185 protein-coding genes, 3 pseudogenes and 1 riboswitch (1 of these 189 cut by a window edge) are annotated in these 230686 nt (G+C 65.9%); of the genes and pseudogenes, 80 read left to right on the top strand and 108 right to left on the bottom strand.

All coding sequences use genetic code 11. The features are described 5' to 3' along the window. Positions 1-1439, top strand: the 3' portion of a protein-coding gene (locus JANGC3_RS0105630; protein WP_017875507.1) for an EAL domain-containing protein. It extends 1165 nt beyond the left edge of the window; 1439 of the gene's 2604 nt are visible here — the last part of the coding sequence; its start codon lies beyond the left edge, outside the window; its stop codon occupies positions 1437-1439. 55 nt (positions 1440-1494) lie between these two features. Here JANGC3_RS0105630 and JANGC3_RS0105625 read toward each other — a convergent pair whose 3' ends face one another. Both JANGC3_RS0105625 and JANGC3_RS0105620 read right to left on the bottom strand, forming a co-directional pair. Next, on the bottom strand, positions 1495-2229 hold the full coding sequence (locus JANGC3_RS0105625) for an SCO family protein (RefSeq protein ID WP_157406472.1): 735 nt from the start codon (positions 2227-2229) through the stop codon (positions 1495-1497). After that, entirely contained in the window at positions 2216-3613 is a 1398-nt protein-coding gene (locus JANGC3_RS0105620; RefSeq protein WP_232429661.1) for a selenium-binding family protein, read from the bottom strand. The genes JANGC3_RS0105625 and JANGC3_RS0105620 overlap by 14 nt, the downstream gene beginning before the upstream one ends. Before the next feature lie 342 nt (positions 3614-3955). On the opposite strand from JANGC3_RS0105620, the gene JANGC3_RS0105615 reads away from it, so the two are divergent. The 3 genes from JANGC3_RS0105615 (at position 3956) to JANGC3_RS0105605 (ending at position 8562) form a co-directional block, all read left to right on the top strand. Continuing rightward, the gene (locus JANGC3_RS0105615; protein WP_017875504.1) at positions 3956-5920 is read left to right on the top strand and encodes a serine protein kinase; all 1965 of its coding nucleotides are present in this window, start codon (positions 3956-3958) and stop codon (positions 5918-5920) included. A 75-nt stretch (positions 5921-5995) separates the two neighbouring features. Then, on the top strand, positions 5996-7171 hold the full coding sequence (locus JANGC3_RS0105610) for a DUF444 family protein (RefSeq protein ID WP_017875503.1): 1176 nt from the start codon (positions 5996-5998) through the stop codon (positions 7169-7171). After that, positions 7168-8562: a SpoVR family protein gene (locus JANGC3_RS0105605; RefSeq protein ID WP_017875502.1), complete on the top strand. Its 1395-nt coding sequence runs from the start codon at positions 7168-7170 to the stop codon at positions 8560-8562. The genes JANGC3_RS0105610 and JANGC3_RS0105605 overlap by 4 nt, the downstream gene beginning before the upstream one ends. A gap of 201 nt (positions 8563-8763) precedes the next feature. Here JANGC3_RS0105605 and JANGC3_RS0105600 read toward each other — a convergent pair whose 3' ends face one another. Continuing rightward, entirely contained in the window at positions 8764-9858 is a 1095-nt protein-coding gene (locus tag JANGC3_RS0105600; protein WP_017875501.1) for an SDR family oxidoreductase, read from the bottom strand. Beyond that, the gene (locus JANGC3_RS0105595) at positions 9858-11138 is read right to left on the bottom strand and encodes a nucleotide sugar dehydrogenase (protein ID WP_026132596.1); all 1281 of its coding nucleotides are present in this window, start codon (positions 11136-11138) and stop codon (positions 9858-9860) included. The genes JANGC3_RS0105600 and JANGC3_RS0105595 overlap by 1 nt, the downstream gene beginning before the upstream one ends. A gap of 248 nt (positions 11139-11386) precedes the next feature. Here JANGC3_RS0105595 and prsT point away from each other — a divergent pair, with 248 nt between their 5' ends. Genes prsT through JANGC3_RS0105580 form a run of 3 tightly spaced genes read left to right on the top strand, consistent with a single transcriptional unit; the run spans position 11387 to position 17412 of the window. Continuing rightward, positions 11387-14173 (top strand): XrtA/PEP-CTERM system TPR-repeat protein PrsT, encoded by a 2787-nt coding sequence (gene prsT, locus JANGC3_RS0105590; protein WP_035788258.1) that lies wholly within the window; start codon positions 11387-11389, stop codon positions 14171-14173. Between the two features lie 51 nt (positions 14174-14224). Next, complete coding sequence (locus JANGC3_RS0105585; RefSeq protein ID WP_017875498.1) at positions 14225-16651, top strand: hypothetical protein; 2427 nt, start codon at positions 14225-14227, stop codon at positions 16649-16651. Further along, positions 16648-17412, top strand: a complete 765-nt coding sequence (locus JANGC3_RS0105580) for a S1 family peptidase (protein ID WP_017875497.1) — start codon at positions 16648-16650, stop codon at positions 17410-17412. Before JANGC3_RS0105585 ends, JANGC3_RS0105580 begins: the two co-directional genes overlap by 4 nt. Positions 17413-17448: 36 nt before the next feature. Here the strand turns inward: JANGC3_RS0105580 and JANGC3_RS0105575 are convergent, their stop codons facing one another. Next, positions 17449-18192, bottom strand: a complete 744-nt coding sequence (locus JANGC3_RS0105575) for an N-acyl amino acid synthase FeeM domain-containing protein (RefSeq protein ID WP_017875496.1) — start codon at positions 18190-18192, stop codon at positions 17449-17451. Positions 18193-18489: 297 nt separating this feature from the next. Further along, the gene (locus JANGC3_RS0105570) at positions 18490-19113 is read right to left on the bottom strand and encodes an XrtA/PEP-CTERM system exopolysaccharide export protein (RefSeq protein ID WP_017875495.1); all 624 of its coding nucleotides are present in this window, start codon (positions 19111-19113) and stop codon (positions 18490-18492) included. Between the two features lie 404 nt (positions 19114-19517). On the opposite strand from JANGC3_RS0105570, the gene JANGC3_RS0105565 reads away from it, so the two are divergent. From JANGC3_RS0105565 to JANGC3_RS0105505, 13 genes are all read left to right on the top strand, one after another. Next, the gene (locus JANGC3_RS0105565) at positions 19518-21047 is read left to right on the top strand and encodes an XrtA system polysaccharide chain length determinant (protein WP_017875494.1); all 1530 of its coding nucleotides are present in this window, start codon (positions 19518-19520) and stop codon (positions 21045-21047) included. A 74-nt stretch (positions 21048-21121) separates the two neighbouring features. Further along, positions 21122-22111 (top strand): XrtA-associated tyrosine autokinase, encoded by a 990-nt coding sequence (locus JANGC3_RS28485; protein WP_017875493.1) that lies wholly within the window; start codon positions 21122-21124, stop codon positions 22109-22111. Next, complete coding sequence (locus tag JANGC3_RS0105555) at positions 22095-23660, top strand: TIGR03016 family PEP-CTERM system-associated outer membrane protein (RefSeq protein ID WP_017875492.1); 1566 nt, start codon at positions 22095-22097, stop codon at positions 23658-23660. Before JANGC3_RS28485 ends, JANGC3_RS0105555 begins: the two co-directional genes overlap by 17 nt. Before the next feature lie 9 nt (positions 23661-23669). Then, positions 23670-24839, top strand: a complete 1170-nt coding sequence (gene wecB / locus JANGC3_RS0105550; protein WP_017875491.1) for a non-hydrolyzing UDP-N-acetylglucosamine 2-epimerase — start codon at positions 23670-23672, stop codon at positions 24837-24839. Between the two features lie 3 nt (positions 24840-24842). After that, complete coding sequence (locus tag JANGC3_RS0105545) at positions 24843-25691, top strand: XrtA system polysaccharide deacetylase (RefSeq protein ID WP_017875490.1); 849 nt, start codon at positions 24843-24845, stop codon at positions 25689-25691. Further along, positions 25688-26749, top strand: a complete 1062-nt coding sequence (locus JANGC3_RS0105540; protein WP_017875489.1) for a FemAB family XrtA/PEP-CTERM system-associated protein — start codon at positions 25688-25690, stop codon at positions 26747-26749. Before JANGC3_RS0105545 ends, JANGC3_RS0105540 begins: the two co-directional genes overlap by 4 nt. A gap of 3 nt (positions 26750-26752) precedes the next feature. Continuing rightward, on the top strand, positions 26753-28009 hold the full coding sequence (locus JANGC3_RS0105535) for a TIGR03087 family PEP-CTERM/XrtA system glycosyltransferase (RefSeq protein WP_017875488.1): 1257 nt from the start codon (positions 26753-26755) through the stop codon (positions 28007-28009). Then, a complete protein-coding gene (gene xrtA / locus JANGC3_RS0105530; protein WP_017875487.1) occupies positions 28006-29571 on the top strand; it encodes an exosortase A in 1566 nt (521 codons plus the stop codon). The genes JANGC3_RS0105535 and xrtA overlap by 4 nt, the downstream gene beginning before the upstream one ends. Beyond that, on the top strand, positions 29555-30745 hold the full coding sequence (locus tag JANGC3_RS0105525; protein WP_017875486.1) for a TIGR03088 family PEP-CTERM/XrtA system glycosyltransferase: 1191 nt from the start codon (positions 29555-29557) through the stop codon (positions 30743-30745). Before xrtA ends, JANGC3_RS0105525 begins: the two co-directional genes overlap by 17 nt. 16 nt (positions 30746-30761) lie before the next feature. After that, positions 30762-32729 carry an XrtA/PEP-CTERM system amidotransferase gene (locus JANGC3_RS0105520; RefSeq protein WP_017875485.1) on the top strand — a complete coding sequence of 656 codons (1968 nt, stop codon included), beginning with the start codon at positions 30762-30764 and terminating at the stop codon, positions 32727-32729. A 163-nt stretch (positions 32730-32892) separates the two neighbouring features. Further along, positions 32893-34134, top strand: coding sequence for a TIGR04063 family PEP-CTERM/XrtA system glycosyltransferase (locus JANGC3_RS0105515; RefSeq protein ID WP_017875484.1), 1242 nt, complete (start codon positions 32893-32895; stop codon positions 34132-34134). Further along, a complete protein-coding gene (locus tag JANGC3_RS31265; RefSeq protein ID WP_017875483.1) occupies positions 34131-36563 on the top strand; it encodes a glycosyltransferase in 2433 nt (810 codons plus the stop codon). The genes JANGC3_RS0105515 and JANGC3_RS31265 overlap by 4 nt, the downstream gene beginning before the upstream one ends. Positions 36564-36577: 14 nt before the next feature. Then, on the top strand, positions 36578-37333 hold the full coding sequence (locus JANGC3_RS0105505) for a class I SAM-dependent methyltransferase (protein ID WP_017875482.1): 756 nt from the start codon (positions 36578-36580) through the stop codon (positions 37331-37333). 30 nt (positions 37334-37363) lie between these two features. On the opposite strand, the gene bla is transcribed toward JANGC3_RS0105505, so the two are convergent. From bla to JANGC3_RS0105460, 7 genes are all read right to left on the bottom strand, one after another. After that, the gene (gene bla, locus JANGC3_RS0105500; protein WP_026132594.1) at positions 37364-38272 is read right to left on the bottom strand and encodes a class A beta-lactamase; all 909 of its coding nucleotides are present in this window, start codon (positions 38270-38272) and stop codon (positions 37364-37366) included. A 96-nt stretch (positions 38273-38368) separates the two neighbouring features. Further along, positions 38369-38521 carry a hypothetical protein gene (locus JANGC3_RS32380; RefSeq protein ID WP_017875480.1) on the bottom strand — a complete coding sequence of 51 codons (153 nt, stop codon included), beginning with the start codon at positions 38519-38521 and terminating at the stop codon, positions 38369-38371. 213 nt (positions 38522-38734) lie between these two features. Beyond that, positions 38735-39391: a hypothetical protein gene (locus tag JANGC3_RS31260; RefSeq protein ID WP_198291989.1), complete on the bottom strand. Its 657-nt coding sequence runs from the start codon at positions 39389-39391 to the stop codon at positions 38735-38737. Further along, on the bottom strand, positions 39367-39546 hold the full coding sequence (locus tag JANGC3_RS33140) for a hypothetical protein (protein ID WP_017875476.1): 180 nt from the start codon (positions 39544-39546) through the stop codon (positions 39367-39369). Before JANGC3_RS33140 ends, JANGC3_RS31260 begins: the two co-directional genes overlap by 25 nt. Beyond that, a complete protein-coding gene (locus tag JANGC3_RS0105470) occupies positions 39536-40606 on the bottom strand; it encodes a glycosyltransferase (RefSeq protein ID WP_017875475.1) in 1071 nt (356 codons plus the stop codon). Before JANGC3_RS0105470 ends, JANGC3_RS33140 begins: the two co-directional genes overlap by 11 nt. A 21-nt stretch (positions 40607-40627) precedes the next feature. After that, complete coding sequence (locus JANGC3_RS0105465; protein WP_017875474.1) at positions 40628-42085, bottom strand: oligosaccharide flippase family protein; 1458 nt, start codon at positions 42083-42085, stop codon at positions 40628-40630. A gap of 11 nt (positions 42086-42096) precedes the next feature. Beyond that, positions 42097-44181, bottom strand: coding sequence for a glycosyltransferase (locus JANGC3_RS0105460; protein WP_232429660.1), 2085 nt, complete (start codon positions 44179-44181; stop codon positions 42097-42099). 125 nt (positions 44182-44306) lie between these two features. Between JANGC3_RS0105460 and JANGC3_RS0105455 the strand changes: the two genes are divergently transcribed. Together JANGC3_RS0105455 and JANGC3_RS0105450 are read left to right on the top strand one after the other, a co-directional pair. After that, positions 44307-45659 (top strand): putative O-glycosylation ligase, exosortase A system-associated, encoded by a 1353-nt coding sequence (locus JANGC3_RS0105455; protein ID WP_017875472.1) that lies wholly within the window; start codon positions 44307-44309, stop codon positions 45657-45659. Continuing rightward, a complete protein-coding gene (locus JANGC3_RS0105450) occupies positions 45656-46573 on the top strand; it encodes a polysaccharide deacetylase family protein (RefSeq protein WP_017875471.1) in 918 nt (305 codons plus the stop codon). The genes JANGC3_RS0105455 and JANGC3_RS0105450 overlap by 4 nt, the downstream gene beginning before the upstream one ends. Before the next feature lie 43 nt (positions 46574-46616). Here the strand turns inward: JANGC3_RS0105450 and JANGC3_RS28475 are convergent, their stop codons facing one another. Further along, positions 46617-46904, bottom strand: a complete 288-nt coding sequence (locus tag JANGC3_RS28475; protein WP_017875470.1) for a hypothetical protein — start codon at positions 46902-46904, stop codon at positions 46617-46619. A gap of 227 nt (positions 46905-47131) precedes the next feature. On the opposite strand from JANGC3_RS28475, the gene JANGC3_RS0105440 reads away from it, so the two are divergent. From JANGC3_RS0105440 to JANGC3_RS0105425, 4 genes are all read left to right on the top strand, one after another. After that, positions 47132-48577 (top strand): glycosyltransferase family 39 protein, encoded by a 1446-nt coding sequence (locus JANGC3_RS0105440; RefSeq protein WP_026132593.1) that lies wholly within the window; start codon positions 47132-47134, stop codon positions 48575-48577. Then, positions 48574-48990 (top strand): GtrA family protein, encoded by a 417-nt coding sequence (locus JANGC3_RS28470; protein ID WP_081611770.1) that lies wholly within the window; start codon positions 48574-48576, stop codon positions 48988-48990. Before JANGC3_RS0105440 ends, JANGC3_RS28470 begins: the two co-directional genes overlap by 4 nt. Next, positions 48963-49973 carry a glycosyltransferase family 2 protein gene (locus tag JANGC3_RS0105430; protein ID WP_017875467.1) on the top strand — a complete coding sequence of 337 codons (1011 nt, stop codon included), beginning with the start codon at positions 48963-48965 and terminating at the stop codon, positions 49971-49973. The genes JANGC3_RS28470 and JANGC3_RS0105430 overlap by 28 nt, the downstream gene beginning before the upstream one ends. Before the next feature lie 108 nt (positions 49974-50081). Next, positions 50082-50537, top strand: coding sequence for a VOC family protein (locus JANGC3_RS0105425; RefSeq protein WP_026132592.1), 456 nt, complete (start codon positions 50082-50084; stop codon positions 50535-50537). Between the two features lie 84 nt (positions 50538-50621). Here the strand turns inward: JANGC3_RS0105425 and JANGC3_RS30620 are convergent, their stop codons facing one another. From JANGC3_RS30620 to JANGC3_RS0105405, 4 genes are read right to left on the bottom strand one after another with little or no spacing between them, the layout of a single operon-like run. Further along, positions 50622-51491, bottom strand: a complete 870-nt coding sequence (locus tag JANGC3_RS30620; RefSeq protein ID WP_051068224.1) for a class I SAM-dependent methyltransferase — start codon at positions 51489-51491, stop codon at positions 50622-50624. Then, positions 51488-53389: an asparagine synthetase B family protein gene (locus tag JANGC3_RS0105415; protein WP_017875465.1), complete on the bottom strand. Its 1902-nt coding sequence runs from the start codon at positions 53387-53389 to the stop codon at positions 51488-51490. Before JANGC3_RS0105415 ends, JANGC3_RS30620 begins: the two co-directional genes overlap by 4 nt. Next, positions 53386-54636 (bottom strand): pyridoxal-dependent decarboxylase, exosortase A system-associated, encoded by a 1251-nt coding sequence (locus JANGC3_RS0105410; RefSeq protein WP_017875464.1) that lies wholly within the window; start codon positions 54634-54636, stop codon positions 53386-53388. Before JANGC3_RS0105410 ends, JANGC3_RS0105415 begins: the two co-directional genes overlap by 4 nt. Further along, positions 54633-56219, bottom strand: a complete 1587-nt coding sequence (locus JANGC3_RS0105405; RefSeq protein WP_017875463.1) for an acyl-CoA ligase (AMP-forming), exosortase A system-associated — start codon at positions 56217-56219, stop codon at positions 54633-54635. The genes JANGC3_RS0105410 and JANGC3_RS0105405 overlap by 4 nt, the downstream gene beginning before the upstream one ends. A 331-nt stretch (positions 56220-56550) precedes the next feature. Between JANGC3_RS0105405 and JANGC3_RS0105400 the strand changes: the two genes are divergently transcribed. The 6 genes from JANGC3_RS0105400 to JANGC3_RS0105375 are packed head-to-tail and all read left to right on the top strand — an operon-like array spanning position 56551 to position 61174. After that, positions 56551-57288, top strand: a complete 738-nt coding sequence (locus JANGC3_RS0105400; protein WP_017875462.1) for a hypothetical protein — start codon at positions 56551-56553, stop codon at positions 57286-57288. Next, positions 57261-57506 carry an acyl carrier protein gene (locus JANGC3_RS0105395; RefSeq protein ID WP_017875461.1) on the top strand — a complete coding sequence of 82 codons (246 nt, stop codon included), beginning with the start codon at positions 57261-57263 and terminating at the stop codon, positions 57504-57506. The genes JANGC3_RS0105400 and JANGC3_RS0105395 overlap by 28 nt, the downstream gene beginning before the upstream one ends. Continuing rightward, positions 57503-58348 (top strand): hydrolase 2, exosortase A system-associated, encoded by an 846-nt coding sequence (locus tag JANGC3_RS0105390; RefSeq protein ID WP_017875460.1) that lies wholly within the window; start codon positions 57503-57505, stop codon positions 58346-58348. The genes JANGC3_RS0105395 and JANGC3_RS0105390 overlap by 4 nt, the downstream gene beginning before the upstream one ends. Further along, positions 58345-59187, top strand: coding sequence for a hydrolase 1, exosortase A system-associated (locus JANGC3_RS0105385; RefSeq protein ID WP_017875459.1), 843 nt, complete (start codon positions 58345-58347; stop codon positions 59185-59187). Before JANGC3_RS0105390 ends, JANGC3_RS0105385 begins: the two co-directional genes overlap by 4 nt. An 11-nt stretch (positions 59188-59198) precedes the next feature. Further along, positions 59199-60443 (top strand): glycosyltransferase, encoded by a 1245-nt coding sequence (locus JANGC3_RS0105380; RefSeq protein ID WP_017875458.1) that lies wholly within the window; start codon positions 59199-59201, stop codon positions 60441-60443. After that, a complete protein-coding gene (locus JANGC3_RS0105375) occupies positions 60440-61174 on the top strand; it encodes a tetratricopeptide repeat protein (protein WP_017875457.1) in 735 nt (244 codons plus the stop codon). The genes JANGC3_RS0105380 and JANGC3_RS0105375 overlap by 4 nt, the downstream gene beginning before the upstream one ends. 42 nt (positions 61175-61216) lie before the next feature. On the opposite strand, the gene prsR is transcribed toward JANGC3_RS0105375, so the two are convergent. From prsR to JANGC3_RS0105360, 3 genes are all read right to left on the bottom strand, one after another. Then, entirely contained in the window at positions 61217-62563 is a 1347-nt protein-coding gene (prsR, locus tag JANGC3_RS0105370) for a PEP-CTERM-box response regulator transcription factor (RefSeq protein WP_026132591.1), read from the bottom strand. A gap of 84 nt (positions 62564-62647) precedes the next feature. Next, positions 62648-64720: an XrtA/PEP-CTERM system histidine kinase PrsK gene (prsK, locus tag JANGC3_RS0105365; protein ID WP_017875455.1), complete on the bottom strand. Its 2073-nt coding sequence runs from the start codon at positions 64718-64720 to the stop codon at positions 62648-62650. Continuing rightward, positions 64717-66102: a TIGR03013 family XrtA/PEP-CTERM system glycosyltransferase gene (locus JANGC3_RS0105360; RefSeq protein ID WP_026132590.1), complete on the bottom strand. Its 1386-nt coding sequence runs from the start codon at positions 66100-66102 to the stop codon at positions 64717-64719. Before JANGC3_RS0105360 ends, prsK begins: the two co-directional genes overlap by 4 nt. 215 nt (positions 66103-66317) lie before the next feature. On the opposite strand from JANGC3_RS0105360, the gene nadB reads away from it, so the two are divergent. After that, positions 66318-67931 (top strand): L-aspartate oxidase, encoded by a 1614-nt coding sequence (gene nadB / locus JANGC3_RS0105355; protein ID WP_026132589.1) that lies wholly within the window; start codon positions 66318-66320, stop codon positions 67929-67931. An 84-nt stretch (positions 67932-68015) separates the two neighbouring features. Here the strand turns inward: nadB and JANGC3_RS30615 are convergent, their stop codons facing one another. Next, positions 68016-68426: a hypothetical protein gene (locus JANGC3_RS30615; protein WP_198291988.1), complete on the bottom strand. Its 411-nt coding sequence runs from the start codon at positions 68424-68426 to the stop codon at positions 68016-68018. A gap of 6 nt (positions 68427-68432) precedes the next feature. After that, complete coding sequence (locus JANGC3_RS28455) at positions 68433-69275, bottom strand: hypothetical protein (protein WP_157406468.1); 843 nt, start codon at positions 69273-69275, stop codon at positions 68433-68435. Positions 69276-69372: 97 nt separating this feature from the next. Between JANGC3_RS28455 and JANGC3_RS0105340 the strand changes: the two genes are divergently transcribed. After that, positions 69373-70029: a response regulator gene (locus JANGC3_RS0105340; protein ID WP_017875450.1), complete on the top strand. Its 657-nt coding sequence runs from the start codon at positions 69373-69375 to the stop codon at positions 70027-70029. After that, positions 70026-71399 carry a sensor histidine kinase gene (locus tag JANGC3_RS0105335; RefSeq protein ID WP_017875449.1) on the top strand — a complete coding sequence of 458 codons (1374 nt, stop codon included), beginning with the start codon at positions 70026-70028 and terminating at the stop codon, positions 71397-71399. Before JANGC3_RS0105340 ends, JANGC3_RS0105335 begins: the two co-directional genes overlap by 4 nt. 9 nt (positions 71400-71408) lie before the next feature. Here JANGC3_RS0105335 and JANGC3_RS0105330 read toward each other — a convergent pair whose 3' ends face one another. From JANGC3_RS0105330 to eat, 8 genes are all read right to left on the bottom strand, one after another. Next, on the bottom strand, positions 71409-71723 hold the full coding sequence (locus JANGC3_RS0105330) for a hypothetical protein (RefSeq protein WP_035788229.1): 315 nt from the start codon (positions 71721-71723) through the stop codon (positions 71409-71411). Positions 71724-71792: 69 nt separating this feature from the next. Then, on the bottom strand, positions 71793-72338 hold the full coding sequence (locus tag JANGC3_RS0105325; protein WP_026132588.1) for a metal-dependent hydrolase: 546 nt from the start codon (positions 72336-72338) through the stop codon (positions 71793-71795). A 187-nt stretch (positions 72339-72525) separates the two neighbouring features. Beyond that, positions 72526-72726 carry a hypothetical protein gene (locus tag JANGC3_RS28450; RefSeq protein ID WP_017875446.1) on the bottom strand — a complete coding sequence of 67 codons (201 nt, stop codon included), beginning with the start codon at positions 72724-72726 and terminating at the stop codon, positions 72526-72528. A 158-nt stretch (positions 72727-72884) separates the two neighbouring features. Continuing rightward, positions 72885-73187 (bottom strand): TfoX/Sxy family DNA transformation protein, encoded by a 303-nt coding sequence (locus JANGC3_RS0105315; RefSeq protein WP_017875445.1) that lies wholly within the window; start codon positions 73185-73187, stop codon positions 72885-72887. An 82-nt stretch (positions 73188-73269) separates the two neighbouring features. Continuing rightward, complete coding sequence (gene eutC, locus JANGC3_RS0105310) at positions 73270-74088, bottom strand: ethanolamine ammonia-lyase subunit EutC (protein ID WP_017875444.1); 819 nt, start codon at positions 74086-74088, stop codon at positions 73270-73272. A gap of 12 nt (positions 74089-74100) precedes the next feature. Next, positions 74101-75492, bottom strand: coding sequence for an ethanolamine ammonia-lyase subunit EutB (locus tag JANGC3_RS0105305; protein WP_017875443.1), 1392 nt, complete (start codon positions 75490-75492; stop codon positions 74101-74103). 61 nt (positions 75493-75553) lie between these two features. Next, the gene (locus JANGC3_RS0105300; protein ID WP_017875442.1) at positions 75554-76375 is read right to left on the bottom strand and encodes a TorF family putative porin; all 822 of its coding nucleotides are present in this window, start codon (positions 76373-76375) and stop codon (positions 75554-75556) included. A gap of 80 nt (positions 76376-76455) precedes the next feature. Next, on the bottom strand, positions 76456-77835 hold the full coding sequence (eat, locus tag JANGC3_RS0105295) for an ethanolamine permease (RefSeq protein ID WP_026132586.1): 1380 nt from the start codon (positions 77833-77835) through the stop codon (positions 76456-76458). A 230-nt stretch (positions 77836-78065) separates the two neighbouring features. Between eat and JANGC3_RS0105290 the strand changes: the two genes are divergently transcribed. Continuing rightward, positions 78066-79079, top strand: coding sequence for a helix-turn-helix domain-containing protein (locus JANGC3_RS0105290; RefSeq protein WP_232429659.1), 1014 nt, complete (start codon positions 78066-78068; stop codon positions 79077-79079). 115 nt (positions 79080-79194) lie between these two features. Here the strand turns inward: JANGC3_RS0105290 and JANGC3_RS0105285 are convergent, their stop codons facing one another. From JANGC3_RS0105285 to JANGC3_RS0105265, 5 genes are all read right to left on the bottom strand, one after another. Further along, positions 79195-79893, bottom strand: a complete 699-nt coding sequence (locus tag JANGC3_RS0105285) for a substrate-binding periplasmic protein (RefSeq protein WP_017875439.1) — start codon at positions 79891-79893, stop codon at positions 79195-79197. Between the two features lie 126 nt (positions 79894-80019). Next, positions 80020-80835 carry a substrate-binding periplasmic protein gene (locus JANGC3_RS0105280; protein ID WP_232429658.1) on the bottom strand — a complete coding sequence of 272 codons (816 nt, stop codon included), beginning with the start codon at positions 80833-80835 and terminating at the stop codon, positions 80020-80022. Positions 80836-80891: 56 nt separating this feature from the next. Then, complete coding sequence (nadC, locus tag JANGC3_RS0105275; protein ID WP_017875437.1) at positions 80892-81758, bottom strand: carboxylating nicotinate-nucleotide diphosphorylase; 867 nt, start codon at positions 81756-81758, stop codon at positions 80892-80894. Next, complete coding sequence (gene nadA / locus JANGC3_RS0105270) at positions 81755-82888, bottom strand: quinolinate synthase NadA (protein ID WP_017875436.1); 1134 nt, start codon at positions 82886-82888, stop codon at positions 81755-81757. The genes nadC and nadA overlap by 4 nt, the downstream gene beginning before the upstream one ends. A 201-nt stretch (positions 82889-83089) precedes the next feature. After that, complete coding sequence (locus JANGC3_RS0105265) at positions 83090-84688, bottom strand: ABC-F family ATPase (protein ID WP_026132584.1); 1599 nt, start codon at positions 84686-84688, stop codon at positions 83090-83092. Between the two features lie 251 nt (positions 84689-84939). On the opposite strand from JANGC3_RS0105265, the gene JANGC3_RS0105260 reads away from it, so the two are divergent. Both JANGC3_RS0105260 and JANGC3_RS0105255 read left to right on the top strand, forming a co-directional pair. Next, positions 84940-85656, top strand: a complete 717-nt coding sequence (locus JANGC3_RS0105260) for a PEP-CTERM sorting domain-containing protein (RefSeq protein ID WP_035787545.1) — start codon at positions 84940-84942, stop codon at positions 85654-85656. Positions 85657-85775: 119 nt separating this feature from the next. Then, the gene (locus JANGC3_RS0105255; protein WP_017875433.1) at positions 85776-85979 is read left to right on the top strand and encodes a hypothetical protein; all 204 of its coding nucleotides are present in this window, start codon (positions 85776-85778) and stop codon (positions 85977-85979) included. Positions 85980-86318: 339 nt separating this feature from the next. On the opposite strand, the gene ldcA is transcribed toward JANGC3_RS0105255, so the two are convergent. The 5 genes from ldcA to JANGC3_RS0105230 all read right to left on the bottom strand — a co-directional run bounded on the left by ldcA (position 86319) and on the right by JANGC3_RS0105230 (position 92838). Then, the gene (gene ldcA, locus JANGC3_RS0105250) at positions 86319-87236 is read right to left on the bottom strand and encodes a muramoyltetrapeptide carboxypeptidase (protein ID WP_017875432.1); all 918 of its coding nucleotides are present in this window, start codon (positions 87234-87236) and stop codon (positions 86319-86321) included. A 64-nt stretch (positions 87237-87300) separates the two neighbouring features. After that, positions 87301-88236, bottom strand: coding sequence for an alpha/beta fold hydrolase (locus tag JANGC3_RS0105245; RefSeq protein ID WP_017875431.1), 936 nt, complete (start codon positions 88234-88236; stop codon positions 87301-87303). A 19-nt stretch (positions 88237-88255) separates the two neighbouring features. Further along, entirely contained in the window at positions 88256-89110 is an 855-nt protein-coding gene (locus JANGC3_RS0105240; protein ID WP_017875430.1) for an alpha/beta fold hydrolase, read from the bottom strand. Positions 89111-89225: 115 nt separating this feature from the next. Then, positions 89226-90413 carry a hemin-degrading factor gene (locus JANGC3_RS0105235; RefSeq protein WP_017875429.1) on the bottom strand — a complete coding sequence of 396 codons (1188 nt, stop codon included), beginning with the start codon at positions 90411-90413 and terminating at the stop codon, positions 89226-89228. Positions 90414-90486: 73 nt separating this feature from the next. Then, on the bottom strand, positions 90487-92838 hold the full coding sequence (locus JANGC3_RS0105230; protein ID WP_017875428.1) for a TonB-dependent receptor domain-containing protein: 2352 nt from the start codon (positions 92836-92838) through the stop codon (positions 90487-90489). Positions 92839-93089: 251 nt separating this feature from the next. Between JANGC3_RS0105230 and JANGC3_RS28445 the strand changes: the two genes are divergently transcribed. Continuing rightward, positions 93090-94127, top strand: a complete 1038-nt coding sequence (locus tag JANGC3_RS28445; RefSeq protein ID WP_081611769.1) for a carbon-nitrogen hydrolase family protein — start codon at positions 93090-93092, stop codon at positions 94125-94127. A gap of 67 nt (positions 94128-94194) precedes the next feature. Here JANGC3_RS28445 and tadA read toward each other — a convergent pair whose 3' ends face one another. Genes tadA through queE form a run of 3 tightly spaced genes read right to left on the bottom strand, consistent with a single transcriptional unit; the run spans position 94195 to position 95780 of the window. Beyond that, the gene (tadA, locus tag JANGC3_RS28440; RefSeq protein WP_035787544.1) at positions 94195-94698 is read right to left on the bottom strand and encodes a tRNA adenosine(34) deaminase TadA; all 504 of its coding nucleotides are present in this window, start codon (positions 94696-94698) and stop codon (positions 94195-94197) included. After that, positions 94691-95137, bottom strand: coding sequence for a 6-carboxytetrahydropterin synthase QueD (gene queD / locus JANGC3_RS0105215; protein WP_017875425.1), 447 nt, complete (start codon positions 95135-95137; stop codon positions 94691-94693). Before queD ends, tadA begins: the two co-directional genes overlap by 8 nt. A 7-nt stretch (positions 95138-95144) precedes the next feature. Beyond that, positions 95145-95780 (bottom strand): 7-carboxy-7-deazaguanine synthase, encoded by a 636-nt coding sequence (gene queE, locus JANGC3_RS0105210; protein ID WP_017875424.1) that lies wholly within the window; start codon positions 95778-95780, stop codon positions 95145-95147. Between the two features lie 357 nt (positions 95781-96137). Here queE and JANGC3_RS0105205 point away from each other — a divergent pair, with 357 nt between their 5' ends. Both JANGC3_RS0105205 and JANGC3_RS0105200 read left to right on the top strand, forming a co-directional pair. After that, the gene (locus tag JANGC3_RS0105205) at positions 96138-97040 is read left to right on the top strand and encodes a sensor histidine kinase (RefSeq protein WP_081611768.1); all 903 of its coding nucleotides are present in this window, start codon (positions 96138-96140) and stop codon (positions 97038-97040) included. A 226-nt stretch (positions 97041-97266) separates the two neighbouring features. Next, positions 97267-98262: a sensor domain-containing diguanylate cyclase gene (locus tag JANGC3_RS0105200; RefSeq protein WP_017875422.1), complete on the top strand. Its 996-nt coding sequence runs from the start codon at positions 97267-97269 to the stop codon at positions 98260-98262. 28 nt (positions 98263-98290) lie between these two features. On the opposite strand, the gene JANGC3_RS0105195 is transcribed toward JANGC3_RS0105200, so the two are convergent. Continuing rightward, positions 98291-98935, bottom strand: coding sequence for a VOC family protein (locus JANGC3_RS0105195; protein ID WP_017875421.1), 645 nt, complete (start codon positions 98933-98935; stop codon positions 98291-98293). A gap of 114 nt (positions 98936-99049) precedes the next feature. Here JANGC3_RS0105195 and JANGC3_RS0105190 point away from each other — a divergent pair, with 114 nt between their 5' ends. Then, complete coding sequence (locus JANGC3_RS0105190) at positions 99050-101893, top strand: M16 family metallopeptidase (RefSeq protein ID WP_017875420.1); 2844 nt, start codon at positions 99050-99052, stop codon at positions 101891-101893. Between the two features lie 89 nt (positions 101894-101982). Here the strand turns inward: JANGC3_RS0105190 and JANGC3_RS0105185 are convergent, their stop codons facing one another. The 7 genes from JANGC3_RS0105185 to JANGC3_RS0105155 all read right to left on the bottom strand — a co-directional run bounded on the left by JANGC3_RS0105185 (position 101983) and on the right by JANGC3_RS0105155 (position 109271). Continuing rightward, a complete protein-coding gene (locus JANGC3_RS0105185) occupies positions 101983-102237 on the bottom strand; it encodes a hypothetical protein (protein ID WP_020480967.1) in 255 nt (84 codons plus the stop codon). A gap of 56 nt (positions 102238-102293) precedes the next feature. Continuing rightward, positions 102294-103070: a DNA/RNA non-specific endonuclease gene (locus tag JANGC3_RS0105180; protein ID WP_017875418.1), complete on the bottom strand. Its 777-nt coding sequence runs from the start codon at positions 103068-103070 to the stop codon at positions 102294-102296. A gap of 207 nt (positions 103071-103277) precedes the next feature. Next, entirely contained in the window at positions 103278-104258 is a 981-nt protein-coding gene (locus JANGC3_RS0105175; RefSeq protein ID WP_017875417.1) for a response regulator, read from the bottom strand. Continuing rightward, positions 104251-105663, bottom strand: a complete 1413-nt coding sequence (locus tag JANGC3_RS28435; RefSeq protein WP_017875416.1) for a sensor histidine kinase — start codon at positions 105661-105663, stop codon at positions 104251-104253. Before JANGC3_RS28435 ends, JANGC3_RS0105175 begins: the two co-directional genes overlap by 8 nt. Then, positions 105657-107057: a class I SAM-dependent methyltransferase gene (locus JANGC3_RS0105165; protein ID WP_026132580.1), complete on the bottom strand. Its 1401-nt coding sequence runs from the start codon at positions 107055-107057 to the stop codon at positions 105657-105659. The genes JANGC3_RS28435 and JANGC3_RS0105165 overlap by 7 nt, the downstream gene beginning before the upstream one ends. Positions 107058-107343: 286 nt before the next feature. Further along, positions 107344-108381 (bottom strand): AraC family transcriptional regulator, encoded by a 1038-nt coding sequence (locus JANGC3_RS0105160; RefSeq protein WP_017875414.1) that lies wholly within the window; start codon positions 108379-108381, stop codon positions 107344-107346. Further along, the gene (locus JANGC3_RS0105155; protein WP_017875413.1) at positions 108378-109271 is read right to left on the bottom strand and encodes a GGDEF domain-containing protein; all 894 of its coding nucleotides are present in this window, start codon (positions 109269-109271) and stop codon (positions 108378-108380) included. The genes JANGC3_RS0105160 and JANGC3_RS0105155 overlap by 4 nt, the downstream gene beginning before the upstream one ends. A gap of 281 nt (positions 109272-109552) precedes the next feature. On the opposite strand from JANGC3_RS0105155, the gene JANGC3_RS0105150 reads away from it, so the two are divergent. The 3 genes from JANGC3_RS0105150 to JANGC3_RS34045 all read left to right on the top strand — a co-directional run bounded on the left by JANGC3_RS0105150 (position 109553) and on the right by JANGC3_RS34045 (position 115856). Then, positions 109553-112108, top strand: a complete 2556-nt coding sequence (locus JANGC3_RS0105150; protein WP_017875412.1) for a TonB-dependent receptor — start codon at positions 109553-109555, stop codon at positions 112106-112108. 24 nt (positions 112109-112132) lie between these two features. Beyond that, entirely contained in the window at positions 112133-114004 is a 1872-nt protein-coding gene (locus tag JANGC3_RS0105145; RefSeq protein WP_232429657.1) for a phytase, read from the top strand. A gap of 193 nt (positions 114005-114197) precedes the next feature. Next, positions 114198-115856, top strand: a complete 1659-nt coding sequence (locus JANGC3_RS34045; RefSeq protein ID WP_081611767.1) for a methyl-accepting chemotaxis protein — start codon at positions 114198-114200, stop codon at positions 115854-115856. Between the two features lie 86 nt (positions 115857-115942). Here the strand turns inward: JANGC3_RS34045 and JANGC3_RS0105135 are convergent, their stop codons facing one another. The 3 genes from JANGC3_RS0105135 to JANGC3_RS0105125 form a co-directional block, all read right to left on the bottom strand. Further along, the gene (locus tag JANGC3_RS0105135) at positions 115943-117268 is read right to left on the bottom strand and encodes a GGDEF domain-containing protein (RefSeq protein ID WP_017875409.1); all 1326 of its coding nucleotides are present in this window, start codon (positions 117266-117268) and stop codon (positions 115943-115945) included. Between the two features lie 285 nt (positions 117269-117553). After that, positions 117554-118966, bottom strand: coding sequence for a sensor histidine kinase (locus tag JANGC3_RS0105130; RefSeq protein WP_017875408.1), 1413 nt, complete (start codon positions 118964-118966; stop codon positions 117554-117556). After that, a complete protein-coding gene (locus tag JANGC3_RS0105125) occupies positions 118963-119646 on the bottom strand; it encodes a response regulator transcription factor (protein ID WP_017875407.1) in 684 nt (227 codons plus the stop codon). Before JANGC3_RS0105125 ends, JANGC3_RS0105130 begins: the two co-directional genes overlap by 4 nt. A 291-nt stretch (positions 119647-119937) precedes the next feature. Between JANGC3_RS0105125 and phnD the strand changes: the two genes are divergently transcribed. The 4 genes from phnD to phnE (JANGC3_RS0105105) all read left to right on the top strand — a co-directional run bounded on the left by phnD (position 119938) and on the right by phnE (JANGC3_RS0105105) (position 123400). Further along, positions 119938-120918, top strand: a complete 981-nt coding sequence (phnD, locus tag JANGC3_RS0105120; RefSeq protein ID WP_026132577.1) for a phosphate/phosphite/phosphonate ABC transporter substrate-binding protein — start codon at positions 119938-119940, stop codon at positions 120916-120918. Positions 120919-121000: 82 nt separating this feature from the next. Then, positions 121001-121768 (top strand): phosphonate ABC transporter ATP-binding protein, encoded by a 768-nt coding sequence (phnC, locus tag JANGC3_RS0105115; RefSeq protein ID WP_017875405.1) that lies wholly within the window; start codon positions 121001-121003, stop codon positions 121766-121768. Next, positions 121765-122571: a phosphonate ABC transporter, permease protein PhnE gene (gene phnE, locus JANGC3_RS0105110; protein ID WP_017875404.1), complete on the top strand. Its 807-nt coding sequence runs from the start codon at positions 121765-121767 to the stop codon at positions 122569-122571. The genes phnC and phnE (JANGC3_RS0105110) overlap by 4 nt, the downstream gene beginning before the upstream one ends. Beyond that, entirely contained in the window at positions 122564-123400 is an 837-nt protein-coding gene (phnE, locus tag JANGC3_RS0105105; protein ID WP_017875403.1) for a phosphonate ABC transporter, permease protein PhnE, read from the top strand. The genes phnE (JANGC3_RS0105110) and phnE (JANGC3_RS0105105) overlap by 8 nt, the downstream gene beginning before the upstream one ends. 141 nt (positions 123401-123541) lie before the next feature. Here the strand turns inward: phnE (JANGC3_RS0105105) and JANGC3_RS32375 are convergent, their stop codons facing one another. From JANGC3_RS32375 to JANGC3_RS0105065, 9 genes are all read right to left on the bottom strand, one after another. Then, the gene (locus tag JANGC3_RS32375) at positions 123542-123781 is read right to left on the bottom strand and encodes a hypothetical protein (RefSeq protein WP_157406410.1); all 240 of its coding nucleotides are present in this window, start codon (positions 123779-123781) and stop codon (positions 123542-123544) included. A gap of 222 nt (positions 123782-124003) precedes the next feature. Continuing rightward, the gene (locus tag JANGC3_RS0105100; protein WP_017878279.1) at positions 124004-125155 is read right to left on the bottom strand and encodes an IS110 family transposase; all 1152 of its coding nucleotides are present in this window, start codon (positions 125153-125155) and stop codon (positions 124004-124006) included. Positions 125156-125273: 118 nt separating this feature from the next. Beyond that, positions 125274-127745, bottom strand: a complete 2472-nt coding sequence (locus tag JANGC3_RS0105095; RefSeq protein WP_017875402.1) for a cyclic nucleotide-binding domain-containing protein — start codon at positions 127743-127745, stop codon at positions 125274-125276. Between the two features lie 9 nt (positions 127746-127754). Beyond that, a complete protein-coding gene (locus JANGC3_RS30610; protein ID WP_157406467.1) occupies positions 127755-129122 on the bottom strand; it encodes a multiheme c-type cytochrome in 1368 nt (455 codons plus the stop codon). Next, a complete protein-coding gene (locus JANGC3_RS0105085; RefSeq protein ID WP_157406466.1) occupies positions 129119-132958 on the bottom strand; it encodes a hypothetical protein in 3840 nt (1279 codons plus the stop codon). The genes JANGC3_RS30610 and JANGC3_RS0105085 overlap by 4 nt, the downstream gene beginning before the upstream one ends. A 6-nt stretch (positions 132959-132964) precedes the next feature. Then, entirely contained in the window at positions 132965-135013 is a 2049-nt protein-coding gene (locus tag JANGC3_RS0105080) for an SH3 domain-containing protein (protein ID WP_157406465.1), read from the bottom strand. 1 nt (position 135014) lies between these two features. Next, positions 135015-137027 carry a GlcG/HbpS family heme-binding protein gene (locus tag JANGC3_RS0105075; RefSeq protein WP_198291987.1) on the bottom strand — a complete coding sequence of 671 codons (2013 nt, stop codon included), beginning with the start codon at positions 137025-137027 and terminating at the stop codon, positions 135015-135017. Next, a complete protein-coding gene (locus tag JANGC3_RS0105070) occupies positions 137024-138577 on the bottom strand; it encodes a cytochrome c3 family protein (protein WP_157406464.1) in 1554 nt (517 codons plus the stop codon). Before JANGC3_RS0105070 ends, JANGC3_RS0105075 begins: the two co-directional genes overlap by 4 nt. Before the next feature lie 6 nt (positions 138578-138583). Beyond that, complete coding sequence (locus JANGC3_RS0105065; RefSeq protein WP_157406463.1) at positions 138584-139402, bottom strand: hypothetical protein; 819 nt, start codon at positions 139400-139402, stop codon at positions 138584-138586. 317 nt (positions 139403-139719) lie between these two features. Between JANGC3_RS0105065 and JANGC3_RS0105060 the strand changes: the two genes are divergently transcribed. The 8 genes from JANGC3_RS0105060 (at position 139720) to JANGC3_RS0105025 (ending at position 146733) form a co-directional block, all read left to right on the top strand. Next, on the top strand, positions 139720-140880 hold the full coding sequence (locus tag JANGC3_RS0105060) for a tetratricopeptide repeat protein (RefSeq protein ID WP_157406462.1): 1161 nt from the start codon (positions 139720-139722) through the stop codon (positions 140878-140880). Then, entirely contained in the window at positions 140877-142280 is a 1404-nt protein-coding gene (gene ccmA, locus JANGC3_RS30605) for a heme ABC exporter ATP-binding protein CcmA (RefSeq protein WP_017875394.1), read from the top strand. The genes JANGC3_RS0105060 and ccmA overlap by 4 nt, the downstream gene beginning before the upstream one ends. Positions 142281-142439: 159 nt before the next feature. After that, a complete protein-coding gene (gene ccmC, locus JANGC3_RS0105050) occupies positions 142440-143177 on the top strand; it encodes a heme ABC transporter permease CcmC (RefSeq protein WP_017875393.1) in 738 nt (245 codons plus the stop codon). Next, positions 143174-143302, top strand: coding sequence for a heme exporter protein CcmD (locus JANGC3_RS33135; RefSeq protein ID WP_017875392.1), 129 nt, complete (start codon positions 143174-143176; stop codon positions 143300-143302). Before ccmC ends, JANGC3_RS33135 begins: the two co-directional genes overlap by 4 nt. 29 nt (positions 143303-143331) lie before the next feature. Next, a complete protein-coding gene (gene ccmE / locus JANGC3_RS0105040) occupies positions 143332-143733 on the top strand; it encodes a cytochrome c maturation protein CcmE (RefSeq protein WP_026132570.1) in 402 nt (133 codons plus the stop codon). After that, entirely contained in the window at positions 143730-145754 is a 2025-nt protein-coding gene (locus JANGC3_RS0105035; RefSeq protein WP_017875390.1) for a heme lyase CcmF/NrfE family subunit, read from the top strand. The genes ccmE and JANGC3_RS0105035 overlap by 4 nt, the downstream gene beginning before the upstream one ends. Further along, positions 145754-146296 (top strand): DsbE family thiol:disulfide interchange protein, encoded by a 543-nt coding sequence (locus JANGC3_RS0105030; RefSeq protein WP_017875389.1) that lies wholly within the window; start codon positions 145754-145756, stop codon positions 146294-146296. Before JANGC3_RS0105035 ends, JANGC3_RS0105030 begins: the two co-directional genes overlap by 1 nt. Then, positions 146293-146733 (top strand): cytochrome c-type biogenesis protein, encoded by a 441-nt coding sequence (locus tag JANGC3_RS0105025; protein ID WP_017875388.1) that lies wholly within the window; start codon positions 146293-146295, stop codon positions 146731-146733. Before JANGC3_RS0105030 ends, JANGC3_RS0105025 begins: the two co-directional genes overlap by 4 nt. Positions 146734-147125: 392 nt before the next feature. Here the strand turns inward: JANGC3_RS0105025 and JANGC3_RS0105020 are convergent, their stop codons facing one another. The 3 genes from JANGC3_RS0105020 to JANGC3_RS0105010 form a co-directional block, all read right to left on the bottom strand. Beyond that, entirely contained in the window at positions 147126-147917 is a 792-nt protein-coding gene (locus tag JANGC3_RS0105020; RefSeq protein WP_157406461.1) for a hypothetical protein, read from the bottom strand. Between the two features lie 63 nt (positions 147918-147980). Beyond that, positions 147981-149570: a sensor domain-containing diguanylate cyclase gene (locus tag JANGC3_RS0105015; RefSeq protein ID WP_017875386.1), complete on the bottom strand. Its 1590-nt coding sequence runs from the start codon at positions 149568-149570 to the stop codon at positions 147981-147983. A gap of 250 nt (positions 149571-149820) precedes the next feature. Further along, positions 149821-152544 carry a polysaccharide deacetylase family protein gene (locus tag JANGC3_RS0105010; protein WP_017875385.1) on the bottom strand — a complete coding sequence of 908 codons (2724 nt, stop codon included), beginning with the start codon at positions 152542-152544 and terminating at the stop codon, positions 149821-149823. Between the two features lie 391 nt (positions 152545-152935). On the opposite strand from JANGC3_RS0105010, the gene JANGC3_RS0105005 reads away from it, so the two are divergent. The 3 genes from JANGC3_RS0105005 (at position 152936) to JANGC3_RS28425 (ending at position 157144) form a co-directional block, all read left to right on the top strand. Beyond that, the gene (locus tag JANGC3_RS0105005; protein WP_017875384.1) at positions 152936-153124 is read left to right on the top strand and encodes a hypothetical protein; all 189 of its coding nucleotides are present in this window, start codon (positions 152936-152938) and stop codon (positions 153122-153124) included. An 84-nt stretch (positions 153125-153208) separates the two neighbouring features. After that, positions 153209-154150 carry an ATP-grasp domain-containing protein gene (locus tag JANGC3_RS0105000; RefSeq protein WP_026132567.1) on the top strand — a complete coding sequence of 314 codons (942 nt, stop codon included), beginning with the start codon at positions 153209-153211 and terminating at the stop codon, positions 154148-154150. Between the two features lie 333 nt (positions 154151-154483). Next, positions 154484-157144 (top strand): EAL domain-containing protein, encoded by a 2661-nt coding sequence (locus tag JANGC3_RS28425; protein ID WP_232429656.1) that lies wholly within the window; start codon positions 154484-154486, stop codon positions 157142-157144. A gap of 195 nt (positions 157145-157339) precedes the next feature. Here JANGC3_RS28425 and JANGC3_RS32370 read toward each other — a convergent pair whose 3' ends face one another. After that, on the bottom strand, positions 157340-157579 hold the full coding sequence (locus tag JANGC3_RS32370; RefSeq protein ID WP_157406410.1) for a hypothetical protein: 240 nt from the start codon (positions 157577-157579) through the stop codon (positions 157340-157342). A 222-nt stretch (positions 157580-157801) separates the two neighbouring features. Then, the gene (locus JANGC3_RS0104990) at positions 157802-158953 is read right to left on the bottom strand and encodes an IS110 family transposase (protein WP_017878279.1); all 1152 of its coding nucleotides are present in this window, start codon (positions 158951-158953) and stop codon (positions 157802-157804) included. Positions 158954-159132: 179 nt separating this feature from the next. Between JANGC3_RS0104990 and JANGC3_RS0104985 the strand changes: the two genes are divergently transcribed. After that, positions 159133-159495 carry a translation initiation factor Sui1 gene (locus JANGC3_RS0104985; RefSeq protein WP_017875380.1) on the top strand — a complete coding sequence of 121 codons (363 nt, stop codon included), beginning with the start codon at positions 159133-159135 and terminating at the stop codon, positions 159493-159495. Positions 159496-159549: 54 nt separating this feature from the next. On the opposite strand, the gene JANGC3_RS0104980 is transcribed toward JANGC3_RS0104985, so the two are convergent. The 17 genes from JANGC3_RS0104980 to JANGC3_RS0104900 all read right to left on the bottom strand — a co-directional run bounded on the left by JANGC3_RS0104980 (position 159550) and on the right by JANGC3_RS0104900 (position 180620). Beyond that, a complete protein-coding gene (locus JANGC3_RS0104980) occupies positions 159550-160902 on the bottom strand; it encodes an MBL fold metallo-hydrolase (protein WP_017875379.1) in 1353 nt (450 codons plus the stop codon). 142 nt (positions 160903-161044) lie between these two features. Further along, the gene (locus tag JANGC3_RS0104975) at positions 161045-161617 is read right to left on the bottom strand and encodes a HupE/UreJ family protein (RefSeq protein ID WP_017875378.1); all 573 of its coding nucleotides are present in this window, start codon (positions 161615-161617) and stop codon (positions 161045-161047) included. A 73-nt stretch (positions 161618-161690) separates the two neighbouring features. After that, positions 161691-162806: a CobW family GTP-binding protein gene (locus JANGC3_RS0104970; RefSeq protein WP_017875377.1), complete on the bottom strand. Its 1116-nt coding sequence runs from the start codon at positions 162804-162806 to the stop codon at positions 161691-161693. Continuing rightward, positions 162803-164362 carry a precorrin-3B C(17)-methyltransferase gene (gene cobJ, locus JANGC3_RS0104965; protein ID WP_026132566.1) on the bottom strand — a complete coding sequence of 520 codons (1560 nt, stop codon included), beginning with the start codon at positions 164360-164362 and terminating at the stop codon, positions 162803-162805. The genes JANGC3_RS0104970 and cobJ overlap by 4 nt, the downstream gene beginning before the upstream one ends. Further along, the gene (locus JANGC3_RS0104960; RefSeq protein ID WP_017875375.1) at positions 164359-165126 is read right to left on the bottom strand and encodes a cobalamin biosynthesis protein; all 768 of its coding nucleotides are present in this window, start codon (positions 165124-165126) and stop codon (positions 164359-164361) included. Before JANGC3_RS0104960 ends, cobJ begins: the two co-directional genes overlap by 4 nt. Beyond that, positions 165123-165953 carry a precorrin-4 C(11)-methyltransferase gene (gene cobM, locus JANGC3_RS0104955; RefSeq protein ID WP_017875374.1) on the bottom strand — a complete coding sequence of 277 codons (831 nt, stop codon included), beginning with the start codon at positions 165951-165953 and terminating at the stop codon, positions 165123-165125. Before cobM ends, JANGC3_RS0104960 begins: the two co-directional genes overlap by 4 nt. Positions 165954-165955: 2 nt before the next feature. Next, positions 165956-166711, bottom strand: a complete 756-nt coding sequence (cobI, locus tag JANGC3_RS0104950) for a precorrin-2 C(20)-methyltransferase (RefSeq protein WP_035787542.1) — start codon at positions 166709-166711, stop codon at positions 165956-165958. Continuing rightward, complete coding sequence (cbiD, locus tag JANGC3_RS0104945; protein WP_017875372.1) at positions 166708-167856, bottom strand: cobalt-precorrin-5B (C(1))-methyltransferase CbiD; 1149 nt, start codon at positions 167854-167856, stop codon at positions 166708-166710. Before cbiD ends, cobI begins: the two co-directional genes overlap by 4 nt. Beyond that, positions 167843-169411 (bottom strand): precorrin-8X methylmutase, encoded by a 1569-nt coding sequence (locus JANGC3_RS0104940; protein WP_017875371.1) that lies wholly within the window; start codon positions 169409-169411, stop codon positions 167843-167845. Before JANGC3_RS0104940 ends, cbiD begins: the two co-directional genes overlap by 14 nt. Continuing rightward, positions 169408-170112, bottom strand: coding sequence for a cobalt-precorrin-7 (C(5))-methyltransferase (locus JANGC3_RS0104935; protein ID WP_026132565.1), 705 nt, complete (start codon positions 170110-170112; stop codon positions 169408-169410). Before JANGC3_RS0104935 ends, JANGC3_RS0104940 begins: the two co-directional genes overlap by 4 nt. A gap of 48 nt (positions 170113-170160) precedes the next feature. After that, positions 170161-170886: a uroporphyrinogen-III C-methyltransferase gene (gene cobA / locus JANGC3_RS28420; RefSeq protein ID WP_035787541.1), complete on the bottom strand. Its 726-nt coding sequence runs from the start codon at positions 170884-170886 to the stop codon at positions 170161-170163. Then, entirely contained in the window at positions 170883-172781 is a 1899-nt protein-coding gene (locus tag JANGC3_RS0104925; protein WP_017875368.1) for a putative cobaltochelatase, read from the bottom strand. The genes cobA and JANGC3_RS0104925 overlap by 4 nt, the downstream gene beginning before the upstream one ends. A 10-nt stretch (positions 172782-172791) precedes the next feature. Next, positions 172792-176913: a cobaltochelatase subunit CobN gene (locus JANGC3_RS0104920; protein WP_026132563.1), complete on the bottom strand. Its 4122-nt coding sequence runs from the start codon at positions 176911-176913 to the stop codon at positions 172792-172794. Continuing rightward, complete coding sequence (locus JANGC3_RS0104915) at positions 176906-177244, bottom strand: (2Fe-2S) ferredoxin domain-containing protein (protein WP_017875366.1); 339 nt, start codon at positions 177242-177244, stop codon at positions 176906-176908. The genes JANGC3_RS0104920 and JANGC3_RS0104915 overlap by 8 nt, the downstream gene beginning before the upstream one ends. Positions 177245-177248: 4 nt before the next feature. Next, positions 177249-178106: a CbtA family protein gene (locus tag JANGC3_RS0104910; protein ID WP_085945289.1), complete on the bottom strand. Its 858-nt coding sequence runs from the start codon at positions 178104-178106 to the stop codon at positions 177249-177251. Next, positions 178097-178294: a CbtB domain-containing protein gene (locus tag JANGC3_RS31255; RefSeq protein WP_026132561.1), complete on the bottom strand. Its 198-nt coding sequence runs from the start codon at positions 178292-178294 to the stop codon at positions 178097-178099. Before JANGC3_RS31255 ends, JANGC3_RS0104910 begins: the two co-directional genes overlap by 10 nt. A gap of 103 nt (positions 178295-178397) precedes the next feature. Further along, positions 178398-178628: riboswitch (cobalamin riboswitch) on the bottom strand. 147 nt (positions 178629-178775) lie between these two features. Then, on the bottom strand, positions 178776-180620 hold the full coding sequence (locus JANGC3_RS0104900) for an AMP-dependent synthetase/ligase (protein WP_017875363.1): 1845 nt from the start codon (positions 180618-180620) through the stop codon (positions 178776-178778). A 380-nt stretch (positions 180621-181000) separates the two neighbouring features. On the opposite strand from JANGC3_RS0104900, the gene JANGC3_RS0104895 reads away from it, so the two are divergent. Beyond that, on the top strand, positions 181001-183319 hold the full coding sequence (locus JANGC3_RS0104895; protein ID WP_051068220.1) for a sensor domain-containing protein: 2319 nt from the start codon (positions 181001-181003) through the stop codon (positions 183317-183319). A gap of 74 nt (positions 183320-183393) precedes the next feature. On the opposite strand, the pseudogene JANGC3_RS28415 reads toward JANGC3_RS0104895, so the two are convergent. From JANGC3_RS28415 to JANGC3_RS32360, 10 genes and pseudogenes are all read right to left on the bottom strand, one after another. Next, a pseudogene (locus JANGC3_RS28415) lies at positions 183394-183827 on the bottom strand (PadR family transcriptional regulator). A gap of 66 nt (positions 183828-183893) precedes the next feature. Next, positions 183894-184787, bottom strand: a pseudogene (locus JANGC3_RS28410) (IS30 family transposase); the annotation flags it as partial. Between the two features lie 267 nt (positions 184788-185054). Further along, positions 185055-185579: a DUF3304 domain-containing protein gene (locus JANGC3_RS31250; protein ID WP_081611765.1), complete on the bottom strand. Its 525-nt coding sequence runs from the start codon at positions 185577-185579 to the stop codon at positions 185055-185057. 125 nt (positions 185580-185704) lie between these two features. Beyond that, positions 185705-186211 carry a hypothetical protein gene (locus JANGC3_RS32365; RefSeq protein WP_157406460.1) on the bottom strand — a complete coding sequence of 169 codons (507 nt, stop codon included), beginning with the start codon at positions 186209-186211 and terminating at the stop codon, positions 185705-185707. A gap of 355 nt (positions 186212-186566) precedes the next feature. Beyond that, positions 186567-187136 (bottom strand): DUF3304 domain-containing protein, encoded by a 570-nt coding sequence (locus JANGC3_RS31245; protein WP_081611764.1) that lies wholly within the window; start codon positions 187134-187136, stop codon positions 186567-186569. A 1-nt stretch (position 187137) separates the two neighbouring features. Then, positions 187138-187944 (bottom strand): DUF4123 domain-containing protein, encoded by an 807-nt coding sequence (locus tag JANGC3_RS31240; RefSeq protein ID WP_157406459.1) that lies wholly within the window; start codon positions 187942-187944, stop codon positions 187138-187140. Between the two features lie 73 nt (positions 187945-188017). Beyond that, entirely contained in the window at positions 188018-190042 is a 2025-nt protein-coding gene (locus JANGC3_RS28405; RefSeq protein ID WP_017875357.1) for a DUF2345 domain-containing protein, read from the bottom strand. 14 nt (positions 190043-190056) lie between these two features. After that, on the bottom strand, positions 190057-191541 hold the full coding sequence (locus tag JANGC3_RS28400) for a hypothetical protein (protein WP_157406458.1): 1485 nt from the start codon (positions 191539-191541) through the stop codon (positions 190057-190059). Between the two features lie 106 nt (positions 191542-191647). Continuing rightward, positions 191648-192217 (bottom strand): DUF3304 domain-containing protein, encoded by a 570-nt coding sequence (locus JANGC3_RS31235; protein WP_157406457.1) that lies wholly within the window; start codon positions 192215-192217, stop codon positions 191648-191650. Between the two features lie 120 nt (positions 192218-192337). Further along, positions 192338-193417, bottom strand: a complete 1080-nt coding sequence (locus tag JANGC3_RS32360) for a hypothetical protein (RefSeq protein ID WP_157406456.1) — start codon at positions 193415-193417, stop codon at positions 192338-192340. Here JANGC3_RS32360 and JANGC3_RS33520 point away from each other — a divergent pair. Both JANGC3_RS33520 and JANGC3_RS28395 read left to right on the top strand, forming a co-directional pair. Beyond that, the gene (locus JANGC3_RS33520) at positions 193395-193667 is read left to right on the top strand and encodes a hypothetical protein (protein ID WP_232429655.1); all 273 of its coding nucleotides are present in this window, start codon (positions 193395-193397) and stop codon (positions 193665-193667) included. The two genes, JANGC3_RS32360 and JANGC3_RS33520, sit on opposite strands and share 23 nt — an antisense overlap. A 104-nt stretch (positions 193668-193771) precedes the next feature. Next, positions 193772-194653: a transposase gene (locus tag JANGC3_RS28395; protein ID WP_232429654.1), complete on the top strand. Its 882-nt coding sequence runs from the start codon at positions 193772-193774 to the stop codon at positions 194651-194653. Here JANGC3_RS28395 and JANGC3_RS31230 read toward each other — a convergent pair. The 4 genes from JANGC3_RS31230 to JANGC3_RS0104840 form a co-directional block, all read right to left on the bottom strand. Then, positions 194650-195774, bottom strand: a complete 1125-nt coding sequence (locus tag JANGC3_RS31230; RefSeq protein WP_081611761.1) for a T6SS phospholipase effector Tle1-like catalytic domain-containing protein — start codon at positions 195772-195774, stop codon at positions 194650-194652. The genes JANGC3_RS28395 and JANGC3_RS31230 overlap by 4 nt on opposite strands. 96 nt (positions 195775-195870) lie before the next feature. Beyond that, entirely contained in the window at positions 195871-196743 is an 873-nt protein-coding gene (locus tag JANGC3_RS0104850; protein WP_035787539.1) for a DUF4123 domain-containing protein, read from the bottom strand. Positions 196744-196745: 2 nt separating this feature from the next. Beyond that, on the bottom strand, positions 196746-199607 hold the full coding sequence (locus JANGC3_RS0104845; RefSeq protein ID WP_017875354.1) for a type VI secretion system Vgr family protein: 2862 nt from the start codon (positions 199605-199607) through the stop codon (positions 196746-196748). Between the two features lie 62 nt (positions 199608-199669). Continuing rightward, the gene (locus JANGC3_RS0104840; RefSeq protein WP_157406455.1) at positions 199670-200422 is read right to left on the bottom strand and encodes a hypothetical protein; all 753 of its coding nucleotides are present in this window, start codon (positions 200420-200422) and stop codon (positions 199670-199672) included. 396 nt (positions 200423-200818) lie between these two features. On the opposite strand from JANGC3_RS0104840, the gene JANGC3_RS0104835 reads away from it, so the two are divergent. The 8 genes from JANGC3_RS0104835 (at position 200819) to JANGC3_RS0104800 (ending at position 210764) form a co-directional block, all read left to right on the top strand. Beyond that, positions 200819-201658, top strand: coding sequence for a M15 family metallopeptidase (locus JANGC3_RS0104835; RefSeq protein WP_026132560.1), 840 nt, complete (start codon positions 200819-200821; stop codon positions 201656-201658). A 22-nt stretch (positions 201659-201680) separates the two neighbouring features. Then, positions 201681-201950 (top strand): PAAR domain-containing protein, encoded by a 270-nt coding sequence (locus JANGC3_RS0104830; RefSeq protein WP_017875351.1) that lies wholly within the window; start codon positions 201681-201683, stop codon positions 201948-201950. 34 nt (positions 201951-201984) lie between these two features. After that, positions 201985-203391 carry a hypothetical protein gene (locus JANGC3_RS0104825; protein WP_017875350.1) on the top strand — a complete coding sequence of 469 codons (1407 nt, stop codon included), beginning with the start codon at positions 201985-201987 and terminating at the stop codon, positions 203389-203391. Positions 203392-203443: 52 nt separating this feature from the next. After that, a complete protein-coding gene (tssM, locus tag JANGC3_RS0104820) occupies positions 203444-207385 on the top strand; it encodes a type VI secretion system membrane subunit TssM (protein WP_051068354.1) in 3942 nt (1313 codons plus the stop codon). Continuing rightward, a complete protein-coding gene (gene tagF / locus JANGC3_RS0104815) occupies positions 207382-208365 on the top strand; it encodes a type VI secretion system-associated protein TagF (RefSeq protein ID WP_017875348.1) in 984 nt (327 codons plus the stop codon). The genes tssM and tagF overlap by 4 nt, the downstream gene beginning before the upstream one ends. Positions 208366-208367: 2 nt before the next feature. Further along, on the top strand, positions 208368-209156 hold the full coding sequence (locus JANGC3_RS0104810) for an OmpA family protein (RefSeq protein ID WP_017875347.1): 789 nt from the start codon (positions 208368-208370) through the stop codon (positions 209154-209156). A gap of 38 nt (positions 209157-209194) precedes the next feature. Then, positions 209195-210256, top strand: coding sequence for a type VI secretion system protein TssA (gene tssA, locus JANGC3_RS0104805; RefSeq protein ID WP_017875346.1), 1062 nt, complete (start codon positions 209195-209197; stop codon positions 210254-210256). 109 nt (positions 210257-210365) lie between these two features. Then, complete coding sequence (locus tag JANGC3_RS0104800) at positions 210366-210764, top strand: hypothetical protein (RefSeq protein ID WP_017875345.1); 399 nt, start codon at positions 210366-210368, stop codon at positions 210762-210764. Between the two features lie 385 nt (positions 210765-211149). Here JANGC3_RS0104800 and tssH read toward each other — a convergent pair whose 3' ends face one another. The 8 genes from tssH to JANGC3_RS0104760 all read right to left on the bottom strand — a co-directional run bounded on the left by tssH (position 211150) and on the right by JANGC3_RS0104760 (position 220630). Then, the gene (gene tssH, locus JANGC3_RS0104795) at positions 211150-213828 is read right to left on the bottom strand and encodes a type VI secretion system ATPase TssH (protein WP_017875344.1); all 2679 of its coding nucleotides are present in this window, start codon (positions 213826-213828) and stop codon (positions 211150-211152) included. A gap of 48 nt (positions 213829-213876) precedes the next feature. Continuing rightward, positions 213877-214950 carry a type VI secretion system baseplate subunit TssG gene (tssG, locus tag JANGC3_RS0104790; protein ID WP_026132558.1) on the bottom strand — a complete coding sequence of 358 codons (1074 nt, stop codon included), beginning with the start codon at positions 214948-214950 and terminating at the stop codon, positions 213877-213879. After that, positions 214914-216758, bottom strand: coding sequence for a type VI secretion system baseplate subunit TssF (gene tssF / locus JANGC3_RS0104785; RefSeq protein ID WP_017875342.1), 1845 nt, complete (start codon positions 216756-216758; stop codon positions 214914-214916). Before tssF ends, tssG begins: the two co-directional genes overlap by 37 nt. 1 nt (position 216759) lies before the next feature. Then, entirely contained in the window at positions 216760-217251 is a 492-nt protein-coding gene (tssE, locus tag JANGC3_RS0104780) for a type VI secretion system baseplate subunit TssE (RefSeq protein WP_017875341.1), read from the bottom strand. A gap of 168 nt (positions 217252-217419) precedes the next feature. Continuing rightward, positions 217420-217911 (bottom strand): Hcp family type VI secretion system effector, encoded by a 492-nt coding sequence (locus JANGC3_RS0104775; protein WP_017875340.1) that lies wholly within the window; start codon positions 217909-217911, stop codon positions 217420-217422. A 32-nt stretch (positions 217912-217943) separates the two neighbouring features. Then, a complete protein-coding gene (gene tssC / locus JANGC3_RS0104770) occupies positions 217944-219428 on the bottom strand; it encodes a type VI secretion system contractile sheath large subunit (RefSeq protein WP_017875339.1) in 1485 nt (494 codons plus the stop codon). 1 nt (position 219429) lies between these two features. After that, positions 219430-219936 carry a type VI secretion system contractile sheath small subunit gene (gene tssB / locus JANGC3_RS0104765; protein ID WP_026132557.1) on the bottom strand — a complete coding sequence of 169 codons (507 nt, stop codon included), beginning with the start codon at positions 219934-219936 and terminating at the stop codon, positions 219430-219432. A 115-nt stretch (positions 219937-220051) separates the two neighbouring features. Then, positions 220052-220630, bottom strand: a complete 579-nt coding sequence (locus tag JANGC3_RS0104760) for a tetratricopeptide repeat protein (RefSeq protein WP_026132556.1) — start codon at positions 220628-220630, stop codon at positions 220052-220054. Positions 220631-220942: 312 nt separating this feature from the next. Between JANGC3_RS0104760 and tssK (JANGC3_RS0104755) the strand changes: the two genes are divergently transcribed. The 8 genes and pseudogenes from tssK (JANGC3_RS0104755) to JANGC3_RS0104725 all read left to right on the top strand — a co-directional run. After that, the gene (tssK, locus tag JANGC3_RS0104755; RefSeq protein ID WP_017875337.1) at positions 220943-222289 is read left to right on the top strand and encodes a type VI secretion system baseplate subunit TssK; all 1347 of its coding nucleotides are present in this window, start codon (positions 220943-220945) and stop codon (positions 222287-222289) included. Between the two features lie 8 nt (positions 222290-222297). Beyond that, positions 222298-223086, top strand: a complete 789-nt coding sequence (gene icmH, locus JANGC3_RS0104750) for a type IVB secretion system protein IcmH/DotU (RefSeq protein WP_017875336.1) — start codon at positions 222298-222300, stop codon at positions 223084-223086. After that, positions 223083-226025, top strand: coding sequence for a type VI secretion system Vgr family protein (locus tag JANGC3_RS0104745; protein WP_017875335.1), 2943 nt, complete (start codon positions 223083-223085; stop codon positions 226023-226025). Before icmH (JANGC3_RS0104750) ends, JANGC3_RS0104745 begins: the two co-directional genes overlap by 4 nt. 9 nt (positions 226026-226034) lie before the next feature. Then, positions 226035-228011 (top strand): peptidoglycan DD-metalloendopeptidase family protein, encoded by a 1977-nt coding sequence (locus JANGC3_RS31225; protein WP_081611759.1) that lies wholly within the window; start codon positions 226035-226037, stop codon positions 228009-228011. An 8-nt stretch (positions 228012-228019) separates the two neighbouring features. Further along, positions 228020-228862, top strand: a complete 843-nt coding sequence (locus JANGC3_RS32355) for a hypothetical protein (RefSeq protein ID WP_157406454.1) — start codon at positions 228020-228022, stop codon at positions 228860-228862. Between the two features lie 53 nt (positions 228863-228915). Continuing rightward, positions 228916-229257 (top strand): annotated as a pseudogene (gene tssK / locus JANGC3_RS0104735) (type VI secretion system baseplate subunit TssK); the annotation flags it as partial. An 8-nt stretch (positions 229258-229265) separates the two neighbouring features. Next, positions 229266-230054, top strand: a complete 789-nt coding sequence (gene icmH, locus JANGC3_RS0104730; RefSeq protein WP_017875332.1) for a type IVB secretion system protein IcmH/DotU — start codon at positions 229266-229268, stop codon at positions 230052-230054. Continuing rightward, on the top strand, positions 230051-230686 hold a 636-nt coding region (locus JANGC3_RS0104725; protein ID WP_017875331.1), incomplete at its 3' end, for a type VI secretion system Vgr family protein. The genes icmH (JANGC3_RS0104730) and JANGC3_RS0104725, both read left to right, overlap by 4 nt.

Here is a 230686-nt window from a genome sequence, read left to right as displayed (position 1 = left end):
TTCTGCTCAACGGTCAGGAGGTGGCGTTGAGCGCCAGCGTCGGCATCGCCCTCAGTCCGGACGACAGCAATTCGCCGGAAACGCTGATGAAATACGCCGACACCGCCATGGCGCGGGCGAAGCTGGCCGGGCGCGACACCTACCGGTTTTTCACCACCCAGATGAACCGCGAGGTGCTGGAGCGCAACGACCTGGAGCAGGCTCTGCGCAAAGCCATCGACAACCAGGAATTCGTGCTGTTCTACCAGCCCAAGGTGCAACTCGACAGCGGCCGCACCTCCGGCGTCGAAGCCCTGCTGCGCTGGCAACGACCCGGCCACGGCCTGGTGTCGCCGCTGGCCTTCATTCCGGCGCTGGAAGAAACCGGCCTGATCGCGCGGGTCGGCAGCTGGGTCATCGCCGAGGCCTGCAGGCAGATCGGCCTGTGGCTGCGCTCGGCGGTCGGACCGATGCAAATTTCCGTCAACGTCTCCGGGCGCCAGTTCTGCGAAGGCGACCTGGAGGACGACGTGCTGCGCGCCTTGACCGACCACGGCGTGCCGGCCGACCTGCTCGAGCTGGAGCTGACGGAAAGCACCATGATGGAGAACACCGAGCGCACCATCGCCACGCTGCAAAACCTGAAACGGCGCGGGGTGCAGCTCTCCATCGATGATTTCGGCACCGGTTACTCCAGTCTGGCGTATCTGCGCCGCTTCCCCATCGACAAGTTGAAGATCGATATCGCCTTCATCCGCGACGTTACCACCAACCCCGACGACGCCGCCATTACGCTGGCTATTATCGGCATGGCGCACAGCCTGAAGCTGGGCGTGATCGCCGAGGGCGTCGAGACGGAGGCGCAACTGGCCTACCTGCGGCGCCATCGCTGCGACCAGATCCAGGGATACTATTTCAGCCCGCCGCTGCCGGTGGCGCAACTCGAGGCGCTGTTGTCCAAAGATACGCTGCTGGCCACGGCGCGGACCGAGCCACTGTGGCCGCGCCGCACCATCCTGCTGGTCGACGACGAGAGCCACGTGCTGACCGCGCTGCGGCGGCTGCTGCGCCAGGACGGCTACGAGATCCTGGCGGCGAACTCGGCCGCCGAGGGCTTCGAACTGCTGGCCTTGCACCCGGTGCAAGTGATCCTGTGCGACCAGCGCATGCCGAATATGAACGGCACGGTGTTCCTCGACCGGGTCAAGGAGATGTATCCTGACACTTTCCGAATCATTCTTTCCGGCTACGCCGACCTCGAATCGATCAAGGAAGCCATCAACTGCGGCGCCATCTACCGCTTCTACACCAAGCCGTGGGACAACAAGGACTTGCGCGAAAACATACGTGAGGCCTTCCGCCATTACTGGCTGTTGCACGGTTTGCCACCCTGCGCCTCTGGCGGCGGCGAACCGGAGGCGACCGGCAATGGCGGCGCCGATGCGGCCGCGTCGAGCTAGGCTACCGCGGATCGCTTGACGTTGACGTTGACGTTGAAGGTGCCGCCTGTAACCATTACTGTTTTGTTTGCCAGCGGCGCGCCGCCGCCAAGCGCTTCCGTCCGGCGCGATCCTGCTCCATGAGTAGAGTTTCGATGTCGTTGAACATCACATCGGGCTGCAAGAACGCGGTCGAGTAGATTTCACGCACCTCGCCGCGGGCGTCCAGCAAGAACACCTTCAGCATGTGGCTGAACAGGCGCCCCGGCCGGCCCCGGCTGTCGAGCTGCACTTGCACGCTCTGGCCGAGGCCGTCGACCAGTGGTTTCAAATGCTGCACCGACTGCGTCGTCAGGAAGTGCCACTGCAAGGTATTGCCGACGTCGGCCAGGCGCCCGGCGTAACGCCGCATGGCCTCGGGGGTGTCGTTGACAGGATCAAAAGAGAGACTGACGAAGCGCACGCGCCGCGCCAACGCCGGTTGCGCCAGCAGGCGCTGGCGCAAATCGTGCATGATGGCGTAGGCGAGCGGGCAACCGAGCGGGTCGCTGCAATACGTGTAGATAAAGCTGAGTAAGGTCACGCGCCCCTTGCTGAAGCGCGCGAAATCGGCGGCGCCGCCGGCGCTGTCGAGCACCCGGCCGTTGGGTGCCGGCTGTATCGACTGCAGCGCATAACTGCCGGCGGCCGGGGCGGTGAACAGTTGCGGCGGCGAACTTGCCGGCGCCGCCCCGGCCGCCGCGGCCACCCAGCAGCACAACAGGCCGGCGCAGCGTTTCCACAGCACCGGCACGGCCTTAGCGCGCCGCAACCATATTCGGCACCCCGCCACGGTTGGCTTCCGCGTTAAGCTTCATATGGTGCGGCCGGCCAAGTTTTTCTTTGTAGAAGTCAATTTTCCACTGTTCCTTGAGTTCATTACCGTCCCAGTTATACAGCTTTACAAACTGGTCGTCGTTGCCCAAATCCCAGTTGGCGAGCAGGCTGGTCGAAATGTAGACGCGTTTGCCGTCCCAGCTTTGGCTGACCATGTTGACGTGCTTGCCCGTGATCTTTTCATAAATCTGCACAGGCGCGCGCGGATTGCTCAAGTCAAACAAGCGGGTTTTGCCGTCCATAAAGGTATTGACCCACAGACGCTTGCCGTCAGCGGCGATGGATATATCGACCGGCAACGGAATCTGCGCCGGATCGCCAATGTTGCCCACGTCCGCGGCTTGCCAGGCCCCGGCGGCGTCCTGGTTCACCAACCACAGCTTGGAAGTCAGCGCGGTGGCGGTGATGGCCCAATTCTCCCCTTCGCGCAACGACCAGCGCACTTCCAGCGGCGCGCCGGGAACCTCCAGCACTCTTCTCGGCGTCATGGCCTTCAAATCCCACAACACCATCGTGTTGCCGAACTGCTTCATCGCGGCGGCATCCTTGATCAGTTTCCCCAGATCGGCCATGTAGTTCGTCAGCCCGGTAAAACTGGAACTCAGCAGCGCGTTCTTCTGTGGATTGACCGCCAAGTCGTAGCCGTAGCCGTCGCCGGTGCCGGCCGCGGACTTGCCCACCGGCATCGGATAGCGCGCCACGTAATCGCCCTTGTTGTTGTAGACCGCCATGCCCGTCACGCCGCCATGATCCTTGCCGGACAAGAAGCCCAATAGCATGCGCCCCGGCAAGGCATAAAAGGTGTGCGGCCCGACGAAACCGGTTTTTTGTGCCACATCCGCGATGGTGTTGACCAGCCGCGGCCTGGACGGGTCGGTTCCGATGTCAAACACGAAGATCTTGCTGTCCTCCAGGCGCCCGGCCCATAAATATTTCCTGTCGTCGGTAAAGCCCATGTGATGCGCCTCGCCGCGGCCGCCGACCGCCACCGAGGCGATTACCTTGCCGTATTTCCTCGAACGCGGATTGACGTCGATCGTCACCAGTTTGTCGGCGCCGTCGCCCATGCCCGCCACACCCAGGGTCCAGACATGCATATAGTCTTCCTGGCCCTTGATCAGATTCGTCATATAGGGCGAATTGCAGGTCTCGTCGGCGCGCGCCGCCGGCGGTGACAGCAAGGAGGCGATGTACAAACACATGGCGAGTCGGCGCGGTCTGGATATAGTTGTCTTCATGGCTTCCCTTTTAGTATAGGCAAGCCCGGCTTGCCAGGTCGGCAGCCGGGTCGATGATGCAATCCGCTCGATAGTAGACATACAACAGGTACAGCCGAATATACCCCATTTTTCACGCTTGAGCCGAACAGGGCGGCCCACCCGGCCACTGTGCAGCTTCCTTGGACGGTCGCATTGACGTGGATCGAACCAGCCTGCTCGGGCTGGCCGGGACCTACCGTTTCAGCGCGGAAAATACGTTCCCGGCGCTGCGGTCGAGGCCGCAAAAAATGCCGGACTCAGCACAAAATGAGCCCCCTGGCAAGGCTGGTTCCGCCCGTCTCATTGACGGACATCATGCGCTAGGCGGCATCGAGCGCCATATACTTTAAGCACACCGGGAGACCGGCCACCTTGATACGCTAATTGATGTCGGGAGCAAATGTGACGATTAACCGAGATGAAATTCCAGGCGCCGAAGTCGATCCGCGCGTACACTTTCTGGACCGCCTGGTTGCATTCACGCAGGAACACCGGGTCGGCCACTGGTCCGGCAGCTTCTCGCAATTCATCGAGCAGGTGCTGCCGGCTGCGCCGTGCCAATTGGCGCGCAGTTCGCACCAATACATCTGGGACATGATCCGCTGGAGCGGCTACGAGGATGATGACGGGCATTTCCGTTGCCGCCTGTTCGCCGACGAACTGTTCGGCGTGGAGGACGCGATCGACCGCGTCGCCGCCTACTTCAAGGCGGCCGCGGCCGGTTCCGAGGTCGGACGGCGTCTGCTGTTGCTGCTCGGTCCGCCGTCCGGCGGCAAGTCGACGCTGGTGATCCTGCTCAAGCGCGGCCTGGAGGAATACAGTTACACCGAGGACGGCGCGCTGTACGGCATCGCCGGCTGCCCGGTGCATGAATCGCCGCTGCACCTGGTGCCGCACACGATGCGCGCCGGCTTTCGCGACACCTACGGCGTCGAAATCATCGGCGAGGTCTGTCCGCACTGCCGCGCCCGCCTGGAACAACAGTACAGCGGCGACTTCCTGCAAATGCCGGTCGAACGCATTTACATTTCCGAGGCCGGCCGCAGCGGCATCGGCACCTACGCGCCGCACGACCCGACCACGGCCGACCTCGCCGACCTGGTCGGCTCGGTCGACCTGTCCAAGGTCGCCGAATACGGCGACGAGGGCGACCCGCGCGCCTGGTCCTGGTCCGGCGCGGTATACGCGGCCAGCCGCGGCATGCTGGAAATGATCGAGATCCTCAAGGTCAAGCGCGAGTTCCTGTATCTGCTGCTGACCCTGACGCAGGAAAAGAACGTCAAGGTCTCGCGCTTTCCGTTGATTTTCCTGGACGAAACGATACTGGCGCACACCAATCTGGCCGAGTTCCGAAAGTTCCTTCAGGAAAGCGAGAACGAGGCCTTGCTGGACCGCATGGTCATCGTGCAAGTGCCGTACACCCTCAACTACCGGGAAGAGGCGCGCATTTATCACAAGCTGATCTTGTCGGCGGCGCCGGCCTTCCGCGACGTCCACCTCGACCCGCACGTGCTGCACGCGGCGGCCGTGTTCGCCATCCTCAGCCGCATGCAGGAAGGCGAGGAAAAAGAGGCGGAACTCGTTAAAAAAGTCAGGATCTATGCTAATGAGGAGGTCGATGGTGTCAACCGGGCCGAGGCCCGGCGGGTCAAGGACAAGGACAAGGCGCCCGACGAGGGCTTGGCCGGCGTTTCGCCGCGCTTCGTCATCAACGCGCTGTCGAACGCCATCATCGCATCGAACCAGAGGAGCTTGAGCACGATGGACGTGTTGCTCGCGTTGAAGGACGGCATTGAAAGCGATGCCCGCATCGAACCCAAACGCAAGCGCAAATGGGTCGACTATCTGGTGCTCACGCGCAAGGACTTCTACAACCGCTGGGTCAAGGAAGACGTCCATAAGGCCTTGTTCGTGTCCTTCGAGCAGGAAGCACAAGATTTACTGAACAAGTATCTGGACGAGGTGGAGGCCATGCTCGACAACCGCCAAATCAAGGACCCGATCACCAGCGAGGAAAGGCGGCCCGACGAGCGTTTTCTACGCGCCGTGGAGGAAAAAATACACATTTCCGACTCCGGCAAGCAGTCGTTCCGGCAAGAGGTGGTGCGCAAGGCGATGGGGGCCTATAAACGGGGCGAAAAATTCGGGCTGGGCAGCCACATCCAGCTCAACGACGCGGTGCAGCAGTATTTGTTCGAGCAAAGGCGCGACGTGCTGCGGCTGGTCAGTTCGGCCAAGCGCCCCGACGAGGAGGTCAAGGCCAAGATTTCGGCCGTCGAGCAACGGCTGGTCGATGAATACGGCTACGACAGCCATAGCGCCCGCGAGGCGCTCAACTACGTCACCACTTTGTTGGCGCAGGAATGATCACGGGGACCTTGAAAAAAGACGCGGCGAGCACAGTAGCTTTTTCGACGTTCCCAACAGATGAAGAGGCGCACAGTGAGCCAGACCGGAGGTAGCACGCAACACACATGGTACGACCTGTTTTCCCGCGGCGCGCGCGACTGGCTGCGGCACAACCAGAAGGTGCGCGAGGCGGTGCAGGCGCACCTGCCGGACCTGATCGCCGGCCCCGACCTGATTACGGGGCCGCAGGACCGCACCGTGCAGGTGCCGGTGCGCCTGCTAGAGCACGCCCGTTTCCGCCTGGCCGACACGCGCAGCGCGAGCGGCGCCGGCCAGGGCGAGGGCCAGCCCGGCGACGTGCTGCGCCCGGCCCAGGCGCACCCGGGCAGCGAACCGGGCCAGGACGAGGACGGCGGCGGCAACCAGGACGGCGAAGTGCGGCTGCTGCTGGAGTTTTCGATCGACGACATCATGGACTGGTTGTGGGACGAACTCAAGCTGCCGCTGCTCAAGCCGAAGCACAACACCGTCATCGACGAGCACGAACTGGTGCGCGAGGGCTGGGACAAGCGCGGCGCGCGCTCGCGTCTGGACCGGCGCCGCACCGTCAAGGAAGCCATCAAACGGCGGGCGATGCAGGACAATCCGGTCGCCTTTACCAACGAGGACCTGCGCTTCCGCCAATTGGTGATGCGACCCAAACCTAGCTCGAACGCGGTGGTGTTCTTCGTCGTCGACGTCTCGGCCAGCATGACGCAAGCCGAGCGCAAGCTCGCCAAGTCCTTCTTTTTCTTTGCCTTGCAAGGCATCCGGCGCAGCTACGCGAAGGTCGAGACCCGCTTCATCGCGCACACCACGCGGGCGTGGGAGTTTTCCGAGAACGAGTTTTTCCAGGTCACGGGCATCGGCGGCACCATCGCCTCCAGCGCCTTCCGCCTGACCCGCGAGTTAATGCGCGGAAAATACGACGGCGGCCAGTACAACGCCTATATGTTCTACGCGTCCGACGGCGAAAACTTCACCGAGGACCGCGCCGCCGCCGGCGCCGCGCTGGCTGAACTGGCCGGGGTGCTCAATTACACCGGCTACGTCGAAACGGTGCCGGGCATGCCGCGCTCGCTGGAGACGGAAATGCGGCGCCTGTGCAACGAACTGAGCCACCGCGGCTTGCCAATCTATAGCAGCGTGCTGGCCAACAGCGACGACGTCTGGCGCGCCATCCGCAAGTTTTTCGTGCACCAAATTGAACCGGAGGACGGCAAGCCATGACACACGACCCTGGTAAACTGGCCGAGTACGGCGCCCGCATCGAAGCGCTGGCCCTGGAACTGGGCCTGGATTTCTATCCTGTCGACTTTGAAATGGTGCCCACCAGCTTCATGACCGAGATCGCCGTCTACGGCCTGCCCGTCAGGATGCGGCACTGGTCGTTCGGCGTGCGCTACATCCACCAACTGGTGCACCAGCAGATGGGCAACTCGCGCATCTTCGAGGTCATGTTCCCCGGCGACCCCTGCCACGCCTACATGGTCGACAGTAACTCGCTGGCCGAGAACACCCTCGTCACCGCGCACGTGCTGGGCCACGCCGACTTTGCCAAGAACAACCAGTTGTTCAACCGCTTCATGGCGATGGCCGGCGGCCAGATCCTGGAACAGAGCGCGGCCAGGGCGCACCGCATTGAAATGGCCCTGTCGCGCCACGGCCAGGAACGCGTCGAAGCGGTGCTGGACGCGGCGCTGGCGCTCGAACCGCACATCGACGTCAACGCCGCGCTGCACCGCACGCCCTATCCGAGCGTCGCGCAAGCCAAGCCGGAGGTGCTGCCGGGACCGTTCCGCCAGCGCTACCAAAACCTGCCGGGTGAAAAAACGGCGGCCGCGCCGCCCGCGCTAACGCAGCGTCCGGCCATCCCGCCGCAGCCGGAATACGACTTGCTGTGGTTCATTTCACAGTACGCGCCCGAACTCGACGACTGGGAGCGCGATATCTTCCTGGCCGTGCGCGAGGAAGCCTTCTACTTCTATCCGGTCTACGCCTGCCAGATCATGAACGAGGGCTGGGCCTCGTACTGGCACGCGCGGCTGCTGCGCGAAGCGGATTTTTTGCCGCACGATCTCTATCTGTCGGCGATCAAGTCGCATTCGGACGTGGTGCGCCCGTATGCCGGCGAGCGCCAATTGGCGCTGTCGGTCAACCCCTACCACCTCGGATTTTCACTGTGGGAACGCATCATTGAGCGCGACGGCGTGGCGGCGGCGCGGAAAATCTGCCGCGAGGAGGACGACTTCGGCTTTATCCGCAACTACCTGGACGAGGAAATGGTCGAACAACTCGACCTGTTCGTCTACGAAAGCCGCAAGGACGGCGAAACGCGCATCGTCAACCGCGACATCCATGCGATCCGCGAAGCGATACTGGGTGGGAAATACAACTACGGCGCGCCCTGCATCGCCGCCACCCAGTTGCAGGACGACGGCAGCCTGGTGCTGCGGCACGACCACCAGCGCGACGGCCGCGGGCTGGAATTAAGCCAGGCCGAGCGGGTTATGGAATACGTCGGCAAGGTATGGCGCCGCCCGGTGACCTTGCACACGGTCGACTTCCGCGGGCTGTCGCGCACCGTCACACACAAGGGCCGGCCCGAGAATTTCGTTTGAGTCCCCCCTTGCAGGATTGCCCGAAGGACGGCGGCCTGATGTGAGGTGAAGCAAAGCGGTGAACTAGGCAGTGACCAGGCCAAACGGACGTCGCCTTCGCCCCGCTGCAAGCTCATTTCGGATAAGCGGGTTTTCCCATTAAAACGGTTGTGTACAGCTATGCATAGCCGTTCCATTGCACCTCAAACCCCGATATTGCCGCTACGAGCGAACCGGCGATACCGAAGCGGGTCCCGCCGCGAGGCGCCCGACATACCAGTCCATCGCCTCGTGCAAACCGCGCTCGAGGTCGTGCGTCGGCGAAAAACCCAGCAGGCGCACCGCTTTCGCAATGTCCGCCTGGGAATGGCGCACGTCGCCCGCGCGAAACTCGGCATGGTCCGCGGCGTGTTCTTGCAGGTGCGGAAAGCGCCCGAGCAACAGCGCGCGCATCATGTGGTACAAGTCGTTGAGGCTGGTGCGGGCGTTCAGCGCGACGTTGTAGACCTGGTTGATGGCGGCCGGGTCCCTGCTCAGCGCGGCCAGCAGGTTCGCCTGCACGGCGTTGGCGACGTAGCAGAAGTCCCGGCTGGTTTCGCCGTCGCCGTTGATGACGACGCGGCCGTCGCCGATCAGCGCGGCGGCCCACTGCGGGATCACGGCGGCGTAGGCGCCCTGCGGGTCCTGGCGCGGTCCGAACACGTTAAAGTAGCGCAAACCGATCGCCTCCAGATTGTAGCAGCGCGCAAACACGTCGGCGTACAGCTCGTTGGCGTACTTGGTCAGCGCGTACGGCGACAACGGCTTGCCGATGCGCCCTTCGACCTTTGGCAGCCCGGCGTGGTCGCCGTAGGTGGCGCTCGAGGCGGCGTAGACGAAGCGCTTGACGCCGGCGTCGCGCGCCGCCGCCAGCATCGCCACAAAGCCACTGACGTTGATGTCGTGGCACAGCATCGGCTCGGCGATCGAGCGCGACACCGAGCCGAGCGCGGCCTGGTGCAGCACGTAATCGACGCCCTGGCAAGCCTGCAGGCAACTGCCCTGGCTGCGGATGTCGGCTTCGATGAAGCGGAACTGGCTCCAGGCGTCTTCGCCGACCGCCTCGCGCACCTGCTCCAGGTTGTGCCGGTAGCCGGTGAGGAAATTGTCCAGGCCGGTGACCCGCTGCCCCAGCCCAAGCAGGTGCTCGAGCAGGTTCGAACCGATGAAGCCCGCCACGCCGGTGATCAGCCAGTGGTAGGAGCGCTGTTGCAAATGGGCGCGGACGACCTGGTAGGGGGTGCGCGCGGCGCCGTCCGCGCTCAGTTCGGCGCCCATTACAGCCTCCACACGTTCAGGCCGGAGCCGCGCAGCGCCTGTAGATCGAAGTGCGACTTGACGTCGATGAAGCAGCCGCTGGCGCTGACCTTGGCAAGGTAGTCGCCGAGCGGGCGCGCCGTCAACTGGCGGTGCGACACCGCGCTGATCAGCGACTCGGCGCGCGGCAGTTGGTCCCAGCTCTCAAGCGTGATGCCGTACTCCTCCAGCGCTTCGCGCGGGTCGGCCACCGGATCGTGCACATGCACGTGCAAGCCGTACGATTGCAATTCGTGGATCATGTCGACTACTTTCGAATTGCGCAGGTCCGGACAGTTTTCCTTGAACGTCAGGCCCAGCACGTTGACGCACGAGCCCTTCAGCTTGAAGCCGGCGCGCACCATTTCCTTGACGGTTTTTTCGGCGACGAACTTGGCCATGCCGTCGTTGATGCGGCGCCCTGCCAGGATCACCTGCGGGTGGTAGCCGAGCATTTCCGCCTTGTGGGTTAGGTAATACGGATCGACGCCGATACAGTGGCCGCCGACCAGGCCGGGCCGGAACGGCATGAAGTTCCATTTGGTGCCGGCCGCCTCGAGCACGTCGAGCGTGTCGATGCCGATACGGTCGAAAATCAACGCCAGTTCGTTCATCAGCGCGATGTTCAGGTCGCGCTGGGTGTTTTCAATCACCTTCGCCGCCTCGGCGACGCGGATGCTGGCGGCGCGGTGTACGCCGGCTTCGACCACGCCCTCGTACAGCGCGGCAACCTTCTCCAGCGTCGCGGCGTCGTCGCCCGAGACCACCTTGGGAATGCTCGCCAGCGTGTGCTCCTTGTCGCCTGGGTTGATGCGCTCGGGCGAAAAACCGACGTGGAAATCCTCCTTCCAGCGCATGCCGGAAAATTTCTCCATGATCGGAATGCAGATTTCCTCGGTGGCGCCGGGATACACGGTCGATTCGAACACCACGATGACGCCGCGTTTCATGTAGCGCCCCACCGTTTCGCTGGCGCCCGTCAGCGCCGAGAAGTCGGGCTGGTGGGCGCTGTCGACCGGCGTCGGCACGGCGACGATGATAATATCGGCCTGCATCAGCGCGGCCGGGTCGCAGCCGACGCTAAGGCCGGTGGCGGCGCGCATCTGCTCGTCGCTCAACTCGCCGGTCGGATCGACGCCGCGGCGATAACTCGCCACTTTGCGTTCCGACAAGTCGAATCCGATGGTGCGCTGGCGCGTTCCGAAAGCAACGGCAAGCGACAAGCCGACATAACCGAGTCCCACCACAGCAAGCACATCCATAGTATCCACCCAACGGTCGTTAAATCGGAACGGCGCCGACGCCGATGACGCGGCGCGGCGGGAAGGACGGCAGGGTCCGTCCGAGCCGATTTTACGGGGCGTTCAACAGGCTTTATTGAGAAACAACAAGGCGGCGACGAATGCGCACGCAAAGCGCCACTCGTTGAGCGCAATCAACGAGCGCAGGGCGCATTGTTCCTACCCTTGCGAGTACCGCGTCACGGCGGCCCACCGACTTGGAGAGCATCATGGCCCGTACCACCCCTGCCCTGGCGACGCTGCCGCGCCGCGCCGCCCTGTGCGCCGCGCTGATGCTCGCCGGCTTGACCGCCTGCCAGCGCGCGCCTGGCGCCGACGGCTTCATCGCCGAGGCCCGGCAGTACCGCCAGAACGGCCAGTTGAAGGCCGCCGTCATCCAGCTCAAGAACGCACTGCAGGCGCGGCCGAACGACACGGCGGCGCGCCAGTTGCTCGGCGAGGTCTACATCGAGGCCGGCGACCCGCTCTCGGCCGAAAAGGAATTGCGGCGCGCGCTGGCGCTGGGCGCGACGCCCGTGCAGATCATGCCGGCGCTGGGCAAGGCCATGCTGATGATGGGCCAGAACGAGAAGGTGCTGGCCGAGATCCGCCTCGACGCCGGCGCGCCCGAGCAGCCCGAGGTGGTCGCGCTGCGCGCCAACGCCTACCTGGCCGGCGGCGACGTCGAACAGGCTCGCCTGTTGTTCGGTTTGTTACTAAGACAGCATGCCGAGCGCCCGGACGCGTTACTGGGACTGGCCCGGATCGCCCAGGCCGCCGGCGAACTCGACAAGGCCGCCGCGCTGGTCGGGCGGGCGCTGGCGAAGCAAGCCGCCGACCTCGACGCGCTGCGCCTGAACGGCGACTTGCTGCGCCTGCAAGGCAAGACCGAGGCCGCGCTGGCGGCCTACCGGCACATTCTGAGCTTGCGGCCCGACAACACCTTCGCCCATGTCGACATCGCCAACCTGCATATCCAGTCCGGCAAATTCGTCGAGGCCAAGCAGGAAATCGAGGCTGCCCGCAAGAGTGCGCCGGGCAGCTTGATCGTACTGCACGCGCAGACCCTGCTCGATTTCCGCGAAGGCAAAAACCAGGCCGCGCTCGAGGGGTTGCAGCAGGTGCTGCGCGCCGCGCCCGAGCACATGCCGAGCGTGCTGCTGATGGGCGCGGTGCAAATGGCGCTGGGCTCGGCCCAGCAAGCCGAGCAGCATCTGCGGCGCTTCCTCGAGGCCAACCCGAACCACTTGTACGCGTCCAAATTGCTCGCCACCATCGCCGTGCGCACCGGCAAGCAGGACCGCGCCGTCGACATACTCGAGCCGCTGTTGCCGGTCCATGGCAGCGACACCGAGCTGCTGGCCCTGCTCGGCGAGGCGCACATGCGCGCGCGCCGCTTCGCCCAGGCCGCCGTGTATTTCGAGAAGGCCAGCGCGCTGGCGCCGGACGCCCCGGCGCTGCGCACGGCGCTGGGCGTCAGCCGGCTGGGACTGGGCGAGAACGGGCGCGCTATCGCCGAGCTGGAGCGCGCCGCCGCGCTCGACGGCAAGCAATCGCAGGCCGGCGTCATGCTGGTGATGACCTTGTTGCGCGACAAGGAGTACGACAAGGCGCTGGCGGCGGCCGAGGCCATGGTGCAGCAACAGGGCGCCAACCCGCTGGTGCACAACCTGAAGGGCGGCGTCTACCTGGCCAAGCGCGACCTGGCGGCGGCGCGGGTCGCCTTCGAGCAAGCGCTGCGCGCCGATCCGGCCTATCTGCCGGCAATGGAAAACCTGGCGCAGCTCGACCTGGCCGATAACAAGCCGGACGCGGCGCGCCTGCGTTTCGAGGCGGCGCTGGCCAAGGACCCGGGCAGCCCGGCGCTGATGGCGGCGCTGTCGAAGCTGGCGCTGGCGCGCCAGCAGCCGGCCGAGGCGCTGCGCTGGCTGGAGCGCTCGCACAAGGACAATCCCGACGCGCTACAACCGGCCATGCAACTGAGTAATCTCTACCTGCGCAACGGCGACACCAAGAAAGCCCTGACGCTGGTGCGCGCGTTGCAAACCGGCCATCCCGACAACCCCGACATCCTGGCGCTGCGCGCGCAGGTCGAATACAGCGGCGGCGACCAGGCGGCGGCGCTGGATAGCTATGCCAGGCTGGCGCGTTTGCAACCTGGCTCGGCGGAGCTGCAACTGCGCGTCGCGACGCTGCAGATGGCCCTCAACGACCAGCCCGCCGCACTGCTGTCGGTGCGCCGTGCGCTCAGCCTGCAACCCGGCATGCTCGAGGCCGAGGTCACCGAAGCGGCGCTGCTGCTGGACAAGGGTAGCCACGCCGAGGCGCTCCAGCTGGCGCGCGGCGTGCAACAGCGCCGCCCGACGCTGGCGGCCGGCTTCAAGCTCGAAGGCGACGTGCTCATGGCGCAACAGCAGCCCCAGGCCGCGCTGAAACTGTACGAGCGCGCCTACGGCATGGACAAGATCGGCCCGCTGCTGGTCCAGATCCACCGCGCGCTGCTGCTTGCCGACAAGCCAGAGCAGGCCCAGGCCCGCATCGACACTTGGCTGCGCGACAACCCGGCCGACCTGTCGACCCGGCTCTACCTGGCCGGCGCCCGGCTGGCGCGCAAAGACTACAAAGGCGCCATCGTTCAGTACGAAAAAATGCTGCGGCTGGACCCGAAGAACATCGTCGCGCTGAACGACCTGGCCTGGGCCTACCAGCAAGACAAGGACAAACGCGCGCTGGCCACCGCCGAACTGGCTTACCAGCAGCAAGCCAGCAACCCGGCCGTGCTCGACACGCTGGGCTGGATATTAATCGAACAGGGCAGCGCCGCGCGCGCGCTGCCGCTGCTGCAAAAAGCCAGCGCCCTGGCGCCCAAGGCGCCCGACATCGGTTACCACCTCGGCGTGGCCTTGATGAAATCCGGCGACAAAAAGGCCGCGCGCAGCCAACTCGAGCAAATATTGGCGGCAAACAAAGACTTCCCGGGCCGCGCCGACGCCCAGGCGCTGCTGGCGCAGCTGTAGGCGGGCCGCCGCCCCCCCTCCCTTCAAGCCCCCAGCCACCGCTGCGCCGCCGTGACCAGTCCAGCCGCCATCGCCAGCAAATCGCTCGCGCTGGCGTGCGCCGCGGCCTTTTGCTACGCACTCCGCTTCTATCCGTTCGAACGGACCTGGCTGGCGCCGATTTTGCTACTCTACCTGGCGCTGCTGTGCTGGCGCCAACATTGGTGGTTGGGCGCGCTGCCGGCGCTGTTGCCGGCGCTCGACCTGGCGCCGTGGACCGGTTGGATTTACTTTGAGGAAATCGACCTGCTGCTGTTGCTGACGGCCACTTTCGGTTACTGGCGCCTCGCCGACACGCCGCCGCAAGCCCGCCTGCCCGGCTTCGCCGCCATCTGTATCGGCGCCGTCACGCTGGCCCACCTGATCGGCGCCGCCAAAGGCATGCTGCCGCTGCCCGCGCTGGACGGCAACGCCTTCACCAGTTACCTGAGCCCGTACAACGGTTTGCGCGCCGGCAAGGCCTGGTTCTGGGCCGTGCTGCTGCTGCCGCTGCTGCTGCGCGCGGCCGGCCCCAACCTGGCCCATCTGCGCAGCCACCTCCTGCCCGGCATGCTGGCCGGCCTGGCCGCAGTGGCCGGCGCCGCCCTGTGGGAGCGCGCGCTCTTCCCCGGCCTGCTGAATTTTTCCAGCGACTACCGCACCAGCGCGCCCTTCTCAGGCATGCACACCGGTGGCGCCGCGCTCGACGGCTACCTTGCGCTAAGCCTGCCGTTTGTCGCCGGCTGGCTGCTGACGCCCCAGCCGCGGCCGAAAACCGCAGCCGCGCTGGCCCTGCTGGCACTGGGCGCCTACGCCGGCCTGACCACCTTTTCGCGCGGCCTGTTCGCCGGACTGTCCTGCTCGGCCTTGCTACTGGCGCTGTTCCCTCTGGCGCGGCCGTTGCGCCGCCGCGTGCTCGACTGGCGCCGCGGCGCGCTCGGCGCCGCGCTGGCCCTGCTGTGCGCACTTGCGCTGGCGCGCATGTTCGCCGGCGCCGGCTACCGCGGCCTGGCCGCCGCCTTCGCCGTGCTGGCGGCGGCCATGCTACTGGCCACGCTGCCGCTGCCGCGCCGGCTGCTGCCGGCCGCCTTCGTCTGCGCCAGCGCCGCCGCGCCGCTGCTGGCCGGCCTGCTGGGCGCAGCCGCCCTGCCCGCCGGCGGCCTGTTCAGTCCGCCCTACCTGATGTTCCTGTTGTCGGCGCTGGTCTTCGGCGCCGCCTACCTGCGCCTGCGTCCGCGCCGCAGCGTCGCGCTGGCGCCGCCGGCCGGCGCCGCCAGCGCCGCGCTGATCGGCTTCACCTGCCTCGGTTACAGCGCGCTGTGGGTCGGCTGGCACTGGGCCGGCGCCGCCGCGCTGGCGCCGGGCGCGCTGGTGGCCGCGCTGGCGCTGCTGCTGATCGTGGTCAACACCAGCGTGCGCCGGCCGCTGTGGCGCGCCGACCGCGCCGGCGTCACCGCCGGCATCGCCGCCGCCGTGCTGCTATTGCTGGCGATACCGGTGGGCGCCAGCTACTACGCCGGCGAGCGCTTCGCCACCAGCGCCGGCGACCTGCGCCACCGGTTGCGCCACTGGAACGGGGTGCTGGCGATGATGGACGACGGCATCCCAACCCAACTGTTCGGCATGGGCCTGGGCCGCTTCCCGCTCACCTACTTCTGGCGCAACCCCCAACGCGAATTGCCGGCCACCGTCAACTACGTCGACGAAGCCGGCAACCGCTACGTCCGCCTGGCCGCGCCGCAGTATCCACTCGGCTACGGCGAGGTGCTGCGCCTGCTGCAGCGGCTTGCCTTGCAACCGCACACCCGCTACCGGCTGGCGCTCGACGTACGGCGCGCCGGCGCCATGCCGCAGCTGCGCGTGGCCGTCTGCGAACGCCAGTTGCTGTACCCGCAAAATTGCGTCGCGGCGCCGCTGCGGCTGCGTCCGGGCGACGCCGACTGGCACCACTACCAGGTGGCGTTCGACTCCGCCGCGCTGGGCCACGCCGGCTGGTCCCGCGGTGCGCCCTTGCAAATCGAGATCGCCGCCGACGGGCCGCACGGCGCCCTCGATATCGACAACCTGAGCCTGCGCGACGAGGCCGGCCACGCCGAACTGATCAACAACGGCTCGTTTACCGACGCCAACAACTACTGGTTCTTCAGCAGCGACCGCCACCACCTGCCCTGGCACGTCAAGAACTTCGCGCTGAACCTGTACTTCGAGCTCGGTTGGCTGGGCTTGCTGTCCATGCTGTCGCTGCTGGCCTGCGCGCTGGCTCGGCTGGCGCCGCAGGCCTGGCGCGGCGGCGCGCAAGCGGCCTACCACCTGGCGGCGCTGGCCGGTTTCCTGGTGGTCGGCGTATTCGACAGCCTGCTCGACGTGCCGCGCGTGAGTCTGCTGTTTTTCCTGGTGCTGTTTTGCGCCATCGCGCTGCCGGCCGGCAGCGCGCCATTGAAAAAGGGAGCCGCACCGTGAAATTCGTCCACACTTTGTCCTGCCTGGCGCTGGCCCTGGCCAACGCCGCCGCCCAACCGGCGGCGGAACCATTGACGCGGGTGATAGAAAGCATCAAGCCGTCGATCGTCGGCATCGGCAGCTTCCAAAAGACCCGCAGCCCGGCGCTGGTGTTCATCGGCACCGGCTTCGTGGTCGGCGACGGCTTGACGGTACTGACCTCGGCCCATGTCATCCAAAAAATGCTCGACAGCGAAAAGAAGGAGGCGCTCGGCATCCTGGTCGGCCGCGGCGAGACGGCGCAGTTTCGCGCCGCCATCGTCGACATCGTCGACCGCGACCACGACCTGGCGCAGTTGCGCTTCACCGGGGCCGCGCTGCCGGCGCTGCAACTGGGCGACTCCAGCGAGGTGCGCGAAGGCCGCGCGATGGCCTTCACCGGTTTCCCACTCGGCATGATCCTCGGCTTGCACCACGTCACGCACCGCGCCACCGTGTCTTCGATCACGCCGGTCATCATGCCGTCCCTGAGCGCCGCCAAGCTCGACGCCAAGCAAGTGGAGCGGCTGCAACGGCCGCTGTACTCGGTGTTCCAGCTCGACGGCACCGCCTATCCCGGCAGCAGCGGCAGCCCGCTCTACGATCCACAGACCGGGCTGGTGTACGGCGTCATCAACATGGTCTACGTCAAGGGACTCAAGGAGGCGGCCATTACGGCGCCCAGCGGCATCACCTACGCGATCCCGGGCAATTTCATTCGCGACCTGGCCCGCCCCAAGTGAGCCCCAGGCGCGCGCCGGCGGCCCTGTGGGGCCCGCTCAGTTACGGCCATCCTTGAGGCGCTCGGTAATGCCCGGCTCGTCCCAGGTCGGAAAGAAATACGGATAGAACGAGCGCTCGCCGCCGTGCAACTCCATCAAGCCGCCATACTTGCGGATCTGCTCGCCCATGTACGCCAAGTCAAGCCGCAGCAGCACGGCCGGCGCGCCCACCCGCGTGCACTGGCGTTCGCCGCCGAAGTCCTGGAAGCCGAGCATGCGTTTGTAAAACACCACGTGGCGCGGATTGACTTCGATCACATAGTCGCTGTAGCCGTGGATATTGTGGGCGTAGATGTAGGAAATATGGATCAGGGCGGCGAACACGCGCTTGGTGACGCCCTTGTCGATGGCCAACCGCGACGGCTCGCACAGGCGCCGGCCCTGCTCGCGCAGCCCGTCGAGCTTGTCGCGGAAGTTCTCGTCGGCCGGCAAACCGGTGTCATCGTCCAGGCACAGCGTCATGGTACCCACGGTCGCGCCTTCGGTCTCGGCAAACAGGGTGATCTTGTTGAGCGCGTGGCTGGCGCCCGGATCCACCGCATAACCGCGCCAGCCGTACATTTTCTTGATCAGCAGGCTGGCGGCCTCGCGCCTGCCACGCGAATTGGCCATGCGAATATTGAAACGTTGCTGGTCCAGGTTGTGCTCGAAAGCGGGATCGACGTTCCCTTCGCCGACCACCAGATCGCTCAGGGCGGCGGCAGTCTCGAAAGAGATGATGGGTTGGTCCTGGTGGCGCATCTTTTCTCCTCACATGGTGTGGCGGCAAGCCGCCCCGGAAAGGAAAGGCGAGCTGAACCCAAAGCCATGTGACATCGGAAAAGCGTGGAAAGTTCCCAGATTTTGAAAATAGTTATCCGCGCGGACGGGGGGATTGTCGCAGTGGAAAGTGTCAAAGTTGCGCCGGCCCAGGTGTTTCCCACACAAACGCCGGCACGGCGCCGCCGGCGCCGAATATCAGCGAAAAACCTTCTCGACGGCAAGGTTAAACAGCCGGGTACGCTTGAAACGCCGTGTGGGACTCCCCTCACGCGCCGCCTAAAAGAAGCTTTCCGGGATCAAGAGCACGTCGCCCGGGCGCATCGACACGTTCGCCGAAATATCGCCGTTCTTGAGCAAGTCGGCCAAGCGCACCGGCAGCGTTTGCTGCTTGCCGTCCTTGAGGCGGATGATGCTGGCCTTGTTGCCGGCGGCGAATTCGGTAATGCCGCCGACCGCGATCAGCACGTCCATCAGCGACATCCCGAGGCGGTACGACAGCGCCTGCGGCTTGGCGGCCTCGCCGATGACGCGGATCTGCTCCGAGTAAGGGCCGACGAAACCGGTGACGATGACGGTGACCACCGGCTGCTGGATGAATTTCCCCAGCGCCTTTTCGATGTCGCGCGCCAATTCGCTCGAGGTCCTGCCGCTGGCCTGCAAGTCCTCCACCAGCGGCGTGGTGATTTTGCCGTCCGGGCGCACCGCCACCGTCAGCGACACCTCGGGGTTGCGCCAGACGATGATATTCACCGAGTCGCCCGGCCCGATCAGATAGTCGCCGCTCGGCGGCGGCTCCTCCGGCGCCGCCGTGGGCGCGCGCGTGGCGCAGCCATCGAGCAGCCCGAGCGCGAGTGCCGCGCCGACCAGGTTTTTTGCGAACTCACGCCGTTGCAGTTTCATGGATGCCCCTTTTCCGATAATGGATCGAACCTCGGCGCGTCGATAAGCACCGGCCCGTCGGCGCTGCCTTTTTTATTCGCTCGCCAACGGCCACCTTATGCCGCGCCGGCGCGGTTTGTTTTGATACGAACGACACAAACGCCGGTTTTTATATGATTCAGAAGATGCTCCCCGCCGCTCTTGACATGCATCAACAAGGCCACAGGTTCGACGGGATTCACCCGGGGCCGGCCATATACTTTGTTCACAACCGGCCAATTCGGCCGGTGCGCGCAAGCCGATTATTCTGCCATTTGACCATTCACGTTCCAGGCGCAATCCGGCGCCGGCCGCGCTGGCCGCCGAATCGGCCAGGCGCGCGCTTACCAGGCCTTGGAAACTGAATACCCTCGGGAGACTGCAGCATGGAGGAATTGATCGAGCAGTTAATAGCCAGCTTAAAAGGGATATGGAAATACCGCTGGCACGCCGTCATCGCCGCCTGGCTGGTCGCCGTGTTCGGCTGGATCAAGGTGGCCAGCATGCCGGACGACTACCAGACCACGGCGCGCGTCTTCGTCGACACCCAGAGCATCCTCAAGCCCCTGCTGCAGGGCATGACCAGCGTCCCCAACGTCGAGCAGCAGGTGTCGATCATGAGCCGCACCCTGCTCAGCCGGCCGAACGTCGAGCGGGTCATGCGCATGGTCGACCTCGACCTCGACGCCAAGACCACGCGCGACCACGAGCAGCAGCTCGACGAGCTCATGAGCCGTATCAAAATCGGCGGCACCAATACCTACGACATTTACACCATCACCTATAACAACAAGAACCCGAAACTGGTGCGCGACGTGGTCCAGTCGCTATTGACGATCTTCGTCGAAGGCAGTTTCAAGGGCAAACAGGGCGATTCGCAAAAGGCGGTCAAATTCCTCGACGAGCAAATCCGCAATTATGAACAAAAGCTGGTCGCCGCAGAGAACCTGGTCAAGGATTTCAAATTGAAAAACACCCTGCTGCTGCCGCGCCAGGGCATCGATTACGGCAGCCAGTTATTAATGGCGTCGGACAGCCTGAATAACGCCAAGCTTGAATTGGTCGAGGCCGAACAGGGGCGCAACGCCATCCACAGCCAGATTTCCGGCGACGAACCGGTGCTCGACCTGGAAACGAGCGTGGCGGTGATCGACAATCCGGAAATCGACGGGCGCATCGCGGCGCTCAACAAAAACCTCGACGCGCTGCGCATGCAGTACACCGAGGCGCATCCCGACATCATCTCCACCAAGCGCCTGATCGCCCAATTGCAGGCGCGCAAGTTCGACGAGGCCAAGACGCGCTCGGCCGGCGCCGATCCCGGCAAGAATTACAGCCCGATGCTGCAACAGTTAAAGGTGGCGCTGACCGAGGCCGACGCCCGCGTCGCGTCCTACAAGGCGCGGGTGCACGAGTACACGACGCGCTACGAGCGCCTGTTGGCGCAAAGCACCGCCGTGCCGGAGGTCGAATCGCAACTGGCCCAGTTGAACCGCGACTATCTGATCAACAAGGACAACTACGACAAGCTGCTGGGCCGGCGCGAGGTCGCCAAGCTGTCGGGCGATCTCAGCTCGACGACCGAGATGATGACCTTCAAAATCATCGACCCGCCGACGGTGCCGTTCCGGCCGATCGGCCCGAACCGGCCCTTGCTGTTGAGCGTGGTGCTGGCCGGCGCGCTGGTGGCCGGCGGCGCCGCCGCCCTGCTGGTCAGCCAGATCCGTCCGACCTTCCTGAGCCCGGGCCAGTTGCGCGAGGCCACCGGCTTGCCGGTGCTGGGCACGGTGTCGATGAACTGGACCGATGCCGAAAAGGTCAAGCGCACGCGCGACAAATACGGCTTCGGCGCCTGCGTGGCCGTGCTGTTCGTGCTGTACGGCGGGGTCATGTCGACGCTGCTGCTCAAATTTTAGGCGTCGGCCGCCGCGGCGGCGTCGTTGGCAGCACCGCGGCGCCGCCGGCGCGCGCAACCATCGCATGAGGTGACATGGTGAGCAAATACGAACAGTCCGCCCCCGGCGCCCGCCCCGAGCACGCGCCGGCCGACACGCTCGACGCCGCCGCCGGGCCGGTCCCGGCGACCTGTGTCCCGGTCGCCGACGCGGCCGGCGCCGCGCCCCAGGTGGCCGAGGCGCGCGCGGCGTACGGCCAGGGCGCGCCCGCCGCCATGGCCGGGCCGGCCTCTGGCGCGGCCTTGGACCCGGCGCTGGAGTCCGCCCTGCGCGGCGCCGCCGAGCCGGGTGCGGCGGCGCCGGCCAAGTACTGCGAGATCAACCTGGCGCGGCTGCAACAACTCGGCATGGTCACCCACGATGGCGGGCGCACCTCGGTGGCCGAGGATTTCCGCATCATCAAGCGGCCGCTGCTGCGCAACGTGCGCGGCGGCGGCAGCGTCGGCCCGATCAAGCACGGCAACCTGATCGTCGTCACCAGCGCCCTGCCAGGCGAGGGCAAGACCTACTGCGCCGTCAACCTGGCCATGAGCATCGCCATGGAGATGGACATCACGGTGCTGCTGGTCGACGCCGACGTGGCGCGCCCGTCGGTGCTCAAGGTACTGGGCCTGGGCGCGCAGCCCGGCCTGATGGACCTCCTGCTGAGCGACAAGCTGGAACTGTCCGACGTCATCATGAAAACCAACGTCGCCACGCTGAGCATCCTGCCGGCCGGGCGCAGCAACAAGCACGCCACCGAATTGCTGGCCAGCCGCACCATGAGCGCGCTGCTGGCCGACATCGCCAGCCGCTACGCCGACCGCATCGTCATCTTCGACTCGCCGCCGCTGCTCATCACCAGCGAGGCCAACGTGCTGGCGGCGCAGATGGGCCAGGTGGTGCTGGTGGTCGAGGCCGAAACCACCACCCAGCACGCGGTCAAGGAGGCGCTGCGGCAAATCGAGGGCTGCGCCCACGTCAACCTGATCTACAACAAAACCCGCGCCTTTCCCGGCGGCGACTACTATGGCTATTACGACTAACCAGCGGCGGCCGCCACCGCGGCGCCCGAGCGCCGCCGCCCCGACCGCGCTGGCCGTCGCGCTGGCCGTCGCGCTGGCGGCGCCGCCGCGCGCCGGCGCCGCCGACTGGAGCGTGGTGCCGGCGCTGCGCCTGAGCGAGGGCTACACCGACAACGTCCTGCTGGCGCCGGCGCCCCAGGCCAAGGACGACTTCATCACCGAAATTTCGCCGTCCGTGGTGGTGCGCGGCCGCAGCCAGCGCCTGCGCGTGGACCTGGCCTACCGCCTGCAACAATTGTTCTACACGCGCCGCGGCGACCGCACCGAGCACCAGTTGCAGGGCGACGCCAACGCCGAGCTGCTGGAGGACTGGCTATTTCTCGACCTGCGCGCCAGCGTCGGCCAAAACAGGCTGTCGGCCTTCGGCCCGCAGCCGCTCAACAACGTCGCCGCCGACACCAACCAGAGCACGGTGCGGGCCGGCCGCGTCAGCCCCTATCTGCGCCACCAGGTGCGCGGCGTCGGCAGCGCCGAGCTGCGTTACGCCCACGAACGGGTCGGCAACGGCAGCGAGCTGCTCACCGTCGCGACCGACGAACTGCTGCTCGACCTGGTCGGCGACACCGGCGCCGGCGGCCTGGGCTGGGAAGCCCACCTCGACCGCCGCGAAACGAGCGCGCGCCAGCGCGAGACGGTGCGCATGGACAAGGCGACGCTGTCGCTGCGCTACCATCTGAGCAGCCGCGTCGGCCTGTTCGCCAGCGCCGGCCACGAGGACGCCGGCTACCGCCCGGCCGGCGGCGCCGCGCCCAGCGGCGGCTTCTGGCTGCTCGGCGCCAGCTGGTATCCGTCGGCGCGCAGCAGCGTCGCGCTCAGCGGTGGCAAGCGTTTTTTCGGCAACACCTACGCGCTCGACCTGAACCACCGCAGCCGGCACACCAGCTGGTCGCTCGGCTACCACGAGGACATCAGCAGCACGCCGAGCGAATGGCTGCGCCTGTCCGACAGCGCCACCGCGAGCATGCTCAACCAGTTGTGGCGCGGCGCCATCCCCGACCCGCAGCTGCGCCAGCAGCGCGTCGACAGTTTCGTGCGCTTCTCGCAACTGCTCGGCCCGGACGCGGGCGCCGTCAACTACTTTAGCCAGCGCTACTTCCTACAGCGCCGGGCCGCGCTGGCGATGGCCTCGGCGACGGCGAAAAGCACGCTGGTGCTGGGCCTGACGGCGACCCGCCGCAGCGCCCAGAGCAGCGGCGGCATCGACAGCGCGCTGCTGCCGGCGATCGACTTCGCGCTCGAGGAGCGCACCCGCCAGGTCGCCGCCAACGCCGGCTGGAACTGGCGCCTGTCGGCGCGCACCAACGTCAACGTCAGCGCCGCCTACGCCACCGTCACCTCGCTCAACGTCGGGCGCAAGGACAGCAACGCGGCCCTGAGCGTCGGCCTGAGCCGCCAGCTGCAGCGCAAGGTCAGCGGCACGCTCGACCTGCGCCGGGTGCGCCACGCCAGCAACCGCGGCGGCGACTACCGTGAAAACGCCATCAACGCCAGCCTCAACTTCTTGCTGTAGGAAACCGCCATGAGCCACCGTACCCCGATCCCGCCGCACATCGTCTGCGTCATCGCCGCCCGCCCCAACTTGATGAAGATGGCGCCCATCCTGGCCGCGCTGCGCCAGTTGCAGCCGGCGCCGCGGCTGACGCTGGTGCACACCGGCCAGCACTACGACAACGCCCTCAACGAACAGCACTTCGCCGCGCTCGGCATGGCCGCGCCGGACCTGAACCTGGACGTCGGCTCGGGCAGCCACGCGGCCCAGACCGCCGAGGTGATGCGCCGTTTCGAGCCGGTGCTCGAGCGCGACCGTCCCAGCGCCGTACTGGTGGTCGGCGACGTCAACTCGACGCTGGCGTGCGCGCTGGTGGCGGCGAAAAGGGGCGTGCCGGTGCTGCACGTCGAGGCCGGGCTGCGCAGTTTCGACCGCAGCATGCCGGAGGAAATCAACCGGCTGCTGACCGACCAACTCTCCGAGCTGCTGTTTACCAGCGAGGCCGGGGCGCGCGACAACCTGCTGCGCGAAGGCATCGCCGCCGAGCGCATCCACTTCGCCGGCAACGTCATGATCGACACGCTGCAGCGCCAGTTGCCGCACGCGGTGCCGCTGGCGGAGACGCTGCGGCGCTACCGCTGCCAGCCCAACGCCGGCGCCCACGCGGTGCTGACGCTGCACCGGCCCGCCAACGTCGACCAGCGCAGCCGCCTGGGCGGCCTGCTGCACACCGCCTCGACGCTCGGCGCCCGCGTCCCGGTGCTGTTCCCGCTGCACCCGCGCACCCGCGCCCGGCTCGACCAGTTCGGTCTGAAAGACATGCTCGACCCGGCCCGCGTGGTGCTGCTGCCGCCGCTGGGCTACCTGGAAATGCTCGGCCTGATGCGCGACGCCCGCCTGGTGCTGACCGACTCCGGCGGCATCCAGGAGGAGACCACGGCGCTGGGCGTGCCCTGCCTGACGCTGCGCGCCAACACCGAGCGCCCGATCACCGTCAGCGAAGGCAGCAACACCATCGCCGGCCACGAGCCGGCGGTGATCCTGGCGCTGTGCGAGGCCATCCTGGCCGGCGGCGGCAAGCGCGGGCGCGTGCCGCGTTATTGGGACGGGCACGCCGCCGAACGCATCGCCGCCACCGTCGGCCAGTGGCTGGCGGCGCCGGCGCCGCGCGCCGAGCCGGTCCTGGCCGAGCAGGAGTGAGCGATGCCGACCCCCGCGCTGCGCAACGCCATGACCATCGACGTCGAAGACTACTTCCAGGTGTCGGCCTTCGCCGCCCACATCCGGCCGCAGGACTGGCCCGGCATCCCCGGCCGGGTCGAGGGCAACGTCGAGCGCATCCTGGCGCTGCTCGAACCGGCCGGCGTGCACGCCACCTTCTTCACGCTGGGCTGGATCGCCGAGCGCTACCCGGCAATGGTGCGGCGCATCCTGGCGCACGGCCACGAACTGGCCAGCCACGGCTATGCGCACCAGCGCGCCAGCGCCCAGAGCCGCGCCGAATTCGCCGCCGACGTCGGCGCCAGCAAGGGCATCCTGGAACAAATCGGCGGGCAAGCCGTGCTGGGCTACCGCGCGCCCAGTTTTTCAATCGGCGCCGCCAACCTGTGGGCGCTCGACACGCTGCAGCGCGCCGGCTACCGCTACAGTTCGAGCATCTACCCGATCCGCCACGACCACTACGGCATGCCGGACGCGCCGCGCTTCGCCTGCTATCCGAACGGCGCCGGCGGCCTGCTCGAGCTGCCCATCAGCACCGTGCGGCTGTGGCGGCGCAACCTGCCGGCCGGCGGCGGCGGCTACTTCCGCCTGCTGCCCTACGCGCTGTCGCGCTGGTGCCTGCGGCGCATCAACGGCCGCGACGGCCAGGCCGGCATCTTTTATTTCCACCCCTGGGAGCTCGACCCGGACCAGCCGCGCCCGCCGGGACTCGGCGTCAAAACGCGCTTTCGCCACTACCTCAACCTGCGGCGCATGGAACAGCGCGTGGGCGCGCTGACGCGCGACTTCCGCTGGGACCGCATCGACCGCATTTTCCTGGGGACGCCATGATCTTCGAGTGCCACCTGGCGGCGCCGTCGGCCATCACCGTCGCCACCCTCGAACCGGCCGGCGCGGCGCGCTGGGACGCCTTCGTGCAGCGCTGCCCGGACGCCACCTTTTTCCACCGCGCCGGCTGGCAAACCGTGATCGAACGCGCCTTCGGCCACCGCACCTGGTTCCTCTACGCCGAAGCGGACGGGGAAATCCGCGCCGTGCTGCCGCTGGCGCAGATCAACAGCATGCTGTTCGGCAATTCGCTGTGCGCGCTGCCGTTTTGCGTCTACGGCGGCGTCGCCGCGCAAGACGAGGCCGCCGCCGCCGCGCTCGACCAGGCCGCGCGCGCGCTGGCCGCCAGCCTGCGCGTCGACTACCTCGAATACCGCCACCTGGGGCCGGCGCGCCACCCCGACTGGCTGCAGTCGGACCTGTACGTGACGTTTCGCAAACGCCTGCACGCCCAGCCCGAGCACAACATGCTCGACATCCCGCGCAAGCAGCGCGCGATGGTGCGCAAAGGCATCGCCGCCGGCCTGCACAGCGCCGTCGACTACGACGTCCACCACTTCTTCGACGTCTACGCGGGCAGCGTGCACCGGCTCGGCACGCCGGTGTTCGCCAAACGCTACTTCGCGCTGCTGCGCCAGGTCTTCGGACGCGACTGCGAGATCATCAGCGTCTACCGGCGCGCCGAAACCATCAGCAGCGTGCTGGTGTTCTACTTCCGCGACGAGGTGCTGCCCTACTACGGCGGCGGCACCGCAACCGCCCGCAGCGTCGCCGGCAACGACTTCATGTACTGGGAGGTGATGCGCCGCGCCTGCCTGCGCGGCTACACGCTGTTCGACTTCGGCCGCAGCAAGGTCGGCACCGGCGCCTACGACTTCAAGCGGAACTGGGGCTTCGCGGCCCAGCCGCTGCACTACGAATACCAGCTGGTGCGCGCCAGCGCGCTGCCGCAGAACAATCCGCTGAACCCCAAGTACCAGCGCTTCATCCGCGCCTGGCGCCGCCTGCCGCTGGCGCTGGCCAACGGCATCGGTCCGCACATCGTGCGCTACCTGGGCTAGGCCATGGACGAGCTGCTGTTCCTGGCCCACCGCATCCCGTATCCGCCCAACAAGGGCGACAAGATCCGCTCCTTCCACATGCTGGAATACCTGGCGCGCCATTGCCGCGTCCACCTCGGCTGCTTCGTCGACGACCCGGCCGACCTCGAACACGCCGGCGCGCTCGGGGAGCTGTGCGCCAGCACCTGCTTCATCGAACACCATCCTTTGGCGGCGCGCCTGCGCGGCCTCAAGGGCCTGCTGTACGGCCAGGCCATGAGCCTGCACTACTACCGCAACGCCCGCCTGCAGCACTGGGTCGACCGCCTGCTCGGCGGCGGCGCGGTCGGACGCGCGCTGGCCTTCTCCGGGCCGATGGCGCAGTACCTGGCGCCGCACGCGGCGGCGCCGGCGCTGCTGCGCCTGATCGATTTCGTCGACGTCGACTCGGAAAAATGGCGCCAGTACGCCGACGCCAAGGACTGGCCGCTGTCGCAGTTGTACCGGCGCGAGGCGCGCTGCCTGCTCGACTACGAGGGCGACGTCGCCGCGCGCTTCGACGCCGCCACCTTCGTCTCCGAGGCCGAGGCGGCGCTGTTCCGGCGCCGCGCGCCGCAGGCGGCCGGACGCGTCAGCGCGGTCCGCAACGGCGTCGACGCCGGCTACTTCTCGCCGCTGCGGGCCTACCCCAACCCCTACCCCGCCGGCGCCGCCGCGCTGGTGTTTACCGGCGCGATGGACTACTGGCCCAACGCCGAGGCGGTGCAATGGTTCGTCTGGCGGGTCTGGCCCTCGCTGCGCCTGCAATTTCCCGACCTGCGCTTCTACATCGTCGGCGCCCGCCCCGGCGCCGCCGTGCGGGCGCTGGCGCGCGCGCCCGGCGTCAGCGTCACCGGCGCGGTGCCCGATATCCGCCCCTACCTGGCGCACGCGCGCCTGGCGGTGGCGCCGCTGCGCATCGCCCGCGGCGTGCAAAACAAGGTGCTCGAGGCGATGGCCATGGAAAAAACCGTGCTGGCCTCGCCGCAGGCGCTGGAGGGCATCGACGCCGTCCCCGGCCAGGAACTGGAGCTGGCGCGCGACGAGGCCGAATTCATCAGCCAGGCGGCGCGCCTGCTGGGCCGTCCCGGCGCCGGCCCGCCGCAGGCGCCCGACCCGGTCGGCATGGCGGCGCGCCGGCGCATCCTGCGCGACTACGACTGGGACGCCAGCCTGGACCGGCTGGGCGCCCTGCTCGGCCTGGAACCCGCGGCGCGCGCGCCGGCCGGGGCGCTGCCATGAGCGCCGGGCCGGCCGCCTTGCGCGCCGCGCCGGCCGGCGTCGTCACGCCGATCCGCCAGGCCCGGCCGGCGCCCCCGGCCGCGTTGACGCTGGCGCTGGCGCTGCCGGCCATCGTCGCGCTCTACCACGACAGCTTCTGGTCGATGCTGCTGCTGTGGTCGCGCTCGCAAACCTTCGCGCACGGCTTCGCGGTGCTGCCCATCAGCGCCTGGCTGGTCTGGCGCCAACGCGGCGCGCTGGCCGCCACGCCGCAGCGCCCCAGCGCCGCCGGCCTGGCCCTGCTGCCGCTGCTGGGCGCGGCCTGGCTGCTGGCCGACCTCGCCAACGTCAGCGTCGTCTGCCAGTACGCCGCCACGGCGATGCTGCCGGCCACCGTGCTGGCCGTGCTCGGACGCCGCGCCAGCGGCTGCATCGCCTTCCCGCTGGCCTACCTGCTGCTGGCGGTACCGTTCGGCGAAGTCTTCATTCCGCCGCTGATCGACTTCACGGCCCGCTTCACCGTCGGCGCGCTGCAACTGACGGGCGTGCCGGTGTTTCGCGAAAACAACAATTTCAGCATCCCCAGCGGCAACTGGTCGGTGGTCGAGGCGTGCAGCGGGCTGCGCTACGTGATCGCCTCGGTTGTGCTGGGCACGCTGTACGCCCACCTGAACTACCGCGGCGCGGGCCGGCGCCTGGCCTTCATCGCCGTCGCGCTGCTGCTGCCGATCCTGGCCAACGGCGTGCGCGCCTACCTGATCGTGATGCTCGGCCACTGGAGCGACATGCGCCTGGCGGCCGGGGTCGACCACCTGGTCTACGGCTGGATTTTCTTCGGCGTCGTCTCGCTGCTGCTGTACTGGGTCGCCGCGCTGTGGCGCGACCAACCGGCGCCCGGCGCCGCGGCGGCGCCCGCCGTCGCGGCGCCGGTGCGCCCGCGGCGGCGCCGCGCCAGCGCCGCCGCGGCGGCGGCCTGCGTCGCCCTGGCGGCCTGCTGGCCGTGGCTGGCGGCGTCGCTGCGCCAGCCGCCGGCCCGGGTGGCGGCGCCGGCGGCGCTGGCGTTGGCGGCGCCGCCGGGCTGGCGCGCCAGCGCCGCCGCCAACGCCTGGCGCGCGCCGCACGCCGGCGCGCCGCTGCTGTTCGCCCAACACTACCGCGGCGCGGCCGGCGCGGTCGAACTGCAACTGGCCTGGTACGCCAGCCAAAGCAAGGACGCCGAGCTGCTGAGCCACCTGCCGGCGGCCCGCAACGGCGACTGGACGCTGCTGTCGGAGCAAGCGCGCGAGGTGCGCGTCGGCGCGCGCGCGCTGGCGTTGCGCCAAAGCGTCTGGCAACGCGGCGCCGGCCGCCTGCTGGTGTGGCGTTGGTACCGCCAGAGCGGCGTCGACACCGGCAGCGCCTTGCTGGTCAAGCTGCTGCTGGCCAAGGCCAAACTGACGCGCACGGCGCAAGACGGCGCCGACATCATCGTCGCCGCGCCCTACGCCGAGCAGCAGGCGGCGCCGGAGCCGGCGCTGCGCGCTTTCCTGGCGGCGTCGCTGCCGGCCATCGACAAGGCGGTGAGCGATGCTGGACGACGCTGACGCGGTCTTTTCGGCCGCCATCGACGACGCCGCGCCGGCGCCGCTGGTGGTCCACCTGATCCACCAGCTCGGCGTGGGCGGGCTGGAGAACGGCCTGGTCAACCTGATCAACCACATGCCGCCGGCGCGCTACCGGCACGCCATCGTCTGCCTCAAAAGCGCGACCGACTTCCAACAGCGCATCACCCGGCCCGGCGTCGAAATCATCAGCTTGAACAAGCGCGAGGGCAAGGACTGGGCCCATTACCTGCGCCTGTACCGCACGCTGCGCCGGCTGCGCCCGCAACTGGTGCACACCCGCAACCTGGCCAGCATCGAGGGCCAGTTGATGGCGGCGGCGGCCGGCGTCAAGTTGCGCGTTCATGGCGAGCACGGCCGCGACATGGCCGACCTGCACGGCAAGAGCCGCAAATACAATCTGCTGCGCCAGCTGCTGCGCCCGCTGGTCGGCCACTTCATCGCCGTCAGCGGCGACCTCGAACGCTGGCTGGTCGAACGCATCGGCGCCGCGCCGGCGCGCGTCACGCACATCGGCAACGGCGTCGACAGCCTGCAATTCCATCCGCGGCTGGGTCCGGCGGCGGCGGTCGGGCCGCCCGGCTTCCTGTGCGACAACGCCTTTGTCGTCGGCAGCGTCGGCCGCATGGTCGACATCAAGGACCACGCCACGCTGGTGCAAGCCTTCCTGCGCCTGCTGGCGGCCGAGCCGGGCCCGGGCACGCGGCTGCGCCTGGTCATCGTCGGCGCCGGGCCGTGCCGCGCCGAATGCCTGGCCGCGCTGCAGCTGGGCGGCGCCGGCCAACTCGCCTGGCTGCCCGGCGCGCGCGACGACATCGCCCAGCTGATGCGGGCGATGGACCTGTTCGTGCTGCCGTCGCTGGCCGAGGGCAGTTCCAACACCATCCTCGAGGCGATGGCCAGCGGGCTGCCGGTGGTGGCCACGGCCGTCGGCGGCAACGTCGACCTGGTACAGGCCGGCTGGACCGGCGCGCTGGTGCCGCCGCGCGCGCCGCAACTGCTGGCCGAGGCGCTCGGCCAGTATTACCACGCGCCCGACCTGGCCCAGCGCCACGGCCTGCGCGGGCGCCGCCGCGTCCTCGCCGAGCACAGCCTGGCGGCCATGGCGGACGCCTACCTCGCCGTCTACGACGCCCTCGGCGGCGCGCGGCGCTAACCCGAAAGGACATTCCATGTGCGGCATCGTCGGCATTTTCGACCTCCTCGGCAAACGCGCCATCGCCCGCGACGCGCTGGTGCGGATGAACCAGAGCCAGTACCACCGCGGCCCCGACCAGGGCGGCGTGTATTTGGAACCGGGGCTGGGGCTGGGCCACCGGCGCCTGGCGATCATCGACCTGAACGGCGGCCAGCAGCCGCTGTTCAACGAGGACGGCGACGTGGTGGTGGTCTACAACGGCGAGATCTACAACTTCAAGGAACTAGCGCGCGAGCTGGCCGGCCTCGGCCACCGCTTCCGCAGCCAATGCGACACCGAGGTCATCGTCCACGCCTGGGAACAATGGGGCGAGCGCTGCGTCGAGCGCTTCCGCGGCATGTTCGCCTTCGGCCTGTGGGACCGCAAGCGCCAGACGCTGTTCCTGGCGCGCGACCGGCTCGGCGTCAAGCCGCTGTACTACGGCCGCACCGCCGACGGCAGGCTGCTGTTCGGCTCCGAGCTGAAGGCGCTGCTGGGCGACGCCGAACTGGCGCGCGAACTCGACCCGGCGGCGGTCGAGGACTACTTCGCCTACGGCTACGTGCCGGAGCCGCGCACGATCTTCCGCGCCGCGCTGAAACTGCCGCCCGGCCACACGCTGACGCTGCACGCCGGCGCGCCGGCGCTGCCGGCGCCCAGCCAATACTGGGACGTGCCGTTCGCCCCGCACCACCCCGCCAGCGAGGCCGCCGCCTGCGACGAGCTGCTGGCGCGCCTGCGCGAGGCCGTCAGCATCCGCCTGGTGGCCGACGTGCCGCTGGGCGCCTTCCTGTCCGGCGGCGTCGATTCCAGCGCCGTGGTGGCGCTGATGGCCGGCGCCATGGGCGAACCGGTCAACACCTGCTCGATCTCGTTCGGCGACCCGGCCTTCAACGAATCGGCCTACGCCGACATGGTGGCGCAGCGCTACGCCACCCGCCACCACGCGCTGCAGGTCGAACAGGACGACTTCGCCCTGATCGACCAGCTGGCCACGCTGTACGACGAACCGTTCGCCGACAGCTCGGCGCTGCCGACTTACCGCGTCTGCCAGCTGGCGCGCCAGCGCGTGACGGTGGCGCTGTCGGGCGACGGCGGCGACGAGAACCTGGCCGGCTACCGGCGCTACCGCTACCACCTGCACGAGGAGCGCCTGCGCGCGCTGCTGCCGCTGGGCCTGCGCCGGCCGGCCTTCGGCCTGCTCGGGCGGCTCTACCCGAAGGCCGACTGGGCGCCGCGCGCGCTGCGCGCCAAGACCACCTTCGAGGCGCTGGCGCGCGACAGCGTCGACGCCTACTTCCACAGCGTGTCGCTGATGCCCGACGCGCTGCGCGCGCAGCTGTTCAGCGCCGACCTGCTGCGCCAGTTGGACGGCTACCGCGCCGTCGAGGTGCTGCGCCGCCACGCCAAGGCCAGTCCGGCGCGCGACCCGCTGTCGCAGGTCCAGTACCTCGACCTGAAAACCTACCTGCCCGGCGACATCCTCACCAAGGTCGACCGCGCCAGCATGGCCCACGCGCTGGAGGTGCGCTCGCCGCTGCTCGACCACGAACTGGTCGAATGGATCTCCGGCCTGCCGCCGCGGCTGAAACTGCGCGGCGGCGAAGGCAAATACCTGCTCAAGAAGGCGCTGCGGCCCTATCTGAGCGAGCAGATCCTGTACCGCAAGAAGATGGGCTTTTCGGTGCCGCTGGCGGCCTGGTTGCGCGGCCCGCTGCGCGAGCGGCTGCGCGCGCGCCTGTTGGCGCCGACCCTGGCAGGCACCGGCATGTTCAATATGGACTGCGTGCGCACGCTGCTGGCGCAGCACGACAGCGGCCGGCGCGATCACAGCGCGGCCCTGTGGTCGCTGCTGATGTTCGAATCCTTCCTGCGCCAAGTGCTGCCGCGTACGCTTGCCGGCGCTACTTCCCCGACCATTGACCGGCATCAACAGGCCCGGCCGCAAACCTATCAATCATAGGCTAACGGGCTCTGGGTTCGGCGGCTACGGCGTTGACATCCTTCAAACCGGCGGCGCAACCCCGCGGCCGGAGCTGAAGCTCCGAGCCCGGCGCTTTGCCCCGGCTTGATTTTCAACGCCGCCGGCCCGCCCACCTAACTATCGACAGAGACACGGGAATTGCATGCGCATCCTGCACATATTGGACCACTCGGCGCCGCTGCACAGCGGCTACGCCTTCCGCACCCTGTCCATCCTGCGCCAGCAGCGCGCGCTCGGCTGGAGCACGGCCCATCTGACCAGCGCCAAACAGGGCGCCACCGACGCCGCCGAGCAGCAGGTCGACGGCTGGCTGTTCTACCGCACCGCGCCCGCCACCGCCTGGTGGGCCAGCCTGCCGCTGCTGGGCCAGGTCGGCGTGGTGCTCGGCCTGGCCCGGCGCCTGCACCAGGTCGCCACGCTGACCGCGCCCGACATCCTGCACGCCCACTCGCCGGCGCTGAACGCGCTGGCCGCGCTCAGCGTCGGGCGCGCGCTGGGCATCCCGGTGGTCTATGAAGTGCGCGCCTTCTGGGAGGACGCCGCCGTCGACCACGGCACCAGCCGCGCCGGCGGCCTGCGCTACCGCCTGACGCGGGCGTTGGAAAGCTACGCGCTGCGCCGCGTCGACGCCGTCACCACCATCTGCGAGGGCCTGCGCGGCGACATGCGCCAACGCGGCATCGCCGCCGCCAACATCACCGTGATCCCCAACGCGGTCGAGGCGGCCGAACTGGGCGCCACGGCCGCGGCCGGCCAGGGCGCCGCGGCCTCGCCGCTGGCCGGCGCGCTGGGCCTGGCGCCGGACCCGCACGGCGCGCCGGTGGTCGGCTTCATCGGCTCGTTCTACGCCTACGAGGGCCTGGCGCTGCTGCTGCGGGCGCTGCCGCGCATGCTGGCGGCCTTCCCGCGCATGCGCCTGCTGCTGGTCGGCGGCGGCCCGCAGGAGGCCGAACTGAAGGCGCTGGCCGCGCGCCTGGGCGTGGCCGGCCAAGTGATCTTCGCCGGCCGCGTGGCGCAGCGCCACACCGCCGACTACTACCGCCTGCTCGACGTGCTGGTCTACCCGCGCCTGGCGATGCGCCTGACCGACCTGGTCACGCCGTTGAAACCGCTGGAGGCGATGGCCCAGGGCCGCCTGGTGGTGGCCTCCGACGTCGGCGGCCACCGCGAACTGATCGCCGACGGCAAGACCGGCATCCTGTTCGCCGCAGGCGACGCCGACGCGCTGGCCGACGCCGTCACCGGCCTGCTGCGCCGCGCCGACAGCTGGCCGGCGCTGCGCCAAGCGGCCCGCGACTACGTCGAAAACGAACGCAACTGGGGCGCCAGCGTGGCGCGCTACGGCGCCGTCTACGCGCGCCTGCTGGCCGGGCGCAAGCCATGAGACTGGCCGGCCTGCGCCTCGCCCTGCTGGGGCCGTTGCCGCCGCCGTCCGGCGGCATGGCCAACCAGACCCGCCAACTGGCCGCGCTGCTGCGCGCCGAGGGCGCCTCGGTGCAACTGATCCAGCTCAACGCGCCGCAGCGGCCGGCCTGGCTGGCGCGCGTCAAGGGCCTGCGCGCGGCGGCGCGGCTGGCCGGCTACCTGTGGCGCCTGTGGCGCGTGGTCGACACCGTCGACCTGTTCCACGTGATGGCCAATTCCGGCTGGTCCTGGCACCTGTACGCGGCCCCGGCGATCTGGTTGGCGCGCCTGAAGGGCAAGCCGGTGCTGGTGAATTACCGCGGCGGCGAGGCCGAGACCTTCCTGGCGCGGCGCGGCTGGCTGGTCGGCCTGAGCCTGCGCCTGGCCGACGCCGTCGTGGTGCCGTCGGCGTTCCTGGCCGGCGTCTTCGAGCGCCACGGCTACGCCACCCAGATCGTTCCCAACATCGTCGACCTGGGCCGCTTCGCGCCGGGGCGCGTGGCGCACGCCGGTCCGGTGGTGCTGGTGGCGCGCAACCTCGAGGCGGTCTACGACAACGCCAGCGCGCTGCGCGCCTTCGCCATCGTGCTGCGCGCCTGTCCGGACGCGCAACTGCTGCTGGCCGGCAGCGGCCCCGAACGGGGCGCGCTGGAACAACTGGCGCAGCAGCTCGGCGTGGCGGCGGCGCTGCGCTTCGCCGGGCGCGTCGACAACGCCGACATGCCGCTGCTGTACCACCAGGCCGACCTGGTGCTCAACCCCAGCCTGGCCGACAATATGCCCATCTCGGTGCTGGAGGCGCTGGCCTGCGGCGTGCCGCTGGTGAGCACCGACGTCGGCGGCATCCCGGCGCTGCTGCAACACGACGTCACCGCGCTGCTGGTGCGCCCGGGCGACGCCGAGGCGATGGCGCAGGCGCTGCTGACGCTGATCCGCAACCCGTCCAGCGCGCGCCGCCTGGCCGCCGCCGGGCAGGCGCACGTGCGCCAGTTCGACTGGCAGCAGGTGGCGCCGCTGCTGCTGGCGCACTACCGGCGCCTGCGCGCGGCGCGCCGGCCCGGCTGGCGCACCGCGCTGCGGGCGGCGCTGCTGTTTCCGCTGCACGAACGCGCCAAACGGCACGCCAGCGTGGCGCTGCGGCGCCAGCTGGAACAGTCGCAGTGGTGGAGCCCGGCGCGGCTGCGGCAATGCCAGCTGGCGCGCCTGCGCGCGCTGCTGGCGCACGCCCAGGCGCACGTGCCGCACTACCGCGCGCAATTCGCCGCGCTCGGCTTCGACGCCGCCGACCTGTACCGGCTCGACGACCTGCGGCGCCTGCCGCTGCTCGACAAGGCGGCCATCAGCGCCGCGCGCGACGGCTTCAAGTCCGAACGCGCCGGCCCCCTGAGCCGCTGCAACACCGGCGGCTCCAGCGGCGAGCCGCTGGTGTTCTACCTCGGCCGCGAGCGCGTCAGCCACGACGTCGCGGCGAAATGGCGCGCCACGCGCTGGTGGGGCGTCGACATCGGCGACCCGGAGGTGGTGGTGTGGGGTTCGCCGATCGAACTGAAGGCGCAGGACCGCCTGCGCGCGCTGCGCGACCGGCTCATGCGCAGCACCCTGCTGCCGGCCTTCGACATGTCGCCGGCCCGGCTCGACGAATTCGTCGGCCAGATCCGCCGGATCCGCCCGAAAATGCTGTTCGGCTACCCGTCGGCGCTCAGCCGCATCGCCAGCCACGCGCGCAGCCGCGGCGTGCCGCTGCACGGCCTGGGCATCCGCGTCGCCTTCGTCACCTCCGAGCGCCTGTACGACGAGCAGCGCGAACTGATCAGCGCCACCTTCGGTTGCCCGGTGGCCAACGGCTACGGCGGGCGCGACGCCGGCTTCATCGCCCACGCCTGCCCGGAGGGCGGCATGCACATCACGGCCGAGGACATCATCGTCGAAATCGTCGGCGCCGACGGCGCGCCGGTGGCGCCGGGCGAAAGCGGCGAAATCGTCGTCACCCACCTGGCCACCCGCGAGTTCCCCTTTATCCGCTACCGCACCGGCGACATCGGCGCGCTCGACCCGCAACCCTGCCCGTGCGGGCGCGGCCTGCCGCTGCTCAAGCGCATCGAGGGCCGCAGCACCGACTTCGTGGTGGCGCACGACGGCACCGTCATGCACGGCCTGGCGCTGGTGTACATCCTGCGCGAGCTGCCGCAGGTGCGCGCCTTCAAGATCGTCCAGGAAAGCCTGGAACTGACCCGCGTGCTGCTGGTGGCGCTGCCGGCGCTCGGCGCGCCGGCGCGGCGGGCGATCGAGCACGGCTTCAAGGCCAGGCTGGGCGCGGCCGTGCTGGTCGTCATCGAGGAGGTCGGCGAAATCCCGCCCGAGGCCTCGGGAAAATTCCGCTACGTCGTCAGTAAAGTAGTCCTAACCTGAAGAGAGCCACGCCCATGTTCCCCATCACCGCCATCCTGCTGATATTCTCGCTCGCGCTGCTGTGCCTGTACACGCTGCACAAGGTGCGCCTGATCCACCTGCTGGCGCACGAACTGCGCGACCAGGGAAAACAGACGCCGGCGAACCTGTTCCGCCAGCTCGAGGCGCTGCACAGCCTGTACATCGACCTGCGCCTCGAACGCAGCCTGCCGGACACGCGCGGCTGGGCCGCCTCGCCCGACTTCCTGCTGGAACTGGCGCGCCACGCCTTCGCCGCCAAACCGCGCCTGGTGGTCGAATGCAGCAGCGGCACCTCGACGCTGGTGCTGGCGCGCTGCATGCAGCTGAACGGGCGCGGCAAGGTCTACAGCCTGGAGCACGAGCCGCACTTCGCCGAACAAACCCGGCAGCAACTGCAACACCACGGCCTGAGCGAATGGGCCGTGGTACTGGAGGCGCCGCTGCGCGAGCACGCGCTCGGCAGCGACAGCTGGCCGTGGTACGTGCCCGACTTCCTGCCCGACGAGCCGGCCATCGACATGCTGGTGATCGACGGCCCGCCGCTGGCGACGCGGGTGCTGGCGCGCTACCCGGCCGGACCGCTGTTGTTCCACCGCATCGGCGCCGGCGGCAGCGTCTTCCTCGACGACGCCGGCCGGCCCGACGAGCAGGCCATCCTGCGCCGCTGGCGCAGCGAATTTCCGATGTTCGAGCAGAGCGCGCGCGACTGCGAAAAGGGCTGCGCGGTGCTGACCCGGCGCGGCGGCTGACGGCGCAACGCGCTTGCCGCCGGGGCGGGCCTAGCCGAGCCAGGCCACGACGATGCGCGCCGCCGCCGCGATCACCTCGTCGCTCGCCTTCGCGTCCTTCTCCGCATGCGTGGTGTAGATCGAGACGACGACGGGGGCGCGGTTCGGCCGCCACACCACGCCGACATCGTTCGCCGTGCCGTAGTCGCCGGTGCCGGTCTTGTCGCCGACTTGCCAATCGGCCGGCACGGCGGCGCGAATCCGCTTGGCGCCGGTCGTATTGCCGCGCAGCCAGTCCTGCAGCAGCTCGCGCGACGCCGGCGCCAGCGCGTCGCCCAGCGCCACACGCCGCAGGCTGAGGCCCATCGCCTCCGGCGTCGTCGTGTCGCGCGGATCGCCCGGTATCGCCGAATTGAGTTCCGTCTCCAGGCGGTCGAGGCGGAACGTGGTGTCGCCGATCGAGCGCGCGTACGCGGTCACCGCGGCCGGTCCGCCGAGGATCTTGATCAGCAAGTTGGCCGAGGTGTTGTCGCTGTATTGGATGCCGGCGGCGCACAGTTCGGCGACCGTCATGCCGTCGCCGACGTGGCGTTCGGTAATCGGCGAATAGTTGACCAGCTCGCCCTTGGCGTAGCGGACGCGCTGGCGCAGCCGCCCCGCAACCTGGGCGCTGCGCGCCAGGATGGCGGAGGCGATCATGACCTTGGCCGTGCTGCAAAACGCGAAGCGCTCGCCGGCTCGGTGGCTCAGCTGCGAACCGTCGCCGGTATCGAGTGCGAACACGCCAAGGCGACCGCCCAGCGTTTTTTCCAATTCCGCCAGCTGCGCGACGGCCACGGCGACGTGCATTTTGGCGGCCGCCGCGCCGCTGCCCGCGACGGCCCGGACGCTGCTGGGGGCCATCAGCGGCACCGATGCGGCGGCGAGCAAAAATATCCTGCGGTGTGGCGAATGATTCATTTTTCACTTGTTTTGATTTACTGAAGATAAATCATACTATAAGCGCCATTCGGCTACGCGCCAATGCACCGCTAGGCCGCGCCGATGCCGCGTTGATCAGCGAATGGTGGACGCCGAAGCCGGCGTTGGCGCCCGGCAGCTTGCCAAGTGCGCCGGCAGCATCGCGCTGTCGAGTTCTACGCCGAAGTCGGCCGGCGCCGGCAACGCCTCGGCGGCGCCGAAGATGCGCGCCAGGATCATTTCCGACATGGCTGCGATAGTGCGACGCTTCCCAATAGTGGGCCATCTCGCGGCGCCGGCTGAGCTGCGGGATAGTCTCGGTGGTAATGCTGTTGAAGCCGGAGAAGTCGCACAGGCGCAGGTCGCAGCCGGCCCCGCGGTGGCGCTCGGCCAGCCGCGCCAGGGCGCCCTGCCTGGCTTCCATCGGCGCCCATTTGCCGGACTAGTACAGGGCGTCGAGCGTCAGCGCATGGGTCGGGTTGATATACAGGCGCAGGCGCGTGCCGGCGCGTGCCAGCGCCGCCAGAAGTCACCGCGCGCCTTGTAGGGCGAGTTGAAGTTTAGCGGCAGCCTCACGCCGAACAGGCGCGACAGGCCAATCGCCATGTCGGAGTAGCCGGAGAAGTCGAAATACAGCTGCAAGGTGTAGGCCAGCGTGCCGATCCACGCCTCCAGCAGCTGCGGCTGGGCGCCGGCGCCGTAGACCGGCCCGACCATCGGCGAGATGTTGTCTGCGATCAACACTTTTTCACCTGGCCGACGACGAAAATCGACAGGCCGATGGTGAAATTCGATGCCAACGGCCGGCAATTGGCCGGCTCGGCGAATTGCGCCATTATGTCCTTGTGGTGCGGCACCGGGCCGGCGATCAAGTGCGGGAAGTAGCTGAGAAACAATGAAGAAGGAAGTGCCGATCGGCAGCACGATGTCCGGCACCACCCAGTCGCCAGCGCCGGCCCGGTTCAGGCTGTCGACGAAGAAATTGGCGTATTTATAGTAGGCCAGCAGCGCCTGGTTGGCGCCCAGCGCGCCCAACAAACACGCCTTGCGCCGCGCCGCCGCGGCCGCCGCCAGCGCCCGGCCGCAACCGTAGTTCAGCGTGATCGAGGCCAGCAGCAACGGCAGTAGCGCGCCTCCCAGTAACCGTAAAAGAACAGCGAGGCCAGCGCCAGCCATGCCGCGGCCCAGCTGGCCCGGCGCCGGCCCAGCCCGAAATAGCCGGCCAGCACCACCGGCAGGTAGCGGAACAGGAAAGCGTCGGAATTAAACAGCACGGCGTAGCCCCCCGCGGGCGCCGAGGCGGAAGTAACTCTCGGCGATCTGGCCGGCCGCGCGCTCCCAGGTGAACTGGCTGACCAGCGCGCGCACGGCGGCGCGGTCGGGCGCGGCGCCGACCAGCTGGCAGATCGCCAGGCGCTGACCGGCGGCGTCGTCCCAGCGCACTTTTTTCATCGCGAAACCGGCGTCGGGCAGCTCCAACGCGCTTTGCGCCGTCATCACCACCGGCGTGCCGGCCGCCAGCGCCTCCAGCACCGCCAGCGGGAACACCTCGCCGTGGCTGGGCAGCGCCACCACGGCGGCGGCGCGGTAGGCGCTCGCCAGCAGCGGATCGGCGTGTGGCAACGCGCCCAGCCAGCTCACGTGCGGTAGCCGCAGCAGTTGTTGCAGGTAGCCGTGCTCGGGCCGCTGCGCCGCGCCAATCAGGACGATCGGCAGGTCGACCTCGGCCAGCGCCCGCGCCAGACCCAACTGGTTCTTGTACGGCGAGATCGCCCCCACCATCAGCACGAAGGGGCCGGCGATGCCGGTGGCGCTGCGAAACAGCGCCGCGTCGGCGCTGAAGAAGTGCGCGTTGATGCCGTTCGGGTAGACCTCGATTTTCTCCGGCTCGATCTGAAAGCCGGTCACGATGGCCTGGCGCTCGGCCTCGCCCAGCGCGATCACCAGGTCGGCCAGTTGCAGCGCGCGCTTGCTCTGGGCGTAGCTGGTTTGCACGTTCCAGGCCGTCAACTTGCCGGCCAGGCGGTCGGCCAGCCGCGCCAACACGCCGGTGGCGTGGTTCCAGCCGGGCGAGAGCAGCGGCGAGAGCACCACCGGCAAGCCCAGTTCGCTGGCCAGTTCGACGATACGGTAGTTGCCGTTGATGGCCGAGAACACGTGGATCAGGTCGTAGCTGTCGAGCCGGTTGCGGGTCGGGTCGACCAGTTCCACCTGCAGGTGGCGCGGCGCGCCAAGCGCGAGCCGGTTCAGCGCCGCGACCGTCTCGCGCACCTGGATTTGCAGACCGCCGTCGCGCTGGAACAGCATCGGGTACGACAAAATGCCCACGCGCATGGCGCCCTCCCCCGTCTCGGTCTATTTGATGGCGACGCCGGCGAGGGCGCACACCTTGCGCCGCACCAGCTCGAATTCGGCGGCGATCTCATGCTTGAGTAGTAACACCGCGGCGATCCAGACCAGCAGGGCGCCGGCCGCCGCCAGCGCCAGCGGCAGCAGCAGGTAGTCGGGGCGCGGCGGCAACGCCAGCAGCACCAGCGCCGGCGCCAGGCCGCTCAGCGCGCACAGCGCCATGCTCTTGCGCGCCGCGCGCAGCGTCGCGCCGAGGTCGACCCCGGCCAGCGCGCGCAGGTAGCGCCAGGTGATCCAGCAGCGGCACAGCGCGCCCAGCACCACGGCGCCGGCGACCCAGGCCAGCCCGAACGGCGCCGCCAACAGCACCGCGCCAAGCCGCAGCGGCACGGCGATCGCGTCGATTTGCGCCTGCGCCTTGACGTGGCCGGTGGCGACGAACAAGTAGCGCGCCATGCTGAACATGCTATACAAGGCCGAGGCGCAACACATGATGCGAATCAAGGGGACGGCGGCGTTCCACTGCGGCCCGTACAGCGCGTTCACCAGCGGCAGCGCCATCAGGCCGACGAACAGGAAGAACGGCCAGGCCAGCGCGGTAACGTAGCTGACGGTGGCCAGGTAGACGGCGCGCACGTCGCCGCCGTCGCGCGCGCGCGCGGCAAACAGCGGGAACACCACCGGCGAGATGGCGCTGGTGATGGCCTGGTTGAACACGCCCAGCAAGCCCTGCGCCTTGCTGAAGATGGCCACCGCCTCGACGCCCAGCAGTTTGCCGACCACCAGTTCGGGCGCCGCCACGCCGGCCTCGTCGACCAGGCCGCCGCCGGTCGTCAGCGCGCCGAACGACAGCACCGCGCCCACCCCCTTCAGCCCGGGCAGCCAGGGCAGCTCGGGCGGGCGCACCCACAGGCTCACCAGCAGCGCGGCGACGGTGCCGGCCACCGCCGCCCAAGCCAGGCTCAGGTAGCTCCAACCAAGCAGCGCCAGGCCCACCGCCACCAGCAGGTTGACCGCGCCGTTGGCGGCGTTGATCGCGTACAGCGCGGCGAAGCGCATCTGCCGGCGCAGGAAGGGCAAGGTCAGCGCGCTGAACGGGATCAAGAGGAAATTAATCGACAGCAGTTGCAGCACGCCCGCCAGGCGCGGCTCGTGGTAGAAGCGCGCCAGCGCCGGCGCGCCGGCCAGCACCAGCGCCGCCAGCAGCCAGGCCACGCCGACGCTGGCGGCCAGCGCCGCGCGGATCTTCTCGGTGCTCAATTCCTTTTCTTGGATGAGGTATTGGCCGACGCCGAAGTCGCGCACCACCTGCGCCAGCCCGACCAGCACCGCGCCGACCGAATAGACGCCGATCTCGGCCGGCGTGAGCAGGCGCGACAGGATCATGCTGGCGACGATGCCCAGCAACAGCACGGTGTATCTTTCGCCGAAGGAAAACAGCAGGGAGATGCGGGTCGCGTTCACGGCCGGCCCCGTCAGACCAGGCTGCGGTAAAACTCGAGCACCTGGCGCCGCAGCCGCGCGTCCGAATATCTCGCCAGCGCCTCCGCCCTGCCGTGCCGGCCCATGTCGGCGCGCCGCACCGGGTCGGCCAGCAACGCGGCCACGGCGGCGGCGGCGCCGGCCTCGTCGTCGAGCGGCACCAGCAGGCCGGCGCGGCTGTGCCGCAATATGTCGGCTGTGCCTGGCACGTCGGTGCCCACCGCCGCCACCCCGCACGCCATCGCCTCGATGGTGGCGATGCCGAAGCCCTCGTTGCGGCTGAGCAGAAGGTGCAGGTCGAACGCCGGAATCAGTTGCTCGACGGCGTCGCAAAAGCCGGTGAAGATGACGCGCCCGCCGGCGCCGGCCGCCTCGGCCTGGGCGCGCAGCTGCGCCTCCAGCGGGCCGCTGCCGGCTAGCACCAGATGCAGGTCGGGGAATTGGCCGCGCAGCGCGCAGAACAGCCGCAACAGCGCCTGCGGCCGTTTTTGCGGCGCCAGCCGCGCCACCGCGCCGAGCACCAGCGCGTCCGGCGCCAGCCCGAGCGCCGCGCGCGCCGCCGCGCGCGCCGCCGGCGACGGCGCGAAGCGCTCGGTGTCGACGCTGTTGGGGATCACCGCCAGCCGCGTCGCCGGGTCGATGTAGGCGCCGTACAGCGCCTGGAAGTGCTGCATTGCCGACTCGGATACGGCGTAAATGCCGCGCACCGAGCCGAACGCCGCCGCCAGCAGCGGCCGGTGCCAGGCGCTCAACTCGGCCAGCGGGAAGGCGTTGTGCACGCTGATGACGCAGGGCAGCGCGCAGTCGTGCGCCAGCCACAGCGCCGAGGCGCCGTAGGTGTTCCAGCAAAACGCCACGTGCACCAGGTCGGCCCGGTAGCGCCGCAGGCGCCGCGCCGCGCCCAGCCGCGCGCGCCACTTGTTCAGGCGGCGCCACTGCCACTGCTCGAACACCGGCGGCGGGTCGAACACCGAGACCTCGACGCGGCGCGCCCGCAGCGCCGCGGCCCAGCCGTCGAAGCCGGGAAAGCGCCGCACCGCCAGCGCGCTGTCGTAGCCGGCCTCGGCCAGCAGGCAGGCCTCCTGGCCCATGCGCATCTCCATGCCGCCCAGTTCGCCGGAGTAACTGGTCACCAGCACCCGCGGCGGCGCCGCGCGGCGCGCCAGCCATGCCTCGTGGAAATAGCCGCGCAGGTACTGGATTTCCCAGCGCCGCAGGAACAACTGCCCGGCGTCGCCCGCCAGGCGGGCGCGTAGCGCGCCGGCCAGCTCCTGCGCCAGGCGCCGCAGCATCCAGCGCGGCACCTTGGCGGCGCCGGGCGCGGCGGCGGCGCGGTCCTGGCGCCACTTGCCGCGCCCGAACAGGTAGGCGCGCCGCAGCACGTAGGCCGGCTCGACCTGGTGCGCGCGGATGAAGTGGGCGACCCGCGCCGCCGGGCAAAACCAGGACAGGTAGCCGGCGCCGAACAGGCGCCGCGTCAACTGGGTTTCGCCGCCCATCGCGTAGGCGGCCTGCGCGCCGTTCGGACCGAGCGACTCGTCGAAGCGGTAGCCGGCGTCGAACACGGTGCGCCGCAGCGCCATGTTGGCGCCCCACACCAGGCCCGGGAACACCGGGCCGTCCGCCAGGCCGGGGTCGGTGACGCCGAAGGTCAGGCCCAGCGGCGCCAGGCGCAGTAGCCAGTCCGGCGGTGGCGCCTGCCAGTCCGGCACGATGGCGCCGCCAAAGACCGCGTAGCCCGGTTGGCTGGCGGCGCACTCGGCCAGGCGCAGCAGCCAGTCCGGCTCCGGCGCGGCGTCGTCGTCGCTGAGCACGAACAACTCGTTGGCCGGCTCGCGCAGCGCCAGCGCCACGGCGGTGTTCAGCGCCGCGTTCTTGCCGCGCCTGCCCTCGTAGACGCAGCGCAGCGGCAGGCGCCCGCTGAACTCGGCCAGCAGCGCGGCGGTGGCGTCGTCGCTGCCGTTGTCGACCACCAGCAGCGACCAGCCCTGCGGCGGCGCGAGCAGGCGACAGTAGGCCTGCAAGACCTTGGGCAGGGTGCGCGCGCCATTGTAACTAGCCATGAGAACGGTCAACAAGTGCGCCTCTCCTCTGTCTTACTATTGCCTTACTGTTCCATCGGCATCACCACGCAGTGTACTGACCGCCTCCGCCGGACCGTTGACGGGAATCAAACCTTTCGCCAGGACACGACACCGAAGCCATGCGCGACCTCCTCATCACCCTGACGATACTGGCCTCGCTGCCCTTCATCCTGAAACGCCCGGCCATCGGCGGCCTGATGTGGGTCTGGGTCAGCGTCATGAACCCGCACAGCCAGGGCTGGGGCTACGCCACCCAGTTGCCGTTCGCCTTCCTGATCGCCGTCGCCACCATGCTCAGCATGCTGGTCTCGCGCGAGCCGAAAAGCCTGCCGCTGACGCCGGTCAGCCTGGCGCTGCTGGCGTTCGTGCTGTGGATGAACGTGACCACCCCGCTGGCGTTGCTGCAGGCGTCGAGCTGGGTGCAATGGAACAAGGTGATGAAGATCATGCTGATGACCTGTGTCATCCTGATGGTGATACGCAGCCGGCGCGACATCCAGCGCCTGGTCTGGGTGCTGGTGTTCTCGCTCGGCTACTACGGCGTCAAGGGCGGGTTGTTTACGCTGCGCGGCGGCGGCACCGAGCGCGTGTGGGGGCCGGAGGGCAGCTTCATCGGCGACAACAACGCCTTCGCGCTGGCCCTGATCATCACGCTGCCGCTGATGTATTACCTGTACCAGAACAGCACCCGGAAATGGACCCGCGCCGCGCTGCTGGCGGTGATGGCGCTGTCGGCGCTGTCGGCGCTGGGCTCGTACTCGCGCGGCGCGCTGGTGGCGATCGTCGCGATGGGCCTGTTCATGTGGTACAAGAGCGGCAGGAAGCTCGCCTTCGGCAGCCTGGTGCTGCTGTGCGCGCCGGTGTTTTTCCTCTTCATGCCGCAGCGCTGGGCCGAACGGATGGACACTATCGGCGACTACCATGCCGACGGCTCGGCGCTGGGCCGGCTCAACGCTTGGCGCATGGCTTACAACCTGGCCTGCGACCGCTTCTTCGGCGGCGGCTTCGAAGTCTCGCACGCGTCCGTGTTCTCGCGCTACGCGCCCAACCCGGCCGATGTGCACGCCGCCCACAGCATCTACTTCCAGGCGCTGGGCGAACACGGCTTCGTCGGCTTGGGCCTGTACCTGCTGCTGGGCTGGCTGACCTGGCGCTCGGCGGCCTGGACCATCCGCCAGGCCAGGGGACGCGCGGAGCTGGCCTGGGCCGGTGGCCTGGCCGTGATGATCCAGGCCAGCATGATCGGCTTCGCCGTCGGCGGCGCCTTCCTCAGCCTGCTCTACTTCGACCTGCCCTACTACCTGATGGCGGCCGTCGTCGCCACGCGCGTGCTGGTCGAGCAGCAATTGCGCTCTGGCGCGCCGCGCGCGGCGCCGCTGCGCACCGCGCCCGCCACGACGCCGCAACAGGCGCGCCGGGTTCGCGCGGCGGCGCTGGACAAGGCGCGCCGCGGCGCCGGCGCCGAACCATGACGCGCTGGCCGGCGCCGGCGCTGTCGATCCTGATCTACCACCGCGTGCTGGCGCGCGCCGACCCCTTGCTGCCGGGCGAGCCGGACGGCGCCCAGTTCGAGCGGCACCTGCGCCTGCTCAAGCGCTGCTTCAACGTGCTGCCGCTGGGCCAGGCCGCGCGCCGCTTGCGGGACGGCACCCTGCCGTGGCGCGCGGCCTGCATCACCTTCGACGACGGCTACGCCGACAACGCCGAAGTGGCCCTGCCGCTGCTGCAAAAATACGGCCTGGACGCCTGCTTTTTTATCGCCACCGGCTACCTCGACGGCGGCCAGATGTGGAACGACCGCATTATCGAACGCGTGCGCCACGCCGCCGGAGACGAACTGGACCTGTCGGCGCACGGGCTCGGGCGCCTGCCGCTGGGCAGCGTGGCGCAGCGCCTGCTGGCGATCGACGCCATCCTCGGCGCCCTGAAATACCAGCCGTTCGAGCGGCGCCAGACCGTTGCCGCCGCGATCCACGACCAGGGCGCCTACCCGCGGCGGGCGGCGCTGATGATGAGCAGCGCGCAGGTCGTCGCGCTGCGCCGCGCCGGCATGGAAATCGGCGCCCACACCCAGCGCCATCCGATACTGGCGCAGCAAGCGGACCCGGAGGCGCGCAGCGACATCGGCGCCGGCAAGCGCCAGCTGGAACAACTGCTGCAGGCGCCGGTGACACTGTTCGCCTACCCCAACGGCAAACGCGGACGCGACTACGGCGCGCAGCACGTCGACATCGTCAAGTCGCTCGGCTTCGAAGCGGCCGTCGCCACCGACTGGGGCGTGGCGCGCGCCGGCTGCGACCTGTTTCAACTGCCGCGCTTCACGCCGTGGGATCGCGGTAGCGTGCGCTTCCTGCTGCGCCTGGGGCAAAACATGCTGCGCGCATAATCAAATACCATGGTAATAGCGCGCGCGGTATTCGCAGCGCGCGCTAAACCACGCCAAACCCGCCCTTCTTGCCCGAGCCGTACACGGTAATAACGCCGTCCGGACTGCTGGACTGGCGCAGGCCACAACTATCCATCTCGACCATTTTTCCGTGGTCGTCATAGACGCATGAAAACACGCCGCCGCCGACGAAGTCGATCACGTGCGACGTGGTCTCGTACAGGCGGTTAATCTGATGGCTAAGCACCTGGGCGAGATCGGCGATCTCCATGCGTTGAACTATCAGGTACTTGTGCTGGGACTCCTTGCCCAGCGCCGACAGCGACGCCAAGTGTCCGAAGATCGAATGAGCGAAAGCGTCATCCGACGCCGAACCGCTGCCGACGCCAGTCGGGTTACGCCGTTCCGGCTAACCCGATCTACGAAAAGCCTTAACCGGTCATGAGGCTCCGGCTGCGGCTGCTGTCCTTGAGCCATTTCAACAGACCATCGTTTGCCGCAAACACGTCGCTCCCTGTGTGGTTCAATCGTTGCACACGCCGCTCACCGATAAACACCATGAAACCGCACGCCGCCGCTCCGCCAGCCCTTGCGCCAGAAGGCAGTTGGCTCAGCTATGTGCTGTTCTACATCGCCGCCGCCGCCTGGGCGGCCAGCGCCGTGCTGTTCGCCCGTGGCGTCGCGACGCTGCCGGCTTCGCTTGAGATCGCCGTCGCCGGCTTCGCCGTGGCCATGCTGGTGGCCTTGCTGTGGCTGCGGCATCGCTGGGTCCCTGCCGTTTACCGGCTGTTCCGCCGGCTGTCGACGCGCGCCGGCCTGACGGCCGCCTTGACGCTCGGTCTGCTGCTGCGCCTGGCGTGGGCGCTCGTCCTGCCGTCGCAGCCGTCGTCGGACGGCCGCACCTACCTCGAACTGGCCAACAAACTGCTCGCCGGCGACGCCTACCAGAGCGCGCAAACGCTGGCGTATTGGCCGCCCGGCTACGCGTTTTTTCTCAGCGCCGTCTTGCGCGCGGTGCCGGCCGAGTCGGCGGTGCTGTGCAGCCAACTGGCGCTGTTTGTCGTCGCCGCAGTCGGCGTGCACCGCCTCGCCCGCATGCTCGGCAATACGGCGGCCGCCAACATCGCCGCGCTGCTGTTCGCGGCCTGGCCCAATCTGGTCGCCCACAGCGACACCGCCGACAAGGAAACGCTGGTCATCGCCCTGCTGGTCTGGGCTACCGTGTGCGCACTGTCGCAAAAACGCCGGGCGTTGTTCGGCGCCGGCGTGTTGCTGGGCGCGGCCACGCTGGTACAGCCGTCCACCCAGCTGCTGATACCCGCGCTTGCCGTCTGGCTGTTCACCCGCGCCGGCGGGCGCACGCGTGCCGGCGCCGCCTTGCTGCTGTGCGGCGCCGCCGTGGCGCTGGCGCCTTGGGCGCTGCGCAACTACCAGGTGTTGGGCACCTTCAAGCTGGTCAGCACCAACGGCGGCTCGAACCTGTACCGCGCCAACAACCCGCTGGCGAATGGGGGTTACTCGCCGCGCGGCGCCGTCGATCTGTCGCACCTGGGCGAACTCGAGCACGACAGCGCCGGCAAGCAACTGGCGCTGCGCTGGATACGCCAGCAACCGCTGGCGTTCCTGCGCCTCGGCGTCGAAAAACAGTTGCGCTTTATGGGCGACGACGCCGGCGGGGTCGCCTCCACCTTCCGCTGGCAAGGCGAGCGGCGCGACAACCGCCTCTATTTCGCGCTGAAGTCGATGGCGAATCTGTGGTGGTTGCTTTGCTGGCTGTTGATGGCGGCGCTGCTACTGGACGGCGCCAGGCTGTGCGCGGCCAGCGTGCTGGTGTGGGGCTGGTTGTACTTTCTCTTGCTGCACAGTGTCTTTGAATCGGCCGGCAAGTACCACGAACCGGTGACGTGGATCCCCTGCGTGTTGCTGGCCGTCTTGCTGGCGGACCGCTGGAGCGGCCCGCGCGCCGGCCCGCCCACGCCGCGCCCGGTCCGCGCGGGCGCATGACGCCGCGCGGGCCGGACGCATCGGCCGGCAACTTATCGATGCGCAGCATGGCCGGATTTTTGCTGGTGGGGGGCTTTTCCACGGCGCTGCACTATTTGCTGGCGGCGCTGGGCGTGCTGGCGTGCGGCCTGCCGGTGGTGTGGTCGTCGTCGCTGGGATTCGCGCTCAGCGCGCTGGTGAACTATCTGCTGAACGCGCGCCTGAGCTTTCGCAGCCGCGCCTCGCACCGCGCCACCGCCCCGCGCTTTCTCGCCGCTTGCGGCGCCGGCCTATTGATGAATTCGGTCCTGTTGTCGTTTTTGCTGTCGCTTGGCGTCGCCGCCCTTCCCTCGCAGATACTCACAACCTTAGGTGTATTGATATGGAACTATCTCGTCAATGGTCTGTGGACGTTCAACAAGCGGCCCGGATAAGCGCGCTGCCGGTTCTGGGACTGGTGCTGCCCTGCTATAACGAGCAGGAAGTGCTGCCGGAAACCACCGCCCGCCTGTGCGCCCTGCTCGACAGGATGAAGCTGGCCGGCGATATCGCCGCCGACAGCGCGATCTTCTACGTCGACGACGGCAGCCGGGACGCCACCTGGCGCCTCATCGACGAGTACGCCCAGCGCGATTGCGCCGTCTGCGGCATCAAATTGAGCCGCAACCGCGGCCACCAGAACGCGCTGCTGTGCGGCCTGATGACGGCGCCCGGCGACATCCTCATCAGCCTTGACGCCGACCTGCAGGACGACCTGGAGGTGATCCCGACGATGCTGGCGGCCTACCGGCAAGGCAGTGAAATCGTCTTCGCGGTGCGCTCGCGGCGCGACAAGGACTCCTTTTTCAAGCGCTTCGCCGCCGAAAGCTACTACAAGTTCTTCGCCTTCATGGGCGCGCAAATCATCTACAACCACGCCGACTTCCGCCTGATGAGCCGGCGCGCCGTGGAATCCCTGCGCGAATACGACGAGTCGCACCTGTTCTTGCGCGCGCTGGTGCTGCAGCTCGGCTTCAAGACGGCGACCGTCGAATTCGAGCGCGCGGCGCGCTTCGCCGGCGAATCCAAATATCCGCTCAGCAAAATGCTGGGCCTGGCCTGGCAAGGCATCACCTCGTTCAGCGCCTATCCGCTGCGCCTGATCACCGGGGTCGGCATCGCCGTCTCGCTGCTCAGCATTGCCCTGGCGGCGTGGGCCTTGGCGGTGCGCATCTTCACCGACGATGCGCTGCCGGGCTGGGCCTCGATGGTCATTCCCATGTATTTCTTGGGCGGCGTGCAACTGCTCAGCCTGGGGATCTTTGGCGAATACCTCGCCAAGGTGTATGAGTCGTCGAAGAAGCGTCCGCGTTTCCATGTCGAAGTGGTCTGCGGTCGCCGTTTCGACGCGCGCGGCGAGCCGCTCGCCGGCCCTTGACGGCGCCCCGTCCGATGCCGGATCGGCCGTCGAAAAGGGATGGGCGCCGGCCTTATCTATGTAACAATACATCACTGAATAACACCATTATTTCCAAAGGAGCTATACATGAGTACACCGCTTCCCACTCCGAAACATTGCGTGACGCCCTACCTGATCGTCGACGGCGCCGCCGAGGCCATTGACTTCTATCGACGCGTGTTCGCCGCAAACGAACTGTTCCGCCTGACCGGGCCAGACGGCAAGATCGGCCACGCCGAACTGCGCATCGGCGACGCCAATCTGCTGCTGGCAGACGAATACCCCGACTTCGCGCTGGGACCGCTGCGCATCGGCGGCTCGCCGGTGACGATCCACCTGTACCTGGCCGACGTCGACGCCACCATCGCGCTGGCGGAGGCGGCCGGCGCGAAGCTGTTGCGTCCGGCCACGGACGAATTTTTCGGCGACCGTTGCGCCACCCTGGTCGACCCCTTCGGGCATCGCTGGATGCTGGCCTCGCGCATCGAAGACGTGACACCGGCGGAGATGCAGCGCCGCTGGGACCAGGGCGTCGCGCAGTAAGAAGTAAGCGGCGGCTTCGGCGTTGCAACAAGCGAAACCGGCGGCTGGCGGCCGGGGCCAGCCTCCCAGCGTGCGCCCCCGCGGTTACGCCTCTGGTGTGTGGCTTGCGCCGCCGGCATGCGCAGTGTTACCGCCGCATGACTCCTTCACGCCCAGCAGGACCGTGTACGAGGTCGCGACATGGGCGAGCAAGCGCAGCGGCGGCAGCGCCCGGATCAGCCGCAGCGCGGCGCGCACCAGCACGCCGCGCCCGCTGACGTCCATCATGTCGAAGCGGTCCAGCGAGACGACGCCGCGCGCGGCCAAGTGGTCGCGCAGGCCGTAGAAGGTGAACCAGTGGACGGCCGGATAGACGGCGTAGCCGGCCAGCTCCGGCCGGGTGCTCAGCGCCAGCGCCACCACGCGGCGCTTGACGAAGCCCGGATACCAGGAATACATCGGCAGCGTAAATTCCTGCTGGCGCGGACACAGGCGGTTGCTGGTGCTCAGAAACAGCGCGCCGCCCGGCTTGAGCACGCGCACCAGCTCGGCCAGCACGCCCTGCCAGTCGGCCACGTGCTCGAGCAGTTCCGGCGCGATGCACAGGTCCATCGACTGGTCCGGCCATGGCAAGGCGGTGGCCGAGGCGACCGCGAAGTCGATCGCCAGCCCGGCCTGCGCGGCGCGCTGGCGCCCCAGCTCGACCAGCGCGGCGTTGATGTCGGCGCCGTGCACCTGGTGGCCGTGCTGGGCCCACAGGCGGCACTGGGTGCCCGCGCCGCAACCGATGTCGGCCACCGCCAGCGCGCGCTGCGGCCGCCCGAGCAGGCGCAGCAGCGTGGCCTGGATCGCCGCGAAGCGCTGTCGCGCCGCCTCGCTGTCGCTCTCCTTTTCGTAATAGGCGAAGAAATCGGCGTGCGTGCCGGTGTTCCAGGCGCCCCCGCCGCGCGGCGCCGGCTCGTCGCGCTCCGTCACGGCGCCACCCGCGGTTCAACCTGGCGCTGCTTGAACCACTGCTCCAGCATCATCAAGACCCACACCATGGTGCCGTGGTAGGCCGGGTGCTCGGCCAGGTGGCGCGTTTGCAGCTCGTCGATGAAGCTGGCGCGCACGATGCCGCGGCCCTTCAAGTCGCTCAGGCTGTCGAAGGCCAGCTGGCGCAAGCCCTGGTGGCTTTGCAGCCACAGGCCGAACGGCAGGCCGAAGCCGTGCTTTTCCTTGCGGATGATGGCGCGCGGCAGGATGTCGCGCAGCGCCTGCTTGAAGAAATAGCGCAGCCGCGTGCCGTTGAGTTTTTGCTGCGGCGCCAGGCGCGCCGAAAACGCCACCATCGCGTCGTTCAGGAAGGGGAAAGCGACTTCCACGCCGGCCAGCTCGCAGGCCTTGACCACCTTCGGCAAGTCGTTGTCGGCCAGCGTGAACTTCAGGTCCAACGCCATCATCTGGTTGATCTGGCTGTTGCCGTCGGTCAGCCAGTAGGCCTCGTTCAGGCTGCCCATCGGCGCGCCCGGGTCGATGTTGAGCAGGAACTCGTCGTCGAGCACCTTGTGGTGGCCGTAGCGCTGCAGCAGGTTGTAGCTTTCCAGCCGGGCCGGCAGCGGCAGCGTGGCCTGCTCGATATAGCTGCGCGCCTTGCACAGCAGCTTTTGCTGCTGTCCCGAGGCCAGCTTGAACAGCAGCGGCTCCAGCACCACCTGGCGCAGCAGCGCCGGCACGCGCTCGTAGCGGGCGAACTGGGCCTGGCGGGCGTAGCGCTCGTTGCCGCCGAACAGTTCGTCGCCGCCGTCGCCGCCCAGCAGCCGCGTCACGCCGTCGGCGCGCGCCATCTCGGCGCAGTAAAACGCCGCCACGGCCGAGGCGTTGCCAAACGGCTGGTCGAACACCGCGGCGATCCGCGGCACCGCCTTGACGACGTCGTCGGCCGTCACGTACAGCTCGTGGTGCTCGGTGCCGAAGTGGCTGGCGGCCAGGCGCGCGTAAGCCATCTCGTCGTAGCCGGGCGCGTCGAAGCCGATCGAGTAGGTGCGCGCGGCCCGTCCCGAAACCTGGCCCAGCACGCAGGCCAGCGTCGAGCTGTCGGTGCCGCCGCTGAGGAAAGCCCCGGTGCCGTTCGGGCCGACGCTTTCCTCGACCGAACGGCGCAGCGTGCCGAGGAATTCCGCCTTGAGCGACTTGAACGGCTGCGCCTGGGCTTCCTGGTAGGCCATGGTCCAGTAGGCGCCGCGGCTGAGCCGCCCGGCGCGGTAGTGCAGGTATTCGCCCGGCAGCAAGCGCTGCTGACCGGCGTAAATCGTCCCCGGTCCGGGCACCGTGTGGAAGTACAGGTAGTTATACAGCGCCTGCGGGTCGAGTCCCGAGCCGGCCGCCGGATGGGCGATCAGGGCGTCGGCCGACGAGGCGAACAGCAAGCCCTGGCGCGACGAGCTTTGGTAGTACAGCGAATGGGTGCCGCTGCGGTCGACCGCCAGCAAGGCCTCGCCGCTCAGCTCGTCGAGGATGCACAGCGCGAACGGACCGGCCAGCGAGGCGCAGGCGTTCGGGCCGTAGTTGCGCCACAACTGCGCCAGACGCGCCGCCAGCGCCGGCACGCGCGCGGCGCCGTCCAGCGCGCCGGCCTGCGACAGCGTCGGGCGGCCCCACAGCGCGATCAGCAGGCCGTCCTTGTGGAACACATGGCTGCTGTCGACGCCGGCCGCGACCGCCGCCGCGCCGGCGCCGCCGAGGACGCTGGTAACGGCGCTGGCGTCGAAGCGCGCCAGCGGCGCCGCCATCGCCGCCAGCAACGCGGCGCTGGCCTCGGCCCTTGCCCCGTCCCCAACCGCCCCCTGGTTCGGCTGGCCGTGCGGCGCCAACCAACCGCACAGGCCGCTCATACCAACACCTCCAGCGCGGCCGGATGGCTCAGGAAGGCGCCCGGACTGGCGCTCAGGCCGTAGGCGCCGGACTGGTACACCACCACCAGGTCGCCGGCGTCGGCGCGCGCCATTTCCATGCGCTCGGCCAGCAAATCCAGCGGCGTGCACAGCGGGCCGACCACCGACACCGTCTCGCGCGCGCCGCCGGCGATGCGGTTGCCGATGGCGACCGGGTAGTTCTTGCGGATCGTCTGGCCGAAATTGCCGGACGCGGCCAGGTGGTGGTGCAAGCCGCCGTCGGTGACCAGGAACACCTGGCCGCGCGAGATCTTGCGCTCCAGTACGCGGCAAACGTAGACGCCGGCCTCGGCCACCAGGTAGCGGCCCAGCTCGACCACCAGCCGGGTTTCCGGCGAGGCCAGGCGCAGCAGCGCCATCTGCGCCGCCATGCTGCGCCCCAACGCGGCCAGGTCGAGCGCGCGCTCGCCGGGGAAGTACGGCACGCCGAAGCCGCCGCCGATGTTTAGCAGGCGCAGCGGCGACGGCGCCTGCGGCGCCAGGCTCAGCGCCAGTTCGACGCTGCGCGCCTGGGCCTCGGCGATCGCCGCCGCCGACAGGTTTTGCGAACCGCAGAAGATATGGAAGCCGAGGAAGTCGAGGCCCAGCTGGCCGAGCCGGCTGAGCATCGCCGGCACGCGCTGTTGGTCGACGCCGAACTGGCGCGCGCCGCCGCCCATTTTCATGCCGGCGTGCTTGAGTTCGAAGTCCGGGTTGATGCGCAGCGCCACCCGCGGCGTCAGCCCCTGGCGCGCGCCGGCGACGGCGACGCGCTCCATCTCGGCCTCCGATTCGAGGTTGATCACGACCCCGGCCGCCACCGCGCAGGCGAGTTCGGCGTCGGTCTTGCCGGGTCCGGCAAAACTGATGCGCGCAACCGGCATGTCGGTGTCCAGCGCCGTCTTCAGCTCGCCGCCGGAGGCGACGTCGATGCCGTCGACCAGCCCGGCCATCATGTTGACCAGCGCCGGCATCGGGTTGGCCTTCATCGCGTAATGCAGTTGCAGCCCGGCCGGCAGGGTCGCGCGCAGCAGCGCGACGCGGCGTTCGATCTGCGCCCGTTCATAGGCGTAGAACGGGGTGCGGCCGACGCGCTGCGCCAACCGGGTCAGCGGCTGCGCGCCTAGTTGCAGGCAATCGTCGTGCAGCGCGAACTGGTCCATCGCCGCGTGCACCGGCAGCGCCGTCGCGGCCGTCGCGGCGCTCATCGCGCACCGCCGCCAAACAGCCCGGCCAGCTCGACGGCGAGGACCTTGCGGTCGATCTTGCCGTTCGGGTTGCGCGGCAGCGAACCGGACCGCACCTCGATCCACGCCGGCAGCATATAGCCGGGCAGGCGCTCCTTGCAGGCCGCCACCAGCGCCTGGCGCTCCAGCTCGACGCCGGGCGCCGCCGTGGCCAGCAGCGCAATCGCCTGGCCCAGCAGCGGATGGGCGACGCCGAGCGCCGCCGCCTCGCCGACCAGGCCGGTGGCGTACACCACCTCCTCGATCTCGGTCGGGCTGACCCGGTAGCCGGAAGTCTTGATCATGTCGTCGGCGCGGCCGACGAAATACAGGAAGCCGTCGTTGTCGCTGCGCACCGTGTCGCCCGACCAGACCGCCAGTTCCGGCACGGTCAGGCCGGGCTGGCGCGGCGGTAGCGGACGGAAGCGCTCGGCGGTCTTCTCGCTGTCGTTCCAGTACCCCATCGCCACCAGCGCGCCGCGGTGGACCAGCTCGCCGGGCTCGCCGGGGTCGCACGGCGTGCCGTCCGGGCGCAGCACCAGCACCTCGGCGTTGGGAATCGCCTTGCCGATCGAGTCGGGCCGCTCGTCGAGCCGCCAGGGCTCCAGGTAGGTCGAGCGGAACGCCTCGGTCAGCCCGTACATCAGATAGATGCTGGCGTGCGGCAGCGCCGCGCGCAACTTGTCGAGCGTGCCGCGCTGCATCGCGCCGCCCGAATTGGTCAGGTAGCGCAGGCCGGGCAGCGCCGGCCAGCTCAGCTGCGACAGCTGGATCCACAGCGGCGGCACCGCGGCCAGGCCGGTGATGCGCTCCTCTTCGACGGTGTCGATGACGTCGCGCAGCAGCAGGTGGTTCATCAGCACCGCGCAGGCGCCGCACGAAAACGCCGTCGTCAGTTGGCTCAGCCCGTAGTCAAAGCTCAGCGGCAGCAGGCACAGGATGCGGTCCTGGGCGGTGTTGCCGAGATAGGCGGCGACGCTCTGCGCGCCCGCCACCAGATTGCGGTGCGACAGCACCACGCCCTTCGGCTTGCCGGTACTGCCGGAGGTGTACAGGATCGCGACCATGTCGCTGTCGATGCCGCGCGCCGCGGCGCCGGGCACGGCCCGGGCCAGGCAGGCGTTCCAGCCGAGCAGGCGCAGGCCGTCGACGGCCGGCGCGGCGTCGTCGCCGCCGACGACGACGACCGTGTGCAAGTCCTCGCAGCCCGGCAGCACCTCGACCAATTGCCTCAGTCGCTCGCGCGAAGTGACCAGGATGCGCACGTTGCAGTCGGCCAGGATGTGGCGCAGTTGCTCCGGCTTGAGCAGTGGATTGACCGGCACGAACACGCCGCCGGCGGCGGCGGCGCCGAACATCGCCGCCACCGCCTCTTCGCGTTTTTCAAGATACACGGCGACGCGTTCGCCGCGCTGCAGCCCCAGCGCCGACAGCGCGGCGGCGCTGGCCTGCACCGTCTGCGCCAGCGCCGCGTAGCTCAGCGGCACGCCTTGATCGGATAGCGCCGGCGCGTGCGGCGTGCGCTGCGCGGACTGGAAAATGAAATCTTGTATCAATTGCGCCATGTCTTCCCCGTGATAAAAAAATGACGGCGCGTCGTAGCGCCCGCCTTATCCCACTATGATTGGGACAAACGCCCCTACCCTCATTGATTTTTATCAACTAAGCCAGGAAGCGGACGCTGCAGCGACGCTAGAAACCAGCGGCGGCAACCGGAGTCGCGGCCTGGTGCCGCCAAGTTAAGCTCCCGAAGGTCGGATGACGCCTGCCGGGCTAACCCGTCCTACGAAAAACGCCATCCCAGCCTCGCGTTTGAGCGGACTCAAGCCGGGCTGCGCCGGCACGGTGTTAAATGGACAGCGTCGGCCTGCGCGCCCCGTTCTTCCCCCCTCCCCCATGGCGAACCGTCTTAGTCAAAGCGTCGCACAACTTGGCTGCCTCAACGCCGCCTGGTACGCCTTCGGCCGGCTGCTGCACCGGCTCTCGCGCGGCCGCTGGGCGCTGTACAAATACCAGTTTGTCGCCCAGGCGGTGGGCACGGCTTCGCTGTGCCGCGGCCGCGGCGCGCAGATCGCGGTGCAACTGTGCCAGCGCGCCGAGCAACTGCCGCCGGACTATCCGCGCCGCGCCGACGTGCTGGCCGGGCGCTACGCCCAGGGCGCCTGCAGCCTGGCCGCCGTCAGGCGCGGCGAACTGGTCGGCTTTCTGTGGCTGCTGTTCGACGCCTACCAGGAGGACGAGGTGCGCGCCCGCTACCTGCTGGCGTCGCCCCAGTCGTGTTGGGACTTCGACGTCTGGGTGCGTCCACAGGAGCGCCTCGGGCTGGCCTTCCCGCGCCTGTGGGACGAAGCCAACCGCCTGCTGCGCGCGCGCGCCGTGCGCTGGTCGTGCAGCCGCATCTCCGCCTTCAACCCCGGCTCGCTGCGCGCCCACGCCAGCATCGGCACGGTCGCGCTGGGCAGCGCCACCTTCCTGCGCTGCGGCCGCTGGCAGTGGATGCTGGCCACGCGGGCGCCCTACTTCCATTTGTCGCGGCAGCCCGCCGCGTTCCCGCGCCTGTCCTTCGACACCAGCGCCCTTGCCCACCCGCCCGCCATGGAGTCCCTATGCCCCACCTCGAAGCCGTCAAACTAATCCTCTCGAGCACCCTCGGCATCGGCCAGCAGGGCTTGAGCGCCGACACGCCGCTGCTCGGCAGCGTGCCCGAACTCGACTCGATGGCCGTGGTCGGCGTCATCACGGCGCTGGAAAGCCATTTCGGCATCGCCGTCGACGACGACGACATCCACGCCCGCCACTTCGCCACGCTCGGCACCCTGGCCGATTTTGTGCGCGGCAAGTTGGCAGAATGATCGGCCTGCCCGCCGTGCCGTTCTTCCTGCCGGCCAGCCCGGGCGAACGCTATTGCCTGTTCTACCAGCCGGCGCCGGAGCAAACCCCGCGCGGCGCGATCCTCTACGTGCATCCGTTCGGCGAGGAACTCAACAAAAGCCGGCGCATGGCGGCGCAGCAGGCGCGCGCCTTCGCCGCGCTCGGCTACAGCGTGCTGCAAATCGACCTGTACGGCTGCGGCGACAGCAGCGGCGACTTCGCCAGCGCCCGCTGGCACATCTGGAAGCGCGACCTGGTGCTGGCTTGCGAATGGCTGACCCGGCGCGTCGCCGGCCCGCTCAGCCTGTGGGGCCTGCGCCTGGGCGCGCTGTTGGCGCTGGACCTGGCCAACCGCGCGCCGCGCCCGCTCGAACGGGTCATCCTATGGCACCCCGTTTTCAAGGGCAAGACCCATCTCGACCAGTTCCTGCGCATGCGCGTGGCCAGCCGCATGTTGGCGGCCAACGTCGACGCCCGCAACGACACCGACGCCGACGCCGACGCGGGCGCGCCGTCGGCGCGCCAGGAATTGGCCGCCGGCATTGCCGTCGAAGTCGGCGGCTACCTGCTGGCGCCGGAGCTGGCCGCCGCCATCGACGCGCTGGACGGCGGCGGCCAGCCCCCGCACTGCGCGCTGCTGTGGCTGGAAATGATGGCCAACGACGGCGCCGTCGGCCCGGCGGCGGCGCGCCAGGCCGCCAGTTGGCGTAGCGCCGGCGCGGCGCTGACCTTGCTGCCGGTGCGGGGACAGGCGTTCTGGTCCAGCACCGAGATCGTCGAATGCCAGCCGCTGCTGGCGACCACCACGACGGCGCTGGCATGATAGTCGAGCAACGCGCGCTGCGCTTCCCCTGCCAGTCCAGCTGGCTTTTCGGCATCCTCAGCCTGCCGGCGCGCCCGCGCACCCGCGGCGTGCTGATCGTCACCGGCGGGCCGCAATACCGGGTCGGCAGCCACCGCCAGTTCACGCTGCTGGCGCGCGCGCTGGCCGAGCGCGGCATTCCGGTGCTGCGCTTCGACTACCGCGGCATGGGCGACAGCGAAGGCGCGCCGCGCAACTACGAGCAGATCGGCGAGGACCTCGACAGCGCGCTGGCGCAGTTCTTCAGCGCCGTGCCGCAATTGCGCGAGCTGGTGCTGTGGGGCTTGTGCGACGGCGCCACCGCCGCCGCGCTGCACGCCTGCAGCGACCCGCGCATCCGCGGGCTGGTGCTGCTCAACCCGTGGGTGCGCACCGCGCCGGGACTGGCGCGCGCCACGCTGCGCCATTATTATCTGGCGCGGCTGCGCGATCCGGCGTTCTGGCGCAAGCTCGCCGGCGGCGCCTTCCGGCCGTTGCAGTCGCTGCGCTCGATGCTGCAACTGGCCGGCGCCGCGCGTCCGCCCGCCGCCGCGGCCGCCGGCGCCGGCCAGAACGCGCCGCAGCGCATGTACGAGGCGCTGTCGCGCTTCCAGGGCCGCGTCCTGATCATCCTCAGCGGCGACGACCTGACCGCGCGCGAATTCGCCGACCTGCAAACCAGCAGCCCGGCCTGGCGCAAACTGAGCACCGGCCCGCTGCTGCGCCAGGTGCAACTGGCGCAGGCCAACCACACCTTCGCGCGCAGCCTGTGGCGCGACCAGGTGGCCCAACTGAGCGCGGACTGGATCACGTCATGGTAAAACGCGTGCTAATGATCGCTTACCACTACCCGCCGTACCAGGGCGGCAGCGGCGTCCAGCGCACGCTGAAGTTTTCCGAATACCTGCCGCAGGCGGGCTGGCAGCCGATCGTGCTGACGGCCAGCGTCGGCGCCTACCGGCCGGCCGGCGCCGGCCACGGCCAGGCGGCCGGCGCCGGCCCGCAGGTGACGCTGCGGCGCAGCTTCGCGCTCGACAGCTCGCGCCATTTGGCGCTGCGCGGGCGCTATCCGGCCTGGCTGGCCCGGCCCGACCGCTGGATTTCCTGGTGGCTGACGGCGGTGCCGGCCGGCCTGGCGCTGATCCGCCGGCACCGCCCCGACGCCATCTGGTCGAGCTATCCGATCGCCACCGCGCACCTGATCGGCCTGACGCTGCAGCGCCTGAGCGGCATTCCGTGGATCGCCGACCAGCGCGACCCGATGAGCGACGACGACTACCCGGCCGACCCGCGCACGCGCCGCCAGCACCGCTGGATCGAAGCGCAAATCCTCACCCACAGCGCCAGCATGGTCTGCACCACGCCCGGCGCCATCCGCGCCTACCGCGCGCGCTTCCCGGCGCTGGGCCAGGACCGCATCAGCCTCATCGAGAACGGCTACGACGAGGGCGACTTTGCCGCGGCGGCGGCCGAGCTGCCGGCCGGGCGGCGCGCCGGCGGCTGCTTCCGGCTGCTGCACAGCGGCGTCATCTACCCTTCCGAGCGCGACCCGACGGCGCTGTTCGCGGCGCTGGCGCGCCTGCAGGGCGATGGCGAACTGCTTCCCGGCCAGTTCACACTGGTACTGCGCGCCAGCGGCCACGACGCCCACCTGCGCGCGCTGATCGACGCCCACGGCGTCGCCGCGCTGGTCGAACTGGCTCCCGCGCTGCCCTACCGCGCCGCGCTGGCCGAGATGTTGACGGCGGACGGCCTGCTGTTGCTGCAGGCGGCGAACTGCAACGCGCAGATCCCGGCCAAGCTATACGAATACCTGCGCGCCGGACGCCCGCTGCTGGCGTTGACCGACCCCGCCGGCGACAGCGCGGCCACGCTGCGGCGCTGCGGCATCGACAGCATCGGCAGGCTCGATTCGGCGCCCGACTGCGCCCGCGCGCTGATGCGTTTTCTGGCGCTGGCCCGGCAAGGCCGTGCGCCGCTGGCCAGCGCCGCCACCCTCGCCCTGCATTCCCGGCAGGCCCGCAGCAAGCAACTGGCCGACCTGCTCGACAGCGTCAGCCGACAGGAGAAACCATGAAACCAAGCGCGATACTGTGTGCCGGCCTGCTGGTCGGCTGCGGCTGCGGCGCGGCCCGCGCCGCAGCCGACTGCGACGACTATGTGCGCCGCAGCCCCGGCGGCGACTACACCAACGGCGACGACCGGCAAGGCCTGGAAGTGGTCGAGAAATACCACTTCACCAAAGAAGTGGAAACGCTGGTACGCGGCCTGTCGGCGTCGCTGGGCGGCGACATCGGCTACACGCTGGAACACTTCCCCAACCACCACCGGGCGCTGGCGTCGATGGCCAGGCTGGGCCTGCGCGGCAAGACCGCCCGGCCGGCCGGGGCGCGCTACACCGTGCTCTGCTACTTCGAGCGGGCGGTCCGCTTCAAGCGCGACGACGCCACGCTGCGCTCGATCTACGCTTCCTACCTGCTGGCCGGCGGCCTCGCCGAGGCGGCGCTGGAGCAACTGCGGGAAGCGGCGCGGCTGGCTCCGGAACAGCCCACCATCCACTACAACCTGGGACTGATGTACGCGAAGAAGAAAGACTACGCCCGGGCGCGCGAGCACGCCAGCAAGGCCTACGAACAGGGTTTTCCACTGCCTGGGCTGAAAAAACAGTTGCAGGCGGCCGGGCAGTGGCAGGACGTGCCGCTGAAGGAGCGCGCGGCGAAGCCGCAAGAGGAAGAGCAGATCCTGGCCGAGCCCGAGGCGCCGGCGGAGCCGGAGAAGCGCCGGCCGGCCGTCGACAAGGAGGTATAGCGACTAGGTGGACCGGCGCCGCCGGTGACGCCGCCGCCGGCGCTATTTGATACCGTGGTGGTTCATCAGATCGTACAGGGTCGGCCGGCTGACGCCGAGCAGCTCGGCCGCCTTGGCGATGTTGCCGTCGGAGCGCGCCAGCGCCTTCACCATCACCTTGTATTCGGCGGCGTCGCGTGCCTGGCGCAAGTTGACCGGGTCTTCCACCGGCGCCGCCTCTGGTAGGCCCAAGTCCTCGACCACGATCTGCGGCCCGTCCGACATGATGACCGCGCGCTTGATGCAGTTTTCCACCTCGCGCACATTCCCCGGCCAGCCGTAGGCCTCGATCGCCGCCAACGCGTCCGGGCTAAAATTGAGCGAGGCCCGCCCCTCGCTGGCGCAGAACTTGTTCTTGAAGTGATGCGCCAGCAAGGCGCTGTCGCCGACCCGCTGGCGCAGCGGCGGGATCGTCAGCACGATTTCGCTGAGCCGGTAGTACAGGTCCTCTCGAAAGCGCCCGGCCACGGCCTGCTCCTTCAGATTCTGGTGGGTGGCGCAGACGATGCGCACGTCGACCGCGATTTCGCTGCGACCGCCGATGCGCTCGATGACCCGCTCCTGCAAAAAGCGCAGCAGCTTGGCCTGCAAGCCCGGCGCCATGTCGCCGATCTCGTCGAGGAAGAAGGTGCCGCCGTGGGCCAGCTCGATCTTGCCCAGGGTTTGCTTGGCGGCGCCGGTGAAAGCGCCTTTTTCATAGCCGAACAACTCGCTCTCGAGCAGCGTCTCGGGAATCGCCGCGCAGTTGATGGCCACGAAACGTTTGTCGTGGCGCGCGCCGAGCGCGTGCAGGCCGCGGGCGACCAGCTCCTTGCCGCTGCCGGAATCGCCCAGCAGCATCACCGTCGCCGACGACGGCGCCACCTTCTCGACGCTGCGGCACAGCTTGAGCATGCCCGGGTCGCGGCTGACGATGCCGGCCAACGGCGAGTCGGCCTGGGTTTGCAGCATGCGCCGGTTCTCCCGCTGCATCGCGTGCAGGTAAAAGGCGCGTTCCAGCACCAGCGCGAGCATGTCGGCGTCGAACGGCTTCTGGTGGAAGTCGTAGGCGCCCATGCCGATCGCTTTGAGCGCGTTGGCGCGGTCCTGGTTGCCCGACAGGATGATGACCTTGGTGTCCGGCGCCAGCGCCAGGATCTGCTGCAGCGTCGCCAGCCCCTCGCTGGCGCCGTCCGGGTCCGGCGGCAGACCCAGGTCCATCGTCACCACCGCCGGCTGGTGGCGCCGCACATGCGCCAGCGCCGCCTCGCGCTCGCCGGCCACCAGCACCTCGTAGGCGTCTAAGCTCCAGCGCAACTGTTTTTGCAACCCCGTGTCGTCCTCGATCACCAACAGTTTTTGCTTGCCCATGTCGCGCTCCGTTTGTTGTTCCGTCTGCAAAACCAAGGGCGTAGATCCGCGGCCGGACTCCGATGCGACGCCGCCGGTTTGTTTTTACACCGCGACCGCGCCGTCGCGGTGCAGCGGCAGAATCACCCGGAAGGTGGTGCCAACCGCCGGCTTGCTGCGCACCTCCAGCTGCCCCCCCACTTCGCGGATGTATTCCCGGCTCTCGAATACGCCGATGCCCATGCCGGCCGCCTTGGTCGACTCGAACGGTTTGAACAGGCGCTCGCGGATGAATTGCTCGCTCATGCCCTGGCCGGTGTCGCCCAGCTCGACCACCGCGCTGTCGTCCTCGCGCAGCAGGCGCACCAGCACGCGGCCGTCCTTGGCGGTGGCCTCGACGGCGTTCTGTATCAAATGGCCGAGCACGCGTTCAAGCCGGCTCCAGTTGGCCAGCACCGTCAGGCCGCCGTGCTCGATCTCCAGCGCCGGCGCCGGCTCCAGCGCCGAACGGGACGACACCGCGTGCGCCAACAATTGCTCGATCGACAGCGGCGCGGCCAGCTCCTGGGTCTGGCCGCGGCTGAGCTTTTGCAGCAGCGCCGTCATTTTCTTCACCGAATGGTCGAGCGTGCCGAGCATGTCGCGCTGGAACTCCGGATTGGCCTTGTGCTTTTCCGCGTTGCTCAGCAGCAGGGATAGCTGGAACACCAGGTTCTTCAAATCGTGTACGATGAAGGTCGACATGCGGTTGAACGACTCGAACTGGCGCGCCACCAGCAGCGAATCGGCCGACTCGCGGTGCGCCAGGTAGCTGGCGGCTTGGCTGCCGGCGATCTTCAGCAAGTCCAGCACCTCCCAGTTCAGGCTGATGCGGGTGCGCGGGCGCGCCAGCGCGACAAAGCCGAACAGGCGCCCGTGCAACATCAGCGGCACCACCAGCCACAACTGCGGCAGCGCCCGCGCCCACTCCGGCAGCGGCAACTGGCCGTAGCGCAGCGGTTGCGCCAGGCACTCGGGCACGTCGACCACCCACTGGCGCTGCTCGAGCATCTGGCAAAACGGGCCGCCGGCCGGCTCGCTGGCCGACTGCGCCGGCATGTTCCAGTGCGCGGCCGGCTCGCACAGGTCTTGCTCGCGGCGTATCCACAGCGCGCCGGCGGGGCTTTCGACCAGTTGCGCCACCGCCTGGATGGTACGCTCGCCCAGGCCCGGGCCGTCCTGCGACAGCACGCGGGTGAAGCGCAACCACTCCTCGCGGTAGTCGAAGATAGCCTTGTAGAAATGCTTGTTGATGAACACTTTCAGCTTCGAGCGCAGCGCGCCGGAAAACAGCACGCTGGCCAGCAGCAGCACCGCGCCGCCCAGGTAGGCGACCTGCATCACCGGCCCCCACGCGCCGCCGAAGTAGCGCAGGTAATAGGCGCTGCTGGCCATCGCCAGCAGGTAGATGGCGGAGCCTACCAGCGCCGCCGAGCGGAACAGCATCTGGCGCGACATCGCCAGGCCCAGCTCCCAGGCCGGATTGCGCGCCGCCGACAGTGCCAGCAGCGGCGCCGTCAGCGCGTTGACGATGCCGCGCGCGGCCCAGATGTCCGTGTTGACGGTGCGGAACAGCAAGGCGTCGCTGTACAGGTAAAAGTCGTAGGCGAACAGGCCGCCGATGCCCAGGCAGGCGAACTTGATGCCCCAGCGCTGCGGCGGCGGCGTGTGGCGATACCACTGCTCGACAAGCAACATGCCCAGCACCGCCAGCAGCAGGCGGCAGACGATCACCGTCAGCAGCGCGGGGAAGGCGAACGAGGACGCCTCGGCCAGCGCGCCGGCCAGCAGTTGCAGCGCGGCGATCGCCGCCACGGCGATGAAATAGACTTTCAGGCGCAGCCCGGCCGGCTTCAGCAGCAACAGCACGAACACCAGCCAGGCGCCCGAGCGCAGCACCTCGACGGCGACGCCCGGCAGCGACAGCGTGCCCTGCCACAGCGCGTCTTGCCACAGCGACAACGCCACCGTCGCGCTGGCCCACAGCGCCGTCAGCAGGCAGGCCAGGCCGAGCGCGCGGCTATGGCGGCGCGCGCGCCAGTTGCTCAGCAACAGCAGCGCCAGCGCGAAAAAGGCCAGCGAGGCCAGACCATAACTCAGCGCGGCAATGTCGCCCGGTGTCAGCGCCGTTGCCGTCACCGGCCGCCCTTGCCGAACAGCACCACCTGGACCGTGTCGAGCAGGATCAACAGGTCGAGGAACAGGCTATTGTTTTTGACGTAATACATATCGTATTGCAGCTTTTGCACCGCGTCGTCGACCGAGGCGCCGTACTGGTAGCGCACCTGGGCCAGGCCGGTGACGCCCGGCTTGATGCTGTGGCGCACGTCGTAGTACGGCACCTGCGCCTTCAACTGCTCGACGAAGAAGGCGCGCTCGGGGCGCGGCCCGACAAAACTCATCTCGCCGCGCAACACGTTGAGCATCTGCGGCAATTCGTCGATGCGCAGCTTGCGGATCCAGTGGCCCACGCGCGTCACGCGCGGGTCGTCGGTGGCGGCCCAGATCGGGGTGCCGTCCTTTTCGGCGTCGTGGCGCATGCTGCGGAACTTCAGCACCTTGAAGATCTTGCCGTCCTTGCCAACCCGCTCCTGCTGGTAGAACACCGGGCCGCCGTCCTCGCGGTGCACCCACAGCGCCGTCAGCAGCATCACCGGCAGCGCCGCGACGCAGATGGCGGCGCTGGCGACGAGGTCGAAGACGCGCTTCGAGGCGGCGCGCACGAAGCTCTGGTCGAAGCCTCCGCCGTAGACCAGATAGCTCGGCTGCAGCGAATCGATGCGGATCTGACAGGCCTCGCGCTCGAAAAACGTGGCGGCGTCGACCACGCGCACGCCGCCGAGCGCGCATTCGAGCAATTGCCGCGCCGGAAAGGCGCCGTTGCGCCTGTCGTTGACCGACACCACGATCTCGCGCGCGTCGTAGCGGCGGGCGAGCACCAGCAGCGACGGCCCGCCCGGCAACAGCGCCGACGACGGCACGCAGCATTCCTCGCCGGGCACGTCGACGCAGCCGACGACGGTAAACTTGTGGTAGCCGATCTTGCTGGCGGCCAGCTCGATACACTCGCGCGCCAGCGCACCGGCGCCCACGAGGATCAGGCGCGACTCCAGCATGGCCGACTCGGCCGAGGTGAACACCACCAACCGGGTCAGCAGCACGCCAACGCCGCCGAACAGGAAGATCAGGCTGCCGCCGCGGGCGAAGTCGATGGTCGGGACCAAATAAAACAACAGGCTGAGCAGCCCGAAACCGAGCGCGAACGACGGCATGATGCGCAGCAGGCTGTTGCGAATGTCTTCGCGCGAGCGGTGCTGGTACATGCCGAGCGCGCTCATGCTAAAGACGATCACCAGCGCGAACGCCAGCGAGGACAGGTACAGGTCCGAGCCGGCCCCCTGCAACGGCTCGGCCTGCCAGAGGGCCGAGGCCATCGACGCCGCCACCAGCAGGATCAGTACCTCCAACAACAACAGGATAAACGCCGTTTTCGAGACGTAATGGCTGAAAATTCGTATCATAATTGCTCCCACGCTAAGCCCAAAGGCCAGGGCAAGCGGGAAGGCACCACGCCCGCGCCGCCGGCCCTGCCATCATGGCGGACTGTGCGCGGCGTATATTGAGCGGCCACAAGGGCGGCGCTCAACGAGCTAAACGATAGCCAATTTCACGCAAGCGCCTGCGCCGGGATGGTAAATGGACTATAGTATGCTTCCTCACAAAAATACTAAATGTCATGAAATTTGATGTAGCGATTGTCGGCAGCGGACTGGCGGGTTTGTCAGTGGCGTTGCATTTGGCTGAAACGCGCACCGTCGCGATCATTTCGAAACGCGCGCTGCTGGACGGCGCCAGCAACTGGGCGCAGGGCGGCATCGCCGCCGTGCTCGACTCCGGCGACAGCCACAACCAGCACATAGACGACACCCTGGTGGCCGGCGGCGGCCTGTGCGACGAGGGCGCGACCCGCTTCATCGTCGAGCACGGCCGCGAGGCGATCGAATGGCTGATCGCCCAGGGCGTGCCGTTCACCCGCGACGCCAGCGCGGAGATGGGCTTCCACCTGACGCGCGAGGGCGGCCACAGCCAGCGCCGCATCATCCACGCCGCCGACGCCACCGGCCACGCGGTCCAGGTGACGTTGGAGGAAAAGGTACGGGCGCATCCGAACATCACGCTGTTCGAGCACCACTGCGCAATCGACCTGATCACCTCCGACAAGCTCGACCACAAACGCGGCCAGCGCGACGCCCAGCCGAAATGCCATGGCCTGTACGTGCAGGACACCGAAAGCGGCAAGGTGTTGACCTTTGCGGCCGAGCACACGGTGATGTGCACCGGCGGCGCCGGCAAGGTCTACCTGTACACCACCAACCCGGACACCGCCAGCGGCGACGGCATCGCCATGGCCTGGCGCGCCGGCTGCCGCGTCTCGAACATGGAATTCATCCAGTTCCACCCGACCTGCCTGTACCACCCGTACGCCAAGTCCTTCCTGATCACCGAGGCGATCCGCGGCGAGGGCGGCCTGTTGAAGCTGCCGCCGGAAGCTGGCGCGGCGGCCGGCACGCGCTTCATGCTGGCACACGACGAGCGGGCCGAACTGGCGCCGCGCGACGTCGTCGCCCGCGCCATCGACTTCGAGATCAAGAAGCGCGGCCTTGACTACGTGCACCTGGACATCAGCCACAAGCCGGCCGAATTCCTCATCGAACACTTCCCGACGATCTACGCGCGCTGCCTGGAACTGGGCATCGACATCACCAAGCAGCCGATCCCGATCGTGCCGGCGGCGCACTACACCTGCGGCGGCGTGGTCACCGACCTGTCCGGCCGCACCGACCTGCCGGGCCTGTACGCGGTCGGCGAAACCGCCTGCACCGGCCTGCACGGCGCCAACCGCCTGGCCAGCAACTCGCTGCTCGAATGCCTGGTGATCGGCCGCGCCTGCGCGCAGGACATTGAAAGCAGCGAACGCAAAGCCGTGCCCTACCTGCCCGACTGGGACGAGAGCCGCGTCACCGACGCCGACGAGGAAGTGGTCATCTCGCACAACTGGGACGAGCTGCGCCGCTTCATGTGGAATTACGTCGGCATCGTGCGCACCACCAAGCGGCTGGAGCGGGCGCAACACCGGATCGCGCTGCTCAAGGAAGAAATCGACGAGTACTACCGCAACTTCCGCATCACGCACGACCTGCTGGAGCTGCGCAACCTGGTCGACGTCGCCACGCTGATCGTCAACAGCGCGCTGTCGCGGCGCGAAAGCCGCGGCCTGCACTTCAGCCGCGACTACCCAGCCACGCTGCCGAAAGCGCTGCCGAGCGTGTTGACGCCGACGCGCCGCTAAGCGCCTTGCGTTGGCTGGTTTCGGCGCTGAACGCATCCCAACCAAGGACGTAACCCGGTCAGACCCTCGGGTCTGACCCCGGGCTTACCGCGCCAGCAGCCGTTCCACCTGCGACTCCGCCACCCGCAACTGGTATTTCTTCACGACACCGTCGCGATCGAACAGCACCGCCAATTCCCTGCCGCCGGTGCTGGCGTCGATCACGCTGGCCAGCGCACCGACCACCGGCAAAAACCCGACAAACCCCGGCAAGCCCGGCAAGCCCGGCTTACAGTTGTATACCCACACTTCATAACCATTGCGGAACGTCTGCACCGACGCCTCGCCCATCGCCAGTAGCAACTCGGCCTTGGTGGTCTTGCCGGCGCTCAGCACCTGCCGCGCGCCGTCCTCGCTCAAGGTCTTGATCGCGCCATTGCCAAGCGAAGCGCACCCGGCCATATTCAACGCCACCCAGCCAATCAAGGCCATTCGAATACCTATACGCATCAGCATTTCCTCCTATTCCACTGCGGCCGACACGGCATCCGGCGCGGCCGTCGCGACGGCCTCGTCATCCATATACTCAATTTCGACCAGCGTATCGTCCGGCCAGCTGGTATCGCTGACCCGTAGCATAAACGTACGTTCGTACAAAAATGGAAACATGTCGTAAAACGGATGAATAGGCGTCGGCAAGCGGTTCGCATACAACAGATCCGACGTCAGCATCTGTCTGCGCTTGCCGTTCACCAAGCTGACGCCAAACACGGCGCGCTCGGCATAATAGGGCCAGTAGCCGGGATACAGGCTACAGACGTCCGTGGTCGCCTCCAACAGCAGATATGCCGGCGGTTTCAGTCCGACGAACAAGCTGGCGCCCCGGTCGATCTGGCATTGCAGGCGCAGATCGCCCAGCCGCCACGTATTCGGCGGCAAGCCCGGCGTGCGCACCTCCGGCCCCCAGGCAAAACTGCGGTCCTTGCGATTGGTCGTCACCACCGCGCCCTCCCGCAAGGCTTGCTCGTCGCGCACCAGCGTAAAACTCAAATCCCCGGCCAACGCCACCGCAATACTGGCCGTATCGCCCTGGATCGTCATCGCGGTGCCGCTGGCGCGCACGCCCTCCAGCCGCGGATACAGGCGATAGCGCAGTTCGGCCTTGGGCGCCAAGTGGTGGTATTTCTCAAACGCGTCCATTCCCTTGAGCATGCGCCGATACGACTGCCGGTCGGGATCGGCCAAGCCGTCTACCTTCACCACCTGCATCGGCGCCTGGTCCGCCGCGACGGCCACGGCGTTGCACATCAAACACGCCGTCGCCGCGCCGGCCCACAACAATCTGCCCGCATACCACCATCCCATGTCTTTCTCCCTGAGTTAACGCGTCTTGGCGAATGACGCCATTCTATGGGCGATAAGCTTTGGCTAAGCTTAAGGTTTAGGCAGTTATAATTCTTGCATGCACATACTCATCATAGAAGACGACCTCGACCTGGGCTTCGCCTTGCAACAGGCGCTTAAAGTCGAAGGCATCAGCAGCGAATGGCTGCGGCGCATCGCCGACGCGCCGCGCAGCTTCGCCGAGCCGCTCTACGACTGCGTACTGCTCGACCTGTCGCTGCCGGACGGCACCGGCCTGGACCTGCTGACGCGCTGGCGCCGCGCCGGCGTCGCGCTGCCGGTCATCATCATTACCGCCCGCGCCGCGCTGGGCGACCGGCTGGCCGGCCTGGACGGCGGCGCCGACGACTTCATCGTCAAACCGTTCGCCACCGCCGAACTGGTCTCGCGTATCCGCGCCGTGCTGCGCCGCTACGCGCGCCAGTCGAGCGAGGTATGGAACCTCGGCGAGCTGCAAATCGAGCCGCGCCGCTACCTGGCGCGCCTGGGCGGCGTGGCGCTGGAGCTGTCGCCGCGCGAATTCCACCTAATGCTGGAACTGGCCCGCGAACCCGGCGTGGTGGTGCCGAAGGGCGCGCTGGCGCAACGCCTTGAGCCGCTGGGCGACGCCATCGACTTCGGCGCGCTGGAAGTGCACGTCTCCAACCTGCGCCGCAAGATCGGCGCCGAGCGTATCCGCACCGTGCGCGGCGTCGGCTACCTGTTCGCGGCATGAAGCGGCTGCGCCATATGTTGCGCCCGACGCTGGTGCGGCGCGTGGTGCTCGCGCTGCTGCTCGCCTTCGGCCTGGTCTGGCTGGTGCTGATGGCGCACCAGTTGTGGCAGGCCACCGACCGCGACAGGATAGACGACAACGTGCTCAGCCTCGGCCGGGGCATGCTGGCCTCGATCGCCGCCCTGGACAACGCCGGCGAGGCGCGCGCCGTCGTCGCCGCCACCTCGAGCATGGTCAACGCCGCCTACCGCAGCAAGCAGATTCCCGGCGTGGTGCTGATGGAGCTGACGGACCGGCGCGGCAAGCGCCTGTTCCTGTCGCCGGAGGGCGGCGCGGCGACCTTGCGCGGCGATAGCGCGCGCCTGAGCGACGTGACGGTGAACGGCCGGGGTTTCCGCGTCTACCAGGGCGACAGCGCGCGCTGGAGCGTGAAGGTGGCGGCGCCGACGCTCAGCAGCGCCTGGCTGTTGCTGCACATGAGCGGCGACCTGACCGTCGACATGCTGATCGCCTTCCCCTTCGTGCTACTGCCGCTGTGGTTGTCGGTCGCGGGCGGCCTGCGCCCGCTGCGGGACCTGTCCGAGCGCATCGCCGCCAAAGGTCCCGACGATTTGGCGCCGCTGCACATCGACGGCAAATACGCCGAACTGGCGCCGCTGACCGGCGCGCTCGATCGCCTGCTGGGCCAACTGCGCAACAAGATCGCGCGCGAACACAGCTTCGTTCAGGACGCCGCCCACGAGCTGCGCACGCCGATGGCGGTGATCTCGGCCCAGGCCCACGTGCTGACCGTGGCGCTCGAGCCGGCCCAGCGCGCCGAGGCCGGGCAGCGCATGGAGCATGCGATCGCCCGCGCCTCGCACCTGATCCGGCAATTGCTGGACCTGGCCCACATCGACAGCGCCCAGGCGCAAGCGGTCGCCGTGCTGGACCTGGCGCAACTGGCGCGGCAAGAACTGGCGATGTTGGCGCCGGCCGCCATGGCGCGCGGACTGGAGCTGTCGCTGGACGCGCCGGACACCCTGCTCCATTCGCTCGAAGCGCACGCCTTCCAATCCATCCTGCAGAACCTGCTGACCAACGCCATCCGCTACGCGTACGACGGCGGCCGAGTGGCGGTCACGCTGCGGCGCCAAGCCGGCACGCTGACCTTGTCGGTGGCCGACGACGGCCCCGGCATCCCACAGGTGCAACGCGCGCTGGTGTTCGAGCGTTTCTACCGCGGCGTCGGCCACAACGCGACCGGCGCCGGCCTCGGCCTGGCCATCGTCACGCAGGCGGTGGCGCGCCTGCGCGGCAGCGTCCGCCTGACGGCGGGCCTGGACGGCAAAGGCTGTGCCTTCGCCGTCACCATCCCCGTCGCCGATTGATGCGCGTCGTCAGCGGCGCACGGCTTTGCGCGAGCGCGCGGTACGCGCCGCCCTGACGCCCTCGATCCAGTCGCGGCCACCGGCGTCGAGCGCGGCGTCGATCACCTCTTGCGGCAGGGAATACACCGACGCCCACGCCGCCCGCCCGTCGGCGGTGTTGGTCGGAAAATCGTGGCGTTCGATGGGCCAGCCATACTTCTTCATCAGGGCGCGCACGACCGTGCTGACGCTGATCTTACGATGCTCAAACAGGCTTTCCACGCCCGTCATATCGTTCGACGCCAGCAGCACCACCAGCGTTTCCGCGCGCAATGTACTGGCCATTGTCGGAAACTTACCGTACTTGACCATACTCGTTTTCGCTCATCATGAATTAATAACTGTTTAGAGGGCTTAAGTTTTCTCAGCGGCGAACCTGGCGCCCAATTTCCGTGCCGCCAACAGCGCCCCGGCTAGTATCGCGGCTGGCAGCCAGACCCACAAAAGCTCGGATTGAAGGACAACCAGGCCTCGGGCGCCGAACACCCTGCTCAGCGCCAGCGGCGAGACCTCGATCACTTGCCAGGGCGCGAAAAAGCGTTCCACAGACCAAGGCCAGTAGAGCGCCACCCCCAAGCCGCCGTTGGTCAACATATCCAGCAAACCATGCGATGCGGCGGCCACGCCGGCGAAAACAAAAGCGCCGCGTGGCGAACTACGTAGCTGCGAAGAAAAAAACAGCGCCAACAGGCCAACCGCGAGCGCGAACAGCAGCGAGTGGCTGGCGCCGCGATGGCCAAACGCATCTGCGTAGGCAATATGCAGCCGGAAGGCGACGACATCCAGATCGGGAAGAATGGCGGCGACAATGCCGGCAATCAGTAGCCGGCGTGAAATGCGATTGCCGAGGCCGACAGCAAGCGCCAACGGCACGACGGCATGAGTGAGAATAGTGGGCATAGTACTGATGAGTCAGGTGGGCGAAGGCGCCGGCCGTAGAACGGCAAAGCCAGCCAATGAAGTAGGCGTCAGCCAAAACGCCGCGCCCCGTCGGGGCCGGCTGGCGACTATACCAGATCGCACCCGTGCATAGCTGGCAGAACCGCAAGTCGGCGCCCCTGCGAGCAGTGGGCTTGCCCCGGGCGGCCTATGGCGCGCGCCTGGGTCCCAACTCGGAAAGAACGCGCACCGTGACGGCAAAGCCAACGCCGGCGTCGGCGAGGAACTTCGCCGCTTCCGCGGCGCCATAGACGCGCATCAGGGCGATGCCAGCCTCCACTATCTGAAATGTGGCCACGTCGCGGCGGCCGTTCGAAATATCGGTGCTTGGAAAAGGGATGTTACCCATATACTCAATGTCGTACGTGTCGAGGAAAGGTCGACTATCGCACAGACGGTTACGGCGGTCCAGTATTTCCTAATAAACATGTCAGTTACATATAAAACATGCAACATGGCAGCATGTTTACACAGGTAAGCTGGTCTGGTGCGCGACCGCCAATCGCCTTATTTCGTCCGAGGCGGCTTTTTCTTGGGCGTCAGCCCCATCATGTCAAGGCGCAGCAGGATGTCGCCGCGTAGCTCGCGCTTGACCTCCAGCCAAGGGCGGCCTTGCTGCGCACCGATCATGGCGTAGATTGCCAGCACGTTCAACGCCGGCACGACCGGCTTAAGCTTGGCGTACAGCACATATGGATCGGTTGCGAGGAATTCCCGCACCGTGACGATACCAACCAAGGCAAACATCTGTTCGCTGCGCGGTCCCAAGCCCTTCAAGTCGCGGATACGCAAAGCGGGTACCGTCGCCATTTATCTTTACTCCCCGTGTTCGGTGAAAGTCAATATTAGTCAACTATTAATTCAGCAAAGCGACACGGCGTCCGCGCCGCAACTACAGCAAAAACTTGCGCTCCGACACGTCGGGCTGGCCCGCGCCCGGCGTCTCATCCTTCAAGTCGACGCCGGACAATTGGCGGCGGCGCGACTCGGACAACAGATAGTGTAGCTTGAACGCCGCCTCCTCGTAGCGCAAGCCGGCTGGGCGCACGTTCGAGATACAGTTTCGGCTTTCATCGGTCAGGCCGGCGCGCGGCGCCCACGTCAGGTACAGGCCCATGCTGTCGGGCGAACTCAGGCCTGGGCGCTCGCCGATCAGGACCAGCACGGCGCGCGCGCCCAGCAATTCCCCGACCTCGTCGCCGATGGCCACCCTTCCCTGCTGGACGATGCTAACCGGCGCCAGCGACCATTGCTCCGGCGCCAGGCGGCGCGTCAATATTTGTAGAAACGGCAAGGCGTTCTGCTCGATGGCCAGCGCCGACAGGCCGTCGGCGACGACAAAGGCCAGGTCGTACGGCTTCGCGGCGGCGGCGTCGCCCGCCGGTCCGCCCAGTTCTATCAAGGCGCGCCGCGACGCCGCGTCGAGCTTGCGCCCCAAATCCGGCCGTTGCAGGTACACATGGCGACTTTCCGCCGCGCTGCGCAATTCTATGCACGGCAACGGCGCTTGCAGCGCCCCGCCCAGCGAGCGCGCCAGCGCGCCGGCGTCCAAGGCCAGGTGCACGGCGTCGCGCGCGCGCGCGTGCGCCAGTTGGAACGCAAGCTGCGGTTCGGTCGGCTGGCTGACGCCGGTGCGGCCCAGCGCGATGCGCGCGGCGGTGAACTGGCGCAGCGCCTGCCAAGGATTGGCGATGACGGTCTTGTTACTCATGCGGCGCCTCCTTTATGACAATCGCAGCAGCGCCTGCCGGAACGGCGCCGGCAGCGATTCGCCCAGTGTGATGTAATCGTCGTCGGTGAAAATTTGCATCGCCTTGAGCCAGGCGTCGAATTCCGGCGCCGGCCGCAGCCCGAACACGCGGCGCGCGTACAGCGCGTCGTGGAACGAGGTGGTCTGGTAGTTCAACATAATATCGTCGGAGCCGGGAATACCCATCACAAAGGTACAGCCGGCCGCGCCCAACATGGTCAGCAGCACGTCCATGTCGTTCTGGTCGGCCTCGGCGTGGTTGGTGTAGCAGACGTCGCAGCCCATCGGCAGGCCCAGAAGTTTGGCGCAGAAGTGGTCTTCCAGTCCCGCGCGGATGATTTGCTTGCCGTCGTACAGGTATTCGGGACCGATGAAGCCGACCACGGTGTTGACCAGCAGCGGGCGGAATTTGCGCGCCACCGCGTAGGCGCGCGCCTCGCAGGTTTGCTGGTCGACGCCATGGTTGGCGTTGGCCGACAGCGCGCTGCCCTGCCCGGTTTCAAAGTACATGACGTTGTCGCCGACGGTGCCGCGGCGCAGCGACAGCGCGGCCTGGTGCGCTTCGTCGAGCAGGCTCAGGTTGACGCCGAAGCTCTGGTTGGCCGCCTCGGTGCCGGCGATCGACTGGAACACCAGGTCGACCGGCGCGCCGCGTTCGATCGCGGCGATGGTGTTGGTGACGTGGGTGAGCACGCACGACTGGGTCGGGATGCCGTAGCGGTCGATGATTTCGTCGAGCATAGTGACGATCTTGATTACCTGCGCCACGTTGTCGGTGGCCGGGTTGATACCGATGACGGCGTCGCCGCTGCCGTACAGCAGCCCGTCGAGCACCACCGCGGCGATGCCGGAGGCGTCGTCGGTCGGGTGGTTCGGCTGCAACCGGGTCGACAGGCTGTTCGGCAGGCCGATGGTGTTGCGAAAACGCGTGACGACGCGGCATTTCCTGGCCACCAGCACCAGGTCTTGAATGCGCATGATCTTACTCACCGCGGCCGCCATTTCGGGGGTGATGCCGGGCGCCACCGCGGCCAGCACCGGTTCGTCGACGTCGTCGCTCAGCAGCCAGTTACGGAAATCGCCCACGCTCAGGTGGCGGACCGCGGCGAAGGCGGCGGCGTCGTGCTCGTCGATGATCAGGCGGGTGATTTCGTCGCTTTCGTAAGGCACCAGCACGTCGTTCAGGAAGGTCGTCAGGGGCAAGGCGGCCAGCGCCATTTGCGCCGCGACGCGCTCTTCGGCGCTGCCCGCCGCGACGCCGGCGAGGTAGTCGCCGGAGCGGGCCGGGGTGGCTTTCGCCATCAGGTCCCGCAGGTCGCGGAACAGATATGTCTTGCTTCCGACCATGTGCGCGAATTGGCTCATGATGCTCCTTTATAGTGGTGCGTGGCGTTGCGGGGCGTTGTCAGGCGCCCTTTCCGCTTGCCTAAAAATTGCGCGCGACGGTGACCTGGAGGCGCTTGCCGACGACGTTTTTACCGCTGCCGTCGGCGTTGAAGAAGGTCCACAGCGGCACGCCGTTGTCGTCGGCGTCGCCGTTGTTGTACAGGGCCGCCGCCGCGAACGTCCAGCCGTCCCAGGTTTTGGTCACGCCCACTTTAACGTCTTCGAAATTATAGGCGCCCAGTTTGCGCACGCGTTGTTGGCCGGCGTGCAGGTTCAAGGACAGGCCCGGCATCAGCTCGGGGTTCCAGTTCGCTTCGAGGTAGGTCGAGCCGCGCGTATCGACGATGTCGCCATTGTAGGGGTCGACGGCATAGCCAAACCAGTGCTTGCTCAGTGTTACCCAGCCGTAGGCATTGAAGCTGCCGAGGTTGACGCCCAGTTTGGCGTCCTGGGTGTCGTATTTGATCGTGCGCCCTCCGGCGCTGTATTTCGCCGATGGATACCAATAGGTGACGAGGCCGGCGTCGATGTTGCTGGTGTCGTTGAGCGCATGGCGGTAGCCGCCGTACAGGTCGATTTCGGCGCCGCTGGTGTTGTTATAGGCGGCGTTCGAGACGCCGGAGCCGAATACGCCCAGGTAGGCGCCGCTGGCGTGGCTAAAGTCGACGCTGCCCTGCACGGCGGCTTTCCCCTGGGTTTGCGATACGCCGCGAAACAGGTAGTCGGACAACAGCATGACGTTGCCGCCGCTGCTCCAGGCGGGTGCCGGCGCGGCGTCGGCGGCGTGCGCCGAATTTGGCGCGTGGAAGGAAACGATGGCGCACGCCAGAAGCAGCGAGCTGGAATGGAAGTAATTGGACATGTGCTTGATCCTGGTTCGGAATAGAGGTAAATGGCGGCTGCCGCGCAGGTCGGGTAAGCCGACCCGCGCCTTGTTGAGCGTTAAGCGGTCTTGGCGGCCAATTGCTCGCGGCTATTGCCCGTCATCAGGAAGAAGGCATAGCCGAGGGCCAGGAAGCCGGCGAAGATGCCGAAGATCAGCGGGTTGTAATAAATCATCGTGGCCATGCAAACGGCCGCGCCGAACAGGGCGAACGCCGGGAACACCGGATAAAACGGGGCGCGGAACGGCCGCACCATGTTCGGCGCGCTGCGGCGCAGTTTGAACAGGGCCAGCATACTGATCAGGTACATGGTGATGGCGCCGAACACCGACATCGTGACGATGTTGGCCGTCAGCGTCTGGCCGCCGATTTTGATCAATTCGTCGCTGTAGATGGCGGCGATGCCGATGACGCCGCCGGCCAGCACGGCGCGGTGCGGCGTGTTGAAGCTCGGGTGGATTTTGGCGAGGAAGTGCGGCAGGTAGCCTTCCCGGGCCAGCGCGAAGATTTGGCGCGAGTAACCGAGGATGATGCCGTGGAACGAGGCGATCAGGCCGAACAGGCCGAGCCAGACCAGCATATGCAGCCAGTTGCTGTTGTCGCCGACGATCATTTTCATCGCCTGCGGCAAAGGGTCGTTGATGTTGGCCAACTTGGTCCAGTCGCCGGAGCCGCCGGCAAACACCATCACGCCTATCGCCAGAACCACCAGGGTCAAGATACCGGTCACGTAGGCGATCGGAATCGAGCGTTGCGGGTCCTTGGCTTCCTCGGCCGCCATCGCCACGCCTTCAATGGCCAGGAAGAACCAGATGGCGAAGGGGATCGCCGCGAACATGCCGGGAATCGAGGCCAGCGTGAAGCTGTCCTGGCCGGACCAGCCGCCCTTGGTGAAATTGGCCATCGAGAAGCCCGGCGAGACCACGCCCATGAAAACGAGCAATTCGAAGATCGCCAACAGCGCCATCAGCAGCTCGAAAGTGGCGGCGACCTGCACGCCGACGATGTTGAGCGTCATGAAAACGGCGTAGGCTCCCACCGCCGCCAGCTTCGGGTCGAGCGCCGGGAACTGCACGTTCAGGTAGGCGCCGATGGCCAGGGCGATGGCCGGCGGCGCGAACACGAATTCAATCAGCGTGGCGGCGCCGGCCAGGTAGCCGCCGGTCGGGCCGAACGCCGCCTTGCTGTAGGCGAACGGGCCGCCGGCGTGCGGGATCGAGGTGGTCAGTTCGGTGAAGCTGAAGATGAAGGTGGTATACATCGCGGCGATGAAAATGGCCGTGACGGTGAAGCCCAGCGTGCCCGCCGAGGCCCAGCCGTAGCTCCAGCCGAAATATTCGCCCGAGATCACCAGGCCCACCGCGATACCCCATAATTGAAGCGTACTGAGAGTCTGTTTGAGCGCTGGCACTGCGCCCGATACCGTCTTCGAAGTCATATATTTTCCCAATGCAGTATATTTTTTGTTTGACCAAGTGGCGTCCCGCTGGAGCCACTCCCTCCCTGCAAACCACATGGTGCCGCTGGTACGGAAGTTGCTGCCATTCCAGTATATGAGGGCCCGCAAACCAGCGTTATCGAAAATCGGCAAACTTAGCAAACACCCCTTGTTGCTGGGTTGACCGGCGAGGCAGGCGTCGATGGCGTGCACAAACGAGTGAGATGGCTATGCACCAGAATGTAACAGGCATGTCGCAAAACGGAGCAGTACCGAACAACTTCGCGGCGTTTCGCACCGTGCTAACGCGCGACGCCGACGAGCTGGCCCGCCACCTGACGGACTGGGAACAGAGCTACGACCAAATCAGTTCGGGCAGCTTTCACGGCGTGCTCGACGAGTTGCGGCTGCCGCGCATGCAGGTGTTCCGCGAGAGCATCAGCCAGTCGGTACGCCAGTCCTGCCGCGTCTGGCCGGGGGCGGTCTGGTTCGGCTTCCCGGACCAGCCGGACAGTAGCCGCATCAACGGCCGCCAGGTGGAGCCGGAATTTGTGATGGTGCAGCCCGGCGACAAGGAGTTTGAATTGCTGACGCCCAGCAGCCACGTCATCTACGGTATCGTGGTGTGCAGCAAGCTGCTGGTGCAGGCGGCGGTGGCCAGCGGCTGCATGGTCGACTGGCAGCGGCTGCACACGGCCGAGGTGCTGCGGGTCGATCCGGCCGAGCGGCGCCAGTGCGTCCAGACGCTGGCGGCGCTGCTGGCGCAACAGCAAGACGCCATCGCCGCCGGCTACAGCGCGCGGCAATTGTTACACTGCCAAAACATGGTGGTGGAGGCGCTGGTCGGCATGCTCGACCACAGCGGCGTCGAACCGGCGGCGGCCGGCAGTTTCCAGCGGCGCCAGCGCATCGTCGCGCGCGTGCGCGAGTACATCTTGGCGCACCGCGACCAAACCATCACCGTGCCGGAACTGTGCGAACAGGCGCACGTCAGCCGGCGCACGCTTCAATACTGCTTCGAGGATGTGCTGGGGATGAGTCCCACGCTATATCTGCGGCGGGTGCGCCTGAACGGCGTGCGCCGGCAACTGATGGGCACCGGCGCGCCGCAGTTGGCGATAGGCGCGGTGGCGGCGGACTGGGGTTTCAGCAACTTCAGTCAATTTTCCAGCGACTACCGCAAACTCTTCGGCGAATCGGCGTCGGCGTCGCTGCGCACGCAGGCGCTGCGCCTGCAAAACTAGCCCGCCCGCCAAGGGGACAGACCACGATTTTCGAGCGAATTTCTCGAAAATCGTGGTCTGTCCCCGGTTTACGGCACGCGAGCGAATTGCTCGAAAATCGTGGTCTGTCCCCGGTTTAGGGCACGCTGACGTCGAGTTGCCGGCCCAGGCGCTTTAGCTCACCGCTATCGACCAGCGCATTGAACGCCAGGTCGAACTGCGCGCGCAGCCTGTCGGACTCGGCCCGTTTCGGGAACGCAAAGTAACCGCGCTGGATTTCTATCACCTTGGACAACGGCGTCACGCTGCCGGCAAGTTGTAGGCGCGTAATCACCGGTTCGGTGTTGCGGCGGTTGGTCGCGAACAGGTCGACGTGATGGGAGACCAGCATTTTCAGGCCGTTCTCCACCGCGTTGGTGACGCTGACGCGCAAGCCGGGCCGGGCGCGGTCGAATTCGGCGCCGTACGCCCAGCCGTTCATGATGACCATGCGCGTTTCCTTCAACGCGGCGTAATCGCCGGTCCAGCCGATACCGGCCCCGGCGCGGGTGTAGAAGACCATGTCGTCCTGGTAAAACGCGCGCTCGGAGAACGCCAACGTCGCCAGCCGCTCGGGCGACTTGTAGGGGCCGATCAAGATGTCGGCCGCGCCTTGCGCCACCATCGCCTGGGCGCGCGCCCATGGATAGATTTCAAAACGCACGCCGTAACCCATGCGCGCCGCCACGGCGCGGATGATCTCCGGCGCCATGCCGATAAAGCGGCCGTCCCTGGTCAATTCGAAGACCCGCTCAAAGTGTGCGCCGACGACCAGCAATTCCCGCGGCTCGGCCATGACCGGGGAAACGCCTAAAAGCAGGGACAGCAACGTGGCCGATAGCAATACGCGCCGCGCGGGCGCCCGGTCCGGTTCACGTCGGCGTGGCAAAGTCAGCACGGCACTCCCTTCAACTGGTCAGGCCTACGGTACATCGACACTGTAACGGCGCGCCATTTTTTTCAGCTCCCCGCTATCGATCAGCGCGTTCAGCGCCTGGTCGAACTGCAGCCGCAGCTTGTCGTGCCCGGGCCGCTTGGGGAAGGCGAAATAGGCGTTTTCCACTTTAATGTACGGCGTCAAGGCGACCACCTTGCCGCGCATCCGCAAGCGCTCGACCACCGGTTCGGTGTCGCGGCGGTTGCTGGCGAACATGTCCACGTGCCGGTGCAGCAACATGTTCAAGCCGTTTTCGACCGAGTTGGCGACGCTGACCTGCAGCGCCGGACGGGCCAGGTCGAATTCGTCGCCGTACGCCCAGCCGTTCAGGATGACGATCGGCCGTCCCCGCAACGCCAGATGGTCGCCATGCCAGTCGATGCCCGCGCCGGAGAGCGTATAAAACACCACCTGGTCCTGGAAGAAAGGCCGCTGCGCGTACGCCATGTACGCCAGCCGCTGCGCGGTCTTGTAGGGACCGACCAGGATGTCGGCCTCGTGCTGCTTCATCATCGCCTGGGCCCGCGGCCAGGGATAGAGCCCGAACTTCACCGTATGTCCGAGTTGCCGGGCCACCTTGCGGATGATCTCGGCCCCCATGCCGCTGAACTCGCCGTGTTTGTTGCGTTCGTACACGTTCTCGAAACGCGTGCCGACCACCAGCAATTCGTCGGCCAGCGCGGGCGCCGGCCACGGCGCGGCCATGGCGGCTACGACAGCGGCGGCAAGTGCGCGCAGGCGCGCCGCAGACGCACCGGGGCGCGCGCCAGAACCATTGTCCCGCCAGCGCTTCCAGCCCATGCCGCACTCCTTCACTGTTGCCCGCCCGAAAGGCAGTCACAGCAAGTATGCCCGACTTAGCCGACAATGCGCAACGAATAGTCGGTTGCGCGCACATCCTTGGTCAGGCTGCCGATCGAGATGCGGTCGACGCCGGTTTCGGCGATGGCCCGCACGGTGTCGACATTGATGCCGCCGGACGCTTCCAGCAAGGCCCGGCCCGCCGTCAGCTTGACGGCGTCGCGCATCATCCCGGTGCTGAAGTTGTCCAGTAGGATAGACGTTGCGCCGGCCGCCAGCGCCTCGCCCAACTCGTCCAGGCTCTCCACTTCCACCTGGATGCTGACGCCGGCGTCAAGAATGTTGGCGTTGTTCAAGGCCGCCGTCACGCCGCCGGCCGCCGCGATGTGGTTTTCCTTGATCAGGATGCCGTCGTATAGCGCCAGCCGCTGGTTCTTGCCGCCGCCCACGCGCACCGCGTATTTCTGCGCCAGGCGTAGGCCCGGCAGCGTTTTCCGGGTGTCGAGGATGGCCGCGGCCGTGCCGGCGACGACGTCGACGTAGCGCCGCGTCGCCGTCGCCACGCCCGACAGCAATTGCAGGAAATTCAGGGCGCTGCGCTCGCCGGTGAGCAAGGCGCGCGCCGGCGCGGTCAGCGTACAGACCGGGCTGTCGGCGCTCATCAAGTCGCCTTCGGCGTAATGCCAGCTGATGTCGATGCTGCGGTCCAGGCTTTTCATGATGCCTTCGAACCAGGGCGCGCCGCACAGCACCGCCTCTTCGCGCACGATCACGCGCGCGGTGACGATGCTGTCGGGCGGCACCAGCTCGCCGGTCAGGTCGCCGCTGCCGATGTCTTCCAGCAGCGCCGCCAGCAGGTTGCCCTCGAAGGCGCGCGCCAGCGCCGCGTCGAACGGCGCGAAGGGATTGAGTAAGGTACTCATGCCGGACCCACTCCCGAGAACAATTTTCCTTCCTTGGCCAGGTCGGCGCCCGGCTGCACGCCGGCTTTTTTCGCCGCGGCGAAGTCGAGCATGCGATTGATCGATTTGACGGCTTGGCGGCCGACGGCCGGGTCCACTTGAATCTCGTTTGTCATATTTTCCAGTGCTTCGGCCAGGTTGAGCAGGCCGTTCATGGCCATCCAAGGGCAATGCGCGCAGCTCTTGCAGGTGGCGCTGTTGCCGGCGGTTGGCGCCTCGATGAAACGTTTGCCGGGCGCGGCGGCGCGCATCTTGTGCAGGATGCCGTTGTCGGTGGCGACGATGAAGGTGTCGGCGTCGAGGTTGACGGCGGCGGCGATCATCTGCGAGGTGGAACCGACGACGTCGGCCAGCGCGACCACGTTGGCCGGCGACTCCGGATGCACCAGCACCTTGGCGTCCGGGTACTCGGCCTTCAGCAGGTCCAGCTCGATGCCCTTGAATTCGTCGTGCACCAGGCAGGAACCCTGCCACAGCAGCATGTCGGCGCCGGTTTGCTTCTGGATGTAGGAGCCCAGATGTTTATCCGGCGCCCACAGGATTTTCTTGCCCTGCGCGTGCAGGTGGGCCACGATGTCGAGGCCGATCGACGACGTCACCATCCAGTCGGCGCGCGCCTTCACGGCGGCGCTGGTGTTGGCGTAAACCACCACCGTGCGGTCCGGATGGGCGTCGCAAAAGGCGGCGAACTCGTCGGCCGGGCAGCCGAGGTCGAGCGAACAGGTCGCGTCCAGGTCCGGCATCAGCACGCGCTTTTCCGGGCTGAGGATTTTCGCCGTCTCGCCCATGAAGCGCACGCCGGCCACGACCAGGGTCCGGGCGGCGTGGTCGCGGCCGAAACGGGCCATTTCCAGCGAGTCGGACACGCAGCCGCCGGTTTCCTCGGCCAGGTCCTGCAAGTCGGCGTCGACGTAGTAATGGGCGACGAGCACGGCCTGGCGCTCCTTCAGCAGGCGCTTGATGCGCTCCTTGAGGGCGCTCTTTTCGTCGGCGGATGGCGTGACCGGCGTGCGTGCCCAAGCGTGGGCGGTGCAACTGGCACCGTCTTGCGGATGCTCGTACTCGACGCTCTTGATTTCAATAGTTTGCATGGTGGTTCGTCAGCGAAAACGGAGGGGAGGAATGACACTATCGCATAATGGGGCGGTTCCTGCCGGCACCGCGGCAAGGACCCGTAGGTCGGACGAGCGTAGCGCCATCCGACAATGTTGGCCGAGGCGAGCCGCGCTGCTCCGAGCCAACGTTGTCGGGTTACGCCCCTTGGGCTAACCCGACCTACCAAACCGGCAAACTTAGTCGATACCCTGGCTGCGCAGGTAGTCTTCGTAGTTGCCGTTGTAGTCGATCACTTCGTTGTCCTTGATTTCGATGATGCGGTTGGCCAGCGAGGAAACGAACTCGCGGTCATGCGACACGAAAATCAAGGTGCCGGCGTATTTTTCCAGCGCGATGTTCAGCGATTCGATCGATTCCATGTCCATATGGTTGGTCGGCTCGTCCATCAGCAGCACGTTGTGGCGGCCCAGCATCAGCTTGCCGTACATCATGCGGCCCTTTTCACCACCGGACAGCACCTTGACGGCCTTCTTCACGTCGTCGCCACCGAACAGCAGGCGGCCCAGGATCGAGCGCACGGCCTGGTCGTCGTCGCCCTCTTTGGTCCACTGGCCGATCCAGTCGGTCAGATTGGTGTCCTTGGCGAAGTCTTCGGACGGGTCTTGCGGCATGTAGCCGACGTTGGCGTTCTCGGCCCACTTGACGCGGCCCTGGTCCGGCTGCAGGCCGGCGATGTCGCCTGCGATGCAACGCAGCATGGTGGTTTTGCCGACGCCGTTGGCGCCGATGATGGCGATGCGTTCGCCGGCCTCAACCATGATGCTGAAGTTCTTGAACAGCGTGCGGTCGAAACCCTTGGTGATGTTTTCCACCTCCACCGCCAGGCGGTGCAACTTCTTCTCGCCGTCGAAGCGGACGAAGGGATAGGCGCGCGACGACGGCTTGATGTCGTCGACCTTGATTTTCTCGATCTGCTTGGCGCGCGACGTCGCCTGGCGCGCCTTCGACTTGTTGGCGGCGAAGCGGCGCACGAATTCTTGCAGCTCGGCGACCTTGTCCTTGGCCTTGGCGTTGTTGGCCAATTGCTGGTTGCGCGCCTGGGTCGAGGCGAACATATACTCGTCGTAATTGCCCGGGTAGACCTTCAGCGTGCCGTAATCCATGTCGGCGACGTGGGTGCAGACCTGGTTGAGGAAGTGGCGATCATGGGAAATGATGATCATGGTGGAGTTGCGCTCGTTGAGCACGTCTTCCAGCCAGCGAATCGTGTTGATGTCCAGATTGTTGGTCGGCTCGTCGAGCAGCAGGATGTCCGGATTCGAAAACAGCGCCTGCGCCAGCAGCACGCGCAGCTTCCAGCCGGGCGAGACGTTGCTCATCGGGCCGTGGTGCAGGTCGATCGCCACGCCGGCGCCGAGCAGCAGTTCGCCGGCGCGCGATTCGGCGGTGTAACCGTCGTATTCGGACACTTTGCCTTCCAGTTCGGCGGCGGCCATGTAGTCGTCGTCGGTCGCGTCCGGGTTGGCGTAGATCGCGTCGCGCGCCTGGATCGCGGCCCACATCTCGGTGTGGCCCATCATCACGACGTCGAGCACGCGCATGTCTTCAAACGCAAACTGGTCCTGGCGCAGCTTACCGAGGCGTTCGTTGGTGTCGAGCATGACGACGCCGCCCGAGGCTTCGAGGTCGCCGCCGAGGATCTTCATGAAGGTCGATTTGCCACAGCCGTTCGCGCCGATCAAGCCGTAACGGTTGCCGTCGCCAAACTTGACGGAGATGTTTTCGAACAATGGCTTGGCGCCAAATTGCATTGTAATGTTAGCGGTCGAGAGCACGAAATAAAGCCTTTAGAAGCGGATGGAATTAACCGCGTATTTTAGCATTCCGCGACGCCCACAGGTTCCCGACAGCGCAAAAAAGCGCGTCCGGGGCGCGTCGCGCCGTTTTTCGGACGGAATTTCGCGGAAATTATCGCCCCATTATACTGCTACAAAAAATAATATTGACAATAGGACATTTTATTATTGTTGTGCTACTCTTTAGATCCCAATCCGAATATGACGAGATTGAAACCTAAGGAGTGACAATGAAGCGTTTTGCGATTTTGAGCATTGCCCTGGCAGCAGCAAGCATGTCCCACGCCGCCGAAATCTACAACAACGGACCCGTGGTTGGCGCCAACGGTCGCTCCGTCATCGGAGCCGGGCAAACCACATTCGGTTTCAGCATGAGTACGGCGCGCGACTCCGTCGTGGCGGACGACTTCATCATCGCGGCCGGTTCGCGTTGGACGCTGTCGAGCATTGACTTCTTCGGCTACCAGACCGGCGCCGCCGGCTTCACCTTCCAGGAAGCAAGCTGGAGCATCGTCGCAGCGTCGCCCAACTCGCCTGTGGTGCTGGCGTCGGGCACCACCGGGTTGACCAATGGCGGCCTGGCGGGCTACCGCGTCAACAGTGCCGCGCAGCACCTCACCAACCGCGGCATCTACCGCGCCCAGGCCGACGTCGCCGACTTCTCGCTCGACGCCGGCCACTACTACCTGCGCTGGAGTTTGAGCGGCTCGGCCTCGTCCGGCCCGTGGCAGGCGCCGGTGGCCGACTGGCGCAGCGGCAATGCCGGCCAGTCGAGCGGCGGCGACGAGTTCCTCAAGCTGGTCGACGCCGGTTCTGGCGCCACAGTGGAACTGCCGTTCTCCTTGCACGGCAGCGTCAGCGCCGTACCCGAGCCTGAGACCTACGGCATGATGTTGGCCGGCCTGGCGCTGGTCGGCGCGATGGCGCGCCGCCGCAAGCAAGCCTAAGCGGCCAGGCAAGTTCGCACCGCGGAAGAACATTCGCGGTGCGGACCGGGGTTCGACCCCGGCCTTTGCATACGCCTTATCCGGCCTTAACGTAGCCCCAACCGATAACGGAGCTTGCCATGCCAGAAGAACTGTATGAATATTTCGGGCACACTATCAAGATCTACATGATCGAGGACGACGAAGGCGATTGGACGGCGTCCTACTCTGTCGACGGCGACGCTCGCCACCCGGTCCCCGAGAAGCCGAAAAAAACCCGCGGCTTGATGCTCGGCCAAGCCAGGGCGGTGGCCCAGCGCCATGTCGACGCGATCAAACGCTAGCCAAACGCTAGCCAGATACGCAGCCCGACGACGTGGCCGACGCCGACGCGCTTGACGGCGATGAATCTCGGCTCGGTGGCATGCTGCGCCGCCGTCCGTGCCAGGGTCGCCGACGCGCCGGCGCGGCGCCAACAGCACGCCTGCGATGCGGCCGGCGCGCGCCGCAGGACGATGGAACATGGCCATGGGCGACTCCGCTTGCAATGGTCAAGCATCATCTTTATTGCCGGGATGATACAACCGCTTTTGCTGCGGATGCACCGCCGCGCGAACCCAAAGCGCAACCCCGAGGGTCTGCCCCCGGCTCTGCGCCGTTGGGTTTAACGCTGCGGCGGCGCGTCAGCCGCGCGGCAGCGTCGGGTAGCCCGCCAGCGTCAGCGCGAAGCCGGCCGCGTCCGACACCAAATGCGCCTGCGCGCCAACCGGCAGCGTCACGCGGCGGGCGATGTGGCCGAACTCCAGGCCGGTCAACACCGGCACCGGCAGGCGCGCGCGCACATAGTCCAGCATAGCGTCGAAGTCGTAGCCGTTGTCCTGCGCACTGAGACGGTAGTTCGAGAAGTCGCCCAGCAACACCGCCTTCTGCCGACCGATCACGCCGGCGTGCAGCAATTGCAGCAGCATGCGCTCGACCCGGTACGGGTGCTCGTTGACGTCCTCGACGAACAGGACGCCGCCGTCGATTTCGGGCATGTACGGCGTGCCCAGCAGGTGCACCAGCATCGTCAAGTTGCCGCCCCACAGCTTGCCGCGAACATCGACGCGCGGATTGCCGGTGGCGGCGACGTTGACGCGGTGTTCCGGGCCGGCCAGGCAATCCCACAATTGGCGCAGCGTGAAATCGACCGGCTCGTCGCGGGTGAAGTCGTCGCAAAACATCGGGCCGGCGAAGCTGGCGCGGCCGGTGTGCGCCATCAGGCCCATATGGAAGGCGGTGAAATCGCTGTAACCGACGAACAGCTTGCCGCTCGCCGCCATCGCCGCGAAGTCGATCTCGGGCAGGACGCGGCTGATGCCGTAGCTGCCGCGCAAGGCCATCACCACCTGCACGTCGGGGTCGGCGGCGGCGGCGTTGAGCTGGGCCAGGCGGCCGGCCTCGGTACCGCCGAAGCGCTGGAACTTGCGCTTCGGGTCGTAGTAGTTGTGGACGGTGCAGCCCTGCGCGCGCAGGCGGGCTATGCCGCGCTCGACCGCCGCTTCGTCCAGCGGGGCGCCGCCGGGGGCGACGATGGCAATGCCGATGTGTGGTGTGTTCAAGGAATCCCGATTGGTTGTTATTAAAATAATGCCTCGGCGGCGAGGCGCCGGCGGCGCGCCAACGCTATATCAAGCCGCGCTGGGTGGCGCCGACCCGGCCGATCCGCGCCACCATATTACCGTGCAGATGCACATCGATCAAGGCAAGCAGGCGTTCGATCAATTGCGGCGGCAGGTCGTGGCCCATGCCTTCGATGACGTGCAATACCGCGTTCGGAATCGATTGCGCGGTGTCGATGCCACAGGCCAGCGGCACCAGCGGATCGGCGGCGCCGTGGATCACCAGCGCCGGGCAGCGGATGGTCTTGAGCAGCGCGCTACGATCGCCCGAGGCGGCCACGGCCACCATCTGGCGCGCGGTGCCGGAGGCGCTGGGGTTGCGCTGCAGCGCTTGCTCCATCATCGCCAGCAGTTGCCGCTCGGACGTCGGATAGGCCGGGCTGCCGATGGTGCGGAAGGTCTTGGCCATGTGGGCGATGACCGCGTCGCGGTCCTTCGGGTTGCGCGGGCCGCGCAGCAGCGCGTTGCGCGCCGCGCGGGTCGGCCCCGGCAGCCCGTGCCGGCCGCTGCTCGACATGATCGAGGTCAAGGACAGCACCCGCCGCGGCGCCCGCGCCGCCATGATCTGCGCGATCATGCCGCCCATCGAGGCGCCGATCAGGTGGGCCTTGGCGATGCGCAAGCCCGCCAACAGGCCCAGCGCATCCTCGGCCATATCGTGCAGCGTGTACGGCGCCTTTATCGGCCAGCCGATCCGGCTCTTCAAATACGCCAGCGGCAGGTTCGGCGCGCCCAGGTGCTCGAGTTTGCTCGACCAGCCGCAATCGCGGTTGTCGAAGCAAATCACGTAAAAGCCCAGCTCGGCCAGGCCGTCGACGAAATCGCGCGGCCACGACGTCAGCGGCGTGCCTAGGCCCATGACCAGCAGCACCGCCGGCGCGCTCGGGTCGCCCTGCGTTTCATAGGCGATTGTTACGTTGTTTGCAATAATGGTAGCCACGACATTGCCTTTCTTCCGCTCAGTAGAGGCCAAACACCGTGTTCAGCCAGGTGGCGCGTTGCGGGTCGCGGAACAGCAGTTTCTTGATGCCGGTGTGGGCCTCGCGGTCGAAGCGGCGCCACTGTCCCTCCGGTTGCGCCAGCCGGTCGGCGATCGCGTACAGCGCGGTCGGATTCAAGCCCATGCCAATGTGGCTGGCGTGCACCTCGATGTTTTCGGACTGCGCCGTTTCCCGCTCAACGCTGCATTGCCAGGCGACGACGCCGTCGGTACGGCTGAAAATCGATGTCGTCGGCACGCCCGGCGTCACCTTCAGCGCGGCGAAACGCGCCGCGTCGATTTCCTTCTCGCCTGAAACGAGCTGGTAGACGCGCCAGGCGTTGGTTGCCTTCGGACTGCCGGAAAACGGTGCGCCCAGCGTGACGACGACGCGTACGTCGCCGGGCAGCATCTTGGCGATCTCGCGGGCGTAGACGCCACCCAGACTCCAGCCTACCAGGCTGACGCGGCGGCCGTGCTCGGCGTGCAACTGGCGCACCCGCGCCACGCAGGCCTCCAGCACGCCGGGGCGCGGGCCGACATTCAATCCCTGCTGCCAGGCGTGGGCGCTGTAGCCGCGTTCGCAGAGGAAGCGGCGCATCACGACGGTGGTGAGGTCGCCGGCGCCCAAGCCGGGAAACACCAGCACCGGATGGCCGTCGCCGTTGGGCGCGCCGCGCAGGAACGGCATGGCGGCCAGGGCGGCCCCCAGCTCCCAGGGCGCGCGCAACTCCAGGGCAAGGCGGACGATGCCGGGCGCGGAATCGGCAGCGGTAACGGCGGGGGCGGCGTGGCGTGGCAAGCTGGTCTCCTCATGCGGATGCGGGTCCAGCATACCATTTTTTGGACGCGCGCCAAGCGCGCGCTGAACGGCGCGCGCTCGCGGTTCCGGGATGCATTTAAACCAGGGTGACGCCCCTGCTCTATATTGTTGCGGGCGGCAGTTTTTTCTAATTGACGCGCGGCAGGCTCTGCGCCAGATCCAGCCAGGCTTGCGGCTGCGGCGCCGCCCGCGCGCGCACGCCGAAGAACGTCACCGCCAGCTCGCCGTTGTTGTCGAAGAACTCCACCGAGGTGACACCGCCGCGCTTGACCACCCAGCCGCTCTTCAGGCCGCTTTCCCGCAGATGCAGGTTGAACGCCGGGTCGAGCACGTTGTACCAGTCGCCGGCGGCGGCGGTCTTGTCGATCGTGCCGCTGAAGATTTGCGTCACCGCCTCGTTGCCGACAAACGCCATGATGCCGATCTTTTGCTTGGCGGCGTCGTCGAGCAGCTTGCGCACGGCCAGCGGCGCGACGCGTTCGGCCTGGCCGGCCGGCGCCAGGCGCAGCGCCTGTTCGCGCGACAGCTTGAACTCGCCGAGGATCTGGTTGAACTGGTGCACGTCCGTCATGTCCTTCCAGGCCAGCTGGAATTCCTTCACGTCGATGGCGGCGTCGGGCTGCTCCGCCGGCTTGGGCGCGGCCGCGGCAATCGCCAGCGCGCCGTTCTGTTCGGCGTGGCGGAACTCCGCCACCAGCTTGTCGAAGACGGCCACGCCGGCCTCGTTCTTCAGGTAGATCTTGTGCGCCGACGTGCCGCTGGCGTCGAAGAACTGCAAGCTGCGCGCGATGGCGCCGTCGCGCCCCGGCTGGACCACGGCGAAGGCGTGTTTCCAGTTGCTGAAATGGAAGCGCAGATCGATGTCGCCGCCCAGGTAGCCGCCGGCGATGTTGCGCTGGCGCGCCGCGCGTTCGGTGTCGGCCTCGGCGCCGCCGCCGGTCTCGTCCTGCTGTTTGAGCTTGCTGGCCACGCCGGTGCGTTCGATGACGCTGTATTCGTTGCGGGTGGTGGCCAGCACGGTACCCAGGTCGAGCGCGCGGCGCATGATTTCGCGCGGCCCGTCGCCGTCGGTCTTGAGGCGGGTGACGCCCTGGCCCGTGCCGCTGGCCAGCAGTTCGGCCTCGGACACGCCAAGCGTGCGGGCGGCCTCGCGCGCCGCCAGCTTTGGCTGTTCGGCGCGCAGGCCGGCCCAGCGCTGGGCCAGCGTGCCGGCCGGCGCGACGGGTGTTTTAGCGGCAACTGTGGTGGACACTGCGGCGCTGGCCTGGCAGATCAGCAGACTGCCGAGCAGCGCGACGGCGAATTTTGATTTCATGACGGTGTTTCCTTCATCTTGGAACGACATATATAGAAGGGAGGCGCATGCCGCCTCCCGCGTGACCTTGCGTTTAGTAGTTGACGCTCAGGCTGACGGCGACGTTACGCCCGGCCAGGGCTTGGCGCTCGATATCGGCACGGGAAGCGGCACCGGTGTCGGCGGCCAGCGAGCGCGAGGACGCGTAGTCCCAATACTTGCGGTCGCCCAGGTTGTTCAAGGCCAGCGTCAACTTGGCGTGTTTGCCGACGTTCCAGTAGGCCGAGGCATCGAGCAGCGTGTAGGCCGGCACCGCGAAGCGCGCCGCCGCGACGCCGTTGGCAACGCTGTCGGGGGCCTGCTTGGCGCCGGCGCGGGTGGCGATCAGGTCGACGCCGAACAGTTGCGACGGGTGCTCGTAGCCGAAGGTGGCGCTTCCCTTGTACGGCGCCGCCGACGCCAGTGCCTGCTTCAAGCCGCTGCCGCGTTCTTCGCTGTTGCCGCGGGTGACGCCGGCGGCCAGGTCGAGGTGATAGCCCAGCATTGCCGGCGACCACGCCCCCAGTTCCATGCGGCCGGTCAGCTCACCGCCCCAGGTGCGTGCTGTGCCGATGTTCTCGGCGCGGAACAGGCCGTAGCTCAGCGTCGGATAATTGTCCGGGTCGGCCGGCTGCGCCACGTAGTCGATCAAGTTCTGGTAGGCGGTATAAAACAGCGCGGCGCTAAACCGCAGGCCTTTGAGCGGCGCGCCCTTCAAGCCGAGTTCGAAGGCGTTGCTGCTTTCCTTGCCCAGGTTGGCGTTGCCCAGCACGGCGTAACCATGGCCCGCGCCGGTGTAGCTGAACGAATCGTAGGTGCCACTGCGCTCGGCCGCCGTCGGCAGGCGCACGCCGCGGTGGTACTGGAGGTAGCCGTCCAGGCCGGGCGCCAGCTCCAGCGCCAGGCTCAGGCTCGGCGTAAGCGCGCCGTCGGACTCCTCGCGCAACTCCTTGGCGGCGTTCGGCAACGCGATCGCGTACTGCTCTAAATTGCTCGGTGTCAGCTTGCGCCGCTCGGCGCGCAGGCCCGGCGTCAGCGTCGCCTTGTGGCCGGCCAGGTCGAAGCCGAACTCGTCGCGCGCGTGCAACGCCAGCCGGGTGGTGTCGGTGTCGGCCATGCGGTTTTTTTGCGTGAGCTGGCGCGCGCCGGTGGCCAGCACGGTGCGGTCCTCGCGCCACGGCCGGCTGGTCTCGGTACGCTCCAGGCTGGCGCCGTAGGCCAGCGTGTGCGCGCCGAGCTGCTTGACGGCGTCGGCGCCGACGCCGTAGCTCTTGTTGTAGAAACCGCTGGCGATGTCGCGCAGGTACGGCTGTTTGCCGCTGATGTAGCGCGCGTGGGTCAGGTCGTCGACCTTCGAGTCCTGCACGTAGAAGCGGCTGGACAAGGAGTCGAACAGCGGCGAACCGGCCGGCGCCAGCTGGTGGCCGAGGCTGACGCGGCTGCGCTTGGTGGTTGAATCCTGCTGCGCGCCCTCAGGATACAGCGCGCCCAGTTTGTTGTCGTACTTGCGCGCGTTGTCGCGCCGGAACGCGTCGACGGTCAAGTCCAGCTTGTGGCCGGCGCCCAGGTCCCACAACCACTTCGACAGCACCGCGTCGGACCACCAGTCGTTCGGATTGATCGGCGCCTCGCCCTTGCTGCGCTTCGCGCCGCCTTCGCGGTGCACCAACAGCGCCAACGCGCGCACCGGGCCGAAGCGCGCCGCGCCGGTGAGCGTGTGGGCGTTGGCGCGGTCGACCGAGGTGTGCCCGAGCTTATAGGAAACGTAGCTATCCCTGCCCTCGCTGAGGTAGTCGTCGGGCGACTTGGTGACGAAGCTGACGCCGCCGCCCAGGCCGGGCGTGCCGGTGCCGACCCGCACTTCGCGGAAGGTTTCGGGGTCGAAGTAATCGCGGCCGGTGCCGAAGCTGTTCATCGTGGTGGCGTCCGGCTTGGGCGCCGCGTCCGGCACGGCGACACCGTCGACGTCGAGACTGACGCGGTTGCCCTCGACGCCGCGGATGTTGTAGCCGGTGTTGCCGGCGCCGTCCCAGATCGAACCGGCGCCGCTGGCCTCAAGCGGCGCGCCGATCAGCGGCTGGTAACGCATGATGCCGCCCATGTCGGTGGCGTTGCGCCGCGCCAGCTCGTCGCCGGTGATGACGGTGCTACTGCCGGCGCGCGGCTTGTCGGCGCCGGCCTTGACGAGGATTTCCGGCAGCACCGCCTGGCGCTGGGCGTCGCTGGCCGGCGCCGCGGCCTGGGCGTGCGCCGGCGCTTGCAGCAGCGGCGCCGAGAACAGACCCAGCAGCGCGGCCCTGACGGCAAGATTGAGCAGGCGCGGCTGACCCGGCGCCGTGGCGGCGATAGGCTGTTTGTTATAAAAACGGGAAGGCGCGGCCGACGGCCGCAAGTGCAGTGCGCTCATGATGATCCGGGTTAAAGAGTGAATGGCTGGCTCTGTAACCCGCTCGACGTGGCGCGAGTGGGGAGATGGCTGGCAATGCTAGCAATTTAACACGAATGATTCTCATTTTCAAGTAGGCCGCGACGCGCCACCGCCGAGACTGCGCCGGCGCGGATGAGCGGCGCCGGCGCCGCCCAGCTTGTTGCGCTCGCCTGCGGAAGCAATTTCTCCGCCTGAAGACGAGCACCGCCCTTCGTGTTATCATTTCTGCCATGTTGCCTCCCTCCTCCCCCACTCCCGGCGGCCGCTTCGATCGGCCATCCACCGCTACCCGGCTCTGCGTCGCGTCGGTTCAACTCGCCTGCGACTTTGGCGACCGCCAGCGCAACCTGGAGCGCGCCACCCGGCTCATCGAAGAGGCCGCGCAACAGGGCGCGCGGCTGGTTTTACTGCCCGAACTCATGCCCGGCGGCTACATCCTGACCGAGAAAATATGGGACACCGCCGAGCCCTTCGACGGCCCCAGCACCGGCTGGTTGCGCGCGCTCGCGCAGCGGCTCGGCCTATACATCGGCACCACCTTCATCGAAGCCGATGGCAGCGACTTCTACAACACCTTCGTGCTGGCCGGCCCCGACGGCGAAGTCGCCGGCAAGGTGCGCAAGAATCCGCCCGCCTCCTTCGAGGCCTATTTTTTCCGCGGCGGCGACGGCGCCCACTGGTTCGACACGCCGCTGGGCCGGATCGGCGTCGGCATCTGTTTCGAAAATGCGCTGTACCAGCGCTACCTGGAGCTGCACGAAGCCGACATCGACCTGTACCTGCGGCCGTTTTCCGGCGCCTCGTTCGAGCAAAAGTTCCCGGTGCGCAAGCGCGACGTCGAGCTGCTCAACGCCGGCCTGCGCGATGGAACGGCAGAAACCGCGCTGGCGATGGGCATCCCGGTGCTCATGTCGAACAAGGTCGGGCGGCTGGTCACGGCCCTGCCGGCGGGGTTCCCCCCGCAGGACATCGAATTCCCCGGCTACAGCGCCATCGCCGACAGCGACGGCACCCTGCTCGGCCAGCTGGGCCCGGGCAGGGAGGGCGTGGTGGTCGGCACGGTCACGCTGGCGCCGGCGCGCAAGCGGCGCGAGCGCGCGCCCAACACCTTCGGACGCTGGACCACCAAGTTTCCCTGGTGGTCGGTGATCTGGGTGGTGACGCAAAAGCTCGGCGAGCGCGCCTACGCCCGCAGCGCGCTGCGGCGCGAGCGCGCGGCGGCGGCGGCCACGGCGCCGAAGCGCCGCGAAGCCTGCGAAGAGCTATAGGCCGCTTCCCGGCCCGCCGGCGTGGCTTGCGGCGCGCCGCGTATTGCGGCGGCACGGCGGCCGCTTCTTATTGCGGCAGCACCGCGGCCGCCTCGGCCGCCGCCAGGCGCAGTGCCGCCTTGGCGCTGCGCCGTTCGGCGAAGAAGCGCTTCAGGAAGGCGCCGCACTCGTCGGCCATGACGGCGCCGGCGATCTCGGTCTGGTGGTTCAATTGCGGTTGCGCAAACAGGTTGACGACCGAGCCGGCGGCGCCGGTTTTCGGGTCGCTGGCGCCGTAGACCACGCGCGCCAGGCGCGCATGCAGCATCGCGCCGCAACACATCACACACGGCTCCAGCGTCACGTACAGCTCGCAGCCCGGCAAGCGGTAGTTGCCGAGCTTGGCCGCCGCCGCGCGCAGGGCGACGATTTCGGCGTGCGCGGTCGGGTCGTGGCGGCCGATCGGCTGGTTGTAGCCGGTGGCGATGACGACGCCGTCCTTGACCACCACCGCGCCCACCGGCACCTCGCCCAGGTCCCAGGCGTGTTGCGCCTGCTCCAGCGCGAGTTGCATGAAGGCGCTATCAGGCATCGGTGATCTCGGCCCAGCAGTTCGGGGTTTCGTGCAACACCAGCTTGTGCAGGTGCAGGCCGGTGCCGAAACGGTCCTTGTAGGCCGCCTTCAAAATGTCGAAGGCGATCTGCGCCAGGTTCTCCACCGTCGGGATGCGGTCGATGACCACGGTTTTATGGTCCGGCAAGGTGCCGAGGAAGTCGCGCACCACATAGTCTTTCTCGTAGACCAGGAAGGCGTGGTCCCAGACGTCGACCAGGTGCTCCTTGGCCAGCGCCTTGATGTCGGAAAAATCCATGATCATGCCATTGTCGGAATTGCCCTCGACCTCGATGATCTGGCCGACCAGGGTGATTTCGACCGTGTAGCGGTGGCCGTGCAGGTTGCGGCACTGGCTTTTGTGGTCGGGAATGCGGTGGCCCGCGTCGAATTCGAGCTTGCGTGTTATTGTCAACATGGCGGGCTTAAGGTATTTGTAAAAGTTTATGGGTTTGCAGGCTCAGTTTCCACTTCGGATTGCGCTTGCAGGTCTCGATCGCCAGCTTGGTGTTGTGCTCGGCCAGCGGGCCGTCCATCGCCTGCACGAAGAAGTTGTCGAAATCCAGGCCCTCGTAGGCGGCCAGGTCTTGCTGGAACTGTGGAATCACAACCTTGATCTCGTTGCCCTTGCGGACCACCAGCGTCGAGCCCATTTTCGGGCTGACGCAGATCCAGTCGACCCCGGCGGGCACCGGCAAGGTGCCGTTGGTTTCAATGGCGATGTGAAAGCCGGCCTGGTGCATGGCGTCGATCAGCGCCGCGTCGAGCTGCAGCAGCGGCTCGCCGCCGGTGAAGACGACGTATTTGCTGGCCGGATAACTGGCCGGCCACAAGCCGTCGATCACCTCGGCCAAGGCGTCGGCGCTGGCGAACTTGCCGCCGCGCTCGCCGTCGGTGCCGACGAAATCGGTGTCGCAAAAGGTGCACACGGCGCTGGCGCGGTCGCTTTCGCGCCCGCTCCACAGGTTGCAGCCGGAAAAGCGGCAAAACACGGCCGGGCGGCCCGCGTGGGCGCCTTCGCCCTGCAGGGTGTAAAAAATCTCTTTGATGCTGTAAGTCACTGTATTTCCTAAGAGCGGGCTGGCCTTGGCGGAAGCCGGCCCGCTGTCCTGAATCGGCAATTCAGGCCAGCAAGGGCGCGGCAACGGCTGCACGTCAACGATGAAGGCCGCAAAGCTCGATTGACAACCCTCTATTATACCTTGGAGCAGCGTGCGCCAGCGCAGCATCGAGGCGATCCACAGATAAAGCAATCTTTTTCGACAAATATCCGGGCAATTTTCTTAAAATTTACAGAACATTTGTTATTTAGCAATGCCTGCGGCCGCCGAGCGGCGTATTTTCGAAGAGGTGAACCGTTTTCAGACAGCTTAATCCAGGGGATCTTCTGCCCAACTCCCCCCAATGGAACAGACGACATGAAAGTCTCTGCCCGGCGTTGTATCGTGACCAGTTGCGTCGCTGGCGGCATCGCACTGGCGGCGCTGGCCTCGCTGGTCGAGCTGGCGGCGCTAGTCGCCACGCTACTGCCGGTCGCCCTGCTCGCCCTGCTGTGGCGCTGGTGCCGCCGCGACGACGCCTCACCCGGCCTGCGCCGGCAACTGGCCCGCGAGCGCGCGCTGCGCACCGGTGCCGAACAGGCGCTGCGCGCGTCGCAGACCCGACTGACGCAACTGGAAGCGCGGCAGGACCGCGTCAAGGAAGATGAACGGCGGCGCATCGGCCGCGACATCCACGACGACCTCGGCCAGAACTTGCTGGCGCTGAAAATCGACATCTCGATGCTGCACGTAGGCAGCGCCGGCCTGCATCCGCAGTTGCACCAGAAACTCGGGGCGATCGCCACCAACATCGACCTGACCATCCGTTCGCTGCGCTGCATCATTAACGACCTGCGCCCGACCGCGCTGGAAGCCGGCCTGAAGACGGCGGTAGACCGCCAACTTTGCGAGTTCTCGCGCATCAGCGGCATCGCCTGCCGGCTCGACGCGCACGACGGCGTCTTCGACGGCGCCGCCGGCGCCGCGCTCGACGCGATGGTATTGCGCGTGCTGCAGGAGGCGCTGTCGAATATCGCCCGCCACGCCAAGGCCAGCGCGGTCACGGTCGCGCTGCTGCGCGACGGCGCCGGACTGACCATGACGGTGCGCGACAACGGCGTCGGCATGCCGGGCGGCCACGCCCCGCGCGGCTGCGGCTTGCTCGGCATCAAGGACCGGGTCGCGGCGGCGGGCGGCCGCCTGGCCATCGACAGCCTGCCGGGCCAGGGCACCGCGCTGTCGCTGTCGGTGCCGCTGGCCGAGGCGCTGCCGGCCTGCTAAGGCCTGTCAATACGCTTTGCTGCGATGCCGCAAAAATCGACGGCAGTTTTGCGATTTATCAAGTAGATGGTCGGACCGAGGTAGCAAAATCAAAACTTGTCGCTGGTAATTATTTACCATCTACAACAGGAAACCTCGACCTGGCGCGCCGTCCTGCAAGTCTCGAGCGTCCCCACAGAAACGACAGCCGCGCGAAACGCCATGTCCACAAGATAAGGAACTGTTCATGACCAGCCACCCAAACGTCCAGCAGCTGATGGAATGTCCGCAGCCTGAGCAGCAGCATGGCTTCGCGGTCAAGATGATGGAACTGCTGGTGATCCCGACGTTCGTGCTGGACAGCAATTGCAAAGTGATGATCTGGAACCGCGCCTGCGAGCGCCTGACGGGGGTCTCGGCCTACGAGGTGCTGGGCACCTCGGACCATTGGCGCAGCTTCTACAGCGAGGCGCGGCCGACGCTGGCCGACCTGGTGATCCTGGGCCGCACCTCGGAAATCCACTCCCTCTACAGCCAGCAAAGCGCCCGCGGCGACGCCGGCAACAACCTGTGCGCGGAGAACTGGTGCGACATGCCGCGCGTGGGGCGGCGGCGCTACCTGGCCGTCGACGCCAGCCCGATCTACGGCAACGACGGGCGCATCATGGCGGTGGTCGAGACGCTGCGCGACATGACCGATGAAAAGCGCGCCCAGATCGCGCTGGAACAACTGGCCACGCGCGACGGTCTGACCAGCCTGGCCAACCGGCGCTGCTTCGACGACACCCTCGGCGCCGAATGGCAGCGCGCGCTGCGCCAGCAACAGGCGCTGTCGCTGCTGATGGTCGACGTCGACAACTTCAAGGACTACAACGACGCCCACGGCCACCTCGGCGGCGACGAATGCCTGCAACGCATCGCCGGCGCGGTCGCCAGCGAAATGCGCGCCAACGACCTGGTGGCGCGCTACGGCGGCGAGGAATTCGCCGTCATTTTGCCGAACCAGTCGCTCAAGGGCGCGGCCATCGTGGCCGAACGCATCCGCAGCCGCGTCGAGCAACTGCAACTACCCAAGCGCAAGGGCGCGCGCGACTACGTCACCGTCAGCATCGGCGCCGCCACCGCCCTGCCCTCGGGCGACTCCGAGGCGAGCCAACTGGTGGCCACCGCCGACGCCGCGCTGTACCGCGCCAAACACATGGGCCGCAACCGCATCAACCTGCCCGACACCGACATTATTTAAGCTGGACCGCGGGCGCCGCGGCGCCGCCCTACGGGCCGCCGAGCCGGCGCGCCCCGGTCGGGGTTTGAACGTGGGCAACAAGGTAGGGCGCCGCGCCGGCGCCGGGCGGCGCCACCAACAACGGCCCCTCGCAGCCGATACCCGCCAGCGCGGCGCGCACCCGGCCGGCGTCCGGGTGGCAAATCTCCAGGCGCAGCAACGAGCAACCCAGCTCGGCCATGGCGCCGGCCGGGTGCGCCGCCGCGTCCCACTGAATCAAGCCGGGCGCGGCGCCGTCCAGCGCCATGCCGCCGTCGGCCGGAATGGTGATGCGCCAGCTCAGCGCGCCGCGCGTCATCGGCTCGATCGCGCCGGGCGCCCACGCGCACGCCGCCACGGTGGCCTCGATGTCGTCGCTGCGCGCCACCCACGCCGCCAGCCGCGGCCGGCAATTGAAGGCCGCGTCGTCGAGACGGAACCAGCGCGGCCGGCCGGGCGGCGCGGCGGCCGGATCGACCGCGATCACTTCCAGGAACAGCTCCGCCCCCAGTCTGAGCAGGCAATTGTGCGTGCCCATGCGCGGATGTTCGCCGCCGGGCAGCGGCGTCACGCCCAGCGCCTGGCGCACATAGTCGACGCCGGCAGCCAGCGTCGGCGCGGTCACGGTGATATGGTCGATATAGGTGGTGTTCATACGCCATGATAGGCCATCGGCTGGGCCGGCCGGCGAATTTCCCTTTGCTTTCGCCGCCGATTATTTTAAGCTGCGCTCCTTGCACTTTCTAACAACTAAAACGAAGGAGCTGTCGTGTCAAAATTCCTACCCCTTATCGTCCTGGCCCTGCCCTGGCTGGCCGCGTCGGCGCCGGCCCACTGCGCCCCCGCCGCGCCGGCCAAAGCCGATCCGCTGCCCTTCAAGGCCACCGAAAAAACACTGCCGAACGGCTTGAAGATCATCATTGTGCCGACCGGCTTGCCGAACCTGGTCTCGCTGCAGATCCCGGTGCAGACCGGCTCGCGCAACGAGGTCGAGCCGGGCAAGTCGGGCTTCGCCCACTTCTTCGAGCACATGATGTTCCGCGGCACCAAGACCTATCCGCCCGAGAAATACCAGGAAATCATCACCAAGGCCGGCGCGCGCCAGAACGCCTACACCAGCGACGACTTGACCAACTACCACACCACCTTCGCCAAGGACGACCTGGAAACGGTGCTCAAGGTCGAGGCCGACCGCTTCCAAAACCTGTCCTACGGCGAAGACGCGTTCAAGACCGAGTCGCGCGCGGTACTCGGCGAATACAACAAGAACAGCGCCAACCCGGTCTCGAAACTGTACGAGGTCATGCGCGACGGCGCCTTCCAGACCCACACCTATAAACACACCACCATGGGCTTCCTCAAGGACATCGAGGACATGCCGAACCAGTACGCCTACTCGAAGGTGTTCTTCGACCGCTGGTACCGCCCCGAACGCACCACCGTCATCATCGCCGGCGACGTCAAGCCGCGGCAAGCCATCGCGCTGGTCGAGAAATACTGGAGCAAGTGGCAGCGCGGCAGCGCCCAGGCCGCCGTGCCGGCCGAACCGGCGCCGCAAGGCCCGGTCTACCGCCACGTACCCTGGCCGAGCCCGACCCTGCCGTGGGTCGCGGTGGCGTTCCACGCGCCGGCGTTCTCGACCACGGCCAAGGACCAGGTCGCGCTGAACACGTTGCTGGGGCTGTCGTTCGGCCGCACCTCGGCGCTGTACAAGCGCCTGGTGCAAGACGAGCAAAAGGTCGACCAATTGTTCGACTCGACACCGGGCCGTGTCGACCCGACCCTGGCGACCATCGGCGCGCGCGTCAAGAAGCTCGACGACGCCGTCTATGTGCGCGACGCCATCCTGCGGACGGTGGCCAGGCTGCGCAGCACGCCGGTCAGCGAAAAGGACCTGGCCGACGCCAAGTCGGCGCAGAAATACGGCCTGATCCGCTCGCTCGACAACACCGAGCAAATCGCCGGCACGCTGGCCTCCTACGCCCACTTCGAGCGCTCCTACGGCACCATCAACCAGTACTACCGCCTGCTCGACACGCTGACCCCGGCCGACTTGCAAGCGGCCGCGCGCACCTACCTGGTCGACGCCGGCATGGTCGTGACCACGCTGTCGCACGACGCCATGCCGCAGGCGATGGCGACGCTGCCGCCGCTGGCCGGCTTTGCCCCGGCGGCCGGCGCCGCCAAGTTCGACGTGCTGGTGCAAGCCTCGGCGCTGCCGCTGATCCGCTTCAAGCTGGTCTTCGCGGCCGGCTCCGCGCACGACCCGGCCGGCAAGGAAGGCTTGGCCGCGCTGACCGCGGCGATGGTCGCCTCGGCCGGCTCATCCGAGCGGCGCATCGACGAAATCAGCAAGGCCCTGTTTCCGCTGGCCGGCAGCTTCAGCGAGCAAACCGACAAGGAAATGACCACCTTCACCGGCGCCATCCACCAGGACAACTGGACCGAGTTCGGCGCCATCGCCCTGCCGATGCTGCTCGAACCCGGCTTTCGCGAGGACGACTTGCGCCGCCTGAAGGACGCGCAAAAGAACGCGCTGCTGCTCGACCTGAAGGACAACAACGAGGAGGAATTCGCCAAGGAGCGCCTGCAAACCAACGTTTATGCCGGCACGCCGTACGGCCATCCGGTGCTGGGTACGGTCAAGGGACTCGACGCCATCACGCTGGCCGACGTCAAGCAATTCTGGCGCAGCGCCTATACCCAGGGCGCGCTGCGGGTCGGCGTCGCCGGCGCCGCCAGCGAGGCCATGATCGACTCGCTGAAACAGGCGCTGGCGACACTGCCGGCCGGCGCCGGCCTGCCCGCGACGCTGGCGCCGGTCGGGCGCAAGCCGGCCGGGCTGGAAGTGGAAATCATCGAGAAGAACACCCGCGCGACGGCGATCTCGTTCGGCCTGCCGCTGGCGGTGACCCGCTCGCACCCCGACTTCCCGGCGCTGTGGCTGGCCAAGACCTGGCTGGGCGAACACCGCGCGTCGAACTCGCACCTGTACCAGCGCATCCGCGAAATCCGCGGCATGAACTATGGCGACTACGCCTACATCGAGGCCTTCCCGCGCGGCATGTTCCAGTTCTTCCCGAACCCGAACCTGGGCCGCAAGGCGCAACTGTTTGAAGTGTGGATACGCCCGGTCGCGCCGGAGAACGCCCACTTCGCGCTGCGCGTCGCCCTCACCGAACTGGACAAACTGGTCAGCCAGGGGCTGACCCCGGAACAGTTCGAGACCACCCGCGACTACCTGATGAAGAACGTATTCGTGATGACGGCAACGCAAGACCAGCAACTCGGTTACGCGCTCGACTCGCAATGGTACGGCACGCCCGAATTCACCCGCCTGATGCGCGACGGCCTGGCCAGGCTGAGCGCCGCCGACGTCAACCGCGCCATCCGGACGCATCTGTCGGCGAAAAACCTGTCCGTCGTCATGATCGCCAAGGACGCCGCCGGCCTGAAGGAAAAGCTGCTCAGCGACGCCTTCTCGCCGATCAAGTACGACGGCGACAAGCCCAAGCAACTGCTGGACGAAGACCAGCAGATCGGCAAGCTGCAGCTCGACATCAAGCCGGAAGCGGTGACGATCACCCCGGCGGCGAAAGCGTTCGCCGAGTAGGCCCGCGGCGCGGCAGGCAAAAAAGCGCTGGCGGCGCAATGCCCCAGCGCTTTTTGTCGGACCGTAGGCATTGCCTGCGCGCGCGCCGGCTACTCGAAAGGATTGGCGACCGTCTGCACCGGCGGCGGCGGCAGCGTCGCCGGCAACTCCCTGCCCTCCAACGTCGCCACCACGGCCGCCAGCAACTGCTGCAACTGCTTGGCATACGCCAACCCGGCCTGATCGGCGGTCAAATCGACGTCGCCGCTAAGCGTAATACGGTCGACCCGGTTCTCGACCATCAAATGACCCACATGGAGCACATCGCTCTCATTGGCGTAAGGAACAAACTTGCGTGCACTCATATTATTTCTCCATATTTTGCCAACAACCCTGGCGTGTAGGACGGCGTTCGGGCGATTTAGCGCTTGGGCTTTTTGCTGCGCACCGCCGGCAGTTTCAGCATAGTTTCTTTTTGCCGCGCCGTCAGCGACGGTAGCAGATTGATGCCGATCGTGCTTTCCAGCGTGGCGATGCTGACCATTTCGTAGTCGTCGGTCGCCTTGTTTTCGATAAAATAGGCGGCGCCGGCGCCCTGGCGCGGGCTGTAGACGACTTTGTAGAGGTGGCTCGGCACCAGCACGTTGCCGATTTTTTGCAGGTTGCCGCCGATGAAGGCCGGCCCGGTGATGACGTACAACTGGCCCTCTTTCTTGGCCAGCTTGCGCACGATGCCTTCGATGCCGGCCCAGACGTGGCGGTTGTTGTCGCTGTTCTGCGGCACCATATTGGCCAGCGTGAAGCTGTCGTGCTGGCTGCGCCGGTCCGGCATGTCGCCGTTCGGCGCCATGTGGCCGCGGTCGAAGCCGCTGCGGGCGTAATCGGCCAGTTCGGCGCGCTGGGCCCGCGGCAATTCCTGCTCGGCGTGGAAGGAGTTTTCGCGCGACAGGTCCTGCGCCGAGGCGATGTTGTCGGCCGTCAGGTGTTCCGCCGACCACAGCGGCGTGCGCGTGACGCCGCTGTGCATGATGCCGAATACGCCGTAGCAGAGTTCCCTGGTGGCGCTGTTGAGTTTTGGGTTGCGGATTTCCGGCAGGCGGCCGTCGACGTAGTGGGCCGGGCACCCGCCCGCGTAGGCCAGGTTGGCGGCCAACACGCCGCACGCCAGCAGCAGGCCGGCGATGGTCTTCTGAATCATACTTCCTTCTTTGTAAACGGTGGGCGCCGAGCGCACGCGCGAACGCGCCGGCTCGGCTTGCAGGCCGGCATTTTACCGGACTGGCGTCGTTGACGACAGGCGCATGCGCGGCGCCCGCAGGGCAGGCCGCGAGGTCGCGCCTTGCCAATTGCCTTGAGGGAATATCCAGTCAAGCAAGGCGCGGGCGCGTCCGCCGCCCGCCGCCCCTTAAAACTGCTCGATCCACGCCGCCAACTGCGTCGGCGTCAGCGGCAGTTCGGCCTGGGCCAGCCGGCATTGCAAGGCGCCGCCGGCTTCGCTCACTTGCAGCGACCAGCCGCGCTTCGCCAGCCACAGCAGGCAGGCCAGCCAGAACGCGTGCTGGCCCGACACCGGCGCGTTGCTCGGCGTTTCCAGAAATTCGGTCAAATCGCGCCCCTCGGCGAAGACGGCGCTGCCGGCGCCCAGGGCGGTCAGGCGCTCGCCGAAGGCAGCCGCCAGCATTTCAATGGCCGGTTGCACGCCGCGGTCCTGGTAGTCCCCTTCAATGCGGGCAAAATGCTCGCGCACGGCGGCGCCGAAGGCCGCGCTGCGGAACGCCTCGGCGCTGACCAGGTCGGAGTAGTCCATCAGCAGCCAGTCCGGCTCGGGCGGCGTCAGGCCGGCCGTCAGCGCGGCCGCCAGGTAGGCCTCGACCGGCAGCAACTGCTCCGGTCCGGCCAGGCTGGCGCACAGCGTGTAAATGCTGCCGATGCGGTTGGCCACCGCCTGTTTTTGCCGCACCAGCAATTTTTCGCGCAGCAGTTGCGCGTGCTCCTTGCGCAGGCGCGCCAGGTCCAGCGCCTGCCTCAGCTCCATCCTGAGCGCGCCGATTTCCCACGGTTTTTGTATGTAACGGTGGATCTGGCCGCGATTCACCGCCTCCACCGTCTGCTCCAGCTCGGAGTACGCGGTGGTTAGGATGCGCACGATGTGCGGGTAGTTGTCCCACGCGTAGGACAGCAGTTCGTTGCCGTTCGCGCCGGGCATGCGCTGGTCCGACACCAGCACCGCGATGCGGCCGGCGTTCTCGTCGAGCACGCGCCTGCCCTCCTCGACCGAGCCGGCGGTCAGCACCGGCGCTAGCGCGCCGATGGCGCGTTCGAAATATTTCAGGGCGTTGGGTTCGTCGTCGACGTATAGAATCGCCGGAATTTGCTTGTCAATCATGCTGTGGTACCTCGTTGAATTCTGGATTGGTCGTGGTGGCGCCGTGCGCGCCGCGCCACTCCGGGCGCGGCAGGTCAAAGCTCATTTCGGTCCATTCGCCGGCGACGCTGTCGGCGAGTAGCCTGCCGCCGTGGCGCTCGATCACGCCGTAACTGATGCTCAGGCCCAGGCCGAGGCCCTGGCCCACTTCGCGGGTGGTGAAAAACGGCTCGAACACCCGCGCCAAGTCGTGCGGCGCGATGCCGGGACCGTTATCGCGCACGCGCACGCGCAGCCGCTCGCCGACCCAGTCGGCGGCGACGGCGATGCGCCGCGGCTGCGCGCCGCCCTGGCGCAGCGCCAGCGCGGCGTTGCCCAGCAAGTTGATCAGCACGCCGACGATGGCCGCCTCGTCGCCGCACACCAGCGTGTCGGCCGGCAGCGCGCGCACCACGGCGACGTCCTTGAGTTCGTGGCCGACCAGGCGCACCGCCGCGTCGAGCGCCCGCTCGAACATAAAATTGGCGCCCTCGGCCTCGCCGCCGGGTTTGCGGTAGGCGAACGTTTTCAAGTCCGAGACGATGTACTGGACCCGCTGCATACCCTGCCTGGCGTCGTTCAGGCAATCGGCCAGCAGCGCGTTGGCCTTGACATCGGGCTCCTCGCTGGCGATCTCGATGGCCATCATGCAAAAATTGACGGGGTTGTTGACCTCGTGCAGCAGGCCGGCCGCCAGGGTGCCCAGCGCCGCCATTTTTTCCTGCTGCAACATCTGGCCCTTGATCTCGGCCAGGCTGCGGTTGGTCTGCTCGAGCTGGCTGTTCTTGTCGGCCACCTCGCTCTTCAGCTGGAACAACATGAAGCGCGCCTGCTCATTGTAGTAGGTGCAGACCGCGCTGGCGATGGCGGTGAAGATCAGAAACAGCGAGTTCACGCCGAACGCGCCGCGCCATTCGAAACCGCCCGGATGCGTGTAGCAGGCCAGGAAATACAAAAGGTAGCTGAGCGCGCCCAGCGCGGCATTCTGCCACAGGCTGAACGGCAGCGCGATGGCCGAGGCGAACACCGCCAGGTTCAAGCCGGCGTAGTACATCGACGTGGCGCCCTCGGTGGACCAGATCATCCAGGCGATCATGGTTTGCGGCAGCAGCAGCCACAGGAAGGTCAGCGCGGCGACGCGTTGCCGGCCCCAGGCGCTGCGCATGATCCAGATGAGCGCCAGGATCAGCGCCGAGATCAGCAGCCGCGCCAGCGCGAAGCGGCCCTGCTGCCGCGGGTACAGGCTATAGTCGAGGCCGACGCCGAGCAGCACCAGCGCGATCGCCGTGAAGGCGCCGCCGCGGCTGAACTTGAGCCGGTAGGCGCTCAGCGTGGCGTCGTAGCGCTGGCGCAGGTCGGCGCCGGTGCCCGGGTCGGCTGCTAGCACGCGGTACTCGCTTCGGCGAAGACGTTGACGCCGGTCGGGTCGACATACAGCCGGTGCGCGGTCGACAGCGGCGGCAGCAGCGCCGCCATCTTGGCCTCGTCGCGGTAGATCAGATACCATTCCAGCAAGTGTTCCATGCCGGCCTTTTCCGGATTGTCGGAATGCACGTTGGTGACCAGCAGGCGCCCGCCGCGGCGCATGCGCGAGGCGAAATGCGCGACCAGCCGCGCGCACACCTTGTCGGACAGATAGTCGAACAGGCCGGCGCAGTAGACCGCGTCGAATTCGCCGAAGCCGGTCGGCGCCGGCGCCGCGCCGACGCGGCGCTTGAGCAACTGGTGCACCGAATCGTGCACGTAGTCGATCGCCACCGGCCGCCCGCCGCGCGGCGCCAGCGCCGCCAGCGTGGCGCGGGTGTAGGCCAGCGTCTCCTCGCTGAAATCAACCAGCTCGAACGACAACCAGTGCGGCTCGGGATATTCCTTCAGGAAGCGCTGTATCTCGACCGCCGGGCCGCAGCCGACGTTGAGTACGCGGAACACGCGCCCGGCCAGGCGCGCGGCGTCGGCCAGCCCCGCCAGGAACTGCACCAGGATGCCGATGCGGTTGCGGTGCGCGTGGGCGACGGCGGTTTGCAGGAAGGCCGTGTTGACGATCTGGAAATACGTGCTCGGCCCCTGGCGCGGGTCGTCCAGGATCTGGTTGACCATTTGGTAGTCGCCGGCGTAGCCGAGCGGCTTGGTGTAGGTGCGAAAGACAAACGGCGCGCGCAGGATCAGCGGATGCAGCGCGCCCTGCACGAAGACGCGGTGGCTTGGCGCCTGTTCCTCGTCGACCAGCGTGGCCTGGCCGTTGAGTTCGTCGAAATAGCCCCGGGTTTTGTCCATCAGCGGCTCGGCCAGTTCGAAAAACGCGTCCTCGCGCAGGCGCCCTTGCTCCTTGGGCAGCGTGCTCGACATGTCGACCTGCTCGACCCAGCGCGCCACCTCGGCCAGATAGCCGCGCATTTCGTTGACGACGATTTGATAATCGCGCCGCACCGCGAAACGCCCGTCCCACTCGCGCACGAAGTTGTCCGCCTCGCGCTTGAGCGCGCCCGGCGTTAGCGCCACGTTGCTCAGCTCGCGCCAGTCGTCGATCAGCGCCACCGACACCAGCGCCGTCAGCCCGGTGTTGACCATGCTGATCACCACGGCCTTGCCGATATAGGCGTTCTTAATGCCCAGCCGTATCGTCAATTCGCTTAACACCTCGCTGACCTGGACGATCGAATACGGGTTATACACTTCCATGACCAGCGCCTTGCGCTGCAAGTTGACGATGGTGGCCCGCACCGCCTCGCCTTGGGTATTGTGAAAATTAACGACCGGATCTATTTGCGATTCTGAGTACACGATTGAGCGCTATGAAAGTGCCGGAAACCCGGCGGGGAATGACGAACAGGCACCGCAAAGCTATACTGCGGGCGAGGAAACGGCTGGGCGGCAGGCGTCGCCGCCGCTGCGATGAGCGAGAGCGTGCGTGACGGTCGAGTGTACTATGGATGTGGAGCAATGAGCAATTATTGACCTGCTAACAATAGGGCGATTCGACTTCGTTTAGCGCGCCGGCAACGCCAAAAACCAAGCGAGGGCCAAGCGCCGCGGTCCGACCCCAGGGTTGCGCCCTGGATTTTTGGCGTCACGCCGCGGCGTCCAGGCGCCCCCTTCCCAGCGCATCCCTTAGCAAGCTCGGCGTCATCCCGGTCCAGCGCTTGAACGAGCGGCGGAAATTGGTGGCGTCGTGGAAGCCCAGGTGCCGCGCCACCGCGTCGTTGTCATACCGCCGCGTATGAAACAAATAGATCGCCGCGTGCGTGCGCACCTGGTCCAGTTCGGCCTGGAAATGGCTGCCGTGGCGCGCCAGATGCCGCTTCAGGGTCGCCGGGCTGACGCCGAACGCGGCCGCGCTGCGCTCCAGCGTGGGCGCGCAGCGTATATGCTCGAGCAAATAATCGTACAGCGCGTCGAGCAGGCTGGGCGGCGCCGCCGCCTCCAGTTCCAGCGCGCGTAGCGCCACCGCGGCCGCCATCGCGTTTCCGCGCGGCCAGGGCCGGGCTAGCCAGTGCGAGTCGATCAGCATCGCGTCCAGGTGGCAGTTAAAGCTCAGCGACGGCCCCAGGTGCGCCTCGTGCTGCTCGCTGTGGCGCGGCGCGCCGCGGTTGAAGCAAAAGCGCCACGGCAGGCGTTCGCCGCCGAGCCAGCGGCACAGCGCCGCCACCGCCGCCATGTGCATCTCGACCAGCAGCGGCAGCAGGCTGGGCGCGCCGAAACTATCGACCCAGTACAGCGTCGCCTGGCCGCCCTCGTCGCGCCAACGCGGCCGCAGCAAGGGGCATAGCCGGGTCTGGCACGCCACCAGGATGTCGAGCGCCTGGCGCAGGTTTTGCGCCTGCAACAAGGCGTGGCTGACGGCGCCGTAATGGCCAGGCAGCATCTGCTGGCCCAGCATGAAGCTGGTGTCGGCGCTGCCCAGCGCGCGCGCCACGTTCGCCAGCAGGCGCACATACTGGTCCGGACTGACCAGGCTGGCGGCGGCCGGCAGCGCGCCGGCGTCCAGACCGGTGCCGCGCAATACCACGGCATCCTCGGCGTCGCGGCTGCGCGCGTAATCGAGCACCAGCGCCGGCTGGTGCTGGGCCGCAATGCAGGCGTCGCCGGCCTGGCGGTAGGCGATCACGCGGCCGCTCTCGCGGCGGCCGCCGCGGCCGGCGCCGACAACTGGCGACCCAGCTCGGCGAGCAGCGCCTCGGGCGCGGCGCCGGCGGCCGCGCTGGCGTGGCGCAAGGTCAGCCGCACCGGGGCGTCCTTGGCGTGGTGCAGCATTTGGCCGACCATGAAACACAGGTGGCGCGCCAGCGCCTCCGCCTCGGCCGCGCCGGTGTCGGGCATCAAGACCGCGAAACGGTCGCCGGCATAGCGCCACAGCAAGTCGTCGTTGCGCAAATTGAGCAGCAGCATGTGGCCGACCGCCTGCAGTACGCGGTCGCCCTCGCGCTGGCCGAACTCGCGGTTGATCAGGTGGAAGCGGTCGATGTCGAGCAGCGCCAGCGCGCACGCCTTGGCGGGGCTGCGCGCCTGCTCGGCGCGGACCTGGCCGCGCAGGTAATCGGCCCCGGCCAGCTGCGTAATACGGTCGAAGGCGCGGTGGTCGCGGAACAGGCGCTCGCGCTTTTGCAAGTGTTCGTTCAGGCAGAACTGCTCCTGGCGCCAATAATACATGCCGACGGTCAGCACCAGCATGCCAAACGGCACCAGCGCCTCCAGCCAGTTATCCCACAGCTGCGCCTTGCCGACGGCGAAAAACTCGTCGAGACAGTCGGCCCAGGAGCCCAGCATAATCGCGCACAGGCCGCCGGCCAGCAGGCGCGTCACCAGGCCGCGCGGCCGGCTGCTGAGCGTCAACATAAACCAGACGCCGGACATGACGGCGGTGCCGCCCTCGCCGACGATATCCATCCAATGCCACGCGTGCGCGGCCTTGACCGCGCCGGCGCCGGCGTAAATGGCGCAGATAAGCAGCAGCGCGAGCGCCGCGGCGAGGAGACTGGAACGGTGCAGGGACAGCATGGCGGCGGTGGACCTTTACTGGAGTGTACCGGTAAGCATATCCGGGCAGCATGACAAGACAATGACACGCGGGGGAGGTGCAAACGGCTCACTATCGTTGCCGCCGCGCCCGCAATTGGCGCCCCGGCCCGGCGCCGGGGCGGGTCAATCCGGCTCAGCGGCGCCCCAAAAACGCTTCCGCGGCCCCTTTTCGGCGCCGGCGCAGCCCTGCTGTCACGCAATTGACATATTCGATCCCTAGAATCCGCCGGGTTCCCTCCCCTAACCCGACGCCAAAGACCATGAAAACCACACGACCAGCCGGCGCCCAGCCGCGCCAGCAAGCACAGCACCAAGGCCGCGGCTGCCGCCTGTCCATCCTGACCCTGGGCGTGCTGACGACGCTCGGCGCCCAAGCCCAAGCGGCGCCGAGCAACACCAACGGCGCCAGCGTCACCGTCACCGGCCAGCGCGCCAGCCTGCGCAAAGCCATCGCCGCGCAAGAAAAGGCCGATAACATCGTCAGCGTGGTCAGCAGCGACGACATCGGCGGCTTGCCCGACAAAAACGCCGCCGAGGCGCTGGCCCGCCTGCCGGGCGTGGCCGTGCAGCGCGACCAGGGCGAGGGCCGCTACGTGACGGTGCGCGGCCTCGGGCCGGACTTGAACGCGGTGACCATCAATGGCGCGCTGGTGCCGTCGCCCGAGGCGGGCCGGCGCGCGGTGGCGCTGGACGTGCTGCCGGCCGGCCTGATCCGCTCGCTCGAAGTGAGCAAGACGCTGACGCCGGAGATGGACGCCAACTCGCTCGGCGCCACCGTCGAAGTGAAGACGCTGTCGGCCTTCGACTTGCCCGGCACGCTGCTGTCGGCCAACGCCGCCGCCGGCTACGACGGCAACACCGGCCAGACCAGCCCGGCCGGCGCCCTGCTGTGGGCGCAGCGCTTCCTGGACGGCAGATTCGGCGTGGCCGCCGGCCTGAGCCTGGAAAAGCGCAAGTTCGGTTCCGACAACGTGGAAACCGGCGGCGCCTGGAGCGGCGGCAAACTGGCCGGCTTCGAGCTGCGCGACTACCTGCCGGTGCGCGAACGGCGCGCCTACGCCGTCAACCTCGACTTGCGCCCGGACGCCGACAGCAGCTACTTCCTGCGCACCTTCCTCAGCCGGTTCAGCGACGACGAAGTGCGCGACCGCCTGACCATCAGCAACATCAAAGGCGACGCCATCGCCGAGGGAAGCAGCGCCAGCGCGCGCGCCGAACGGCGCATCCGCCAGCGCAAATACACCCAGGACATCCGCTCGCTGGTGCTGGGCACCGCGCACACGCTGGCCAACTGGACCCTGGAAGCGCGCGCCGGAGCCAGCAGCGCCGGCGAAGACACGCCCGAGGCGCTGAACGACGGCCGCTTCCGCAGCAACGCCAACGTCGCCGGCGTCGGCTTCAGCGACACCCGCCAACCGCGCCTGAACGGCCCGGCCAGCCTGTTCGACCCGGTCAGTTACAGCCTGAACGCGATCAGCCTGCAACGGCGCGACTCGAACGACAAGGAACGCCACGCCCGCGTCGACCTGAGCCGCGCATTCGAGCAGTCGACCTTCAAGTTCGGCATCAAGGCCAGTCGCCGTGAAAAAACCAACGACACCGAGCAATGGCAATACAACAGCGCCAAGAGCGGCAGCGGCAACTACTGGGGTTCGGCCCCGACCTCGATGGCCGGTTTTGTCAGCGACCGCACGCTCGACTACGCCCTCGGCAACATCGGCAGCGCGCTCGACCCGGCGCTGCTGCGCGCCCGCGTCGCCGGCCTGGACCGCGCCAAGGCCCGCCTGACGCTGGAGTCGAGCATCAACGACTACACGCTGAACGAAAACATCGACTCGGCCTACCTCCAGAACACCATCGACATCGACGCCTGGCGCCTTTTGGCCGGCGTGCGCACCGAGCGCACCCGCTTCGAGGCGGCCGGCAAGCAGGTCGCCGGCGCCGGCGTGACCGGGCTGACGCGCTCGCGCGCCTACCGCGACTGGCTGCCGACCCTTCAGGCGCGCTACGAGCTGGACGCCAAGACCAGCGTGCGCGCGGCCTGGACCCACGCGGTGGTGCGCGCCAACTTCAGCCAACTGGCGCCCGGCGTCAACCTGGCCAGCAACACCGAAGCGGTCATCGGCAACCCGGACCTGGCGCCGCTGAAGGCGCGCAACCTCGACCTGGGTATTGAACGCGTGCTCGGCGCCGACGGCGCCGTGTCGGCCTACCTGTTCCGCAAGGACATCAAAAACTTCACCTACACCACCAACCTGGCCGGCACCGGGCAATGGCAGGGCTACACCAGCGCCACCTCGTACGCCAACGGCGAAACGGCCAGCGTGAAAGGCATCGAACTGTCCTACACCCAGCCGTTGCGCATGCTGCCCGCGCCGCTCAACAACTTGCTGCTCGGCGCCAACGGCAGCCTGACCGGCGCGCAGGCGCGCATCGGCCGCCACGACGTCGCCGCCGGCGGCACGCTGACGCGCGACATCCGCCTGCCGGGCCAGTCGAAGCGCGTCATGAACCTGATGCTCGGCTACGAACAAGGCCCGCTCAGCGCCCGCGTCGCGCTGAACTACAAATCGCCCTACCTGCTGGAGCTGGGCGCCGACATCCTCAAGCCGGACCAGGACCGCATCGTCTACGCCCAGAAGCAAGTCGACTTCTCGCTGGCCTACCACATCAACAAGGGCCTGCAACTGGTGTTCGAGGCGGCCAACCTGAACAACGAGAAGTACTACGTCTACCAGGGGTCGAAACAGTACAACGCGCAATACGAGCAGTACGGCCGGACCTATAAAATCGGCCTGAAAGCGAGCATGTTCTAAGAACACACCACCATGAAAAACACAATGAAAACAATACCAATGAAGGCCGCACTCGGCGCGGCGCTGCTGGCGGCCACGACGCTGGCCCAGGCCGGCGCCGCCACCCCGGGCGCCACCGCGCGCGCCGACGAACTGGCGGCGCTGCCCGGCGGCGGCTGGCTCAGCCTCGACAAGCGCGGCCTGCACCTGCTCGACGCGGCCGGCAAGGAACGCGCCACGCTACCGATGCGCGCCAAGCAACTCGACACCCGCAGCCACGCCGACGGCGCGCTGGCCGTCGTGCTGGAAGCCGACACGCAGCGCCCACTGGCGGTCATGGTCGACCTCAAGGCCGGCGAATTGCGCGCGCAAGCGCCCTTCCCGGTCCCCGGCTTCGGCGTCGAAGCGTCCTGTCTGTACCGCGACGCCCAGCAAGTTGCGCACCTGTTCCTGATCGGCAAGGACGGCCAAAGCGAACAATGGCTGATGCACGGCGACCAACGCCAACTGGTGCGCAAACTGGCGCTGCCGCCGCACGCCAAACACTGCCGCGCCGACGACGCCAGCCACACGCTGCTGGTCAGCGAATCCGGCGTCGGCCTGTGGGCCTATGAAGCCGACGCCGAAAGCGCCGGCAGGCGCGAACCGGTGGCGCTGCGGCGCCCGTTCGGCCAACTCGACGGCGGCGCCGGCGCGCTGGCCGTGCTGCCGGACGGCGTCGCCGTGCTCGACGCCAAAGGCAAGCGGCTGCACCTGCTGCGCCGTCGCGACGGCAAATGGCAGGCGCTGCCGCCGCAACCCACGCGCAGCGCCAAAGGCGCCGGGCAACTGGCGCTGCGCGCCGGCGCCGGCGGCATCGACCTGCTGCTGCGCGACGAGGCCGCCGGCAACTGGCAAATCCGGCCTCAGTCCTGGCAGGCGGCCAGACCGGCGCCCGTTGCCACGACCATGCCGATGGCGGTCATCGAACCGCGCGGCCAGACCGAACCGATGGCGCGCGCGGGCGACGCCGCCGACGACCCGGCGATCTGGGTACATCCGAACGACCCGGCCGCCTCGCGCATACTCGGCACCAACAAAAAGCAGGGCCTGCTGGTGTACGACCTGCAAGGCAAGCAACGGCAACTGCTCGAAGTCGGCCGCCTGAACAACGTCGACCTGCGCCAAAACGTCACCCTCGACGGCCAGCGCGTCGACTTGGCCGTGGCCAGCCAGCGCGACGACAACAGCATGATGTTATTTACCATCGACGCCCAAGGGATCGTCAGCGAAGCGGCGCGGCTGCCGACCGACCTCGAACGTATCTACGGCATCTGCCTGTACCAGCCGGCGGGCGGCGGCCTGGAAGCTTTCGTCAACGACAAAGACGGCAGCTACCGCCACTACCGCATCGAACGACACGGCCAAGGCTACGCCAGCACCTTGCTGCGGCGCTTCAGCGTGGCCAGCCAGCCGGAAGGCTGCGTCGTCGACGACCGCCGCGCCCGCCTCTACATCGGCGAAGAAAAGCGCGGCGTCTGGGCCGGAGCGGCCGACGCCTCCGCCAAGGCAGGCCTGCAGCTGATCCTCCCGCTCGGCCCCCACCTGAGCGCCGACGTCGAAGGCCTTGCGCTCTACCACGGCGCCAAAGGCGACTACCTGATCGTCTCCAGCCAGGGCAACAACAGCTACGTCGTGCTCGACGCGGCGGCGCCGAACCGCGTGCGCGGCACCTTCCGCGTCGGCTACAACTTGGCGGCCGGCATCGACGGCACCTCCGAGACCGACGGCCTGGACGCCAGCTCCGCCAACCTCGGCGGCGCCTACGCCAGCGGCATGCTGGTGATCCAGGACGGCTACAAACGCCTGCCGGACGGCCCGCAAAACTTCAAGTACGTCGCCTGGGAAGACATCGCCCGCGCCCTCAAGCTGCCTTAAGCGAAGATGACGGCCGTCAACTCTCAAAAATTGGTAAAACCGCACATAACAATTCCTGAATGGAAATATTTCTCGATCTGTTTCATTGTCGCTGATACACTGAAGTTGCCCCGGGGGAGACACCGGGTTTACAACAATATCCTGACACTGGCGTGCGTACGCGGCGCCGCAGGAAACACAACTCATACGGCACATGAATATCGCAAACATTAAAATAGGTCAGCGCCTGACGATCGCCTTCCTTCTGACTACGCTGATGCTGGGCGTGGTGGTGGTGATCGGCACCAGCCGCCTGCAAACGGTCAGCTCGGCTATCGATGCGACCGTGAATGACGGCTATGACAAGATCAGTCTGCTCAACCACGCCAGGAACGCGCTCGAACTGCAGGCCCGCAGCCTGCCCAGCGCCTTGCTGATGGGCGATCAAAATGATATTAAAAACGAAATCGATAGCGTCAATAGCAGCAGCAAGTCGATATCCGATGATTTGAGCAAGCTGGCCGCCGCCGTCCGCTCGCCGCGGGCGCAGCCGGTGCTGAAGGCGCTCGGCGACGCCGGCCTGGTGTATGCCGCCGCGCGCGAGCGGATGCTGGTCCTGCTCAAAACCGGCAGCAAGGACGAGGCCGCCGCGCTGCTGTTCCAGCAATTGCGCCCGGCCCACGCGCGCTATCTGGCCCAAATCGACGAGCTGATCGCCGTCCAGGCCGGGCTGATGCGCAGCGCCGGCGCCGACGTCACCGCCACCGCCCACGGCGCCGGCCTGATGATGGTCGCCCTGGGCCTGGTCGGCGGCTTGCTCAGCCTTGTCACCGCGTGGTACATCAGCAGCGGCATCGTGCGGCCGATTCGCCACGCCGTGAAGGTGGCGCGCAGCGTCGCCGGCGGCGACCTGACCGGCACCATCCTGGTCGAGTCCGGCGACGAGGTCGGCCAATTGCTGCAAGCGCTGCAGGACATGAACGCCAGCCTGTTCAAGATCGTCGGCGAGGTGCGCGGCGGCACCGAGACCATCGCCATGGCCTCGCGCGAGATTGCCGCCGGCAATCTGGACTTGTCCTCGCGCACCGAGGCGCAGGCCAGTTCGCTGGAGGAAACCGCCGCGTCGATGGAGCAGCTGACCGGCACCGTCAAGCAAAACGCCGACCACGCGCGGCAAGCCAACCAGCTGGCCCTGTCGGCGGCCGAGGTGGCCGGCAAGGGCGGCGCCGTGGTGGCGCAGGTGGTCGAGACGATGGCCTCGATTAAGGCCTCGTCGAAGAAGATCGTCGATATCATTGCCGTTATCGACGGCATCGCCTTCCAGACCAACATCCTGGCGTTGAACGCGGCGGTCGAGGCGGCGCGGGCCGGCGAACAGGGCCGCGGTTTCGCCGTCGTCGCCAACGAAGTGCGCACGCTGGCGCAGCGCTCGGCCGGCGCGGCGCGCGAGATCAAGGCGCTGATCGGCGATTCGGTGAGCAAGGTCGACAACGGCTCGGCGCTGGTCGACGAGGCCGGGCGCACGATGGACGAGATCGTCGCCAGCGTGCACCGCGTCACCGCCATCATGGGCGACATCTCCGCCGCCACGCACGAGCAGATGGCCGGCATCGAACAAGTCAACCATGCGATCGCGCAAATGGACCAGGTCACGCAGCAAAACGCCGCGCTGGTTGAGCAGGCCTCGGCGGCGGCCGCGACGATGCAGGACCAGGCCGCGCAACTGTCCGGCGTGGTCGGCGTGTTTAAACTCAGCGGCGGCAAGCCGGCCATGGTGACGCGCTTGCCTATCGCGAAAGGCAAGACCAAACCGACGCAGCTGGCGCTGGCGCGGCCGTCCGAGCCGACCGACAAGGTGGCCAACGGCGCCTGAACGCCGCCGAGGCAAGCAAAAACCATCGGCCCAGAGCCGGGCTCATACCTGAAGGTCTGGCCCCGGGGTGAGGCCGCTGGTTTTAACTATTTCAACGCCGAAGCCGACGGTTTGACGCAGATCTGATTGCGCCCGCCTTCCTTCGCCACATACAGCATGGCGTCGGCGCGCAGGAACAATTCGTTTTCGCTCTTGTACTCGGGGTACGCCGCCATGCCGCCGCTGAAGGAAAAGTGGCGCACGTCGCCCGCCTTGACTTCAAACGGGATCGCGGCGAAAGACTGGCGCATCGCGTCCAGCCGCCGCCATCCCTGCTCGAGCGTGCAATCCCAAAACACCACCACGAATTCCTCGCCGCCGAAGCGGCTGAGCAAATCGCGTTCGCCCATGTGTGGCGCCAGCGTCAGCGACAGGCGCTTGATGACGATATCGCCGAAATAGTGGCCCCAGGTGTCGTTGACGGTCTTGAATTTGTCAATGTCGACCACGCCGAAGGCCAGCGGACAGCCTTCCCGCGCCGCCTGGCGGATCAGTTCCTGGGCCTTCTTCTGCAAACCGATCTTGTTGAGCAGCCCGGTCGCCCGGTCCTTGCCGATCAAGTCCTTGTTCACGCGGATCTTGTTGGCGCGGTTGACAAGTTGCCCCGCCAGCACGTCGGTATCGGTCATCAGTAAAATCTCGTCGAAGCCGCTGGCCAAGGCGCGCCGGGTCAAAGCGGCGTCGGGCTGGCGCTGCAACAGCGTGATTTCGCGCACCGGGTCGGCTTCCAGGTTTTTCTTGAGGACGCGGACAATGGCTTCGGTGCGCTCGTATTCGGCTTCCGTGATGAGCACGATGTCGGGCTGCAATTCCTTGACGCGCAGATGCAGCGTCTGGGCGTCGCCGTGGTGGATGACCTCGACGCGCCGCTGCAGCAGCGCCGCTTCGTCCAGCCCGATCGGCTCGCCGAGGTGCATCAGTCGCACCAGGTCGCCGCGGTTTTTCTGGACGAACAAGGTGAACAACCTGTCGACGAGCACGTCGTTGGCGATCGGTTTTTCCGCGTAGGCCAGGCAATTGCTGTCGACCAGGCGCTGCTGGAGCAAAAAGCGGCCGCCCTGGCGTACGCTCTGCAGGTAGACATACGTGTGCTCGCCCGGCAGGCGTTGCAACAACTCGCTGAGCATCAAGGTCTTGCGGCGCTCATGCATGTCCGCCTGCATATTGTGTAAAGCGTCAAGGTCGATGACGCATAGGCTGTTGCCGTGGTCGTTCTCGACGGCCACAACGAAATCCTGCACTTCATTGAAGAAGATGATGTCGAAATCGTATTTATGCGCGCACAGGAGTAGTTCAGCCTGGTTGTCTTTGATAAAGAATATCTCCGACAACAGCATTACGTGGTTCCTGTACAGCGGCGCGTCGCTTGTCATGTCTGATCAGCCTTCATTGCCATGGTGGATAACTATGCTCGCTACGCCACCATACACAAGAATGCAAATCTTCGCAGCACTAAAGACGGCTTAATGCGGCGGCTATTGCGCCCGAGCACGAAGGAAATTCGATGAGGGTATCGGTCTCAGCGGGCGCAAGACTCGATTTTACCTAAAAAACCGCCATATCGAGGCCCGACCGGAGGGTTGTAGGGACGCGCTCAGGCGGCGCCGGCGATCGCGACTATCGTATGCCGGCGCCCGAATCGGCTGCCCGGCGCCGCCTCAGGTTCGGGCCACCCGCACCAGCGCCGGGAAGCGCACCAGCGCGTTCAAGCCGGCCACCCGCCCGTCGACGATACGGTTCTCCAGCGCGATCGCGGCGCCCATCGAGGCGGCGATTTCGCTGCAAATGGTCAAGCCGAGGCCGCCGCTTTGCGACGAGTGGCTGGCCGTAAACGGCTGGAACACCCGGCTGTCCATGTCCGCCGCCATGCCCGGCCCGCTGTCCCACACGCACAGCAGCGCGGCCTCGCCCTCGGCCGTGATGCGCACGCCGATCTTCGTGTCCGGCGGCGTGTGGCGTATCGCGTTGTGCAACAAGTTGGAGATCAGTTCGGCGATCATCCACGGCTGGCTCATTACCGCGATTTTTTCGGCGTCCAATTCATAGTCGAGGTTTTTTTCGCCGATCAGCGGCGACAGGTTGACGGCCACCTCGCGCCCCAGCATGGCCAGGTCGCACGGTTCCTGCTGGCCCCTGCCGCGTAACTGCTCCACCTTCGCCAGCGACAGCAACTGGTTGGCCAGCTGGCTGGCGCGCTCGACGGTGCCGGCCATCTCCTGCAGGATCACCAGCGGCGGCGCATCGCCCTGCAAGCCCGATTGCAATTGCGTCTTCAGTACCGCCAACGGGGTGCGCAACTGGTGCGAGGCGTCGGCCACGAAGCGCTGCTGATGGTCCAGCAGCGGTTGCAGCCGCGCCATCAACTGGTTCAGCGCCTGCACCACCGGCTGCACCTCCTTGGAGGCGAACGGGATGGCGATCGGCGACAAGTCCTCGGCGTGCCGTTGGTCGAGCTGGGTGCGCAGGGTCTCCAGCGGCCGCTGGGCGCGCGACACCACGACCCAGGTGACCAGGCTGAGGACGGCCACCAGTATGGCCTGGTGCAACAGGGTTTCGTGCAAGATCTTGCGCGCCATGTTCTTGCGATGCTCGACCGTCTCCGCCACCTGCACCAGCGCGCGCCCGGTCGGCTCGTTCGACACCACCGGCTGGAAGATCGCCGCCACCCGCACCTCCTGGCCCCGGTACAGGTCCTCGTAGATGCGCACCACGGCCGGGTAGGACGCGCGCGACTGCGGCGGCCCGGTGTACTGGGCCAGTCCGCGGTCGCCGGACAGGAACTCGCCGTTCAGGCCACTGACGCGATACACCATTTGGCTGGAAATGCCGGCCTCGTAAATTTCCAGCGCGGCGTGCGGCAACGTCACCTTCAAACGCCCGTCTTCGATGCGCAGCAGGTCGGCGATCGACTGCGCCGACGCCACCAGGGTGCGGTCGTACGCGGTGTTGACGGAGTCGAGCGCGTTGCGATACAGCGTGAAGGTATCGACCGCGATAAACACCACGATCGGCGCGATGATCCACGCCAGCAGGTAGCTGCGCGCCGAATGCGAAGACAGCGAGAAGATCATTGCCTTGAGGCCGTCGCGCAGGCGCGCAGCAGATAACCGACGCCCCTGAGCGTCAGAATTTCGGTGCGCGTGCCGGCGAGCTTTTTGCGCAGCCGGTGGATGATGACTTCGATGGCTTCGAGCTGCACGTCCTCCTCGAAGGAAAACACCAGGCGGAACAGTTTTTCCTTGGTGAGGGCGTGGCCGGGCATGGCGATCAGCGCCTTCAACAGCGCGAATTCGCGCGGCGGAAACATCAGCGGCTCGCCGCCATGGTAAAAGGTGTCGGAGCTGCGCTTGAAACTGAGTTCGCCGCAGCGCTGGACGGTTTCCTCGCCGCCGTTTTTGCGCCGCAGCAAGGCGCGCACGCGGGCGTCCAATTCCTGCAGGTCGAAGGGCTTGGCCAGGTAGTCGTCGGCGCCGGCGTTCAAACCGGCCACCCGGTCGCCGACCGCGCCGCGCGCCGTCAGTACGATCACCGGCGTGGTGATGCCCTGCGCGCGTATGCGCTGCAGCAAGTGCATGCCGTCGATGACGGGAATGTTCAGGTCGAGGATGACCAGGTCGTGCTGGCCCTCCTTGATGCTGCGCAAGGCGGAACCGCCGTCAAAGCAGGTGGCGACGGAGAATCCGCGCCGTTCCAAGGCGCGTAGCAGCGCGTTCGACATGTCCAGGTCGTCTTCGACCAACAAGATATTCAATTTTTTTCCCGCCGGTTCACGACAACAATAAGGTGACATCCGCCTCCGGGGGCGGCGCCGCCGGCCACGCCGGCGACCATGCTTTATACAGCCAATTTGGCGCCCGCGCCAGAGCGTCTGACGCAGCGCAAGAAAATGCCGGGGATTGACAGCTTGGCGACAGGAAGCGGACAGGGAGGCGCAAGAAAAGTGGGGTTTTCCGCGCTCGCCGATTCGTCAAAAATGACACGAGGCGGTAGACTCGGTTCACCTTCCGGATCAACCTCGTAAAAACTATAAAGAGACATCATCATGCGATTGATTAAATGCCTGGCAAGCCTGGCCCTGAGCTTCCCCGCGCTGGCGTTCGCCCAGGGTGAATGCGCCAACCGCGGCGACCTCGACGCCCAATACTGCGACGAGAACAAGGACTTGGTGGCCGACGCGCTGACCGACCCGAAAAAACAGAAAAGCCCGAATACGCTGGTGTTCTCGTTCACCCCGGTCGAAGACCCGGCCGTCTACGACAAGATGTTCAAGCCCTTCACCGACTACCTGACCCAATGCACGGCCAAGAAAGTGGTGTTCTTCCAGGTGCAATCGAACGCCGCCGAAATCGAGGCGATGCGCTCCGGCCGGCTGCATGTGGGCGGCTTCTCGACCGGACCGACCGCGTTCGCGGTCAACATCGCCGGCGCCGTGCCCTTCGCCGTCATCGGCAACCAGAAGGAGTACCAGGGCTACTCGCTGATCATGATCGTCAAAAAAGACAGCCCGTTTCAAAAAATGGCCGACCTGAAAGGCAAGAAGGTCGTGCATACCTCGCCATCGTCCAATTCCGGCCACTTGGCGCCGATCGCGCTTTTCCCTAAAGCCGGCCTGGTGCCGGAAAAGGATTACAAGATCCTGTTTTCGGGCAAGCACGACCAATCGATCATGGGTGTCAACTCCGGCGACTATGAAGCCGCCGCAGTGGCCTCCGATGTATACGACCGCATGGTCGAGCGCGGCCAGATCAAGAAGGACGATTTCCGCGTGCTGTACCGCAGCGAAAAATTCCCGACCCAGTCGTTTGCCTACGCCCACGACCTGGAACCTGTGTTCCGCGACAAGATGTTGAAGTGTTTCTACGACTACCGCTTCGGCGACGAGCTGAAAAAAGCCTTCGCCGGCTCGGACCGTTTCTTCCCTATCGAATACAAGAAAGACTTCTCGCTGGTGCGCTACGTTTCGCACACCGCTGGTGAAACCTTCAACCGCGCCGCCTACGACAAACAGGCCGCTAAAAAATAAGCCCCGCGACAGCGCGCCGATCCGGCCTGCGGGGCCGGAGCGGGCGAGCTTCGTCCACATTTTCCATTGAAGGTGATTCGCCATGTCGCACGCACTCGAAATACAAGGCCTGGTCAAGGAGTACAAGCCGGGCCATCCCATCCTAAAGGGCATCGACCTGAACATCGACGGTGCCGGCCTAACGGCGATCATCGGCCCGTCCGGGACCGGCAAGTCGACCCTGATCCGTTGCATCAACCGGCTGGTCGACCCGAGCAGCGGCGCGATCTGGTTCACTTCCGAGGGCCGGCGCACCGACCTGGCGCAATTGAAGGGCCGCGCGCTGCGCGCCAGCCGACGCCAGATCGGCATGGTATTCCAGGAATACAACTTGGTGGAGCGCCTGACCGTGATGGAAAACCTGCTGTGCGGACGCTTGGGTTACGTCAACGCGTGGTCGGCGTGGCGCCGCAAGTTTCCCAAGGAGGATGTCGAGCACGCGTTCGAACTGCTCGACACGGTCGGCCTGTCGTCGTTTGCCAACCAACGCGCCGACGCCCTGTCCGGCGGGCAGCGCCAGCGCGTCGGCATCGCCCGCGCGCTGATGCAAAGGCCGCGGCTGCTGCTGGCCGACGAGCCAACCTCCTCGCTCGACCCGAAAACCTCGTTCGAGATCATCTCGCTGCTCAAGGAACAGGGGCGCAAGCACGGCATCCCGGTGATCGTGAACATCCACGACGTCGAGCTGGCCAAGCGCTACGCCGACCGCATCATCGGCATGTCGGGCGGCCATGTGGTCTACGACGGCAGCGCCGAGCGCCTGGACGACGATTGCATGAAGCGCATCTACGGCGGCGAGGACTGGCTGTGAGCGCGCCGGCAGCAACGGCGCCGGGCGCGCGCGTCTCGACCGCGTTCCAGAGCAGCGCGGCGAGCCGGGTCGCGACCGTGCTGATTCTTCTATACGCGGTGTACGCGGCGACCCAGCTGGGCTTTTCGTGGGAGCGCTTCGCCAACGGCCTGGGCGGCGGCGGCAAGTTCCTCGCCCGCATGTTTCCGCCGGACCTGAGCAAGACCGACGTGCTCTGGACCGGCATCGCCGAAAGTTTGCAGATCGCCGTGCTGGCGTCGCTGATCGGCATCTTGCTGAGCTTGCCAATCGGCCTGATGGGCGCGCGCAACCTGATGCCGCCATGGCTGTCGTGGTCGGCGCGCGCCGTGGTATCGGTGTGCCGCTCGCTGCATCCGGTGATCGTGGCGATCCTGTTCGTCAAGGCGGTCGGCTTCGGCGCGCTGGCCGGCATCCTGGCGCTGGTGGTGGCGTCGATCGGCTTCATCGGCAAACTGTTCGCCGAGGCCATCGAGGAGATTTCAATCAAGCAGGTTGAAGCGGTACGCGCAAGCGGCGCCTCGTTCATGAACGTGATCCTGTTCGGCGTGCTGCCGCAGGTGCTGTCGCGCTTTGTCGGCTTCTCGACCTACCAGCTCGACTCCAACCTGCGCAACTCGACCATGGTCGGCATCGTCGGCGCCGGCGGCGTCGGCGGCGTGCTGTTCTCCGCGTTCCAGCGTTTCGACTACGACTTCGTGCTGACGATCCTGTTGACGATCATCGCCATCATCGTGGTGGGCGAAGTGTTGGCCAATTCAGTCAAAAAGGTGTTCAATGTCTAGCACAACCGTACCCTACGGCCCGGGCGCATCGGGCGCCACCGCGCCGCGCACCTGGAAGCGCCACTCGCTGGGGCAAAAAATGCTGCGCTTCGCGGTGTGGCTGGTCATGGCCGTGGCCGTGGTGCAATCGCTGCGCAGCCTTGAAATCATTCCCGAGTTCATTTACGACGCGCCCCAGCAGATGGGCGACATGCTTGGACGCATGTGGCCGGTGGACTGGGCCTTCTACTCCGAAGGGGTGCACGCGGCGCTGGTCGAAACCATCCACATCGCCAGCCTGGGCACCTTGCTGTCGGTGGTGCTGGCCGTGCCTTTCGGCCTGCTGGTGGCCGGCAACCTGACGCGCAACAAAAGCCTGAACCTGATGGCCCGCATCGTGCTTGTGGCGAGCCGTTCGATCAATTCGCTGGTCTGGGCCTTGCTGTTCGTGGCGATCTTCGGCCCCGGCGCGGTGGCCGGAACGCTGGCGATCGCCTTTCGCTCGATCGGCTTCGTCGGCAAGATGGCCGGCGAAACCATCGAGGAAATGCCGCGCGGGCCGATCGAAGCCTTGCAGGCGGCCGGCGCCGGCACCTTCGCGCAGATCTGGTACGGTTATCTGCCGCACCTGAAACCGGCGTTTATGTCGATCGTGTTGCTGCGCTGGGATATCAACGTGCGCGAATCGGCGGTGCTGGGCATCGTTGGCGCCGGTGGCGTCGGGATGGCGCTCGACACCGCGCTGAATCTGTTCCAGTGGCCGCGCGTGGCGACCGTGCTGGTGGCGATATTCGCGATTGTCATCGTGACCGAACTGGTCGTGACGCAAATCCGCAAGCGCGTATTGTAAGCCTACCCGCGGCGTCAATCGTAGGTCGGATTAGCGTAGCGTAATCCGACAACGTTGGCCGAAGCGGGGCGCGCTGCTCCCGGCCAACGTTGTCGGGTTACGCCCGATGGGCTAACCCGACCTTCTATGATGAATTCCAAGTCAACTGGTTTTTCGCAAATTTATCCTATCCCTTGTTTCGGTATCGGCGGGGTCAAGGGCGGGCGAAGCCCGGCGAAGCGAACCCTTGACGCCGCCGATACCGAAATATGCTGGTCCATGGCGCCATGACGCATATTGCGGCTTGGCGCCATGCCGACCTGTTTCGTTTTGGCCTTCGTTCATTGCCAGCGCTTTGCTTTCGTCGTTCGTACAGCCCAGTTCGAAGCTCTCGGTCATCATTGCGTGAGACTTCACGTCCCACCACCTTCTATCCGCTGGTTTTGCTACCCCAGCCTAATTCTGCATGCGCGTTGCGCTTAGTGACCTTGATGCGTGCAAGCCCCATCTACTAGGGTCGGTTGCCATGGGCAACCAGGTCGGGTTACGGGCCTGCCTACTCCTTGCTGCTGCGTAGTTCAACGTAATGCCAACTGCTGGTACTGAACGTGCCGCCTTACTCCCTTATGCCGCTCGTTTCAACTGCGCCCCTTCGGGGACGATCCCATGCTCCAGGTAGCGCCACAGGGCGACCACCAGCTTGCGCGCCACCGCGACGATGGCGATGCGCTTGCCGCGCTTGTTCTGGCCTCCCTGCGTGCGCCGGGCGAACCATTTCGTCATCACGCTGTCGGGTTGGTAGCGCAGCCAGAACCAAGACATCTCGATCAACAGCGCGCGCACGCGCCGGTTGCCCTGCTTGCTGATGCCCTGGTCAACCCGGCTCTCGCCGCTGTCGTAGGGCTGCGGCACCAAACCGACGCAGGCGCCCACCTGCCTGCGGTTCTCGAATTTGCGCCAGAACAGCTCCAGCACCAACCTCGTCGCGCCCACCGGCCCCACCGCCTTCAACCGTTCCAGGTCGGCAATGCGCTGGCGCACCTCCGGCGGCAATTGCTCCGCCATCCCTTTTTCCAGCGCGGCCAGTTGTTGCTGCGCCAACTCCAAACGTTTGCACTCCTGTTCCAGCCGCTGCTGCAGCTGCGCCGACAGCGGATCGCCGTCGTAGCAACACAATTCCCGCTTGTTCAGCCGCGCCCCCACATCGCCGCCGACGCCATCCCAGCAGCCGACGGTGCGCAGCAGCTTGCGGATCCGGTCGCGGTGCTGCTGCGTTTCCTTTTGCAACTCGCCGCGGTCCCGTACCACGTGCCGCTGCGCCTCGGCCTCCACCGTCGGAACACGGATCACGTGCATCCGGTCGTACTCGCCACGCAACCAGCCCCGCAATGTCAGCACCAGCTTGATCGCGTCGAGCCGGTCGGTCTTGGCCCGCCGTTTGTGCCGCTCGACGGGAATGCTGGCAGGGTCGCAGATCACCACCTCGTAGCCCAGCTTCGAGAGGGCGCGTTCAATCCAGAAGCCATCCTGACCAGCCTCGTACAGCACGACGGTGCGTACCTCGGCGGCCAGGCCCCACTTTGCCTTGAACTTCTCAATCTCCTGCACCGTTTCGTTGAGGCGCCCCGCCGCTGTCTCGCCGGAAACCGTCTGAATCGCCGGCTTCTCTCTCTTTCCGTCGTGCAAGGCAATTTTCCAGCTCTTGCTCGACAACTCTAATGCCACTGCAAAAACTTCGACTTCAGGCGTAAAATCGTTGGCGCGGGTCGGTTGCATGATTTTCTCCTAAGTTGATTCTTCGAACCTTCACTTTAGGATTAATTTGCGTCTTTTGCCGACCCGCCTTCATTCATAGTATCTACAAAACCTGGCTGACACGGCGCCGCGAGGCGGTTTAGCGCACGCCGTTGCTCTTGAAGAAGTCCTCCGGCGAGATGCGGATCGCGGCGCCGGTCGGACAGGCCCGCACGCAGGCGGCGCCGCCCTTGAGGCCGCTGCACAGGTCGCATTTGACGGCCTTCTTCGGCGCGTTGGCATCGTAGTCGGCCTGGCGCTGGCCCGGCGCCTTGCCCAGCCCGAACAGCAACCACGGCAGCCCGCCACCCTTTTTCGGCGGCTTTTCCGACGCCATTTGGATCACGCCGTACGGACAGTTGCGCTCGCAATTGCCGCAGCCGATGCAGGCGTCGCTAATAAACACCTCGCCGGCCTCGCTGCGGCTGATCGCGTCCGGCGGACATTCTTTCATGCAATGCGGATGCTCGCAGTGGCGGCAGGCGGTCGGCAGATGGATGTTGGCGAAGGTCGGCCCGGCCTCGCGCTTCAGCCGCGAAGTGCCGTCGTGCGTTTCGGCGCAGGCGGTTTCGCAATTGTTGCACTGGATACACAGCGATTCATCGATCAGCAGCACATCCGACGCTTCGCCGACACCCTGCCCCAACAGGAAACGCATCAAGTCGCTCTCGCGCCCGGTGCTGCGTTCCAGCGCGACGTTGGTGCGGGTGCGCGTGAGCATTTTCGCTTCAATCGACTTGCGCAGCAGGGGATTGGCGTCCAGTTGCTGCTTGAACACCGCGCCGTTCAGCACCAGCGCCTCGGTGAAGACGGTGGCGGTAATGGTCGCCGAACGCGGCGCGTCGTTGACCAGCGCCATCTCGCCGACGTAGTTACCGGCCGAAACGTAGGACAGGATGCGCTCGCGCCCGTCGGCGGCGGTTTTCGACACCGTCACCGAGCCGCGGCGTATCAGGTACAGGCCGTCGGCGGCGTCGCCCTCGCGGCACAGCACGTCGTTGGCCTGGTAGCGGCGGATGTCGACGCTGGCCTCGACCAGCGCGTTGATCGCCTCGGCGCTGAGCATCGGACCGATGAAGTTGGTGATCGCGTAACGCACGAAGACGGCGTCCATTTGCCGGCGCACGTCGTCGACGGCGGCGATTAGCTTGAGCATCGAGCGGCGCGGCGTTTCCAGCAACACACAACCCTTGCCGGCGCGAATAGTCGCGGTGCGGCGCCGCCCGGAAATCAGGCCCATCTCGCCGAAATAGCGGCCCTTGGTCAACTTGATGACCTTCAGGCTGCCGTCCTCGTTGCTGATCTCGACGTCGACGTCGCCGTCCAGGATCGAATAAAAGGTGTTGGTGTAGTCGAGCTTCTTAAACACCACGCTGCCGGCCCTGGGCGTTTGCAGGTTCGAGTCGAGCATGAACTCGCGCAACTGCAACTTCGACATGCCCTTGAACAGCGGCACCGTTTCCATGATCAGGTCGATCACGCCGGACACCGCCACGTCCGGCTTCCACGGCTTGAACTTGTTGCGCAGCAGCGGTTCGTCAACCGGTTCGACCGGCTGCCCGACGATGGTATGAACCACCTCGTAGCCCTGGTTCATGGCTTGCTTGATCAACGGATAGCCGCCCAGCGCGCCGACGATGTACAGGCCCGGCACGTTCGATTCGTAGGACTCGGACAACACCGGCACCGAGGTCGGGTTGGCGTTCGGGAACTCGATGCCGAAGCTCTCGATCAGTTTGCGCGGCGGCGTCGCGCCCAGCCGCGCGATGACGCGGTGGCAAGGAATGACGGTTTCGCCGCCCTTGCCGCTGTAGACGAAATTGAGCGGGATCGCCTCGCCGCTCTCCTCGATGCGCAAGGTAGTGGCGCTGTAGCAAATGGTGATCTTGCCGGTCTTCTCGGCGTTGGTGATTAGCGTGCGGTTGCCGTCCTTGCAGTAAAGGAATTCCTCGCCGCGGTTGACCATGTAGACGGTGTTCTGGTTCGCCAGGCCGAGCGCGTTCTCGATGCCGGCGTCGCCGGCGCCGATGACGATGATGGTCTCGCCGGAAAACTCGTCCGGGTCGGCCAGCGTGTACTGCACCCGCGGATGGTCTTGGCCGGGCGTGCCGGTCTTGCGGATATTGCCCTGCAAGCCGATGCCGAGGATCACCGCGCGGCTCAGGTACTGGCTGCCGTCCTCGCAACCGAGCGTGAAGATGCCGCTCTGCCCGTCGCGCGCAATCGAGCTGACCCGTTTGCCGTAGGCGATATTGACGTCGAGTTTGCCCAGTTCGCGGTTCCAGGTGTCGAGCAACATTTCGCGCTTGCCGGCGGTAAAACTCATATCGCTGCGCAAGGGCAGGATGCCGGGCTCGGCCATCACATGCTTACCCTTCTGGTACTTGAAGATGGTATCCGACGCGTGCTGCGCGTCGGCCTCCAGCAGCACGTGGCGGGTGCCCAGCGCCTTGGCGCGCGCGGCCGCCGACAAACCGGCCGGGCCGGAACCGACGATGACGATATCGAAACACGCGCCATCGATAGGGGCGGCGCCGTCCTGGGCCTGGGGTGTGTTGCCGGAGTCAATCATCTGTATCACCTACTTAACTTGGGAGGATATCAACTGGCGCAAACCCGCCAGTTCCGCGCCAAACAACTCGGCGCGGTACTTCTCGTCGTTGGCCAGCGCCTTGCGCATCGCGCCGAGGCGGCGGTTGACCTCGCCGGCCGAGGCCAGCGCGTTCTGCTTGGCCAAGGTCGAGGCCAGGCTGGAGATCGACATATACGCCTGCTCGGCGCCGGCGTAATCGGAATAATAGGCGACGCTCGATTCGTTGAGCAGCGCCTTCAGCACGTCGCGCAGCGTGGCCACGTCGAAATTCCTCTTCTCGAACTGGACGATGTACTGGCCTATCGTGGCGGACAACTTCTTGGCCAGCGCCAAGGGATCGGCCTGCGCGCCGTTGCCGGCGATGGCTTGGTGCACTTGCGACACCTGCTGGTTGAAGGCGTTGGCGTTGGCCGGATCGACGACACGCACCAGGGCGCGCAACATCAGCAGGTTGCTATCGTTCAAGTGTACCTTGCCGGGGCCGACACTCAGGCGCGGCGACGATTTTTGCTCGCTCATCGGATGGTGGCAGGCGTGGCAGTCGAACAGCACCAGCTCGGGAAACAGGCCGTCGCGGCCGCGCTGCGGGTCGGCCAGCGCGTCCAGCAATTGCTTCGAGGCGAGGGCCTGACCGATGGCCCAGATCTTGACGCCCTGGTAATCGCCCTTGCGCTTGCGCCAGTCGTCGTCGATTTGGTAATGCGCCGGCGCGATGGTGGCGAAGGTGCCCAGCTCGAAGGATATGCGCGGATGGCCGGCGGCCATGACGCGGTGCGTGACGAAGCGGTTCTCGTCGCCGAAGTGGCAGGACAGGCACAGCTTGGCCTGCTCGACCGGGTTATTGGTCGGATACATGCCGTTTTTCACGTTGTCGGCGTGGGTGGCGCCCGCCACCACGTGCGAGGCGATCCATTTTTCGGCCGGGCCGTGGCAAGCCTCGCAGCCGACGCCTTCGGCAACGACATGGCGCTCACCCGCCAGCTTCGGCGCCGGGTTGTGGGCGTGGCAGTCCAGGCAGGCTTGCGACTCGTGCGCCGGCTGCTTCAAGCCGAGGTTCTTGGCGATCTTGCGCGACTGTTGGTTCAGCAGCACCGAATAGGCCTTGGCGTGCTTGTCCAGCCGCAACCAGGTGGTGTACTCGTTTTGCAGCACGTGCGAGTCGGTCCACGGCGTGACGGCGCCGTGGCAACCGCTGTTGGCGCAATTGACCGTGCCCACGCTCTGGTGCGCGGCCACGTTGGGCAAGGCGGCGCCGGCCGGCGCGGCCTGCGCCGGCGCGCCGAACAAGGAACCGAACACCAAACCAAACACCAGCCCGTGTCGGCACAGCATATCTACCAGATAACGATTTTTCACTTTGCACCCTTCTGTGTAGGCGCCGCAACGGTTGGCTTGCGTGCCACGTAATCCTTGGCACTGGCCTCGTCAGTAACCTTCCATATTTGCCCGTCGGGCTGCTTGTAGAGCTTGTCCATTTCCTTGGCCACGAAAGGCCGCGCGCCGATGCGGCCAAACACCGCGATCTGGTTGCCGGTCTCGTCGACGGCGCGGTCGCGGTCCAGTCCCTTCGACACCGACAAGGCGGCCGAGGCGGTCTTGCGCCAGGCGATCAGTTGCGGCTTCGGCTCGGGCGAGAAGCCGTAAAAGCGCGGCTGGGTGTCGGGCGCCGTCAGTTGCAACACTTTCAAGCCATTCTTGCCGTCCGCGACATAGGCGAACAGCGAGGCGTTGGTGCTGCCGACAACCACGTCCTGCGTATCGCTCAGTTTGCCACCGGCATTGAACATTTGATACAGCTGCGGCTGCTCCGGTTTCTCTATATCAATAATGGCCAGACCCTGGCTGCCGCCGGCGACGTAAGCGTAGGTGCGCGCCAGATACAGTTTGCGGGCGTCGCCCAGCGCCACCCTGCCCGCCTGCAACACCGGCTTGGCCGGATTGGTCACGTCGACGACGCGCAAGCCGGTCTTGTCGGTCACGAACAAATAGCGGAACTGCAAGGCCGAGGCGCGCACGTCGTCCAGCGCCAACGTCGCCACGTGGCGCGGCTTGAGCGGATTGTCCAGGTCGAGGATGACCACGCCGGTCGGCGTCGACACGTAGGCGAAGTGGCCGCCCAGCACGATATGGCGGGCGCCGTTGAGCAAGCCGCCCGGATTCCAGGTCAGCGCGCGCGACAGGAAGTTGTTGCGCGGCTCGCCGTCGGCCAGAGTATCGACGTTACTCAAGATCAGGCCCTCTTCCGCGTCGGTAATGAAGGCGTAGTGGTAGATCGGGTGGAAGGGCTGCTCCTGGTTGGTCACGCGCATCAAGTCGCCCTGGTTGCGCGTCGGCGCGATGGGCTGGTTGGTCGGCAGCGCCATGCAGGTGGCGTTTTTCGACGCGATATGCGTCTTTTGACCCAGCGGCGAGAATGGCGCGGTGACGATGCGCTGCGACACGCCCTTGTTGACGATGTTGGCCGTGTCGTAGACCCGGAAGCCGCCCTTGCCCTCGGCGGCGAACAGATACTCGCCGCGCAGTTGCAGGCAGCGCACGTTACCGTCGCTGGCCTGGTGTTGCGACTCGGCCAACTCCAGGCCGCGTTCCTGGTGCTTGCGGAAATAGTCCGGGTAGGCGTAGCGCTGCAGGTAACTGCCGATGACCGCCTGCGGCTCGTCCCATTCCGTCACCGTGGTCGCCTCGACGTGGCCGGCCTCGCCGGTCCAGGCGTTGAAGCCGACGAAGTTGACGAAGTTGGTGCCTTGCAGCAGCAGCTGCGCCATGATGGCGTTGTTGTCGTTGTTCTTCGAAATATGGCAATCGGTGCAGGTTTTGGTTTCTTCCTTGCGCTCGGTGTGCGGGTAATGCGGCGCGAACGCCTGCGACGAGAAGCCGCTGGAGGAAATCGGCGGCTGCTGGATGTAAATCTTTTCGCGGTTGATATTCGTCGACGACAGCACCAGCCCGGAGCTGGAGCGCACCGGCGTGATCTTGCCGCCCTTCACCGCGCCGCTGACGCCGAGCTGGAACATGTCGTCGCGCGCCACCTGCGGATTGTACGAGGCGTAGTTGCGGCTTTCGCCGCCTTCGTAATGGTTGCGTTCGGTTTTCCAGTTGGCCTGGATCGGCAAATGGCAGCCGGCGCAACTGGTGGTCCACGACAGATGGCAGGTGAAGCACGTCATCTTCTCGTCGTCGTGGGCGAACTTCTCCACGCCGGCGCCCCACTGCCCGGCCTTGCCGGCGTCACCGGCGGCCATCAGCTTGGCGCGCGCAGCCTTGATGTTGTACTTCGGATGGTTCGGATTGACCGTGTCCTTGACCAGGCTCATCTCCCATTCCTTGTTCGGATCGAGCGCGGCGCGCTGGTACAGCTTGCCGTCGCGCCACTCGAAGCGGCGCCGGCCGTCCTGGGTCTTGAGCAGGCTCATGTCCATGCCGCCGGGCTGGGCCGCCGGACCGCTGGTGTGCAAGGTCGGATATTTCTTGGCCGTGCCGTGGCAGTCGGCGCAGTCGATTTCAATTGCCGCGGCCGCTTCGCCGTAAATGTGGCCGTTGCCGTGCATGTCCTGGGCGAAATGGCAGTCGACGCAATGCATGCCGACGTCCAGGTGGATCGACGACAGGTGCACGGTCTTTTTGAATTTTTCCGGGTCGTCGTCGGAGACGATGCCGCCCTTGGCGTCGAGCAAGGCGCCCTTGCGGTTGCGCTTGAAGACGGCGCGGAAGTTCCAGCCGTGGCCGTGGTAATCGGCGAACTGGGTGTCCTTCAGCTTGGAATTCAAGCTCGCCACGTCCTTCAGGAAGGCCGGCTCGCTCCATTTGCCGCGGATGGCGGCCTCTTCGGGATTGCGGTCCAGGCTTTCGCGCGCTTCCTTGTCGGTCGGGTATTTCTGCTTTTCCGGCCACATGTGCGGCGCGTCCGACTCGTAATCCCACATCGTGTAGCCGTAGAAGGAATTGACGAAAATATTCGGCTGGTGCATATGGCACACCATGCACTGGGACGAAGGAATGGCGCGGGTGAACTCGTGCTTGAGCGGATGGCCCGGCTCGCCTTTGGGAATGGTCGGGTCGACGCTCTGGCTGGTGCCGGTGTTGCCGAACTTGGCGTACGGCCCGGAATGCTTCGGGTCGCGGTCGTTGGCGTAGATCGCATGGCAGGCGGTGCAGCCGGAGGAACGGTAGTCGCCCGGCTGTTCGTTGGTGCCCAGGAACCACAGGTGCGGATCGTTCAAGCGGGTCTTGGTGATGTTAATGGCGGGCACGGCGATGCGGCTGCCGGTGCCGGGGCCGCGGTTCGACTGGCGGATGTCGGGACGGCCCGGCTCGTCGAGCTTTTGCAGCGTGCCCGACAGGTTGGGCAGGCCGATTTCCGGGAACTGGCTGGAAATCACGCGGCCGCCGCGCTCGAAGACGCGGAAAATATCGCCCGGCGGCATCGATTCCCAGGCCGGCAAGGGATACAGGCGGTCGAGGATGCCTTTGGAGATGAATAAATCCTGGTCGACCTTGACCGGGTTGACGATGGTGGCGGCCTTGCCGTCGGCGGTGTAGGACTCGCCGATGACGTAGCGCTTGTACGGCAGGATGCCGTTGTTGTAGGTGGCGCCGCCCCACAGCATGGCCGAGGTCGACATCAGGCTGCGTTCCTGCGCCTGGATAATCGGCAGATGGCAACTGCCGCAAGCGTCGCGGGCAACCCGCAAGTCGCCCGGATTGATGAAGCGCACATAGGCCGGGTGCTCTTTGTTGAGCTTGGCGAACGAGCGCTCCGGGTTGGCCGACGACGGATAGTTCCAGAATTTTTCATCGCGCGGCAAAATGTGGGCGCGCTCCATGTCGCGCCGGTAGGCCGGATTCTTGGCGTTGGCCTCGACCTTGGGGCCGGCGTGCGTGACGGTCGGGTTGCCGCCGTGGCAATCGGTGCAACCCAGCACCACGGCCGGGTTGGCGTGCATGGTGTGGCGGTCGCTGGCGCTATGGCAGCTGATGCAGCCGTCCGACTTGGCCAGCGCCTGCGCCGCCGACTGCGCCTTCGGCGCGGCGGGCGCCGTCGTATAGCTGCGGCTCGACAACTTGGCCGCCTCGGAGGCGCTCGCCGGCGTCGACGGCAACAGGCCGGCCAGCCCCAGCGCCACGACCAGGGTCAGGACGATGGCCGCTGCTATCGAGCGCGTGTGGCGACGCCATGTAAAACGAATATGCATGTCTGTTTAAAATGTAAGTATTGCGTTGAATGCCAGCGAATAGAAGGTGCCCTGTTTGGCGCCGTACAGCGCCTTCAATCCCGCGCCCGGCTTCAGCGCGGCGGCCGAGCCGTTGACGATCATGTTCTGGGTGAAAAACGGCCGCCAATGGAAGCCGACCGAGTAATCGGTGCCGATGGCGCGCGACGGCGGCGCCTGGTTGCGCAGCAGGGCCAGCGAGCTGGTTTCCATGAAGCGCAGCGAGGACACGTTGCCGAACACCCGCAGTTGCGGCGACAGGTCGGCGTCGGCGCCGACGCCCAGCAGGCTTAGGCCGGGGTTGACGAAATTCGACTGGCCCTCGTCCTTGGACGAGCGCAGCGACGGCAACAGGCTGTTGCGCCCGGCCAGCGCCACGCCGCCGCCGCCGATCAAGGGCATCGCCTGGCGGATATAGAAGCTGGTATCGGAACCGGCGAATTGCGGGTTTTCGAAGATGGCGTCGTAACCGCCGGCGACGTCGTCGAACGAATCCTTGTCGCCGGACGCCAGCATGACGTTGCCGCGCAAGCGCAGCCAACTGTAGTCGCGCGACAATTCGCCGGCGAAGAAACCGGCGCGTATCCGCTGCGGCTTCTGGGCGATCGGATTGTGCTCGTCGCTGCCGATGGCGGCGTAGGCCGAGGTGCTCAGGTTCCACACGCCGAAATGGCCGTCGCCGCTGTAGCCGAGGTAGTTGACCCGGTAGCTGTGCGGGCGCACGTCGCCGACGAAAGCCGGCCGCACCAGGAAGCCGTTGCTGTCGTAGGCGCGCTGTTTTTCGTTGTTGCGGTTGTGGACGAAGCTGAGCTGCGAGGTGAAACCAAGCACCGGGAAGTCTTGCCGGAACAAGTTGGCGAGGAACAAGTTGTCCTTGCGCAAGCCCTTGGCGATATCGTTCAGGCCGCTGTTGCTGTCTTTCTCGAAGCGGCGGAACCAGGCCAGGTTGTACTGGAACTGGTTGTTGCCGCGGTTGCCGAACAGGCGCACGCCGAACGGCGAATCCTGGAACAGGAAGCCGCGGAAGTCGTTGGTGAACGGTTGCACGCCGACCCGCAGGCTGTCGAAGTCGTAGCGTTCGGAGACGTTGCGCAAGTGGATGTCGGCAAACAGTTCCTGCACGCCGACGAAGTTGTCGACCCGCCGCGTTCCCGTCGACGGGTTGATGTTCAGCGCGCCGGCTTCCTGCACGTGGGCGCGGTTGAAGTTAAACACCGGCACGAAGCGCAATTCATAGTCGGGCGGCCGGAACGTGGTGTCGCCCTTGATCAGGCCCAGGCTGACAATCAGGTTGTGCGCCAGCACGTTTTGCCGGCCCCCGCCGAAGATATCGTTGGCGCCCGGCGCGATACCGGTCTGCCCCGACACCGGCGTCGGCAGGCGGCGCGACTCCAGCAGCGAGTCCGAGATGACGCCTAGGTTGAAAAACAACTCTTCGCCGAGGTTTTTCAACACCGGCAAGTCGCCCTTCAGCGGATTCTGGTTGTACGGGTCGTACAGCGGAAACTTGAAGCCCAGCGTTTGCATCAGGCGCCAACGGTCCGGCACGGCAATCGACTCGCGCGGTAAATTGGCCTGCGGCGGCGCCACCTGTTGCGGATCGATAGGCGGCAGCGTCAACAGCGTGCGCGCGCGCGTTCCGGGACGCGCTTGCAAAATGGCGGCGTCGGCGGCGGCGTCGGCCGCATACAGCGTGCTTCCCTTGGACGGGAACAGCGCCACCGTCATCTCGCCGTACTCGCCGGGGGCGCGCAGCACCCAACCGCTTTGCCGCGCCGACAGGCCGACCCGATACCATTCGCCGCGCTGCTCCAGCACGCTTAACAACTGGCCGCGCTCGGCCTGCGCCAGCACGGCGGCGGCGCCGTCGGGCGCCTCGCGCAACGGCACCGACGCCGACAATACTTGCAGTTCCAGCAAGGGCACGACGGCCACGGCCGGCCCCGGCTTCAGCGGCGCCGTCTGCGCCTTGGCGGCGCCGGACGCCAGCAAGGTGGCACACAACAAGGCGCCGGAGACGGATCGGATCTTACGCATATCAGATCCCATCGCAGACGTTCTGCTCGCTGCTGTTGTTGAACGGCGTCTGCGGACACTGCACATAACGCAGCCGCTTGCCCTGGAGCAGCAACGTGTCGACGCGGCTGGCTGCGGGCGCGTGGCCAATACCGTTGCCGAGCGCCTTGCCGGCGCGCGCCAGTCCGAGGAAGGCAATCATGTCGTCCTGGTCGACGCCGTCGCCGGAGACGCCGACGGCGCCAATCAAGGTCTTGCCGCGATACACGGGCACGCTGCCGGGGAAGATCTGCATGCCGTTTTTCAGCGCGGCAATGCCGGGATTGCCCGGCGCGCCGGTGCCGGTGCAATTGGCGTTGTTGCTGGCGCCATCGACGATCGCCTGGACCAGGCCGTTGTAGACCAAGTCCAGTTGCAGGCCGTCGTTGAACACGCTCCAGCTTGCCGCGGGCTTCGAAAACGGGCCGTTAAGGTTGCCGTCGATGCCGTCCGGGAAATTTGGCCGGGAAATATTGCCGATGGCGCGCGCGGTGAAAGCGGTGCCGTCGGCAAATATCCCCGGATTGCCGAAGAAATTCTTGGCCGCGCCCGACAGGTAGGCCGAGTCCAATGTGAACGGCGCGCCGGTGCTCTTGCCGCCCTCGTTGACATAGGCAGTCGCGGCCTGCGCCGCCAGTTCCGCACCGGCCCGCGTGGACGAGAAAAACACCGCCGTGCGGGCTTTTTGCAGCGATACGTCGGTGCCGAACACCGGCGCGTCGGGGGTGCGCACCAGCCCCAGCACATTGCCTACGGCGTCGACGACCGAAATCGTCACCTGCGCGGCCGAACCTTGCGGGCTGCGGATCTGCGCGCGGGCCTGCTTGGCCACGCCCAGCGCCTGCGCCAGGATCTCCGTCACCTCCGCCGCCGACATGCCGGCGCCCGCCGGGTCGTTTGGCGCCGGCGACTGCGACGCGCTGGGCGCGTAGCGGTTGGCCGGTTGGGAGGCGTTGACCAGCACGTAGCCGCCGAGCGCCTTGAAGCTGGCGTTGTCGGCGATGAAGCCGGACGCGGCGCTGCCGTGCGCGACGCCGGCGCGTATCGCCGACTTGTCGTAATACGTCGGCACCCACGTCAGCGCGCCCATTGCGCTCACCAGGGGATCGCTTAGCGAGGTCGCCGACACCGCCACCACGGCATTGTCCGACGTGGTGTACGGCAAAGCCAGGCCGCCGGCGGTAATCCGCTCGGCGCGGATGCAGCTTGGCGCGGCGAAACCCTTCAAGGCGGATTGGGCGATCCGCTCGTCGAGGTCGGCGTCGCCGCGGCTCGGCTCCTTGTCGAGCGCATACACGCCGTCGGCCATGACGCCGATGCCACCGACCACGCGGCCGTTCTTATATAGAGGGAAGCCGCCCGGATCGGCGGACAGGCCCAGAGGCGAGCGTTTCGGGCCGGGGCCGACCGCGTCGCCGCGCGACACCAGGTCGCCGCAAGGCAACTGGCTAAACTGCACGCCGAACAAGGGACCGCCGGCGGTTTGCAAAATGCCGGGCGCGAAATGGTTCTGCACGATGTAACTGGCGGTGCGGGTGCTGAAGGCGTTGCCGGACGACGACAGATAGGCGCCGGTGACGGCCTTGGCGATCGCCGCAAGTTCGGCCGTGACGATGCCGTTCAAGCCGTCCAGTCCCTGCGCCGGCTGGTCGCGCAGGGAGCCGATGCTGACGGTGGCGACGGCGCCGTTCATCTTGTAGACGGCCAGCACGTTGCCGGAGCGGTCTACCACGGAAAAGGTCGCCTTGGCGCCGAGCGCGCTGGCTGCCTGCACGCCCTGCGCGACGATTTGTTCGACATCGGCGGCGCTGAGCGCCTGCGGCTCGCTGGCGACCTTGAAGTCGCAGGCCCCCGAGCTGCCGTTGCCGCTGCCGTCGGCGCTACCGCCACCGCCGCTGCAGGCTGCCAGCAGCAAGGCCGCCATAATCGACAAGGCGAGGCCGGCCGGACGCGCCGTGGAAGCTAAACTGTTGTATTTCATGACGCTTGCTTTCATGGCTTCACCACCGCGGGCGAGATCGGCGTGGCGGCTGGCGCCAGCGCGGACGCGTGCGCCGGCGTCATGTGCGCGCCGGCCGGCGTGTCCGCCGACGCGGTCGACGGCAGATGGAAGCCGTGGCACAGGCCGCAGTCGGACGTGACTTTGTTGACCACCGGCTTCTTGCCGGCGTGGCAATCCTGGCACTGCGCGATGGCCGGCATGCTGACGTCGCTGGCCTCCTTCGACTTGGCCGAGTCGTGGCAGTCGGCGCATTTGGCGGACTGGTGGCGGATATGGCTGAAATGCGCCTTCGGCATCCACGCGTGCCGCGGCGTCATCGGCGCGATGTTCCATTGCGGCATGTCCTGGCCCGGCGTACCCTTCTCGCCCGGGCCTTTTTTGCGCGTCACTTCATGGCAGGTAACGCAGGCGGTTTTCTCGAACAGTTCGGTGGCGGCCGCCGCGGCGCGGTTGCGCGCGTCGCCCGGCGTGCGCACGAAGCTGCTCATGGCCTCATCCTTGCCCGGACGGATGCTGAAGATCGGGCCGTCCTCGGCGCGCCGGTCGAGCGCCACCTTGTTGGTACTAACGTAACTATAGAACTCGCGCAAGGTGGTCAGCACCTGGCTGACCGAACCGTGCGGCACTTCGCGGTTCGACACGGCCGGTTCGAACTTGAGCGCGTGGCAACTCTGGCAATTGTCCTTCATCGTCACCGGCTGGAAGGTGCTGCCGTCGGAATTGGGCTTGTGGCAGGTATCGCAGGCCATCTTGACCTTGCCCTTCGGGCTGCGCACGCCGCCGGCGGTCAGGTGCACGTCATGCGGAAATTTCAGCGCGGTCGGTTCGGTCAGCTTCTTTTGCGCGCTGCGGCGCATGCGCGCCAGCATGTCCGGCCCGGCGCCGATATTCACCTGGATACGGAAGTCCGGGTGGTCGCCGGCGAAGTCCTTGACGTTCTCGGCCTGCGATTTCGGATAACTGGCCTTGATGTCGGTATGGCAGGAGGCGCAATTGGTGCCGGTAAAGCGCTTGTTTTGCTCGGTCAGGCCAAACTCGTCCTGGTGGTCGCGGTGGCAGGTGGCGCAGCGCACCTCGTGCAGCCCCTCGACTTTGGCGGTCTGCACGCTGACATGGTCGCCGGTGGCGGCGTGGCAAGCGAGGCAATCCTTGTCCTGCACCCGTTCGAACGGTTTGCTATGGCAGACCTTGCAATCATTCGCCCAGGGCTGGTGGGAACTGGACAGGTGGCCGGGGTTCCAGGTCGCGTCGAGTTGCATGTAGGTCGGATGGGCCGACATGGCTTTGCCGGTCTTGGCGTCGATAACGGCGCTGCTGGTGCCGGCGATGGCCACGGGCTGGACCGCCGCCGCGTGGGGCTTGAAATAGTTACCCGCAACAACGCTGCCGAATTCCGCGGGCCAGATGGTGGCGAGCACCGGCGCGACCAGGAAAGCCAGCAGGAACATAATGAGGAACAGCCAGGAAAAGAGCCGTCGGCCCTTCAACGGCTGTTGCAGGCCCGCTATTTCAGTTGAAATCGGATCGTCAGGAACACTCTGCATCTTGGCTTACCAGTAAAAAAAGACCGACACGATGTGCGCGATCAGGCTGCCCAATAAGGCGAACGACATGGGCACGTGGAAAACCAGCCAGATTTCGGTCCAGGTTCTCAGGCGAACATATTCACGAATGCGGTTCAGTTGCTGTAAGCGGCGAAATTGCAACGTATACAACTCTTGCAAGCTGGTGGGAACGTCGTAGGATTGCTGCCCGAGCCAATCGACGACTTTCTGCGTCATGCACTTGGCGTTTGTGCCGGTAAAGCGCTGCCAGTAATGGGAAAAAATCTTGCCGTTGGCCGAGGCGGCCATCAGCGATTGAATTTCCGGCGTCATGCTCGCGGCCAGTATGCGGCTTTGGTCGTCGCTATCGCGCAACAGTTGGCCGTATTGTTGCAGCGTCTGCCCGTTCAGCAAATTACCCATCAACGCAGGTTGGCGTAGGTACAGTACGACGCCCCAGATGCCGCTGACGATGACCGAGATGGTCATCGCGTACGCCAGGGTATGCACGTTCCAGCCGAATTGGAAACCGGTATGCAGCGTGGCGACAACGGCCAACGCCAGCCCCAGATAGACGTGCGCCGACAGCCAACCCCGCACGGTGCCGAGGGTGGAACTGTAGGCGCGCTTGCGCATGCCGAACGCCAACAGCCACAGGATCAGCGCGGCGCCCAGCGTACCCAGGCCATAGCCCAGCCACGTGCCGCCGCCCGGCCTGATTGGCGGCTGGTCCAGCGCATAGAGCAGAACGCAGCCCAGGACCACGGCTGCCGCCCATTTGAGGTACTTCGACCTCCTAAAGGACAAAATATTGTCTTGTATCATAGTCCAACTTGCTCTAAGTTAGCGCCCATACTGCGGAGCAAAACCCGCAGCCCTCGGGCGTTTGTCGCATTACTTATGTCATTACTTGTTACTGTATCAATTTTTTCCGCTAGATTACACTAGAGCCCCTATACTTCGGCCAAAAAAGTTCCCCGTCCATGCTAATATTTTCTGCAATTGCAACGCTTTTTACTTGTTTTACACTATGGACTCTGCTTAATATTTGGAAACGCAGCCGAAACATTTCAGAAAAAACAATTGATACAGAATGGCAAGTTTTACTCGCCAAGCGCCAAGAGATTGAAGACGATCTCTTGTTGCCGCGCCAGACGCAGGACGCCTTGCGCCAGGAGTGGACGTCAATGGCCGACGCCGTGCTGGCGCGCAATGGCGGCAACCCCGCCGGTGCCGCCGGCGCGGACCGCCCGCCGAACCCGGCGCCACGGCACCACTGGTGGCTGGTTGCCGGCTGCGGTTTGATCGGCTTGACGCTGTACGCGCTGCTGGGGCGCTGGGACGGCGACGCCTTGCAAGGCGTTGCGCCGGAATTGGCGCAGTCGCCCGCCGCGCAGCAAGACTTGCCGATGGCCGACGGCGCGCGCCACCCCGGCGGCACGGAAACCATCGAAGACCGCATCGCCAAGCTGGAGGAGAAATTGCAGGGCGCGCCGGACGACCTGGAGGGTTGGGTATTGCTGTCGCGCTCGCGCGGCATCCAGCGCGACTTCGCCGGCGCCACCGCGGCGCTGGAAAAGGCCCTGGCGTTGGCGCCCGGGCATCCCGACATCCTGGCCGACCTGGCCGACGTGATGGCGATGACCAACAACAAGTCGCTGGTTGGCCGTCCCTTGACGCTGATCCAGCAAGCGCTGGACAGCGCGCCGGGACACCGCAAGGCGCTGTCGCTGGCCGCCACCGCCGCGATGCAAGACAAGGATATCAAGCTGGCGACCGAGTACTGGCAGCGTCTGCGCGCCACCTTCCCCGCCGGCGCGCCCGATATTGCCCAGGTCGACACCATCCTGGCCAGCCTGGGCACGCCGGCCACGCCGCCGGCCGCGCCCGCGCAAGCGCAAGCGGCCCCGTCCGCCGTCAACGGCGCGGCGGCGGCCGCCATCGACGGTGTGGTCGAGTTGAGCCCGGCCTTGATCGCCGCGCTGAAGAAGCAAGCGCTGCCGGCCAGCGCCATCCTGTTCGTGGTGGCCAAGGCGCCGGCCGGCCCGCCGATGCCGTTGGCGGTGGTGCGCCTGCCGGTCCAGCAACTGCTGCAGGGTAAAGCGGTCGCGTTCAAGCTTGACGACAGCCAAGCCATGACGCCGGCGACTAAACTGTCGGGCAACGCCCGCGTCAACCTGGAAGCGCGCATTTCGCTGTCCGGCACCGCCGGCAAGCAGCCGGGCGACCTGTACGTCGCCATGCCCGACGTCGCCACGGGGAGCACCAACGTAACATTGCTGATCCAGGCCGTCGTGCCATGACGATGCACGGCGCTGAGGTAGCGACGGTGCTGGAGCTGCTGGCCGTGCCGGTCTTCCGCGGTGGCAAAATGTTGATGGCGGAGGTCTCGTTCGCCCTGCCGGGCGGCCGGTATCTTGAGCTGCAAGGGCAAAACGGCAGCGGCAAGACCAGCTTGCTGCGCACGCTGGCGGCGCTGCAAAGCGCCCCGCCCGACCATCCGCAAGGCGAACGGCGCCAGGCCGGCGCGCACACCACCTTCTACTTCAGCCACCAGAGCGGCTTTCGCGCCGAGCTGCGGGTGGCCGAGCAACTGGCGTTGTCGCTGGAAATGCACGACGTGCGGCCCGGCAGCGGCGCCATCAAGGCGCTGCTGAAGCGGGTCGGCCTGGGCCATCAGGCGCAGGCGCGGGTCGGCCAGCTGTCCCACGGCCAACTGCGGCGCCTGATGCTCGCCGTCATGGCCGCCAGCGGCCGCACCGTCTGGCTGATCGACGAACCGCTCAACGCCCTCGACGTGCAAGCCATCGCGCTGTTCAAGGAGTTGCTGCTGGAGCATTTCGGCGGCGGCGGCGCGGCGGTGGTGGCCACCCACCGCGCGCTCGACGAGGCGATTCCCGAGCTGGCGCCCTATTCGATGGGGACGCTGCGTATCGAAGCGCAACAGGCGCGCCTGTTGCCGCCGTCCGCCGGAAAGGACCAGCCCGAGTCGGCAGGACTGGCGACGCCGCGCGCCGACCGCGCCGCCGTGCAAGGCTGGGCGGCGCTGCACTGGGTATTGCGGCGCGAGCTGGCGCTGATGGCGGCGCGGCCGCAGGATATTGTCTGGCCGTCGGTTTTCCATTGGATGGTGGTGACGCTGTTCCCCTTCGGCCTGGGCTCGGAAAGCGCGTTGCTGGCGCGCGCGGCCGGCGGCGTGTTCTGGGTCAGCGCCCTGCTGGCGAGCCTGATCGGCGCGGCCCGTTACTTCGACGCCGACTTCGAGCATGGCGTGCTGAACGACGTCAAGACGGCGAACGTGTCGCTGCCCCTGCTGGTGTTCGGCAAGGTCGTCGCCGGCTGGCTGTTCGTCGGGCTGCCGCTGTCGCTGGCCAGCCTGCCGCTGGGCTTGCTGTACGGCTTGTCCGGCGACGTGCTGCTGATCCTGTTCGCCTCGCTGGCGCTGGGTTCGGTCAGCCTGGCCGCCTTCAGTTGCCTGTTTGCCGCGCTGGGCCTGATGGCGCGCCAGGCGCAAATTATCATCTGCCTGCTGGCGTTTCCGGTGTTCGTGCCGCTGGTGGTTTTCGGCACCGCCGCCATTGCCGGCGCGCAAAGCGGCATCGGCGCGCTGGCGCCGCTGATGGTACTGGCCAGCCTGGCCATGCTCAGCGTCGTCGCCTTGCCGATGGTGACGGCGCGCGTTCTGGCGCTGGCGCTCGAATAGAGACAAGCCGGAACGTTTTTTGTCGTTACGCAATATCGACCTGTAAATGCCGTGGCGTATCCATTAAAATACCGCTTTTCCAGCGCTGTTAGCGGAACGGGATAGCCACCCTCTTCGGTAAGATGCAAGGCCAGACCCCCGTTTGACGGATTGAGTGACATGTATTTATCCCAGCAACTCCGGCGACTCAGTTCGCCACCGGTTTTTTTCCGCGCCAGCGGCCTGCTGCTGCGGGCCCTGGTGCCGGCGGCGCTGCTGTTGGGCGGCGTCGGCCTGTGGATGGCGCTATGCGTGGCGCCCACCGACGCACAACAAGGCGAGGTCTACCGCATTCTCTACCTGCACGTCCCGGCCGCCTGGATGTCGATGCTGATCTATGTGGTGGCGTGCGCCTACGCGGCGCTGCACTGCGTCTACCGCAGCGCCGTCTCGGCCGTGATGCTGCGCGCGCTGCTGCCCACCGGCGCCTGGATGACGGCGCTGGCCCTGGCCACCGGCTCGCTGTGGGGCAAGCCGACCTGGGGCACCTACTGGATCTGGGACGCGCGGCTCACCTCGGAACTGCTGCTGCTATTCATCTATTTCGGCCTGATGGCGATCGCCTCGCTGGTCGAGGACGACAGCAAGACCGACCGCCTGCTTGCCTGGTTCACGCTGGTCGGCCTGTTCAACATTCCGTTGATCTATTTTTCCGTAGTCTACTGGAACACCCTGCACCAGGGCGCGTCGATTGGCGCGTCCGGCGCCCCGCGCATGGCGTCCGACATGAAAATGACCTTAATCCTGTGCACGCTGGCGATGTGGTGCGCCTGCGCGGCGCTGGCGATGACGCGCGCGCGCTGGCAATTGCTGGGGCGCGAAAGCGCCGCGGCCTGGGTCCGCAAGGCGCTGCCATGAACGCGCAGACGTCCATTTGGCTGTGCGTGGCGCTGGCGGCGTTGGTGTTCGCGCTCGACAGCGTCAGCGTGATCCGCGCCAAACGCGCCGCGCTTAAAAAACTTGAATGGGAAGACGAGAAATAATGCCGATCGAATCGACAACGAAGACGCCGATGAAACCGCGCACGGTGCGCCTGCTGTGGCTGCTGGCCGTGCTGCTGGCCGTCGGCGCCACCGTCTACGGCGTGCTGCGCGTGTTCAACGACAACCTGGTGTTCTTCTACACCCCGACCCAGCTGCTAAAGGGCGAAACCCCGGCCGGGCGCAGCTACCGCCTGGGCGGCATGGTCGAGCAAGGCAGTCTGCGGCGCGAGCCGGGCACCACCAACATCAGCTTTCGCGTCACCGACCTGGCGCACGTCGTGCCGGTGCGCTTCAGCGGCATCACGCCCGACCTGTTCAAGGAAGGCAAAGGCGTGATCGCCGAAGGCAGCATGAAGGACGGCACCTTCATATCGACCGAAATCCTGGCCAAGCACGATGAAAACTACGCCCCACCGGCATTGAAGAAATGATACCTGAACTCGGACAACTCGCATTATCGCTGGCGCTGGCGCTGGCCCTGCTCACCGGCGGCTACGGCCTGTGGCACGTAAGCCGCCGCAGCCAGCCCGAGCAATATTTGTCGCAGGCGTTGGCCGGCTCGTCGGTGCTGATCTTCGCGCTGGTGCTGGCGTCGTTCGCGGCGCTGATGGCCAGCTTCCTGTCGAGCGACTTCTCGGTGCGCAACGTCGCCGAAAATTCCAATATCCTGCTGCCGGTGCAATACAAGATTGCCGCCACCTGGGGCTCGCACGAGGGGTCGATGCTGCTGTGGATACTCATGCTGTCGGGCTGGACCGCCGCCGTCGCGTTGTGCTCGAGCCGGTTGGCGCCGGGCTTCCGCGTGCGCGTGCTGGGCGTGCTGCTGATCCTGCAAGTGACCTTCATCGCCTTCCTGCTGTCGAGTTCGAACCCCTTCCTGCGCATCCTGCCGGCGGCGCTCAACGGGCGCGACCTAAACCCGCTGCTGCAAGACCCGGTCATGGTCAGCCACCCGCCGCTGCTGTACATGGGTTACGTCGGCTTCTCGGTCAGCTTCGCCTTCGCCATCGCCGCGCTGATGGAAGGCCGGCTCGACCCGACGTGGGCGCGCTGGTCGCGGCCGTGGGCCAACGCCGCCTGGGCCTTCCTCACGGTCGGCATCCTGCTCGGCAGCTGGTGGGCGTACACCGTGCTCGGCTGGGGCGGCTGGTGGTTTTGGGACCCGGTCGAAAACGCGTCGCTGCTGCCGTGGCTGGCCGGCACCGCGTTGATCCACTCGCTGGCGGTAACGGACAAGCGCGACGCGCTGAAAAGCTGGACCGTGCTGCTGGCGATAGTGGCCTTCGCGCTGTCGCTGCTGGGCACCTTCCTGGTGCGCTCGGGCGTGCTGACCTCGGTGCACGCCTTCGCCACCGACCCGCGCCGCGGCATCCTGATCCTCGGCCTGCTGATCCTGGTGATCGGCTTTTCCTTCGTGCTGTACGGCGCGCGCACCCGCAAGGTGGGCCTGGGCGGGCAATTCAGCCTGGTTTCGCGCGAGTCCATGCTGCTGATCAATAACCTGTTGATGGTGTCAGCGCTGGCCGCCGTGCTGCTGGGCACCCTGTATCCCTTGATCGTCGAAGTCTTCACCGGCCAGAAAATGTCGGTCGGCCCGCCGTACTTCAACGCCGTGTTCGCGCCCTTGTTGCTGCCGGCGGTTTGGCTGATGGCGCTGGCGCCGTACAGCCAGTGGAAGTCGATGAAGCTGAGCGACGCGCTGAAGCCGATGCTATTGCCACTGCTGGCGTCGGTCGTGGTCACCTCCGCCACCATCTACCTGCTCGGCAAAGCCAGCCTGATGATGGTGCTGGGCCTGGCCGCCGCCGTCACGCTGGCCACCGCCACGGCCGGGCAGGCGCGGCGCCAGCTGCGCCGCCTCAAGGAAAACGGCGCCTCGCGCGCGCTGTTCGACCGCGCCCGCCTGCTTGGCATGTCGTACTGGGGCATGATCGTCGCGCATATCGGCGTCGCCGTCTTCGTTGCCGGCGTCACCATGGTAAAAACCTATGAAGTCGAACGCGACCTGGTGATGCTGCCGGGGCAGACCGAAAGCGTCGGCGTCTGGCGCCTGACCTTTATCGGCGTCGACGACGTGCCGGGGCCGAACTACGTGGCGGCCCACGGCGTGTTCGAACTGACCCGCGGCGTAGGCAAGGTCATCCATTTGATGGAACCGGAGAAGCGCCGCTTTACCGTCGGCGGCCAGGTGATCACCCAGGCCGCTATCGACTACGGCTTCTTCGGCGACGTCTACGTCTCGCTCGGCGAGCCGAACGCCAGCGGCGACACCGCCGCCAAGCCGGCCGAGCAGGCGTGGACGGTGCGCATGTACGTAAAACCGTTTATTAGCTGGATCTGGTGGGGCTGCGCCTTGATGGCGCTGGGCGGTATCTTCACGCTGTTCGACCGCCGCTACCGGCGCGTCGCCGCCAGGAACGCCGCCAAGAACGGCGTCGGAGTGACGGCGTGATGCGCTGGCTGCGCCTGGGGCTGCCGCTGGCCGTGTTGCTGCTACTGGCGGCGCTGCTGGCGCGCGGCCTGCAACTGGACCCGCGCCACCTGCCCTCGGTCCAGGTGGGCAAACCGGCGCCGGCCTTCACGGTCGCCTCGCTGGAGGTCGGCGCGCCGTTTTCGCCCGCCGGCATGCGCGGCAAAATATGGGTCATGAACGTGTTCGCCTCGTGGTGCTCGGCCTGCGTGGTCGAGCACCCGCGCCTGCTGCAACTGGCGGCCGCCCACCAGGTGCCGCTGGTCGGACTGGCCTACAAGGACCGGGCCGAAGACACCCGGCGCTGGCTACAGCAAAACGGCAACCCGTTCAGCCGGGTCGCGCTGGATTTGGACGGCCGGGTCGGCATCGACTACGGCGTCTATGGCGTGCCGGAAACCTATGTCATTGACGCCGCCGGCGTGGTCCGCTACCGCCAGGTCGGCCCGATCGGCGACGATTTCTTCGCCGTCCATGTCGCCCCGCTGCTTTCCGAAACCTCCACCATGGCGAAAAAACCGTGAGCAAAGTAGCTGAAAAACTGGCGGCCATGCCGTCCGAAGCGGCATCGCCATCGCAGGCCGAGTACGAGCGCATGCAACACCTGGCCGCCGAGCTGCGCTGCCTGGTGTGCCAAAACCAGACCATTGCCGATTCCAATTCGGGATTGGCCATCGACCTGCGCGGTCAGATTACCGAGCAGATCCGCGCCGGCAAGAGCGACCTCGCCATCAAGGAGTACATGGCGGAGCGCTACGGCCAGTTCGTGCTGTACAACCCGCCGTTCACCGCCGCCAACGCGGCGCTGTGGATCGGCCCCTTCTTGCTGCTGCTGATCGGCGTGGCCATGGCGTGGCGGGCAATGCGCAGCAGCGCGACGGCATCGACCGCAACGGCCGAGAGAACAATAGACGCGGCCACGGCGGCGGCGCTGGAGGAGCGCTACCGCAAGGACGCCTAGCACTATTTCTCAATGGATTGAAAAACCTCGTCCAACGTGGCGGCGCCGACACTCGATCTCGGCTTGGGCCTGCGGGAAATAGAACGCCATGAACCCCGGAAAATACCGGTTCAGCACATCTTTCCAGGGCGTGTCGTGGTCGTCGTTTCTTGGGATGCGACGACAGCAAGGACAGCGCTGTAATTGCGCTGCGATTGCGCCGGCATGTGCGGGCGCGGCGTTGTAATAGAGTCAGATACATGACGCTGCGCTCGCCCGGCTACCTCGAGCGACGTAATCGCCGGGTAAGCCAGGCGTTTCTGCTTCCGAGGTGTCTTTTAACTCCTGGGTCCTTGAGATGCGTGCCCGGCGCCCACACCGTGCGCATATAATTTTTCTATGACACAGTAAGACTAGCGGAAGATGGGGTCCCAACCGCTTGCCGGCGAAATCACGCTGTCCCTGGCGATGCCGCGCTCCTTCGCTGAGAAATTCGCGCAATAGACCTTGGCCTCCGTCACGTTATGGCTCTCTTCGCTGGCCGCCGGACGCGCCGTCTCCGCGCTGTTTGAAATAAGTACGCTCTGCTTGTTATCGGGATAGCAGATGCCGATGCCTTTGAGCGAAGGCATCAACATGCGCCAATACCAGGGGACAATATGGGTGAGCGCGGCGCGCGCCGCGTCGATGCCGTCGGCGATGTCACCATAGCTGAAATTTTCGGCGGGCAGCTTCGGCTCCAGATAGAACTGGACCCGCAGCGCCCCCTTTTTCTTATTGCTTAAGAACTCGGCGTTCTCGTCATAGGCTTCCTGGCTGAGCGGAATCGTCAGGAAGCCGGCCGGCGACATGCGCACTTTTTCAAACGTCTTGTCGCCGCGCAGGATGATCTCCAGGTCGGGAATCGGCTTGCCAGTCTCGCTGGACACCACCTTGATTAATAGCCGCACCCGGTCGTTGCTGGCGCCGGCGATCTTGCTCAGCATCTCGTAGGCTATTTTATAGGGCAATATCGCCGGGTCCCTCACGCCGGTCACTTGGACGATCTGCAGCGGCGCCTCCTCCTCCGTTGCCTGGGCCCACACAGGCGCCAGTGGCACGGCAAACAGCGCGGCGCTTAGGACAAGTCTGACTCGGATGGGCAATGCATGACGAATTTGTACGGCTTGCTTCAATCTTGGCGAACCTTGTGTCAACTTGCTCATCTATTCTTTCTGATTGTAGGGCGTTAGCGCTCCAGCAAGTATAAGCGTAAGGGGTTGACGGCGCTAGCCGCCCGCCGCCAGCGCCGGGCAGAGCCGCGAGGCTTGTCCGCACACCTGGTTGCGTCCGCTCTGTTTGGCCCGGTACATGGCGCGATCGGCCGCCTCGACCAGATCGAGCGGCCGGCTGTCGTTGCGCACCGGCACCAGCGCCTGCACCCCGGCGCTGACGGTGACGACGCCGCTGCCGTTGCCCGGGTGGCGCAACTGCAGCGCGTGGATGGCCTTGCGGATACTCTCGGCGACCTGCATCGCCCCCGCCATCTCCGTTGCCGGTAACAACACCGCGATCTCCTCGCCGCCGTAGCGCGCCACCACGTCGCCGGCGCGGCGCTTGCCGGCGTTGATCACCTGGCCGATCGCCCGCAGGCACTCGTCGCCGGCCGGGTGGCCGAAGAGGTCGTTGTATTGCTTGAAGCAATCGACGTCGATCATGATCAGGGCCAAAGAACTGGCGTTGCGCATCGCCCGGCTGAACTCATCCTGCAAGGAAACGTCGAACTGGCGCCGGTTGGCCAGCCCGGTCAGGCCGTCCTGCATGGCCAAGCGCTGCAAGGTGACGTTCAAGGATTCCAGCGAGTTGCGCGCCAGCACCAGCTCGGCCTCGGTCCGGCCGCGTAGCTCGATCTGCCGCACCAGGCGCACACCCAGCAAACCCAGCACCAGCACCAGAACGCCGACGCCGACGCCATACACATGCGCGTCGGCGCGCCATTCGCCCAGCACCTCGTCCTGCGCCAGCGCGGCCGAGACCACCAGCGGATATTGCTCCAGCCGGCGGTAGCTGTTGATGCGGGTGATGCCGTCCTGGCCCGAGGTGATGATGGCCGTGCCGACCGGCGCGCGCGGTAAATACTGGCCGAACAGCGGCAAGCCCGCAATGTTGCGGCCCAGGCTTTTCCGTTCGAACGGGCGCCGCACCAGCAGCGTGCCGTTGTCGAGCGCGACGAAAATCGCGCCGGAGCGGCCAATCTCGAAGCGCGCGTAAAAGGATTGGAAATATTCCATGCGGATCGTCGCCAGCGCCACGCCGCCAAAGCTGCCGTCGGGCCGGTTGAGGCGGCGCGACACGGTGATGACCAGGTCGCCGGTTGATTTGCTGCGGATCAGCGGCCCGATGTGCGGCCCGCGGTCCAGGTGCGTGCGGTGATAAATGAAGTATTCACGCTCGGCGTTGCTGGCGTTCTTCGGCGTGCGGCCCAGCGAGTTGACCAGCCAGCCGCCGTCGCTTCGGTAGACGAAGACGCCGTGCAACTGGGGCAGTTCGGCGACCCGCTTGACCAGCAGCTGCTGCACGCGCGCCAATTGCGCCGCGGTCGGCGGATCGGTTTCCAGCCGCTCGACCAGGCCGACCAGCACCGTGTCGGCCTCCTTGACGGTGTCGTAGGCGTGCTGGGCCACCGCGCGCGCCAGGTTGGCCGCGACCACGGTGCCGGCCTTCAGCTGGCTTTCACGGCCGCGCCAGCTGATCCAGCTTTGCAGCACGACCAGCGAGACGCACACCAACACCACGAACGACGTCGCGCGCCACTTGATCGGCGAGAAATCGTCCTCCTTGTTGGCAAGACGGACGACAAAACTGCGCAGACTGGCCATTGGGCACACCTCCGTTGCGTCGCTGCGGAAACGACGGGCGTAGCAAGCGCGCGCCGCTGACCGCGCCATAGGATTGTGTTGCCAGTCTATGCAGTTTTTACACGAGCAATACTGTCGTACCGCAACCATCGTGCTTGCGGCGCAACCGTATTAACACCACAGGCGCGCCCCCCGGGGCCGGACCCTGAAGGGCTGACCCCGGCTCGTCGCCTGTGGTTTTTGCCGGCGTTCGCGGCGCCCTGGGCGCGCCCTAGAGCTTGTCCAGCTGCTGCCTGGCGTAGCCGGCCGCCGAGGCGTTTGGCGCCAGCTCCAGGTAAGTCTTGTACGCGCCTTTGGCCTTGACGCCGTCACCCGCGCGGACGTGGGCGTCACCCAGGTTCAGGTAGGCAATCGCCCGCGACGGGTCCATTTTGACGGTGTTTTCAAACCAGCGCGCCGCCTCGGCGTACCTTTCCTGCTTGTAGAAGACGAAGCCGAGGTTGTTGGCGGCCAGCGCGAAGTCGGCGCGCAGTTTCAGCGCCTCGGTGAACTGCGCCTCGGCCGCCGCGTATTGTTTTTCCTTGTACAGTTGCAGGCCGCGGTCGTTGGCCCGCTGCGCCAGCTGGCGCGCCGAGGTCGGCACCGTCGGCGGCGTGGCGATCTTTTGCTCGACGCCCTGCAAATCCTTCACCGTCACCGTGGCGGGGGGGGCGCCGGCCACCTTGCGCTCGTCCGCGCCGGCCGGGCGCGACGCGTCCAGCTTCGAGTTCAGCGCGATCGCCGCGCTCGACAGTTGCGCCGTGGTGGGGCTGAGGAACTCGGTCTCGGCCGGCAGTTCAAAGACGAAGTCGCCGCCCTCCGAGCCGGGCAGGCTGCCAAAGGCCGGCGTCTGGTTCGACACGCTGGCCACCGCCGGCGCGACGTAGGCGGCCAGTTCGGTGGCGGTGATCAGGCCGTCGCCGTTCAGGTCGGCCTTGCCGGCCAGCCCCTGCAGCAGCGTCCAGGTAAACACCGAATGGCCGTTCGGCCCGCCGTCGGCGACCAGCTGGTCGCCGCCGCCGGCCGTGAGCATTTGCCGGCCGATACGCTTGGCGTTGTCGCGCAGGAAGGAGCTGGAGCCAACGCCGCGCGTCAGCCCCAGGCCGCTGTAACAGGCGTCCATGACGAACAGCGCATGCTTGGCGGTCAGGCTTTCGGCGATGTTCTGGATTTCCGTCATCGGAATGGCGTCGGTGGCGAACTGGTTCGGGTCCGAGTCGACCGGCACGATGTAGCCGAGGTCGCGCCCGGAGCTGAGCTTGCGGGTCGCGCCGTGGCCGGCGAAAAAGACGAAGATGCGGTCGTTCTTCTGCACCCCGCCGTGCGCCAGCTTGTCGTGGAAGGCGGCCAGAATGTTGGTGCGGGTCGCCTCGGCGTTCTTCAGCGACACCACCCGCTCCGGCGCAAAGCCGAACTTCTCGACCAGGCTCTGGCGCACGCCCTGCGCGTCGCGCACCGCGTACTGCAGCTTGGGCCATTTGGCGTAGTCGTCGATGCCGATCACCACCGCCCAGGAGTTGCCGTAGCCGGTGGTCACGGGGCTCTTCTCGGCCGCCGGCGCGGCGCCCTTGGCGACCTTGAAGGCGGCGCCGTCCCAGCCGGCGAACTGGTAGCCGTCCGCCACCAGCCGCTCCAGCACGGCCGGCAGGGCCTTGACGGTACGCTCGTGGATGTCGTGGAACAGAATGATGCCGCGGCCCTCCTTGTCGACCGAGCGCAGGACCCGGTCGGCGATCGAGCTGGGCACCGGATCGGCCCAGTCGAGCGAGTCGATGTTCCACATCACCGATGTCAGATGCGCGTTGGCCAGCGCCGCCATGCCCTCGCTGTTGCGGGCGCCGTAGGGAAAGCGGAACAGCGGCGCGCGCTCGCTGCTGATGGCCTTGAGCAGCACGTCGGTGTGCAAGATCTCGCCCTTCAGGCTGTCGCCGGTCTGCTTCGACAGCTGCGCGTGGCTGAAGCTGTGGTTGCCCAGCGCGTAGCCGGCCGCCATCAACTTGCGGCTGACCTCGGCGCCGGCCGACAACTTGGCCTTGCCGGCGGCGTCCAGGCTGCCCAGGTTGCGCCCGACGCTGAAAAACACCGCCGGCACGCCGTACTGTTTCAGGATCGCCGCGATTTCCTCGCTGTAGCGTTTGTGCGGGCCGTCGTCGAAGGTCAGCACCACGGTTTTCTTAGGCAGCGCGGTGCCGAAAATTTCCGCCCCGTCCGGTTTACCCTCCTCGACGCCGGCGGCGCCCGGTGGCGGCGCCGGATACGGCAGCACCACGCCGTATTCCTTCAGGATCTGCTCGCGCGTGTAACGTTTTTTCAAGTGCGCGACGTAGTCTTCCCAGCGTTCGCGCTTGAGTTCGATGGCGCGCGACTCGAAGCGGCCGAAGATTTGCCGGATTTCCTTCTCATAGTTGCGCTCGATCTCGGCCAGCGCGTCGAGGTCTTCCGACACGCGCTTGTGCAACTTAATCGCCGGCAGCGACGAATCCTTGGCCACGTCGGCCAGCAGCGACTGCAGCAGCTCGCGGAAGGCCAGACGGTCGGCGTCGTACAGGTCGGGGTCCGACTCGACATAGGTCAGCAAGCGCTCGAGCGCCTCGAAGCGGGCCGGATTGTCCGGCGCCGTCAACACCCCGAAAGCCTCGTCGAGCTTGCCGATGCGGACTTGGTTTTCGTGGAACAGCGCCTGGCCGACGCGCCGGCTCTCCGCGCGGGCCGGGGCCGCCAGCGCCTGCTCGTCGGCCAGCAGCACGATGATCTTGCGGTGCGCCGCCAGCACGTCGCGCAATTGCGCGCCGATCGCGGCAACGTCGCCGCTGGCCGCCGCCGCGGCGCCCGCGGCGGCAACGGGCGCGGACGCCGGTGCCGGCGCGGACGCCGGACGCGTGGCGAAGTAGGCGCCGGCCCCGGCGGCTACGACAACGGCGAGCGAAACGGCGATCTTGAGCGGCTTGGAGGTCACGATAAATAGGTCCGGTAAAAGGTCATGTATTAAATAGTAAATATTGGCTGGCGTGATTGTAAGGTAGGCCTTGCATCTGTGCCAGCGCGGCGTAACGGGACCGGCCGCGCGGCGCGGTGTTTACGCCGGCCGCGTCGCGCGAAGCGCAGGCGGGGTGCCGCGATGACCATATCGGCAACAAAGTTTTGATGTTGCAAGATCATAAAGTTTTATACTTTAAACAGTTTGACATAAAGGAAATAATTGCTAAGATAGCCGGGCATTGCAAGCCGCCGACGATACGGAATCTTGCATGCGCCAGGTGTGATCGTGGGACAACTGCCTGCGTCCAACGCAAGCGCTGCCCTTGCTCGCAATCAATCGAAGTTTATTTAGAAATTAGGACACTATCATGCATCCATTTTCACTGAACGAAGAACAAATCAAACAAGTTAGCGGCGGCGTTTCGGACCCGATCATGACGACGATGGCCATTGGCGAAGAAGGCGGCGATCCTGGCAATCTGACCGGCGGCACAGGTCAGCAAACCACGCTGGCCCTGGGCGAAGAAGGCGGCCTGCCACCGGTAGACCTGAAGTAATCGACTGAGCGTAAGCAGCCGGTCGCCGGACGGCGCGCCGTACGGCGACCGGCCCCATATCGTTGCAAAGGTAGTGGAAAAATCATGAAACATCTTATTTTGGCGCACGCCGGCGACCAGCACGCCCAGCATATGCTGGCGCAACTGGCGCGGCGCGGCCACGAAGCGCACCTGCTTGAAACCCATAAATTCCCCTCGACTATACAAATGAGCCTGACGCCGGCCGACGGCGGCGGCGAGCTGACGCTGCCCGACGGCAGCGCCATGCGTTTCGCCGAAATCGGCTCGGTCTACTGGCGCAATTTCTGCGGCGTCACCCCGGAGTCGACCAAGGCGACCCGCGGCTCGGTCGAGGACATCGCGTTTTACGACAGCATGGCCAGCCTGCGCTCGTGGTTCCAGTGCCGCAACCAGACGCATTGGCTCAATAGCTGGCAGGCATACCAGTCGCACCAGGAAAAGCCGCACCAGTTGCAATTGGTGGCGCAGGCCGGCGTCACCATCCCGCGCACGTATGTCGGCAACAACGCGCAACAAGTGCTGGCGTTCTGCAAAGCCGAACCGCAGGCTATTTTCAAGCCGGTATATGGCGGCGCCCATACCGAGCGCATCACCGAACGGCATCTGGCTGGCGAGCATTTGGCCGGCGCCTTGAGCCGCGCCCCGATCACGCTGCAACAATATGTGGACGGCACCAATATCCGCACCTATGCGATCGGCCGGCACATGTTTTCGCTGGAGCTGGAAAGCGACGACGTCGATTTCCGCACCGACGCGGCGTTGAGCATCAAGAATATCGACCTGCCGGCGGCGATACGCCAGCAGGTGCCGACGATTATGGCCTTGCTGTCGCTGAACTGGACCGCGATCGACTGGCGTCGCGACAAGGACGGCAACTACTTCTTCCTCGAAGCCAATCCCAGCCCGATGTTTCTCGGTATCGAGAACGCCACCGGTTACCCGCTGACCGATACGCTCATCGAGGCGATGGTCAACAGCGAATCGCGATGGAAACACGCCGCCTGAGGCCTCGATAAAGGCTTCCGCACACGGGCGTTTTTAGGGGCCGGAGCAAGGCGTCGCGGCTACCTGGCGCGGTGCCCGGCCCGCCCGCGACTTCCCCCTGCCCGCCAATACCGGAAATATTTTGCCGATGAGCGGTAGCGAAATGCATTTTTCGCATATTTATCTCGCAAGATACACTTTCTGTTAACCGCCTCATGCGTTAAAGTAAAGCTACGGGCGTCGCACGGCGCCATTTACCCACAACAGCACCATGGCCATCAGTAAAATCAACCCATCCGTTTCGCCGCGGCGCGCCTTCCACCACCGCGCGCGCAACCGATGCGGGAACCGCACATGACACAGGACCAACGCTCCTCGCCCGGCGCGGCGACACCGCCAGCCCGGCTGCCCAGTGCCGCCGGCGAGCACGAGGCCCGCCGCCAGCTCGACGAACTGCTGATCTTCCAGCTGGAACTGGAGGCGCAAAACGACGAACTGCGGCGCGCCCACGCCCACGTGTTCGACTTCACCGAGCGCATGCAGGCGAAGCAAGCGCTGCAGGCCGCCGAATCGTTCGCCAGGGCCACCATCGATGCGGTGGCGACGCACATTTGCGTGCTCGACCGCGGCGGCGTCGTCCTCACCACCAACCAGGCCTGGCGCGCGTTCCACGCCGAGCAGGCGCGCCTCGACGTCGGCGCCAACTACCTGCACCTGTGCGACAACGCCGCGCCCGACGCGCTGGAGTCGCCGCAACTGGCCGACGGCATCCGCGCCGTACTCGGGCGCCAGAGCGACAGCTTCTCGGCCGAGTACCCGTGCCGCGCCGGCGGCGCGCCGCGCTGGCTCGGCGTCAACGTCACCCGCTTCCAGGGCGACAGCGGCAACGTCGTCATCGCCCGCCAGGACATCAGCGAGCGCAAGCAAGCCGAAACGCGCCTGCGCCTGGCCGCCAGCGTCTTTAGCGGGGCCCGCGAGGGCATCATGGTCACCGACCCGGCCGGCACCATCGTCGAGGTCAACGACGCCTTCACCCGCATTACCGGTTACAGCCGCGCCGAGGCGCTGGGACGCAATCCGCGCATGCTCAAGTCGGGCCGCCAGTCGGCCGAGTTCTACGCGCAGATGTGGCGCGCGCTGGTCGACCAGGGCCACTGGCACGGTGAGGCCTGGAACCGGCACAAGGACGGCGCGGTCTACGCCGAGATGATCACGGTGAGCGCGGTGCGCGACGCCGACGGCGCCACCCAACACTACGTGGCCCTGTTCACCGACGTCACGCAGAGCAAACGGCAGTTGCAACAGCTCGACCGCATCAGCCACTTCGACGCCCTCACCGGCCTGCCCAACCGGGCGCTGCTGGCCGACCGCCTGCAGCAGGCGATCGCCCACAGCGAGCGCCACAACCAGTCGCTGGCGGTGGTCTACCTCGACCTTGACGGCTTCAAGGCGGTCAACGACCAGCACGGCCACGAGGTCGGCGACGAACTGCTGATCGCCGTCGCGCAACGGCTGAAGTCGGCGCTGCGCGACGGCGACACCATCGCCCGCATCGGCGGCGACGAATTCGTCGCCGTGCTGACCGAACTGGCGCAGCCCGACGACTGCGAACCGATCCTGGCGCGCCTGCTGCAGGCCGCCGCCGCGCCGCTGTGGCTGGAACAGCCGGCGCCACTGGAACTGCGCGTCGGCGCCAGCATCGGCGTCACGCTCTACCCGCACGACGGCGCCGACGCCGACCTGCTGATGCGCCACGCCGACCAGGCCATGTACCACGCCAAGCAGGCCGGCAAGAACCGCTACCACCTGTTCGACGTCGGCCGCGACGTCGCCGCGCGCAGTCAGCGCGCCGAGCTGGCCGACATCGAGCGCGGCCTCGGGCAGGACGAGTTCGTGCTGCACTACCAGCCCAAGGTCAACATGAAAACCGGCGCGGTCATCGGCGCCGAGGCGCTGATCCGCTGGCGCCACCCGCAGCGCGGTCTGCTGCCGCCGGCCGCCTTCCTGGCGCCGATCGAACTCCATCCGCTGGGCGTGCGAGTGGGCGAGTGGGTCATCGGCGAGGCCCTGCGGCAGATCGCCGCGTGGCGCCGCGCCGGCCTGACCATCGCCGTCAGCGTCAACGTCGGCGCGCACCAGTTGCAAAGTACCGACTTCCTGGCGCGCCTGACGGCGCTGCTGGCGGCGCAGCCGGAGGTGCCGGCCCACTGCCTGGAACTGGAAATCGTCGAAACCAGCGCGTTGCAGGACATGGCGCAGGTGTCGGAACTGATGCAAGCCTGCCGCGCGCTGGGCGTGCACTTCGCGCTGGACGACTTCGGCACCGGCTACTCCTCGCTGACGTATCTGAAACGCCTGCCGGTGGCGCTGCTGAAAATCGACCAGAGTTTCGTGCGCGGCATGCTGGAAGACGCCGACAGCCTGGCCATCATCGACGGCGTGGTCGGCCTGGCGGCGGCGTTCCGGCGCCAGGTCATCGCCGAGGGCGTCGAAACGGTGGCGCACGGCGAACTGCTGCTGCCGCTGGGCTGCGAACTGGCGCAGGGCTACGGCATCGCCCGGCCGATGCCGGCCGCCGAGCTGCCCGGCTGGGCCGCGGCCTGGCGGCCCGACCCGGCATGGACGGCGTGGCGCGGACGCAGCGCGCGGCGCGACGACGTCGCGGTGGTGTTCGCCGAGGTCGAGCACCGCCACTGGCTGCGCGGCATCGAAGCCTTCCTGGCCGGCGCGCCCGACGCGCCCCGTCCACCGAGCGCGCAGGGCTGCCACTTCAGCCGCTGGCACGCCAGCGAAGGGCGCGGGCGCTACGGCATGCACCCGCGCTTTGCCAGGCTGATCGCACTGCATATGCAACTGCACGAGCGCGGCAGCGAGTTGGTCGAATTGCACAGCGCCGGCGGCGCCAGCGCCGAACAACTGGCGCCGCGACTGGCCCACCTGCACGCGCTGCGCGACCAGATGATCGACGGCCTGCGCCGGCTAGTGCACGACGGCGCCCAACAGCACCTCGACTAAGCCTACGCCCGCGACGACTGAGGGGGCAGACCCCGGTTTACAATCCGACGCTCCCCGCACAATCAAAAATCGTAGGTCGGATTAGCGGCACGCGTAATCCGACAATGTTGGCCGAAGCGCGACGCGCTGTTCCGGGCCAACATTGTCGGGTTACGCCCTTTCGGGCTAACCCGACCTTCTATGATGAATTCCAAGTCAACTGGTTTTTCGCAAATTTATCCTATCCCTTGTTTCGGTATCGGCGGGGTCAAGGGCGGGCGAAGCCCGGCGAAGCGAACCCTTGACGCCGCCGATACCGAAATATGCTGGTCCATGGCGCCATGACGCATATTGCGGCTTGGCGCCATGCCGACCTGTTTCGTTTTGGCCTTCGTTCATTGCCAGCGCTTTGCTTTCGTCGTTCGTACAGCCCAGTTCGAAGCTCTCGGTCATCATTGCGTGAGACTTCACGTCCCACCACCTTCTATCCGCTGGTTTTGCTACCCCAGCCTAATTCTGCATGCGCGTTGCGCTTAGTGACCTTGATGCGTGCAAGCCCCATCTACTAGGGTCGGTTGCCATGGGCAACCAGGTCGGGTTACGGGCCTGCCTACTCCTTGCTGCTGCGTACTTCAACGTAATGCCAACTACTGGTACTGAACGTGCCGCCTTACTCCCTTATGCCGCTCGTTTCAACTGCGCCCCTTCGGGGACGATCCCATGCTCCAGGTAGCGCCACAGGGCGACCACCAGCTTGCGCGCCACCGCGACGATGGCGATGCGCTTGCCGCGCTTGTTCTGGCCTCCCTGCGTGCGCCGGGCGAACCATTTCGTCATCACGCTGTCGGGTTGGTAGCGCAGCCAGAACCAAGACATCTCGATCAACAGCGCGCGCACGCGCCGGTTGCCCTGCTTGCTGATGCCCTGGTCAACCCGGCTCTCGCCGCTGTCGTAGGGCTGCGGCACCAAACCGACGCAGGCGCCCACCTGCCTGCGGTTCTCGAATTTGCGCCAGAACAGCTCCAGCACCAGCCTCGTCGCGCCCACCGGCCCCACCGCCTTCAACCGTTCCAGGTCGGCAATGCGCTGGCGCACCTCCGGCGGCAATTGCTCCGCCATCCCTTTTTCCAGCGCGGCCAGTTGTTGCTGCGCCAACTCCAAACGTTTGCACTCCTGTTCCAGCCGCTGCTGCAGCTGCGCCGACAGCGGATCGCCGTCGTAGCAACACAATTCCCGCTTGTTCAGCCGCGCCCCCACATCGCCGCCGACGCCATCCCAGCAGCCGACGGTGCGCAGCAGCTTGCGGATCCGGTCGCGGTGCTGCTGCGTTTCCTTTTGCAACTCGCCGCGGTCCCGTACCACGTGCCGCTGCGCCTCGGCCTCCACCGTCGGAACACGGATCACGTGCATCCGGTCGTACTCGCCACGCAACCAGCCCCGCAATGTCAGCACCAGCTTGATCGCGTCGAGCCGGTCGGTCTTGGCCCGCCGTTTGTGCCGCTCGACGGGAATGCTGGCAGGGTCGCAGATCACCACCTCGTAGCCCAGCTTCGAGAGGGCGCGTTCAATCCAGAAGCCATCCTGACCAGCCTCGTACAGCACGACGGTGCGTACCTCGGCGGCCAGGCCCCACTTTGCCTTGAACTTCTCAATCTCCTGCACCGTTTCGTTGAGGCGCCCCGCCGCTGTCTCGCCGGAAACCGTCTGAATCGCCGGCTTCTCTCTCTTTCCGTCGTGCAAGGCAATTTTCCAGCTCTTGCTCGACAACTCTAATGCCACTGCAAAAACTTCGACTTCAGGCGTAAAATCGTTGGCGCGGGTCGGTTGCATGATTTTCTCCTAAGTTGATTCTTCGAACCTTCACTTTAGGATTAATTTGCGTCTTTTGCCGACCCGCCTTCATTCATAGTATCTACGAAAATCGCGCTAACTGGACGGCACTAGAGTCTGACACCGATCTGCTACACTCCCGCCAATTCATCAATCAAACAATCCCGAGCAGATCCATAATGAAAAGTAGTTCAAAAGGCGGCCTGGTGTACTCCACCGAAGTCGGCCGCACCTGCCCCGAATGCCGGCAAGCCGTCGCCGAGTGCGGCTGCAAAGCCCAGGCCAAAACCGCGCCCGCGGGCGATGGCGTGGTGCGCGTATCGCGCTCGACCAAAGGCCGCGGCGGCAAAAGCGTCACCCTCGTCAAAGGGCTAGTGCTCGACGCCATCGCCCTCGCCTTGCTGGGCAAACAGCTGCGCACAGCCTGCGGTTGCGGTGGCACGGTCAAAGACGGTGTGATCGAGGTGCAAGGCGACCACTGCGACCTGGTTGTCGATGCGCTGAAAAAGCGCGGCCACAACGCCAAGCGCGCGGGCGGCTGACGCCGGGGCCGTACCAATTTGCGAAAAACCGGGTCGCGCTTCCGGTTGGACAGTTCAAAGGCGTTCTTTTAGCCGCCGAAGCTGCGCAGCTTGGTAAGCGCCGAAATCGACATCGTTAAACAGGCAACGAATCAAGGGATCGTCGACGATATCCGCCGACTGAATTTCCTCTTCGGTTTGCGTATCGAACACCGCATCGTTGATACGCATGTACATGGAGGTGAGCGACTCGCCCAACGCCAGCGCCGCGTAAAACTTCGCAATGGGGATCTCGGTGGTCCAGGACAGGGCCTGTTCGCCGTCGACGACGAGGGGCGTTATATTGTCGCCTTCCAGGCGGTAGTGGAAGTCTGTGCCCGTTCCCGCGTGGTCGTAGACCGACAGCCGCCACACGCGCACCTTCTCGAAGTAGCTGTCCGGCGCAAGTTCCATCTCACTGTATTTTTCAAGCAAGCCCGAACGGCAGTAACCGATGACCCTGTCGGTCTGCTCCGCCGTCAGGGGCGAAAAATGGCAAGCAATTTCCGACGTGGGCGGCGGCGCCGCATTGCCCTCGTATTGATAATCGACATCTTGCTCGCCGACGGGCAAGACCCAGCCCAGCGGCGAACCTGTCTGAAGCGATTTTCCATCCAACAGCACAGACACCGATGGATTGAGTCTGACTATCTGCGCGTCCGGCAGCGCCGCCCCCACCTCTTGTTGAAACTGGCTGTAGCTGATCGGGAAAAAGGCGCGGTTATACCAGGACCACGATTCCTGCAGAAATTGGCAGGAACTCGGCACCACATAGCGGGGATTGAGTATCGTGAGTTGCTCGATCCAGTCGGCCGGCAACGCCGCCGGCGCGGCGGCGGCGCGGGACGGCGACAGTACCTCGATCTCGCGCATCGTTTGGAACGGCCACAGCACCATGTCCCAGGGCGCGTCCTGCGCGAGTCCGACCAGCGCCTCGGGACCGATCCACGAATCGACGACGTTCAGCACATTCAGGCCGGCCGCCTTGATTTGAAACATGGAGTCCACGTCGGAATCGAGCGCCTCGCGCGGGAACACCTCAAACGGGCCGACGCTGATGGGAACATTGGTGCGCAGTTGATGAACATGGACGAAGCCCAGCTCGCGCACCATCGCGAAGAGTTCTTCAAAGAGACAGTAGATATACAGCGGCGTCCGCCGGTCCAACAAATCCAGGCTTTCGAGCGAGCAGTGGTCGTCGTGGTAGTGAGAAATGAAGACGGCGGCGAACCTCACCTTCCTGATCTGCTCGCGATCGAACCTGACGTCGGGAAAGGCGTGACAATTCCGGCTGAAGGGATTTTCAAAGATCGGGTCGAAGGCGATCTGCGTATCGTCGCACTCGAAGACGTAACCCGCGTGAAGTATCCTGGAAATTTTGAGAGTCATAGGGTCGGCAATGGCATTCGGTGAAATGCGCGGGGAGCGCATGCGCCTGTGGCGCGCGCGAATTATCTCACGCAAGCCGGCCCTGCCGCATCTGCCGCCGCGGGCGGACACTCGCGTCGCCCGCCGCGGCATCGACCTTACATTAGGCGGCGGCGCTCATCCAGACGCCGCTCAGCGCGATCAAGCCGCCGCTGGCGCGCAGCCACAGCGACTGGCGCTGCAAGCCGTTGCCGAACAAAACGCCGGCGCCGTGCAGTACCGCGCTGGCGGCCATGAAGCCGAAGGCGTATTGCCAAGGCGTGCTCAGCGCCGGCATTTCGCTGCCATGCGCGAAACCGTGGAACAAGGCAAACACGCCGACCATCGCCGCGCCCAGCGCCGTTGGCATTTTCACCGCCAGCGCGATCAACAGGCCGAGCAGCAGAACCGAGGTGGCGATGCCGCCTTCGACCATCGGCAGGCCGACGCCGGCCATCGCCAAGCCGCCGCCGGCGGCCAGCAGCGCCACGAAGCTCAATGGCAGCAGCCATTTCGCGCGGCCGCCTAGCTGGGTCGCCCACACGCCAACGGCCAGCATGGCCAGCAAATGGTCCAGGCCGAGGAAGGGATGCATCAAGCCGGCCATTGCGCCGTGCGTGTGGCCGGGATGGGCGGCGGCCGCGCCGCAGAACGCCAGCGGCGCCAGGGCCAGTAAGCGGATGTGTTTGGATTGCATGGGTGATTCTCCTTGGATTAAAAATGGGGGGTGTTGGTTCATTTCAGGGCCGACGCGCAGCGGCCATGCCAGGCTATCGCCATGGCGTTCCCGTCAGGTTCGACAGCACCGCGGCGACATTGCTACGGCTGGTGTGGTAGCCGATGAAGACCAGCTCGGAGCGCCGCGCCGCCGGTTTGACGGCGTCGACGCTGATGGTCACGCGCGAGCGCACGCCCTGCACCAGTACGGCGCGCGGGGTCGCGTCGGTGCGGATGAAGCCTTTACTGCGCAGGATGGGTTCGACCTTGGCCGCCTCCAGCAGCGCCGCCTTGAGCTGGTCGGCCTGCTGCGCGACGTCGCTGCGCAGCACGAACGAAAGCCAGCCGGGGTCCTGTTCGTGGAAGTGCTTGTGGGTCGCCAGGCCGTGGCTGTGCGCGCTCAGGCCGGAGTGGGCGTGGCCGTTCAGCCGGCTTTGCTCGGCCAGCACGCCGGCCTGCGGCCCCGGCATCGCCGGCAGCGCCGTGTAGGTGTGGCCGTGCTCGGTGCGCGTCGGCTGGTGCAGCCGCAGCCCCAGCGCCAGGCGGATGTCGAGCCGGGCCTGGTGCGCCAGTTCCAGGAAGCGCACGTTGGGCGCGCGCTGGCGCACCCGCGTTTCGGCCAGCAGCAGCGCCTCGTCGTCGAGGCCGTCGATTTTGTTCAGCACGACGACGTCGGCGTATTCCAACTGCTGTTCGAACATGGTGGCGGCCGGATTCACCGCCGGGTTGATACCCACCCCGTGTTCGAACTGGTCCGACAGCAGCAGCGGCGTGTCGACCACGGCCAGCGTGGCGTCGAGGATGAAGTCGTCGCACAGTTCCGGGCTTTGCAGCAGTTCCATCACCGCCGTCGGCAGCGCCAGGCCCGAGGTTTCAATCAGCACGTGGTCGACGTTGGCGCGCCGCGCCGCGATGGCGCGCATGGTCGGCACGAACTGTTCGTCGTCGCCGTAGGCGATCAGGCCGTACGGGAAGTCGTGGATGCGCACCTGCTCGTCGCCGCCGGCCTCGTCGCGGATCAGCGCGCCGTCGATCGAGATTTCGCCGAACTCGTTGATCAGCAGGGCCAGGCGCCGCGTCTGGCGGCGCTGGATCAGGCTGCGCAGCAAGGTGGTTTTGCCCGAGCCGAGGAAGCCCGTCACGATGGTGACCGGTATCAGCTGCTTCATGCGATGTTCCAGGCTTTCAGCTGCGCCAGCACGGACTCGAAACTGGTGGCCAACTGCGGATAGTCGAGCTTGGGACGGTCCACCACCAGCATTGGAATGCCCAGCGCCTGCGCCGCCTGCGCCTTGGCGCGGTAGCCGCCGGCGTCGCCGGAATCCTTCGTCACCACGCAGTCGATTTTCCAGTCGCTCCACAGCGCCGTGTTGAAGGCCGCCGAGAACGGCCCCTGCATCGCGCAGATGCGGTCGCGCGGCACGCCCAGCGCAATCGCGCGCTGGATGAATTCCGGCTCGGCGGTCAGGCGCACGAACCACTGCTTGTCGGCCGCGCCGGGCAAGGTCAGGAAAGTGGCCAGGTCCTTCGAGCCGGTCGCCAGGAAGATGCGCTGGCCGAGTTCGATGGCGCGCTCGCCGGCCTGCTGGGCCGAGGCGCACAGTTCGCCGTCGGCCGGCGCGAACTCGCTGGCGCGCTCGTAGCGCAGGTAGGGGATGCCCAGTTCCAGCGCCAACCCGATCAACTGGTCCGACATGCTGGTGGCGTACGGATGGGTGGCGTCGACCAGCACGCGGGCGCGGCTTTGCGTCAGCGCCTGGCGGCGCGCTTCGATGCCCTGGCGGCCGGCCCAGATGGTCGCGCCGGGGCAGTCCTTCAACGCCACTTCGCCGCCGTAGCCGGTGGCCGCCGACACCACCACCGGGCTGCCCTGCCCCGCCGCCAGTTGCGCCGCCAGCGCGTTGCCGTCGCTGGTGCCGGAGAAGACCCAGACGCCGTCGGCCGGCAGCGCCTCGCGCTCGGGCGCGGCCAACGGCGCGCCTTCCGGCATGGACCAGTCGTTGTAACCGCGCGGCGTGTAGATCTGGCCGCGTTTGCGCTTGGTGAAGCGGTTGCCGACGACGATGGTGGTCAACATGTCGAACTGCAGCGACGGCAGTTCGTCGAGGCGGTGGATGCTCACCTGCTGGCCGGGCCGGTAGGCGTTCTTGACGACGCCGCACAGCGTGTGGGGGGCCTTCGATTCGAGCATCAGTTGCAGCACGCGGTAGACGCCCTGCTGGCGCCCGGCGCTTTGCACGTTGTACATCACGCAGGCCAGGTCGGCCTGGGCGATGTGGCGGGCGCGGTGTTCGATCCAGTCCCACGGGCACAGCAGGTCGGACAGGCTGAGCGTGGCGAAGTCGTGCGACAGCGGCGATCCGAGCAGCGAGGCGCAGGCGTTCGCCGACGTAATCCCCGGCACCAGGTTCACTTCATAGGTGTCGTCCTCGCTCATTTCCTCGTAGGCCAGCGCGGCCATCGCGTAGATGCCGATGTCGCCGCTGGAAATCAGCGAGACCTTGGCGCCGCCGCGCGCCTTTTCGATCGCCAGCAAGGCGCGTTCGCGCTCCTGCGTCAGCGGCGGCGTGTGGATCTCCTTGCCCTCGATGTGCGGCGCGATCCAGCGCAGATACAGTTCATAGGCGACGATCACGTCGCTGCTTTGCAGGGCCGCAACCGCGCGCGGCACGATCAAATCGCCAAAACCAGGTCCAACCGACACCAAATTCAATACACCGCTCATATTTCCATCCATTTATCTTGAACCACTGCGACGGCGACGCCGTCCAGACTCGTTTTCGGCACCAGCAACTCGCCGCGCGGGCTGGCCACCAGGGCGCACGGCTCGCACACGCCGTCCAGCCCCACGTTTTGCATTACCCAATCCGACGCCTTGGTGACCCAGGGCCGCGCCGCCAGCGTGGCGCGGGCGAACACGCGCAGCGGCAGGCCGTGCTTGCGGCAAAATTCCAGCAGGCCCGGCTCGTTCGCCTTCAGATCGACGGTGGCCACTTCGCGCACCTCGGCTATTTGGCGTTGGCCGCGCTGGCCCAGCGCGTGCAGCACCGCCGCCTCTATCCGCTCGGCCGGCACGCCCTTGCGGCAACCGATGCCCAGGGTCAGCGGTTTTAGCGCCTCGGTGGCCGTCGTCACCACCGGCACCGCGCCGACCACCGCGGCCACGCGGTAGGCCAGTTCGTTGGCGCCGCCCTCGTGGCCGGCCAGCAGCGAGACGGCGAAACGGCCCGCCTCGTCCAGTACCACCAGCGCCGGATCGCTGTGTTTGTCCTGCGCCAGGCCGTCGAGGAAGCGCACGGCGATGCCGCTGGCCGCCACCATCACCCATTGGGCGTGCTGGCGGTAGGCGGCGCCGAACTGCGCCTTCTGCGCCACGCCCGGATTCAGCCAGGGCCGGTAGACCTCGGCGCCCAGGCGCGCCCGCAGCACGGCGGCCAGCGCCTCGCCTTCGGCGCGCACCAGCCAGATGCCTAGGGCGGCGTCGCTCACGCGGCGGCCTCGGTCACGTCCACGGTTTCAACGTCGGCGTCAAGCTTGGCCTTGGCTTTGCCCTTGGTCTTCTTCACCACGCGGAACAGGTGCGTGAAGTCCTTCGAGTACAGGCTGGACTCGGCGGCGACGTTCTTGTCGAGGGCGGCGCCGACCAGCATCATCGTGGTCAGGTTCCAGGCGCCGCGCTTGGTATCCTTGAGCACCGTGCCCAGCGTGCCCTGGTAGATTTTCTGTTCCGGCCAGCTGGCGCGGTAGACCAGGTTCACCGGCGTCTCCTGCGGATAGTGCAGCGACAGGTCGGCGACGATTTTCTTCAGGTGCGGGCCGGACAGGAAAATGCACATGGTGGCGCGGTGTTCGGCCAGCTTGGCGATCGATTCGAGTTCCGGCACCGCCGAGGCGCGCCCGGAAACGCGCGTCAAAATCACCGTTTGCGACACTTCCGGCTTGGTCAGCTCGGTCTGGATCGCGGCGGCGGCGGCCGTGAACGAGGACACGCCCGGCACGACGTCGTACTCGATGCCGAGGGCGTCGAGGCGGCGCATCTGCTCGGCCGTGGCGCCATAAATCGCCGGGTCGCCCGAGTGCAGCCGCGCCACGTCCTTGCCGGCGGCCTGCGCGCGCACGTAGCAAGCCTGCTGCTGTTCCAGGTCGAGCTGGGCGGTGTCGATCAACTCGGCGTCCGGCCGGCAGTGCTGCAGCATGTCGGTCGGCACCAGCGAACCGGCGTACAGCACGATGTCGACGCTGCCCAGCAGGCGCGCGCCGCGCAGGGTGATCAGGTCGGCCGCGCCGGGGCCGGCGCCAATGAAATATACCTTCATGTCTATCTTTCTTCTCGTGGATTGCGGCGCACCAGCATGGTGGCCAGGTAGCCCATCGCCTCGTCGGCAACCAGCCCGCCGACGCCGTTGGCCAGCATTTCGCCGGGCAGGCCGATGCGGCGCGCGAAGGCGCAGTGTTCGGCGATGCCCATCTCGCGCAGCAGGTCGAGCACCCAACCCAGGCGCGTGCCGACCTTCATCAGCACCACGATGTCGTGGGTTTCAATGTCGCGCCGCAGCTCCTCCGGGGTTTCCGGGCACGGCAAAATGAGCACGCGTTCCTTGCCCTCGCCCAGCGGCCAGCTGAGCGCCGCCGCCGCCGAGGCGTAGCTGGTGATACCGGGGAAGGTGCGCAGCGGCAGGCCGGGCAGCCGTTCGCGCAGCGCCGCCAATACGTAGCCGTAGGTCGAGTAGGTCAGCGAGTCGCCGATGGTCAGGTAGGCGACGTTGCGGCCGGCGCGCAACTGTGCGGCGATGCCGTCGGCCAGTTGCGCGTAGTGCTCGCTGAGCACCGAACGGTCCGGGTCCATATTGAATTCAATGTCGCGCAGCTTGGCCGGGTCGAGGTCGATGCCGGCCAGGCATTGCAGCGCCACCGAGGCGTTGACGCCGCGCGCGCGCGGCGCGTAGATCAGGTCGGCCTGGCGCAGCGCCTCCAGCGCCGCCAGCGGCAGGTAGCCGGCCGGACCCGGGCCGACGCCGATGCCCCACAGCGTGCCCAGTTGCGTGTCCACTGAGGTGTTCAACCCTGCGCTCATGCCGACGCTCCCAGCGAATTGCCGGCCAGGTCGAACAGACGCACTTCCAGGCGCTTCACCGACGGCACGCGGGCGTGCGCGAGCGCGCCGATGCGCCGCTCGATCTCGATCCAAAATGCCTGCGCACCGGGTTCACTTCTTAATATTTCCATTGCCGCTTCCACTGTGTTTGCGTTTTCTATCTCTTGCACCAGGGGCGCCGCGTAGCCCATTTCAGCCGCCACCCGCGCCACTCCGGCCATCGCCATATTGCTCTTGCTCGAATGCGTATCCCACCAGCCGTCCAGCACCTTCGCCAGCTTGCCCGGGTGCCCCGCCAGCCACAGCACGTCCAGCGTGCGGCCCTCCTCCTGCAGCGCCTTTTGCGTGAAGTCGAGCGAGTCGCCCAGGAAGTTCGCGATCTGCACGCTGCGTTTTTCGGGCAGGCCCAGCACGTCGCGGGCGTAGTCCCGTCCGATTTTACCGGGCAAATACGCCACGCTTTGCGCGCCGCCGCCCAGCGCCACCCGCACGTACACTTCAATCGACGCGATCCAGGTGGCCATCGACATCGGCTCGACGATGCCCGAGGTGCCGAGGATCGAAATGCCGCCGAGGATGCCCAGGCGCGGGTTGAAGGTCTTGCGCGCGATCGCCTCGCCGTCCTCGCAACCGATGGTCAGGTCGAAGCCGGCGTCGAGCTGCCCGGCCAGCGCCTCGTCCAGCACCTCGGCCACCGCCATGCGCATCATCTGCCGCGGCACCGGGTTGATAGCCGGCTCGCCGACGGCCACGCGCAGGCCAGGCTGGGTCGCCGTGCCGACGCCGCGGCCGGCGAAAAAACGCACCTCGCCCGCGTCGCTGCGGCGCACCTCGGCGAAAATCGTCGCGCCGTGGGTATTGTCGGGGTCGTCGCCGCCGTCCTTCAAGACTTCGGCCCGGACCACGCCTTCGCTTAAAAAATCCACCATCTGGATCGGCACCACCAGGTAGTGCACGCCGTCCGGCAGGCTGACCTTGACGGTGTCGCTGCGCTCGCCCGACAGCAGCAAGTTCAACGCCGCCTTCACCGCCGCCGTCGCGCAACTGCCCGTGGTGCGGCCGCGGCGCAGGCCGTTCAGGGCCAGCACCGCCAGGTCATACTCGCTGCGTTCAGCCAGGCTCATACCCGGCGAGCTGGTTCAGCGCGTCGATCATCATGCCGTTGACCACGCTGGCCGCCCACGGCGAACCGCCGCGCGTTCCGCTGTTGGTAATGCGCGGCACTTGCAGGCAGCGCCGCAATTCCTCCTTGGTTTCGCGCGTGCCGACGAAGCCGACCGGCAGGCCGATCACCAGTTGCGGGCGCCAGCCGTGGTCGCGGATTAGCCGCACCGCCTCGGCGATGGCGGTGGGCGCGTCGCCGATCGACACGACGACGTCGTTGCCGAATTTTTCCCAGCCGCGGCGGATGCCGGCGGCCGAGCGGGTGATGCCGTACTGTTCCGACATCAGGTGCGTTTCGCGGTCGTGCACGCCGCACCAGGTGTCGATGCCGAGCTGCTCCAGCAAGGCCCGTTTCAGGCCGGTCTGCACCATCGTCACGTCGGTCAGCACGCGTTTGCAGCGCAGCAGCGCGCGGATGCCGCTTTCGATGGCGCCCGGCGAGAAGTACATATCGTTGACGGCGTCGAAGTCGCCGCTGGTGTGTACCAGCCGCTGCAGCACCGTCAAATGCGCCGCCGGGAAGGCGCTCCAGTCGCGCCCGTCGGCGATGATGCGGAAGCTCTCGGCCTCGATCGGATGCGGCTCGTAGGGCGCGAATTCCGGCTTGGCCGGCGCCGTCTCGGCGCCTTCCTTGGCCAGCAGGCCGCGCACCGCCATGTGGTGGGCGCGCTGCGGCTCGCCGACCTGCTGCTCGAAGCCGACGATCTGCACGCGGTATTTGCACAGCGAGCAGTTCATCGCGGCGCGGCCTTCCACGGCTTCGCGCGCGCGTTCGATCATGACGTCGGCGACGTGCGGGTGGGCGCCGAAGTAGCCGGCCTTCAGCACTTCGATGCCCGGCTCGCGCTCGCGCAGGTCGTCGGCGGCGGCGTAGATGCGCTTGACCAGCACGCCGTCGAACAGGAAGAACGGCAGCACCACCAGGCGCGCGTAACCCATGCGGGCGGCGGCGCGCAGGCCGTCGGCCACCAGCGGCGTGGCGGTGCCGGAATAGCAGACGTAGGCGGCGCCGAAGCCCATGCCCTCTTCCAGCATGCGCGCCATCTTCGACACGTCGCCGTTGGCGTCGGGGTCGGTGGTGCCGCGTCCGACCAGCACCAGGCAGGTGTCGCCGCGGCGCACGGTGGCGGGCGAAGTCGCCTCCGCCTCGACGATGCGTTGCTGCGCCAGTTGCAGCAGTTTCGGGTGCAGGTTCAACGGCGCGCCGAAGTGGAAATCGATGTCCGGGTAGTCGCGCGCCATCGCCTGCACCTCGGCCGGCATGTCGTTCTTGGCGTGGCGGGCGGCCAGCAGCACGCCCGGCACCACCGCCAACTGGCGCGAACCGGCGGCCAGGTTGGCCGTCACCGCCTCGGCGATGGTCGGGCTGGAGAATTCCAGGTAGCCGTGGGTGACGACGTCGTTCGGCGCGCGCGCCCGCACCAGCTCGACCAGCGCCTCGAATTCGCGCACGGCGTCGGGGTCGCGGCTGCCGTGGCCGGCCACGACGATGCCCAGTTTGTCGGCCTGCGTCATTTCTGCTCCGGCGCTTCGATCTGGCTGGCCATCGGGTCCAGCGTGCGGATCAGCATGATGCTCATGTCCGAGCATTTGTGTTCGGCGCATTCGGCCAGTGTGCCGTGCCATTCGGCCTCGCCACGGGTCAGGTTTTCCCACACCTCGGTCGGATGCTCGGGCGAGATGTTCTGCTCCATCAGATAGGCGGCGATGTGCCAGGGCATGAAGGAGCGCGCCTCGTCCCAAGGGCACGGAATGACGATGGCGTTGCGCTGGTCTTGCAGCACGTGCACCAGGTGGCGCTTGAACGGGCTCAAGTCGCCGCGGCGGTGGAAAGTGATGAAGGTGGTTTCGTCGAAACAGACCTTGGCGCGCGAGGCCAGGATCTGCGCCGACGAGATGCCCGGTAGCGATTCGACCGGATGGCCGACGGCGCGCTCGACCCGCTCCAGGTATTGGAAGCCGCTGAAATGGATGTCGCCCATGAAGACGACCACGCATTTTTTGCCGGCGTGGTGTTCGATGGCGCACTCGTCCAGCTTGGCGACCTGGTCGCGGTAACCCATCGTGATCACCTGGGCCTCGGCCGGGATCAGGCTGCGCACCACGTTCAGCACGGCCTCGAAGCCGGCGACGACGTCGGCGTTGCGGATCAAGTCCGCGCCACGCTGCGTCAAATATCCAATGTCACCCGGCCCTGCGCCGATACAAATGATCATACAAACTGCTCCTAAAGAATGTCGTAATTAAAACCAACGGCGGGCATGCTAAACCAACTTCGCCACGCCGACGACGTCGCCGACGATGACGATAGCCGGGCTGCCAATGCCTTGCGCCTCCACCACGGCGGCCAGTTCGGCCAGCGGCGCCGCCACGCTGCGCTGCTGCGGCAAGGTGCCGTGCTGGATCACCGCCGCCGGCCGGGTAGCCGGCATGCCGGCGGCCAGCAGGCTTGCGACGATCTGCGGCAAATTGGCGATGCCCATATAGATTACCAGCGTCCCGCCGGCGGCCACCAGGCCCGCCCAGTTGGTCGGGTCGTCGTTGCAACCGTGCCCGGTCAAAAACGTCACGCTGCGGGCGTGGTCGCGGTGCGTCAGCGGAATGCCGACCGCGGCCGGGGCGGCCACGCCGGAGGTCACGCCGCTGACCACTTCGACTTCAATGCCGGCCGCTTGCAGGCACTGCATTTCCTCGCCGCCGCGGCCGAACACGAACGGATCGCCGCCCTTCAAGCGCGCGACGACGCTGCCGGCCAGCGCGTGCTCCAGCAGCTGCTCGTGGATGGCCTGCTGCGTCGCCGAATGGCGGCCGCCGCGCTTGCCCACTTCGACCACGCGCGCATGCGGCGCGATAAAGCGCAGCACGTCGCGGTTGACCAGGTCGTCGAGCAGCACCACGTCGGCTTCGCCCAGCAGGCGCACCGCTTTCAATGTCATCAGTTCGACGTCGCCGGGTCCGGCGCCGATCAAATATACTTTACCGGGCGTCATGCGGCACCCATCCGCGCGCGTATCGTCAACGCCAGGCTGTCGGCCGACAACTGCTCCAGCGTCAGGCATTCCGCGCCCAGGGTGTGCGCCAGTTGCGCGGCGCGGCCCAGCCGCAGGTAGCCGCTTTCGGTGTCGAGCACCAGCGCGGGAACGCCGCGTTCGGCCAGCAGCTCGGCCATCGCCAGCGATTCGCGCCACGGGTCGCCGCCTTCGCTGAGGGCGACGTTGGCCTTGCCGTCGGTGAGCAGCACCAGTAGCGGCGGCGCGTTGCCGGCGGCGCGCTCCAGCGTTTCCAGCGCCAGTTGCAGCGCGTGCGGCAGCGGCGTGCGCCCGCCGGTGGGCAGCTCGCCCAAGCCTTGTTCGGCACGGTCGACGCTGCGGGTCGGCGCCAGCAGCACCTGCGCCGCCTGGCCGCGGAAGGAAATGACGGCCACTTCGTCGCGCCGCTGGTAGGCGTCGGTCAACAGCGTCAGCACGGCGCCCTTGACCGCTTCCATGCGCCGCTGCGCCGCCATGGAGCCTGAGGCGTCTACCACAAACAGGATCAGGTTGGCGCTTTTACCGACGCGGACTTGCTGGTGCAGATCGGCCTGCGTCACCTGCAAATTGCCGGGGTCGCGCAAGGCGGCGCTGCGCAGCGTTGCGCCGATGGCGAGGCTGCTCGGATTGTCGTCGGGTACCGCACGCACCACGCGTCCGCGCGGCGCGTTCAGCGCTTCGCTGCGGCGGCCCATGCTGGCACGGGCGGCGCTGGAATCGACCACGATACGCGGCGCGGCGCCATTGGCGGCCGCGGCGGCGAACACCTGCTCGTCATTCTGTTGTTCGGATTCGCCTTGCTCGTTTTGCTGCTGCTCCGGGTTTTGCTGCTCGCAGCCGTCCTCCGGCTGCGGCGGCTGCGCGGCCTGCTGCATCAATTCGTCCAAGCGTTCACGGTCCAGCCCGGGCTGTTCGAACGGTTTACGGCGGCGCCGGTGCGGCAGCACCAGTTCGGCGGCGCTGCGCAAGTCGGCCGGCGTGACTTGCAAACGGCCGTCCAGCGCCGCCAGTGCGCGCGAGGCTTTGTGCATGACGATGTCGGCGCGCAGGCTCGCCACCTCGAATTCGCAGCACAGGTGGCTGATCAGGTCGAGCATGGCGTCGTCCAACACCACGTCCGGCAGCAGGCGCTGGGCGGTGGCGAGCTGGCGGTGCAGCGCCTGCTGCTGCAATTCCCAGGTGGCGCTGTAGCCGGCCGGGTCGGCTTCGTAGGCGATGCGCCGGCGCACCACCTCGGAGCGCACCTTCTTGTCACGCGGCGCCGTCACCTCCACCATCAGGCCGAAACGGTCCAGTAGCTGCGGGCGCAGGTCGCCCTCTTCCAGGTTCATCGTGCCGACCAGGGTGAAGCGCGCCGGATGCTGGATCGACAAGCCTTCGCGCTGCACCGAGTTGACGCCCATCGCGGCGACGTCGAGCAGCACGTCGACCAGGTGGTCGGCCAGCAGGTTGACCTCGTCTATATAGAGCACGCCGCGGTGGGCGGCGGCCAGCAGGCCGGGCTGGAAGGCGCGTTGGCCGCCTTGCAGCGCGCGCGCCAGGTCCAGGCTGCCAATGACGCGGTCTTCGGTCGCGCCCAGCGGCAGCGTGACGAAGGGCACGGTGGACAGCTCGGCGCCGCCCTCGCCGCACACCTCACAATGCTGGCACGGCGCGCCGGCCGGGCAGTTGAAGGCGCAGCCGGCGACGCGCTCTATGCGCGGCAGCACGTCGGCCAGCGCGCGCGCGGCGGTGCTTTTCGCGGTGCCCTTGTCGCCCCGGATCAGGACGCCGCCCATGCTCGGGTCCACCGCGCACAGCAGCAGGGCCGCCTGCAATTGCGCTTGCCCGACGATGGCGGAGAAGGGGAAATTCATGCTTGTCATTTTATGCGCTGCGCGGGGTCTCGCCGCGCGCCTCCAACAGGGTTTCACTATTCAGGTACAGCTCGCGCAACTGCTCCAGCGTCTCGGGGCGCGGTTCGGCCCACATGCCGCGGCTGGCCGCTTCCAGCAGGCGCTCGGCGATGGCGTTTTGCGCCCACGGATTGGCCTCCTGCAAAAAGCGCTGCATCTCGGGGTCGAAGCCGTAGGCCTGGGCCACGTCCTCGTACATCCAGTCGTCCATTACCTGCGCCGTGGCGTCGTAGCCGAACAGGTAGTCGACCGTCGCGGTCAGCTCCAGCCCGCCCTTGTAGCCGTGCCGCTGGATGCTGGCCAGCCACTTCGGGTTGACCACGCGCGAGCGGAACACGCGCAGCGTCTCCTCCTTCAAGTCGCGCACCTGCGCCCGCGCCGGGTCGTGGCTGTCGCCGAAGTAGTGGCGCGGCTGCTGCCCGGTCAGGGCGCGGATGGTGGCGATCATCCCGCCGTGGAATTGCAGGTAGTCGTCGCTGTCGAAGATGTCGTGTTCGCGGTTGTCCTGGTTGTGCAACGCCACCTGCACGCCCGACAGGCGCACCTTGAAGGCTTCGCGCTGGTCGGCGCCCTGGGCGCCGCGCGCGTAGGCGTAGCCGCCCCAGTTGACGTAGGCCTCGGCGAAGTCGGCGTCGGCCTCCCAGTTTTTATGCTGGATCAGCGGCAGGATGCCGGCGCCGTAGCTGCCCGGCTTGGCGCCGAAGACGCGGTAGGCCGAGCGTTTCTCGGCCTCGTCCCGCGGCAGTCCCTGGCCAATCCAGTCGCCCAGCTCGGCCAGATAATGTTTGCGCACGAAGTTGTGGGTCAGCGGCTCGTCCAGTTGGATGACGGTGTTGACGGCGTCGTCGATCAGGTCGATCAGCTGCGGGAAGGCGTCGCGGAAGAAGCCGCTGATGCGCGTGGTGACGTCGATGCGCGGGCGCTTCAACTCGTCGAGCGGGATCACCTCGACGCCGCTAACCTGGCGGCTTTCCGCGCGCCACACCGGGCGCACGCCCAGCAGCGCCAGGATCTGCGCGACGTCGTCGCCGTGGGTGCGCATCGCGCTGGTGCCCCAGATGCTGATGGCCACGCTCTCGGGATAGGCGCCGGTTTCGCGTTCGTGCCGCACCAGCACCTCGTGCGCCAGTTGCAGGCCGACGCGCCAGGCCGACTGCGACGGTACGCTGCGCGGGTCGACCGAATAGAAATTGCGCCCGGTCGGCAGGATGTGCGCCATGCCGCGGGTCGGCGAGCCGCTCGGGCCGGCCGGCACGTATTCACCGGCCAGGCCGTTGATCAGGTTGTCGATTTCGTCGGTGGCGCGCGCCAGGTTCGGCACCAGTTCGCGGCAGGCGAAACCGAGCACCTTGCGCAGCGCGTCGAAACGGGCCGCGCTCGGACTCGGCTTGACGCTGGCGCTGGCCGCACGCGGCGGCGCGGCCGGCTTGGCGCGCGGCTTGCCCATTTGCGACAGCATGTTGCCGCCGCCGGCGCGCAGGGCCGGTTGCAGCAGCGGCTTGGCGGCGGCGCTGTCGCCGACGTCAAGACCGCTGAAGACGAGGTCGAGGACGTCGTCAATGCGCGCCGCAGAATAGGCGTGTTCGTGCAGCTCGACGAACAAGCGACGGCACAAGCCATCAATCGCGTCGAGCGCGTCGGCGCGGGTGACAACCGCGCAGTTGGCCAGCCGCGCCAGCGCGTCAACGACGTTCAGGCGGCGGCCCTTTTGGTCGAGCAGCATGTCCATGTTCAGGCCGAACAAGCGCGCCACTTCGGCTTGCAGGCCGGGGATTTCCAGATTCGGCAAACGCGTCAGCGACACCAGCATGTCCGGCATCTGCTCCGGGTCCGGGCCACGGCCGAGGATGTGCAGGCCGTCGCGAATTTGCGCCGAGCCCAGCTCGCACAGGTAGCCGTCGAGGTCTTCGATCAGATGGGCGACGTCGGAGCCGCCCATGCTGGCCAGCGCCTCGGGCAATTCTCCGTCGTGGTCGTGTCCATGGTCGTGACCATGATCGTGGTCGTGACCGTGATCGTGGCCATGGTCGTGTGCGTGCCCGTGGCCATGCTCATGATCGTGATCGTGGTCGTGGTCGTGGTGCAGCAGGCGCGCCTGCAAATCGGCGTTCAGGTTGGTCTGTTTGACCAGCTCCCAAATCTGCTGCTGCAACAGCGGCAGCTTGGCCGGGTCCAGCACCTCGACCTGGTAGTACTCGTCGACCAGCTGGGTCAGCTGGGCCAGCGCGCCGTAGGTGTCGGCGGTGGTCATCGGCGGCGTCAGGTGGTCGACGACGACCGCGTGGCCGCGGCGCTTCGCCTGCGAGCCCTCGCCCGGATCGTTGATGATGAACGGGTAAAACAGCGGCAGGTCGCCCAGCAGCGCGTCCGGGAAGCAGTTCTCCGACAGGCCGACGCCCTTGCCCGGCAGCCATTCCATGGTGCCGTGCTTGCCGACGTGGACGATGGCGTCGGCGCGCCACTCGTCGCGCAACCAGCGGTACAGCGCGTAGTAATGGTGGGTCGGCGGCAGGTCCGGCTGGTGGTAGATCGCGTCCGGGTCCATGCCGTAGCCGCGCGGCGGTTGCAGCGCCACGAAGGTGTTGCCCAGTTCGATGCCGGCCAGCGCCAGGTGGCCGTCGTGGACGTAGGCCTCGCCGGGCGCGGCGCCCCACTGGGCCGTCATTTTGTCGCGCATCTCGGCTGGCAGGTCGGCGAACCAGGTGGCGTACTGCGCCGCCGGCACGCGCCCGGCGGCGTGCGTCAACTGCTCGGCGGTCAGGTAGATATTGTCGTAGGAACAGCGCTGCACCAGGTCGTGGATCAGCGCGGTGCCGTCCTTCGGCACCTCCCCGATGTCATAGCCGGCCACGCGCATCGCTTCGAGGATGCGCATCAACGACGCCGGCGCGTCCAGCCCGACCGCGTTGCCGATCTGCGAGGCCTTGCTGCTGGAATTGGTGAACATGAAGGCGACGCGCTTGTCGGCGTTCGGCAGCCGTTTCAGGCGGGCGAACCGCGCCGCGATGCCGGCCACGCGGGCGACGCGGTCCAACAGCGGCTCGTACTCCACCGCTTCGCTGGGCATGCCGGCCGCGCGCGCCTTGAACGACACGGGTACCGTGATGATGCGGCCGTCGAACTCCGGCAAGACCACGTTCATGGCCGCGTCGAGCGGATTCAGGCCGCGCGCCGACTGCTGCCACTGGGTCTGCGTCATGCCGCTGGTGATCGCCTGCAGCACCGGCACGTTGAGCGTTTCCAGCACGCCCACCGACCAGCCGGCCGGGGTCGGCCCGCCGGGGGTGATTTCGCCCATGGCGAACGAGGTGGTATTAATGAGTACGTCGATGTGGGCGCCGTCGCTTTCACCTTGTTCGCCGCTAAAATAGCGCAGCGCGCTCGGCAGCGTCGCGCCGCCGTCGCCGCCGGCGCGCAGCGACGCGGTGAACACCGGCAGCACGTTCAGGCCGCGCTGCTCCAGCGCCGCCAGCAGCGCGTCGATGAAGCGGGTGTTCCCGCTCATCCAGTGGGCGCGGTAGAAAACGATGCCGACGCTCGGCTTTTCCGGCGCCCGCAACGCCAGCCAGTCGGCCACCCCGGCGCCTTGCGCCAGGTCGGGATGGTAGATCCCGTGCTCGGGCAAGGCATGCGCCGGCTCGAAACCGAAGCCGGTCAGCAGCAGATGGTCGGACAGGTAGCGCAGCAACTGCGCCAGGTTGGTGCTGCCGCCGGCCTGGAAGTACTTTAGCGCCTGTTGCAGCACGTCCGGCGAAACGGTGGACACCGCCGCCAGTTCCGGGTCGGGCTCGCCGGTGCCGCTGATGGCGATCAGGTGGCGTCCCTGGCGCTTGGCCATGCCGACCAGTTCGGCGAAGCCGGGCACGCCGCCGAGGCGGCCCAGCACGCGCAGCACGATGATGCGGGCGCCGGCCAGTTCCTTGGCCAGCAAGGCGGCCATCTGCGTTTCGCTTTCCAGCGATTGCAGGTTGACGCCCGCCACCGGAGCGAAGTCCGGCGGCATCTGGGACAGCGCGCTGTGCAAAACCGTCAAATCATTCGACGCGTGCGTCAACAGCGCAATGTGCGCCTTCCCAGCCGGTGCTTCAGACATCTTCTTTTTCCAATGTACAGGTATCGCCTTCGCCGAGGCGATGGAAAATCAAATCGCTCACTTCTTCGCCGCCGACCAGATGCTCGCTGACGATGCGTTCCACCGCCGCCGCGTCGACGCGGTTGTACCAGGTGCCTTCCGGGTACACCACCATGATCGGGCCGTTGTTGCGGCAGGCGACCATGCAGTGCGTGCGGGTGCGCTTGATGCGCAGCTCGGGGCGGGCGTCGATCTTCTCGCCCATCAGCTCGAACATGGCCTGCGCCTGCACGCCGTTTTCGGTGCAGCGCGGGCCGACGCACATGAATACGTGACGGTTGTGGGTGCGCATGGCGTCAGGCCGATTTCTTGTAGAAGAAACCGGCCAAGCCGCCCAGCGCCAGCCAGAAGGCGGCGTTGGCAATCGCGGTGGCGTAGACGAAGGCGCGCGTCAGTTCGGCCGGCGCGCTGCTGGCGTGAAGCTCGGGCTGCGGGGCGCCGACCAAATGCGGCACGAACAGCATGGCGGCGCCGAGCAGCTTCAGCGGCAGGCTGCGGGCGAACACCAGCAACGCCAGGCCGCCGGCGGTGGCCGACACGGTGGTCAGCCACCAGATTTGGCGCGCGGCCAGCGGCGCGCCGACGGTGCCGGGCAACTCGGGCGGCAGGCCGATAGACGGCGCCACGAAAAAGACCAGGTAGCCGGCGGCGCCCCACAGCAGGCCGGAGCCGAAGCCATTGGACTGGCCGCGCAGGCTGATCGCACCGGCCAGCAGCAGGCCGAAGCCGACCGCCATGCTGATGTTGGCGACGGCGGTAAAGAAGGTGCGTTCCTTGCCGTTTTCCGGCTGCCAGCCGCCGTGCGTGTGTTGCTGTTGTTCGTGCGCTTGCTCGGACGCCGATGCCGAGGCGACGTCATGCGAATGCTCGGGCGCGGACGGCAACGCCGCCGCGTGCGTATGGGCGTGGCCGTCGGCGTGCACATGCTGCACCGCCTTGGCGGACGCCGGCGTCGTCGTCGGCTCGGCGGCAGGCGCGGCGGCGGATGCGGCGGCGTCCTCGTACGTCTCGGCCTGCAAGATGATTTTGCTGACCTGGACCTGCTGGACGGCGGTCAACAGCAGGCCGGCAAGGATGCCTGAAAATGCGGCGGCGCGAACGATGCGGTTGAACGCGCCCAGGTTAATCCCGCCGGCCGAGCGCGTTAGTGGCACGGGAAGCTCGCCGAATGGCGGCTGTCGTGGGCCGCGTTGTGCAGGGCTTCCGTTTCGGCGAACGCGGCGCCGTACAACAGCACCAGGCCAAGGCCGCCGGCCATCAGGAACGGCAAGACTTTATCTTTCCAAAGGGCCAATTGGGATTGCGAACCGACCTGACCGGTGACAGCGTGATGTGTGGACATGATGTACTTTCCAGATAGCAACGTTGAGAAGCTTGTAACTGAAGAAAGAGAAAAGATGGGTGCGAAGCGCAGCAAACCACCTGGATCGCCCTCCGCGATACAAACGCATTAAAGGCTTCAGGCTGGTTTCCGGACTGACGAGTAGCGTTCCGATGCGGAACAGACTGGGCTTACGCCTTCCCATGCGAAGCACAGTGGCATACTGCAAACCCTTTTACTCGATCACCGTTGCGGGGGCAGCGTCGGCACTTTTTTTCCGTGCGGAAAAACTCACCGACTTCCCATTTAAATTCGCAAACGACTGTTTGTGAATACCAAAAGCAATACCGGCGAAGTATAGGTCCGGGGCGCGCAAATTGCAACGGGCAAAGATGCGCTTACGGGGAGGTGGGCGCGCCGCGGGCGCCAACGGGAACCGGCGGCGAAGAGCCGGGGTCAGCCCCCGCGGTCTGGCCCCGCGGTTTGCCGGCGCCATTTATCGCTACCCGCGTTTGCGGTAGATGTCCTCGATCTGCGCCTCGAAATGCGCCAACAAATTCTTGCGCTTGAGTTTTAGCGTCGGCGTCATGAGCGCGTTTTCAACCGACCACGGCGCCAGCTCCAGGCGCACCGCGCGCGGCACCGCGTACGAGGGGAAGCTTTTGCACAGCTGCTGGACCTTGGCCAGCGCGGCGTCGCGCACCGCTTTCAGCTCCAGGCTGGCGGCGGCGTCGGCGACGTCGAGCTGGCGCGCCAGCGCCTGCCACGCCACCGGGTTGAGCACCGCGAACGCCGCGACGAAGGGCCGGTTCTCGCCGATCGCAAAGGCCTGCTCGAACAGCGGATCGGCGATGATGGCCATTTCCAGGTCGGCCGGCGCGATCTTCTCGCCGGTCGAGGTGACGATAATTTCCTTGATGCGTCCGGTGATGCGCACGCGCCCGTCGACCACGCTGGCCTGGTCGCCGGTGCGCAACCAACCGTCCTCGGTTATCGCCTTGGCGGTGTCTTCCGGCCGCTTCCAGTAGCCGCGCATGACGCTGGGGCCGTGCACTTGCAGCTCCTGGTTCTCGCCGACGCGCACCTGTACGCCGTCGAGCACCTTGCCGACCGTGGCCGGCCAGTTGTCGTCGACGGTGTTGTTGCACACCACCGGCGAGGTTTCGGTCATGCCGTAGCCCTGCAGCAGCGGCAGGCCCATGCCGAGGAAGCACTGCGCCACCGCCTGCGACATCGGCGCGCCGCCACACACGGCGAAGCGTAGCCGGCCGCCGAAGCGCGCCAGCACCTTGCGCGCGACCAGCCGCCGCAGCGGCGGCGCCAGCAGCGCATCGAGCCAGGCCGCGCCGCCCGGCGCCGGCGGCAGGCGCTGGCGCCGGCTGAACTGGCGCCAGCCGACCGCCTGCGCCAGGGCGAACAGGGTGCGCGCCACCGGGCCGGACGCCGCCATGGTTTCCTCCAGCTTGGCGTGGAAGCGCTCGTAGATGCGCGGCACCGACACCAGCGCCGTCGGGCGCACCGTCTGCAGGTCTTCGGCGATCTGCCCCACCGAACGCGCATAGGCGACGCAACTGCCGGCGGCGATCGGCAGGTAGTAGCCGACCGTGCGCTCGTAGGTGTGCGACAGCGGCAGGAACGACAGGAATACGTCGTCCGGCCCGACCGCCACGCAGCCGGTCAGCGCGCGCACGTTGGCCAGGATGTTGGCGTGGCTGAGCATGACGCCCTTCGGCTTGCCGGTGGTGCCGGAGGTGTAGACGATCGCGGCCAGGTCGTCGCCGCCGACGTCGGGCCGGCGCGGCGGGCTAGAGCCGGCCGCCACCGCCAGCCAGTCGCGCAGCCCGACCAGCGTCACCGGGCCGGACGCGGGCGCGGCCGGCTGCGCGGGTATGTCGCCGCCGGCCACCGCCACCAGCGTCAGCGCCGGCATGGCGACGCCCGCGCCGGCGATGCCGACCCACTGCGCGTAGGCCGTCACCACCAGCACCGAGGCGTCGCAGTCGTTGACGATGTAGGCGATGCTGTCCGGGTTGTCGAGCGCGTGCATCGGCACCGGTACCAAGCCCAGCGCCAGGCAGGCCTGGTCAATGCAGACCGCCTCGACGCCGTTCGGCAGCAGCGTCGCGACCCGCGCCCCGCGCGGCAGCTCCAGCGCGGCCAGCGCGGCGGCGCAGGAAGCCACGCGCAGCGCCATCTCGCCCCAGCTGTATGGGCGCCATTGCGCCGATTCCGGGTCGAACTGGCGATACGCCGGCGTGTCCGGGCTCTGGCTGACGCGCCATGCGAACAACTCAGCCAGCGTAGTGCTCGCGCCCAACGTGGCGGCGCTTGTGTTACCGATTTCCATGCATTTCCCCTATTAATGGTCCGTCGCGCACGCGCACGCGCGCGCCGCCCAGCCGCCTTGTCCGCGTCGCGCGCCGCGGCGGCACATGGATACAAGGCCGGACGGTCCGAATTATCCCCGACTTACCGAATATGTCGTGCTCAATAGCGCGCGCCCGGTGCCGATCGGGCCGCACGCCGGCGCATTCGCCAGCGCCGGCAAACGCGCCCCGGCATCGCGCGCCGCACCGCTTTGGCCGACTGTTGCCGGCCGCCCTTCCCCGCCGTGGTGCGCTTACCCGCGCCGCGCGGCGCCCGCGCCCGCCGCTGCGCCACGCCAAGACTGGCCCGGATGTTGCTAGGTAGACAGATATGTTTCCGATACTTCAGCACAGGCCCGCCATGTCCGACCGCACCGCACCCTATTCTCCCTACTTGAGCCCGCCCCCGCCATCCGGCCCGCAGGAGCCGCCCGGATGGCTGGGCGGCGCGGCCGCGCGCGCCTGCGCGCCCGACCCGCTGGCGGTGGCCGCGGGGTTCGGGCGCTGGTGGCTGGACCCGCTGTCGCGCCACGTGGTGCTGTCGCGCGAGGCGGCCGCCTTCCTCGGCGAGCAGCCCGGTTGGCACCCGAGCCTGGACGACTGCCTGTCGTTCGTGCTGCCGGACGACCTGGCGGCGCTGACGGCGGCGCTGGCGCGCGCCGGGAGCCGCCCCGGCGACTGCCCGGACTGCGAGTTTCGCGTCGCCAGTCCCGACGAAGGCCTGCGTTGGCTGCGCTTGAGCGTATTGGCGCCGCGGCAGCACGGCGCCGGGCCGATGCTCGCCGCCATCCTCACCGACATCACCGCGCAGCGCCACGCCGCCATGCGCGAGCAGTTCAGCTTTGAAACGACCAAGCTGCTGATCGGCACCCACACGCTGGCCGAGGCGGTTGGCAAGGTCATCGAATTGGTGTGCAACGACCTGGGCTGGGACTGCGGCATGTATTGGGCCATGCAGACGGCGCCGGACGGTGCGGCGCGCCTAGCCTGCGCCTACGCCTGGAACGGCCCGGCCCTGCCCGACGCCATCACCACCCGCGACGGCGCCGGCGCGGTTGCCATTCCGGCCGGCCAGGGCCTGGTCGGCGGCGTCTGGAGCAGCGGCCGGGCGCGCTGGGTCGAAGACATCGCCCACGACCCCGACTTCCTATTCCCGCAGTACGCGCGGCGCGCCGGCATCCACTCCGGCTACGCCTTCCCGGTGGCCTACGACAGCGCCGACGGCGGCGCGCACCGGCCCGGCGTGCTGGTGTTCTTCAGCTGTCTGGCGCGCCAGCGCACGGCCCAGCTGCCCAGCCTGTCGGCTGCAATCGGCGGCCTGATCGCCCAGACGGCGCAGCGCATCGGGCAACAGGAGCGCATCCGCCAGCTGGCCCAGGTCGACACGCTGTCCGGGCTGGCCAACCGGCGCCACTTCCACGACCTGCTCGACAACGCCTGCGAGGGCGCCGCCGCGCGCGGCGCCGCGCTGGGCATGCTGTACATCGACCTGGACCGCTTCAAGCCGATCAACGACGCCCTCGGCCACGAAGTTGGCGACGCCGTACTGCGCCAGTTCGCGCTGCGCTTGGCCGCGCTGACGCCGCCGGACGGCCAGGCCGGCCGCGTCGGCGGCGACGAATTCGCGCTGTTCCTGCCGGCCGCCTCGCCCGAGCGGCTGCGCCAGATGGCCGAACTGGTCCTGGCGGCGGCGCGCACCAGCTTTATCGTCGGCGGGCGCGAACTGGCCATCTCGGCCAGCGTGGGCATCAGCGTCTTCCCCGACAACGGCAGCGCCGGCGCCGACCTGCTGCGCCACGCCGACAGCGCCATGTACCGCGTCAAGCGGGCCGGCCGCAACGGCGCCAGCTTCTTCTCGCAAGGCGGCGCGGCGATCCAGGCCGCCTCGCAATCGGCGCTGGTGCAGCAGTTGACGGTGGAGGCGGAACTGCTGCACGCGCTGGCCGGCGACCAGCTCTTCATGCAGTACCAGCCGGTGTTCGACACCCGCGAACGCAGCGTGCGCGCGGTCGAGGCGCTGATCCGCTGGCGCCGGCCGAACGGCGACGTCGTGCCGCCCGACGTGTTCATCCCCATCGCCGAACAAAGCCACCTGATCATCGACATCGGCCGCTGGGTGGTGCGGCGCGCCTGCCGCGACCTGGCGACGATGCAGGCGGCCGGCCTGGCCGGGGTGCAGCTGAACGTCAACATGGCGGCGCTGGAGTTCCTGAACGACAAACTGCCCGAGGAGCTGGCCGCCATCACCGCGGCAGCCGGGGTCGAACCGCGCCAGCTGTGCCTGGAGCTGACCGAGGGCATGATGATGAGCCACGCCGAGCAGGTGGTCCCGGTGATGCGGGCGCTGCGCCAACGCGGCTTCAAGATCAGCGTCGACGACTTCGGCATGGGCTACTCGTCGCTGTCGCGCTTGAAGGACCTGCCGATCTCCTCGCTGAAGATCGACCGCTCCTTCGTCGCCGGCCTGCCGGCCGGGCAGCACGACCGCGCCATCGTCCAGACCATCGTCGACATCGGCCGCAACATGGGTCTGGAGGTGATCGCCGAGGGCGTCGAGACGGAGGCGCAATTACAGCACCTGCGCGAACTGGGTTGCACGCTGGTGCAGGGCTACCTGACCGGGCGGCCGATGGGGTTGGACGAACTGATCGGGCGCCACGGCCACGGACGCGCCGCCTAGGCTGCCGATGGCTACTTCGGCAGCGGCTGCGACAACACCTTCAGCGCCTGCTCCGACCACTCGACCCACAGCGACTACAGCATCACGCCCGCGCTCAGCACGAGGTGCTGAATCTGCCGCTCGCGCGTGGCGTCGGCGTCGGCGTCGGCGTCGACGTCGGTGAAGTCGCGCGCCTCGATATTGCGGTACAGCTCCAGGCGCTCCCGGTGCATTTCCAGGCGCCGCTGGATATCGTCCATGACGACGGTCGGCCCGACCAGCGCCTCGGCGCGCAGGCGCAGCATCAATTCGTCGCGCATCGGCTTCGGGTCCTGGCTTTCGCCGAGCCAGCGCACCAGCTCCTGGCGGCCCCCGGCAGCGCACGGTAGACCCGCTTGCGTCTGCGCCCCGTCTCCGGCGGCAGCGACTCGGCCCAGCCCTCGGTTTCCAGGCCCCCCCAGCTCGCGGTACATCTGTTGATGCGTCGCACGCCAAAAAAACCGATGGAGCGGTCGAAACGATGCGCCAACTATAAACCGGAACAGGGACGCTCAATCAAGGCGGGGCGATTTCAAATTCCAAGTGCAACACTGGGTTAATTCACAGTGTCCGTGGGATGTTGCAGTAATTCGATGTGCTGAGTATAAACGACCAGCGGCGATTCAAATCCAAGCCGCGCCCTTGGTCGCGTGTTGAGCGATAAAGCGATGGCGTCGAGCTCGTCTTGGGAGTAGATCGACAGGTCGGAACCCTTGGGCATGTACTGGCGTAGCAAACCGTTGGTGTTCTCGTTCGAGCCGCGTTGCCAAGGGCTGTGGGGATCGACGAAATAGATCTGCACGCCAGTGCGTTCGGTCGGGATTTTATGGCCGTGCATCTCGCGGCCATGGTCGTAAGTCATGCTCTTGCGCATCGCCGCCGGCTCGCGGTTGAGCACGGCGGAGAAGCTGTCGACGACGGCCTTGGTGGTCGCGTTGTCCATCTTAGCAAGCACCACGAAGCCGGTGGTGCGTTCGACCAGCGTGCCGACCGACGAGCAGTTGCCGACACCCTTTATCAGATCTCCCTCCCAATGGCCGGGGATGATGCGATCCTCGATCTCCGGAGGGCGGATATGGATGCTCTGCATGTCCGGAATTTGCCCGCGCCGGTCGGTTCCCCGGCTGCGTGGTTTGCGCACCTGGTTATGGTGGCGCAAACAGGCGATCAGTTCGCGTTTCAGTTCGCCGCGCGGATGCAAATAAATGGCGTTGTAGATGGTTTCGTGGGACACGGATTTTTCAGGATTGTCGGGCCAAAGAAGCCGTAGTTTGCGCGCAATCTGCTGCGGCGACCAGAGCAGTTTCAGTTGGTGCCGGACGACTTGGAACAAAACGCCGTCGGTGCGTAGTTTGGGCACGCGGCGCGGCCGCAAACGGCGTGCATGGCATTGCGCATGCGCCAGATTGGCGTCATAGATGCCGGTGCCACTACTGCGTTTGATCTCGCGCTGATCGTGCTGGCGGAAAGCCTAACCACGTTACTATGTTTCATTTCAGCGGGGGTTCTTTCTACTTTTATATAATCAGCAGCTTCGTTATTTCCAGTGCCGTCGAAGAACATACCAACAAAAATTTGCCCCGTACATGGTAGTGCTTTCGGTGATGGACGGGATGCACAAAGAGCGTTGGCACGTTGCATTGTTTCTCTATTGCTCAACGGGCGAAGTACACTGCGGGATCCAAATAAGTCTGGATTATGCGCGGATTGAATAACGCTAGCAGTCAGTTTTCATACCTCCTCTTCTTTGGGAGTCAAGCGCACCCTCCTTTGCCCCTATCGCCTCCCATGGCAATATATCCGCCTTACTCATTGGATAAAACGGATGTTCTATTCCACAATCCGAAATAACTATTTTTATTTTATTATTATCGTAAAAATGCACCTGGAATTTCCCTGGATGTTTATATTTTGGAATATCTACTTCAACCACTTGAGGCGGTGGTGGCAGTGGGATTCCACTTCCACTATCATATTCCCATGCCACCTTTGCTTTCAAGCCAGGCCGCCAGGTCGACGGAAGCGAAACGCAGCAACTTTCTTTACCACCACCACTTAACGGTCCAGGATTTGACCCCATCGCACCATTAACAGTAAAGGAATAAATAGAGCGACTATCAGTATGATTATAGCCATTGATTGCTGCCGGAATAAGATTTTCGCCGCAAGCAGATATGCAGATTAGAGCCGAAATGATTAATATTCGAGTTGAAATTCGCAAATATAATTTTTGTTTTTTCATAATTTCACCATATTGAATTTGCAAATTTATCTAAATAATTCCGCCACCCACAATACCCACGCCCAACTGCTTTGGCTTCCAATCACCGCCACTCAACAAATTAGTCAGCTTTTAATCTTTATTACTTACCCCCCAACAGTTAAGCATGCAGCGACTGCCAATGATACTGAATCCGAATATTCCTTCACATTATAAGTTCGCGCCAAATTACAGGAATCATTCATAATTTTATAGAATTCTGATTTTTTCAACCCCGCAGGGACAATATCAGACATGGCCTCCGCCAATAAACCGATAATAGCGTCAGCCTCCGCAGCCAGCAGCATTTCATCCAATTTCCTTTGACTTAAATGAATTTTAGTATCAGCAATGAAGTCACCAGAAGACAACGGACAAATTTCCATGCCGCCTTCTCTATTTATATATGACCAGTACTCAATCGACGAGCCAAATGCAATCCATTGCTCTGCGCTCAGAACACGTGGCAATACAGGAAGAATACGCGTATCGGCCATACGTAACAACGTACGCTGCTCATCAAAAGCAGTGATCCAATGCACGTGTTTCCAATCATCACACAACGCCAATTTAGCCACGTTACTATGTTTTAGACCACCTAAATCAGCGTCCATATTATTGCCTGTACCATCGAAAAAAAACTAAACCATAGCGTCTGCATGCAACTTCCCGGGCCAGCGATCCGCGCACATGAATTCTCTAGGTCCAGAGCAAGACCACTGACTAATAAAGGTAATGCTGGCTTTGGAGGCCCATCCACCGGACTAAGCATTGCTTGGTCGATTGCACTTCGCATATTGATAAAATTTGGCTTTAGCGGCTGCATCTTCATATCGCCAACCGTTGAATTCGCTATTTTTTTTCATTGGCCATGTTGTAGATCTCTCGAACATTTTAATTGGCAGATATACTATTTCTCGCAATGCCCAGAAACATCGCCGCGGGCCACAGATAACGCCATAAAATATATTATTTTATTGATTTTTTTGGTTTTTTCCCTGCTGGACAGTCCGGATAAGGGGATGTATCTTCTCTGCTCATATTTAATTTCAATCGGGGCTCGGATGGCTCCTCTGTGATCGCAGCTTCAACATGGCCATCCTGATAAATATGCACTTCAAAATAAGCAGGATTCGCTGGAATATTGCGATCAACTATAACTTTTACTTCTTTAAAATAACTGTGTAATGTACGAACCATCTCCCCACTAACAGTTCTACCCTCATCGTATCGACAAGCATCAGCTTGCCAGCGAACCTCCACTTCCATTGCTTCCTGATCTGGAACATAGCCTACACAGCACACGCTGCCCCCACCGCCCGAAGTTGGTCCGCTAATAAATAAATTTCCTCCGCCTTGCTCATTAACTGAAAACGTATCGATATACCGATTTGTATAATTATAGCCAGACAACGTCAGGTTTACTGGCTTGTGAGATTTTTCTTTCGGAATCGGATCCGCTTGCTGCACATTACATCCTGACAATAAAAATATTAAAAAGAACGGCAAGTGGATTTTAAACAAAATATTTACGCTCATATTAACCCTTTTCAATAATTGTTTTTTCTACTTCCTCTGCCGCCTGTTTCAAATCAACCATCTTCAACTTAACTTTCTCCAAAACAATTTTCCATTGTTGCTCTTCTGAAAAATCTTCACCATAAAAGAACGGAAGTGCGCAGTACAGAGCAAGTTCATGTGTACTTGAAATTCCAAGCAATTTCGCCGCTTCCATATGGCGAACGATGAAATCAGATCGTTTCGGCAATGAAAGATTCAGATAGGACTCAGGTATTCCTGATAATAGAAGAGCCGCTACCTGATCCTGTTCGCTCGCGTCAAGTAAAGCATCTTCCTGTGCTGAGTTCAATGTCATAGGGGAGGAATAAATATCGACCTCTGAGAATAAGGCACGAACTTTCTGCAAGTTTCCACGTCTATCAGGAAACCAGCATTCGTGCGCAATACATAGAAACTCTTGTTTTTCCTTAATTGACAAAACCACCATTAACTGCTCAAAAATACGTGGATCAAAAAACCTTAACAGTACTTCTATGTCTTCCGACAGGACTGCATCGAGTCTTGTCATCAACCTGCGTGCCAACTCAGGCATTGGAAGAGGAGAGACAAGAAAAATCATGCTTGAACTGTAGGTGCCATGCTCGCATACCCAATCAATAAGGATGCGATGCTGTATGCCGCGTTCATCCATCGTGATTTGAAACAGAACTGGCGCGACGGATAAAGCGCTCTCCTCCTTTGATCTTTCAAATAAGCTTGTCCATTCTAAGTTCGCCTGGGTTAGCTTTTTAACCAATCCAGGTATACCAGCATAATCTACAAGCATATATAGCTTCGGACTATCGTGCTGCACAGCACAGGATTTAAACAAAAAATACACGTCTCTATGGCTTAACATATTATTTCATTGCAAAAGGTGCGCCCGCGGCGCGGGCTTTCAATAAACACTCCACGCAGACGGATCGGGGTAGCAAGGGCAAGGGATAATTTAACCTGTCCGGCCCGATAAACTCCTTCATGCCGGCGTGAATCGTAATTTTCCCCGGGCATTGCACGGTGATGTTGCCGCCCGTGATCGTGATATTGGCCCCGCCCGCCGTCGACAGGCTGATGCTTTTCGCCGCCGCCCAGTCGATGTGCGCGTTGGCGCTGACGATGTCGATCCGGTCGCGTGCCTGCACCTTCAGCGTGTCGCTTTGCGCCTGCACCTCGATGGCTTGCTTGGCGGCGATCAATTGCAGCCCGACGCCGCCCGCGCCCGGCGCGACCGCGCCGGCCAGCACGCCGATCGCCTGGCCGCTGTGCACGCGCAATTGCCCGCCGACGACGAACTGGCTGTCCCGCCCGCTCATCAAGGTTACCGTTTCGCCGTTGGCCAGTTGCAGGTTTTGCCCCGCCACCACGCCCAGCCCCGCCTTGGCGGCGATGGCGATGATGGCGTCGCTCGTATGCGGCAGTTTGCCGGCGCCGGCGGTGGTGTTTTTCGCCCCGGCGTCGGCCTTGGCGGCGTCGATCCCGTCGCCGCTGAGCATGCCGGCCGCCGCCGCGCGCAGCGCCTTCAGCGGCGCCGCCGCGTCGTCCAGGGCGCTGGCGTTCGCCTTGGCCGCGCCGACGTGGCCGGCCAGCGCCACGCCTTCGTGTTTGGCGGCGGCGTCGCTGAAGCTCTGGCCCAGCTGACCGGCCTGCTTGAGCAGCGCCAGGCCGGGCGCGTTGTCGCCGGCCGGCTCGCGCGCCGCCGCCGCGTGGCCGATGGCATAGCTCGAAATCAGCAAGCCGGCGCCGGCGCGCACGGCGCCGTAGGCGTCGCTGCGCAATTCCGCGCCCAGGCCGCGGAAGCTGCCGCGGTAGTTGTCGGCGTGGTGGATCAGGTGCCCCAGGTTCAGCTCGCTCGCGGCGAAACTGCTTTTTAGCTGGATGCGGCCCTGGCTATCGGTGTCGTCGAACAGCAGCTGGTTGTAGCCAGTGCCGCCGAATTCCTTGCTGCGCACGCCCCACTGGGCGGCGCCGTTGCGGTGCCCGGCCGAGCCGGCGGCGGCCCCGTGCCATAGCGGGCCGTTGCCGCCGGCCAGGTTGCCTTGCGCCGAGACGCCGTGGTCGTGCGCCGACGCGAACACGCCGGCGTCGGCGGCGCGCCCGTCCGCGCCGCCCGGCGTGGCCGGCACGCCGCCCTCGCCCTGGCCGTTGTAGAGCGCGCCGACGATGACCGGCCGGTCGATGTCGTTTTCCAAAAACTGTACCATCACCTCTTGGCCGATGCGCGGCAGGAACTGGCTGCCCATGCCACCGCCCGCCGAGCGCTGCGCCACCCGCACCCAGCAGGTCGCGCTGGCGTCCTCTTGCCAATGGTAGCGGATGCGCACCCGGCCCAGCCGGTCGCAATACATTTCGTCGGCGCCGTTCGCGCTGGCCGCGCCGTCCGGCCCCACCACGATGGCGCTCTGGCTGCCGGGCGCGGTCGGCTTGGCGCGCTGGCCGGTCGGCGGCGCCCGCCACGGCCGCTCCAGCTTGACCGCCTCGACGCAGTTGCCGTAGCCGCTCAGCACGGCCTGGGCGATGGCCAGGGCGAACTCGGGCGCCTCTTCCTCTTCCACGCGCAGGCTTTCCTCCAGCAATTCCGGGATCGGCCCGAACAGTTCGGCCAGCGCCTTGCTGGCCGGCGCCGGCAGGTTGTTCACGCCCACGCTGCGCACGCGCAATAGCGCGTACTTGCCGTCGGCCTGGCGGAACGGCACGCCCGTCAGCGCGATGTGCGTGCCGGCGCGCAAGGTGCGCACGCTCGAACGCATCCGCGTCCATTGCGCCTCCGCCTCGCGCGCCTGCATGTGCAGCAGCGCGTAGCGGCGCGCCTGCGCCGCGCTTCTATAAGCGTACTGGCCGGGGCTGTCGTAGCTTTCCAGCGCCGGCGCGTTCTTGCCGCGGCACAATGGCGCCGCCCCGATCAGATCTCCTCCGGCTCCTCGCCGTGCACCTTGTCTGGAAACACTTGCGCGGCAATCGGGCTAAAGTCGAAATGTGCTTCGAACTCCTCCTTGGTTTTCCAGCGCACCTTGCCGGCCGGGGTACCGTAGACCACATCGGCCGAGTCTATATGCGTTTTCTTCAAGGGATTAAGGCGGATGCGACGGTTCCAACTAAGCGCCACCAGCGTCGGTTTTCCCTGCGCATCGAAGTCGTACACTCGATGGTAGATCTGGTGCCCGATCAGGCCAACACCTTTATCAGTGAGGAGCTTGTCGTTGACGTCCGGATCCGGCCCCGGCCGCGGCTGGCGCCAGTCATTGAGCGTGATCACGCGCCGCACTCGGCCGCTGGCGTCGAGCTGTTCGTGGCGCACCACGCCGAACTGAACGTAGTAGCGGTGACGCGAACGATGTTCGTTCGGCTTAAACAGTTCAAACAGCTTCACCTGCTCTCCGTCGATATAGGTTTGGCGGCGGCGCTCGTACTGGTAGATTGTCTCCGGTTTTTCCAGCACTTCAAGCGGCGTCGGGCGCTGGGTGAAGAAGTATGCGGCGGCGTTCACCCGGCCGAAGGAATCGAGCACCGTGTTGGCTGCGTTGTCGTCCAGTTTTCCGGCATTAGAGCCGTAGATAACCGTCACGCCCTTGCCCATCTTGGCCTTAGCCGCGCCGTAGACCGCGTTCGGCCCGGTACCGGTACGAAAGGCGCCAAAGTTCTTGCTCCATTTACCCGCTGCGTTGCCGCGGTGCCACTCGTCAAGCAACTCCACCTGTTTGCCATCGTACTTGCCGTACCGGTAGCGCAGCCACTCGTCGCGCACATCGGGCGGTCGGGCCAGGCAACGTTGCGAGTTCTTGGGGTCCAGAAGCAAGGTCAAATTGTCGTCTTCGTCATATTCGCGGCAAATCTTGATAACCGCCGGCATCTCCGGCTTTTCAAACTCGCCCTCCTCAAGGCGCACGAGACGCCCCCTGTTATCGTAGAAATACAGGACCGCGTTCAGGGCTACATTCCCAGCCCCCAGTTTTTTCAACACGAGATTATTTGCGACATAACGTTCGGTACTCGGCCTAAGCGCCTTGCGTAGGGCCTCGCTGCCGAAACTGGGCGGCCACCAGCCCTCAACCCGACACACGCGCAAGTTTCCCTTGCCGTCGGGTTCATAATACGAGACATCGGATGTCTTTCCCTCCGACAGCATTCCGCCGCCCTCCTTTCCGAGCATTTCCTTCGCCAACGGATCAGGATAGGGATAGTCTATCGCCGTTTGACTCACACCAAACGAACCGAAACCAGGCCGTTGCTCCTGTTTATAGCCGACAAACACTTTAATTTCCGGACCCGGCGCCTCGAACCAATTCTTGGCGCTGTTGCACGCTGCTTGCGCAATATTGGAAGAGCCGAGCAAAATCCCAACAACAAGCGCCGCTGAGAACTGTTTCCGACTACCGTATTTCATCACGCTGCCCCCCCTTGTTGCGCGTTAGACGTGCTATTGTTACTGGCGAGGTCAATCGACCTATGTTGACTTGGATCGCCGTCGATCTTAGCCATTTACTTTTCCAAACCTATTGCGCTGGCCGCTTGTCATTTGGGCATTTCTTATAATCAGACCTCTCTTCGCGGTCTGCGCTTAACGCGAGGCGTGGACGCGATGGAAGTTCGGTTATGGCCGTTTCAACATGCCCATCCGGATAGAAATGCACTTCTAGGTATTTTGGTTTTTTTGGTATTTTTGGATCAAGTGGTGTTTCTACTTCCTTATAAAAATGATGTATATCAAAAAAAACATCTCCATAACTGTCTTTACGACTATTGTAAGTACATCCGCCAATTTGCCAACGAACTTTTGGTTTCCACAACGTGGCGCCAATGACATAGGATGCACAGCAAACGCTACTCCCGCCTCCTCCGTTCGGCGAACTCACGTAGAGGTTGCCGCCTCCACTACTGCCAACATAAAAATCATCAATATATTTATTAGTATAATTATAGCCAGTAATTGTCAGTGAAACAGTATTTCCAATTCTTGGCCCAGTGTCCAATAAGTTGTCTCTATCTTGGCATCCCAATAAGGTTATGGAGATAATAAAAAGCCACGAAAGGCGATTTACTTGAAAATCTGATTTTGATTTCATGATATGTCTGCACATCAATAAAAATTGAATATTTAACAATAAAATAATCGAAGCAATACGGCAGATTTTTCCAACGAAAATGTAGCGCTAAATTCGCTGACCGAGCCGCTGCACATAAATTTATGCAGTTACTCTCACATTGTACGAGTCATTGGAATGAGCATAAAGTAAACGATTATTGGCACCAACGTAAACAATACGCGGATCAGACGGTAATGTTGCATCCATCGCAAAAGCCGCTAGTGAGTTGTGAACGTAGTTATCGAAGAATGCAATAATTCCCGGATCGGTCAATCCCTTTCCGTCACGCTCGTTCTCATAGGCTTCGAGAAGTATTTTGTAATGAGGCCGTAGCGTCTCCCGGCTTCGAATAACATTATTTTTTACGGAATTTGAATCCCGAGTCAGAATGTCTGCAACATCCTTTAATAACTGTTGATCGTAAGTTTCAATCACCGCTGGCAATCCCGTTTCCTTCGGCAAGGTAAGCAACCTTGCTTCAGCCCTGCGAAGATTATCTAACGCTTCTGCCGCTTCTTGTCTTGCCGTTTCAATTTTTTCAGGATAATCTTTTGCAAACGGACCGGTTTTTGTAATATATTTCCAAGGAGACTCCGCCGGAGCCTTTGCCTTTTCCATGGAATAAAGTTTCCGCTCTGCGTCAAATCGTTTTTGTTTAAGCTCTATAATTTCGGAATTTATTTTTCTCTGTTCATCAGCAAAGTTTGCAGCGTTTTTTTCTATCTTTTTTTTCTCAACGCCATTCTTTGCCAACCCTCTATTTATAAGATGGAATCTCCATTGATAATACAACTTCATGTGCGCCCGAATCTGTTCACCTACGGGCAAGTTTCCAGCTCCAGTTTTTGATAAGTAGTATGCATAGTCTGCAATAAGTTTCTTGGAAATTTGGAAATCAGACTTGTTTTCCGGTTTCCAAGCATTTTCAGCAAGAAGTGGAACGCCGGCGCTCAGCGCAAATGAGTACATTTTCCACAAGAATACAAGGCCAAGTTTAGTTTCTGCGGCCTCATTCTTCCCGCCTTCTCCTGGTCTATACCCCCAATCCACCCAAGTTAAGAATTTTTCTTTAAAAGTAGAGCGAAATACAATAAAAAGCTTGACATGCCAGTGAGGTAGGGCGCGGTCAGTGAGATTTTTTACCTCATTGGCCGCTATGTCCCTTGCCGCACTGTTCAACGATCTTGCCGCGCATTTGCAGTCCGTCGAATTCCTTCTGACGGCCCGACATATTGAACACCCCGCCGCATTTTCCCGCCAGCGAAAATTGCCGTTGCCGGCGCTGGTCGCGTTGATGCTTACCGGTATGCGCATGAGCGTCCAAGCCGAGCTCGACGTATTCTTCGCCCATCTGCAGCAACGTGCGCAATTGGTGCGCAAGGTGTCTGAGCAGGCGTTCGCCCAGGCGCGCGCGCCAAGCTGTCTCTGACGGCCATTCCCCTGCTCAACGACTGGCTGGTCGCACGCGCCGAGCACCACGGATTTGTGCCGCGCTGGCGCGGCCTGCGTTTGGTCGCCGCTGATGCTTCGACCATGCGATTCGGCTTGCGCGCCAGCCACGTCAAGCGCGCCGCGCTGGCCGATCAAATCCTGTTCGGCCTGTTCCTTCCCGGCGCGGAATTGATGCTTGCGGCCTCGCTGCACGGCATCGAGGACTGCGGCGAGCGGCAAATGCTGGTCGAACACCTGGACCGACTTTCCGGCACCGATCTTCTGCTGCTCGACCGGGGCTACCCGTCCCGATGGCTGGTATCGCTGCTCAAACATCGCCACATTGCGTTCTGCATGCGCGTCGAGAAGGCCGGCAACGGCGGCTTTCCCTGCGTGCGCGACTTCCTGCGCTCCGGTCTGAGCGAGCAGCTCGTCATGCTGCGCGCGCCCGACCGGCGCGACGCCGACGATTATGAATGCCCCCGAGAACCCCAGCAGGTGCGCCTCGTCCGCCATGTCGCGCCGAACGGCAAGGTGCGGGTGTTGATGACCAATTTGTTCGACAGCGCGCGCTTTCCCGCCGACGGCTTCGGCGACCTCTACCACAAGCGCTGGCGTATCGAGGAAGCCTTCAAGCGGCTCAAGCATCGGCTCAATTTGGAGCATGTGTCTGGCCTGTCCCAGCAAGCCGTGGTGCAGGACGTCGCCGCCAAAATCATGTGCGATAACTTGCAAACCCTGGCGGCCTTGACAGCCCACGACAGCGCCGACCTGCGCGCAGCCGAGCGCATCAACCACGCCTATGCGCATACCGCCCTCAAACCATTGTTGCCGGCCCTTCTGCTCGGAAAAAAGGTGGCGAAGTTACTGCGCGAGGTGCTGCGCCTGATTGCGAAACGGACACACATCCATCGGGAAAATCTATCCAAAACACGCAAAACCAGGCCGAAGCCGCACAAGCACATGATCCAAAAACCATGTTAAAAGGTTGGAAAATCCCTAACTTGGGTGGATTGTCTATACCCCCCACCAACATCGGAATGAACGCCACCATGCACATATTCGAAGAAATTTTCACGACGAGGAATGGTTTCGGTTTCCTCATCGTACACACTAACACTATCTACCGGAAATGAATTGCGAAATTCATGTCCTGCTATGAAGTGATAAACGCTTTCAACTTCGTCCGGTATAAACATTTTATCGCCAAAACCGGTGTGGCCATTGAACGAACCAGCTGCGGGATGGGCTCCGGCCGCCCCGCTGGGACCGAAGGCCAATGCACTGGGTATTGACTCAGGGAACGCTGTATAACGTGAAGCAAGCTTCACTGCCAGCGGAGCTTTGACTTCAAGTGTCTTAATTACATTGGCGGACGCACCTGCCCCAACGGAAGCTACTGTGTCAAATAGTCCCATAAATCGAATGCGAACCACACATTTTACGCTTTTTAACCGCAACCCATTTTCCCGGGCACTGTCTTTATAGCAGCGACTGGAAACAAAATCATTAATAAATGCGCGTGCCGCAGCTGCGCCACGGCTAAAACCAAACGCGGCGATGTTTACTTCAACTATTTCATTCACAGGATTTTTTGCTTGAGCTATCGGCCCTACCATTAGCTGATCAAACTGCTTCTTTGCCCAATCTAAACGATCCTGACCATAGTATCCAATGGCAAGTCCCCACTCGTCACCGCCCGCATCATGCACTTCGTTAAAATATGTCCCTACACCAGGAATGTAGATCCGAAAAACTCCCACTGCATCGTCGCCCGCCTTCGAATGGACGCTTCCCAAATAAGCGTCACCTCGGTGGGCCCGAAAAAGCCTTGTCACGTTTGTATGTTCTTTTGAAGGCAAATCTGCTATCAAATTGTTGCCAGTGCCGTCAAAAAAAAATGAAAACCAAAGGTTCTGTTTGCAGTTCAATGTTTTACCAGCGCAATTTCTCATCGCGTTACTAAGATCTTTTCCTCTATTTGGCGCTGTATCGCTCGATTTTCCCGCTGGAATTGGAATAGTCGAACTTGCCGCGCGTTCAATTCGTTCCGTCGGCTGCATGATCGGAACTGTTCTTCGCTCGCCCTTAGCCTTATCGCTCATTAGGTAACCTTTATAAGAGAATTGCTTTCCGTAATTTTAATATGCAATAGAACAAGAAAATATCAGAAAATTTAGCATTGATGCAATCCTATATATCTATTGAACGTCATTAAATTCCATCTGTGCCACAGCAAGAGTAAAATCAGATTTTCCGCTTTTAACTTCTCCAAGAACAGTGGCCCATGGTGCTTGTATAGAAAATTTTTCGCCATGCAACAATGCCATCAGGCAGTAAAGTGCAAGTTCGTGCGTCGCGTAAATTCCTAACATGCGCGCAGCTCCCATGTGACGCACAATGAAGTCATAACGTAATTCCGGCGCCATGTTCGCGTACTCAACAGGAACCGCCGGGCGCAAGAACGCCGCCACCTGATCCGGTTCGCTAGCATCGAGCATCATACCTTCTTGCTCGACCGTCAGACTCAACGGAACCTTATGCATTTCCGCTTCGGAAAACACCGCATCAACCGGCTGTATCTTGCCGCGCCGGTCGACAAACCACCAACGATCAGCGACACTCAAAAAAGCGGTTTTCTGTTCCTTCGAGAGCACCACCATCAATTGCTCGAATACGCGCGCGTCAAAGTACCGAAGTACGATGTCGATATTGTCAGGTAAGGTCGCGTCGAGGCGCAAAGCCAACCTGCATGCAAGTTCCGCCATCGGTAGTTGCGATACCATGAACAGAATGCTTGATGTAAACGTGCCGTGTTCGCAGATCCAGTTCAGCATCGCTTGCTGCTGAAAAGGATTTTGATTTCCGTCGATCAAAATCAAAAGCGGCGCGACCGCCAGCGCCCCCTCGTCTCTTGATCCGGCGAACAGGCTGATCCACCTCGCGTTCGTCCTGTCCAACTGCTTTGCCAGCCCCGGCAGGCCGCCATTATCGATCAGGGCATAGAGCTGACCATCGAACTCGATCGAGGGATCCGCAAAAGGCAAATTGCTAATTTCTAGATGAGTAATCATGGTCATTTCGGTATAAACGGCGCGCCGGCAGCGCGCGCCTTGAGCATGCATTCAACACATACGGATCGTGGAAGCAACGGCAAGGGATAATTCAAGCGCTCAGGCCCAATAAACTCCTTCGTGCCGGCGTGGATCGTAATTTTCCCCGGGCATTGCACGGTGATGTTGCCGCCCGTGATCGTGATATTGGCCCCGCCCGCCGTCGACAGGCTGATGCTCTTGGCCGCCGCCCAGTCGATATGCGCGTTGGCGCTGACGATGTCGATCCGGTCGCGCGCCTGCACCTTCAACGTGTCGCTTTGGGCCTGCACCTCGATGGCTTGCTTGGCGGCGATCAATTGCAGCCCGACGCCGCCGGCGCCCGGCGCGACCGCGCCGGCCAGCACGCCGATCGTCTGGCCGCTGTGCACGCGCAATTGCCCGCCGACGACGAACTGGCTGTCCTGCCCGCTCATCAAGGATACCGTTTCGCCGTTGGCCAGTTGCAGGTTTTGCCCCGCCACCACGCCCAGCCCCGCCTTGGCGGCGATGGCGATGATGGCGTCGCTCGTATGCGGCAGCTTGCCGGCGCCGGCGGTGGTGTTTTTCGCCCCGGCGTCGGCCTTGGCGGCGTCGATCCCGTCGCCGCTGAGCATGCCGGCCGCCGCCGCGCGCAGCGCCTTCAGCGGCGCCGCCGCGTCGTCCAGCGCGCTGGCGTTCGCCTTCGCCGCGCCGACGTGGCCGGCCAGCGCCACGCCCTCGTGTTTGGCGGCGGCGTCGCTGAAGCTCTGGCCCAGTTGCCCGGCCTGCTTGAGCAGCGCCAGGCCGGGCGCGTTGTCGCCGGCCGGCTCGCGCGCCGCCGCCGCGTGGCCGATGGCATAGCTCGAAATGAGCAAGCCGGCGCCGGCGCGCACCGCGCCGTAGGCGTCGCTGCGCAATTCCGCGCCCAGGCCGCGGAAGCTGCCGCGGTAGTTGTCGGCGTGGTGGATCAGGTGCCCCAGGTTCAGCTCGCTCGCGGCAAAAGTGCTTTTTAGCTGGATGCGGCCTTGGCTATCGGTGTCGTCGAACAGCAGCTGGTTGTAGCCCGTGCCGCCGAATTCCTTGCTGCGCACGCCCCACTGGGCGGCGCCGTTGCGGTGCCCGGCCGAGCCGGCGGCGGCCCCGTGCCATAGCGGGCCGTTGCCGCCGGCCAGGTTGCCTTGCGCCGAGACGCCGTGGTCGTGCGCCGACGCGAACACGCCGGCGTCGGCGGCGCGCCCGTCCGCGCCGCCCGGCGTGGCCGGCACGCCGCCCTCGCCCTGGCCGTTGTAGAGCGCGCCGACGATGACCGGCCGGTCGATGTCGTTTTCCAAAAACTGTACCATCACCTCTTGGCCGATGCGCGGCAGGAACTGGCTGCCCATGCCACCGCCCGCCGAGCGCTGCGCCACCCGCACCCAGCAGGTCGCGCTGGCGTCCTCTTGCCAATGGTAGCGGATGCGCACCCGGCCCAGCCGGTCGCAATACATTTCGTCGGCGCCGTTCGCGCTGGCCGCGCCGTCCGGCCCCACCACGATGGCGCTCTGGCTGCCGGGCGCGGTCGGCTTGGCGCGCTGGCCGGTCGGCGGCGCCCGCCACGGCCGCTCCAGCTTGACCGCCTCGACGCAGTTGCCGTAGCCGCTCAGCACGGCCTGCGCGATGGCCAGGGCGAACTCGGGCGCCTCTTCCTCTTCCTCTTCCAGGCGCAGGCTTTCCTCCAGCAATTCCGGGATCGGCCCGAACAGTTCGGCCAGCGCCTTGCTGGCCGGCGCCGGTAGGTTGTTCACGCCCACGCTGCGCACGCGCAATAGCGCGTACTTGCCGTCGGCCTGGCGGAACGGCCCGCCCCTCAGCGCGATGTGCGTGCCGGCGCGCAAGGTGCGCACGCTCGAACGCATCCGCGTCCATTGCGCCTCCGCCTCGCGCGCCTGCATGTGCAGCAGCGCGTAGCGGCGCGCCTGCGCCGCGCTTCTATAAGCGTACTGGCCGGGGCTGTCGTAGCTTTCCAGCGCCGGCGCGTTCTTGCCGCCCGGCGCCAGGTCGGTCGGCACGCTGGCGCCGACCACTTTCTTGGCTTTGTAGTCGTAGCTCGACACGCTGCGCAGCGCCAGGCCCAGCGCGCGCCCCGCCTGCACGGCTTGCACGCCGTCGCTGGCCTCGCCGGCGCGCGCGCCATGGAAGCGCACCCCGCCGCCGGCCGCGCTGGTGGCGTCCTCCGGCACGGCGTCCGCCTGCGTGCTGTCGGCGAACAAGACCAGCAACTGCTCGCCGTCGGCCTCCTCGAAGCGCCACGCCAACCCCTCCTCGGTCAGCAAGCGGGCGACGAAGTCGTAGTCGCTTTCGCGGTGCTGGCAGCAATAGCTGCGCGGGTCGGCGTCGGCCATGAAGCGGTCGACGTCGCCGCTCCAACGCCACTGCGCCTGCGGCGCGTAGGCGGCGAAGACGGCGTCGACGATCTCCGGCACGCTCTTGTCTTGCCAGACGCGGCTGTTGCGCACCTGGGTCAGGCGCCATAACCACGGCGCCAGGCGCAGCCGGTAGCGCGCCAGCCCGCCCTCTCCGCCCAGCATCGCCGCCTCGCTGACGTAGCCGCTGAAGCTGGCGCGGCTGCCGTCGGCCAGGCTGACCTGCAGGCTGGCGGCCTGGCCCAGCAGCGGCTCCAGCGCGATGTCGGCGCTGGTCGACAGCGCGATGACGTCGCGCCCGCCGATGCCTTGCAGTTGTTCGTCGGCGACGAAGGCTTCCACCAGCAAGCCGCCCGCGCCGTGGTCAGCGTTGTCGTTCTGAAAGGTCAGCGCGTACAGGCGCGTGTGGCTGGAGAAGCCGGCCAACGCGGTGAATATTTGGTCGGTGAGTGCTAAGCGCATACGATTGGCGGGGCCTTGATGATGATGGGGAGGGTGCGGCAGTCCTGCCGCAGGCTACGCCGTTAAGGCGGCGACAGCACCTTGGCGCTGCGCGCCGGTTTGCAAGCCGCGTCCGTGCCGCTGCGACCGACGCAGACTCGGGCACGGCATGACTCGGCGGCGTCTTTACCACTCTGGCCGCACTGCTTGAGTTGCGCCTCGATGCTCGGCTTGCGTACCGGTTCGGGATGCGCCTGCGCGTGCGCCACCAGGGCTTGCAGCAGCATCACGTCGCTATCTGGCTCCGCCTTCTTCTTGCGCGCGTTCGCCTTCGCCGTTGCCTCGGCCTTGGTTTTGGCCTCCGCCTTGGCGTGCGCCGTGGCCTGGGTCTTGGCCAAGGCTTTGGCGTGCGCCTTCTCTTCCGCCCGGGCTTTATTCTTTATCTTTGCTTGAACCGCAGCGTGTTTGCGCTCGATTCTTGCCTGCGCCAATTTCTTTTCCGCCTCGCCGGAGCGTCCCGCCGCCGCCCGCGGCGTCGGCGCCGGCGTCGACGGCGATTCCAGCGCTTTGCTCAGCACGTCGGCGGACGCCTTGGGCGCCGGCGTCGGGGGCGCGCTCAGCATATCCTTCAAACTTTGCTGCCTGGGCGCCGGACCGGCCGTGTCCGCCGCGTGGCCTTCGTCGTGGATCGCGGCGGCGAGCGCGGTCGGCGGCGGCACCGGCATCGCCTTGGCCGGCGGGGGCGCGGCGGCGACGACGGCCGGTTCCGACGGAGCGTCGCCGGCGTCGTCGCCGACCAGCCAGGCACCGCCGGCGATCAGGGCCAGCGCGCCCAAGCCGATGCCGCCCCACAAGCGCGCGCGGGAGCGCGGCGCCGCTTTCGTGGCACCGCCACCGCCATCCATATTGCTCAATATGCGGTTGCGCTCAGCTTCCGCCTGCTGGTCTGCTGTCAGCAGGCTGGGTCTGCCCGCATTGCGCGGCTTGTCGTCTGCATGTTGCAAAATGTGAAACTCCAGAATTATTATTGTTATACTTTACGCTATCCAATAAAAATGTGACGCATGTTAGAACGTCAAGAGTGTGAAACCCTGCACACAATTGAAATGCAAGGCAACTCTCATTATCAGACTAGTAAGATATACTTGTCTGCAACAATGAACAAAACTCCAACGCCGGCGCCTTGTTTCGCCGGCGCAAGGCGCCGATTAACGTATTCCCCCGAGGTCTGAGTGTTTTTATTGGCCGTCGTGCTGTACTTCCTCTTGGCTTGCCTGGTCAGCTGGCTGGCGCTGTTTCCGGCCGGCCGCGACATGGCGATGGCCCTGGTTGCCAAGATGGAAGCCCGTCTGAGCCGCCGCGTCGGACATATGGCGCAACGCGGCAACCAGGGCGTGGCGGCGCTGCGCCAGTCGTCGGCGGCGTCGGCGCAGGGCGCGCTCGGTTTTTTCCGGCGCCATTACCTCGCTTGCCTGGCCGGCGCGGCGGTGGTGTGCCTGCCGCCGCTGGTGGCGTTGATGGTAAGCGGCAAGAACATGCTCGGAGGATATGACGTGTCGGTGCGCGAGATGAATGGCCAGGTCGCCGATTTGCTGCAAGGCGAACAATTGGTGCCGCCGACCGCGCCGCCGCCGCTGGTGTTCGTCACGCAGGAAGTGGCGCAACTGCGGCCTTTGCTGGCCTCGGCCAGCCGTAATTGGACTTTGCTCAACCCGGACTACGCCCAGCGCCTGTTGTTAGTGTTTAAGATCATGAAGGAACAACACGGTTACGACATGGCGATTCTGGAGGGCTATCGCAGCCCGGAACGGCAAAACATGTTGGCGGCGATGGGTTCGAATGTGACGAACGCGGCGGCCTTCCAAAGCTGGCACCAGTACGGCTTGGCCGCCGATTGCGCGTTTTTGCGCGACGGCAAGCTGGTCATTTCGGAAAAAGACCCCTGGGCCATGCGCGGCTACCGCCTGTACGGCGAGGTGGCGGCGTCGGTCGGCATGACGTGGGGCGGCAATTGGAAAATGATGGACTTCGGGCACACGGAACTGCGTCTGCCCGGCGTGATGAAACGATAAAGCGATACCAACGGGAGCAACAATGGCAGGTCCACTGATCAGATTAGGCGACAAGACCTCGCATGGCGGCACCGTGCTGGAAGCCTCGAGCTTCACCAGCAGCGGCGGCATCGGCGTGGCGCGGGTCGGCGACATGGTTTCTTGCCCGATTCGCGGCCACGGCACCTGTCCGATCGTCGGCGGCGATCCGAGCATGATCGTCGACGGCCAAGCGGTGGCGCGCCACGGCGACAAAACCAGTTGCGGCGCGACCCTCATCGCCAGCCAGCAAACCACGCTGGACCAGGTGTGACGATGCGCGCGCCGTTGATGAATGGACGCCGCTGATGCGCCCGTGGCTGAGCCGCACCCTGCTGGTGGCGGGCGGCGTCGTCCTCTGCTGGATCGGCGTCGCCTGGTATTGGCGCGCCGGCAACCGCATGCCCGGCGGCGCCGAACTGGCCGGCGGCCTGGTGATGCTGCCGCTGGTGCTGTTGCTGGCCGTGTGGGGCGGCGGCAAAGCCGCCGCGCTGATGGCGGCCGCCCCGGCGCCGGCCGGCGCGGCGCCCGACGCGCCCGCCGCGCCGGCGCCGGTGGCCGCCACCGCGGTCATGCTGGCCGGCGCCCTGCGCATGCCGCACGGCGCCTCGGCCGAGGAACTGGCCCAGGCCATCCTGACGAAGCAGGCGCGCCTGGCGCTGGACCCGGAACTGCTCGACGACAACGGTTTCCCGCTGTTGAGCGGACGCGTCGCCGACATCGATGAACTGGCGCAGGAGGAATTGATGGCCGACTGGCTGCGCCAGCAAGCCGGGCAACCCCGGCTGGAGGCCGAACAGTGGCGCGCGCTGGCACTGGCCGGCGACGTCGCCGCCGAGCTGGCCCGCGCCGCCACCCTGCACCCGCTGCTGGCGGCGTATCTGCAAGCGGCGCCGTCGGCGCGCGCCGCGCTCGCCCCGCCGGTGCTGCAATTGCTGCCGCTACTGCCCGACGAGTGGGACCAGGAGCAACGCACGCTGGCCGGCCACTGGTTGCTGCATATTGTCGCCGCGCAGGGTTGGCCGGCCGAGCGCCTGGCGCTGTCGGGGCCGGCCGAGCGCGAGGGCGCCTCCGCCTTCCAAAGTATGGCCGAGCTGGCCGACCTGCACGTCCAGACCGGGCAGCCCTATTTGTCTATTGTGCTGGCCTGCGCCTCGCACGTCGGCGAACGCAGCGTCGCGGCCTGGTCGGCGCGCGGCAGGCTGTTGACGGCCGCCAACGCGGGCGGCGAGGTTCCCGGCGAGGGCGCCGCCGGCCTGTTGCTGGCCGACGCCGGCCAGGCCCTGCTGGTCGACGCCGACGCCGCCGTGGTACTGCACCGCGCCGCCCACGGCTTGCGCGCCACCTCGGCCGACGCCAAGGGACGCGCCGACATCGAATTGCTGGCCGCGCTGAGCGCCCAGGCCCTGCTGTGCGCCGCGCCCGGCGCCAGCGTCGGCTTGCTGGCCGCCGACACCGACCAACGCTCCAGCCGCGTCGGCGAACTAATGGGCATGGCCAACGCCGCGCTGCCCGAGCTCGACCTGGCCAGCCAGGTCATCAGCGTCGCCGCCAGTTGCGGCAGCGCCGGCGCGGTGCCGGCGCTGGCCGCGCTGGTGCTGGCGCGCCAAGCCTGCGCCGAACAACCCGGGCTGTACGCGCTGTGCGTCAGCAACCAGCACAGCCACCAGCGCGGCGCCGTCCTGGTCGGCCCGCGCACCCCGGCAACCGTATGATCTCCGACACCCCCCTTTCCACTTACCTTGCGCTCGCGCCCGCCCAATGATGATGCAACGATTCTGGCACTTCCTCACCCAACGCTCCAGCATAATGGTGATCGGCGCGTTCACCTTCGCCGTCCTGGTGCTGGTCACCGCCACGCTGTTGCAAATGCCGCTGCAGTGGGCCTACGCGCTGCTGGCGGCCTGCTTGCTGGCCGGTCTGGCGCTGTGGTATCTGCGCCGGCGCCGGCGCGCCCGCCTGGGCGCGCAGTTCGGCGACATGCTGGAACGGCAAGCCGTCGACCCGTTGCGCAAGGCCGACCCGACCCAGCGCCAGGAAACCGAAGTGATCCGCAAGCGCATGCTGGACGCGATCGGCACCATCAAAACCTCGAAGCTGGGCGAATTGTCCGGCGACGCGGCGCTCTACGAGCTGCCTTGGTACATGATTATCGGCAACCCGGCGGCCGGCAAGAGCACGGCCATCGCCAGCTCCGGCCTGCAATTTCCCTTCGCCGACAGTAAGATCGTCCAGGGCGTCGGCGGCACCCGCAATTGCGACTGGTTCTTCACCACCGACGGCATTCTGCTCGACACGGCCGGACGCTACTCGGTCAACGACGAAGACCGCGGCGAGTGGTTCGGCTTTCTCGACCTGCTGAAAAAGCACCGCAAGCGCGCGCCGATCAACGGCATCGTCATCGCCGTCAGCATCGCCGAGTTGACCGGCAACCGCCCCGAGTTCGCCATCAACCTGGCCAAGAACCTGCGCCAACGCGTGCAGGAACTGACCGAGCGGCTGGCGGTGCACGCGCCGGTATACGTGGTGTTTACCAAGGCCGACCTGATCACCGGTTTCAGCGAATTCTTCCAGGACGCCGAACGCGGCGAGCGCGACAAGGTGTGGGGCGCCACCCTGCCCTACAGCCAAAGCAACTCCAAGCAGGATGTGCTGGAACTGTTCGACCAGCGTTTCGACGAACTCTACGACGGCCTCAAAGACCTCAGCCTGGCCAGCATGGCGCTGCAGTGGCGCGAACGCATGCCCCCCGGCGTGTTCACCTTCCCGCTGGAATTTAGCTCGATCAAGGGGCCGCTGCGCGCCTTCATCGCCACGCTGTTCGAGGAAAACCCGTTCCAGTTCAAGCCGGTCTTCCGCGGCTTCTATTTCACCAGCGCGCTACAGGAAGGCGAGTCCGTGTCGGCCTCGTCGGAACGCGTGGCGCATCGCTTCGACCTGAAGCTGCAACCGCAGGAGCACGCGGCGGTGCAGCAGCAGCACGGCTACTTCCTGCTGAACCTGTTCCGCAACGTCATCTTCGCCGACAAGGATTTGGTCGCCCAATACGCCAGCCCGCGCATGACGCGCATGCGCTACGCCACCTTCTTCGCCGCCACCGCGCTGGTCGGCCTGGCGCTGGGCGGCTGGAGCTGGTCCTACATGGGCAACCGCCAGTTGGTCAGCAACGTCCAGGCCGACCTGGACCACGCCGTCAAGCTGCAGGAAAAACGCCTAGACCTGCAGTCGCGCTTCGAGGCGCTGGAAATCATGCAGGACCGCATCGAGCAGCTTGAACAATACCGTAGCAAGCGGCCGCTGCAACTCGGCCTCGGCCTGTACCAGGGCGAGTACCTGGAGCGCAAGCTGCGCGAAGAGTATTTCGCCGGCGTCAAGCAAGTGATGCTGAAGCCGGTCGGCCAGTCGCTCGAAGCCTTCCTGAGCGAAGTCAACAGCAACGCCGACAAGCTGGAGGCGATGGCCCGGCCGCCGCAATCGGGCGCTGTCACCGGCCGCCCGGCCACGCCGCCCGCCGCAGCCGCGCCTGGCGTGGCCGGTGCGCTTGCCGTGGCCGGCGCGCCCGCCGTCGCCGCCGCGCCGGCGCCCGGCGCCGCCCTGGCGGCGACGCCGGCGGCCCCGGCCGCCGCCGTCAACCTCGGCGCGCAGCAGTTCAAGGACGCCTCGCCGACCAACGTCGAGGACGCCTATAACGCGCTGAAGACCTACCTGATGCTGTCCGACAAGCCGCGCGCCGAGGCCAGCCACCTGAACGACCAGCTGACCCGCTTCTGGCGCGTCTGGCTCGACGGCAACCGCGGCACCATGCCGCGCGAACAGATGATCCGCAGCGCCGAACGCATGATCTCGTTCTACCTGGCGCAAATGAACGACCCGGCCTGGCCCGTGCTCGAGAGCAAGCTGGCCCTGGTCGACCAGTCGCGCGACAGCCTGCGCCGCGTGGTGGTGGGTATGCCGGCGCGCGATCGCGTGTACGCCAACGTCAAGGCGCGCGCGGCGACGCAGTTCCCGTCGGTGACGGTGGCGCGTATCGTCGGCGAGCAGGACAAGGAACTGGTGGTCGGCAGCTACGCCATCGCCGGTACCTTCACCCGCGAGGCGTGGGAGAAATTCGTCCAGCAAGCCTTCAAGAACGCCGCCAGCCAGGAGCTGCAAAGCGCCGACTGGGTGCTGAAAACGGCCTCGAAGGACGACTTGACGCTGGAAGGCAGCCCCGAACAGATCCAGAAGGTCCTGGTCGACATGTACAAGAACGACTACGCCAAGGAATGGCAGAAGTTCATCGCCGGCGTCAGCATCAAGGACCTGGGCGACTTCGACAACGCGGCCGCCGCCATGAACCGCCTGGGCGACCCGCAAACCTCGCCGATCGACAAGCTGATCAACACGGTGTACACGGAAACCTCGTGGGACAACCCGTCGCTGCTCAACACCGGCATGCAAAACGCCCAGCGCGGCATGGTCGGCTGGTTCAAGGAGACCATCCTGCGCCAGAAACCGTCGAACCTGAACGTGACGATCGCCGCGCCAACGGCCGCCACTGCCGCCATCCCGATGGGTCCGGTGGGCCGCGAATTCGCCGGCGTGGCGCGCCTGACGGCGACCAAGGACAACGGCGCCACGCTGATGCGCGGTTACATGGACGCGCTGGCGAAGCTGCGCGCGCGCTTCAACCTGATTAAAAACCAGGGCGACACCGGCCCGGGCGCCAAGCAGTTCATGCAGCAAACGCTGGACGGCAACGGTTCCGAGCTGGCCGACGCGCTCAAGTACGTCGACGAGCAGATGTTGACCGGCATGAGCGACCCGCAGAAGCTGGCCATCCGGCCGCTGCTGGTGCGTCCGCTGATGCAAACCTTCGCCGTCATCGTTAAGCCGACCGAAAACGAGATCAACAAGGTCTGGGCGGCCCAGGTGCTGGAGCCGTTCCAGAAGTCGCTGGTGGTCAAATATCCGTTCTCCACCGAGTCGAAGGTCGAGGCCAGCAACGCCGAAATCGGCGAAGTGTTCGGCCCCGAGGGCGCGGTCGCCAAGTTCTTCAACACCACCATCGGCCCGCTCGTGGTGCGCCGCGGCGACGACCTCAAGGCCAAGACCTGGGCCGGCATGGGCATCGGCATCGCGGCGCCGGTGGTGACCAGCTTCCCGGGCTGGGTGGCGCCGCTCAGCGCCAACGGCGTGGCCGCGGCGGCCGGCGCCAGCGAGGCGCAGACCAAGTTCGACCTGCAGGCGCTGTCGGCGCCCGGCGCCACCGAATTCACCATCGAAATCGACGGCCAGGCGCTGCGTTGGCGCGGCCAGGCCCAGCCTTGGGTGCACATGGCCTGGCCCAACCCGCAAGGCGCGCCGGGTACGCGCATCACCGCCATCACGGCGCAAGGGCGCACCGTGGTGTTGTTCGAAGAGATGGGCCACTTCGGCCTGAAGAAAATGATCGACGCGGCCAAACGCAAGAAAAAAGAGGGCGGCGTCTTTGAACTGAGCTGGGAAAACAGCGGCGTCACCGTAGTGGCCAACCTGAAAATCGTCGCCGCGGCCGCCGCCGCGCCGGCGCCGGCCGCCGCCCCGGGCGGCCAGGGCTTCCGCCGCCTGCGCCTACCGGAAACCATCGTCGGCGGCCCGGCGCCGGTGGCGCCCGTGGCGCCGGCACCGGCCACCGCGCCGGTGATGGCGCCGGCGCCGGCGGCCGGCCCGGCCAGGGCCGCGCCATGAGCCGCCCGACCAGCAGCCACATCGGCTTTTTCGGCAAGATCCCCAGCCGCGCCGACTTCGTCAAGGCCAGCGACAATCCGGCCCTGCTGAAGGTGCTCGACGACTGGCTGGCGCGCGCCATGGACTTGCTCAGCGCCGACGCGCGCTGGAAGCTGGCCTACGACGCGCTGCCGGTGCTCAATTTCGCCTTCATTGGGCCGCGCCGCGGGCGCGCCATCGCCGGCCACATCACCGCCAGCAGCGACCAGTCGAACCGGCGCTTTCCGTTTCTGATGATGAGCACGATGGACGTGGCGGAGCCGGTGCAGTTCGTCTGCAACAGCCCGCTGGTGTTGTCGCGCCTGTGGAACCGGCTGGAAAACCTCAGCGCCGACGTGCTGTCGGCGGCCGACCCGACCGTGCCGCTGCAGGTCGCGGCCACCAGCACCATCGAGCTGGACCTGGCCTCGACCGCCTACGGCGCCGCCTTCACCGACTTCCTCGACATGCAGAGCGTCGGCGGGCTCGACGCGCTGCTGGCGCAAAGCGGCTTCGGCGGCTCGGTGCGCCAGGTGTTGCTGGCGCTGGGCCTGCTGCTGCAACCGGTCATGGCCAGCACCTCAAGCCGGCTCGAGAAAAGCCTGGTGCTGCCGCTGCCGGCCGACCCGCTGTACCGCAACCTGGTCGGCGCCTTTTGGATGCACCTGATCACGCCGTTCCTGGCGCGCGCCGACTTCGAACTGGCGCTGCTGGTGACGCGCCTGGCCGGGCGCACCACGCTGGTGCTCGGCTTCAGCGGCGCCTCCTCGCGCACGCTGCACGCCGTCATGGACGTCCAGGCCGGCGCGGAACACCACATCACCTTCGACGACGCCACCTGGGTCGAGGACCAGATCGACACCGACTACGCCGTCAAGAAGCTGTCGAGCTACCTGGCCCAACCGAACCTCTCACTCAAATCCGCCCACGACTCGTTTCGTGCGGCGTTTCTCGGAACCTGACCATGCGCCACATCCGCACCGCCCTCCTCCTCAGCCTGAGCCTGACCGCGTCGATCGCGCCGGCCCAGACCACGGTGCCACCGACGGCCACGCCGCAACCGGGCCAGGTGCTCGTCAGCGGCACCGTGCCGGACGAAACCAGCAAGGCCGCCGTGCTGGCGCGTCTGCGCGAACTGTACGGCGCCGACAAGGTCGTCGACCAGATCGCGGTCGGCCAGGTGGCGCTGCCGGCCAACTGGAACGCCTACGTGCAAAAGCTGATCACGCCGAACCTGAAGCAAATTAGCCGCGGCCAGTTGAACATCGACGGCAGCGTCGTCAGCGTGCGCGGCGAAGTGGCCAACGAGGCGCTGCGGCAGAAAATCGCCAGCGACATCGCCACCAGCCTGAACCCGACCTACACCGTCAACAACGGCCTGCGCGTGGCCGCCGCCGAGCAAAACGTGCTCGACAACACGCTGGCCAACCGCACCGTCGAATTCGAGAGCGGCAAGGCCACCCTGACGCCGTCGGGCCGCGCCATCCTCGACGAAATGGCCGGCGCCATGCTCAAGCTGAAGGACCGCAAGGTCGAGCTGATCGGCCACACCGACAACCAGGGCGTGCGCCTGAGTAACCAGAACCTCAGCAAGGCGCGCGCCGAAGCCGTCAAGGTCTACCTGTCGGACAAGGGCATCAAAGCCGACCTGATGACGGCCTCCGGCCAGGGGCCGGACCGGCCGATCGCCGGCAACGACAGCGCCGAGGGGCGCGCGCGCAACCGCCGCATCGAATTCCGCCTGGCGCAATAAGCCCGCGCCAGGCGTTTGACACCAATCACGAGGTAAACATGTTTTCAGCGAACCAGCTTTTGTCCCCGATCAGCGACGCCCAGCCCAGCGGCGCCGACCTGTCCTTCTCCGCCGACCTGGACGCCATCGGCCTGGCGCGGCGCTTCGACGACCCTTCGCTCGACCAGGGCGAATGGGTCACCGAACTGAAGGAAGCGGACTGGGACTTCGTCGCCCGCCGCTGCGCCGCGCTGCTGGAAAACACCAGCAAAGACCTGCGCCTGGCGGTTTGGCTGACCGAGGCCGGCGCCACGCAATGGCACTTGCGCGGCTTGGGCGAGGGCCTGCGCCTGCTGGCCGGGCTGTGCGAGCGGTTCTGGGACCTGGGCCTGTACCCGGAGTCCGACGGCGACGACCACGACCAGCGCATCGGCAACCTGAGCTGGATCCTCAGCCGCGTTCCGGCGCTGGTGCGGGCGATGCCGCTGACCGAGGGACGCGACAGCGGCTATTCCAGCATCGACTTCGAAGTGGCGCGCAAGGTGGCCAACCTGAGCGAGAGCGCGCGCCCGGCGGGCAGCCTAAAGCTGGCCGACCTGGAAACGGCGCGGCGCAATAGCTCGCCCCAGTTCAACGCCGCGTTGGCGAGCGACGCGCGCGACTGCATTGACGCCTTGAAGGCGCTGGAACAGGTGGCCGACGCCCGCCTGGGCAACGACAGCCCGGGCTTTTCGGCCGCGCGCGACGCGCTGCAAGACATGCTGCGCACGCTGCCGGCGGCTTCGGCCGGCGCCGGCGTTGAAGGCGCCGGCACCGCGCCCGCCCACCCCGCGGGCACGGCACACGCGCCGGACCAGCCGGGCCAAACGGCCCAGCCGGCTGCGCCGGCGGGTGCGCCGGGCGCGCTGAACACACGCGCCCAGGCATTGCAGCAACTGCGGCTGGTGGCGCAATTCTTCCGCCGCACCGAGCCGCACAGCCCGGTATCGTATTTCGCCGACAAGGCGGCCGACGCCGGCGAGCAGGATCTGCACACCTGGTTGCGTTCGGTCGTCAAGGACGCTGGCTCGCTGGCCCACATCGAAGAACTGCTTGGCGTCCAGCCGGCCGGCTCCGAATAAGCGACACAGGCCGCCGCCCTCGCTGCCGCTGCGTGAAGCCAGACATGCGGGCTCCGCGCCGGCATGGTTGAAAAATTAAAATACTGCAAAGCATGGAGTTCGCTATACCGTGGTAAAGAGAAAGAAATTCTGGCTGCTGCTGACAGCCGTCAGCGCAGCGACATCCTATATGGCCTACTCTGTCTGGCACCGCGGCTCGCCCTACGGAGAGAAAAAATACAGCCCGAATAAGGCCTTTTACTATCAACAGTACAAGGTAATGAACGTTGAGGAATCCCTGCTGCGGCTATCGGCGTCGGGCCAGGATGCCGACGCGCGCCACGCCACGCGGGGCTATGTGCGAGCCTACACGGCCGATGGCGGATTCGTTGGCGAGTCCAGCGTCGCCGGCATGCCGATGGCACAACTATTTTGGTCGCGCGACAAGCTCGTCATCATGGATGGTCAAACCAGCGAGGACCCGGAGGGCATCATCGTCCTGCCCGACAACGCCGAGATTCCCCGGTAAGCATGCCTGTCCTGGCGCGATCGGCCACCTTCACTGGCAGTCGACAGTTTAAATATCATGCGCGTTCATGCAATCAAATGCAAAACCGGCGACCATATCCCCGGACGCGCGAAAGGCGCAACCGGGTCCGGTTTGACCGTGGTTATAGTCAAACGATGGAACCGTCTTCTTATCGACGCGCCAGTTGCTCGATTTCAGCGAATGCTCAACTTTTCCCTGCGACGTCGAAAAAGACAACTCGCCCTTGAAAGCATACGCGAGGTTGGACTAGGCCAGCGCGCACGCCAGCAGCAAAATTTGCTTCATATATCCCCAGGCATGTTCAGGGCGAAACGCGCCGCGCCGCCCGCGGCACGAAGCGGCGGGCGAAACGGCGCCGTATCCCTTACTTGATGGTGTACTTGAACTGCCCCTGCTTGTTGGCGCTGACCTTGATCTTGCTGATGCTGCTGCCCTCGGCCATCTTGGTCAACACCGACTCGGCGATCTCCGGCAGCAAGGTGCCGTTGAGGATGTTGTCGACGTTGCGGGCGCCCGAGTCGACTTCGGTGCAGCGCGCCAGCACCGCCTCCACCAGCGCCTCGTCGTAGGCGAAGTCGGCCTTGTGGTTGGTGGCGATGCGCTGGGCGATCTTGCCCAGCTTGAGCGCGATGATCTGCACCAGCACGTCGTCGGCGATCGGATAGTACGGGATCACCTTCAGGCGGCCCAGGAAGGCCGGCTTGAACGCCTTCACCAGTTGCGGGCGGATCTTCTCTTCCAGCTCGGCCGGCGTCGGCAAGTCCTTCGCCTCGACGTTCAGGCAGGCTTGCATCATGGTGCTCGAACCGACGTTCGAGGTCAGGATGATGATGGTGTTCTTGAAGTCGATCTCGCGCCCTTCGGCGTCGTCCAGCACGCCCTTGTCGAACACCTGGAAGAACAGCTCGAGCACGTCCGGATGGGCTTTTTCGACTTCGTCGAGCAGCACCACGCTGTACGGGTTGCGCCGCACCGCCTCGGTCAGCACGCCGCCCTCGCCGTAGCCGACGTAGCCCGGCGGCGAGCCCTTCAGGCCGGAGACGCTGTGCGCCTCCTGGTATTCGCTCATGTTGATGGTGATGAGCTTGCGCTCGCCGCCGTACAGCACATCGGCCAGCGCCAGCGCCGTTTCGGTCTTGCCGATACCGGACGGGCCGACGAACATGAACACGCCCTTCGGCTTGTTCGGGTCGTCCAGGTTGGCGCGCGAGGTGCGCACGCGCTGCGCCACCGCCTCGATCGCGTGCGACTGGCCCAACACGCGCTCTTCCAGCAGGGCCTTCAGGCCCAGCACGTTCTTGATGTCGTCCTTGACCATTTTGCCGAGCGGAATGCCGGTCCAGCCGGCGACGATTTCCGCCACCACGTGGCCGTCGACCTGCACCGGCACCATCGGCTGCTCGCCCTGCAATGTCTTCAGTTCGGCCAGCAGGGCTTGCAGGTCGCCGGTCTGGCTGGCGCCGCTCGCAGCGCCGCTTTCCAACGCCAGGCGGGCCGCCTTGATTTGCCCGGTCAGGTTTTTTTCGGTTTCCCAGCGCGCCACCAGCGTCGCGTGCTCGTCGCTGGCCGTCGTGCGCGCGGCGCGCAGTTCCTTCAGCCGCGCCGTGTGGCCCGGGCTGGCGCCGCTGCTTTGCTCGCGTTCCAGCGAGGCCGCCTCGGCGTCGATGCGTTCGAGTTTGCGCGCCAGGTTTTCAATTAGCGCCGGCGTGGCGTTTTGCCCCAGCGCAACCTTGGCGCAGGCGGTGTCGAGCACGCTGATGGCCTTGTCGGGAAGCTGGCGGCCCATGATGTAGCGGTGCGACAGGCGCACCGCCTCGGTGATGGCCTCGTCGTAGACGCGCACGTTGAAATGCTTTTCCATCAGCGGGGCCATGCCGCGCAACATCGCGCAGGCCAGTTCCTCGCTCGGTTCCTCGACCTTGACGACCTGGAAGCGGCGCGCCAGCGCGGCGTCTTTTTCAAAGTACTTCTTGTATTCGCTCCAAGTGGTGGCGGCGATGGTGCGCAGCTCGCCGCGCGCCAGCGCCGGTTTCAGCAGGTTGGCGGCGTCGTTCTGGCCGGCCTGGCCGCCGGCGCCGATCATCGTGTGGGCCTCGTCGATGAACAGGATAATCGCGTGCGGGCTTTTCTTGACCTCGTCGATGACGTTTTTCAGGCGGTTTTCAAACTCGCCCTTGACGCTGGCGCCGGCTTGCAGCAGGCCCATGTCGAGCGTGTGGATTTCCACGCCCTTGAGCGTGTCGGGCACGTCGCCCAGCGCGATGCGCAGCGCCAGGCCCTCGACCACGGCGGTCTTGCCGACGCCGGCCTCGCCGGTCAGGATCGGGTTGTTCTGGCGCCGGCGCATCAGGATGTCGATGGCCTGGCGGATTTCCATGTCGCGCCCGATCACCGGGTCGACCTTGCCGTCGCGCGCGCGTCCGGTCAGGTTGGTGGTGAACTGGTCCAGCGCCGGGGTCTTCGAGGCGGCGGCGCGGCCGGCCATGTCGCCCACCGGGTCGCCGCCCTCGCCTTCGTCCTGCTGCTGCGCGGCCTCGTTGGCCGCCCGCGCCTGGGTCGCCTCTTGCGAACCGGCCGTCAGCTTGTCGAGATTGTGCTTGATGTCGTCGAGCTTGAAGCGGTTGAACAGCTTCGAGCCGCGGTAGGCCAGTTGCGCCAGTTCCGGTTCGGTCAGCAGCGCCTGCAGCAGGTGCGCGCTGCGGATCTGCGCCTGGCGCCCGGCCTGGATGTCGAGCGAGGCGATCAGCCAGGCGTGTTCGAACAGCTTCGGCAGGCGCGCCGAAAACACCGGCGTGCGCGCGTTGCCGGTCTGCAGGCGCGCCACTTCGGCTTGCAGGTCCGCTTCCAGCATGCTGACGCTGATGTCGCTGTTGCGCGCCATGACCGCGAAGTCGCTCTTGGGCTGCTCGAGCAGCGCCAGGAACAGGTGCTCCAAGTCGACTTCGTACTGGCCGAGGCCGACGCAAATGCTGGCGGCGCGGGTGGCCGCCACGCGGCTCGTGTCGTTTAGCTTGCTGATCAGCGTTTTCAGGTTGATGCTCATGTACGGCTTCCTCTTATTGTTAGTTGTCGGTTCAAGTGTGAAGGCAGGCTACAGCGCATGGATGTCGTAACGGACCTCGGCGCGGTCCCGCGCATGCGCGCCGGTGATGAGAAAACTGTCCCAGCCAAGCCGGCCGGCGCCGCCGGCGCCCAGGTGGATGCCCTGCACGTCGGCGGCGCGCAGCACCAGTTGCACCTCGTATTCCAGGCACAGGCCGGTAAACATGGTCAGCATCTGCCGCAGCGCGCGCGCCGCCTTGCCGCCCGGCAGGAAGGCGTCGAAGTCGGCGCGCGCCAGCGGCCCCACCGTCAGGCGCAGGCGCAGGTCGCGTTGCCAGACGCGGGCGCCGACCAGCGCGGTCGAGCCGAGCGTGGCGTTGACGCCGCCCAGCATGCTTTGCTGTTCGCCCGGCACGTCGTACCAGCAGCCAACGAACTGCGTCACGCCGACCGGCACGCCGAAGTATTCGCCCAGCACCTGGCCGATCGACACCGCCGACGCCGGCCGGTGGCGCATCGCCGCGGCGAAATAGCCAACCGATTCGTCCAGCACGCCGCCCTCGGTCAGGCGCTTTTGCAGCGAGTCGTTGCCGATGCCGGCCAGCGACAGCAGCAGCGGCAGGAAGCGGTCCTTGCCCTCGATTTGGTACTTCAGCTCCAGCCGGTACTTGCGCCAGGCCTCGTAGAACAGGGCCAGCGCGCGGTTCGAGAAGGTGTCGAGGAAGGCCCGCGGGCCCTCGTCTTTCTCATACAACTGGTGCGCGGCGATGCGCTCGGTGTAGTGCAGCGGCAGCGCGCCGGCCGTGCCGAGAAAGCCCATGAAGGCCGGCGTGATGCGGATGTACTTCAACTCCGCGCGCCGCAGCGCGTCGGCCAGCGCGCGGGCGTCGCGCGGCAGCGCGCGCGGCTCCGGCTCGAGCGCCTCCAACTGGCTGGCCGGGAAGTTCAGCGACAGCGAGTTCTGGAAGCGCAGGAAGTTGGCGACCGCGCCCTCCTGGGCCATGCCGTTGCGCTTGAGCCACAGTTCGAGCATGCGCACCGCCTGGAAGAACTGGAAGCGGTACGGCTGCGCGAACAGGCGCTCGATTACACTAGGCTCAAATCGCCGCTTCGTGGTGTACATCGCAACAGCTCCTCCCCGGTTTTCTTCGACACGACCAGCAGTCGGGTGAAGCTGTTGGCGTGCACGTACAGGCCGAGGAATCGCTCGACGATGTGCGCGAAGGCGTGGATGCCGCTGCCGACGAAGGCTTCCTCGTCGATGCTCAGGCGCACCTCGATGCCGCGCACCAGGCAGGCGAAGGGATTGCCGGGCAGCCAGGCGTTGGCGGCCTGGTGCGAGATCGCGGCGATGCCGCCGATCTGCCGCTGCGACGTGGCCGAACGCGGCAGGTCGTACAAGGTCAGCATTTCCTGGAACGCTTCCAGGCCGCTGCCGGCCAGCGACAGGTGGTTCAGCGCCAGGTGCGAGATCAGGCGCCAGTGCGCGCCGCGGCCGCGCTGGAAGCGGTGCGAGGCGCTCGGCTTGCGCAGGAAGCTGATGGTGCTGACGCTGGAGCCGCCCTCGAAGAACAGGTCGCCGCCGCGCAGGCCGTAGGTCAGCGAGGCCGGCAGGTCGCGGTTGGTGCAGCTCAGCTCCAGGCTGAGCGTGTCGGTTTCAATGGCCGCCGGGTCGAAGTCGATGTCGACGATGGAGATCTCGGTCTCGTAGCCGGGGCTCTGGCGCGCCATCACCTCGTCGCGCCGCATCACCCAGTAGTGGCCGTCCTTCTCCGGCGTCTCGCCGTGGCGCAGCGAATAGAAGGGGCGGAACTCGACCACCGATTCGCCCTGCGGCGTCTGGCGCACCAGCTTCACCGAGTCGATCGCCTGCACCTCGTAGGCGTAGGCGCGGCGGGCGTCGGCCAGCACCGGGTAGCTGGCCGAGGTGTGGGTCAGGCGGATCGGCTCGCCGCGCTGGCGGAACAGGTTGACCACCGGGGTGCAGCCGAGCAGCACGTTGTTGGTCGACAGCGTGCCGAGCATGCGCGCGGTGTTCGAATCGGTGCGCAGGCCGCTCAGCGCCAGGTGCAGCGTCAGGCTGCGGCAGCCGGACGGCAGCGCGGCGCAGGCGGCGCCCAGGTCGATGTCGAAGAAGTTGAATTTTTCGGGGAAGCAGAAATACTCGGTCAGCAGCCGGTAGGCCGGGTGCGAACGCGCCGAGAACGGGATCAGCGACTCGTCCTCGTCGAAGCCGGCCACCGCCAGCGGCAGCTTGGCCAGCGCCGTCCAGCGGCCGTTGTGGTCGGCCTCGACGTAGGCCTTGACGGTGCGCATGAACAGCGCGTCGCGCAGCGCGGCGCAGAACGACGCTTCGCCGTCGATGAACACGCGCAGCGACTTCAGGCCCAGCTGGCCCAGCGCCAGTTGTTCGGCGCTGCAGTCGATCGTGATGCTCAGGCTCGAGGTGACGCTGGGCGGCAGCTCGATCGCCTCGGGCGCCTCCATGATGGCGGCGAAGCTGGCCGCGCTCAGCGCGATCGGCGCCACCGTCACCGGGTAGGCGGTGCGGAAGGTGCAGGCGACGCCCTTGACCGGGCGGGTGGTGAGCTCGGTGCCGCGGGCGATTTCGCTGGCCGCCGTCATCTGCGCGGCGGCGGCGCTGTAGTCCAGGCGCGCGATCGAGCAGGAGGGGAACGGCCGCAGGTAATGCGGGTATAGCACCTCGAACAGCGCTTCGGTGAATTCGGGGTAGTCGTCGTCGAGCCGCTTCGAGATGCGCGAGTTGAGCAGCGCGAACGACTGGATCATGCGTTCGATGTGCGGGTCTTCGCAGACCTCGCCGCCGATCAGCAGGCTGCCGGCGATTTTCGGGTAGCGCTCGGAGAATTCGCGCGAATAGCGCCGCAAAAATCCCAGTTCGCGCTCGTAGTACGGTAACAGTTCGTCCAAATCAGGCTCCCGGCGACGCCGGGCGGCGCGCCTTGCTAATGGTGTAATGCAGGCTGGAGGGCTGCAGGATGGCGTCGAAATTGACCGGTTCCTGCGCCGAATGGAGCACCAGCAGCGCCTTGATGGCGAAATTGAGGCGGTTGATCGAGCCCTGCTGCACCTCGACCGAGGCCTGCACCTCGCGCAGGCGCGGCTCGTGGCGGGCGATCGCCTGTTCCAGGCACTGGCAGATGTGGGCGCGGTCGTCCGCGCTCGACAGGCTCAGGCCGGCGAAGTCGTTCAAGCCGTAGGTGACGATGGATTTGGCGCATTCGGGAAAGCTCAGCAGCAGCGTTTCCGGGATCACGGTGCGGGTGTTCAGCAGCGCCTCCAGGTCGCGCGCGACGGTGTCCTTCATGTCTTCGATGGTCAGGCGCGTGACCGTGCCGGCGGCCGCGCCGTGGAGCGGGCCGTCCATCAGGCGGTCGAACAATCCCGGCGTAAAACCGTTCATTGGCAATCCTCGAAAAAACGGCGGACCGCTCAGGCCGCTTGGCGGCGAAAAAAATACCGCAACGCACGAAACGCCGCGGTTTCCTCCTGCCGGCCATGCGGCTAGGCGGTGTGCCTGGTACCGATGTTACAACCAGTTGCGGACAACCGGCTTGCTGCCAAGGACTGCTTAGACCGTTTTATTGGTCGACAGGTTCCAACCGCCGGAGGTGTTACCACCGGAGCCGCCGCCCACTTTCTGCTGCGTGTATTTCCACTTGACCTGCGAGTATTTCAACGACAGGTTTTCGCTGAGGATGTCGCCGGCGTGCACGGCGGGCGCGACGCTGCTGATCAGAACGTTTTCCAGTTCGATTTCGAAATACTTGATGCGTTCGCCCTGGCCGTCGGCGCGCAGGAACTCGATCTTCGCCTTTGGCAGGGTTTTACCGGACGAGCAATTCTGCAGCAGCAGCGGAGTTGCCAGATCGGCCAGCTTGGCGATCACGATGTCCTTGTGTTCGGTGCGCTCGGCGGTATGCCCGCCGCCGGTCGACGCGGTGGCCGACTTAGGTTGCAGCACTTCCCACTGCACCGATTTGCACTCGATCCAATCTTTGTGGGTGGCATCGGTGGATTCGCCTTTGATGCCATCGATTTGCAGGTAGACGTCAATTGCCATAATAGTTCCTTCGGTTGGTGTTAAAAAAAAGGTTACGCTTTGGTCGACTGCGGCAGCTCCGCGACCAAACGGAGTGAAACGGACAGCTCGTCGAGCTGGAAATGCGGGCGCAGGAAGGACACGGCGCGGTACACGCCGGGGCGGCCCGGCACTTCCGACACTTGCACCGAGGCTTCGCGCAACGGGAACTGGGCCTTCTGCTCCTGACTGGCGTTGTCGTCGAGCAGCACGTACTGCGTCAGCCAGCGGTTCAGGAAGTCTTCGACGTTCGAGGCGGCGGCGAAGCTGCCGATCTTGTCGCGCATCATCGCCTTCATGTAGTGGGCGATGCGCGAGACGGCGAAGATGTATTGCAGCTGGGCCGACAGCACGGCGTTGGCGTTGGCCGAGTCCGAGTTGTACTTCTTCGCCTTCTGGGTCGACTGGGCGCCGAAAAAGGCCGCGTAGTCGGTGTTTTTGCAATGCACCAGCGAGATGAAGCCGAGGTCGCTCAATTCCTTCTCGCGGCGGTCGGTGATGGCGATTTCGGTCGGGCACTTCAGCGCCACTTCGCCCTCGTCGGTCTTGAAGGTGTGGGTCGGCAGGTCTTCGACCAGGCCGCCGCCTTCGACGCCGCGGATCGCCGCGCACCAGCCGAAGTCGTCGAAGGCGGCCGTCAGCTTGGTGCCGAAGGCGTAGGCGGCGTTGCACCACAGGTATTTGTGGTGGTCGCTGCCGTCGACGTCCTCGACGAAGTTGAAGCCCTCGGTGGTGGCGCCGTCCTTCGGGTTGAACGGCAGGCGGCCGAGGAAGCGCGGCAGCGTCANGCCGACNTAGCGNGAATCCTCGGACTNGCGNAAGGCTTTCCACTTGNNGTANTCGACGGTGTCGAACACCTTCGCCAAGTCGCGCGGCTTGCCCAGGTCGCTATACGTCTCCAGGCCGAACANCTCCGGCGNCGCCGACGNAATGAACGGCGCGTGCGAGGCGGCCGCGACGTGCGACATTTGCTCGATGAAATACATGTCTTCGGGCTGGCGGGTGATCTCGAAGTCGCCCAGCAGCGCGCCGAACGGGGCGCCGCCGAAGGTGCCGAACTCCTCCTCGTAGACTTGCTTGAACATGGTCGACTGGTCGAACTCCAGCGCGCTCTGGAAGTCCTTGACGAGCTCCTTCTTGGTGGCGTTGAGCATCTTGATCTTCAGGTTCTGGCCGGTCGGCGTGTTCTTCACCAGGTAATGCAGGCCGGTCCAGCTGCTTTCCAGCTTCTGGAACTCGGGCGCGTGCATGATGGCGCTGAGCTGGCTGGAGATCATCCGGTCCAGCTCGGCCACGCGGGCGTCGATGGTGGCGGCCAGGTTGTCCGACACCACCACGGTGCCGTCCATGACCTGGTTAACCAGCTCGGAAATGATGTCCTTGGCGCGGGCGTGCTCGACGCTGGACTTGGCGACCTTGCTCTGCTCGACGATCTGGTCGAGCAAATTAATCTCGGTGTGCGTGGCGGCGCCGGACGCGGGGGTCAGTTGGGCGGACATATCAGTCTTTCTTGGCGGTGGATTGGCCCAGCTCGGCCAACTTTTCGGTGCTGTTCAACACGTCGTTGAGGATGTCCTCGAGCTTATCGTTGCCGGCCAGCTTGTTGCGCAGGTCGGCCAGCTTGGTGCGCGCCTCCAACAGCTTGCGCAGCGGCTCGACCTGGCCGACGATCGCCTCCGGGCGGAAATCGTCCATCGATTTGAACTTCAGGTCGACCGCGAAGGTGCCGCCGTCTTCGCCCAGCTCGTTCGCCACCTGGTAGGCGGCGCGCGGCTCGACGCCCTTCATCACTTCGTCGAAGTTGTCGCGGTCCAGGCCGACGAACTTGCGTTCCTTCAGGCGTTTTTGCTCGACTTCCGAGTTGCCGCCGAAATCGCCGACCACGCCCATCACGAATGGCAGCTCCTTGTTCTCGATCGCGTCGCCAATTTCAACGTCGTAGGTCATTTGCACGCGTGGCGGACGGACCTTTTGCAGGCGCTTTTGGACACTTTCTTTTCTTGACATGACATCCCCATTCAACAGTTTTTTCAGCTGGCATCCATCCGACGCCATGGTGGTGCAAACGTTTTATTACCGCGCGGCTTGCGCCTAGCCGCGCCATGCAAGCCTGACGAGCCGCTTACTTCAGGCCGTCGAAAGGATTGGCGCTGGTCTGCTCGGCGCTGCCGCGGTTGGCCGCCTTGCCGGTGTTGCCGCTGTTGCCGGTGTTGCGGCGCACCGGCTGCACCTTGCCCGGCACCAGTACGGTTTCGCCCAGGCTTTCGCGCAGCAGCTTGGCCAGGTCTTGCGACTCGGTGCGCAGCGTGCCGGTCAAATTGTTCTGACGGCTCAAGTCGCTCAGCGCGCGCGTCGACAGGCGCAGGCCGCTGATGGCGACGATGCTGTTGGCGACCTTGTCGGCCGGGTCGCGCAGCAGCACCTCCTGGGCGTTGATGATGGCTTCGCCGTACTGGCCGGCGTCATATTTGGTCTGCGCCACGCGCAACCACGGCTCCTTGTCGGCCGGGAAGGCCGTCGCCGCCTGCTGCCACAAACCGATCGCCGCTTCCTTGTGGCCCGCGCTCGACGCGGCGCCGGCCTGCGCCATCATGTCTTCCAGCTTCAGCGGCGCCTTCACGGCAGGTCCGGTGCAGGCGCTCAGCGCCAAGGTGCAGGCCAGGCCGCCCAGCAGAATGCGGAAATTAATCGGTTTGCTCATGGTGTATCCTCAAAAAGTGATCAGTTGTTACGACAATACAGTTGCTAATTTCGTATTTCGAAAGATTAGCATATGTTTCAATTTCTGCCGCGCACAATTGAAATGATGATAATTGTTGCCCGACAGCTAAATATTTGTCGGGGCGGCACGATACGGTGCAGCAGAACGCCATTATTTGAAAGAAAATGTTATTGTTATAGCAGTTGCAACGAAGCACGACCACGCAGCCCCCGCCGCGGCGCCGGCGCCAGTCTGGTTCCGCCCCGTCGATTTTTCGTTGCGCGACACCGTCGTCCGGCCAAAAGGTATTTCATGAGCATGTCAAACAAAGTTTTATGGGGCGAGGGCTTGTTCCTGCGCCCCCAGCATTTCCAGCAGCAAGACCAGTACCACGAGCAGCGGCTGCACGAGAGCGTCAAGGCGCTGCACCCCTACCTGTGGGGCGTGGGGCACTTACTGATCGACCGCGACGCGCTCAGCAACAACACCCTGCGCCTGCTGGAACTGTCGCTGATCTTCCAGGACGGCGAGCTATACAACGCGCCCGGCGGCGACGAGCTGCCCGAGGTGATCGACCTGGGCAAGCTGCCGCAGTCGCAGCAGTCGATGACGTTTTACGCCGCCCTGCCCTCGTTCAAGCATTTCGGTGGCAATTTCGCGCCCGAAGGCCAGCCCAGCAACGCCGCCCGCTTCGGCCAGGCCAACCTCGACACGCCCGACCTGTACACCCAGGCCGCGCCGGCCGAGCTGACGTTCCTGAAAAAGACGTTGCGCCTGGTGGCCGAGTCCGAGCCGCGCGACTCCTACGTCAACTTCCCGCTGCTGCGCCTGCGCCGCCTGTCGACCGGCGGCTTCGAGCCGGACCCGACGTTCGTGCCGCCCAGCCTGTCGATCCGCGCCGCCCCCATCCTGTTCCTGCAACTGCGCCGCCTGATCGACGCGCTGCAGGCCAAGGTCAACGCGCTGTACGGCCACCACCGCGAGCCGAGCAAGAACGTCATCGAATTCCGCTCCGGCGACATGTCCTCGTTCTGGCTGCTGCACACGGCCAGCTCGGCTTTTGCCTCGCTGACGCACTACTTCCACCACCCGGCGCTGCACCCGGAGCGGCTCTACGAGCAATTGCTGGGCCTGGCCGGGGCGCTGATGACGTTCTCCAAGAACCATTCGCTGGCCGACCTGCCGCCCTACCAGCACGGCGACCCGGGGCCGTCGTTCGCGACCGTGCATGGCATCATCCGCGACCTGCTCGACACCGTCATCTCGTCGAAATACTTCGCCATCGCACTGACCGAGATCAAGCCCTCGTACCACCACGGCGTGCTCGATTCGGGCAAGATCGACGACAAGACCGCCTTCTACCTGGCGGTGTCGGCCGACCTGCCGGCGCTGGAACTGGTGGAAGTGGTGCCGCTGCGCTTCAAGATCGGCGCCCCCGACGACGTCGAGAAATTCGTCCTCTCGGCCATGCCCGGCGTGCGCCTGCAGCACGCGCCGCAGGTGCCGGCGGCGGTGCCGGTGCGGCCCGACACGTATTACTTCGCCGTCGAGGCGAAGGGCCAGATGTATGAGCGCATGCTGCAGGCACAGTCGATTTCGATCTACGTGCCGTCCGGCATGCGCGACATGAAACTTGAACTTGTCGCCGTCACCTCCTGAGAACCGCCATGACCACTACCGCCCCCCCCTCCCTGATCGCCGGCCCGCACACCCAGAGCGCCTACAGCGCCGCGCTGGCCGCCGGCCCCGGCACCGCGCACACGCTGATGGACTTGATGTACGACGGCTTTTACGCATTGTTCATGCTGAAGAACGGCAACGGCCCGCAAGACAACACCGACTTCATCAACAAGATGACGCAGTTTCTCGACGACTTCGGCCGCGGCGCCAAGAAACAGGGCGCCTCGGCCGACGACATCGACGCCGCCAAGTACGCCTTTTGCGCGGCGGTCGATGAAATCATCCTGCGCTCGCCGTTCAGTATCCGCGACGACTGGGCGCGCCGGCCGCTGCAACTGGTGCTGTTCGGCGACCAATTGGCCGGCGAAAACTTTTTCCTGCGCCTGGAGGGCTTGCGCGCGCGCGGCAGCGCCCACCTGCAGGCGCTGGAGGTGTTCCACATGTGTCTGTTGCTCGGCTTCCAGGGGCGCTACATCATCGAGGGTTCGGAAAAACTCAACTACCTGACCGCGCGCCTGGGCGACGAGATCGCCCACATGAAGGGGCGCAAGGCCGGCTTCGCGCCGCACGCCGAGCGGCCCGACCAAATCGTCCACAAGCTGCGCAACGACGTGCCGCTGTGGGTCTTGTGTTCGGTGTTCGCGCTGGTGTGCGCGCTCGGCTACGCCGGGCTGCGCGGCATGCTCGGGCGCGGCACCGCCGCCGCGATGAGTCCGTACAACGACGTCGTCACCCTGGCCCCGCGGGCGGCCAACCTGAGCATCACCCTGCCGTGACGGGCCTGGCGCTGCCCACCGTCGCGGGCCTGTTCGGTACCGGCCTGAGCCAGCACGCCCGCCTGCTCACGCTGGCCAGCGCGCAGGACTCAAGCCTGCCCGAGACGCTGGCGGTCGAACAATTTTGCGGGCGCGAGGCGGTCAACGAACTGTTCCGCTTCGACGTCGACGCGCTGAGCACCTCGACCGACCTGGACCTGGCCGTCTTCATCGGCGAGGAACTGACGCTGACGTTGCTGCAACCGGACGGCGGCCGGCGCGCCTGGCACGGCATCTGTACCGGCGCCGCCTGGCTGGCCGCCGACGGTGGCGTGGCGCGCTACCGGCTGCGCCTGGAACCGGCGCTGGCCATGCTCCGCCTGCGCCGCGACAGCTACATCTTCCAGGACAAGGACGCGCGCGCCATCATCACCGAATTGCTAGCCGACTATCCGCAGTTGCGCTTCGACTTCGACGTTACGCAAACGCTGGCCAGCCGCGCCATCGTCACGCAATACCGCGAAAGCGACCTGGCGTTCCTGACCCGCTTGCTCGCCGCCGACGGCCTGAGCTGGCGTTTCGACCACGACCAGGACGACGCCGCCGCCGCCGCCGCGCCCGCCGGATCGGCGCAGGCGCGGCACCGGCTGGTCATCTTCGACGCCGCCGCCGTCGCGCCGCCGACGCCCGGCGGCGCCGAGCTGCGCTTCCACGGCGTGCGCGCCAGCGACAGCGACGACGCCATCGACGCATTCGCCGCGCAACGCCGGGCGCGATCGAACGCGGTCGGCATCAGCGCCTGGGACCCGGCGCAACTGGTCGCGCCGGCNGCCGAGCAGCGCTCCAGCCTTGCGCTNGGCGAACTGCCGACGCTGGCCGTGTACGACGGCAGCGCCGAGCGGCGCCACGCCGACGCCGCCGCGGCCGACGCCCACAGCCGGCTGATGCTGCAGGCGCTGGAACTCGACAACAAGGGTTTCGAGGGCGCCGGCGCGGTGCGCCGCCTGGCCGCCGGCCACGCCTTCCGCCTGACCCAGCACGCCGGCTACGCCGACGGCGCCGACCGCTTCACCGTCCTGTGGGTCGAGCACGCGGCGCGCAACAACTTCGACATGATCCCCGCCCCGGCCAGCCTGGCCGGCGCGGCCGGCACTGACCCAGACGGCATCGAGGCGGGCACCTACCGCAACCGCTTCGGCTGCGTGCGCAGCAGCGTCGCCGTGGTGCCGCGCGCCACCGCCGCGCGCCGCGCCAGCACGGCCGCCGGCGCCCAGAGCGCGCTGGTGGTCGGCCTGGCCGACAGCGTCGCCACCACCGTGCGCGACCACCAGATCCGCATCCAGTTCGCCTGGCAGCGTGGCGATGGCGCCAACGCCGGCGGCGCCGCGCACCCGGCCGACCCGCGCGGCAACGCCCCCGGCGACCAGGCGTCCGGCACCTGGGTGCGGGTGGCCGAGGCGCTGGCCGGCCCCAACTGGGGCACGCAATTCACGCCGCGCATCGGCACCGAAGTGCTGGTCGACTTCATCGAAGGCGACATCGACCGCCCGCTGGTGGTGGCCCAGCTCTACACCGGCGCCGACGCGCCGCCGTATTCGGCCGGCGTCGACTCCGGCGTCAACCACGCCGGCGTCATCTCCGGCATCCACAGCAACAACTTCGACGGCGCCGGCTACAACCAGTGGCAAATCGACGACACGTCGGGCCAGTTGCGCACGCGGCTGGCCTCCAGCGCCACGGCGGCGCAGNTNAACCTGGGCCATCTGGTGCAACAGGCNCCCGGTTCGGCCCAGCGCGGCGCCTACCGCGGCAGCGGCTTCGAGCTGCGCACCGACGCCTGGGGCGTGCTGCGCGGCGGCGCCGGCGTACTGGTGTCGACCAGCGCGCGCGTAAAACAGGGCAGCGGCGTCAGCTCGACCCAGCTCGACGTCGCCGAAGCCGCCGCCCAGCTGCGCGGCGCCGGCGAATTGTCNAAAAACCTGGCCGAGGCCGCCGCCGCGCAAACNGCCCTGCTCAGCAAGGANGCCAACCAGGCGCAAACCGACTTCATCACGCAGATCGACCCCAAGCAAAAAGGCAAGCAAGTGGCCAGCGTGGGCGGCCACAGCGCGCTCAAAGCCGCGTCCGGCGAGCGCGCGCTCGACGCCGCGCAACCGGTGGAGGCGTTCGCCCAGCCGCTTGTGCTGATGGAAGCGCCGTCCACGGTCAACTGGGCAACGCCCGGCTCGACGCTGCTGTTCGCCGGCGAGCACCTGCAATGGAGCACGCAAGCCGACCTGCACATGGCGGCGGCGCACACGGTGGCGTCGGTGGCGGCCAACGCGGCCGGCTGGTTTACGCACTCGGGCGGCATCCAAGCCATCGCCGGCAACGGTCCGGTGTCGTTGCAGGCCCACACCGACCGGCTGGAGATACTGGCCGACAAGGAAATCACCGTCATCTCCGTCAACGACGTCATCGAGATCAAGGCCAAGGAAAAGATCGTCTTGCAGGCCGGCCAATCGTCCGTCACCCTGGAGGGCGGCGACATCACCTTCGCCTGCCCGGGCAGCTTCACTGTCAAGGGCGGCCAGCATGTGTTTGAAGGCGGGGCGAATAAGGCGGCGGTTTTGCCTGGGCTACCGACCCGTTTGAACAAATTCCCTTCGAAGCAAGCGGATAAAATAGGGCCGCATGAAGTCACCATAATGTGCTTCAGTGCCGAAGGCGAGGCACTGACAGATGCTGTTGTGACCTTCTACGATCCCAAACAAGGTAAGGCAATTGCCCAACGAACAATTGGTGGAGGCGGCTCGACGTCTGTCCTGACCGCCGCGTGCAATCAAGAATATCGTGCACTGGTCGGCTACCAAGGCTGGACCGCTCATTTTGAAGAGGTAGGTGATGTTGAGGACGAGGACGAGGAAGATCCCTTCGAGGCCGGCGACTTGGACGAAGACCGCAGCATAGAACATTTGTAAAGATCGAATATGAAACAATACATTGTTGACGAAAACGATACTCTTTGGAGAATTGGCAAACGCTTCGGCGTGACCGTAGTGCAGTTAGCAGAAGCGAATGGACTTAAAGGAAAGAAAATACATCAGTTACGTATCAAGCAAAAACTATGGATACCTGATAATGATGTACCTCTACCCGACAGCAGATTGCTACTCGATTTTCGAGGCATGGATTTCTCACGCATTACCCCTAAAAAAGTTAAGGTCGCATATGACGGGCGAGAAGAAATATACACTTTTGAGGACGACCACTCTCTGGATCTTTGCATTCAAGACCACGCTTGCGGGCTGAAAGTTTGGATCGAAGACCTCGATAAAAATATGATGCCGGTGCTGGATCGTGAGATCCTTCCAATTGGCACATGGAAAGTTGGAATAGACTCCAGAAAAATTAAAAGCGATGGAACTTTACAAACTCAACGCGGCGATGCGGCGACTAGCACCTCCGACCTCAAAACCGCTATTGTCCAAAACGCTCAGTTGGAAAAAGGAAAAACAACTTTCGAACAAACCCGCGTCGAAAGTGGCAGGCCCATACATGCGATCGCGACGATTTACACTGAGGCCAACCTCCGTCTCTCTCCCGGAAATGAGCGATACCGGATCTACGTGATCGCTGCAGCGAAAAAATATGGCTTGACGCCACAGTCTTTGGCAGCACTTATCGATGCTGAAGCAGCAAAAAAAGACAATACATGGCAGGAAAATTCGAATGAATACAATTCCGATTTAGCACAAGGATTGGCGCAGTTCTTTGTTCCAGCGTGGACCGACGTGCTCAACGATCCCTCGTCGCTACTCAATATTGACTGCAGAAAAATGAAGAGGGCGGAACAGTTCAAGAATCGCCTTGTTGCAAAATACGCCATTGATGGCGCAGCCGCGTATGCACTGCAGAACTTGACGAACTTTGCAAAGGACACAAAATATCAGATCGAAAACCTTCCCCCGGAAGACAAAGCAAAAGTAGCTTATATGCTCCACCATGAGGGATTAAAGGGTGCAAAACGCGTTATCGGCATCGGCAAGCCACTGACGCGGGATGAGGCTACAGAAAGATTAGTTCAGCAGCTAGGTAAAAAGAATATTAAAAAGGTTGATCAATTGATCGCGCAATACGATGGTGATGCTGTCGCCGCGTACAAAGGTTGGCTTTTTTCTTACACTGATTCCAAAATTAATGTCAATAGCTTTGTCGTAAAGGATGCAGAGCAATTCACCAATCCACCGCGGACAGCTGCTGCAATCATTGCGGCTCTCAGCTCGCAGCCGCAAATTATCGCCCCGAAACCGAAGCCAGCACTCTCCCCGCAAACCAAAAAAGAAAATATTGCACCTGCGAGAACTAATATTAAAGAAGCATCGCCGACACAGGGAGGGAAAGTGGCGGCTCCTCCAGCGGTCGGAAACACTGACTCTTCGTGGCATGACCCTTTAGCTACTTGCACACTACGCACAGCAACTCTCGCAAATAAAAAAGGAGCATGCTTCGGTTGGACCCGCAACGGCGGAAAACGTGCCCACCAAGGCATTGACCTAGTGGCGGTTCCAGGCACGGACATTTACGCGGTTGCCAATGGGGTAGTATACAGCGCAAAGTCTCCCTATTATAAATACGATTATGGAAATACATTAGTACTCGTTGTTAATGTCAATGACTTACCGCAGGAGCAAGCTGCCATATTCAAAAAAGTTAACCCAGGAAGAAATACCATAGGCTTTTTTTACTCGCATCTTAGCGAAATACCATCGCAAAAATCTTTTCCGGTTAACGTAGGAGATGTAATCGGAAAAACTGGCTCCACCGGCAGTGCGGAAGGCATGACTACGATTAATAATGGTGCACATCTTCATTTTGAAGTCAGACAAGATGCTCTTAAAAAAATAACAGGTTTGAATAACCGTGTAGATCCCTTGCTTTTCATTAAAAATTGTACGAACAGATAAACGAATACATGAAAAATTTTTTCTTATTAATCACACTGCCATTTATTTTCGGATGTACAAACGCGCAAGAAAATAAAACTGGAGATTCTTTCAAAGCAACAAAAGTTCCTGTTAAAGAATACAACTGCACAAGTAATCCGTGTGGCAACACTGCCACAGGAGAAGATCCTTCGGATATAAGCGGAAAAAAAGGCGCCGCTATTCTTGATGAAATTCGATATGGCGATGAAGACAAACTTCGCTGGACTGCGATTGCCTTGTCTTCCGATTCGGAAAAAAACGATAATTTGAAAATTACATTGATAAGGGCCGTCAATTTCAAAATGCAACTCAATCCTATTTTAGGAAATATTACTTTTTCCAAATCTGGTGTAGAGCATACATTTCAAATTGCCTCGCCAAGAGGCGAAAAAGGTGGCTTGTGTCCTGAATATACGATTACAGTTAATGAAGCATCTTCTTCGCATGCAATTATTAAGAAAAGCTGCCTGAGATACAACTATAAGCCGGGAAGATATTTTATGTCAGTTGATTATTATTTATATGATTTTGAAATTGCAATAATGCGCAATATTTGGCGCAGCTCGGTTCAGATAAATTCTCCACTTCCCGAAGCGAAACCAACACCTGCTGTTAAAAAAATTAAAAATGGTTATCGTTTCGACTGGATTGGGATGTTTCCAAGTGACAACTTGCCTTCGAAGATGGAAATTCACAACACATATCTTAGAGAAAAAGATAAGAAAGGCTCTAATGTGTTGATTTGCACCGATACTAGTGCACCCAGAAATAAGGGTATTGAGAATGAAATGTGCGAAGGCGAAGTTCTAACAAGGGTGTCGCCTCGCTGAAATATTTATAACTTCGCCATTGCATATCCCGATCAGCCGTCCTGCCCTTCCACGGCGTGCTCGATTCGGGCAAGATCGACGACAAGACCGCCTTCTACCTGGCGGTGTCGGCCGACCTGCCGGCGCTGGAACTGGTGGAAGTGGTGCCGCTGCGCTTCAAGATCGGCGCCCCCGACGACGTCGAGAAATTCGTCCTCTCGGCCATGCCCGGCGTGCGCCTGCAGCACGCGCCGCAGGTGCCGGCGGCGGTGCCGGTGCGGCCCGACACGTATTACTTCGCCGTCGAGGAGAAGGGCCAGATGTACGAGCGCATGCTGCAGGCACAGTCGATTTCGATCTACGTGCCGTCCGGCATGCGCGACCTGAAACTTGAACTTGTCGCCGTCACCTCCTGAGAACCGCCATGACCACTACCGCCCCCCCCTCCCTGATTGCCGGCCCGCATACCCAGAGCGCCTACAGCGCCGCGCTGGCCGCCGGCCCCGGCACCGCGCACACGCTGATGGACTTGATGTACGACGGCTTTTACGCATTGTTCATGCTGAAGAACGGCAACGGCCCGCAAGACAACACCGACTTCATCAACAAGATGACGCAGTTTCTCGACGACTTCGGCCGCGGCGCCAAGAAACAGGGCGCCTCGGCCGACGACATCGACGCCGCCAAGTACGCCTTTTGCGCGGCGGTCGATGAAATCATCCTGCGCTCGCCGTTCAGTATCCGCGACGACTGGGCGCGCCGGCCGCTGCAACTGGTGCTGTTCGGCGACCAATTGGCCGGCGAAAACTTCTTCCTGCGCCTGGAGGGCTTGCGCGCGCGCGGCAGCGCCCACCTGCAGGCGCTGGAGGTGTTCCACATGTGCCTGTTGCTCGGCTTCCAGGGGCGCTACATCATCGAGGGCTCGGAAAAACTCAACTACCTGACCGCGCGCCTGGGCGACGAGATCGCCCACATGAAGGGGCGCAAGTCCGGCTTCGCGCCGCACGCCGAGCGGCCCGACCAAATCGTCCACAAGCTGCGCAACGACGTGCCGCTGTGGGTCTTGTGTTCGGTGTTCGCGCTGGTGTGCGCGCTCGGCTACGCCGGGCTGCGCGGCATGCTCGGGCGCGGCACCGCCGCCGCGATGAGTCCGTACAACGACGTCGTCACCCTGGCCCCGCGGGCGGCCAACCTGAGCATCACCCTGCCGTGACGGGCCTGGCGCTGCCCACCGTCGCGGGCCTGTTCGGTACCGGCCTGAGCCAGCACGCCCGCCTGCTCACGCTGGCCAGCGCGCAGGACTCAAGCCTGCCCGAGACGCTGGCGGTCGAACAATTTTGCGGGCGCGAGGCGGTCAACGAACTGTTCCGCTTCGACGTCGACGCGCTGAGCACCTCGACCGACCTGGACCTGGCCGTCTTCATCGGCGAGGAACTGACGCTGACGTTGCTGCAACCGGACGGCGGCCGGCGCGCCTGGCACGGCATCTGTACCGGCGCCGCCTGGCTGGCCGCCGACGGTGGCGTGGCGCGCTACCGGCTGCGCCTGGAACCGGCGCTGGCCATGCTCCGCCTGCGCCGCGACAGCTACATCTTCCAGGACAAGGACGCGCGCGCCATCATCACCGAATTGCTAGCCGACTATCCGCAGTTGCGCTTCGACTTCGACGTTACGCAAACGCTGGCCAGCCGCGCCATCGTCACGCAATACCGCGAAAGCGACCTGGCGTTCCTGACCCGCTTGCTCGCCGCCGACGGCCTGAGCTGGCGTTTCGACCACGACCAGGACGACGCCGCCGCCGCCGCCGCGCCCGCCGGATCGGCGCAGGCGCGGCACCGGCTGGGC

Origin of the sequence: Janthinobacterium sp. CG3 (genome assembly GCF_000344615.1) — a bacterium.
In the GTDB taxonomy this organism is placed as follows: domain Bacteria; phylum Pseudomonadota; class Gammaproteobacteria; order Burkholderiales; family Burkholderiaceae_D; genus Janthinobacterium.
The sequence above is the reverse complement of the archived record's forward strand: the minus strand, read 5'-3'. Positions and strand labels throughout refer to the sequence as shown.

Bases quoted from the DNA above. Each gene is read 5' to 3' on its own strand.
- JANGC3_RS0105620 (WP_232429661.1), bottom strand. From the start codon at position 3,613: ATGTCTACTATCGAGCGGATTGCATCATCGACCCGGCTGCCGACCTGG.
- JANGC3_RS0105605 (WP_017875502.1), top strand. From the start codon at position 7,168: ATGACACACGACCCTGGTAAACTGGCCGAGTACGGCGCCCGCATCGAA.
- JANGC3_RS0105600 (WP_017875501.1), bottom strand. From the start codon at position 9,858: ATGGGCGCCGAACTGAGCGCGGACGGCGCCGCGCGCACCCCCTACCAG.
- JANGC3_RS0105595 (WP_026132596.1), bottom strand. From the start codon at position 11,138: ATGGATGTGCTTGCTGTGGTGGGACTCGGTTATGTCGGCTTGTCGCTT.
- prsT (WP_035788258.1), top strand. From the start codon at position 11,387: ATGGCCCGTACCACCCCTGCCCTGGCGACGCTGCCGCGCCGCGCCGCC.
- JANGC3_RS0105575 (WP_017875496.1), bottom strand. From the start codon at position 18,192: ATGCGCCACCAGGACCAACCCATCATCTCTTTCGAGACTGCCGCCGCC.
- JANGC3_RS0105570 (WP_017875495.1), bottom strand. From the start codon at position 19,113: ATGAAACTGCAACGGCGTGAGTTCGCAAAAAACCTGGTCGGCGCGGCA.
- JANGC3_RS0105565 (WP_017875494.1), top strand. From the start codon at position 19,518: ATGGAGGAATTGATCGAGCAGTTAATAGCCAGCTTAAAAGGGATATGG.
- JANGC3_RS28485 (WP_017875493.1), top strand. From the start codon at position 21,122: ATGGTGAGCAAATACGAACAGTCCGCCCCCGGCGCCCGCCCCGAGCAC.
- JANGC3_RS0105555 (WP_017875492.1), top strand. From the start codon at position 22,095: ATGGCTATTACGACTAACCAGCGGCGGCCGCCACCGCGGCGCCCGAGC.
- wecB (WP_017875491.1), top strand. From the start codon at position 23,670: ATGAGCCACCGTACCCCGATCCCGCCGCACATCGTCTGCGTCATCGCC.
- JANGC3_RS0105545 (WP_017875490.1), top strand. From the start codon at position 24,843: ATGCCGACCCCCGCGCTGCGCAACGCCATGACCATCGACGTCGAAGAC.
- JANGC3_RS0105540 (WP_017875489.1), top strand. From the start codon at position 25,688: ATGATCTTCGAGTGCCACCTGGCGGCGCCGTCGGCCATCACCGTCGCC.
- JANGC3_RS0105535 (WP_017875488.1), top strand. From the start codon at position 26,753: ATGGACGAGCTGCTGTTCCTGGCCCACCGCATCCCGTATCCGCCCAAC.
- xrtA (WP_017875487.1), top strand. From the start codon at position 28,006: ATGAGCGCCGGGCCGGCCGCCTTGCGCGCCGCGCCGGCCGGCGTCGTC.
- JANGC3_RS0105525 (WP_017875486.1), top strand. From the start codon at position 29,555: ATGCTGGACGACGCTGACGCGGTCTTTTCGGCCGCCATCGACGACGCC.
- JANGC3_RS0105520 (WP_017875485.1), top strand. From the start codon at position 30,762: ATGTGCGGCATCGTCGGCATTTTCGACCTCCTCGGCAAACGCGCCATC.
- JANGC3_RS0105515 (WP_017875484.1), top strand. From the start codon at position 32,893: ATGCGCATCCTGCACATATTGGACCACTCGGCGCCGCTGCACAGCGGC.
- JANGC3_RS31265 (WP_017875483.1), top strand. From the start codon at position 34,131: ATGAGACTGGCCGGCCTGCGCCTCGCCCTGCTGGGGCCGTTGCCGCCG.
- JANGC3_RS0105505 (WP_017875482.1), top strand. From the start codon at position 36,578: ATGTTCCCCATCACCGCCATCCTGCTGATATTCTCGCTCGCGCTGCTG.
- bla (WP_026132594.1), bottom strand. From the start codon at position 38,272: ATGAATCATTCGCCACACCGCAGGATATTTTTGCTCGCCGCCGCATCG.
- JANGC3_RS32380 (WP_017875480.1), bottom strand. From the start codon at position 38,521: ATGTCGGAAATGATCCTGGCGCGCATCTTCGGCGCCGCCGAGGCGTTG.
- JANGC3_RS0105470 (WP_017875475.1), bottom strand. From the start codon at position 40,606: ATGCGCGTGGGCATTTTGTCGTACCCGATGCTGTTCCAGCGCGACGGC.
- JANGC3_RS0105455 (WP_017875472.1), top strand. From the start codon at position 44,307: ATGCGCGACCTCCTCATCACCCTGACGATACTGGCCTCGCTGCCCTTC.
- JANGC3_RS0105450 (WP_017875471.1), top strand. From the start codon at position 45,656: ATGACGCGCTGGCCGGCGCCGGCGCTGTCGATCCTGATCTACCACCGC.
- JANGC3_RS0105440 (WP_026132593.1), top strand. From the start codon at position 47,132: ATGAAACCGCACGCCGCCGCTCCGCCAGCCCTTGCGCCAGAAGGCAGT.
- JANGC3_RS28470 (WP_081611770.1), top strand. From the start codon at position 48,574: ATGACGCCGCGCGGGCCGGACGCATCGGCCGGCAACTTATCGATGCGC.
- JANGC3_RS0105425 (WP_026132592.1), top strand. From the start codon at position 50,082: ATGAGTACACCGCTTCCCACTCCGAAACATTGCGTGACGCCCTACCTG.
- JANGC3_RS0105415 (WP_017875465.1), bottom strand. From the start codon at position 53,389: ATGAGCGGCCTGTGCGGTTGGTTGGCGCCGCACGGCCAGCCGAACCAG.
- JANGC3_RS0105410 (WP_017875464.1), bottom strand. From the start codon at position 54,636: ATGAGCGCCGCGACGGCCGCGACGGCGCTGCCGGTGCACGCGGCGATG.
- JANGC3_RS0105405 (WP_017875463.1), bottom strand. From the start codon at position 56,219: ATGGCGCAATTGATACAAGATTTCATTTTCCAGTCCGCGCAGCGCACG.
- JANGC3_RS0105400 (WP_017875462.1), top strand. From the start codon at position 56,551: ATGGCGAACCGTCTTAGTCAAAGCGTCGCACAACTTGGCTGCCTCAAC.
- JANGC3_RS0105395 (WP_017875461.1), top strand. From the start codon at position 57,261: ATGCCCCACCTCGAAGCCGTCAAACTAATCCTCTCGAGCACCCTCGGC.
- JANGC3_RS0105390 (WP_017875460.1), top strand. From the start codon at position 57,503: ATGATCGGCCTGCCCGCCGTGCCGTTCTTCCTGCCGGCCAGCCCGGGC.
- JANGC3_RS0105385 (WP_017875459.1), top strand. From the start codon at position 58,345: ATGATAGTCGAGCAACGCGCGCTGCGCTTCCCCTGCCAGTCCAGCTGG.
- JANGC3_RS0105380 (WP_017875458.1), top strand. From the start codon at position 59,199: ATGATCGCTTACCACTACCCGCCGTACCAGGGCGGCAGCGGCGTCCAG.
- JANGC3_RS0105375 (WP_017875457.1), top strand. From the start codon at position 60,440: ATGAAACCAAGCGCGATACTGTGTGCCGGCCTGCTGGTCGGCTGCGGC.
- prsR (WP_026132591.1), bottom strand. From the start codon at position 62,563: ATGGGCAAGCAAAAACTGTTGGTGATCGAGGACGACACGGGGTTGCAA.
- JANGC3_RS0105360 (WP_026132590.1), bottom strand. From the start codon at position 66,102: ATGATACGAATTTTCAGCCATTACGTCTCGAAAACGGCGTTTATCCTG.
- nadB (WP_026132589.1), top strand. From the start codon at position 66,318: ATGAAATTTGATGTAGCGATTGTCGGCAGCGGACTGGCGGGTTTGTCA.
- JANGC3_RS30615 (WP_198291988.1), bottom strand. From the start codon at position 68,426: ATGCTGATGCGTATAGGTATTCGAATGGCCTTGATTGGCTGGGTGGCG.
- JANGC3_RS28455 (WP_157406468.1), bottom strand. From the start codon at position 69,275: ATGGGATGGTGGTATGCGGGCAGATTGTTGTGGGCCGGCGCGGCGACG.
- JANGC3_RS0105340 (WP_017875450.1), top strand. From the start codon at position 69,373: ATGCACATACTCATCATAGAAGACGACCTCGACCTGGGCTTCGCCTTG.
- JANGC3_RS0105335 (WP_017875449.1), top strand. From the start codon at position 70,026: ATGAAGCGGCTGCGCCATATGTTGCGCCCGACGCTGGTGCGGCGCGTG.
- JANGC3_RS0105330 (WP_035788229.1), bottom strand. From the start codon at position 71,723: ATGGCCAGTACATTGCGCGCGGAAACGCTGGTGGTGCTGCTGGCGTCG.
- JANGC3_RS0105325 (WP_026132588.1), bottom strand. From the start codon at position 72,338: ATGCCCACTATTCTCACTCATGCCGTCGTGCCGTTGGCGCTTGCTGTC.
- JANGC3_RS28450 (WP_017875446.1), bottom strand. From the start codon at position 72,726: ATGGGTAACATCCCTTTTCCAAGCACCGATATTTCGAACGGCCGCCGC.
- JANGC3_RS0105315 (WP_017875445.1), bottom strand. From the start codon at position 73,187: ATGGCGACGGTACCCGCTTTGCGTATCCGCGACTTGAAGGGCTTGGGA.
- eutC (WP_017875444.1), bottom strand. From the start codon at position 74,088: ATGAGTAACAAGACCGTCATCGCCAATCCTTGGCAGGCGCTGCGCCAG.
- JANGC3_RS0105305 (WP_017875443.1), bottom strand. From the start codon at position 75,492: ATGAGCCAATTCGCGCACATGGTCGGAAGCAAGACATATCTGTTCCGC.
- JANGC3_RS0105300 (WP_017875442.1), bottom strand. From the start codon at position 76,375: ATGTCCAATTACTTCCATTCCAGCTCGCTGCTTCTGGCGTGCGCCATC.
- eat (WP_026132586.1), bottom strand. From the start codon at position 77,835: ATGACTTCGAAGACGGTATCGGGCGCAGTGCCAGCGCTCAAACAGACT.
- JANGC3_RS0105290 (WP_232429659.1), top strand. From the start codon at position 78,066: ATGCACCAGAATGTAACAGGCATGTCGCAAAACGGAGCAGTACCGAAC.
- JANGC3_RS0105285 (WP_017875439.1), bottom strand. From the start codon at position 79,893: ATGGCCGAGCCGCGGGAATTGCTGGTCGTCGGCGCACACTTTGAGCGG.
- JANGC3_RS0105280 (WP_232429658.1), bottom strand. From the start codon at position 80,835: ATGGGCTGGAAGCGCTGGCGGGACAATGGTTCTGGCGCGCGCCCCGGT.
- nadC (WP_017875437.1), bottom strand. From the start codon at position 81,758: ATGAGTACCTTACTCAATCCCTTCGCGCCGTTCGACGCGGCGCTGGCG.
- nadA (WP_017875436.1), bottom strand. From the start codon at position 82,888: ATGCAAACTATTGAAATCAAGAGCGTCGAGTACGAGCATCCGCAAGAC.
- JANGC3_RS0105260 (WP_035787545.1), top strand. From the start codon at position 84,940: ATGAAGCGTTTTGCGATTTTGAGCATTGCCCTGGCAGCAGCAAGCATG.
- JANGC3_RS0105255 (WP_017875433.1), top strand. From the start codon at position 85,776: ATGCCAGAAGAACTGTATGAATATTTCGGGCACACTATCAAGATCTAC.
- JANGC3_RS0105240 (WP_017875430.1), bottom strand. From the start codon at position 89,110: ATGCTGGACCCGCATCCGCATGAGGAGACCAGCTTGCCACGCCACGCC.
- JANGC3_RS0105235 (WP_017875429.1), bottom strand. From the start codon at position 90,413: ATGAAATCAAAATTCGCCGTCGCGCTGCTCGGCAGTCTGCTGATCTGC.
- JANGC3_RS0105230 (WP_017875428.1), bottom strand. From the start codon at position 92,838: ATGAGCGCACTGCACTTGCGGCCGTCGGCCGCGCCTTCCCGTTTTTAT.
- JANGC3_RS28445 (WP_081611769.1), top strand. From the start codon at position 93,090: ATGTTGCCTCCCTCCTCCCCCACTCCCGGCGGCCGCTTCGATCGGCCA.
- tadA (WP_035787544.1), bottom strand. From the start codon at position 94,698: ATGCCTGATAGCGCCTTCATGCAACTCGCGCTGGAGCAGGCGCAACAC.
- queD (WP_017875425.1), bottom strand. From the start codon at position 95,137: ATGTTGACAATAACACGCAAGCTCGAATTCGACGCGGGCCACCGCATT.
- JANGC3_RS0105205 (WP_081611768.1), top strand. From the start codon at position 96,138: ATGAAAGTCTCTGCCCGGCGTTGTATCGTGACCAGTTGCGTCGCTGGC.
- JANGC3_RS0105200 (WP_017875422.1), top strand. From the start codon at position 97,267: ATGACCAGCCACCCAAACGTCCAGCAGCTGATGGAATGTCCGCAGCCT.
- JANGC3_RS0105195 (WP_017875421.1), bottom strand. From the start codon at position 98,935: ATGAACACCACCTATATCGACCATATCACCGTGACCGCGCCGACGCTG.
- JANGC3_RS0105185 (WP_020480967.1), bottom strand. From the start codon at position 102,237: ATGAGTGCACGCAAGTTTGTTCCTTACGCCAATGAGAGCGATGTGCTC.
- JANGC3_RS0105180 (WP_017875418.1), bottom strand. From the start codon at position 103,070: ATGATTCAGAAGACCATCGCCGGCCTGCTGCTGGCGTGCGGCGTGTTG.
- JANGC3_RS0105175 (WP_017875417.1), bottom strand. From the start codon at position 104,258: ATGATTGACAAGCAAATTCCGGCGATTCTATACGTCGACGACGAACCC.
- JANGC3_RS0105155 (WP_017875413.1), bottom strand. From the start codon at position 109,271: ATGCTGTCCCTGCACCGTTCCAGTCTCCTCGCCGCGGCGCTCGCGCTG.
- JANGC3_RS0105150 (WP_017875412.1), top strand. From the start codon at position 109,553: ATGAAAACCACACGACCAGCCGGCGCCCAGCCGCGCCAGCAAGCACAG.
- JANGC3_RS0105145 (WP_232429657.1), top strand. From the start codon at position 112,133: ATGAAAACAATACCAATGAAGGCCGCACTCGGCGCGGCGCTGCTGGCG.
- JANGC3_RS34045 (WP_081611767.1), top strand. From the start codon at position 114,198: ATGAATATCGCAAACATTAAAATAGGTCAGCGCCTGACGATCGCCTTC.
- JANGC3_RS0105135 (WP_017875409.1), bottom strand. From the start codon at position 117,268: ATGACAAGCGACGCGCCGCTGTACAGGAACCACGTAATGCTGTTGTCG.
- JANGC3_RS0105130 (WP_017875408.1), bottom strand. From the start codon at position 118,966: ATGATCTTCTCGCTGTCTTCGCATTCGGCGCGCAGCTACCTGCTGGCG.
- phnD (WP_026132577.1), top strand. From the start codon at position 119,938: ATGCGATTGATTAAATGCCTGGCAAGCCTGGCCCTGAGCTTCCCCGCG.
- phnC (WP_017875405.1), top strand. From the start codon at position 121,001: ATGTCGCACGCACTCGAAATACAAGGCCTGGTCAAGGAGTACAAGCCG.
- phnE (WP_017875403.1), top strand. From the start codon at position 122,564: ATGTCTAGCACAACCGTACCCTACGGCCCGGGCGCATCGGGCGCCACC.
- JANGC3_RS32375 (WP_157406410.1), bottom strand. From the start codon at position 123,781: ATGATGACCGAGAGCTTCGAACTGGGCTGTACGAACGACGAAAGCAAA.
- JANGC3_RS0105100 (WP_017878279.1), bottom strand. From the start codon at position 125,155: ATGCAACCGACCCGCGCCAACGATTTTACGCCTGAAGTCGAAGTTTTT.
- JANGC3_RS0105095 (WP_017875402.1), bottom strand. From the start codon at position 127,745: ATGATTGACTCCGGCAACACACCCCAGGCCCAGGACGGCGCCGCCCCT.
- JANGC3_RS0105085 (WP_157406466.1), bottom strand. From the start codon at position 132,958: ATGCATATTCGTTTTACATGGCGTCGCCACACGCGCTCGATAGCAGCG.
- JANGC3_RS0105080 (WP_157406465.1), bottom strand. From the start codon at position 135,013: ATGCGTAAGATCCGATCCGTCTCCGGCGCCTTGTTGTGTGCCACCTTG.
- JANGC3_RS0105075 (WP_198291987.1), bottom strand. From the start codon at position 137,027: ATGAAAGCAAGCGTCATGAAATACAACAGTTTAGCTTCCACGGCGCGT.
- JANGC3_RS0105070 (WP_157406464.1), bottom strand. From the start codon at position 138,577: ATGCAGAGTGTTCCTGACGATCCGATTTCAACTGAAATAGCGGGCCTG.
- JANGC3_RS0105065 (WP_157406463.1), bottom strand. From the start codon at position 139,402: ATGATACAAGACAATATTTTGTCCTTTAGGAGGTCGAAGTACCTCAAA.
- ccmA (WP_017875394.1), top strand. From the start codon at position 140,877: ATGACGATGCACGGCGCTGAGGTAGCGACGGTGCTGGAGCTGCTGGCC.
- ccmC (WP_017875393.1), top strand. From the start codon at position 142,440: ATGTATTTATCCCAGCAACTCCGGCGACTCAGTTCGCCACCGGTTTTT.
- JANGC3_RS33135 (WP_017875392.1), top strand. From the start codon at position 143,174: ATGAACGCGCAGACGTCCATTTGGCTGTGCGTGGCGCTGGCGGCGTTG.
- ccmE (WP_026132570.1), top strand. From the start codon at position 143,332: ATGAAACCGCGCACGGTGCGCCTGCTGTGGCTGCTGGCCGTGCTGCTG.
- JANGC3_RS0105035 (WP_017875390.1), top strand. From the start codon at position 143,730: ATGATACCTGAACTCGGACAACTCGCATTATCGCTGGCGCTGGCGCTG.
- JANGC3_RS0105030 (WP_017875389.1), top strand. From the start codon at position 145,754: ATGCGCTGGCTGCGCCTGGGGCTGCCGCTGGCCGTGTTGCTGCTACTG.
- JANGC3_RS0105020 (WP_157406461.1), bottom strand. From the start codon at position 147,917: ATGAGCAAGTTGACACAAGGTTCGCCAAGATTGAAGCAAGCCGTACAA.
- JANGC3_RS0105015 (WP_017875386.1), bottom strand. From the start codon at position 149,570: ATGGCCAGTCTGCGCAGTTTTGTCGTCCGTCTTGCCAACAAGGAGGAC.
- JANGC3_RS0105005 (WP_017875384.1), top strand. From the start codon at position 152,936: ATGCATCCATTTTCACTGAACGAAGAACAAATCAAACAAGTTAGCGGC.
- JANGC3_RS0105000 (WP_026132567.1), top strand. From the start codon at position 153,209: ATGAAACATCTTATTTTGGCGCACGCCGGCGACCAGCACGCCCAGCAT.
- JANGC3_RS28425 (WP_232429656.1), top strand. From the start codon at position 154,484: ATGACACAGGACCAACGCTCCTCGCCCGGCGCGGCGACACCGCCAGCC.
- JANGC3_RS32370 (WP_157406410.1), bottom strand. From the start codon at position 157,579: ATGATGACCGAGAGCTTCGAACTGGGCTGTACGAACGACGAAAGCAAA.
- JANGC3_RS0104990 (WP_017878279.1), bottom strand. From the start codon at position 158,953: ATGCAACCGACCCGCGCCAACGATTTTACGCCTGAAGTCGAAGTTTTT.
- JANGC3_RS0104985 (WP_017875380.1), top strand. From the start codon at position 159,133: ATGAAAAGTAGTTCAAAAGGCGGCCTGGTGTACTCCACCGAAGTCGGC.
- JANGC3_RS0104980 (WP_017875379.1), bottom strand. From the start codon at position 160,902: ATGACTCTCAAAATTTCCAGGATACTTCACGCGGGTTACGTCTTCGAG.
- JANGC3_RS0104975 (WP_017875378.1), bottom strand. From the start codon at position 161,617: ATGCAATCCAAACACATCCGCTTACTGGCCCTGGCGCCGCTGGCGTTC.
- JANGC3_RS0104970 (WP_017875377.1), bottom strand. From the start codon at position 162,806: ATGAAGCAGCTGATACCGGTCACCATCGTGACGGGCTTCCTCGGCTCG.
- cobJ (WP_026132566.1), bottom strand. From the start codon at position 164,362: ATGAGCGGTGTATTGAATTTGGTGTCGGTTGGACCTGGTTTTGGCGAT.
- cobM (WP_017875374.1), bottom strand. From the start codon at position 165,953: ATGAAGGTATATTTCATTGGCGCCGGCCCCGGCGCGGCCGACCTGATC.
- cobI (WP_035787542.1), bottom strand. From the start codon at position 166,711: ATGAGCGCAGGGTTGAACACCTCAGTGGACACGCAACTGGGCACGCTG.
- cbiD (WP_017875372.1), bottom strand. From the start codon at position 167,856: ATGAGCCTGGCTGAACGCAGCGAGTATGACCTGGCGGTGCTGGCCCTG.
- JANGC3_RS0104940 (WP_017875371.1), bottom strand. From the start codon at position 169,411: ATGACGCAGGCCGACAAACTGGGCATCGTCGTGGCCGGCCACGGCAGC.
- JANGC3_RS0104935 (WP_026132565.1), bottom strand. From the start codon at position 170,112: ATGATCATTTGTATCGGCGCAGGGCCGGGTGACATTGGATATTTGACG.
- cobA (WP_035787541.1), bottom strand. From the start codon at position 170,886: ATGACGCCCGGTAAAGTATATTTGATCGGCGCCGGACCCGGCGACGTC.
- JANGC3_RS0104925 (WP_017875368.1), bottom strand. From the start codon at position 172,781: ATGAATTTCCCCTTCTCCGCCATCGTCGGGCAAGCGCAATTGCAGGCG.
- JANGC3_RS0104920 (WP_026132563.1), bottom strand. From the start codon at position 176,913: ATGTCTGAAGCACCGGCTGGGAAGGCGCACATTGCGCTGTTGACGCAC.
- JANGC3_RS0104915 (WP_017875366.1), bottom strand. From the start codon at position 177,244: ATGCGCACCCACAACCGTCACGTATTCATGTGCGTCGGCCCGCGCTGC.
- JANGC3_RS31255 (WP_026132561.1), bottom strand. From the start codon at position 178,294: ATGTCCACACATCACGCTGTCACCGGTCAGGTCGGTTCGCAATCCCAA.
- JANGC3_RS0104900 (WP_017875363.1), bottom strand. From the start codon at position 180,620: ATGGAAATCGGTAACACAAGCGCCGCCACGTTGGGCGCGAGCACTACG.
- JANGC3_RS0104895 (WP_051068220.1), top strand. From the start codon at position 181,001: ATGTCCGACCGCACCGCACCCTATTCTCCCTACTTGAGCCCGCCCCCG.
- JANGC3_RS31250 (WP_081611765.1), bottom strand. From the start codon at position 185,579: ATGAAAAAACAAAAATTATATTTGCGAATTTCAACTCGAATATTAATC.
- JANGC3_RS32365 (WP_157406460.1), bottom strand. From the start codon at position 186,211: ATGGACGCTGATTTAGGTGGTCTAAAACATAGTAACGTGGCTAAATTG.
- JANGC3_RS31245 (WP_081611764.1), bottom strand. From the start codon at position 187,136: ATGAGCGTAAATATTTTGTTTAAAATCCACTTGCCGTTCTTTTTAATA.
- JANGC3_RS31240 (WP_157406459.1), bottom strand. From the start codon at position 187,944: ATGCTTGTAGATTATGCTGGTATACCTGGATTGGTTAAAAAGCTAACC.
- JANGC3_RS31235 (WP_157406457.1), bottom strand. From the start codon at position 192,217: ATGAAATCAAAATCAGATTTTCAAGTAAATCGCCTTTCGTGGCTTTTT.
- JANGC3_RS33520 (WP_232429655.1), top strand. From the start codon at position 193,395: ATGTCCCTTGCCGCACTGTTCAACGATCTTGCCGCGCATTTGCAGTCC.
- JANGC3_RS28395 (WP_232429654.1), top strand. From the start codon at position 193,772: ATGCGATTCGGCTTGCGCGCCAGCCACGTCAAGCGCGCCGCGCTGGCC.
- JANGC3_RS31230 (WP_081611761.1), bottom strand. From the start codon at position 195,774: ATGAGCGATAAGGCTAAGGGCGAGCGAAGAACAGTTCCGATCATGCAG.
- JANGC3_RS0104850 (WP_035787539.1), bottom strand. From the start codon at position 196,743: ATGATTACTCATCTAGAAATTAGCAATTTGCCTTTTGCGGATCCCTCG.
- JANGC3_RS0104845 (WP_017875354.1), bottom strand. From the start codon at position 199,607: ATGCGCTTAGCACTCACCGACCAAATATTCACCGCGTTGGCCGGCTTC.
- JANGC3_RS0104830 (WP_017875351.1), top strand. From the start codon at position 201,681: ATGGCAGGTCCACTGATCAGATTAGGCGACAAGACCTCGCATGGCGGC.
- JANGC3_RS0104825 (WP_017875350.1), top strand. From the start codon at position 201,985: ATGCGCCCGTGGCTGAGCCGCACCCTGCTGGTGGCGGGCGGCGTCGTC.
- tssM (WP_051068354.1), top strand. From the start codon at position 203,444: ATGCAACGATTCTGGCACTTCCTCACCCAACGCTCCAGCATAATGGTG.
- tagF (WP_017875348.1), top strand. From the start codon at position 207,382: ATGAGCCGCCCGACCAGCAGCCACATCGGCTTTTTCGGCAAGATCCCC.
- JANGC3_RS0104810 (WP_017875347.1), top strand. From the start codon at position 208,368: ATGCGCCACATCCGCACCGCCCTCCTCCTCAGCCTGAGCCTGACCGCG.
- tssA (WP_017875346.1), top strand. From the start codon at position 209,195: ATGTTTTCAGCGAACCAGCTTTTGTCCCCGATCAGCGACGCCCAGCCC.
- tssH (WP_017875344.1), bottom strand. From the start codon at position 213,828: ATGAGCATCAACCTGAAAACGCTGATCAGCAAGCTAAACGACACGAGC.
- tssG (WP_026132558.1), bottom strand. From the start codon at position 214,950: ATGTACACCACGAAGCGGCGATTTGAGCCTAGTGTAATCGAGCGCCTG.
- tssE (WP_017875341.1), bottom strand. From the start codon at position 217,251: ATGAACGGTTTTACGCCGGGATTGTTCGACCGCCTGATGGACGGCCCG.
- JANGC3_RS0104775 (WP_017875340.1), bottom strand. From the start codon at position 217,911: ATGGCAATTGACGTCTACCTGCAAATCGATGGCATCAAAGGCGAATCC.
- tssB (WP_026132557.1), bottom strand. From the start codon at position 219,936: ATGTCAAGAAAAGAAAGTGTCCAAAAGCGCCTGCAAAAGGTCCGTCCG.
- JANGC3_RS0104760 (WP_026132556.1), bottom strand. From the start codon at position 220,630: ATGAGCAAACCGATTAATTTCCGCATTCTGCTGGGCGGCCTGGCCTGC.
- tssK (WP_017875337.1), top strand. From the start codon at position 220,943: ATGAGCATGTCAAACAAAGTTTTATGGGGCGAGGGCTTGTTCCTGCGC.
- icmH (WP_017875336.1), top strand. From the start codon at position 222,298: ATGACCACTACCGCCCCCCCCTCCCTGATCGCCGGCCCGCACACCCAG.
- JANGC3_RS31225 (WP_081611759.1), top strand. From the start codon at position 226,035: ATGAAACAATACATTGTTGACGAAAACGATACTCTTTGGAGAATTGGC.
- JANGC3_RS32355 (WP_157406454.1), top strand. From the start codon at position 228,020: ATGAAAAATTTTTTCTTATTAATCACACTGCCATTTATTTTCGGATGT.
- icmH (WP_017875332.1), top strand. From the start codon at position 229,266: ATGACCACTACCGCCCCCCCCTCCCTGATTGCCGGCCCGCATACCCAG.